195 protein-coding genes, 3 tRNA genes and 2 pseudogenes (1 of these 200 only partly in view) are annotated in these 230,686 nt (G+C 57.5%); 102 read left to right on the top strand and 98 right to left on the bottom strand.

The features are described from left to right. Window positions 1–210 precede the first annotated feature (210 nt). The 3 genes from AM218_RS09615 to AM218_RS09605 all read left to right on the top strand — a co-directional run bounded on the left by AM218_RS09615 (window position 211) and on the right by AM218_RS09605 (window position 4,515). On the top strand, window positions 211–1,458 hold the full coding sequence (locus tag AM218_RS09615) for a replication-associated recombination protein A (protein ID WP_054415469.1): 1,248 nt from the start codon (window positions 211–213) through the stop codon (window positions 1,456–1,458). Between the two features lie 345 nt (window positions 1,459–1,803). Further along, on the top strand, window positions 1,804–3,558 hold the full coding sequence (sppA, locus tag AM218_RS09610; protein ID WP_054413671.1) for a signal peptide peptidase SppA: 1,755 nt from the start codon (window positions 1,804–1,806) through the stop codon (window positions 3,556–3,558). A 135-nt stretch (window positions 3,559–3,693) separates the two neighbouring features. After that, on the top strand, window positions 3,694–4,515 hold the full coding sequence (locus AM218_RS09605) for a purine-nucleoside phosphorylase (protein ID WP_054413670.1): 822 nt from the start codon (window positions 3,694–3,696) through the stop codon (window positions 4,513–4,515). Between the two features lie 5 nt (window positions 4,516–4,520). Here the strand turns inward: AM218_RS09605 and AM218_RS16795 are convergent, their stop codons facing one another. The 6 genes from AM218_RS16795 to AM218_RS09575 all read right to left on the bottom strand — a co-directional run bounded on the left by AM218_RS16795 (window position 4,521) and on the right by AM218_RS09575 (window position 9,724). After that, window positions 4,521–4,766, bottom strand: a complete 246-nt coding sequence (locus AM218_RS16795) for a hypothetical protein (RefSeq protein ID WP_157547615.1) — start codon at window positions 4,764–4,766, stop codon at window positions 4,521–4,523. 240 nt (window positions 4,767–5,006) lie between these two features. Continuing rightward, window positions 5,007–5,456 (bottom strand): hypothetical protein, encoded by a 450-nt coding sequence (locus AM218_RS09595; protein ID WP_157547614.1) that lies wholly within the window; start codon window positions 5,454–5,456, stop codon window positions 5,007–5,009. A 71-nt stretch (window positions 5,457–5,527) separates the two neighbouring features. Next, window positions 5,528–6,388, bottom strand: a complete 861-nt coding sequence (locus tag AM218_RS09590; RefSeq protein WP_054413667.1) for a DUF4249 domain-containing protein — start codon at window positions 6,386–6,388, stop codon at window positions 5,528–5,530. Window positions 6,389–6,398: 10 nt separating this feature from the next. Further along, window positions 6,399–8,741 carry a TonB-dependent receptor gene (locus tag AM218_RS09585; RefSeq protein ID WP_054413666.1) on the bottom strand — a complete coding sequence of 781 codons (2,343 nt, stop codon included), beginning with the start codon at window positions 8,739–8,741 and terminating at the stop codon, window positions 6,399–6,401. Window positions 8,742–8,842: 101 nt separating this feature from the next. Then, window positions 8,843–9,157, bottom strand: a complete 315-nt coding sequence (gene trxA / locus AM218_RS09580) for a thioredoxin (protein WP_044512622.1) — start codon at window positions 9,155–9,157, stop codon at window positions 8,843–8,845. 117 nt (window positions 9,158–9,274) lie between these two features. Further along, window positions 9,275–9,724 (bottom strand): hypothetical protein, encoded by a 450-nt coding sequence (locus AM218_RS09575; protein WP_157547613.1) that lies wholly within the window; start codon window positions 9,722–9,724, stop codon window positions 9,275–9,277. Window positions 9,725–10,139: 415 nt separating this feature from the next. On the opposite strand from AM218_RS09575, the gene AM218_RS09570 reads away from it, so the two are divergent. Next, on the top strand, window positions 10,140–11,204 hold the full coding sequence (locus AM218_RS09570; RefSeq protein ID WP_054413664.1) for a DUF6687 family protein: 1,065 nt from the start codon (window positions 10,140–10,142) through the stop codon (window positions 11,202–11,204). On the opposite strand, the gene AM218_RS09565 is transcribed toward AM218_RS09570, so the two are convergent. After that, a complete protein-coding gene (locus AM218_RS09565) occupies window positions 11,201–14,632 on the bottom strand; it encodes an SbcC/MukB-like Walker B domain-containing protein (protein WP_054413663.1) in 3,432 nt (1,143 codons plus the stop codon). The genes AM218_RS09570 and AM218_RS09565 overlap by 4 nt on opposite strands. A gap of 188 nt (window positions 14,633–14,820) precedes the next feature. Between AM218_RS09565 and AM218_RS09560 the strand changes: the two genes are divergently transcribed. From AM218_RS09560 to AM218_RS16790, 6 genes are all read left to right on the top strand, one after another. Further along, window positions 14,821–15,816 carry an alpha/beta hydrolase family protein gene (locus tag AM218_RS09560; RefSeq protein ID WP_054413662.1) on the top strand — a complete coding sequence of 332 codons (996 nt, stop codon included), beginning with the start codon at window positions 14,821–14,823 and terminating at the stop codon, window positions 15,814–15,816. 110 nt (window positions 15,817–15,926) lie between these two features. After that, complete coding sequence (locus tag AM218_RS09555; protein ID WP_054413661.1) at window positions 15,927–18,203, top strand: GH92 family glycosyl hydrolase; 2,277 nt, start codon at window positions 15,927–15,929, stop codon at window positions 18,201–18,203. 127 nt (window positions 18,204–18,330) lie between these two features. Beyond that, window positions 18,331–18,822, top strand: a complete 492-nt coding sequence (locus AM218_RS09550; RefSeq protein WP_054413660.1) for a nuclear transport factor 2 family protein — start codon at window positions 18,331–18,333, stop codon at window positions 18,820–18,822. Continuing rightward, complete coding sequence (locus AM218_RS09545; protein WP_054413659.1) at window positions 18,812–19,216, top strand: hypothetical protein; 405 nt, start codon at window positions 18,812–18,814, stop codon at window positions 19,214–19,216. Before AM218_RS09550 ends, AM218_RS09545 begins: the two co-directional genes overlap by 11 nt. A 47-nt stretch (window positions 19,217–19,263) precedes the next feature. Further along, a complete protein-coding gene (locus AM218_RS09540; protein WP_054413658.1) occupies window positions 19,264–21,558 on the top strand; it encodes a GH92 family glycosyl hydrolase in 2,295 nt (764 codons plus the stop codon). Between the two features lie 43 nt (window positions 21,559–21,601). Then, complete coding sequence (locus AM218_RS16790) at window positions 21,602–22,033, top strand: hypothetical protein (protein ID WP_157547612.1); 432 nt, start codon at window positions 21,602–21,604, stop codon at window positions 22,031–22,033. 211 nt (window positions 22,034–22,244) lie between these two features. Here the strand turns inward: AM218_RS16790 and AM218_RS09535 are convergent, their stop codons facing one another. Further along, window positions 22,245–22,481 carry a hypothetical protein gene (locus AM218_RS09535; RefSeq protein ID WP_054413657.1) on the bottom strand — a complete coding sequence of 79 codons (237 nt, stop codon included), beginning with the start codon at window positions 22,479–22,481 and terminating at the stop codon, window positions 22,245–22,247. Window positions 22,482–22,685: 204 nt separating this feature from the next. Here AM218_RS09535 and AM218_RS09530 point away from each other — a divergent pair, with 204 nt between their 5' ends. After that, the gene (locus AM218_RS09530; RefSeq protein WP_231717470.1) at window positions 22,686–23,966 is read left to right on the top strand and encodes a glycoside hydrolase family 2 TIM barrel-domain containing protein; all 1,281 of its coding nucleotides are present in this window, start codon (window positions 22,686–22,688) and stop codon (window positions 23,964–23,966) included. A 90-nt stretch (window positions 23,967–24,056) separates the two neighbouring features. Here AM218_RS09530 and sbcD read toward each other — a convergent pair whose 3' ends face one another. The 3 genes from sbcD to AM218_RS09515 all read right to left on the bottom strand — a co-directional run bounded on the left by sbcD (window position 24,057) and on the right by AM218_RS09515 (window position 27,438). Continuing rightward, entirely contained in the window at window positions 24,057–25,286 is a 1,230-nt protein-coding gene (gene sbcD, locus AM218_RS09525; protein ID WP_054413656.1) for an exonuclease subunit SbcD, read from the bottom strand. Between the two features lie 316 nt (window positions 25,287–25,602). Beyond that, window positions 25,603–25,941 (bottom strand): DUF6970 domain-containing protein, encoded by a 339-nt coding sequence (locus AM218_RS09520; protein ID WP_054413655.1) that lies wholly within the window; start codon window positions 25,939–25,941, stop codon window positions 25,603–25,605. Window positions 25,942–26,058: 117 nt separating this feature from the next. Beyond that, on the bottom strand, window positions 26,059–27,438 hold the full coding sequence (locus AM218_RS09515; protein ID WP_054413654.1) for an MBL fold metallo-hydrolase: 1,380 nt from the start codon (window positions 27,436–27,438) through the stop codon (window positions 26,059–26,061). A 212-nt stretch (window positions 27,439–27,650) separates the two neighbouring features. On the opposite strand from AM218_RS09515, the gene AM218_RS09510 reads away from it, so the two are divergent. Together AM218_RS09510 and AM218_RS09505 are read left to right on the top strand one after the other, a co-directional pair. After that, window positions 27,651–28,088 carry a MarR family winged helix-turn-helix transcriptional regulator gene (locus AM218_RS09510; RefSeq protein ID WP_054413653.1) on the top strand — a complete coding sequence of 146 codons (438 nt, stop codon included), beginning with the start codon at window positions 27,651–27,653 and terminating at the stop codon, window positions 28,086–28,088. Window positions 28,089–28,165: 77 nt separating this feature from the next. Continuing rightward, window positions 28,166–28,810, top strand: coding sequence for an NADPH-dependent F420 reductase (locus AM218_RS09505; RefSeq protein WP_054413652.1), 645 nt, complete (start codon window positions 28,166–28,168; stop codon window positions 28,808–28,810). A 93-nt stretch (window positions 28,811–28,903) separates the two neighbouring features. Here the strand turns inward: AM218_RS09505 and AM218_RS09500 are convergent, their stop codons facing one another. Then, window positions 28,904–29,383, bottom strand: a complete 480-nt coding sequence (locus AM218_RS09500; RefSeq protein WP_054413651.1) for a DUF4890 domain-containing protein — start codon at window positions 29,381–29,383, stop codon at window positions 28,904–28,906. A 199-nt stretch (window positions 29,384–29,582) separates the two neighbouring features. Here AM218_RS09500 and AM218_RS09495 point away from each other — a divergent pair, with 199 nt between their 5' ends. The 6 genes from AM218_RS09495 to aspA all read left to right on the top strand — a co-directional run bounded on the left by AM218_RS09495 (window position 29,583) and on the right by aspA (window position 37,451). Continuing rightward, window positions 29,583–31,148, top strand: coding sequence for an amino acid permease (locus tag AM218_RS09495; protein ID WP_054413650.1), 1,566 nt, complete (start codon window positions 29,583–29,585; stop codon window positions 31,146–31,148). Window positions 31,149–31,433: 285 nt separating this feature from the next. Beyond that, complete coding sequence (locus tag AM218_RS09490) at window positions 31,434–32,156, top strand: response regulator (protein ID WP_082318161.1); 723 nt, start codon at window positions 31,434–31,436, stop codon at window positions 32,154–32,156. Window positions 32,157–32,445: 289 nt separating this feature from the next. Then, entirely contained in the window at window positions 32,446–32,667 is a 222-nt protein-coding gene (locus tag AM218_RS09485) for a hypothetical protein (RefSeq protein ID WP_054413648.1), read from the top strand. A 176-nt stretch (window positions 32,668–32,843) separates the two neighbouring features. Beyond that, the gene (locus tag AM218_RS09480; protein ID WP_082318160.1) at window positions 32,844–34,868 is read left to right on the top strand and encodes an RICIN domain-containing protein; all 2,025 of its coding nucleotides are present in this window, start codon (window positions 32,844–32,846) and stop codon (window positions 34,866–34,868) included. A gap of 61 nt (window positions 34,869–34,929) precedes the next feature. Next, window positions 34,930–35,847 (top strand): DUF6929 family protein, encoded by a 918-nt coding sequence (locus AM218_RS09475; RefSeq protein ID WP_071843749.1) that lies wholly within the window; start codon window positions 34,930–34,932, stop codon window positions 35,845–35,847. Window positions 35,848–36,044: 197 nt separating this feature from the next. Continuing rightward, on the top strand, window positions 36,045–37,451 hold the full coding sequence (gene aspA, locus AM218_RS09470; protein WP_054413645.1) for an aspartate ammonia-lyase: 1,407 nt from the start codon (window positions 36,045–36,047) through the stop codon (window positions 37,449–37,451). A gap of 80 nt (window positions 37,452–37,531) precedes the next feature. On the opposite strand, the gene AM218_RS09465 is transcribed toward aspA, so the two are convergent. From AM218_RS09465 to AM218_RS09445, 5 genes are all read right to left on the bottom strand, one after another. Then, window positions 37,532–37,936: a hypothetical protein gene (locus AM218_RS09465; protein WP_054413644.1), complete on the bottom strand. Its 405-nt coding sequence runs from the start codon at window positions 37,934–37,936 to the stop codon at window positions 37,532–37,534. Window positions 37,937–38,172: 236 nt separating this feature from the next. Next, a tRNA-Leu gene (locus tag AM218_RS09460) sits at window positions 38,173–38,254 on the bottom strand. A 24-nt stretch (window positions 38,255–38,278) separates the two neighbouring features. Next, on the bottom strand, window positions 38,279–38,815 hold the full coding sequence (gene hscB, locus AM218_RS09455; RefSeq protein ID WP_054413643.1) for a Fe-S protein assembly co-chaperone HscB: 537 nt from the start codon (window positions 38,813–38,815) through the stop codon (window positions 38,279–38,281). 42 nt (window positions 38,816–38,857) lie between these two features. Then, window positions 38,858–39,175, bottom strand: a complete 318-nt coding sequence (locus tag AM218_RS09450; RefSeq protein ID WP_054413642.1) for a putative quinol monooxygenase — start codon at window positions 39,173–39,175, stop codon at window positions 38,858–38,860. Between the two features lie 130 nt (window positions 39,176–39,305). Then, window positions 39,306–40,079, bottom strand: coding sequence for an SAM hydrolase/SAM-dependent halogenase family protein (locus AM218_RS09445; protein ID WP_054413641.1), 774 nt, complete (start codon window positions 40,077–40,079; stop codon window positions 39,306–39,308). A gap of 130 nt (window positions 40,080–40,209) precedes the next feature. Between AM218_RS09445 and AM218_RS09440 the strand changes: the two genes are divergently transcribed. The 13 genes from AM218_RS09440 to AM218_RS09380 all read left to right on the top strand — a co-directional run bounded on the left by AM218_RS09440 (window position 40,210) and on the right by AM218_RS09380 (window position 54,562). Continuing rightward, on the top strand, window positions 40,210–41,289 hold the full coding sequence (locus tag AM218_RS09440; protein WP_054413640.1) for a PhoH family protein: 1,080 nt from the start codon (window positions 40,210–40,212) through the stop codon (window positions 41,287–41,289). Between the two features lie 21 nt (window positions 41,290–41,310). Next, window positions 41,311–41,751, top strand: coding sequence for a GNAT family N-acetyltransferase (locus AM218_RS09435; protein WP_054413639.1), 441 nt, complete (start codon window positions 41,311–41,313; stop codon window positions 41,749–41,751). A 180-nt stretch (window positions 41,752–41,931) separates the two neighbouring features. Then, window positions 41,932–44,133, top strand: coding sequence for a ComEC/Rec2 family competence protein (locus AM218_RS09430; protein ID WP_197273938.1), 2,202 nt, complete (start codon window positions 41,932–41,934; stop codon window positions 44,131–44,133). Between the two features lie 154 nt (window positions 44,134–44,287). Then, on the top strand, window positions 44,288–45,097 hold the full coding sequence (locus AM218_RS09425) for an enoyl-CoA hydratase/isomerase family protein (RefSeq protein WP_054413637.1): 810 nt from the start codon (window positions 44,288–44,290) through the stop codon (window positions 45,095–45,097). A 148-nt stretch (window positions 45,098–45,245) separates the two neighbouring features. Next, complete coding sequence (locus AM218_RS09420) at window positions 45,246–45,746, top strand: sterol desaturase family protein (protein WP_054413636.1); 501 nt, start codon at window positions 45,246–45,248, stop codon at window positions 45,744–45,746. Continuing rightward, complete coding sequence (locus AM218_RS09415; protein ID WP_054413635.1) at window positions 45,746–46,657, top strand: MerR family transcriptional regulator; 912 nt, start codon at window positions 45,746–45,748, stop codon at window positions 46,655–46,657. The genes AM218_RS09420 and AM218_RS09415 overlap by 1 nt, the downstream gene beginning before the upstream one ends. Before the next feature lie 253 nt (window positions 46,658–46,910). Next, on the top strand, window positions 46,911–47,426 hold the full coding sequence (locus AM218_RS09410) for a sigma-70 family RNA polymerase sigma factor (RefSeq protein WP_044512694.1): 516 nt from the start codon (window positions 46,911–46,913) through the stop codon (window positions 47,424–47,426). Between the two features lie 289 nt (window positions 47,427–47,715). Continuing rightward, the gene (gene crtID, locus AM218_RS09405) at window positions 47,716–49,188 is read left to right on the top strand and encodes a bifunctional phytoene desaturase/3,4-desaturase (RefSeq protein ID WP_054413634.1); all 1,473 of its coding nucleotides are present in this window, start codon (window positions 47,716–47,718) and stop codon (window positions 49,186–49,188) included. Window positions 49,189–49,197: 9 nt separating this feature from the next. Next, window positions 49,198–50,040 (top strand): phytoene/squalene synthase family protein, encoded by an 843-nt coding sequence (locus tag AM218_RS09400; protein WP_054413633.1) that lies wholly within the window; start codon window positions 49,198–49,200, stop codon window positions 50,038–50,040. An 18-nt stretch (window positions 50,041–50,058) separates the two neighbouring features. After that, window positions 50,059–50,586: a hypothetical protein gene (locus AM218_RS09395; RefSeq protein WP_054413632.1), complete on the top strand. Its 528-nt coding sequence runs from the start codon at window positions 50,059–50,061 to the stop codon at window positions 50,584–50,586. Between the two features lie 173 nt (window positions 50,587–50,759). Next, window positions 50,760–51,608 (top strand): 4-hydroxy-3-methylbut-2-enyl diphosphate reductase, encoded by an 849-nt coding sequence (locus tag AM218_RS09390; RefSeq protein WP_054413631.1) that lies wholly within the window; start codon window positions 50,760–50,762, stop codon window positions 51,606–51,608. A gap of 28 nt (window positions 51,609–51,636) precedes the next feature. Next, window positions 51,637–52,377, top strand: coding sequence for a fatty acid desaturase (locus tag AM218_RS09385; RefSeq protein WP_054413630.1), 741 nt, complete (start codon window positions 51,637–51,639; stop codon window positions 52,375–52,377). A 109-nt stretch (window positions 52,378–52,486) separates the two neighbouring features. Beyond that, the gene (locus AM218_RS09380) at window positions 52,487–54,562 is read left to right on the top strand and encodes an ATP-binding protein (protein ID WP_054413629.1); all 2,076 of its coding nucleotides are present in this window, start codon (window positions 52,487–52,489) and stop codon (window positions 54,560–54,562) included. Here the strand turns inward: AM218_RS09380 and AM218_RS09375 are convergent. Then, entirely contained in the window at window positions 54,543–55,277 is a 735-nt protein-coding gene (locus AM218_RS09375; protein WP_071843748.1) for a LytR/AlgR family response regulator transcription factor, read from the bottom strand. The genes AM218_RS09380 and AM218_RS09375 overlap by 20 nt on opposite strands. Before the next feature lie 316 nt (window positions 55,278–55,593). Between AM218_RS09375 and AM218_RS09370 the strand changes: the two genes are divergently transcribed. Next, on the top strand, window positions 55,594–56,139 hold the full coding sequence (locus AM218_RS09370; RefSeq protein ID WP_054413627.1) for a hypothetical protein: 546 nt from the start codon (window positions 55,594–55,596) through the stop codon (window positions 56,137–56,139). A gap of 74 nt (window positions 56,140–56,213) precedes the next feature. Here the strand turns inward: AM218_RS09370 and AM218_RS09365 are convergent, their stop codons facing one another. The 3 genes from AM218_RS09365 to AM218_RS09355 form a co-directional block, all read right to left on the bottom strand. After that, window positions 56,214–56,588, bottom strand: a complete 375-nt coding sequence (locus tag AM218_RS09365) for a heavy-metal-associated domain-containing protein (RefSeq protein WP_054413626.1) — start codon at window positions 56,586–56,588, stop codon at window positions 56,214–56,216. A gap of 36 nt (window positions 56,589–56,624) precedes the next feature. Then, a complete protein-coding gene (locus AM218_RS09360) occupies window positions 56,625–58,886 on the bottom strand; it encodes a TonB-dependent receptor (RefSeq protein ID WP_071843887.1) in 2,262 nt (753 codons plus the stop codon). A gap of 95 nt (window positions 58,887–58,981) precedes the next feature. Then, window positions 58,982–59,431: a hypothetical protein gene (locus tag AM218_RS09355; RefSeq protein WP_157547608.1), complete on the bottom strand. Its 450-nt coding sequence runs from the start codon at window positions 59,429–59,431 to the stop codon at window positions 58,982–58,984. A gap of 443 nt (window positions 59,432–59,874) precedes the next feature. Here AM218_RS09355 and mraZ point away from each other — a divergent pair, with 443 nt between their 5' ends. The 18 genes from mraZ (at window position 59,875) to AM218_RS09265 (ending at window position 80,328) form a co-directional block, all read left to right on the top strand. Then, window positions 59,875–60,348, top strand: coding sequence for a division/cell wall cluster transcriptional repressor MraZ (gene mraZ / locus AM218_RS09350; protein WP_054413624.1), 474 nt, complete (start codon window positions 59,875–59,877; stop codon window positions 60,346–60,348). Then, window positions 60,345–61,298: a 16S rRNA (cytosine(1402)-N(4))-methyltransferase RsmH gene (gene rsmH / locus AM218_RS09345; protein WP_071843747.1), complete on the top strand. Its 954-nt coding sequence runs from the start codon at window positions 60,345–60,347 to the stop codon at window positions 61,296–61,298. The genes mraZ and rsmH overlap by 4 nt, the downstream gene beginning before the upstream one ends. An 18-nt stretch (window positions 61,299–61,316) precedes the next feature. Further along, window positions 61,317–62,048: an FtsL-like putative cell division protein gene (locus AM218_RS17045; RefSeq protein ID WP_071843746.1), complete on the top strand. Its 732-nt coding sequence runs from the start codon at window positions 61,317–61,319 to the stop codon at window positions 62,046–62,048. Continuing rightward, a complete protein-coding gene (locus AM218_RS09335; protein ID WP_082318159.1) occupies window positions 62,032–64,356 on the top strand; it encodes a PASTA domain-containing penicillin-binding protein in 2,325 nt (774 codons plus the stop codon). The genes AM218_RS17045 and AM218_RS09335 overlap by 17 nt, the downstream gene beginning before the upstream one ends. Before the next feature lie 44 nt (window positions 64,357–64,400). Then, window positions 64,401–65,882, top strand: coding sequence for a UDP-N-acetylmuramoyl-L-alanyl-D-glutamate--2,6-diaminopimelate ligase (locus tag AM218_RS09330; protein WP_054413623.1), 1,482 nt, complete (start codon window positions 64,401–64,403; stop codon window positions 65,880–65,882). Between the two features lie 140 nt (window positions 65,883–66,022). Continuing rightward, window positions 66,023–67,243: a phospho-N-acetylmuramoyl-pentapeptide-transferase gene (mraY, locus tag AM218_RS09325; RefSeq protein ID WP_054413622.1), complete on the top strand. Its 1,221-nt coding sequence runs from the start codon at window positions 66,023–66,025 to the stop codon at window positions 67,241–67,243. 1 nt (window position 67,244) lies between these two features. Then, window positions 67,245–68,609: a UDP-N-acetylmuramoyl-L-alanine--D-glutamate ligase gene (gene murD, locus AM218_RS09320; protein ID WP_054413621.1), complete on the top strand. Its 1,365-nt coding sequence runs from the start codon at window positions 67,245–67,247 to the stop codon at window positions 68,607–68,609. Between the two features lie 55 nt (window positions 68,610–68,664). Beyond that, window positions 68,665–69,843 (top strand): FtsW/RodA/SpoVE family cell cycle protein, encoded by a 1,179-nt coding sequence (locus AM218_RS09315; RefSeq protein WP_054413620.1) that lies wholly within the window; start codon window positions 68,665–68,667, stop codon window positions 69,841–69,843. Between the two features lie 47 nt (window positions 69,844–69,890). Then, on the top strand, window positions 69,891–71,027 hold the full coding sequence (gene murG, locus AM218_RS09310; RefSeq protein WP_054413619.1) for an undecaprenyldiphospho-muramoylpentapeptide beta-N-acetylglucosaminyltransferase: 1,137 nt from the start codon (window positions 69,891–69,893) through the stop codon (window positions 71,025–71,027). Further along, window positions 71,024–72,448, top strand: coding sequence for a UDP-N-acetylmuramate--L-alanine ligase (gene murC, locus AM218_RS09305; protein WP_054413618.1), 1,425 nt, complete (start codon window positions 71,024–71,026; stop codon window positions 72,446–72,448). Before murG ends, murC begins: the two co-directional genes overlap by 4 nt. Continuing rightward, window positions 72,432–73,196 carry a cell division protein FtsQ/DivIB gene (locus tag AM218_RS09300; protein WP_054413617.1) on the top strand — a complete coding sequence of 255 codons (765 nt, stop codon included), beginning with the start codon at window positions 72,432–72,434 and terminating at the stop codon, window positions 73,194–73,196. Before murC ends, AM218_RS09300 begins: the two co-directional genes overlap by 17 nt. 86 nt (window positions 73,197–73,282) lie before the next feature. Continuing rightward, window positions 73,283–74,638, top strand: coding sequence for a cell division protein FtsA (ftsA, locus tag AM218_RS09295; protein WP_054413616.1), 1,356 nt, complete (start codon window positions 73,283–73,285; stop codon window positions 74,636–74,638). Between the two features lie 129 nt (window positions 74,639–74,767). Next, window positions 74,768–76,285: a cell division protein FtsZ gene (gene ftsZ / locus AM218_RS09290; RefSeq protein ID WP_054413615.1), complete on the top strand. Its 1,518-nt coding sequence runs from the start codon at window positions 74,768–74,770 to the stop codon at window positions 76,283–76,285. A 179-nt stretch (window positions 76,286–76,464) separates the two neighbouring features. Next, complete coding sequence (locus AM218_RS09285; RefSeq protein WP_054413614.1) at window positions 76,465–76,941, top strand: hypothetical protein; 477 nt, start codon at window positions 76,465–76,467, stop codon at window positions 76,939–76,941. A 75-nt stretch (window positions 76,942–77,016) separates the two neighbouring features. Next, window positions 77,017–77,325 carry a hypothetical protein gene (locus tag AM218_RS09280; RefSeq protein ID WP_054413613.1) on the top strand — a complete coding sequence of 103 codons (309 nt, stop codon included), beginning with the start codon at window positions 77,017–77,019 and terminating at the stop codon, window positions 77,323–77,325. 139 nt (window positions 77,326–77,464) lie between these two features. Beyond that, entirely contained in the window at window positions 77,465–78,301 is an 837-nt protein-coding gene (locus AM218_RS09275; protein WP_054413612.1) for a hypothetical protein, read from the top strand. Between the two features lie 14 nt (window positions 78,302–78,315). Next, on the top strand, window positions 78,316–78,990 hold the full coding sequence (locus AM218_RS09270; protein ID WP_054413611.1) for a response regulator transcription factor: 675 nt from the start codon (window positions 78,316–78,318) through the stop codon (window positions 78,988–78,990). Window positions 78,991–78,993: 3 nt separating this feature from the next. After that, the gene (locus AM218_RS09265; RefSeq protein ID WP_054413610.1) at window positions 78,994–80,328 is read left to right on the top strand and encodes a sensor histidine kinase; all 1,335 of its coding nucleotides are present in this window, start codon (window positions 78,994–78,996) and stop codon (window positions 80,326–80,328) included. A 65-nt stretch (window positions 80,329–80,393) separates the two neighbouring features. Here AM218_RS09265 and AM218_RS16785 read toward each other — a convergent pair whose 3' ends face one another. Next, a complete protein-coding gene (locus AM218_RS16785) occupies window positions 80,394–80,558 on the bottom strand; it encodes a hypothetical protein (RefSeq protein ID WP_157547607.1) in 165 nt (54 codons plus the stop codon). A gap of 246 nt (window positions 80,559–80,804) precedes the next feature. Next, window positions 80,805–80,942 (bottom strand): hypothetical protein, encoded by a 138-nt coding sequence (locus AM218_RS16780; RefSeq protein ID WP_157547606.1) that lies wholly within the window; start codon window positions 80,940–80,942, stop codon window positions 80,805–80,807. 106 nt (window positions 80,943–81,048) lie between these two features. On the opposite strand from AM218_RS16780, the gene AM218_RS09255 reads away from it, so the two are divergent. Then, a complete protein-coding gene (locus AM218_RS09255; protein WP_054413608.1) occupies window positions 81,049–81,267 on the top strand; it encodes a hypothetical protein in 219 nt (72 codons plus the stop codon). Between the two features lie 176 nt (window positions 81,268–81,443). On the opposite strand, the gene AM218_RS09250 is transcribed toward AM218_RS09255, so the two are convergent. From AM218_RS09250 to AM218_RS09235, 4 genes are all read right to left on the bottom strand, one after another. Beyond that, complete coding sequence (locus AM218_RS09250; protein WP_054413607.1) at window positions 81,444–81,971, bottom strand: NADPH-dependent FMN reductase; 528 nt, start codon at window positions 81,969–81,971, stop codon at window positions 81,444–81,446. A 118-nt stretch (window positions 81,972–82,089) separates the two neighbouring features. Further along, window positions 82,090–82,845: a succinate dehydrogenase/fumarate reductase iron-sulfur subunit gene (locus tag AM218_RS09245; protein ID WP_054413606.1), complete on the bottom strand. Its 756-nt coding sequence runs from the start codon at window positions 82,843–82,845 to the stop codon at window positions 82,090–82,092. A 124-nt stretch (window positions 82,846–82,969) separates the two neighbouring features. Beyond that, window positions 82,970–84,904 (bottom strand): fumarate reductase/succinate dehydrogenase flavoprotein subunit, encoded by a 1,935-nt coding sequence (locus AM218_RS09240; RefSeq protein WP_054413605.1) that lies wholly within the window; start codon window positions 84,902–84,904, stop codon window positions 82,970–82,972. Window positions 84,905–84,924: 20 nt separating this feature from the next. Continuing rightward, window positions 84,925–85,596: a succinate dehydrogenase cytochrome b subunit gene (locus AM218_RS09235; RefSeq protein WP_054413604.1), complete on the bottom strand. Its 672-nt coding sequence runs from the start codon at window positions 85,594–85,596 to the stop codon at window positions 84,925–84,927. 227 nt (window positions 85,597–85,823) lie between these two features. Between AM218_RS09235 and AM218_RS09230 the strand changes: the two genes are divergently transcribed. The 3 genes from AM218_RS09230 (at window position 85,824) to fabD (ending at window position 90,108) form a co-directional block, all read left to right on the top strand. Then, window positions 85,824–88,712, top strand: coding sequence for a T9SS type B sorting domain-containing protein (locus AM218_RS09230; RefSeq protein ID WP_054413603.1), 2,889 nt, complete (start codon window positions 85,824–85,826; stop codon window positions 88,710–88,712). A gap of 71 nt (window positions 88,713–88,783) precedes the next feature. Beyond that, window positions 88,784–89,101 (top strand): hypothetical protein, encoded by a 318-nt coding sequence (locus AM218_RS09225; RefSeq protein ID WP_054413602.1) that lies wholly within the window; start codon window positions 88,784–88,786, stop codon window positions 89,099–89,101. A 119-nt stretch (window positions 89,102–89,220) separates the two neighbouring features. Then, window positions 89,221–90,108, top strand: a complete 888-nt coding sequence (gene fabD / locus AM218_RS09220) for an ACP S-malonyltransferase (RefSeq protein ID WP_054413601.1) — start codon at window positions 89,221–89,223, stop codon at window positions 90,106–90,108. A gap of 89 nt (window positions 90,109–90,197) precedes the next feature. Here fabD and AM218_RS09215 read toward each other — a convergent pair whose 3' ends face one another. The 3 genes from AM218_RS09215 to AM218_RS09205 all read right to left on the bottom strand — a co-directional run bounded on the left by AM218_RS09215 (window position 90,198) and on the right by AM218_RS09205 (window position 92,279). Beyond that, the gene (locus AM218_RS09215; RefSeq protein ID WP_157547605.1) at window positions 90,198–90,734 is read right to left on the bottom strand and encodes a hypothetical protein; all 537 of its coding nucleotides are present in this window, start codon (window positions 90,732–90,734) and stop codon (window positions 90,198–90,200) included. Between the two features lie 92 nt (window positions 90,735–90,826). After that, on the bottom strand, window positions 90,827–91,339 hold the full coding sequence (gene folK / locus AM218_RS09210; RefSeq protein WP_231717469.1) for a 2-amino-4-hydroxy-6-hydroxymethyldihydropteridine diphosphokinase: 513 nt from the start codon (window positions 91,337–91,339) through the stop codon (window positions 90,827–90,829). 52 nt (window positions 91,340–91,391) lie between these two features. Next, window positions 91,392–92,279, bottom strand: coding sequence for an alpha/beta hydrolase family protein (locus AM218_RS09205; RefSeq protein WP_054413599.1), 888 nt, complete (start codon window positions 92,277–92,279; stop codon window positions 91,392–91,394). A gap of 123 nt (window positions 92,280–92,402) precedes the next feature. Here AM218_RS09205 and AM218_RS09200 point away from each other — a divergent pair, with 123 nt between their 5' ends. Next, window positions 92,403–93,383, top strand: coding sequence for a polyprenyl synthetase family protein (locus tag AM218_RS09200; protein WP_054413598.1), 981 nt, complete (start codon window positions 92,403–92,405; stop codon window positions 93,381–93,383). A 155-nt stretch (window positions 93,384–93,538) separates the two neighbouring features. On the opposite strand, the gene AM218_RS09195 is transcribed toward AM218_RS09200, so the two are convergent. Next, window positions 93,539–93,850, bottom strand: coding sequence for a hypothetical protein (locus AM218_RS09195; protein WP_054413597.1), 312 nt, complete (start codon window positions 93,848–93,850; stop codon window positions 93,539–93,541). Between the two features lie 452 nt (window positions 93,851–94,302). Here AM218_RS09195 and AM218_RS09190 point away from each other — a divergent pair, with 452 nt between their 5' ends. From AM218_RS09190 to AM218_RS09175, 4 genes are read left to right on the top strand one after another with little or no spacing between them, the layout of a single operon-like run. Then, on the top strand, window positions 94,303–95,349 hold the full coding sequence (locus tag AM218_RS09190) for an aldose epimerase family protein (protein ID WP_054413596.1): 1,047 nt from the start codon (window positions 94,303–94,305) through the stop codon (window positions 95,347–95,349). Between the two features lie 51 nt (window positions 95,350–95,400). Further along, window positions 95,401–96,597: a galactokinase gene (gene galK / locus AM218_RS09185; RefSeq protein WP_054413595.1), complete on the top strand. Its 1,197-nt coding sequence runs from the start codon at window positions 95,401–95,403 to the stop codon at window positions 96,595–96,597. Between the two features lie 28 nt (window positions 96,598–96,625). Next, window positions 96,626–97,678: a UDP-glucose--hexose-1-phosphate uridylyltransferase gene (locus AM218_RS09180; RefSeq protein WP_054413594.1), complete on the top strand. Its 1,053-nt coding sequence runs from the start codon at window positions 96,626–96,628 to the stop codon at window positions 97,676–97,678. Window positions 97,679–97,687: 9 nt separating this feature from the next. Beyond that, window positions 97,688–99,076 (top strand): cytochrome P450, encoded by a 1,389-nt coding sequence (locus AM218_RS09175; protein ID WP_054413593.1) that lies wholly within the window; start codon window positions 97,688–97,690, stop codon window positions 99,074–99,076. A gap of 75 nt (window positions 99,077–99,151) precedes the next feature. On the opposite strand, the gene AM218_RS09170 is transcribed toward AM218_RS09175, so the two are convergent. Beyond that, the gene (locus tag AM218_RS09170) at window positions 99,152–100,276 is read right to left on the bottom strand and encodes an MBL fold metallo-hydrolase (RefSeq protein WP_054415458.1); all 1,125 of its coding nucleotides are present in this window, start codon (window positions 100,274–100,276) and stop codon (window positions 99,152–99,154) included. Window positions 100,277–100,398: 122 nt separating this feature from the next. Here AM218_RS09170 and AM218_RS09165 point away from each other — a divergent pair, with 122 nt between their 5' ends. Continuing rightward, window positions 100,399–100,968, top strand: a complete 570-nt coding sequence (locus tag AM218_RS09165; RefSeq protein ID WP_054413592.1) for a GNAT family N-acetyltransferase — start codon at window positions 100,399–100,401, stop codon at window positions 100,966–100,968. A 50-nt stretch (window positions 100,969–101,018) separates the two neighbouring features. On the opposite strand, the gene AM218_RS09160 is transcribed toward AM218_RS09165, so the two are convergent. Beyond that, window positions 101,019–101,888, bottom strand: coding sequence for a universal stress protein (locus tag AM218_RS09160; protein WP_054413591.1), 870 nt, complete (start codon window positions 101,886–101,888; stop codon window positions 101,019–101,021). Between the two features lie 331 nt (window positions 101,889–102,219). Beyond that, window positions 102,220–103,521: a TlpA family protein disulfide reductase gene (locus AM218_RS09155; protein ID WP_082318157.1), complete on the bottom strand. Its 1,302-nt coding sequence runs from the start codon at window positions 103,519–103,521 to the stop codon at window positions 102,220–102,222. Between the two features lie 217 nt (window positions 103,522–103,738). Here AM218_RS09155 and AM218_RS09150 point away from each other — a divergent pair, with 217 nt between their 5' ends. Both AM218_RS09150 and AM218_RS09145 read left to right on the top strand, forming a co-directional pair. Further along, window positions 103,739–106,021, top strand: a complete 2,283-nt coding sequence (locus AM218_RS09150; protein ID WP_054415454.1) for an aconitate hydratase — start codon at window positions 103,739–103,741, stop codon at window positions 106,019–106,021. 189 nt (window positions 106,022–106,210) lie between these two features. Continuing rightward, window positions 106,211–106,765, top strand: coding sequence for a cupin domain-containing protein (locus tag AM218_RS09145; protein ID WP_054413590.1), 555 nt, complete (start codon window positions 106,211–106,213; stop codon window positions 106,763–106,765). Window positions 106,766–106,801: 36 nt separating this feature from the next. Here the strand turns inward: AM218_RS09145 and AM218_RS09140 are convergent, their stop codons facing one another. Then, on the bottom strand, window positions 106,802–107,227 hold the full coding sequence (locus tag AM218_RS09140) for a hypothetical protein (RefSeq protein WP_197273937.1): 426 nt from the start codon (window positions 107,225–107,227) through the stop codon (window positions 106,802–106,804). Between the two features lie 204 nt (window positions 107,228–107,431). Here AM218_RS09140 and AM218_RS09135 point away from each other — a divergent pair, with 204 nt between their 5' ends. Continuing rightward, window positions 107,432–108,121, top strand: a complete 690-nt coding sequence (locus tag AM218_RS09135; protein ID WP_054413589.1) for a TIGR02117 family protein — start codon at window positions 107,432–107,434, stop codon at window positions 108,119–108,121. 109 nt (window positions 108,122–108,230) lie between these two features. Here the strand turns inward: AM218_RS09135 and AM218_RS09130 are convergent, their stop codons facing one another. Then, entirely contained in the window at window positions 108,231–108,479 is a 249-nt protein-coding gene (locus AM218_RS09130; protein ID WP_054413588.1) for a hypothetical protein, read from the bottom strand. Window positions 108,480–108,698: 219 nt separating this feature from the next. On the opposite strand from AM218_RS09130, the gene AM218_RS09125 reads away from it, so the two are divergent. Together AM218_RS09125 and AM218_RS09120 are read left to right on the top strand one after the other, a co-directional pair. Continuing rightward, a complete protein-coding gene (locus tag AM218_RS09125) occupies window positions 108,699–109,139 on the top strand; it encodes a LexA family protein (protein ID WP_054413587.1) in 441 nt (146 codons plus the stop codon). Window positions 109,140–109,152: 13 nt separating this feature from the next. Further along, entirely contained in the window at window positions 109,153–110,448 is a 1,296-nt protein-coding gene (locus AM218_RS09120) for a Y-family DNA polymerase (RefSeq protein WP_054413586.1), read from the top strand. Between the two features lie 5 nt (window positions 110,449–110,453). On the opposite strand, the gene AM218_RS09115 is transcribed toward AM218_RS09120, so the two are convergent. Further along, window positions 110,454–113,318 carry a S8/S53 family peptidase gene (locus tag AM218_RS09115; RefSeq protein WP_082318156.1) on the bottom strand — a complete coding sequence of 955 codons (2,865 nt, stop codon included), beginning with the start codon at window positions 113,316–113,318 and terminating at the stop codon, window positions 110,454–110,456. Between the two features lie 133 nt (window positions 113,319–113,451). On the opposite strand from AM218_RS09115, the gene paaN reads away from it, so the two are divergent. Further along, entirely contained in the window at window positions 113,452–115,119 is a 1,668-nt protein-coding gene (gene paaN / locus AM218_RS09110; RefSeq protein ID WP_054413584.1) for a phenylacetic acid degradation protein PaaN, read from the top strand. 92 nt (window positions 115,120–115,211) lie between these two features. On the opposite strand, the gene AM218_RS16775 is transcribed toward paaN, so the two are convergent. Together AM218_RS16775 and AM218_RS09100 are read right to left on the bottom strand one after the other, a co-directional pair. Further along, on the bottom strand, window positions 115,212–115,613 hold the full coding sequence (locus AM218_RS16775) for a hypothetical protein (protein ID WP_157547604.1): 402 nt from the start codon (window positions 115,611–115,613) through the stop codon (window positions 115,212–115,214). Window positions 115,614–115,652: 39 nt separating this feature from the next. Then, a complete protein-coding gene (locus tag AM218_RS09100) occupies window positions 115,653–115,979 on the bottom strand; it encodes a hypothetical protein (RefSeq protein ID WP_157547603.1) in 327 nt (108 codons plus the stop codon). 162 nt (window positions 115,980–116,141) lie between these two features. On the opposite strand from AM218_RS09100, the gene AM218_RS09095 reads away from it, so the two are divergent. Further along, a complete protein-coding gene (locus tag AM218_RS09095; protein ID WP_082318155.1) occupies window positions 116,142–116,606 on the top strand; it encodes an energy transducer TonB in 465 nt (154 codons plus the stop codon). Between the two features lie 100 nt (window positions 116,607–116,706). Here AM218_RS09095 and AM218_RS09090 read toward each other — a convergent pair whose 3' ends face one another. The 15 genes and pseudogenes from AM218_RS09090 to AM218_RS09025 all read right to left on the bottom strand — a co-directional run bounded on the left by AM218_RS09090 (window position 116,707) and on the right by AM218_RS09025 (window position 129,386). Next, a complete protein-coding gene (locus AM218_RS09090) occupies window positions 116,707–117,255 on the bottom strand; it encodes a hypothetical protein (RefSeq protein ID WP_054413580.1) in 549 nt (182 codons plus the stop codon). A gap of 81 nt (window positions 117,256–117,336) precedes the next feature. Then, window positions 117,337–118,623: a C4-dicarboxylate transporter DctA gene (dctA, locus tag AM218_RS09085; RefSeq protein ID WP_054413579.1), complete on the bottom strand. Its 1,287-nt coding sequence runs from the start codon at window positions 118,621–118,623 to the stop codon at window positions 117,337–117,339. 117 nt (window positions 118,624–118,740) lie between these two features. Beyond that, on the bottom strand, window positions 118,741–120,186 hold the full coding sequence (locus AM218_RS16550) for a T9SS type A sorting domain-containing protein (protein WP_197273936.1): 1,446 nt from the start codon (window positions 120,184–120,186) through the stop codon (window positions 118,741–118,743). 653 nt (window positions 120,187–120,839) lie between these two features. Further along, entirely contained in the window at window positions 120,840–122,345 is a 1,506-nt protein-coding gene (locus AM218_RS16335; RefSeq protein ID WP_231717468.1) for a T9SS type A sorting domain-containing protein, read from the bottom strand. 84 nt (window positions 122,346–122,429) lie between these two features. Further along, window positions 122,430–123,077, bottom strand: a pseudogene (locus tag AM218_RS17215) (SprB repeat-containing protein); the annotation flags it as partial. Between the two features lie 691 nt (window positions 123,078–123,768). Next, window positions 123,769–124,587: a universal stress protein gene (locus AM218_RS09065; protein WP_054413575.1), complete on the bottom strand. Its 819-nt coding sequence runs from the start codon at window positions 124,585–124,587 to the stop codon at window positions 123,769–123,771. A 58-nt stretch (window positions 124,588–124,645) separates the two neighbouring features. Further along, the gene (locus tag AM218_RS09060) at window positions 124,646–125,077 is read right to left on the bottom strand and encodes an arsenate reductase ArsC (RefSeq protein WP_157547719.1); all 432 of its coding nucleotides are present in this window, start codon (window positions 125,075–125,077) and stop codon (window positions 124,646–124,648) included. Between the two features lie 32 nt (window positions 125,078–125,109). Further along, window positions 125,110–125,322 (bottom strand): GDCCVxC domain-containing (seleno)protein, encoded by a 213-nt coding sequence (locus AM218_RS17040; RefSeq protein ID WP_071843744.1) that lies wholly within the window; start codon window positions 125,320–125,322, stop codon window positions 125,110–125,112. A 25-nt stretch (window positions 125,323–125,347) separates the two neighbouring features. Next, window positions 125,348–126,450 (bottom strand): annotated as a pseudogene (arsB, locus tag AM218_RS09055) (ACR3 family arsenite efflux transporter). A gap of 44 nt (window positions 126,451–126,494) precedes the next feature. After that, window positions 126,495–126,890, bottom strand: coding sequence for a DUF2255 family protein (locus AM218_RS09050; protein ID WP_054413573.1), 396 nt, complete (start codon window positions 126,888–126,890; stop codon window positions 126,495–126,497). A gap of 32 nt (window positions 126,891–126,922) precedes the next feature. Beyond that, window positions 126,923–127,444, bottom strand: coding sequence for a GNAT family N-acetyltransferase (locus AM218_RS09045; RefSeq protein WP_054413572.1), 522 nt, complete (start codon window positions 127,442–127,444; stop codon window positions 126,923–126,925). Between the two features lie 76 nt (window positions 127,445–127,520). Next, window positions 127,521–128,087 (bottom strand): ArsI/CadI family heavy metal resistance metalloenzyme, encoded by a 567-nt coding sequence (locus tag AM218_RS09040; protein WP_054413571.1) that lies wholly within the window; start codon window positions 128,085–128,087, stop codon window positions 127,521–127,523. Window positions 128,088–128,154: 67 nt separating this feature from the next. After that, window positions 128,155–128,505 (bottom strand): ArsR/SmtB family transcription factor, encoded by a 351-nt coding sequence (locus tag AM218_RS09035; RefSeq protein WP_054413570.1) that lies wholly within the window; start codon window positions 128,503–128,505, stop codon window positions 128,155–128,157. Between the two features lie 142 nt (window positions 128,506–128,647). Beyond that, window positions 128,648–128,905: a hypothetical protein gene (locus AM218_RS09030; protein ID WP_054413569.1), complete on the bottom strand. Its 258-nt coding sequence runs from the start codon at window positions 128,903–128,905 to the stop codon at window positions 128,648–128,650. A 19-nt stretch (window positions 128,906–128,924) separates the two neighbouring features. Further along, window positions 128,925–129,386 carry a hypothetical protein gene (locus AM218_RS09025; protein WP_054413568.1) on the bottom strand — a complete coding sequence of 154 codons (462 nt, stop codon included), beginning with the start codon at window positions 129,384–129,386 and terminating at the stop codon, window positions 128,925–128,927. A gap of 169 nt (window positions 129,387–129,555) precedes the next feature. Here AM218_RS09025 and AM218_RS09020 point away from each other — a divergent pair, with 169 nt between their 5' ends. After that, window positions 129,556–129,846, top strand: a complete 291-nt coding sequence (locus tag AM218_RS09020) for a GNAT family N-acetyltransferase (RefSeq protein ID WP_054413567.1) — start codon at window positions 129,556–129,558, stop codon at window positions 129,844–129,846. A 65-nt stretch (window positions 129,847–129,911) separates the two neighbouring features. Here AM218_RS09020 and AM218_RS09015 read toward each other — a convergent pair whose 3' ends face one another. After that, complete coding sequence (locus AM218_RS09015; RefSeq protein ID WP_054413566.1) at window positions 129,912–130,688, bottom strand: fasciclin domain-containing protein; 777 nt, start codon at window positions 130,686–130,688, stop codon at window positions 129,912–129,914. Window positions 130,689–130,916: 228 nt separating this feature from the next. On the opposite strand from AM218_RS09015, the gene AM218_RS09010 reads away from it, so the two are divergent. After that, window positions 130,917–131,369: a hypothetical protein gene (locus AM218_RS09010; RefSeq protein ID WP_054413565.1), complete on the top strand. Its 453-nt coding sequence runs from the start codon at window positions 130,917–130,919 to the stop codon at window positions 131,367–131,369. A gap of 8 nt (window positions 131,370–131,377) precedes the next feature. Here AM218_RS09010 and AM218_RS09005 read toward each other — a convergent pair whose 3' ends face one another. The 8 genes from AM218_RS09005 to AM218_RS08970 form a co-directional block, all read right to left on the bottom strand. After that, on the bottom strand, window positions 131,378–131,788 hold the full coding sequence (locus tag AM218_RS09005) for a hypothetical protein (protein WP_054413564.1): 411 nt from the start codon (window positions 131,786–131,788) through the stop codon (window positions 131,378–131,380). A gap of 111 nt (window positions 131,789–131,899) precedes the next feature. Beyond that, on the bottom strand, window positions 131,900–132,691 hold the full coding sequence (locus tag AM218_RS09000) for an SGNH/GDSL hydrolase family protein (protein WP_082318152.1): 792 nt from the start codon (window positions 132,689–132,691) through the stop codon (window positions 131,900–131,902). A 20-nt stretch (window positions 132,692–132,711) separates the two neighbouring features. Next, window positions 132,712–134,229 (bottom strand): glycoside hydrolase family 30 protein, encoded by a 1,518-nt coding sequence (locus AM218_RS08995; protein ID WP_054415448.1) that lies wholly within the window; start codon window positions 134,227–134,229, stop codon window positions 132,712–132,714. A gap of 27 nt (window positions 134,230–134,256) precedes the next feature. After that, complete coding sequence (locus AM218_RS08990) at window positions 134,257–135,702, bottom strand: glycoside hydrolase family 30 protein (RefSeq protein WP_054413563.1); 1,446 nt, start codon at window positions 135,700–135,702, stop codon at window positions 134,257–134,259. A gap of 164 nt (window positions 135,703–135,866) precedes the next feature. Next, window positions 135,867–137,324 (bottom strand): RagB/SusD family nutrient uptake outer membrane protein, encoded by a 1,458-nt coding sequence (locus AM218_RS08985; RefSeq protein ID WP_054413562.1) that lies wholly within the window; start codon window positions 137,322–137,324, stop codon window positions 135,867–135,869. Between the two features lie 12 nt (window positions 137,325–137,336). Then, complete coding sequence (locus tag AM218_RS08980) at window positions 137,337–140,558, bottom strand: SusC/RagA family TonB-linked outer membrane protein (RefSeq protein WP_054413561.1); 3,222 nt, start codon at window positions 140,556–140,558, stop codon at window positions 137,337–137,339. A gap of 103 nt (window positions 140,559–140,661) precedes the next feature. After that, entirely contained in the window at window positions 140,662–141,525 is an 864-nt protein-coding gene (locus AM218_RS08975; RefSeq protein WP_054413560.1) for a PfkB family carbohydrate kinase, read from the bottom strand. Window positions 141,526–141,741: 216 nt separating this feature from the next. Beyond that, window positions 141,742–144,531 (bottom strand): substrate-binding domain-containing protein, encoded by a 2,790-nt coding sequence (locus tag AM218_RS08970; RefSeq protein ID WP_054413559.1) that lies wholly within the window; start codon window positions 144,529–144,531, stop codon window positions 141,742–141,744. A 135-nt stretch (window positions 144,532–144,666) separates the two neighbouring features. Here AM218_RS08970 and AM218_RS08965 point away from each other — a divergent pair, with 135 nt between their 5' ends. From AM218_RS08965 to AM218_RS08945, 5 genes are all read left to right on the top strand, one after another. Then, window positions 144,667–145,056 carry a site-specific integrase gene (locus AM218_RS08965; RefSeq protein ID WP_054413558.1) on the top strand — a complete coding sequence of 130 codons (390 nt, stop codon included), beginning with the start codon at window positions 144,667–144,669 and terminating at the stop codon, window positions 145,054–145,056. A gap of 3 nt (window positions 145,057–145,059) precedes the next feature. Continuing rightward, on the top strand, window positions 145,060–146,073 hold the full coding sequence (locus tag AM218_RS08960; protein ID WP_054413557.1) for a hypothetical protein: 1,014 nt from the start codon (window positions 145,060–145,062) through the stop codon (window positions 146,071–146,073). Between the two features lie 70 nt (window positions 146,074–146,143). Then, on the top strand, window positions 146,144–146,434 hold the full coding sequence (locus AM218_RS17210) for a helix-turn-helix domain-containing protein (RefSeq protein ID WP_054413556.1): 291 nt from the start codon (window positions 146,144–146,146) through the stop codon (window positions 146,432–146,434). A 4-nt stretch (window positions 146,435–146,438) separates the two neighbouring features. Further along, window positions 146,439–147,110 (top strand): hypothetical protein, encoded by a 672-nt coding sequence (locus AM218_RS08950; protein WP_054413555.1) that lies wholly within the window; start codon window positions 146,439–146,441, stop codon window positions 147,108–147,110. 174 nt (window positions 147,111–147,284) lie between these two features. After that, window positions 147,285–148,211, top strand: a complete 927-nt coding sequence (locus AM218_RS08945) for a hypothetical protein (protein ID WP_054413554.1) — start codon at window positions 147,285–147,287, stop codon at window positions 148,209–148,211. Window positions 148,212–148,220: 9 nt separating this feature from the next. Here the strand turns inward: AM218_RS08945 and AM218_RS16770 are convergent, their stop codons facing one another. Both AM218_RS16770 and AM218_RS16765 read right to left on the bottom strand, forming a co-directional pair. Then, window positions 148,221–148,649: a hypothetical protein gene (locus AM218_RS16770; protein WP_197273935.1), complete on the bottom strand. Its 429-nt coding sequence runs from the start codon at window positions 148,647–148,649 to the stop codon at window positions 148,221–148,223. A 482-nt stretch (window positions 148,650–149,131) separates the two neighbouring features. Next, on the bottom strand, window positions 149,132–149,566 hold the full coding sequence (locus AM218_RS16765) for a hypothetical protein (protein WP_157547600.1): 435 nt from the start codon (window positions 149,564–149,566) through the stop codon (window positions 149,132–149,134). A 439-nt stretch (window positions 149,567–150,005) separates the two neighbouring features. On the opposite strand from AM218_RS16765, the gene AM218_RS08935 reads away from it, so the two are divergent. Continuing rightward, window positions 150,006–150,299 carry a DUF5681 domain-containing protein gene (locus AM218_RS08935; protein ID WP_054413552.1) on the top strand — a complete coding sequence of 98 codons (294 nt, stop codon included), beginning with the start codon at window positions 150,006–150,008 and terminating at the stop codon, window positions 150,297–150,299. Window positions 150,300–150,338: 39 nt separating this feature from the next. Here the strand turns inward: AM218_RS08935 and AM218_RS08930 are convergent, their stop codons facing one another. Further along, entirely contained in the window at window positions 150,339–150,899 is a 561-nt protein-coding gene (locus AM218_RS08930) for a hypothetical protein (RefSeq protein WP_054413551.1), read from the bottom strand. A gap of 160 nt (window positions 150,900–151,059) precedes the next feature. Between AM218_RS08930 and AM218_RS08925 the strand changes: the two genes are divergently transcribed. After that, window positions 151,060–151,659: a hypothetical protein gene (locus AM218_RS08925; protein ID WP_054413550.1), complete on the top strand. Its 600-nt coding sequence runs from the start codon at window positions 151,060–151,062 to the stop codon at window positions 151,657–151,659. A 105-nt stretch (window positions 151,660–151,764) separates the two neighbouring features. Here AM218_RS08925 and AM218_RS08920 read toward each other — a convergent pair. Continuing rightward, a tRNA-Arg gene (locus tag AM218_RS08920) sits at window positions 151,765–151,836 on the bottom strand. A gap of 167 nt (window positions 151,837–152,003) precedes the next feature. Here AM218_RS08920 and AM218_RS08915 point away from each other — a divergent pair. Next, the gene (locus tag AM218_RS08915; protein WP_054413549.1) at window positions 152,004–152,450 is read left to right on the top strand and encodes an organic hydroperoxide resistance protein; all 447 of its coding nucleotides are present in this window, start codon (window positions 152,004–152,006) and stop codon (window positions 152,448–152,450) included. Window positions 152,451–152,516: 66 nt separating this feature from the next. Here the strand turns inward: AM218_RS08915 and sucC are convergent, their stop codons facing one another. Beyond that, the gene (gene sucC / locus AM218_RS08910) at window positions 152,517–153,722 is read right to left on the bottom strand and encodes an ADP-forming succinate--CoA ligase subunit beta (RefSeq protein WP_054413548.1); all 1,206 of its coding nucleotides are present in this window, start codon (window positions 153,720–153,722) and stop codon (window positions 152,517–152,519) included. A gap of 420 nt (window positions 153,723–154,142) precedes the next feature. Between sucC and AM218_RS08905 the strand changes: the two genes are divergently transcribed. From AM218_RS08905 to AM218_RS08870, 8 genes are all read left to right on the top strand, one after another. Further along, entirely contained in the window at window positions 154,143–157,019 is a 2,877-nt protein-coding gene (locus AM218_RS08905) for an AMP-binding protein (RefSeq protein ID WP_054413547.1), read from the top strand. Window positions 157,020–157,113: 94 nt separating this feature from the next. After that, window positions 157,114–158,979: an AMP-binding protein gene (locus tag AM218_RS08900; protein ID WP_054413546.1), complete on the top strand. Its 1,866-nt coding sequence runs from the start codon at window positions 157,114–157,116 to the stop codon at window positions 158,977–158,979. Beyond that, on the top strand, window positions 158,951–159,919 hold the full coding sequence (locus AM218_RS08895) for a hypothetical protein (RefSeq protein WP_157547599.1): 969 nt from the start codon (window positions 158,951–158,953) through the stop codon (window positions 159,917–159,919). The genes AM218_RS08900 and AM218_RS08895 overlap by 29 nt, the downstream gene beginning before the upstream one ends. Before the next feature lie 10 nt (window positions 159,920–159,929). Continuing rightward, complete coding sequence (locus AM218_RS08890; RefSeq protein WP_082318150.1) at window positions 159,930–161,057, top strand: MBOAT family O-acyltransferase; 1,128 nt, start codon at window positions 159,930–159,932, stop codon at window positions 161,055–161,057. A 274-nt stretch (window positions 161,058–161,331) separates the two neighbouring features. Next, the gene (locus AM218_RS08885; protein ID WP_082318149.1) at window positions 161,332–161,985 is read left to right on the top strand and encodes an ABC transporter ATP-binding protein; all 654 of its coding nucleotides are present in this window, start codon (window positions 161,332–161,334) and stop codon (window positions 161,983–161,985) included. A gap of 286 nt (window positions 161,986–162,271) precedes the next feature. Further along, window positions 162,272–163,066, top strand: coding sequence for a hypothetical protein (locus tag AM218_RS08880; protein ID WP_054413542.1), 795 nt, complete (start codon window positions 162,272–162,274; stop codon window positions 163,064–163,066). A gap of 147 nt (window positions 163,067–163,213) precedes the next feature. Beyond that, complete coding sequence (locus tag AM218_RS08875) at window positions 163,214–165,772, top strand: cation-translocating P-type ATPase (protein WP_054413541.1); 2,559 nt, start codon at window positions 163,214–163,216, stop codon at window positions 165,770–165,772. A 244-nt stretch (window positions 165,773–166,016) separates the two neighbouring features. Next, window positions 166,017–167,936, top strand: coding sequence for a RecQ family ATP-dependent DNA helicase (locus AM218_RS08870; protein ID WP_054413540.1), 1,920 nt, complete (start codon window positions 166,017–166,019; stop codon window positions 167,934–167,936). A gap of 238 nt (window positions 167,937–168,174) precedes the next feature. Here the strand turns inward: AM218_RS08870 and AM218_RS08865 are convergent, their stop codons facing one another. The 10 genes from AM218_RS08865 to AM218_RS08820 all read right to left on the bottom strand — a co-directional run bounded on the left by AM218_RS08865 (window position 168,175) and on the right by AM218_RS08820 (window position 178,990). Next, window positions 168,175–168,855, bottom strand: a complete 681-nt coding sequence (locus tag AM218_RS08865) for a type 1 glutamine amidotransferase domain-containing protein (RefSeq protein WP_054413539.1) — start codon at window positions 168,853–168,855, stop codon at window positions 168,175–168,177. Window positions 168,856–168,914: 59 nt separating this feature from the next. Further along, complete coding sequence (locus tag AM218_RS08860; RefSeq protein WP_054413538.1) at window positions 168,915–169,223, bottom strand: putative quinol monooxygenase; 309 nt, start codon at window positions 169,221–169,223, stop codon at window positions 168,915–168,917. A gap of 4 nt (window positions 169,224–169,227) precedes the next feature. Then, entirely contained in the window at window positions 169,228–170,385 is a 1,158-nt protein-coding gene (locus AM218_RS08855; RefSeq protein ID WP_054413537.1) for an iron-containing alcohol dehydrogenase, read from the bottom strand. 206 nt (window positions 170,386–170,591) lie between these two features. Then, complete coding sequence (locus AM218_RS08850) at window positions 170,592–171,584, bottom strand: NADP-dependent oxidoreductase (RefSeq protein ID WP_054413536.1); 993 nt, start codon at window positions 171,582–171,584, stop codon at window positions 170,592–170,594. Window positions 171,585–171,677: 93 nt separating this feature from the next. After that, window positions 171,678–172,115: an organic hydroperoxide resistance protein gene (locus AM218_RS08845; protein ID WP_054413535.1), complete on the bottom strand. Its 438-nt coding sequence runs from the start codon at window positions 172,113–172,115 to the stop codon at window positions 171,678–171,680. 34 nt (window positions 172,116–172,149) lie between these two features. Further along, window positions 172,150–172,605, bottom strand: coding sequence for a MarR family winged helix-turn-helix transcriptional regulator (locus AM218_RS08840; protein ID WP_054413534.1), 456 nt, complete (start codon window positions 172,603–172,605; stop codon window positions 172,150–172,152). A 200-nt stretch (window positions 172,606–172,805) separates the two neighbouring features. Then, a complete protein-coding gene (locus tag AM218_RS08835; protein WP_054413533.1) occupies window positions 172,806–173,108 on the bottom strand; it encodes a rhodanese-like domain-containing protein in 303 nt (100 codons plus the stop codon). A gap of 78 nt (window positions 173,109–173,186) precedes the next feature. Then, entirely contained in the window at window positions 173,187–175,034 is a 1,848-nt protein-coding gene (locus AM218_RS08830; protein WP_157547598.1) for a T9SS type A sorting domain-containing protein, read from the bottom strand. Window positions 175,035–175,324: 290 nt separating this feature from the next. Next, complete coding sequence (locus tag AM218_RS08825) at window positions 175,325–176,110, bottom strand: PASTA domain-containing protein (RefSeq protein ID WP_044512947.1); 786 nt, start codon at window positions 176,108–176,110, stop codon at window positions 175,325–175,327. 171 nt (window positions 176,111–176,281) lie between these two features. Further along, window positions 176,282–178,990: a D-alanine--D-alanine ligase family protein gene (locus AM218_RS08820; RefSeq protein ID WP_054413531.1), complete on the bottom strand. Its 2,709-nt coding sequence runs from the start codon at window positions 178,988–178,990 to the stop codon at window positions 176,282–176,284. A 286-nt stretch (window positions 178,991–179,276) separates the two neighbouring features. Between AM218_RS08820 and AM218_RS08815 the strand changes: the two genes are divergently transcribed. Continuing rightward, window positions 179,277–180,473 (top strand): phosphoglycerate kinase, encoded by a 1,197-nt coding sequence (locus AM218_RS08815; protein ID WP_054413530.1) that lies wholly within the window; start codon window positions 179,277–179,279, stop codon window positions 180,471–180,473. A gap of 81 nt (window positions 180,474–180,554) precedes the next feature. Here AM218_RS08815 and AM218_RS16545 read toward each other — a convergent pair whose 3' ends face one another. The 4 genes from AM218_RS16545 to AM218_RS08795 form a co-directional block, all read right to left on the bottom strand. Next, a complete protein-coding gene (locus tag AM218_RS16545) occupies window positions 180,555–183,230 on the bottom strand; it encodes a T9SS type B sorting domain-containing protein (protein WP_157547597.1) in 2,676 nt (891 codons plus the stop codon). An 85-nt stretch (window positions 183,231–183,315) separates the two neighbouring features. After that, window positions 183,316–183,951 (bottom strand): hypothetical protein, encoded by a 636-nt coding sequence (locus AM218_RS08805; RefSeq protein WP_157547596.1) that lies wholly within the window; start codon window positions 183,949–183,951, stop codon window positions 183,316–183,318. 39 nt (window positions 183,952–183,990) lie between these two features. After that, window positions 183,991–185,217, bottom strand: coding sequence for a site-2 protease family protein (locus AM218_RS08800; RefSeq protein WP_231717467.1), 1,227 nt, complete (start codon window positions 185,215–185,217; stop codon window positions 183,991–183,993). Next, on the bottom strand, window positions 185,180–185,851 hold the full coding sequence (locus AM218_RS08795) for an HAD family hydrolase (RefSeq protein ID WP_082318146.1): 672 nt from the start codon (window positions 185,849–185,851) through the stop codon (window positions 185,180–185,182). Before AM218_RS08795 ends, AM218_RS08800 begins: the two co-directional genes overlap by 38 nt. 145 nt (window positions 185,852–185,996) lie before the next feature. Between AM218_RS08795 and AM218_RS08790 the strand changes: the two genes are divergently transcribed. Beyond that, window positions 185,997–186,070, top strand: a tRNA-Ile gene (locus AM218_RS08790). Window positions 186,071–186,260: 190 nt separating this feature from the next. On the opposite strand, the gene AM218_RS16760 is transcribed toward AM218_RS08790, so the two are convergent. From AM218_RS16760 to AM218_RS08735, 11 genes are all read right to left on the bottom strand, one after another. Beyond that, window positions 186,261–199,499 (bottom strand): DUF4082 domain-containing protein, encoded by a 13,239-nt coding sequence (locus AM218_RS16760; RefSeq protein ID WP_054413526.1) that lies wholly within the window; start codon window positions 199,497–199,499, stop codon window positions 186,261–186,263. Window positions 199,500–200,191: 692 nt separating this feature from the next. Beyond that, window positions 200,192–202,621: a TonB-dependent receptor domain-containing protein gene (locus AM218_RS08780; protein WP_054413525.1), complete on the bottom strand. Its 2,430-nt coding sequence runs from the start codon at window positions 202,619–202,621 to the stop codon at window positions 200,192–200,194. 4 nt (window positions 202,622–202,625) lie between these two features. Beyond that, complete coding sequence (locus AM218_RS08775; RefSeq protein WP_054413524.1) at window positions 202,626–204,005, bottom strand: HTTM domain-containing protein; 1,380 nt, start codon at window positions 204,003–204,005, stop codon at window positions 202,626–202,628. A 23-nt stretch (window positions 204,006–204,028) separates the two neighbouring features. Next, a complete protein-coding gene (locus tag AM218_RS08770) occupies window positions 204,029–205,126 on the bottom strand; it encodes an imelysin family protein (protein WP_054413523.1) in 1,098 nt (365 codons plus the stop codon). A 102-nt stretch (window positions 205,127–205,228) separates the two neighbouring features. Then, window positions 205,229–206,329 (bottom strand): DUF4856 domain-containing protein, encoded by a 1,101-nt coding sequence (locus AM218_RS08765; RefSeq protein ID WP_054413522.1) that lies wholly within the window; start codon window positions 206,327–206,329, stop codon window positions 205,229–205,231. Window positions 206,330–206,633: 304 nt separating this feature from the next. Then, a complete protein-coding gene (locus AM218_RS08760) occupies window positions 206,634–207,335 on the bottom strand; it encodes a cupin domain-containing protein (protein ID WP_071843885.1) in 702 nt (233 codons plus the stop codon). Between the two features lie 25 nt (window positions 207,336–207,360). After that, on the bottom strand, window positions 207,361–207,768 hold the full coding sequence (locus AM218_RS08755) for a group III truncated hemoglobin (protein WP_054415444.1): 408 nt from the start codon (window positions 207,766–207,768) through the stop codon (window positions 207,361–207,363). 190 nt (window positions 207,769–207,958) lie between these two features. After that, on the bottom strand, window positions 207,959–208,564 hold the full coding sequence (locus AM218_RS08750; protein ID WP_054413520.1) for an SCO family protein: 606 nt from the start codon (window positions 208,562–208,564) through the stop codon (window positions 207,959–207,961). A 1-nt stretch (window position 208,565) separates the two neighbouring features. After that, window positions 208,566–209,345 carry a formylglycine-generating enzyme family protein gene (locus AM218_RS08745; protein WP_197273934.1) on the bottom strand — a complete coding sequence of 260 codons (780 nt, stop codon included), beginning with the start codon at window positions 209,343–209,345 and terminating at the stop codon, window positions 208,566–208,568. A gap of 40 nt (window positions 209,346–209,385) precedes the next feature. Next, on the bottom strand, window positions 209,386–210,447 hold the full coding sequence (nirK, locus tag AM218_RS08740) for a copper-containing nitrite reductase (RefSeq protein WP_054413519.1): 1,062 nt from the start codon (window positions 210,445–210,447) through the stop codon (window positions 209,386–209,388). Between the two features lie 144 nt (window positions 210,448–210,591). Further along, the gene (locus AM218_RS08735) at window positions 210,592–211,122 is read right to left on the bottom strand and encodes a c-type cytochrome (protein ID WP_054413518.1); all 531 of its coding nucleotides are present in this window, start codon (window positions 211,120–211,122) and stop codon (window positions 210,592–210,594) included. A 432-nt stretch (window positions 211,123–211,554) separates the two neighbouring features. On the opposite strand from AM218_RS08735, the gene AM218_RS08730 reads away from it, so the two are divergent. The 7 genes from AM218_RS08730 (at window position 211,555) to AM218_RS08700 (ending at window position 220,254) form a co-directional block, all read left to right on the top strand. After that, a complete protein-coding gene (locus AM218_RS08730) occupies window positions 211,555–212,856 on the top strand; it encodes a hypothetical protein (protein WP_157547595.1) in 1,302 nt (433 codons plus the stop codon). Window positions 212,857–213,494: 638 nt separating this feature from the next. After that, complete coding sequence (locus AM218_RS08725; protein ID WP_157547594.1) at window positions 213,495–214,364, top strand: EboA domain-containing protein; 870 nt, start codon at window positions 213,495–213,497, stop codon at window positions 214,362–214,364. Window positions 214,365–214,420: 56 nt separating this feature from the next. Further along, window positions 214,421–215,326, top strand: a complete 906-nt coding sequence (locus AM218_RS08720; protein ID WP_082318144.1) for a TatD family hydrolase — start codon at window positions 214,421–214,423, stop codon at window positions 215,324–215,326. Between the two features lie 11 nt (window positions 215,327–215,337). After that, window positions 215,338–216,249, top strand: a complete 912-nt coding sequence (gene eboC / locus AM218_RS08715; protein WP_054415437.1) for a UbiA-like protein EboC — start codon at window positions 215,338–215,340, stop codon at window positions 216,247–216,249. 65 nt (window positions 216,250–216,314) lie between these two features. Further along, window positions 216,315–217,496: a 3-dehydroquinate synthase gene (locus AM218_RS08710; RefSeq protein ID WP_054413516.1), complete on the top strand. Its 1,182-nt coding sequence runs from the start codon at window positions 216,315–216,317 to the stop codon at window positions 217,494–217,496. 56 nt (window positions 217,497–217,552) lie between these two features. Continuing rightward, on the top strand, window positions 217,553–218,833 hold the full coding sequence (gene eboE, locus AM218_RS08705; protein ID WP_071843741.1) for a metabolite traffic protein EboE: 1,281 nt from the start codon (window positions 217,553–217,555) through the stop codon (window positions 218,831–218,833). A gap of 47 nt (window positions 218,834–218,880) precedes the next feature. Further along, window positions 218,881–220,254, top strand: a complete 1,374-nt coding sequence (locus tag AM218_RS08700) for an alkaline phosphatase family protein (RefSeq protein WP_054413515.1) — start codon at window positions 218,881–218,883, stop codon at window positions 220,252–220,254. Between the two features lie 48 nt (window positions 220,255–220,302). Here the strand turns inward: AM218_RS08700 and AM218_RS08695 are convergent, their stop codons facing one another. Together AM218_RS08695 and AM218_RS08690 are read right to left on the bottom strand one after the other, a co-directional pair. Then, a complete protein-coding gene (locus AM218_RS08695; protein WP_054413514.1) occupies window positions 220,303–220,671 on the bottom strand; it encodes a transmembrane 220 family protein in 369 nt (122 codons plus the stop codon). Between the two features lie 119 nt (window positions 220,672–220,790). Next, window positions 220,791–221,081 (bottom strand): hypothetical protein, encoded by a 291-nt coding sequence (locus tag AM218_RS08690; RefSeq protein ID WP_157547593.1) that lies wholly within the window; start codon window positions 221,079–221,081, stop codon window positions 220,791–220,793. A 255-nt stretch (window positions 221,082–221,336) separates the two neighbouring features. Here AM218_RS08690 and AM218_RS08685 point away from each other — a divergent pair, with 255 nt between their 5' ends. The 3 genes from AM218_RS08685 (at window position 221,337) to AM218_RS16755 (ending at window position 223,566) form a co-directional block, all read left to right on the top strand. After that, window positions 221,337–222,047: a phosphatase PAP2 family protein gene (locus AM218_RS08685; protein ID WP_157547592.1), complete on the top strand. Its 711-nt coding sequence runs from the start codon at window positions 221,337–221,339 to the stop codon at window positions 222,045–222,047. 329 nt (window positions 222,048–222,376) lie between these two features. Continuing rightward, on the top strand, window positions 222,377–223,261 hold the full coding sequence (locus tag AM218_RS08680; RefSeq protein ID WP_054413511.1) for a DNA/RNA non-specific endonuclease: 885 nt from the start codon (window positions 222,377–222,379) through the stop codon (window positions 223,259–223,261). Window positions 223,262–223,350: 89 nt separating this feature from the next. Further along, window positions 223,351–223,566, top strand: coding sequence for a hypothetical protein (locus tag AM218_RS16755; RefSeq protein ID WP_157547591.1), 216 nt, complete (start codon window positions 223,351–223,353; stop codon window positions 223,564–223,566). 199 nt (window positions 223,567–223,765) lie between these two features. On the opposite strand, the gene AM218_RS08675 is transcribed toward AM218_RS16755, so the two are convergent. The 3 genes from AM218_RS08675 to AM218_RS08665 form a co-directional block, all read right to left on the bottom strand. Further along, the gene (locus tag AM218_RS08675) at window positions 223,766–224,497 is read right to left on the bottom strand and encodes a hypothetical protein (RefSeq protein ID WP_157547590.1); all 732 of its coding nucleotides are present in this window, start codon (window positions 224,495–224,497) and stop codon (window positions 223,766–223,768) included. A 93-nt stretch (window positions 224,498–224,590) separates the two neighbouring features. Further along, window positions 224,591–225,337 carry an SDR family NAD(P)-dependent oxidoreductase gene (locus tag AM218_RS08670; RefSeq protein WP_054413509.1) on the bottom strand — a complete coding sequence of 249 codons (747 nt, stop codon included), beginning with the start codon at window positions 225,335–225,337 and terminating at the stop codon, window positions 224,591–224,593. A gap of 21 nt (window positions 225,338–225,358) precedes the next feature. Next, the gene (locus tag AM218_RS08665; protein ID WP_054413508.1) at window positions 225,359–226,669 is read right to left on the bottom strand and encodes a family 1 glycosylhydrolase; all 1,311 of its coding nucleotides are present in this window, start codon (window positions 226,667–226,669) and stop codon (window positions 225,359–225,361) included. A 385-nt stretch (window positions 226,670–227,054) separates the two neighbouring features. Here AM218_RS08665 and AM218_RS08660 point away from each other — a divergent pair, with 385 nt between their 5' ends. From AM218_RS08660 to AM218_RS08645, 4 genes are all read left to right on the top strand, one after another. Continuing rightward, window positions 227,055–228,452 carry an exopolysaccharide biosynthesis polyprenyl glycosylphosphotransferase gene (locus AM218_RS08660; protein ID WP_071843739.1) on the top strand — a complete coding sequence of 466 codons (1,398 nt, stop codon included), beginning with the start codon at window positions 227,055–227,057 and terminating at the stop codon, window positions 228,450–228,452. 130 nt (window positions 228,453–228,582) lie between these two features. After that, a complete protein-coding gene (locus AM218_RS08655; protein WP_054413507.1) occupies window positions 228,583–229,356 on the top strand; it encodes a WecB/TagA/CpsF family glycosyltransferase in 774 nt (257 codons plus the stop codon). Between the two features lie 240 nt (window positions 229,357–229,596). Next, entirely contained in the window at window positions 229,597–230,490 is an 894-nt protein-coding gene (gene rfbF, locus AM218_RS08650; protein ID WP_082318143.1) for a glucose-1-phosphate cytidylyltransferase, read from the top strand. A gap of 151 nt (window positions 230,491–230,641) precedes the next feature. After that, on the top strand, window positions 230,642–230,686 hold the 5' end (the start) of the coding sequence (locus tag AM218_RS08645) for an NAD-dependent epimerase/dehydratase family protein (RefSeq protein ID WP_054413506.1). The gene runs 1,041 nt beyond the window's last position; 45 of the gene's 1,086 nt are visible here — the first part of the coding sequence; the start codon lies at window positions 230,642–230,644; the stop codon falls past the right edge of the window.

The raw sequence follows: 230,686 nt of genomic DNA, 5'->3' as shown, positions 1-230,686 counted from the left end.
TTCGCGTACGAGCAGAGCGAGTTCTAACGTCTGCAGACGCCTGCTACTCGCTGCGCTCGTGCGCGAAGCCGGCGCTTCGCGCTACTTCCTTCCGTACCTTTATCTATCCTTTCTACCCGCTCCCGCATGGCTACCGGCTCCCTTTTCGATACTGATTCTCCCGCTCCTCAACCGCATACTCCCCGCCCCGGTGCACCGCTGGCAGAGCGCATGCGTCCGCGCACCCTGGAGGAATATGCTGGGCAGCAGCATCTGGTGGGGCCGGAAGGGGTGCTGCGGCGGTATTTAAATGCGGGCCGGTTGCCTTCGCTTATTCTGTGGGGCCCGCCCGGGGTGGGCAAAACCACGCTGGCTAATTTGCTGGCCCAGGAGTTGGGGCAACCGTTTGCCTCGCTCAGCGCCGTGAATGCGGGTGTGAAAGACGTGCGCGAGGTGATTGAGCGCGCCCGCAAGCAGCGCGGTACTGTACTGTTTATTGATGAGATTCACCGCTTCAGCAAAAGCCAGCAGGATGCACTGCTGGGCGCCGTAGAGCAGGGCATTGTCACACTGATTGGCGCCACCACCGAAAACCCCTCGTTTGAGGTGATTCCCGCCGTGCTGAGCCGGGCGCAGGTATACGTGCTGGAGCCGCTGGACAAGGATATTCTAACCGGCCTGGTTGACAAAGCTCTGGCCGAAGACGAAATTCTGAAGCAGAAGAAAGTGCGCGTGCAGGACTACCACGCCCTGCTCACCATTTCCGGCGGCGACGCCCGCAAGCTGCTCAACCTGCTGGATATTGTGGTGGAAGCCAGCCGCCCGGACCCCAAAACCGGCGAAATCATCATCACCGATGAAGGCGTACAGCAGCTGGCCCAGCAGCACCTGGCGCGCTACGATAAAGGCGGCGAAATGCACTACGACGTCATTTCGGCCTTCATCAAAAGCATCCGCGGCTCCGACCCCAATGCGGCCCTCTACTACCTGGCCGTGATGCTGGAAGGCGGCGAGGATGTGAAGTTTATTGCCCGCCGCCTACTTATTCTAGCTTCGGAAGACGTGGGCAATGCCAACCCCAATGCGCTGCTGCTGGCGCAAAGCTGCTTTCAGGCCGTCACGGTCATCGGCATGCCGGAGTCGGATATTATTCTGGGGCAGACGGTGGTGTACCTGGCTACTTCGCCCAAGAGCAACGCCAGCTATAAAGCCATTCGGGAGGCGCGGGCCCTGGTGCGGCAGCAGGGCGTAGAGCCCGTACCCATTCCGCTGCGCAACGCGCCCACCAAGCTCATGAAGCAGCTGGGCTACGGCACTGAATATCAATACTCCCACGACTACCCCGGCAACTTTGCCTACCAGGAGTTCATGCCCGAAAAGCTCAGCGGCACCGCCTTCTACCACCCCGGAAATAACCCCACGGAAGACAAAATCCGGGAACGGATGCGCCAGCTCTGGGGCGAGAAGTACGGGTATTAGAGAAATTCTGATGTCATGCAGAGCGAAAGCGAAGCATCTCGCGTGCTGATGTTGCCACCCTATCTGTCATCCTGAGCCCAGCGAAGGACCTTATCACGATGAAACGAATCGTTGTTACGATGGTCGTTCTAGCGTGATAAGATCTTTCGCTGGGCTCAGGATGACAGGTGAAGCTGTAGAGATGCTTCGCTGCGCTATCCTAGGGTTCGATAAGCTCTGCATAACGGTTTACCGGGCTTCAATCCAGTTTAATCAAACGCAACCAATGGCCGAAAAACACCTCTATAGGAATGCCAAAAGCCCGTTACCTTTGTTAGGTAGCGGATATACTTTTTTCTGTACCCAATGAGACAATTCTTGAAATACGTGCTGGCTTCGTTTGTGGGGCTGCTGCTGTTTGCCTTAGTAGGTTTTGTGCTGCTGGTAGGGCTGATTGCAGGATTAGCATCAGCAGGGGAAGAAGTGAATGTGGCCAGCAACTCCGTGCTGGAAATTAAGCTGGATAAACCAGTGGCAGAGCGGGAAAGCCGGAGCTCGTTTGCCTCCATGCTCACCAACCGGGCCGATAACATCGGGCTGGACCAGATTAAAGCCAGTATTCGCCGCGCCAAAACCGACGACGACATCAAGGGTATTTTCCTGAATGTGGAGCTGGTACAGGCCGGTATGGCCTCGCTGGAGGAAATCCGCGACGCCCTGCTCGATTTCAAGAAATCAGGCAAGTTTGTGGTGGCCTACAACGATATGGCTTCCGAGAAAAGCTACTATCTCGCCTCTGTGGCCAACCGGATTTACCTCAATCCGCAGGGCACGCTGGAGTTCAACGGCCTGAGCTCGGAGACGTTCTATTACAAAAACCTGTTTGAGAAAGCTGGCATTGAGCCCTATATCTTTCGGGTAGGCTCGTTTAAAAGCGCTGTAGAGCCGTTTTTCCGCGAGAACATGTCGGATTCGGCGCGCCTGCAGACCACTTCCTTCCTGAACTCCATCAACAACTTCACCCTCAGCCACGTGGCCGCCGCCCGTGGTATTGAGCCCGCCCGTCTCAAAGTCATCAGCGACTCCATGCTGGTGCACAATGCGGAAGATGCCAAGCGTCTGGGCCTGGTAACCCACCTGGGCTACTACGATGAGGCTTCTGACTACATGAAAGGCCGGCTGAAGCTGGGTAAAAAGGAAAAGCTGAGCCTGGTGCCCCTGGCTGATTATGCCAAAAACGAGGACGAGGATGAAAGCAGCAGTAACCGGATTGCGGTGATTTATGCCGATGGCGACATCGTGACCGGCAAAGGCGGCAACAACAGCGTGGGCAGCACCCGCTTCGCGGAAGCTATCCGCAAAGCCCGCCTCGACGACAAAGTGAAGGCCGTAGTACTGCGCGTGAACTCGCCCGGCGGCTCCTCGCTGGCTTCGGATATTATCTACCGCGAGGTGGTGCTCACCAAAAAAGTAAAGCCCATTGTGTGCTCTATGTCGGATGTGGCGGCCTCCGGCGGCTACTTCATTGCCATGGCCTGCGACACCATTGTGGCGCATCCCAACACCATTACGGGCAGCATTGGCGTGTTCGGCATCCTACCTAACATTCAACCCATGCTGCGCGACAAGCTCGGCATTACCACCGACCGGGTTACTACCGGTAAATTCTCCGACCTCCCCACCATCACGCGGCCCCTCACGGCCTATGAGAAGGCACAGCTGCAGAAGGAAGTGGACCGCATCTACGCCGACTTCACCACCAAAGCGGCGAAGGGGCGCAACATGCCTGTAGAGCGCCTGCGTCGGTACGCCTCGGGCCGGGTATGGTCGGGCACGGAAGCCAAGCAGCGTGGCCTAGTAGATGTTTTGGGCTCGTTTGATGACGCCATGCATATTGCCGCCCGCCGGGCCGGCCTAGCCCAGGGCGACTACCGTGTGCAGATTCTGCCCCGCCAGAAGTCGTTCATGGAATCCATGTTCAGCAACTTCAACGAGGAAGTGCGCATGCACCTGGTGCGCGAGGAAATGGGCCCGATGTATCCCGTGTATGAGCAGTATAAAAAGCTCTCCGAAATGAGCGGCGTACAAGCCCGTATGCCTTTTGAATTGAACATTCAGTAGAACATTAAGTCGGCTGTCATGTCGAGCGCAGCCGAGACATCTTGCTAGTGTGGTAAACAGTGATTAGTACTGCAACATCAGCACGCGAGATGTCTCGGCTGCGCTCGACATGACAGCCTTTTTACTCCAAGTATAATGATGCAACACCTGCGCGAAGCCGCCGCTCACATCCGCCAGCAGCTCGGCGGCTTCCAGCCCGAATTTGGCATTATCCTCGGTACCGGGCTGGGGGCGCTGGTGCATGAAATAGACATAAGCCATACGCTGCCCTACGCCAGCATTCCGCATTTCCCCATTTCCACGGTGGAAAGCCACTCGGGCAATCTGCTGGCTGGTACGCTGGCCGGGCGGCGGGTGCTGGTGATGCAGGGCCGCTTTCATTTCTACGAAGGCTACACCATGGAGCAGGTAGTGCTGCCGGTGCGGGTAATGAAGCTGCTGGGCATTCAGAAGCTGTTTGTCAGCAACGCCAGTGGCGGCCTGCACCCGGATATGGAATATTCTGATTTGATGCTGATTGACGACCACATCAACCTGCAGCCCCTGAACCCGCTCATCGGCAAAAACCTGGACGAGCTGGGAGAGCGGTTTCCCGATATGCTGGAGCCCTACGACCTGGGCCTGCTGGCGCAGGCAGAGCAAGCCGCCCGGGACCTGGGCTTTGCCGATAAAGTGCGGCGCGGCGTGTACGCCAGCCTGCCCGGCCCCATGCTGGAAACCCCCGCCGAGTACCGCTACCTGCGCACCATCGGGGCCGATGCCGTGGGCATGAGCACCGTGCCCGAAGTTATTGCCGCCCGCCACATGGGCCTACCCGTGCTGGCCGTATCCGTCATTACGGACCTTTGCTCACCCAGCAAGCTGAAGCACGTAGCCCTGGCCGATATTCTGCGCGTGGCGGCCGTTGCTGAGCCGCGTTTAACGGCGCTGCTGAAAACGGTTATTGAGCGACAGTAAAAGAGCTAGGGCAGCTTGCTGAATACCAGCTGTTGGCAATCAGCATTGCCATATGTTTCGAGGAAGAGCGAGTCACTCCCGCCAGCAGAGTCAGCAGGGAGCAGCTTCTGAATTAAAAACTCTTTTTGCGGCCCGTGGTCACTCAACAAAACCAGCTGCCAGCTATTACTCGTCCACGTGCCTTGTTCTACGGGCGTGTTGGATGGCTTCCGGAGGCGCTGATAGGTTTTATCGGTCTTAAGCAGGAGCACATAGCGGCTGCGAATACTATCTGGGGGGCATAGGTCAGTACAGAAGCACTGCGTTCGTGCCTGTTGCCAGTTTTGCTGCAAAGCCGCGCTATCGAAGGCGGGTTGAGGCGGGCCTTCCCGTGGATAGCAGCACAGCGCGGCCATAAGCGGTAATACAGCAATAGAGAGAAATAATGCTGCTAACCTAGTAAGCATAGCTAATAGTTAATTACTCGTGACAATCATATAATAATCAGCTGATTATTTCACGAAAGTAAAGATGTAATAATCCCACTTATTATCCTTATTGAGGTGGCCATACGTGAGGATCTGGTCGTCGGCGCGCGCCAGTGAGTACTGCTGTAAGGCGCCTTTATGATCCGTCAGGTTCAGTGTGCTGTAGAAGGCGTCCGTCAGTGTCCAGGTGCCCTGAAAAACCGTGTTGTCGGCCAGCAGTGTCTGGGTATAAGTGCCATCGGCTTTAAATGCCAGGCTGAACCGGTCTTTGATGGATTCGGTGCGGGTAGTGTTGCCATCTGCCACCATCTCATCCAGCCGCCAGGTGGTGGCCTGGGTTAGCTGAGCCGAGGTAAAAGTAGGGCGTGGCGGCGGCGTGCAGCCACAGTCAAGCGGTTCTTTCTCGCAGCTGCTCAACGTGCCCAGCATGCCACTCAGCAGCACGACTAAAAGAATAAATCGAAAGCGCATCATTTCTCAAGAGATAGAAGGGTCGGATATCCTGGAGAGACCGATCGGATGCGCGCGGTTGCAAGGGCTGAAACCTATTTCACAATAATAGTGCGGCGCTGATAGCTCAGCACGGTAAACACGCCCACGCCGCCCTGCACCGTGGACCTGATAGCCGCGGGCTGCCCAAATGGGTTGCCGTTGGCACTGCGTGCATCCTGCACCGACTGCTGAAACTGGTAATAAGGCCGGTCGAGGTGGAAAAGGCTGACCACCAGCGTATCGTTCGGCTCGAACTCGTAGCTGGTGCCCAGGGTGAATTCCTGACCATTGTTGAGGCGGTCTTCGGGCGTGTAGTCCACTTCCGGGTCGCGGGAAATCTTGCTGCGGTGCACCTGAAAGCGGTAGTAGTCGCCGGGAGTGGCCGGGTCGTGAAAGCGGAGCAGCACGTAGGCGCGGCGCTGGTCGTCGGGCTTATCGTTGAATTTCCACTCTACGGTATCAATGGGAACCAGCGCGGGCATGGTGGCAGTGCCGGTTACGTGGCGGCCTTTGGAATCCGTCACATCCAGCGTAAAGGTGTCGCCGGGGCGGGCCTGCACGGGCTTGGTGCCGCGGTGCGTGTAAGCCTTCTGCATGAGGGAATCATAGCTGGGGGCAAACGGAATGGTATCAGTAAGCCCGCCGGGCTCCGTCAGCACCACGCGCACATCCAGCGGCACAGCGGGGGTGGGGGAGGCCAAGTATTCGGTAGTTTCCGTTACGGTGAGCTGCGGCACCTGCCCCGGCATGAGGTAGAACTCTACTACCAGCTGGGCGGGGTAGGCGGGCAGCTCCACGTCAATATCCTTCTGCAGGCCGCAGCCCGTGAGCAGCGGCAGGAAAACCGCCAACAGTAGCGTGGTGGCCCAAAGAGGCTGCTTTTCTGAAATTCTGGTGATGCGCTTCATCTGCATGCTCCGGCCTCTAAAACTTGAAATTGTATGTTACCGAAGGAATGACCGGGAACAGGGATACCTGCCGGGCCCGGTAGCCGGTTACCTGGCTTTCATCCTCGTTTTTCACCTGGTCGAAATACACGAAGTAAGGGTTGCGGCGGTTGTAGGCGTTGTAGATGCTGAAGGTGAGGTCTGACTCCGGAAACCAGCGCGTGGGCAGCAGCTTCCAGACCACACCCAGATCGAGGCGGTGATAGGGTGCCAGGCGGTAGCCGTTGCGGTTAGGGTACACGGGCACCGGCTCCGCATCGGCCCCATAGATATCCTGAAAAACAAAGCGCGCCAGCGGCAGCGTGGTGGGGTTGCCGGAGCTGAAGGTGAGGGCGCCGGTGAGGTTTACGCGCTTGGAAAGCTGGTGCAGGCCCACCACCGTCAGGTTATGGCGCCGGTCGTAGGTGGGGTAGAACAGCTCGCCGTTGTTGATGCCGGAAGTGCCGCGCTGGGCCTCAAACCGGCGCTTGGTCCAGGACAGCGTGTAGCCTATCCAGCCGGTGGTGCGGCCGCTTTTCTTTTCCAGATATAGCTCGTTGCCGTAGGCGAAGCCCTTGCCGAACAGGAATTCCGCATCCAGGTCGGGGTTCACAAACAGCTGGGCCCCATCCCGGAAATCCACCTGATTGCGCGACCATTTGTAATACACCTCATTAGACAGCAGGTAAGTGCCACCGCCAAACAGAAAGCTGAGGCCGGCGGATACTTGCTGGCTGCGCTGCGGCTTCACCGACAGTCGCGAAGGGTACCAGATATCCGTGGGCAGGGAAGCGCCGGAGTTAGTAACCAGGTGCAGGTATTGGTACATCAGCGCGTAGCTGCCTTTCAGGGCAAGTTTGGGCGAAAGGGTGTAGCGGGCCGAGAGGCGCGGCTCCAGCCCGCCGTACGTTTCGGTGCCGCTGCGGAAGCCCGTCAGGCGTAGGCCATATTCCAGCTGCCACCGGTCGGAGGCCCGGAAGTTATCGGTAGCATACAGCCCGCCTTCCTGACCCGCGTAGGTCACATCCTGCCCAAAATTCAGGCGGCCATCGGTGGAGCCGGCTTTCAGGCGGCCCACGCCAAACTGATGCTGCGTGCCCATGGCCCCAAACCGGATAGTGTGCCGGTCAGAGGGCGTATACTCAAAATCCGTCTTCAGGGAGTAGTCCTGAATGGTAGAGGCCAGGTTGAAGCTGAACTGGTCCAGCTTGTTGGTAATGCTGTACTGGTAGTGCGTGAAAGCGGCCGTAGTATTGGCATACAGCCGCTTGTTGAACACGTGGTTCCAGCGGGTGGCGGCCACCCCGTTGCCCCAGTTGAAATTGAAGTTGAAGCCGTTGGTGGAGTTGAAGCCAAACTTATCCTGCCCGTAATAGCCCGTCAGGTACACCCGGTCTTTCTCGCCCAGCGTGTAGTTGGCTTTGGCGTTGAAATCGTAGAAATAATAGTCGGGAATAGGGTTGAAGTCGGGGTCGTCTACGTTGGCTTTGTTGATCTGGCGCGTGAAGACGTCGAAGTACGTGCGCCGGCCAGAGAGCAGAAAGGCCCCTTTGTTTTTCACGATGGGCGCCTCCACCGTTAGCCGGGAGGAAATCAACCCCAGGCCGCCTGTTACGCTGGGCTTCTGGTTGTTACCCTCGCGCAGCTTTACATCCACCACGGAGGAAAGCCGCCCGCCGTACTGGGCCGGAAAGCCGCCTTTGTACAGATCCACGCTCTGCACCGCATCGGAATTAAACACCGAAAACAGCCCGAAAAGATGGTTGGGGTTGTACACCACCGCATCATCCAGCAGCACCAGGTTCTGATCGGGGGAGCCGCCGCGCACAAACAGGCCGGAGGTGCCTTCGCCACCATTTTGCACGCCGGGCTTCAGCTGCAGGGTTTTCAGAATGTCTACCTCGCCAAACAGGGCCGGCAGCAGCTTGGCTTCCTTGGCCGTGAGGCGCTCCACGCTCATCTGGGTGGTTTGCAGCTTTTGCTCCAAGGTGCCCGATGACTCTACTATCACCTCGCCCAGCTCATTGCCGGCCAAGGCCAGCTGCAGATTCAGCTGCTGATCGGCCCGCAGATTCACGGTGCGCGTCAGGGTCTGGTAGCCGATAAACGAAACCACCAGCTCGTGGCGGCCGGCCGGCAGCACCAGCACGTACTTTCCGTTGGCATCGGCCGTTACGCCGGTATTCAGCGCCGGCACGGCTACGGAAGCGCCGGGCAGGGTTTCGGCGTTGCTCAGCACCTTGCCTTGCAGCGTGTAGGTGCGTTGCTGGGCCAGCACAAAATAGGGAAGCAGCCAAAACCCGCAGGCCACCATTAAACATCGAAACACGGAAAGAGGCATCAGCAGCACGGTATATCACAAAGCACCGCAAAGGTAGCCGAAAGGCCTTACCTCTGGGAGTTCTCAGTGAAATGCTGCCGGGCACTCAATTGTTTTCAGATTTAACCGGCCTGCATGTAGGGCTGAACTACCTGCGCCAGTTGCTGCGCGGGCACTACGCCCGCCTGCCGCCAAACCGGCTGTCCTTTGTGAAACAGAATCAGAGTAGGAATACTCTGCACCCGGAACTGCTGGGCGGCCGCCTGGTTGCGGTCTACATCCACTTTTATCACCTTCAGCTTGCCCTGGTGCTGGGCCGCTACCTGCTGCAGAATGGGCGCCATGGTTTTGCACGGCCCGCACCAATCCGCATAAAAATCGACCAGTACCGGCATGCCGGGGCTATTAATGAGTTCGGAAAATGATTTCTTAGGCATGGCGGCAACTCTTTAAAAGGAAGACGTGGAGTGCTGGCCGCGCGGTGGGCAGCAGGCACAAAAAAAGCGTCTGGAGCACTTGTGCTCCAGACGCTTTATACGGGAATTCTGAAAAACCTACCGGCCCTTCTTCTCAATAACGGTTACATCATTGGAGGTGGTCGGAAACTCAAACCGGCCACTTACTACACGCTTGCCGGAAACCTGGCACTCCCAGGTATAGCGACCAGGAGTAGTACGGGCCGCCTCATTGGCTTCTGATTTAAAGTAGTCACCGTTGCTGGGGTCAGCCGGATACATAACGTCCGCCCCGTTCTGGCCTTTTTCGATTTCTTTCACTAGGATGTACTGCTTGCCATCCTCGTTGGTCACAATAAACTTAGCGGTATAGGTGCCTAGCTGCCCATATTTATCCATAACGCCCAGCTTAATGTAGGCGTCCGTAGAAACCATCCAGGTCTGCGCCTGGGTGGTGGTGGCGCGGAAGGCCAGCAGCATCAGCAGCAAGCCTGCTAGACGCAGCACGCGGGTTAAGGATGATGAATTGTTACGCGTAGAAGTTTGCATGGTGCAAATAGATAAGAGTGTGACGAACAGGAGCGGCGGGACAAGCAATTAAAAACTGGCTAGACTATGCAGTTGCGAAGCAGATACATACTCTGGGCAACCAAATATAAAAAGCCAAGTCAGTAATTCACAATGATTTCAATGGAATTTTTTTGACATGCTAATAATTCTGTAATACTTGCTACCAGCCTGATAATCTGCCTGGGTTTTGCTGTTTGCCTGATAAGCAGGAGGGATTTTCCGAAATCAGGCTAAGTTGGATCCTGGCTATTTTTGTCTGATTTCTGCAAAAGTCCTACTTCCTGCCGCTGAGAGTATAACCAGAGTGCCGCGCGGCCCCTGTGACCCACAGTAACTATTGAAAAAGGCAGTTGTAGCTTCGCCGCCACCGGCGCTTCCGCCCAACCCATTTACTATGAGCCGCACTTTCGTGCCTTTTGCGCAACTCTGCCGGCAGCCTGCTATTGTAGTGGATAGCGTAGGCTTAGGTGCCGTGCTTACGCTGGCGCACTGGCGCGGGGCCGCCACTCCGGCCGCCCTGCGCGATGATACCAGTGCGGGCTCCGTGCTGCGGGCCCTGCACGCCCCGGAAACCGCAGGGCTGCAGGCACTGGCCGTAACCGCCAATCATTTCGATGTGGATGGCTTTGTGGGCGTGTGGGCCTTGCTGAACCCAGTGCTGGCCCTGCAGCACGAGCACCTGCTCCGGCTGGTAGCTACGCTGGGCGACTTCCGCGAAATCAACTGGCAGGACCCATTGGCCGACCACGCCCTGCAACTGGTGTGCTGGCTGAATGCGGAAGAAAAAGCCCGGTTCTACGAGCCCTTCGGCGCCCCGGCCCGCCGTCGGCGGGAGGATGAGGCTTCGGCGGAGAAATTTGAGTGGTTCTTGCCCCGCTTCGCTGATATGCTGGATAACCCGGCAGGCGGCCGGGCTGCCTGGCAGCCGGAGTACACGCGGGTAAAGCAGGCGGTAGCCGTGATGCAAAGCCCGGCCACCCAGCTCACGCGCTACCCGGAAATCGGGCTAACGGTGGTGCGTACGCCGGAGCCGCTGCCGTATTACGCCCTGTTTGGCCCTACTGCCGGCACCGATATGGTGCTGTGCCTCTACGATGGGCAGCGCTACGAATTCGAGTACAAATACACTACCTGGATTGACCTGGCCAGCCGCCCCACGCTGCCGCGCCTGCGGCTGGATGCGCTGGCCGCGCGCCTCAACGCCCTGGAAGCCGCGCCGCGCCGCTGGACCTTTGACGGGATCACCGACACCGGCCCGCTGTTGCGCCTGAGCGGCAAAGGCCTCACCAAAGCCCAGCGCTACGCCGACCCCGACCAGCGGCCTATCTACGCCTCGGCCATCATGCCCGCGCAGCTGGAAGCGGAAGTAGTAGCGTTTTTTAGGGCCGGCTACGCCGGTATCATGCCGAAGCGAGACTGGACGTGGGCGGAAATCCGGGCGGCGAGTGAATCGGCCTAAACTTCCTCCCCAAAGCCCAGCACCTGCAAAGAGCTGAACCCGCCTGCACCCTTCCGCACGTTGATTTGCGTGGTGACGCGCTCCTTCAGGGCCTCCACGTGGGAGATGATACCGATGGTTTTGCCCGTGCCCTGCAGCATTTCTAGGGCCGAAAGTGCCACGTCCAGCGTGTCGGGGTCCAGCGTACCGAAGCCTTCGTCAATAAACAGGGTGTCAATCTGGGTTTTGCGGCCCGCCAACTCCGAGAGGCCCAGCGCCAGTGCCAGACTCACCAGAAAACTTTCCCCACCCGACAGCGAATTCATGGAGCGCGCCGAACCGGCCTGGTATTCGTCCTGAATCAGCAGGTCCAGATGCTGCTCGGGGTTGCGCAGGATGCGGTACCGGTCGATGAAGCGGTGCAGGTGGCGGTTGGCTAGGTCGATGAGGCGGGCCAGGGTGAGGCCCTGAGCAAACTCGCTGAACTTCTTGCCATCGGCCGAGCCGATGAGCTCCGCCAGTTGCCGCCAGCGGCGGGCTTCCTGCTGCTGCTTTTCCAGCTCCGCCGCCAGGGCGGCGTGCCGTTCCAGGCCCGCCTGATGGCTTCCCAGCCGTTCCTGTCGCTGGCCCAGCTGCTGGTTGAGCGTGGCCAGATGCTGGTTGTGGGTAGTCAAAAGCTCTTCGATGCGCTCTAAGGGCTCCGGCGTGAGGGCACGGGCTTCTTCCTGCTGCAGCTGCCGGGCGGTTTCCTGGGCGGTTTGTTCGGCCAGTGCTACGTCCTGCTCGTGGCGGCGCAACTGGTTCTGCAGGCTGGCGGCTTCCGGTTCGGGCAGGAGCAGCGGCAGCAGGTCGGCGGGGTTGGGGGAGAGGCCGGCGGCGGTGAGGCCTGCCGTAAGCGCCGCGTGGCGTTCTTCGTGGGCCTGCTGCTGGTGCTCTACGTCCAGCTCCCGCTGGCGCCGCTTGTCCACGGCTACGGTCAGAGCGGTTTCGTGCTGCTGAAACTGCTGCTCGGCCTGCTGGCGGTGCAGGTCGGCGGTGCGCAGGGCGTCTTCCAGGCGCTGGCGGGCGCGGGCCACATCGTCTTCGGAGAGCAGCTCCCGGCGCTGCTGCTCCTGGCGCTGCATGGCTTCATGGTCCAGCTGCAGCTTTTCGCGGCGCTGATTTAATTCCTGCTGCAACTCGTCGCGGTGCTTCTGAGCGGTTTCGGCGCGCTGCTGGGTCAGCAGTAGCTCGCGCTCCAGCTTTTCCGCTTCCTGTTGCTTCTGGCGGAATTCAGCCCCTACGCTTTCCAAACGCTGGACCAGAGCCGGGCCATTTTCGCCCGAAAACTCCAGCCCAAAAGCAGAAAGCAGGCTGACAATCATTTCCCGGATTTTGGGTGCCTGCTCCCGGGAATCATTCAGCCGCAGCGTGAGGCCTGCCAACTCCGCGCCCAGCTGCTGCTGCTGCTGTTGGGCGTTGTGGCGGTCGGCCTGGGCTTTGGTTTGAGTAAGCTGGGCCTGCTGCTGCTGCTGTTCCAGGGCGCGCAGCTCCTGCACCAAGGCGCGCACGGTGCCGGGGATAGAGGTTTCTTCCTCCACCGAAAGCCACCGCACTACCGTGGTTTCCGGCGTAAGCAGGGTTGCATCGGTTTCCAACAAGCCACTGATGGAAGTAAGGCGGTTGATGCGCCCTTTCAGATCCACCGTCTGCTGGGTCAGCTCCTGTTCCCGCTGGCGGTCCTGCTGCACCGAATCGTGACTTACGCCCAGCAGGCCTGCCGTAAACGGATGCTCCTTCGCGCCGCACAAGGGGCACGGCTCGCCTGGTGTTAGTTGCTGTCGGGCTTCTTCGTGGGTAAGAATGAGCTGATGCGCCTGCGTGAGGCGGCGCAAATCCTGCACGCTGCTTTCCAGGGCCTGTTCTTCGCGGTGCAGCCGGGCCACGTGGTGCGTGAGCTGGTGCCGCCAGTCGTGGCGGGCGGCGGTGGCGGTAGCGTACTGCGTGGCAAGGATGCTGAGCTGCGTTTCCACCTCCTGCAGCTGCTGCGCGCTGCTGGCCTGGGTGGCGGTGGCCGTAGCCCATAGCTGCTGCCGCGTTTTTACCTGGTGCTCCAGCTCTGCTATTTCGGCCTGCACGTGCTGCCAGTCGTGCAGAAAGCCGCTGAGCGGGGCCAGGGCTTCCGCCGTGCCGCTTAGCACGGTATGGCGCGTGAGCCAGTCGCGCAGCTCATGGGCTTGGTGCTGGTGCTGCCTGGTTTGTTCGGCAGCGTGAGTGGCTTCGCGGTTCTGCTCTTTCCAGAGGGCATTGCGCTCCTGATATTCCTGCTTGCCGGTTGCAAGGCGCTGCCGGGCTTCGGAGAGCAGCAGGTCCAACTGTTCGGCGGCACGCAGCTTTGGTTCCTGCTGGTCCCGGTTGCCCGCGGCCTGTTCATATGCCTGGTGGGCTGCGGTGCGGGCCGCCTCTGCCGCGGCGCGGCGCTCTTCCAGCTGCGGGAGCTGCTCCTGCAGCTGCCCGGCCTCCCGGCGCAGACGGGCTACCAGCTCTTCGGCCTGCCGTAACAAAGCAAAATCAGTAGCAAAAGGGGCCGCCTGCTGGTGCCCGGCCAGCCGCTGCCGCAACGGGGCCAGCGCTTCTGACTGTGCTGCCAGCCGTTGCTGCTGTTCCTGCGTGGCTTGCTGTTTCTGGCGCAATTCCCGCAGGCGCAGCTGCCACTGCCGGGCCTCGCGCAGCTGTTCCTGGGCCGCCGTGGCGGTACTCAGTTGGGTGGTCAGCTCCTGAATTTCGGTTTCCAGAAACGACACTTCTTCCGGCGAGAGCAGCACCAAACCCGTCAGGCCGGCGCGCAGCTGCTCCACCTGCTGGGTTTCCTGCTTGGCGCGCTCAAACGCGGCCCGCGAGATGTCGGAATACTTCCGGGTGTCGGTGATTTTCTCCAGCAGCTGGGCCCGCTCCCCGGCCGGGGCTTTCAGAAAGCGGGTAAAGTCGCCCTGGGCCAGCAGCACGGAGCGCAGGAACTGCTTGTACTCCAGCCCGCTCAGCTCGGCCACTTTTGCCGGAACCTTCGATTTATAGGTTTCCAGAAACACCCAGGTTTCCGTGCCATCCTCCGCTACTTTCCGCTCGCTGAGCTCCATTTTGGAATCCTGGAGGTTGCCTTCCGGCTTCCGGCGGGCGCGGTACTGGCCCCACTTGGAGCGGTATTGCTGGTCGTTTACTTCGAACTCCACTTCGGCCCAGCTTTCGCCGGTGCCGTGGCTCATGACGTGCTCTGGGCCGCTGGTTTCGTGGCGGGGCACCTGGCCGTAGAGGGCCAGGGTAATGGCATCGAGAATGGTGGTTTTGCCCGCGCCGGTGGGGCCGGTAATGGCAAACAGGCCCGCATCTACCAGCGGCGTCTGGCTAAAATCAACGGTGTGCTCCCCGCGCAGGGAGTTCAGATTATAAAAGCGGACGCGGAGAATTTTCATAGGGCAAACCGGGCAGGGGAGAAGCCGGGAAAAAGCAGAAGAAAATAGCGGTAAGCGGCTCATAAGCCGCCGGGCACACAGCACACGAAGTTACGCCGAAGCGGGCGTTTCGGCATCGGGAAAAAAGGCAAACTACATTTGGGGCCGGGTCTGGCCGACTGGCCGCCCATTTATAGAAACTATACTCCATGAAGTTATACTATTGGCTCTGGCTGGTCCTGCTACCGGTGGGCGCATTGGGACAGCAGAAAACCGCCGCCGATTATGGATTTCGGCATTTGCGAACAGTTTTTCAGGGCGACACCGTCGACATTCTCATCAAATCCCGCGCAGTGGAAGAGCAGGTGCCCAAGCCGCTATTCTTGTTTTGCCAGGGAAGCCTGCCGCAGCCGCTCCTTAAGCTGGCCGATGACGGCCACGTATATGGCGTGTTCCCCTTTAAGCCGGATAGCCTCCTGCGGCAGTATCATCTGGCTATCATCGGCAAGCCCTACGTGCCTTTAATCGGGCAGAAAAGTAAGCTGGGGCGCAACTTCACGTACGTAGAGCCCAACGGTAGTTTCCCGGCTGCTTACTCCCGGCGCAATCATCTGACTTACTATGTAAAACGGAACATTGCGGTGCTGCGCTTTTTGCGGCGGCAACCCTGGGTTGCCAAACAGCGGCTGGTGGTAGCCGGTCATTCGGAAGGCAGTACCGTGGCGGCCAAAATGGCCCAGAACTTTCATCCGATTACGCACCTGATTTATTCCGGTGGTAACCCCAGTGGCCGAATCCTCAACATCATTGCGCAGGACCGCGCCGTGGAAACCGACAGCAGCCGCACCGGAGAAGCTTCCTTGGCTGATTGGCAGACAGTGGTCAACACTCCTCAAGATTTGAACGCCTCGCAGGGGGATACGCATCTGGCCACTTACAGCTTTTCTATTCCGCCGCAGGAATACTTACAGAAGCTGCGGATACCGACCCTTATTTCCTACGGCACCAAAGACTGGTGCGCGCCTTATGTGGATTTACTACGGGTCGATTTTATTCGGAGCCATAAGACTAACGCGACCTTCCTGCCCTACATCGGCACCGAGCATAATTATTTCCCAGTGCTGCCCAACGGCCAACCGAATTATGAGGTGTTTAATTGGGATAAGGTGGCCGATGACTGGCTGGCTTGGTTGAGTAAAAAGTAAGATGATATGTTGTTGGAGCGGATTAAGCAGGGGCGGATATACTGCTAAGTAAATCGTGCGATAATCGGGGCATATTCTAACTTCCCGGCTTCAATGCTACCCTGAAGCTGATGAATCGACTTCTATCTGTCTTTCTCCTCGCGTTCCTCCCACTCTTCGCCCAAGCTCAAGCCCCCGACCTGGCCGACCTGGTGAACCCGCTGATGGGCACCGACTCCAAGCCCAGTCTTTCCAATGGCAACACCTATCCAGCCATTGCGCGGCCCTGGGGCATGAACTTCTGGCTGCCGCAAACGGGCAAGATGGGCAGCGGCTGGGCCTACCAGTATTCGGCCGATAAGATCAAAGGCTTCAAGCAAACGCACCAGCCTTCGCCGTGGATGAACGACTACGGGCAGTTTGCCCTCATGCCTATCACCGGGGCGCTGCGCTTTGAGGAAGAGGAGCGGGCCAGCTGGTTTTCGCATAAGGCCGAGGTAGTTACGCCCTACTACTACCGCGTGTACCTTGCCGACTACGACATTACCACCGAGCTGACGCCCACCGAACGCGCCGCCCGCTTCCGCTTCACCTTCCCAAAAACCGACAGCGCCTACGTGGTGCTCGATGCCCTGGACCGTGGCTCCCACGTGCAGGTGCAACCCCAGCAGCGCCGCATTATTGGCTACACTACCCGCAACAGCGGTGGCGCGCCGCAGAACTTCAAGAACTACTTCATCATCGAGTTCGACCACGAGTTCAGCAGCACCACTATTTACCTGGATAAAGTGCTCTACGGGCAGCCGCTGGAAGCTACCGGCGGCCACACCGGGGCCGTGGTGGGCTTTAAAACCCGCAAGGGCGAGCAGGTGCAGGCGCGGGTTGCTTCCTCGTTTATCAGCCCCGAGCAGGCCGAGCGCAACCTGCAGGAAATCGGCACCAACGACTTTGAGACGGTGAAGCAGCAGGGCAAAGCGGCCTGGAACGAGCAGCTGGGCCGGGTGCAGGTGGAAGGCGGCACCGATGCCCAGCAGCGCACCTTCTATTCCTGCCTGTACCGCTCCCTTCTGTTTCCCCGCAAGTTTTACGAGCTGGATGCCGCTGGTCAGCCCGTGCATTACTCGCCCTACAACGGCCAGGTGCTGCCCGGCTACCTCTACACCGATACCGGTTTCTGGGACACCTTCCGGGCCTTGTTTCCCTTCCTGAACCTGCTGTACCCCGATGTGAACAGCCAGATTCAGGCGGGCCTTGTGAACACCTACAAGGAAGGCGGCTGGCTGCCGGAGTGGGCCAGCCCCGGCTACCGCGACATTATGGTAGGCAACAACTCGGCCTCCGTGGTAGCCGATGCCTACCTGAAAGGCGTACGCGGCTACGATATCAACACGCTCTATGAAGCCATGCTGAAAGGCGCCAACGCCCAAGGCCCGCTGGAGGCCGTGGGCCGCGCCGGCGCCAGCTACTACAACAAGCTCGGCTACGTGCCCTACGACGTCAAAATCAACGAAAGCGCGGCCCGCACCCTGGAATACGCCTACGATGACTTTGCCATTGCCCAACTCGGGAAGGCGCTGGGTCGGCCCAAAAAGGAAGTGGCGCTCTACCAGAAGCGCAGCCAGAACTACCGCAACCTCTTCGACAAAGAAACCCGCCTGATGCGCGGCCGCAACCAGAACGGCACGTTCCAGTCGCCCTTCAACCCCTTTAAGTGGGGCGACGCCTTCACGGAGGGCAACAGTTGGCACTACACCTGGTCGGTTTTCCATGATGTGCACGGGCTGATGACGCTCATGGGCGGCCCCAAGCCCTTTGTGGCGGCGCTGGACACGGTGTTTACCCTGGCGCCGGTGTTCGATGCCTCGTACTACGGCTCCGTGATTCATGAAATCCGGGAAATGCAGATTGCGGGCATGGGCAACTATGCTCACGGCAACCAGCCCATTCAGCATATGGTGTACCTCTACGCCTACGCCGGTCAGCCCTGGAAAACCCAGTATTGGGCCCGCGAAACCCTCAACCGCCTCTACCTGCCCACCCCCGATGGCTACTGCGGCGACGAAGACAACGGCCAGACCTCGGCCTGGTACGTCTTCTCGGCTCTGGGTTTCTACCCCGTGTGCCCCGCCACCGACCAATACGTGCTGGGCGCCCCGCTCTTCCCGAAAACCACCCTGCACCTCGCCAACGGCAAGACTATCGTGCTGAACGCCCCCGCCAACAGCGCCGCCAACCGCTACGTGCAGGCTGTGCGCCTCAACGGCCAGCCCTACACCCACAACTGGCTCAGCCACGAGGCGCTGATGCAGGGGGCAACAGTGGATTTTGATATGGGAGATAAGCCGAATACAACGCGTAGTACGAAAGCTGAGGACGCGCCGTATTCGTTTTCGCAGGAGAAGAAGTAGGGCAGCCTATTTAAACCTAATTGAACGTCATGCTGAGCGCAGCCGAAGCATCTCGCTCACTTCGTTGGGTTTACTACACTAGCGTCATGCTTCGACTGCGCTCAGCATGACGCAAAAGAAATGAGGTATGAAAAATTGGTATGCGCTATTGATAAGTTTGGCCAGCCTGAGCGCTTGCGCCACGGTAAAACCCACCACTCCAGCTGCAGCAGGGGCGTACAAGCCAGTCGATGCGCAATTGTACCGCACCATTGCCCAGCAGGATAGCGCCATGTTCGTGGCGTTCAACCAGCACGATGTAGAGAAGCTGCAAACCTTCTTTGCCGAAGACCTAGAGTTTTACCACGATAAGGGCGGATTGGCCAACTTTCAGCAAACCATGCAGGGCTTCCGAAATATGTTCGCCCAGAACAAAACCACTGGCCTGAACCGCCAGCTGGTACCGGGCACGCTGGAAGTGTACCCCATCAACGGCTACGGCGCCGTGGAAACTTACCAGCACCGTTTCTGCCACGTGGAAAATGGCAAAGACGACTGTGGCACTTTTAAGAATATGATGGTGTGGCGGCTAAAGGATGGGCAGTGGAAAGTAACGCGGGTGGTGAGTTATGGGCATTAAAGCGTTGCAAAACACAATCCATGTAATGGATGCAGAAGCTCTGGCGAAAGAGCTGAATATTCCTTTTACCGAAACTCAGAATTTATTCTCTTTCCAGTTAAATAAGAACACCCATACAATTGCTATTGACCTCTTAAAAGATGGGCAATACATATTTGTGTCCGTTAAAGAAGATCAATTGAAATATCCCATTGAGCATATTGAGTTTTATGGGAGAGAAACCAAAGATGAAATTCTTCAGGAAGTGAAGGATGTTTCTGCCTTGTTTGCTGCCAACGAAACCAGGTGCGTCTTTGTAGAAGGACAGCAAAGAAAGTTGGCGCTGGAAGTACTGCAAGATGGTAAGTGGGAGAGATATGGATATCCCAATACGGCCATAAAACCTACGCAGTAAAGGGACTTGGTATTACCTTCCCAGCTTCAACGCTACCACCGAAGCTGATGAACCGCCTTTCCATCGCCGCGCTCCTCCTCGCATCCTTCCCCACCTTCGCCCAAAAAGCCAGGCCCGACGAAAACCTCGTGCAATACGCGCACCCCATAGTGGGCACGCAGCGGATGGGGCACACGTTTCCGGGGGCTACGGTGCCGTTTGGCATGGTGCAGCTCTCGCCCGATACCGATACCATCAGCTACGAGCAGAACGGCAAGTACAACCCCAAGGTGTACGAGTACTGCGCCGGCTACCAGTACGAGGATAAAACCATCGTCGGGTTCAGCCACACGCACTTCAGCGGCACCGGCCACTCCGATCTGGGCGACTTCCTGATTATGCCCACCACCGGGCCGCTGCAGCTCAACCCCGGCACCGCCGATAAGCCCGAAAGTGGCTTCCGCTCCCGGTTTTCGCACCAGAATGAAGTAGCGGAGCCGGCCTACTACAAGGTGAAGCTCGATGACCACAACATCCTGGCCGAGCTGACGGCCACCACCCGCGTCGGCTTTCACCAGTACACCTTCCCGAAGGCCGACGACGCCCACATCCTCCTCGACCTAACGGCTGGCATCTACAACTACCCCGATAAAAACGTCTGGACGTTTGTGCGCGTGGAAAACGACTCCTTGGTAACCGGCTACCGCCAGACCAACGGCTGGGCCCGCACGCGCACCGAGTATTTCGCTCTGCAGTTCTCCAAGCCCTTCCGCCAGTACGGCGCCCGCAACTACGCCAAAAAGCAGGCCTACCGTGGCTTCTGGGGTCGTTTCGATCAGGCGCATAACTTCCCGGAGCAGGCCGGCGAGCAGCTGCGCCTATACTTCGATTTTCAGACCCAGGCAGGGGAGAAGATCAAGCTGAAAATGGCCTTATCCGGGGTAAGTACCGAAGGGGCGCTGCGCAACCTGCGCGCCGAGCTGCCGGGCTGGGATTTTGAGCAGGTGAAGCGCCAGGGCCAGGCGCAGTGGCAGCAGGAGCTAAGCAAGGTCACAATTGAGTCGCCGAAACGGGTGGACAAGGACAACTTCTACACGGCCCTGTACCACGCCTTCCTCAGCCCCACTACCTACCAGGACGTGGATGGCCAGTACCGCGGCCTCGACCAGAACATTCACAAAGCCGAAGGCTTCACCAACTACACCACCTTCTCGCTCTGGGATACCTACCGCGCCCTGCACCCGTTGTTCAACGTGCTGCAGCCCAAGCGCAACGCCGACATGATTCAATCTATGCTGGCGCACTTTGGGCAGAGCGCCGAGCATATGCTGCCCGTGTGGAGCCACCACGCCAACGAAAACTGGTGCATGATTGGCTACCACGCGGTGCCCGTTATTGCCGATGCCATTGTGAAAGGTAACGCGCCCTTCGATGCCAACCAGGCCCTGGACGCCTGCGTGACTACCGCCCGCCAGCAATGGTACGACGGCATAGGCGAGTACCTGCGCCTGGGCTACGTGCCCGAGGACAAAAGCAACTCCTCCGTCTCCAAAACTCTGGAATACGCCTACGACGACTGGTGCATTGCCCAGGCCGCCAAAAAGCTCGGCCGCCCGGATATTGAGCAGGAATTCAGCAAGCGCGCCCAGAACTGGCAGAACGTGTACGACCAGCGCATCGGCTTTATGCGCCCGCGCCTTTCCGATGGTTCCTTTCGTAAAGACTTCGATGTGCTGAGCACCCACAACCAAGGCTTCATTGAGGGCAATGCCTGGAACTACAGCCTCTACGTGCCTCAGGACCCCGCCGCGCTTATCGCCAAAATGGGTGGCAATGCCCGCTTCACGGAGCATCTGGACTCGCTGTTCACCATGCACCTGCCGGATAAGTTTTTCGCCGAAACCGAGGACATCACCCGCGACGGTATCATCGGGAACTACGTGCACGGCAATGAGCCCGCCCACCACGCCGCCTATCTCTACAACTGGACCAACCAGCCGTGGAAAACCCAGGCCCGCGTGCGCATGATTCTGCCCAAAATGTACCGCCCCACGCCCGACGGCCTCGGCGGCAACGACGACTGCGGGCAGATGTCGGCGTGGTACGTCTTCTCGGCGCTGGGCTTCTACCCCGTAGCGCCCGGCTCGCCAGAATACGCCCTCGGCAGCCCCGCCATCCACGGCGCCACGCTCCGGCTGGAAAACGGCAAAACCTTCCGCATCACCGTCAAAAACCAGAGCGACAAAAACGTGTATGTAAAGGAAGCCCGACTAAATGGCCAGAAGCTGACGCGGCCTTTCCTCAATCATCAGGATATTCTGAATGGCGGGGAGTTGGTGTTTACGATGGCGGGGAAGCAATAGACATAGGTAGGAAATTAAGCGTCTTAAATTGCTTTGCCTGGTTATGAAAGTTAAAACGAATGCCAATCGGTTGCCTGAATCAGAAATAGTAGAGCGAGTAATAAGAAATTTCGTTGTAAAGCACAGACAAGCTAGATATTTGGCTAAAACTAAAAAGCCAAATTCGAATGGTAGTTATGGCTTTGGAGAGCTAGCGCACTTTATTGATAATCTAGATTTGCGGTATTGCAAGAAAATACCGGCTGGCTCTCAATCTACTGACTATGTACTAGAGAATATAGGTGCTTTAACCACATCTAAAGAATGCTATATAATACACGAAAGTGCTCATTTAGATGGGAGATGGATGCCCATAAAAGAAACTCTGACAGAAATATTAGGCAGGAATTTAGGCGCATTCATTGTAGTTGATAATGGAGATATTATCTATCATGAAAGTGAGGATACTAAGGAGCGGTATATAGGAGTAAGGTAGAAAGGGCAGTAGTCCTATCTGTTGCTCTTTGCTAATTATTTTTATTATAATCCTCTCTAAACTAAATTCGATTCGATAACCTCATTGTACCCACGTTAAATATTCAATTGGTAGTGGGGTAGAATATATAGCGCACAAGCATTCATACAAAAGCCTCAGTAATCCTTTTTTAAGTTGGATTACTGAGGCTTACTACTTAATGACTTAAAGTCTAGTGGTTAGGCAAAAACCCAGGAGTTGCGCCGCTCTTATTTTTATTCCGATTATAGAGATACGCCGCGCCGGCCGCCAGCAGCGCGCCGGTGACGAGCTTACGGCCAGCACCGCCAGACCGGCCGGCGGTGTCATAGGTGCCAGTAGTAGGGTAAACGGTCTTGCGACCCCCAAACAGGCCTGAAAGCAGGCCACCCATAGTGCCGCTGGGGCGGTCAGAACCAAATATGCTCATGATTGACAAGGGATATGGTGTAGGCTATAATAACGCAGACAGCGCCATTGGGGTTAGTTTCAAAAGGCTGTAAATCAGGAGTCGGGTTGCATAAATAGGTGGCCTACCCCGGAGCCGCGCATATTTTGAGGGTAGGGAAGCAGCGTAACGTGCGTTTTCTGCGTTAGATTTGGTACCCCCTTCTGCCTCCTTACTCCTCATATTTTGTCCGTAAATCTGCGTTTTCTGCTCCCATTGCTGGCTCTCAGCACCACTGCCTATGCCCAAAGCGGCCCGGTTAAAGTCGAAGTAAAACAGACCGATGGCCGCTACGAGCTGCTGCGGGGTGGCCAGCCATACTTCATCAAAGGCGCGGGCGGCGGGCAGTTCCCGGAGCGCGTGAAAGCCTACGGCGGCAACTCCATTCGTACCTGGAGCACCGAGGGCGCCGATGTAACACTGGCCGAAGCCAACAAAAACGGCCTGACCGTGATGCTGGGCCTGGACGTGGCCCGGGAGCGGCACGGCTTCGACTACAACAACCCGCAGGCCGTGGCCGAGCAGCTGCAAAAGGTGCGCGCCGAAGTGCTCAAGTACAAGGACAACCCCGCCGTGCTGTTCTGGGGCATCGGCAACGAGCTGAACCTGGAGTACACCAACCCCAAAGTGTGGGATGCTGTGCAGCAGATTGCCCAGATGATCCACGAAGTGGACCCCAACCACCCCACCAGCACCGTGCTGGCGGGCCTCAATCAAAAGGAGGTTGACCTGATCAAGGCGAAGTGCCCGGCCGTGGATATCCTCAGCATTAATACTTACGCCGGGCTGGCGGCCATTCCGCAGCAGGTGCGCACCACCGGCTGGACGGGGCCGTACGTGGTAGCCGAGTGGGGGCCCACCGGCCACTGGGAAAGCCCCGTGACGCCCTGGAAAGCCTCGGTAGAGGAAACCAGCAGCCAGAAAGCCGCCGTGTACCAGAGTCGCTACGAGGCCTCGGTTGCCAAGGACAAAACCCAATGCCTGGGCACCTACGTGTTTCTGTGGGGCCAGAAGCAGGAGCGCACGCCCACTTGGTACGGCATCTTCACGGAGGATGGGAAGGAGTCGGAAGTGGTGGATGTGATGCAGTACCTGTGGAGCGGCCAGTGGCCCGAAAACCGCGCCCCGCACCTGGCGGGTTTCCGCCTGAATGGCCAGCAGGCCACGGATAGCGTGTACCTGCAGCCCGGCAAGCGCTACCCCGCCATCGTCTCCGTCACCGACCCCGATAAAGACCGGCTGACCTACCGCTGGGAGCTGCTCCCGGAAAGCACCGACCTGAAATCCGGCGGCGACCAAGAAAGCCGCCCGGCACCCATTGCAGGGCTGATTCCGGCGAATGCCAAAGCCAAAATCAAACTCAAAGCCCCCGATAAGGAAGGCGCCTACCGCCTGTTCATCTACACCTATGATGGGCACGACAACGTAGCCACCGCCAACATTCCGTTTTATGTAAAGGGCAAGTAGCCGTTGTTGGTTTCTTGAAAGCACAGCAGCCATCTAATTATTAAAGAGTCTGCATAAAAAAAGGCCACTGAATTTCAGTGGCCTTTTTCTTTACATGCGTTCCAGCAGCTCATCAAACGTGCGCAGCAGGTCGGCGCGGCTGTCCTCCGGCTCGGCGGCCAGGCGCTGCTCAAATACTTCGCGCTCCGTAAAATCGTGGAGGCTGCGGGTGAGGGGCGCATCGGTTTCTTCTCCCTCGCCGAGGGCGCGGAGTTTCACCAAACGGAAGTGGCGGCGGGCCAGTACTTCCAACTGCTGCCGGTCCAACTCCTGAATTACTTTGAGCAGAGCATCGGCTACTTCCAGCTGGGTGAGTTCGGAGTGCACCTGCACATCGGCCCAGGCGGGGAGGTGGTAGCCGGTATTATCGTAAGTGGTGAGGCTTTGGGTGACTTCCTGCAGGGTGCCGTGGAAGCGCACCAGCCGCCGGGCACCCGGTACCAGCAGGCTCTGCAGCTCAGCCAGGCAGCCGGCCTTAAAATCCAGCAGCAAGACTTCCTTTGGGTGGTCTACCTCGGAAAAAGAAAGCGGAATAGGGGAGCCGGAGTAGCGGATATGCTCCCGCCCGCCCACGCGCTGCGGCCGGTGAATGTGGCCTAGGGCCACGTAATCGAAAATATCGGGGAAGTGGTCAGCGGTAACCTGGCCCAGGTTGCCCACATGAATGGTTCGCTCAGAATCGGAAGGGGCGGCGCCGGCGGCGTAGAGGTGGCCGGTGGCAATAATGGGCAGGCCCAGGTCTTTGAGCTGCCATACCTGCTCTATCTCGGCGCAGCGGGAGTAGTGGTCGGCTATGCCTTGCTTGATGCGGGCTTCGCGCTCCTCGGCGGTTTCGCCGGGCACGGAAAGGCGCACGTCCCGGTCGCGGAGAAAGGGAATGGCGCACACCACCAGGCCGGGCTTGCCGTGGGCGTCATCCAGCACCAGCACCTGGTCCTCGAAGCAGTCGGGCACGCAGCCTACCACGTGCACGCGCAGGTGGCGCAGCAGGCGGGCAGGGGCGTTGAGGGTGGCGGGGGAGTCGTGGTTGCCGCCCACTACCACAATGTCGCGGCAGCCGGTGCCGCGCATATTCAGCAGAAAGGAGTAATACAGCTCCAGCGCCTGATTGGAGGGCGAACCGGTATCGAAAATATCACCGGCCACTATCAGCACTTCCACCTGCTGCTCGCGCACGGTCTGCACCAGCCAGTCCAGAAAGTGGCGGTGCTCATCGGTGCGTTCGTGCCCGCTGATGAAGCGTTGACCCAGGTGCCAGTCGGCGGTGTGTAGTACGCGCATAACTACGAAGATACTTCTGCCGGCTGTAAGAAGAAAGCTCCGGTGTTATCGGCCAGCGTATCAGTCATAAGCGAAACAAGCTCTTTTGTAGAAATACACATTAGAAATAGAAGCTCCACGCGCATCACTCGCCAATTTTTCAAACCCGCCTGTCATCCTGAGCCCTTCGAAGGACCTTCTACCAGCTGAACGACAATCGTTGGAACGACTCGTGCAGACGGGACAAGGTCCTTCAAAGGGCTCAGGATGACAGGCGGGTTTGGATTGGAGGATGATGCTAATGAAAAGAGCGGCTATTTATGTCTGTGATTATTATTTATTTCTCCCAGATGGTGCGCTTGTACTCGGCCTTACTGAAGTCCTCGTCGTTGATTTTGGTGTTTCCTCCGAATCCGCCCAGGTAGCCGAGCGAATTGCAATTGCCATCTATCACCTCAGCATTACCATCAGCAATACAATCACCCGGGTTGAGAACATAGACTAGTTTCCCCTGAAAAAAGTACTCCTTAATGTTAACATCCGACTCACAAGGAGCCTCTTTCAGGTCCACGGCTTTTTGCTTTATACACTTGGGAGAATCCTTGGCAATATCGACCTTCTCGCAGGCCGTGAATGCAAAGGCGGAGCCAATCAAACAGTAGAAAATCTTCTTCATAGGAATGCAGGTGAAGGCGCCGGGTGCCATAGAAAACAAAAATGACCAGAGGCTCGCAAGTCCCTGGTCATTTTAAGAGTACGCGCCGTGCCAGATAGTTGCACTGCGCAAAGTTGTTTACACGTGCGCTGATTGCGTCTGAAAGGTGGTAATAGCTTCGCCGAGGTCATAAACCGGCACGCCGGGCAGGGCCGCTTCCAGAATGCTGGCACCCGCTGCGGAGCGGTAGCCCCCGGCGCAATGCACCAGAATCGGTTTATCGGTCGGCACTTCGCGCACCCGTTCGCGCAACTCGGGCAGCGGAATCAGCAGGGCATTATCGAAAATAGGGTGCTGGGCCTCGGTGCGGTTGCGGATGTCTACGATGGTGAAATCCTGAGGCTGCTGGCGCACGTGCTCCACATCGGTGGTGGGGCTGGTGGCCGGCAGCTGGTGGGGCGTGAGCAGGGCGCCTTTGATGTTGGTTTCGTAGCCGATTTTGGCGGCTTTCCGAATCACGGTGTCCAGGGCAATCTGGGAATCGGCCAGCAGATAAAACGGCTCCTGCGGACCTACAATGGAGCCCAGCCAGGTTTCAAACTTGCCGCCATCCATCAGGTTAATGGCGCCGGGCAGGTGGCCGGCCCGGAACTCCGCCGCCGGGCGGGTATCAATAATCAGAATGCCGGGCTCTACGGGTGTGTCCATGAGGGGGCGCGGCACCCGCCGGATGCTGTCCTCGAAGGGCAGCGCACCCTGCTTGTTCAGCATCACATCGTGCCCAAAATACTTGGGCATAAAGGGCTGGTCCTCCAGCAGCACTTTCACAAACTCGTCCTGCGTCATGGGCTGCAGGGCGTAGTTGGTTTTCAGCTCTTTGCCAATGGTGCTGTCCAGATCGGGGCTGGTGGTTTTGCCGCACAGGGAGCCCGGGCCGTGGGCCGGGTAGACGCGCGTAGTGGGCGGCAGCGTCATGAGCTTGTTGCGGGTAGAGTGGTAGAGCTGGACGGCCAGCTGCTCGCGCTGGTGCCCGCCTACCAATTCGTCCTCGCGCAGATCGGGGCGGCCTACGTCACCCACAAACAGCGTATCGCCGGTGAAAACGGCCCGCGTCTGGGCTAAATCGTCTATCAGCAGAATGCTGATGCTGTCCGGGGAGTGACCGGGGGTGTTCATGGCATGCAGCTCCACGGTGCCCAGCGCTATCCGGTCGCCATCATCAAACGAATGATGGGGGTAGGTGGCGTGCACCAGCTTGCTGCAGTAAATAGTAGCGCCGGTTTCTTCGGCTATTTCCAGGTGCGAGGATACAAAATCAGCGTGCGGATGCGTCTCAATAACGGCTACAATCCGGGCCTCGTGCTCGTCGGCAAAATCATAGTAGGGTTGGGGGTCGCGGGCCGGGTCAATGATAGCTACCTGGCGGCCGCTACGGATAGCGTAGCTGGCGTGGGCAAGCCCTTTATCGTAAAACTGCTGAATTTGTACCGACGAGGTACTACTGGGAAGGGGACTCATAGGGGTATAACTTGGTGGATGCCTCGGACGCAGCTACGCGGGAGGCATATTTTCAAATATAAGCAAGTGTAGTTCCTTTTGTATGGCGGAGGCTGATTCTGTGGCAAATTGACAGGCTAAGCCTTCGGAAAAGGCTCATTCAGGATTATGAAATATTATTTTTAATAATGCTTGTACATACAATTATAAAAATCCATTACCTTTGAGCCATCATGAGCGACAAAAAGAATTCCCCTTACTGCGGCTGCCTGTTTTTTGCGGCCAATGCGCTGGGCCGGCTGTTAACCGGACTGGCCGATCAGGAATTCCGGACCACGGGGCTGGCTCCCAGCCTGGCGTTTGTGGTGATGAACGTGAACCGGCAGCCCGGCATTCAGCCGTCCCAGCTCAGCGAGCTGATGAAGCTGACGCCCTCTACCGTGTCAAGGCTAGTGGAAAAGCTGGAGCACCAGGGCTACCTGCGCCGCGAGGTAACCGGGCGCACCACGCAGGTGCATGCCACGGAGAAGGGGCAGGCCCTGCAGCCGCAATTGCAGGCCGCCTGGCGCAGCCTGTATGCCCGCTACTCCGAGCTAATTGGCGTGGAAGCTGCCAAAATGCTTACCCAACAATCTTATACCGCCATTCAGGCGCTGGAAGAGGCTGAATAGCCTTTTTTTGGTCGATTAATAATTGCATGTACAACCAAACAAATTCATTTCTCACTCTCACCTTTACCAATTAACATATGAAAATCGGAATTTTAGGTACCGGCAATGTAGGGCAGATGCTGGGCGCCAAGCTGCTTTCTTTGGGCCACGAGGTGATGCTGGGCTCGCGCCAGGCGGGTAATGAAAAGGCCGTAGCCTGGGTGCAGCAGCACGGCGGCACCGCCCGCGAAGGCTCTTTCACCGACGCAGCTCAGTTTGGCGAACTGCTGATTGTGGCCACCATGGGCACGGGCACCATAGCCGCCGTAGAGCAGGCCGGCGCGGCCAACGCGGCCGGCAAAACCGTCATCGACCTGACCAACCCGCTGGACTTCTCGCAGGGCATGCCGCCTCAGCTGTTCGTGGGCGTTACGGACTCTCTGGGCGAGCAGGTGCAGCGCGCCCTGCCCGGCGCCCATGTGGTAAAAACCCTTAACCTGGTAAACGTAGCCCAGATGATTGACCCGGCCTCCGCCAACGGGGGAGGGGAGCCCGACATGTTCCTGTGCGGCGACGATGCCGGGGCTAAACAGCAGGTAACGGAGCTGCTCCAGCAGCTGGGCTGGCGCCGCATCACCGACCTGGGCGGTATTAAGGAAGCCCGCGCCACCGAGCCGTTTGTGCTGCTGTGGGTGCGCTACGGCATCCTGCACAACACCTGGACGCACGCCATGCGGTTCTAATACGGCGCGTGTTTTCAGGACATCCTCCAACAACAAGCCCCGGCCAAACGGCCGGGGCTTTTGCATACGGTGGTACGTAGTACAGAGCAGAAATTAGGACTGAGCCTTCATTTTCATCTTGTCGTGCTTCATTTTCATTTTGCCGTCCTTCATGCGGGACTTATGCTTCTGCATTTTCTCGTCGCGCATTTTATCATACTTGGCGTATTGCTCTGCGGTGAGGACGCCCTTCAGCTGGGCTTCGTATTTTTCCCGGGTGGCTTTCATCTCCGGCATAGCGGCCTTACGGTCGGTAGAGGCAGCGTATTTAGTGTGAATGGCATCTATTTCCTGGCCCTGGGCTAGCAGGATGGCCTGCACTTTGGAGGTTTGATCAGCCGAGAGGGAGAGCTGCTGGGTCAGGTGCTGCGACATCTTTTCAGCGCGCTGCGCCGGCGTCATCTTCTCGTGGCCCATGCCCATGCCCCTGCCGTGGTGCGTGCCCGGGCCCTGGGGAGTGGTAGTGGTGGTTTGTGCGGAAGCGGCGGTAGTAAAAAGGGCAGCCATGGCTACCAAAGCAAGCATCTTTTTCATAGCAAGTGAGTCTGTGGAATGGTTTTGCCGAGTTAGATGACAAAGCAGGTGCCAGGTTTAATCCGGGTTTGAATGCCGGCCCGAACCACCATATTTGCCCCCCAGTCCGGATAATCGACTATATTGGCCATGCCGTTGCTGCCTGGCAACCATCAGTTTCTTTCCTACTCACCTTTCTTTCTTCTCTCTTTTCACCTCTATGGCAAATATTTTCGCCAAAAAACCGCTGGCCCTGCTCTTGGGCGAGGCCAACTCCACGGGCCACGGCACACTAAAACGTACGCTGGGGGCTGCCAACCTGGTAGCGTTGGGCGTGGGAGCCATCATCGGTGCGGGTTTGTTTGTGCGCACGGCAGCAGCGGCGGCTCAGGCTTCGGGTCCGGGCGTAACGCTGGCTTTCATTGTGGCAGCTATTGGCTGCGTTTTCGCTGGTCTGTGCTACGCTGAGTTTGCGGCCATGATTCCCATTGCCGGCTCGGCCTACACCTACGCCTATACCACCATGGGCGAGTTTGTGGCCTGGGTTATCGGCTGGGCCCTTATTATGGAATACGCCCTGGGCGCCGCCACGGTGTCCATTGCCTGGAGCGAATACCTGAATAAGCTCTTAGAAGTCTTTGGGACCAGTATACCGTACAGCTTAAGTCACTCGCCCTTCGAAAGCGCCGTTGTAAACGGCGTAACCCAGCATGGCATGATTAACCTGCCCGCGCTGCTGATCATCGTGGCCCTGTCCTTGCTGCTCATCAAGGGCACGCAGGAGTCGGCTATGTTCAACGCTGTGGTAGTGGTGCTGAAAGTAGCCATCGTGCTGGTTTTCATTGCGGTAGGCTGGCAGTTCATCAACCCCGCCAACCACACGCCTTACCTGATTCCGGAAAACGCAGAGCCAGTGAAAAACGCAGCGGGCACCATTGTGCGCGAGTACACGGCGTGGAATAAGCACGGCTGGGGCGGCGTACTGGGTGGCGCGGCCATCGTATTCTTCGCCTTCATTGGGTTTGATGCCGTGAGCACGGCCGCACAGGAAGCCAAAAATCCTAAGCGCGACATGCCCATCGGCATCCTGGGCTCTCTGGCCATCTGCACGGTGCTCTACATCCTGTTTGGCCACGTGCTGACGGGCGTTGCCAACTGGCGCGAGTTTGCTGACCCGGCTCTGGGCGGCGAGGCATCTGTTACCTATGCTATTAAAAACCACATGCCCGGTTTCGAGTGGCTGAGCACCGCCGTGACGGTGGCCATTCTGCTGGGTTTCTCCTCCGTAATTCTGGTGATGCTGATGGGCCAAAGCCGCGTGTTCTTCTCCATGGCGAAGGATGGTCTGATGCCAAACGCCTTTTCAGAGCTGCACCCCCGCTACGGCACGCCTTATAAGTCGAACATTGCCCTGCTGATTTTTGTGGGTGGTTTCGCGGCCTTCGTGCCCGGTTCCCTGGCCGGCGACTTAACCTCCTTCGGTACGCTGCTGGCCTTCGTGCTGGTATCGGCCGGTATCTGGATTATGCGCCGCTCCGACCCCGCGCAGCACCGTCCGTTCCGGGCGCCGCTCTCCTCGCCGTCGTTCCCCCTGGTGCCCGTTATGGGAGTCCTGGTATGCACCAGCATGATTCTGGCGCTGGATTCGTTCACGCTGAAGGTGGCCTTTGGCTGGATGATTCTGGGCTTTATCGTGTATTTCCTCTATGGCAAGCGCAACTCCAAGCTGCAGCAAGGCATTGTGGTAATGCCTACTGAAATGGATAAAGTAACCGTGCACGAATAGTCGAGCGGAATACTTTGATTGTGAAAAGCCCCGTCAGTAATTACTGGCGGGGCTTTTTGCTGGCTTCTACTTTCTGATGCGCTAAGGCGGTGAAAGAAGTTGCCGGCCAGAAGCATACAAACCACCTGCCTATGCTTGGGCTTGGTTAAGTTTTTGATGCTATATCGTTCATTAAGTCAATAAGTTAACCTGTTTTATGTATAATTAAGACAATAAAATATAAATTTGATTACATAAGTAATATGTCTATATTTAGTATGGTGCTATACAACCAGGGATAGAAAGATGAGCAGCCACCAAGCTATTGCAAAGCCCACGGGTCGGCCCCCTTCGGTCATGATCAGTGAAGAAAGAAGTCCTCCCAGTATTCAGGTACTCCTGGTAGATGACCATCAGATGGTGCTGGAAGGCATCCGGACGCTGTTGCGCCCGGAGCAGGATATACAGGTGGTAGGCCAGGCCAGCAATGGGGAAGAGGCTTTGCAACTGCTGCGGGCCCTGCCGCAGGTGCAGGTGGCTATTGTAGACCTGAATATGCCAGGCGCGGAAGGAGTGGAGCTTATTGGGCGCATCAAACAGCAAAAGCCGGAGGTGCAGGTGCTGGCGCTTTCCTCCCTGTCAGATGCCGCCCGGATTCAGGCCGTACTGGCCGCCGGAGGCACAGGCTATCTGTTGAAAAATTCTACTAAGTCTGAACTGGTGCTGGCAATCCGGCAGGTAGCGGCCCATAACACGTTTTTCAGCCAGGAAGTAGGGGCAGCGCTGCTGCAGAACCTGGATATTCCGGCCCGCCGCGCCCCGCAACAGGCGCCGGCGGTACTAACGGAGCGGGAGCGGCAGGTGCTGGAGCTGATTGTGCGGGAGTATTCCAACAACCGCATTGCCGAGGAGCTGTTTATCAGTGAGCGGACGGTGGAAACGCACCGTAAAAACATCCTGGCCAAAACCAACTCCAAGTCTATTGTGGGGCTGATCAAGTACGCGTTCCGGCATAAGCTGATCAGCTAAACAGCGCAAAACCTTCCTGGAATAAGCCAGCGCCCGTTTCTGCCGCCGGGTATTTGCTACGCGCCTTTGGGCTATGAAAGAAGTTATGCGTGTGAAGCCAGCAGCCAATCTTTAAACTCCGTACTGGTACGGAGGTGAATTTCCGGGATACTACGGATTGATAATTGAAAATTATTGTTTTATCTTAGCATCGTTCAATAAAATTTATTAAGCCGCATTCCTTAAGACGCCGCTCTGCTTTCCTCTTAATACCACCGGAGTTATTTCACACCTCTTAACCTTTACTAACATGCCCTCTAAAATCCTCTCTTTTATCTGCCATGTTCCTGGCCTCACACCAGGGGCATACCCCGCCGTTCCTACTACCCCTAAAGCCCCCGCCGAGCGCCCGGAACGCCGCGCTTCCTCTTCTTCCTCGCCGTCCAACACCAGCAGCAGCGGCGGCGGCCATTTTGCGGCTATTTATGAAAATGAGCGTTTTGTACGCTTCAAGTACATCAATAATCAATAAGTCCGGTGTTTCATTTAGTGTCTCTCTATAGTTGAAACCACTACTTCAGATCCGCCAGACCAGGGCGCCGATTTTCTTTCTCCGGAAAGAGATTGGCGCCCTGCTCTTTTAACGGGTTTGCGCCTGCCGCCCGGAAATCGGCTAACTTGGGGCCGATTCATCCGTTTCGCGTGCTTATGATTCGTTTCCTGGTTTGCTTGCTTTGGTTGGTTGTACTCGGGCTGGACACTCCGGCTGTGGCCCAACAGGCAGCTTTCATCCCCAACCCCGGCGTATGGTACGGGGTGGTAGCCCGCGGCAGTGGCCGCTCCCTTGATATCAGCAATGCCTCGCCCGAAACGGGCGCCAGGGCTGTGCAGTGGGAGTTTACGCAGGCCCAAAGCCAGCAGTGGCGCCTCACGCCCGTTACCCCCAACAGCACTTATTACCGCATTGAGGCCCGCCATAGCGGCAAGGTGCTCACGCTGGATGGCCCCGCCGAAAATGCCGCCGTAGTGCAGCAGCCATGGTCGGGCAGCTTTTACCAGCAGTGGCGTATTGTACCGGCCGGCCCCATTGGCTCCTTTCAGCTGGTAAGCCGGGGCAATGATTTCAGCATGGCACTGGCTGCTGCCGACAAAGCCAATGCTACCCCCGTGGTAGGCCAGCGCGCCCTGGGCCGCGCCAGCCAGCAGTGGTGGCTGTTTCCGCTAAAGCTGAACCTGGCCACCGACCACCCCCTGATGGGCCCACCCACCTCGCTGGGGCCCGGCGTGAATAGCGTAGGCAATGAAATGCACCCCGTGCTCAGCCCCGATGGCAACACGCTGTACTTTGCCCGTAACCGCTTTGCCGGCAATATGGAAGGCAACACCGAATCGGCGGACGTATGGGTGAGCCGCTCCACCGATAACGGCCGCACCTGGGGCCTGGCTCAGCGCCTCGATGCCCTGAATACGCCCCAGAACAACGGCGTAATGGCGGTGGTAGACAACGGCAAAGCCCTGTTGGTGCGCGGCCGCTACGAGCGGGACGGCTCCTTCCGCGACGAGGGCGTGTCGCACACCGAGCTCAGCGGCAAGCAGGCTTTAAAGCCCGAACCCCTCGAAATCGACAACTACTATTCCAACGGTACTTCCACCACGTTTTTTGCGCCGGCCGATGGCAAAGTGCTGTTCCTTTCCCTGGACCGGCCGGATGCCTACGGGGCCAACGACCTGTACGTGAGTCTGCCCACCCGCGACGGCGCCTGGAGCGAGCCGCGCAATCTGGGCAACGTCATCAACTCGCCCGGCTTTGAGTTTGCGCCCTGGCTCACGCCCGATGGCAAAACCCTGTATTTTGCCTCCTACGGCCACGCCGGTTACGGCTCGGCCGATATCTTCGTAACCCACCGCCTCGATAATTCCTGGACTGCCTGGAGCGCCCCGCAGAATCTGGGCCCAACGGTGAATGGGCCCGGGTTCAATGCTTATTTTCAGCTGACCCCCGATGGCAAGCAGGCTTACTATGTTACCTCCAGCACCCCCAATGGCCCGGCCGATATTGTGCGGGCAGAAGTAGGCGTAACGCCGCCCCCGCCCAAGCCCGATACGGTAGTTGCGCCGCCCGCACTGGTGCGGGCCACCCTCACGGGCCGCGTGCTGGATGCCAAAACCCGCAAGCCCATTGCCGCCACGATTAAGGCCGAACGCCTGCACGAGAATATCATGCTGCTGGCCAATGCGCGCAGCGAGGCCAGCGGCGGCACGTTCCAGCTGATGCTGCCGGCCGGTCGCTACCGGGTATCCGCCACCGCCGGCGGCTTCCTTACCGCCACCGATACCATCATCCTCACCACCAACCAAGCCCGTGAATTCCTGGTGATGCCGGCCAGCGTGGGCTCCCGACTGGAGCTGCCTACCCTTATTTTTGCGCAGGGCAAGTACACCATGCTGCCGGCCTCTTTTACGGAGCTCAACCGGCTGGCCGCTACGCTGGTAGATAACCCCACGGTAAATATCCGGCTGGAAGGCCACACCGATAACGTAGGTAACGCGGCCCTGAACGTGAAGCTTTCTGAGGATCGGGTGAAGGAAGTGAAAAACTACCTGGTGCGCCGCGGCGTGGCGGAAAACCGTATCAGCACCGTAGGCTACGGGGGCTCCAAACCCCGCGCCAGCAACGACCGGGAAGAAACCCGCCGCCTTAACCGCCGCGTAGAATTTACGATTGTGAAGTAGCCGGCCATATCGGGTGGCAACCCTCCACGGGAAAACATATACTGCGCCTCAAAAACCGATTATGCGGGCCACTATTCTACAAGAAGCACCATTGCCTGACCTGCCCTCGGCGTCCGGCATTGAGATTATTGGGGAGGTAGCCTACGTTATCGGGGATGATTCGCCGTTTCTGTATCAGCTGTCGGCTTCGTCGCTGGCCGCCGGGGAGAAGGTGCCCTTGTTTGAAACCGCCCATTTCAGCACCGGCCGCATTCCCAAAGACGTAAAGCTGGACCTGGAATGCCTGACGGCCCTGACCACACCTGCAGGGGAGGTGGGCCTGCTGGTGCTGGGCTCCGGTGCCACCGCCGCCCGCGAGCAGGGCTTCTGGGTGCCTCTGCCCGGCTCCACCGGGGCGGCCGCCAGCGTGTATCCGCTGGCGCTGGGCGGACTCTACGCAGCGCTGCGCGCCTTGCTGCCGGCGGGCATTGTCTTAAATCTGGAAGCCGCGGCCGCTACCGCCACCGAGCTCCTGTTATTTCAGCGCACCGTGGGCACGGCCTCCGGGAACCTGGTTTTCTGCCTCCCGTTGGTGGCTACGCTGGATTATCTGCACCACCGCACGCCCCAGTTGCCGCCCGTTCAGTGGCAGTTTGCGGCACTGCCGGCTATTGATGGCAAGCCGGCCGGCTTTTCCGGCGCCTCCTGGTTTGCGGATAGGCTGTTCGTTACGGCTTCGGTAGAAGATACTCAGAATGCCGTGCTGGATGGCGCCGTGCTGGGCTCATTTGTAGGAGTTCTCCAGCTTACCAGGGAAAGTGAGCGGCCCCTGCCGGTTGTGCTGACGCAGTTGCAACTCCCTGATGGAAAGCCTTACCGGGGCAAAGTAGAAAGCGTAGCCGTGCGCCGCCGCACCGGCCCCGGGCGTTACGAGCTGCTGCTGGTGACGGATGATGATGCCGGCGGGTCTACGGCAGTTGCGGTGGACCTGGTGGTGTAGCCTGCGTCTGGTAAAGTCCGGCATCATACCTCATTTTGCTTCAACCAGGATATTCGCGGCAGGCTGTAAATAATGCGTAGCTGAAATTTGACTGTGAGTGTGGTGAAAATGTCTCTTCACTATTAAGTAACTCCGCCGCTTCGTTCCCTCCAACGGCCCATTACCGTACAAGACCTTCCAAACCTCAACCGTACAGAATGCAGACCTCCCGACTTGAGCATGACTTCCTGGGTGAACGGGCTATTCCCACCGATGTATACTATGGCATTCAGACGCTGCGCGCCATTGAGAACTTTTATATCACGGGCATTCCGCTCAAAGTAGAGCCCCTGTTTGTGCAGGCCCTGGCCTATGTTAAGAAGGGCGCCGCCATGGCCAACCGGGACCTGGGCGTGCTGGAGGCGCCTATTGCGGAGGCCATTATAAAAGCCTGCGACCGGGTGGCCGCTGGCGAGTTTGATAATCAGTTTCTCACGGATATGATTCAGGGCGGGGCCGGTACCTCCGTGAACATGAATGCCAATGAGGTTATTGCCAATGTGGCCTTGGAAATCATGGGCAAGCAGAAAGGGGAGTATGAGTTCTGCCACCCCAATAACCACGTCAACTTCTCCCAGTCTACCAACGATGCTTATCCCACGGCCTTCCGCATTGCGCTCAGTAACAAGCTGGTGGGCTACAGCAAAGCCCTGGGAGAACTGGCCGATGCTTTTCACGCCAAAGGCGAGGAGTTCCGGAACGTGCTGAAAATGGGCCGCACGCAGCTGCAGGATGCCGTACCCATGAGCATGGGCGACGAATTTCATGCCTTCGCCACCAACCTGCGGGAAGAGCTGCTGCGCATTGAAGACAGCCGCCGGCTCATCAGCGAAATAAACATGGGGGCTACCGCCATTGGCACCGGCGTAAATGCTCCTAAGGGCTATGCCGAGCTGGTAACGCAGCATTTGCGCACCATCACGGGGCTGGACCTGAGCCTGGCCGGCGACTTATTTGAGGCTACCTATGATACCGGCGCCTATGTGCAGCTTTCCGGCGTACTGAAGCGCACGGCCGTAAAGCTCTCCAAGATTTGTAATGATTTGCGCCTGCTTTCCTCGGGCCCGCGGGCGGGCTTGTTTGAAATCAACCTGCCGCCGCTGCAACCGGGCTCTAGCATTATGCCGGGCAAAGTAAACCCGGTTGTGCCCGAGGTAGTGAATCAAACGGCCTTCTACGTTATTGGCGCCGACCTGACCGTGACCATGGCCGCCGAAGCCGGACAACTGCAGCTGAATGTGATGGAGCCGGTTATCTCCTTCGCTTTATTCACTTCCATTTCCTACATGACCAACGCCTGCCATACCCTGCGCGACAAGTGTGTAGTAGGTATCACGGCGAACAAGCAGCACGCCGAAAATCTGGTGCGCAACAGCATTGGCATTGTAACGCAGCTGAATCCGGTACTTGGCTACGAAACCTCCGCCGAAATTGCCAAGGAGGCCTTATTAACGGGCAAGTCGGTTTACCAGATTGCGGTAACCGAACGAAACCTGCTAACTCAGGCCAAGTGGGATGAAATCTTCACGTTTGAGAACCTCATCCGGCCCGGCTTTATTCAATAGCCGGCTCCCTACAGCCGCAAAAAGCCCGGCGCTACAGAAGTAGCGCCGGGCTTTTTGCATTTATAAAATCAGATGCCTTGTTAGCGGGCTTCGTGATTTGCATTCTGAAAGTCTTCCTCAGTAGCAAAGCCGGGGTTTTGTACCTGCTTGGAGGCAGCCAGGAGGGCTTCTCCCAAATGCTCAATGCGCGGACGGGTGTTGCCTTCTGAGAAAATGGCGGCTTTCAGGGTGTTTTCTCCGAGGCGCTGCAGCAAACGGCCGATGACATCCTTGTCCAGGGTGCCGGAGCCAAAGTGGGCTTTCAACTCCTGCATATCCACCACCAATTGGTGCATTTCGGGGTTGTTGGCATCCTTCAGGTCCTGAATCCAGCGCTGGAACGTGTTGTCAAGCCCCGCGCGGGAAGCTTCTTCCAGTAAGTTGCCATTCAGCAAAGCCGTAGCGGCATCTAGGTGGACTTGGTTTTGAACCTCTTTCTTTTCCATGGTAGCAGGTGTTTGGCCGTTAAGTATAGGCCAGTAATACTTACCCTAACGGGGTGGCGCCGGTAGGGTTATCTGTGGCAGCGCTTGACGCTTCTATTAAACCTAGTATTTTGAGAGAAAGGAGAATAGACAATGCACGGACGTAAATACGAAAAGCCCCGGACGCAAAAAGGCCCTAAAAACCGCATTTGCGAACAAATGCACAGCTTTTAGGGCCTTTTAGTAGTCAATCTGAGTACCCAGAGCCGGGGTCGAACCGGCACATCTTTCGATATCGGTGTTTGAGACCGACGCGTCTACCGATTCCGCCATCTGGGCAAGAGGAACAACTCGGTTAGTTGTTCAGGATCGGGCAGCAAACTTAGCCAGACTTTCACGAATGCGCAACAAATACCGCCGTTTAAGATAATACGTACGGATTTGCTCCAGGGCCTGCGGCTTTTTATCGCCCGGAAGCATCTCATAGCCAGCCAGTACGGGCTCAATTCCGGCTTCCAGCGTTTCAAAAAGGATATTTACCTCATCTTCCACCTGGTGCACAGTGGTAGCATCCGGCTCAAATTCCAACTCCATCAGCTGCTCGTTGAGGTCCATCACCTCCATCAGGAATTCGGCGGGAAGCTCCTGTTTTCCTTCTTCCAGCAGCCCATGGCGGCTCAGGATGTAAGCCATGCGCAGTTCGGGGTCGGAGAGGGTGCGGTAGGCGTTGGTGTTCAGCGTAGCCATGTTCAGCATTTCCTGTTGGTGCTCAGCCGACGCGGTAGCATGAAAATCGGGGTGATGTTCACGGCTTAGCGCATAATAGGCACGCTTCAGCGCCGCCTCATCCGGGCGGAAGGTTTCAGGGAGATGATAAAACTCGAAATAGTCTGGTTGCATGGCAAAGGGAACGGTAGGAGAGGGGCTACACAACCGCGCAGGTTAGTGAGATGTTGGCGCGGCTGCAGAGTCACCCTGCACATTGTGTACGGAAAAAGCGAGTGGGGGAGCGGAGAACAGTCGCTTGGTGGCGGGCCATACCTGCCCAAACAATTCCGACTGGCGGTAAGCATCCAGCGCCGCCGCAGACTCCCAGTGGCTGTGGGTGCAGAAAATAGTAGGCGTATCGGCATCCTGCCACAATTCCAGATACAAGCAGCCCGGCCTGCTGCGAATGGCTTCCTCGGACTGCTGGAAAATAGCTTGGAACTCTACTACCGCCTCCGGCCGGAAGCTCATGCGCACAATTCGAATCAGCATAAGGCAACGGGCAAAGTGTGGTTAAGCAATGAATGACAGGGTGTCATATTTTACTTAACATAATAAATAAATTGAATCAGACATTCACTGAAAAAGGTCTTTCCAGGTCATAGGGCTGGTTTTCCCTCGCTTACGAGGTGGCCGGGAAGCGAATATCGACCTGCGAATCATAGTGCAGGCCGAGTAGCTCGGAGGCATGCCCCTGATTGATACCAATGCACAGATACCCCTTACTGTTGTAGATGCAGCCGGCTTCGCCGGGCGAAGTAGCCTGGAAGTGGGGGAGAATCTCGCGGGCTACCTCGCGGGCGAAGTGAATGGTAAATGGCCGGCCATGGCCCACGGCCTCCACCGCGGTACGGGAAATGTTGGTAATCAGGTTGCCGTAGTGGTCTACGTGCACCACGTGGCCGGTAATGCGGTGGTCCTGTAACCGCAGCTGCCGGTTGAGAAGCTGATACTGGGGCGGCGCCGGCGGGCCCAACTCATATAAGGAGTGGCCCTGCGCCAGGAATACCGCCGCCGAGGCCAGCACGTCGCGGGTGGGGGAGGCAGTAGGTTCCAGCGCCGAAAGGGCTACTACTTCCTCGGCCCCGCCATCGGTAAGCAACGGGAGTAGACCATTATCAGCCGTAACAAAAAAGTGCCCCTGGTAGCGCGCAGCGCGCCAACTGCCGCCATTTGCGCCCCAATCGTTGACCCCCACCAGGTGAACGGTGCCGGCGGGAAAGTCAGAAAATACCGCGCCGAGAACGTACACGGCGTGCGCGATGTTAAAGGGTTCAATGGCGTGGGTAATGTCCAGCACCGGTTGTATAGGAGCCAGCTGCAGAATCCGCGCTTTTACGGCGGCCACATAATGGTCGCGGTAGCCGAAATCAGACAGAAACGTAATCAGGCCCATGCCGAAAATGCTGAGTTCTTCGTACTATTGTTTACCCACGTAAGGGCGGCAAAAGTAGGCTATTTGCCTTGAACAAGTGCTGTCTTTTCAGGTTCTTCTTTTCTTAACGCCGTTCAAAATCCCCTTAAGTTTGGTCGAGAAAATCATCACGCTCGAAAATGTCTCCCTCGTCGATTTCCTGGGACCTGATAACCAGAACATCCGACAGCTGGCCGCGGCCTTCCCCGGCAGCAAGATCATCTCCCGAGGCAACGAAATAAAAATCCAGGGCCAGACGCCCATCATCGCCCGTATCAACGAAATCCTGTCCTCCCTCATCGAGCACTACCACCAGTACGGGCAAATCACAGACAAAACCGTTAATCAGTATCTCAACGCGGCCGATGAGGAGCAGGAGGAGCGCAGCCTGGCAGCGGCTCCCGATGTTATCGTCTTCGGGGCCAAAGGCGGCATCATCAAGGCCAAAACGGCCAACCAGAAGCGGTTGGTAGAGGCCGTGATGAAGCACGACCTGGTGTTTACGCTGGGGCCGGCGGGTACCGGCAAAACCTACGTATCAGTAGCACTGGCCGTGCGTGCGCTGAAAAATAAAGAGGTCAAGAAAATTATCATTTCCCGCCCCGTAGTGGAAGCCGGCGAGAGCCTGGGCTTTCTGCCCGGCGACATGAAGGAAAAGGTAGACCCCTATCTGCGCCCGATTTATGATGCCCTGGAAGACATGATTCCGCCGGAAAAGCTGAAGTTCTACCAGGAAAACAAAATCATTGAAATTGCGCCTTTGGCTTACATGCGGGGTCGCACGCTTAACAATGCGTTTGTACTACTGGACGAAGCCCAGAACACCACGCCTTCGCAGCTGAAGATGTTCCTGACGCGTATGGGCCCATCGGCTAAGGTGATGGTGAACGGCGACCGGACCCAGATTGACTTGCCCACCAAGCAGAAATCCGGTCTGATTCAGGCCATGGATATTCTGAAGGATGTGGGTGGAATCGGGTTTGTGGAAATGACGGCCGAGGATGTGGTGCGCCACCGCTTGGTAAAGGAAATTGTGCTGGCCTACGACCGTTTTGATGTGAAGCTGCAGCAGGACCAGGCCCAGCGCCCGCGCCGCGAGTACCGCCGCCCCGAAACGCCCGAAAACCATCCGGATGCCCGCCGCCCGAATGATGATACCGCTGAGCTGCCCGTTAACCACGAGCAGCTGTAATTCCTTGCTTGTTTATTCCGCATGAAAGCGCACCCGATTACTACGCCGGAAGACCGGGCCACTGCTTTTGCCATCCGTGAAAAAGTGTTTGTGGAAGAGCAGGGCGTGCCGCGCACCGATGAGTATGACGCGCACGATGAGCAGGACGCCCGCCATTATCTGGTTGTTTCCGACGAAGGCACGCCCTGCGGCGCGGCGCGCTGGCGCACCACCGAGAAAGGGGTGAAGCTGGAGCGCTTTGCCGTGCTGGATGCTTTTCGCAACCGCGCCGCCGGCAGCGCCATTCTGCAGCGGGTGCTGGCCGATGTGCAGCAGGAGCACCCCCAGGCTACGGTGTACCTGCACGCCCAGCTGCGGGCCGTGCCCTTCTATGAGCGGCATGGCTTTCAGAAAGTGGGCGAGAAATTCTCGGAGTGCGACATTGAGCACTATAAGATGGAGTGGCAGCGGCCCGGTATATAAGCCGGCTGGCTCTATGCTCGTTTTTTAACCCCTGCTGATGCATCCTTCAGCAGGGGTTTTTTATGGTTGTGATTATTGGGTTTTGCCCAACTGCCTGTATTTGCGTACTATAGCTTAGCCTTATCCTATTTCTTCGTTTCTATCCTATTATTCATGATAATCTGGGCACCTTATGCCTTTGTGCGTCTAACACTCGCGCTGGCCGCCGGCATTATCACCTACCTCTATCTGGGCACTGAGTTGCCGCCGCTACTAGTGCCGTGGCTGGGCCTGGTTTTTCTGTTTGGCGCGCTGCAATGGTGGGCTGCCCGCCAACCGGGCCGGGGCGCTACCGATGCGGCCGGGCTGCTGGCTATACTAGTGGTATATGTGGCCGGCGCCACCTTAACGCAGGAAGCCACCCAAAGCCGCCGGACCAATCACCTCTACCGGTTCGGGAACAAAATTGAGTTCTACCGCGCCGTGGTTGATGACTATACTGTAGTTCGTCCCGCCACATATGCCACCACCGTGCGGGTTTCGGCGGTGCGGTTAGGGGGCAAATGGCAGGCGGCCGTGGGTGGCATCCGGGTATCCATCCCGCGCGACTCCGGCGTGGCGGCCCCGCAGTATGGCGACGTCTGGCTGGTGCGGGGGGCGCCCGCTCCCAGTAAGCCGCCGCTCAACCCCGGCGAGTTCGACTACCGCCGCTACCTGGAGTATCACCAAGTTTATCATCAGCAATTCATTCATCCCGATCAGTACCGCACTCTGGCGCACACGCCGCCCAATGCGCTGAAAGCCGTTAGTATGCGGGCCGCCCGGGTGCTGGATGGCGTGTTCCGCCAGTACGTGCACGCCAAGCGGGAATATGCGCTGTCGTCGGCGCTGGTGCTGGGAATTAAGGATGAGGTAGATCAGGAAACCCGGCAGGCTTATGCCAACACCGGCACCACGCACATCATGGCCGTTTCGGGGTTGCAGGTGGGGTTATTATTTGCTTTGGTTACGTGGCTGCTCACGCGGTTTTTCGGCGCTACGCCGGGTTTCCGGTACTGGTCGGCGGGGGTGGGGCTGGCGGTTATCTGGAGCTATGCGTTTCTGACGGGCCTCTCGGCCTCGGTGCTGCGGGCGGCCGTGATGTTTACGTTCATCATTATTGCCCGTACCTCGGGCCGGCAGAGCAATATGTATAACACGCTGGCCGTGGCCGCTTTCGTGCTGCTGTGCTACGACCCATTTCTGCTGGTGGATGTCGGCTTTCAACTCTCGTTTCTGGCCGTGCTGAGCATTGTATACCTGCAGCCGCGCATTGCGGCCTGGCTTGATTTCCGGGATAAAGCCCTGGATCAGCTCCGGCCCTGGCAGCCGCGCGCCGTGCAGCAACTGTGGCGCGGCGCCGGCCATAGCGCCGACTGGATCTGGCAGGCCACAGCCTTATCCCTGGCCGCGCAGGTAGCCACCTTTCCGCTGGGGCTGTTTTATTTTCATCAGTTTCCGCTCACGTTCCTGTTTTCCAATCTGGTGGCAGTGCCCATTTCCTCCGGGGCCGTGTATGTGGGCGTGCTGCTGTTGCTGCTGAAGGGAATTGTAGCGCTGCTGAGTCTGCTGGTGCCCGCGGCGGCGCCCGTGCTCGACTGGCTGCCGCGGCTGGTGGCTTGGGTGTTTGAGCAGATGATCTGGCTTTTCAACGAATACATTTTCTGGATTGGCCAGGCCATGCCGGGCGCGCTGCTCACCGGTATTCACGTAACGGCTCCGCAGGCCTGGCTGATTTTTGCCTGTATTCTGGCGCTGCTGGCCTTTTTGGCCGTGCGGAAGCTTTCCTGGCTTGTGGTAGCCTGCGCCCTGCTGGGCATGTTTGCCGGCAGCCGGGTATGGGCGGCCCACCGCCTCGCGCCCGATGAGCAGTTTGTGGTGTACAGCATTCCGCGCCGCTCCGTGTGCGGTTTCTGGCGCGGCGCTTCGGCGGAGATTGTCACCGCCGACTCGCTGCCGCTGTCCGAAACGGAACGCACCTACCGCATTGTGCCGGGCATTATTCAGCGGGAAGCGCGCCGGGTACGGTATTATGAGGGGTGGAAAGAAGCCCCCTTAGTGGTGCGCCCCATTGGGCCGGGCGTACAGGTGCTGGTATGGCAGGGGTTGCGCGTGGCCTTGGTGGCGGGCCGCCTGGATGGCTCCCGGCAGCCCGTGCCCGTAGATGTAGTAGTGCTGCGCCGGAATGCCCGCGTGCAGGCCGCGGAGGTGGCCGCTGTGTTTGGGCGGCAGGCGCCGGTGGTGTTCGACTCTTCCTGCAAGTCTTGGTATATCACGCGGCAGGATTCTGTTTTTCAAGCAGCTGGTATTCAGGTACATGATGTAGCTTCCCGAGGAGCTTTCATCGTTCAGCCTCCTAGGTAAGACGTCCAACAGCCGTAGTTCATCGTAACAATAGCGGAAGAAGTCTTTCTTTGTAGCACCGTTTTTGTTAGGTTTAGATACTGCTCTTCCCGGCTTACAACCTTACATAATGGCTTTACCGCCGGGCTTTTTACCACCGCCAGCAACGATAACCATGGACAATTTGCCTACCCAAGAGTTAGAAGCGCTGCGCTACATTCAATATGAGTGCCGCGACGCTATTGGCTACATTACCCTGAACCGGCCCGACAAGCGCAACGCGCTGAGCGCCGACATGGTAACGGAGCTAAAGCTGGCCTTTTCAGCAGCGGAAGACGATGAAACCTGCAAAGTAATTGTGCTGCGGGCGGCCGGTGAAGTATTCTGCGCCGGCGCCGACCTGGCTTATATTCAGGAGCTGCAAGGCTTTGGCTATACCGATAACCTGGCCGACAGCACCCACCTGATGCAGCTGTTTCATCAGATTTATACGCTGAACAAAGTAGTAATTGGGCAGGTGCAGGGTCACGCCCTGGCCGGTGGCTGCGGCCTGGCCACCATCTGCGACTTCGCTTTCACGGTGCCCGAGGCCAAATTTGGCTACACCGAGGTGAAGATTGGGTTCCTGCCCGCTATTGTAAGCGTATTTCTGCTGCGCAAAATAGGGGAGGCCCGCACTAAGCAGCTGCTGCTCACCGGCGACATCATCACGGCCGATAAGGCCGCCGAGTTTGGCCTCGTCAACTTTGTGGTAAGCCGCGAAGAGCTGGCCGACAACGTAGTTCGGTTTGCCCGCCGGCTGTGCACCGAGAATTCCGGGCAGAGCATGGAACTGACCAAGGAAATGCTGGCCCGCATTCCGGAAATGCCCCTGGAAGACAGCCTGCTCTATGCGGCGCAGATGAATGCCGAGGCCCGAGGCTCGCAGGATTGCCGCCGGGGTATTGCCGCCTTCCTCAACAAGGAGAAAATTTCCTGGGAATAACTCCTAACCATAAAAACAGGCCTGCCTTTGTTGCTTTTCGCTGCAAAGGCAGGCCTTATATGGCTTATCTTGCCGGACTTAGCTTACTCTTTCTTTTGTAGATGAGGTTGGATTCTCAACTTTTCGCTTTTCTGCCGGTTAGCAGCACATGACAACGCTGGCAGCCGTAGCCGTTACCACCGCTACTTTTCTGGGAATGGAGTTTGTGGCCTGGGGCATGCACAAATATGTGCTGCACGGGCCGTTGTGGTTTTTGCACCGCTCGCATCACGTACGCCATCCGCACCGCCTGGAGCGCAACGACTTCTTTTTCCTGTTTTATGGCTTGCTCTCGATGCTGTTCATTGTCTATGGCTCGCCAGCCAAAGACTGGCGCTTTTGGGTAGGCACCGGCATTGCCGCCTATGGAACAGTGTACTTCTTTGTGCACGATGTGCTGATTCACGGACGCATGCGCTTCTGGCGTAAGTCGCGCAACACCTATCTGAGAGCCTTGAATATGGCCCACAAGATGCATCATAAAGCTACCGGCCGCCTTGGCTCCGAGGAGTTTGGCATGTTATGGGTATCGCCTAAATACTATGCTATGGCCTGGCGCCGGACTACCCAAACGCCAGCGCGTACTACTCATAAAGAAAGAATACACTAGTGGGACAGTTTTCAATCAGCGACCTGGAACAGCTTTCCGGCATTAAGGCGCATACCATTCGGATGTGGGAGCAGCGCTACGGCATTCTGCAGCCAGTGCGCACGGCTACCAACATCCGCACGTATTGCGACGAAGACCTGCGCCGCCTGCTGAACGTGGCCACGCTCTGTTCCCGCGGCTACCGCATCTCGCGCGTGGCCCAGCTTAAGCCGGAGGAACTGAGTCAGGCCGTTATTTCCAGCTACGATGACGCCCATGACTACTGCCAGCAGGTAAATTCTTTGCTGGCGGCCATGCTGGAAATGGATGAGCGCCGTTTGTGCAACCTGCTGGATACTGCTGTCAAGCAACTGGGTTTCGAAGAAGCCATTCTGCAGGTGGTGTATCCGTTTCTGCAGCGCATTGGGGTGCTCTGGCACGCCGGCTCCGTTAATCCGGCCCAGGAGCATTTGGTTACCAATATGTTGCGGCAGAAAATGATAGTGGCTATCGACAGCCTGCCGCCCGTGCAGCCGGCGCAGGCCCGGCGCTGGGTCCTGTTTCTGCCGGAAGGTGAAATGCACGAGCTGGCGTTGCTGTTTATGAACTATGCCCTGCGTTTTCGGGGGCAGCATGTCCTATACCTGGGCCAGAACCTGCCGGTAAAGGAGTTGAAGTCCGTGTGCGAGACTTATAAGCCGCACGCGCTGTGCACCGTAATGACGGCCCTGCCGGAGCGCGACCAGGTGCAGGGCTACGTGGAGCAGATCCATACCCTTTGCCCCGAGGTGATGCTCTATATCTATGGCCCGCTGGCCCAACAGGAAAACCTGCGCCTGCCGCCCAATACCGTCCGGGTGCGCCTCATGACGGACTTCCTGACCCTGGCCGGGCGTTTGTGCACCTGCCCGCAGGAACTGGTGGCTTCCTGAAGCCGCCCGGCCGGGGCGCGAGCCCGGCTTTCACTGCTCTTACTACGCAATAAGCCGCCTTCTGGCCTTCTGAAAGGGGATAGGCAGAATTATGTACTAGCAGAATAGATCCTGATTTTCAGGCGCTTCGTACGTTGACTGAGTCAGTGAAAAGAAAAAACTTGGTTGTGAAAAATTTTCTTTTGCACAATGGTACATCTTCCGATACTTCCCGTATATTTGTTTAACATTTTGCCACGGAAAGCTAAACAAGATGACATCTCTGGAATTTACCGACCAAGTACAAAAGATTTCCTACTCTTTGAAGCCCGTGGCGATGAACCTGACCCGCGACGCTGACGATGCCAAGGATTTGGTACAGGAAACCCTGCTGAAGGCACTGCTGAACAAGGACAAGTTCAAGGCGGGCACCAACCTGAAGGCATGGTTGTACACCATCATGCGCAACACGTTTATCAACAACTACAATAAGATAACGAAGCGCAACAGTAACATTGATAGTACTGACTACTTCCAGTACTTCAATACCGATGAAAACTACATTACCCACAACGGCGCCACCAGCGACTTTGTGGTAACCGACATAAACGAAGCCATTGCCGGCCTTTCAGCCGACTACCGGACGCCGTTTATGATGTACTACATCGGCTATAAATACCTGGAAATAGCTGAGAAACTGCAAATTCCAATCGGGACCGTAAAAAATCGGATTCACATTGCCCGAAAAGAGCTAAAAGACGTATTGAAGGTATACGCCCCCGGCGTGTAGGGAATAGGGAGAGAGTACAACCGCCCCGGGCGTAGACGGGCCGCGGGTGACGTTAGCCACAAGCTGCGTTGCTCGCGGCCCGGTTTTTTGCCCCTTATTCCCGTTTTTTTCGATTAATAAGCCCGGACGGGCCGGTAACAGGCTTTTTTTCGTCGCCGGATAAACAACAGTCTGGTTTGCCGGTATGCCTTTTGCGGCGAGGGTAGGGCATAGGGAATACCAGCCGAGGTGCTCCGCGCCGCTTGATTGCTTAAAATCTGCGTAATCTGCAGGGAAATCTGTGTAATCTGTGATAAAGGACGTCATTGTAATTGGGGCTGGCTTTGCGGGCCTGTCGGCAGCTACCTCGCTGGCTCAGCGCGGCTACCGCGTGCATATTCTGGAAAAGAACGAGGGGCCGGGTGGGCGGGCGCGGGTATTCCGGGCCGAAGGCTTCACCTTTGATATGGGCCCGAGCTGGTACTGGATGCCGGATGTGTTTGAGCAGTATTTTGCCCGCTTTGGAAAGAAAGTCTCCGATTATTATGACCTGCGCCGACTGGATCCTTCCTACCAGGTAATTTTTAAAGGGCAGGAAGCCGTGGATATTCCGGCCCGGATGAGTGAGCTGCGGGACTTGTTTGAAAGCTACGAGCCCGGCAGCGCCGCCCGCCTGGATGAGTTCCTGCGGCAGGCTGCCTATAAGTATGAGGTGGGCATCAGCAAATTTGTGCATATGCCCGGCCGCTCGCTCATGGAGTTTGCCGACCCGCGCCTGCTGGTAGATGCTGTGCGTCTGGATTTGCTGCAAAGCATGCATAAGCACGTGCGCAAGTTCTTTAAAGACCCGCGCCTGCTGGAGCTGGTGGAATTTCCCATTCTCTTCCTGGGCGCCACCTCCCAGAACACCCCGGCCCTGTACTCGCTGATGAACTACGCCGACCTAGCCTTGGGCACCTGGTACCCCATGGGGGGCATGCACAAAATAGTGGAAGGCATGGTGCAGCTGGCCCGGGAGCAGGGCGTAACCTTAGAGTATAATGCCCCCGTGCAGCAGATAGTGGTGGAAAAGGGCCGCGCCACCGGTGTGCAAACAGCCACCGGCTTCCGCGCCGCCGATGTCATTGTGGCCGGCGCCGACTATCACCACGCCGAGCAGCACCTGCTGGCCCCGGAGTGGCGTAACTACGACGAAGCTTACTGGGACAAGCGCACCATGGCCCCATCCTCGCTGCTGTTTTACCTGGGCGTGAATAAGCGCCTGCCCAAATTGCGCCACCATAATCTGTTCTTCGACGAAGATTTCAGCCTGCACGCCCAGGAAATCTATGAGGAACCCCAATGGCCCACCAAGCCACTGTTCTATGTGTCGGCGCCGTCCCAAACGGACCCTTCTGTGGCCCCTGAAGGCTGCGAGAACCTGTTTTTGCTGATTCCGGTGGCCCCGAACTTAGCTGACCCCGAGGAAACCCGGGAGCACTACTATCACCTGATTATGGATCGGCTGGAGCGCCACTGCGGCACCAGCATTCGGGATGCCGTGGTGTATAAGCGCAGCTACGCCCACCAGGATTTTGAGCAGGACTACCACAGCTACAAAGGCAATGCCTATGGCCTGGCCAATACCCTGCGCCAAACGGCCATTCTCAAGCCCTCCATCAAAAGCAAAAAAGTGAGCAACCTGTATTTTACGGGGCAACTCACGGTGCCGGGCCCTGGCGTGCCGCCCTCGCTCATTTCCGGGCAGGTAGTGGCCAAAGAAGTAGAAAAGGAGAATTCATAATTAGCAGAAATGGACCACGTTGCCCTTTTTACTGAAACCAGCCGGGCCTGCAGCAAGCTCATTACCAAGCGCTACAGCACCTCCTTCACGCTGGGTATCCGCACCCTGGACAAACGGTTTCATCTGCCGGTGTACTCCGTGTATGGCTTTGTGCGCTGGGCCGATGAAATCGTCGACACCTTTCATACTTATGATAAGGCGGCGCTGTTCGCGGATTTCAAGCGCCAGACCTACGAAGCGCTGGACCTGGGCCTGAGCCTGAACCCGGTGCTGCACGCCTTTCAGGACGTAGTGCACCAGTATGGTATTGACCGGGAGTTTATCGATGCCTTTCTGTTCAGCATGGAAATGGACCTGGATGACCGCAACTACAACCAGAGCCTGTATGAGCAGTACATCTATGGCTCGGCAGAAGTAGTGGGACTTATGTGTCTGCGAATTTTCTGCGAGGGAGATACGGCCATGTTTGACCGCCTGCGCGAGCCCGCCCGGCGCCTGGGCTCCGCCTTCCAGAAAATCAACTTCCTGCGGGATATCCGCTCCGACTATGAGGAGCGGGGCCGGGTGTACTTCCCGGGCGTGCAGTTTGAGCGATTTACCGACGAAGTGAAGCGCGAAATTGAGGATGACATCCGGGCCGATTTTGAGGCCGGCTACGCGGGCATTGTGCAGCTGCCCCGCGCCGCCCGCCTGGGCGTATACCTGGCGTATGTGTACTATCTGAAGCTTTTTCACCGCATCCGGCAGCTGCCGGCGGCCGGCATTCTGGGCCAGCGGGTGCGGGTTCCCGATAACACAAAGCTCCTTTTGCTGCTGGGTTCGTACTTTCGCTACCGCCTTCGGGCCATTTAGCTATGAAAGTTTGTCTGCATGAACCGGCTCTCCCGCATCTTTCTCACTCTCCTTCTGACTCTCGCCACCATCGTGTCAACTGAAGCCAACCCGTATTCCGTAGTTTCCCTGCGCCGCCAGTACCAGCAGGCCGCCGCCAGCAAAGAAGCCGGCGAGAAGTTTCACCAGCTGATGGCTGCCTACAACCAGCAGGATGCCGTGGTTCTGGCCTACAAAGCCGCCGCCGAAGCCATTCGGGCCCGTGATGCTTCTATGTTTAACAAGCTCACCTACGTGCAGAATGCCAGCCAGCAGTTTGAGAAAGCCGTGAAGCTGGATACTGATAACGCCGAAATCCGCTTTCTGCGCCTGAGCGTGGAAAGTAATCTGCCTGCCTTTCTGGGCCTCAGTCAGCACGTAGACGAAGACCGTCAGTTTCTGGTTTCCACGCTGCTGAAGCACCCCGCTTCCGGCCTCGATGCCGATTCTTTTGCCCTGGTTCGCAGCTTTCTGCTGGACCGGGGGCACGTTTCGGAGGCCGATGCCGCGAAGCTGGCGCGCCTGTAGAACGGCGCGGCAAAACCGCTTTTTTACACCAAAAACAAAAGCAGTCCACCGCCGGGCTGCTTTTGTTTTTAGACTCAGCCGGAAGGGTCAGTGGCAGAAGCTGCCAAAATTCTGTATCTTAAGTGAAATCCGGTCATAACCTTCTACCCGTAGAGTTGGTTACGCTGATAGCTATGCCCTACCACCTGAGCGTCCGTATTGACCCCAATTCTGGTTTTTGCTTCGGCGTGATCTATGCCATACAGATGGCCGAAGATCTGCTGGAAGAACAGGGCTACCTGTATTGTCTGGGTGACATTGTGCACAACGACGAGGAGGTAGAGCGCCTGAAACTGCGCGGCCTGCGCATTATCGACTATGAGCAGCTGGCTGCTCTGCGCGACGAAGCCGTGCTCATTCGGGCCCACGGCGAGCCGCCCAGTACCTACCAGATGGCCATGGAAAACAACCTCACGCTGGTTGATGCCTCCTGCCCGGTGGTGCTGAAACTGCAGAACCGCATTAAAACCAGCTACGACCGGAAGGAGCCGATTTTCATCTACGGCAAGCACGGCCACGCCGAGGTGCGCGGCCTATTGGGCCAGACGAGCGGCGACGCGGTGGTGTTCGAAAACTTGGAAGAGTTGCTCCGGCATGAACTGCCGGCCAACATCACGCTCTACAGCCAGACCACCAAAAGCACCGATTCCTTCTACCGCATCAAGAACGAGCTGGAGCAGCGCGGCTACCAGGTGAATGCCAACGACACCATTTGCCGCCAGGTAAGCAACCGCGACAAAGACCTGCGTAAGTTTGCGGCCCAGTTTGATCAGATTGTCTTTGTATCGGGCACCAAAAGCTCCAACGGCAAGGTGCTGTATCACGTGTGTAAGGAAACGAATCCGGCCACGCACTTTATTTCGAATGTAGCCGAGTTGCGGGCGGAGTGGTTTGAGCCCGGCCAGTCGGTGGGGATTTGCGGGGCTACCAGCACGCCCATGTGGCTGATGGAGCAAGTGCGCGACGCCCTGTTGGCGCTGTAGGCCGAAGATAACTGCCCGTTCCCCTTATATGGCTCAGTCTGCTGCCGCTGTTTCTACTCCTCGCTTAAAGCCCACGCCACTGGGTTATAAAGGGGTAGCCGTGGCTCTACTGATTCTGACGGCCTGGGCGCTACTGCTCGCCTATTTGCTGGCCTTTTACCGGCCTAACTGGCAAACTCCGGCGCCTTACCTGCTTCTTTTAGTACAAACCCACCTCTACACCGGCCTGTTTATTACCGCGCACGATGCCATGCACGGCGTGGTAAGCCCCAATAAGCGCCTGAACAATGCTATTGGCCTGCTCACGGCCGGGCTATTCGCCTTCAACTGGTTTCCCGGCATGCTGCCCAAGCACCATGCCCATCACCGGCACGTGGCCACCCCCGATGACCCCGATTTCCACGACGGACGCCACCCCGGCTTCCTCTGGTGGTTTGGGCGCTTTGCCTGGAACTACGTTACAATAGGGCAGGTATTGCTGATGGCAGCCACCTATAACGTGCTGAAGCTGTTTTTCCCGATGGCTAATGTTATTGTCTTCTGGATGGTGCCCGCCATCCTGGCCACCGTACAGCTGTTTTACTTTGGTACCTATCTGCCGCACCGGGGCGAGCATGCCGCTTCCAACCCGCATAAGTCTCGGAGCCAGCTGCGCCAGCACCTGTGGGCCTTTATAAGTTGCTATTTTTTCGGATACCATTATGAGCACCACGATCAGCCCTATCTGCCGTGGTGGCGTTTATGGCAGGCTAAAGAAGCAAATGGCTGATATGCCTGCCGTTACCGGAATAAAAAATAAATTTATACTATAAAAAAATTCCTATTTTAGACAGCAGAAGGAGCGTGTTATCTGCCGGAGCGCTGTTTCTGTCCGCCCTATGCTCCCTATTGCCCTGTTGCGTTGTGCTGGTATTGGAGTGCGCTGCCTGCTGGCCGCGGTGGTGCTGTTGAGCACCCGGCCGGGTATGGCCGCCCAAAAAGCAGCTTTGCAGGAAGACCGACTGCCCAGCCTGAGTTCGGGGGCACTTGCTTCGTCAAACCCAGATGCATCATTGCGGGTCGCGCAGCAGCAATTGAAGACTCTGACCACGCAGCCTGCCCGCACCCGGGCGCACGTTCGCATGGCTGCGGCCTTATTGGAGCTGCGCCGGTATAATGAAGCCCTTTTTCACGCGCGGGTGGCCGTGCAGCAGTTTCGGACAAATGCTGATAGCCAGGGCGTAGCACATACGTATCATCTGCTGGGGAGCGTAAACGAAGCCCTCGGCGACAGTGGGCAGGCGCACCACCGTTACCAGCAGGCCCTGGAAGGTTTTACCCGCCTGAACGATTTGCGCAGCCAGGCGGCGGTGAATGAGCACCTGGGTGATTTATATGCCAGCCAGCACAGATGGGAGCGGGCGCTGGTGAGTTATCAAAATGCCCTCAAAATCTGGCATAAGCTGCGGGAGCCCGCCCGGATATCCGTGGCAATGCATGCCATTGGGCGCATGTACCTGGTCCAGCAGCAGTATAGCCGGGCCTTGTTTTATTTGCGCCAGAGCGTGCAACGCTCACAGGAATTGCATGATAGTATAGCCGTGGGATACGTGCTGCAAAGTATGGGCGGTGTATACGCAAGCTTTGGCAGCTACGGGCTGGCCCGGGGCATCTATACCCAGGCCCTGAATAAGCTGCCCCGCCACCATGCCCCGCCGGTATTGCAGGCCTCTCTTTATGAGAACATTGCTGCCATGTACGATTCTACCGGTAATCTGCCCGCGGCTGAGTATAATCTGCAGCAGGCCTTGGCCCTAGAGTGGCGGGCAGGCAGCAAAAGCCGCCTGAGCGACTTATACTATTCCCTGTCGATGATTTACCGGAAGCAGGGGCAGACGGGCGCTGCGTTAGAGGCCCTTACCCGCCACGTAGAGCTGGAAGACAGTGTAGCGGCTGAAACGCGCGCCATCCAGATAGCCGAGTTGCGCACCCGATACGAAACCAAGAAAAAGGAGCAGGAAATTGAGCTGCTGCAGAAGGAGCGGCTGCTGCAGGAAGCTAACCTGCGCCGCCAAACGGGCTGGCGCAATGTGCTGGGCGTAGGCGCGTTGCTCTTGCTGCTTCTGGTTGGTGGGCTGTACCGGGCCCGGCAGCGGCAGGCCAGCATCAACCGCCTGCTCACGCGGAAAAATCAGGCCATTCATCGGCAGAAGGAAGAGTTAGACCGCCTCAACCGCACTAAAGACACGCTGTTTTCCGTCATCTCCCACGACCTCCGCTCCCCGCTTAGCTCGCTGTATTCCCTGCTCACGCTGTTAAATCTGGGAAGCTCCTCGCCGCAACGGCTGGCCGAGCACTCCGTGCGGGTGTCGCGGGCCTTGGATGCCACTTTGCACCTGCTGGATAATCTGCTGAACTGGTCCATGGCTCAGCTTCGCAACGAGGGAATGAAGCCAAAGGTGTTTGCCTTGGATGAGCTGGTAGAAGAGTGCCTGACGCTGCTTCTGAACGATGCGGAGCGCAAAGACCTCCTGTTTCAGAACCACTTATCCACGCGCTGCTTTGTGCGGGCCGATGTAGACATGACCCGGCTGATTCTGCGCAACCTGATTGGCAATGCCATCAAGTTTACGCCGGCCGGCGGCTCCATCTCAATTGCTAATCTGCGGGCAGGAGCCTTCTGGGAAATAGCCGTAACCGATACGGGCGTGGGCATTCCCAAAGCCGACTGGGATAAGGTCCTCGGTATTGGGGTGCGCTCTACCCTGGGCACCGACCGGGAGCGGGGCACGGGGCTGGGCCTGCGCCTCTGCAAGGATTTTGTGGAAATGAACGGAGGGAAACTCTCCTTTACCAGTGAGCTGAACAGCGGCTCAGTCTTTCGGTTTACCCTGCCTGCGGTGGCCAAAGAAGCCCACCTGCCCATAGTTTCGGTGCAGGATGAGGCCGAGGATGCTAGTGTTGCCGCCGGATAAGGGTGCGGTTGACAATTCGTTCCGTTACCCGTTCCCGGTACGTCTGCCCCAAAGGCAGCGAATGTCCGCCCACCCGTACTTCCAGGTTGCTCACCGACTCTATTTTGGCCGCATTCACGAGGTAGGAGCGGTGCGTACGCACAAACAGGCCGGCCGGCAGCTGCTCTTCCAGGTTTTTAAGATTTACCAGGGTAAGGTGCGTGCGGCCATCGGCGGTATTAATCTTGGTAAAGTCTTTTAGCGCCTCAATAAATAGCACATCCCGGTAGTGCAGGCGCACAAACTGGGCGTCGGTCCGGATAAAGAAGGAGCCGTTGCCGGATAGCATATCGTTGCCTTCGGTATCAATAAAGCTGGTGCGTAGAATGCTGGCCACTTTATTCACGGCCTTTAGGAAGCGTTCCAGAGAAATAGGCTTCAGCAGGAAATCAATAACATCTAGGTTAAAGCCCTCCATAGCGTATTGCGGGTAGGCCGTCATCAACACTACCAGCGGCGGCTGGCGGAGGGAGCGTACCAGGTCCAGCCCGCTCAGGTGGGGCATGGTTACATCGGAGAAAAGTACCTGCACCTCATGGCTGAGCAGGTAGGTGTGTGCCTCCAGGGGGTCGGTGAAGGCGGCTTTCACCTCCAGCACCTCCGTCATGGCCACATAAGCCTGCAGCAAATCCAGCACCAGCGGATCATCATCAAGAAGCAAGCATGATATTTTCATACTCCGGGTGGCTAATAGATAGTTGTATTGGGGGGAATATAAAGGAAATAAATCAATTTATACTGTGTATTATTTAAAAAATACACAGCTCTGAAAAAAGTAATACCCAAAATATTGATGCCTGCCCACTGGGCACTGGTATACTTATTTGGCCATTTGCTCTACTATACACCATGGTAATCAATATTTTATATCAACTTAATACTCTGCCCCTTTACCTCTATTCAGGTTTCGGGAAACTTGGCGCTTTGTTGAGTTACTCCGACCCCCGCTTGCCACACCACCTATTGCTATGAGACAGTCAGCTTCGTCTGCTATGCCTCCTATTCCGCCTGTGGTATTGGGGGTGGACTTGAAGATTGAGCATCAGGAAAATCTGCGCCGTTCGCTTCGTTCCGCCTTCGGTATCAATACCCGTGCCATTAGATTGCGCATAGACCCCAGCCTGGATTTGATCTACTTATCAGAGGTTCAGCTACCAGGCTCCCTGGAATGCCTGGAGGCCCTGACGCGGCCGGAAGTAGTAGCCGTAATACTGCGCAAAGCCTCCCTGGAATGGCACCCGGAGGAAGGTCAGGTTATTGGCCGTGGCACGCCTACCCTGGCTGTGCTGGAAACCGGCAGCTGCTTTTTAACGGCCAATAATCATAAGATTCACATTGCCAGCTTCACTAATCATTCTGCGCACCCCAACCATATTACTATGGAAATGCTGGGTCGGCCCAACCTGCTGGAGTACCTGCGGGCTGAGTGGTTTACTCTGGAAATATCCGGCACTAACAGGCGGCGGCTGATCCGGCCGCTGGGCTTTAGCGTGCGGCTGGAGTTTGATGTGGTGGCCCAGCAAGCCATAGCAGCTTAGATTCTCTTTTTCATCTGTCAACAAAAAGCCCGCTAACAGTAGCGGGCTTTTTGTTGACAGATGAAGCAGGCTGCTTAGTGCACGCTGTTGGTCTTTTTGCAGCAATCCGGCAGCCGCTCGTAGGCGCGGGAGTCAGCGGTTTGCGTATCGGCATCGTAGCCGGTGTTTTGCACGGCGGTGCGCAGGGCTTCGGCCGAGGTTTTATCCGGACGGTAGGTTACCGTCAGCATTTGCGAAGGAACGTCGAGCACCGCGGCCTGCACGCCTTTCTCATAGGCCAGCGACTTTTCCAGGCGGGCCTTACACATATCACACACGGCCGAGGTTTTAATCTGGAGCTGCTCAGTAGCCGGGCCTTTGGTTTTAACCTTGGTTTTTTCCTGCGCCTGCGCCAACTGGGCAGAAAACAGTACCACGAGGGTGAGCAGAAGCGCTTTGATAGATTTCATAAAGAGAGAAGTTAAAAAAACGGAAAAGATTCAAGGTTACTCAAGCCGGAAGCGTAGGCCCATGTACGTCAGGTGGCCGTAGGTAGGCCCCCAGACCATGGCTGCATCAAATGCGGGGCCAAATGGGTCAGAAGCCCCCATAATGGGGTCTTTTTGCCGATAATCCAGCAGATTTTCCACTCCGGCATATACTTCCCAGCGCTTGAAAGCGCGGGTAAGCTGGGTGTTAAACAGAGCAAAGCGGGGCGCGTACTCCAAGGCGTCGGCATTGAAGCCATGTTGATGGAAGGCATTGCCGGGTGCCCCCGCCAGCGGGCGCCGGCCATAGCCCTGCATAGTCAGGTCAGCGCGCCACTTATCAAAAGCCGTAGCGTAGCTCAGGTTCAGGAACAGCCGGTTTTTGGGCGTGAGCACCTTGGGTAGCAACTCGCCGGCGTAGGTAGTGCGCACATTCAGGTACTTGTAAGCAGCCTTGGCCTGCAGGCCTTTCAGGGGCTCAATCTGAACTTCTGTTTGCAGGCTGCGGGAGAAGGAACGCCCATTCAGGTTGCCCAACCGCAAGTAATCCGGGTTCAGGTACATATCGGCCACCACCTGATTCTGAAATTCGGTGTGGTAATAGTCGGTGATGAACGTGGCGGCGCGGCCGGCCACCGTGAAGTACTGTGTGAAACTGCCGCCCACATTCCAGGCCCGCTCGGGCTGCAGGTTATTATCAATAACAAACCGGCGGGAGCTGACCAGCATACCGCTGTTTTCGGCTAAGGGGTTGGCCGTGCGGAAGCCCCGGCCTGCCGCCAGGCGCAGCACCGTGCTCTTGGTGGCATCAAACTTTACGTTCAGGCGGGGCGTCAGAAACCAGCCGTAGAGGTTGTGGTGGTCCAGCCGCAGCCCGGTTACCAAGGTCAGGTTTTTGGCATTTTGATAGGTGTATTCCGCAAATGCGCCGGGCACCCGCTCCAGGCGGTTGCGGTATTCAGTCGGGCCACTATTCTGCTGCTGAAATACCTCCCGGTAATCATCGTACAAATAGCTAAGGCCCGTGCGGTAGGTATGGGCCGTGGTGCCCAGCACGCTCTGAAACAGCAGCGTGGCCTGGCCGGTGCGCTGGGTGCCATCATAGACGGTACGCCCGTATTGGGAGTCGAAATCGTGACTGGTGCCGGATAGCAGCAGGCCCAGGCTCTGGTAGGGGCGGCCGGCCCAAGTGTAGGAGGTTTTGGCGTAGCCGGTGTAACGGTCGGTGGTGAGGGTGGTGCCGTAGTAGGTAGTATCGGCAGCTTCTTTGCGGAACTGCAGCTGGCCGCCTTCCCGGGTTTCGCGCAGGGCACCCAGGCCCAGCTCGGTTACCACGCCTTTGCCGGTGTTGTACTTCCACTTATTAAACGCATTGTACTGCGTAGACAGGGGCAAGTCCATAAACCCGTCCTTGTTGCGGTCTACGCGGCGGCCTAGGTGGTCGGAGTGCAGCAGCAGCACCGTACTCAGCTTATTGGTCAGGCGGGAAGAGGCGTTCAGGTTCAGGTCGAATTTGCCCAGGTCGTTGCCGTACGCATTAAAGGAAAGCCGGTCGGTTTTGTCGGGCTCCTTCAGGCGCACATTCACCTGGCCCGAGATGCCTTCGTAGCCATTCACTACCGAACCCATGCCCTTGATGATATCGATGCTCTCAATCCAGGTTCCGGACAAATAGCTCAGGCGGTAGGGAGTAGAGAGGCCGCGCAGGGCGGGCTGGTTGTCCACTGTGAGCAGGGAATAGGCGCCATCCAGCCCCAGCAGCTGAATCTGCTTGGCCCCGGAAACGGCATCGGTGGTAGAAACCTCCACCGCGGCATTCGTTTCAAAGCTTTCGGCTAGGTTGCAGCAGGCTGATTTAGTCAGGTCCCGGCTGGTAATAACCTGGGTATTGGTGGGCGTGAGGGAGGAGTAGGAGAGGGCCTGTGCTTCCACGCGTACTTCCTGCAGCTCGGCGTTGCGGCGCAGGGCCACGCGCAGGTAGGGGCTGCCGGAAGCCGGTACGGCTACAGTATCGGCTTTATAGCCCAGAAAACTGATAATCAGTTGGCTGGCCTCAGCCCGTGCCGGCCGCACCAGGGAAAAGGCTCCTTTCTCGTCGGTGGTGGTGGCATCGGTAGTACCCAGCCAGCGCACTACGGCGCCGGGCACGGCTGAGGTAGTAGCGGCATCGGTTACCTGACCCCGCACGGGTGCTATAGCCGCCGACTGCGCCTGGCTAGCCACCGCGCCCAGGGAAAGAGCACCCACCAGCAGCAAGCGGGGCACATAATAGAAATTCATAGGAAGGGAAGTAAAGCTGTTATTCAACACATGAAGTCCGGCAGCCACAGGCTATCCGGCCCGGTTGCCAGGGCAACCGGGGGTTGAAAAAACAGCTAAACCACCAGGGTGCAGACAAACACCAGCAGCCCGCGCCCGGCCCGGGCCCCGGGCGGCGAAGAGTCAGAAGCGTGCCAGGCGCTGGCCTGCCGGGCCAACGAAACCGGAGGAATGCCGGGCCAGCCTGGTGCTACAAACGTGGCCGTTACCCACACGGGGAGCAGTACTTTGCTCCAGGCGTGCTCCGTGCCGGGCACGCTCAGCTTGTGCAGGTGGGCTTTGAAGTCGCAGCAGGGGGCTTTGAGCTGGGCTTTGCCCGGGGAGGCTTTGCCCGCGACCGGCATAGAAGCCGCGCAGCCATGGTGGGGCGTGGTAAAGACCAATTGCGCCGTGCGCTGCCCACTCGTCCGGCATACGTGCTGCTGCACCGTGAACCCTACCGAGGCGGTAAGGACCAGCAGCGCCAGCCAGGCACTAAACAGCCGATGAGCAAGGGGGCGTTTCACAGGGGCAAAGATACAGAACCAGGCGGAGGGTTGCGTGCAAGCCAACCACCGGAGTGTGCAGAATCCGGGCACGAAAAGGCGCTGGCCATTGCCCGCGTCCCACAAAAAACACGGATATTTGCCGGCCTGTAGGGGAGAAGGTTTGAAGAGAGGAAAAGGGGTTGGGGTGTTGGTTATGATGGTTGAAACCCAGCAGCGCGAAGAGCCTGAACAGCGCAAATTCCGAAAAGGGAGTTCCGGTTTTCCGAGCCTGACATTCTGTCAAACCGCTTCCCACTTCCTCCCAACAAGGGGGATGAGATTCATTTGAATATTCAAAAAACCCTTTCTATTGGCTGGAAATGCGGTTTTTGGATTGTGGTAGAAAATGGTAAATCGTGGTTGTGTTTTGCCGGGCAATGTGTACTTTTGCTAACATACCTGAAACGCGCCCTGCCCAATTCATGAACCTTCTCTCTGGCGAATACGAGTGCAAGCTGGACCCGAAAGGGCGCCTGGTGCTGCCCGCCAAGGTGAAGGGGAACCTGCCGGAAGCCTCCGGCAACCAGCTGGTATTGGTGCGCGGCTTTGAGCCCTGCCTGGTGCTCTACCCGCGGGAGTCATGGCGCGTGATTCACGATAAGGTGATGGCGCTGGACGAGTTCAATGAAGAGTACCGTCAGTTTCAGCGCAACTTTTTCCGGGGCATGACGGATGTGGAGCTGGATAACATTGGCCGCTTCATGCTGCCCCGCACTATGCTGCGCTACTCCGGCATCGAGAAGGAAGCCATTATTGTGGGCCTGGGCAATCGTTGCGAAATCTGGGAGCCGGAGCGCTACGAAGAATACCTCATCAAAGACCAGCAGAGCTTCTCCAAGCTGGCGCAGAAATTCCTGACCACCGAAAACGGCCCCGTCGGCCCCTTGGCCGCATGAGCACCGAATACCAGAACGATACCGCCTACCACCGCCCCGTAATGCTGGCCGAATGCCTGGCCGGGCTGGATATGCAGCCCGACGGCCGGTACGTAGACGTGACGTTTGGCGGCGGCGGCCACTCGGCCCGCATGCTGGAGCGCCTCACCACCGGCCACCTGTACAGCTTTGACCAGGATGCCGATGCCGAGCGCGAAGCTGCCCAGCTGGCCCGCCCGCAGTTCACCTTTATTCGCAGCAATTTCCGCAACCTTTACCAGGAGCTGGCCCAGCGCAACGCCCTGCCCGTCGATGGCCTCCTGGCCGACCTGGGCGTATCCTCCCACCAGTTTGATACCCCGGAGCGCGGCTTCAGCACCCGCTTTGATGGCCCCCTGGACATGCGCATGAACTCCGAAGACGGCCCCAGCGCCGCCGACGTGGTGAATGACTATGAGGAAGCCGCCCTGCACCGCATTTTCGGGATGTACGGCGAGGTGACCAACGCCCGCACCCTGGCCCGCACGCTGGCCACTGCCCGCCGCGGCCACTCCATCCAGAGCATTGGGGAGCTAAAAAAAGCCATTGCCAGCTGCATGCCCCGCGGTAAGGAGAATAAGTACCTGGCTCAGGTATTTCAGGCCCTGCGCATCGAAGTAAACGATGAAATGACGGCCCTGCAGGAAATGCTGGAGCAAACGGCCCAGGTGCTGCGCCCCGGTGGCCGGCTGGTGGTGATGTCCTACCACTCTCTGGAAGACCGGCTGGTGAAGAACTTCATGGCCAAGGGCAAGTTTTTTGGCGAAGCCGATAAAGACCTGTTTGGCCACACGCATGTGCCTTTTGATGTGCTCACGCGCAAGCCGGTAGAAGCTTCTGCCGAGGAAGTGGCCGCCAACAGCCGCGCCCGCTCGGCCAAGCTGCGCATTGCCGTTCGCAACACTTTTAATTCTGACTTCTCAATTTCCTGATTCAGAAGTACTCTACGCATGGCCATTAATACGCTTCGTCCGCTTTCCTCGCAGCCCCGGGCCAATGTGCCCCGGGAGGTAGCGCCGCCTGCCCCCGCGCCGGAGCCGCCGCGTGAACCGGCCCGTGAAAAGCCGGAGCGCCCGCGCCCCACGCGGCAGCGCAGCACCTGGAGTGTGTTTTCCCTCCTGGACCGGCTGGCCAGTATGGATGGGCTGTTCCGGGAAGGGCTGCCCGTGCGCTTTTTGCCGCACCTGCTGTTTATCATGTTCCTCACGCTGGTTTATATCGGCAACACGCACTATGGCCTGCGCATGAACCGCAGCATTCAGAAACTGAAGCTGGAAACCGAGGACCTGCGCGCCGACTATACCACCCTGAAATCCGACTACATGGAGGCCAGCAAGCAGAGCGAGGTGGCCCGCAAAGTGGCTGCCTACGGCCTGGTGGAAAGCTCCTCGCCGCCGTTCCGCATTACCGTGCCCGCCGGCCGCCTGGATGCCGCCGAACTGGACACCAAGCCCTTGCTCACGGCAGATTCCGTAGCGGCCCAGGCCGTGGCTGACTCCGCCGCCCGCGCCAACCCGCCCGCCGCCGAAGATGAGCCCGTGGATGTAGGCGCGCCGCCCGTGCCGGTGGGCGTACCCACCACGGAAGCCACCGAAGCCGCCTTACACCAATCCGAAGCAGAAACCGCCACCAAGCCTTCTTCCAATCGTTCAGCAACCCGCCGCAATGAAAGGAAACGTTAAAAAGTCCATTGTTACCCGCGTTCGGCTGGCGTTTTTGGGCGTCTGCCTGTTTTCGGCGGCCGTGGTGTGGAAGGTGGCGCGCATTCAGTTTAACGAAGGAGAGAAGTGGCGTGCCCTGGAGCAGGAGCGCCGCATTGTGTACCAGCCGGTGTTTGCTACCCGCGGCAACATTTACTCCGATAATGAGAGCATCATGGCCACCTCGCTGCCCTTCTACCGGGTGGCCTGGGACCCTTCCGTGGTAAATGAGCAGACTTTCCGGGGTGGGGTAGATTCCCTGGCGCTGCTGCTCTCGCAGTTTTTCAAAGACCGCAGCCCGCAGGAGTACCGCCGCAAGCTGGTGAATGCCAAGCGCGCCAAAGACCCGGCCGTGCGCTACCTGCGCCTCAACTCCCGCCAGATCAACTTTCAGGAGAAAAAGCTGCTCACGCAATGGCCCATCTTCCGGGCCGGCAAGAACAAGGGCGGGGCTATTTTTGAGAAAGTAGACAAGCGCTTCCGGCCCTTCGGCGGGCTGGCCCAGCGCACCATTGGCTTCATCAACGAAGACAAAAACGGCGCGGGTCTGGAGTACACCTTCAACAAGCATCTGGCCGGCAAAGACGGCGAAGCGCTGTTTGAGCGCCTGCCCGGCGGCAACAAGCCTATTTACGACGGCACCGAGGTGAAGCCCGTACCCGGTTACGACGTGAAAACGACCCTGGACATCAACCTGCAGGACGTAGCCGAAAATGCCCTCTACAAGTCCCTCGTGGATAACAACGCCCAGTATGGCTGCGTGATTCTGATGGAGGTGAAAACCGGCGAAATAAAGGCCGTGGCCAACCTGGGCAAGGTGGCCGATGGCATCTACAAGGAAGACTACAACTACGCCATTGCCGACCAGGGCCGGACCGAGCCGGGCTCGACCTTCAAGCTGGCCTCTATGATGGCCCTGTTTGAGGAAAACCCCGACATTACTCTGGACGACATGGTGGACACCGGCAACGGCCGCGTGTACGTGGGCGGCGCCGTGAAAACGGACTCGCACGGCTACGGCAAGATTACCGTGAAGCAGGTGTTCGAAAAGTCCTCCAACATCGGCGTGGCCAAGCTCATCGACCACCAGTTCAGCAAAAGCCCTGATAAGTACACCGACTACCTGAAGAAGTTTGGGTTGGATAAGCCGCTGGGCTTCCAGATGGCCGGCGAGGCCCGTCCCTACGTGAAGGACCCCACCGACCGCAGCTGGAGCCGCACCTCGCTCACTACCATGAGCATTGGCTACGAGCTGAAGCTGGCGCCGCTGCAAACTCTGGCCTTCTACAACGCCGTGGCCAACAACGGCGTGAAGGTGCAGCCCATTATTGTGCGGGAAATAAAGCAGGCCGATAAGGTGCTGGAGCACTTTGAACCCCGGGTACTGAATCAGAAAATCTGCTCGGAAGAAACGCTGGCCAAAGTGCGCGCCATGATGGAAGGCGTGGTAACGGAAGGCACCGCCCGCGGCATCCGCTCCGCCGACTTCACCATGGCCGGCAAAACCGGCACCGCCTGGAAATTCAAGAACGGCGCCTACACCAAAGTGTATTCCACCAGCTTCTGCGGCTACTTCCCCGCCGATAATCCCAAGTACAGCTGCATTGTCGTAGTCGATTCGCCCAAGAACGGCCGTATTTACGGCGCCGATGTGGCGGCCCCCGTGTTCCGGGAGCTGGCCGACAAAGCCATGGCCCGCGACGCGGCCAGCCAACGGCCGCTGCTGGCCCGCGCCCCCGTTAACAAGATGCGTATTCCTTTTGTGGGCGGCGGCATGCAGGAAGAGCTGCAGCTGGTGTGTGAGCGTATTGGTCTGAAAAGTGAAAGTCAGGCCGACGGCGACGACTGGGTGCATACCGGGCAGACGGACAGCAACACCAAAACAGTGGCTTTGCAGGTGAATCCTATCAAGCGCGGTCGGGTGCCAAACGTAGTAGGTATGACGCTGCGCGATGCCTTGTTCCTGCTGGAAAACCGCGGTTTGCGCGTGCGCCTGAACGGCACTGGTCGGGTAAAGGCGCAGTCGATAGCCGCTGGCACGCCCTTGCAGCGGGGCGCTACGGTAATGTTGGAGCTGCAGCCTATTGGCCAGAAAGCGGCGGCTCCGGCTCCGCTGCCGGCTCCTGAGGCTACCAAGCTGGCCGAAAACAAGCTGCTGACCCCCGCTGACCCGGACCCCGCTAAAACCCGGGCCGCCCTGCTGGAAAAGCAGCGCCGGCTCAAGCAGCAGCTAACCCAGGAAGACGCCGACGCTCCGGAAATCAAATCTAAATCGAAAGCTAAAGTATAACGCTCCGGCACCGGGCTACCTGCCCGGCCGGGGTTCTTCTCTGCATGGAATCTTCTCTCTCGCACCCCCTTTCGTTTCTGCTGACCGGCCTGAAGGTTGTGGCTCAGCACGGCCCGGCCGAGGTGGCAGTGCGCGGCCTCACGCTGGACTCACGGCAGGCCGCGCCCGGGCTGGCTTTCTTCGCCCTGCGCGGTGCCGCCACCGATGGCCACCAGTTTATTCCGAAGGCCGTGGAGCAGGGGGTAAGCGTTATTTTCTGCGAAGACCTGCCCGCCGAGCTGAACCCCGCCACCACCTACGTGCAGGTGCCGGACAGCGCGGCCGCCATGGCTGTTGTGGCCGCCGCTTTCTACGGGCAGCCTTCGCGCAAGCTTAAGCTGGTGGGCATTACGGGCACCAACGGCAAAACCACCTGCGCTACCGTGCTGCACAAGCTGTTCCGGGAGCTGGGCTACCACGTGGGCCTGCTGAGCACGGTGCAGAATCAGATTGACGAGGAGGTAATTCCGGCCACGCACACCACGCCCGATGCCATCCGGCTGAACGAGCTGCTGGCGCGCATGGTGCAGGCCGGCTGCTCCCACGTGTTTATGGAGGTAAGCTCCCACGCCGTAGTGCAGCACCGCGTCACGGGCCTGCACTTCGCGGGCGGTGTGTTTACCAACCTCACCCACGACCACCTCGACTACCACTGCACATTTGATGAGTATCTGAAAGCCAAAAAAGGCTTTTTCGATGCGCTGCCGAAAACGGCGTTTGCCCTGATCAACGCCGACGACAAGCGCGGCATGGTGATGCTGCAGAACACTGCTGCCCGCCGCGAAACTTACTCGCTGCGCGGTCCGGCCACGTTCCGGGCCCGGCTGATTGAAAATGCCGTGCATGGCCTGCACCTGGAGGTAGACGGCCACGAAGTGCAGTTCCGCCTCATTGGGGTGTTCAACGCTTATAACATCCTGGCCATTTATGGCGCGGCGGTGCTGCTGGGCGAAGATGCCGCCGAGGTGCTCACCGTACTATCGGGGCTGACCTCCGCGCCCGGGCGTTTTGAGCCGGTGGTTTCAGCGAAAACCCGCGTAACGGGCATTGTAGACTACGCCCACACGCCCGATGCGCTGGAAAATGTGCTCGATACCATTGCCGATATCCGCCAGCCCCAGCAGCAGGTGATTACCGTGGTGGGCTGCGGCGGCAACCGCGACGGGGCCAAGCGCCCCATCATGGCCGACCTGGCCTGCAAGGGCTCCGATAGAGTAATTCTGACTTCGGACAACCCCCGCTTCGAAGACCCCAATGATATTCTGGCTCAGATGCAGGCCGGTGTTCAGCCCCAGGACCTGGGCAAAGTACTCACCATTGCCGACCGGCGCGAGGCTATTAAAACCGCCTGCGCCCTGGCCGGCCCCGGCGACATTGTGCTGGTAGCCGGTAAAGGCCACGAAACTTATCAGGAAATCAAAGGCGTACGCTCCGCCTTCGACGACAAACAGACACTACAGGAAATGTTTACGCTATTGGGAAAATGAAAATAACCCAGCTAATAGCGCCGACTATGAACCAGTAGTACTTCAAAATCTGCTAAAACACAACCTTTGACCCCAACCCAAAAAGCGGAATATTTGCAGTAAGGAAACTACCTCTCTGTTATCAGCTGAACCCTGCGCCCATGCTCTATTACCTTTTTACGTATCTCTATAAGACTTACCACCTGCCGGGCGCGGGTGTTTTCCAGTTTATTTCGTTTCGGGCGGCCATGGCGGTGGTTACTTCGCTCATTATCGCGCAGTTTTTTGGCAAGCCGCTCATCCGCATCCTCCAGCGCAAGCAGATCGGGGAGAGCATCCGCGACCTGGGCCTGACGGGCCAGATGGAGAAGAAAGGCACCCCAACCATGGGTGGGCTCATTATTCTGTTGGCCATACTGGTGCCGGTGCTGCTGTTCGCCAAGCTCGATAACGTGTACATCGTGCTGATGCTGCTGAGTACCGTGTGGCTGGGCCTGATTGGTTTTGTGGATGACTACATCAAAGTAGTAAAGAAGGATAAAGAAGGCCTGGCCGGGCGCTTTAAGGTGCTGGGTCAGATTGGTTTGGGCCTCACGGTAGGCTGGGTTCTGTTTTTCAGCAAGGACGTAACCGTGCGCCAGTACCTGCTGCCCAACGGCGAGCTGTCGGCGGTAGATGCCAGCACCGTGTATCAGGATGTGAAGCTGATGATTACCACCATTCCCTTCGCCAAAAACAACGAACTGAACTACGGCAACCTGTTCAGCTACGCCGGCCCGTACTTCAACGGCCTGTACAGCATCCTCTACATTCCCATCGTGATTCTGATTATCACGGCCGTATCCAACGGCGCGAATATCACCGATGGCCTCGATGGGCTGGCGGCCGGCACTTCCGCCATCATTGGCATTACGCTGGCCATTTTCGCCTTCGTGAGTGGTAACTCGGTTCTGGCTGATTATCTCGACATTATGTACATCCCCAACTCCGGGGAGCTGGTAATTTTCTGTACGGCCTTTGTGGGGGCGTGCGTGGGTTTCCTGTGGTACAATAGCTATCCGGCCCAGGTTTTCATGGGCGACACTGGCTCGTTGGCCATTGGGGGCATCATTGCGGTGCTGGCCCTCATTGTGCGCAAAGAGCTGCTGATTCCGGTACTGTGCGGCATTTTCCTGATTGAGAACCTGTCGGTAATGGTGCAGGTGGGCTACTTCAAATACACCCGCCGCAAGTACGGTGAAGGCCGCCGGTTGCTTCGCATGTCGCCGCTGCACCACCACTATCAGAAGCTGGGCTACCACGAGTCCAAAATCGTGTCCCGGTTCTGGATTGTGGGCATTATGCTGGCTGTATTCACCCTTGTCACCCTGAAGCTGCGCTAATATGAACATCGTAATTCTCGGAGCGGCGGAGAGTGGAGTAGGGGCGGCCCTGTTGGCTAAGGCCAAAGGCCACACCGTATTCGTGTCCGACCGGGGCCCGATTCAGCTGCCCTACAAGCAGAAGCTGATGGCCGCGGGCATTCCCTATGAGGAAGGCACGCACACCATGGAGCGCGTGCTGGCGGCGGATGAAGTGGTGAAAAGCCCCGGCATTCCGGAGAAAGCGCCCATCATTCAGGCCCTGCGCGAGAAGAAGACGCCTATTATCTCGGAAATTGAGTTTGCCGGCCGCTATACCAAGGCCAAGTACATCTGCATTACGGGCACCAACGGCAAAACAACGACCACGCTGCTCACCTATCACCTGCTGAAAGAAGCCGGGCTGAAGGTGGGCCTGGCAGGCAATGTGGGTTTTTCGCTGGCCGAGCAGGTTATACAGGATAAGCACGAGTACTACGTGGTGGAGCTGAGCTCTTTTCAACTCGATGACACCCACGACTTCCAGCCCTGGGTGGCGGTGCTGCTCAACATCACCCCCGACCACCTGGACCGCTACGGCTACTCCCTGGAAACCTACGCCCAGGCCAAGCTGCGCATTGCCCGCAACCTGGACAGCGACGGGTATTTCATTTACAATGCCGATGACGAGGTAATTCAGAAGGAGTTTGCTGCGGCTTTCTACGAAACCAACCAGCTTCCTTTCAGCCTGCACCACCGCCACGACTACCACCTGGCGGCGTATTACACGGCCGAAGACCGGATGTGCACCAACCTGAATCCCGGCCTGGACACTGGTGGCCAGGAAATCAGCACGGCCGCCTCGCCGCTTATTGGGCAGCACAACAAGCAAAACATGCTGGCCGCCGTGCTCTGCGCCCGCATAGCGGGGCTGGAGCCGGAGCAGATTGAATCGGCGCTGGGCACCTTCCACAACGCCGACCACCGCCTGCAGCCCGTAGGCGAAATCAACGGCGCTACATTCATCAACGACTCCAAAGCCACCAACGTGGAAGCGGCCTGGTATGCGCTGGATGGCATCCATCAGCCCATTATCTGGATTGCGGGCGGCACCGATAAAGGCAACGACTACACCTCCCTGGTACCCCTGGCCCAGTCCCGCGTGAAGGCCCTGATTTGCCTGGGCGTGGACAACGAAAAGCTGAAAACCGTTTTTGGCCCCGTGGTGCCGCACCTGGAGGAAACGCAAAGCGTGGCCACCGCCGTGCGCCGCGCCGCCGAGCTGGCTGCCCCCGGCGACGTGGTGCTGCTCTCCCCGGCCTGCGCCTCCTTCGACCTGTTCAAAAACTACGAGGACCGTGGGCGGCAATTCGCCCAGGCGGTGAAAAAAATAAGCGCTGAGATGTAAAGACCACTTGTCCGGCAGAGCCCACTCCGCCGGACAGCAGATTTCAAATGGACCCATGGACATCATTAAAAACTGGCTGCGCAATAACCTGAAGGGCGACCCGGTCCTGTGGGGCATTGTTATTCTGTTCTCGCTGATCAGCATTGCGGTGGTGTACTCGGCCACGGGCACGCTGGCCTACAAGAAAATGGGCGGCAACACGGAGTACTTCCTCATGAAGCACACCGGCCTGATTTTCGTGGGCCTGTTCTTTATGTGGCTGGCGCACCGCATCGATTACCGGCACTACTCGCGCTTGGCGCTGTATGCGCTGCTGATTTCCGTGCCGCTGCTGGTGTTCACCTATTTCATGGGTTCCAACATCAACGAGGCTTCCCGCTGGCTGACCATTCCGGTTATCAACCAGACTTTCCAGCCTTCTGACCTGGCCAAGCTGGCGCTGATTGCCCACTTGGCTTCCATGCTCAGCCGCCGCCAGCAGCACGTGCAGGACTTTAAAACCACGCTGCTCCCCGTAATGCTGTGGGTGGGTTTGATTTGCGGCATCATCATTATGAGTAACGCCTCCACGGCGCTGCTGCTGTTTGCCACCTGCCTGCTGCTGATGTTCCTGGGCCGGGTTCCGCTGAAGCAGATGGCCGTGATGATTGCCATTGGCGCCGTAGTGGGCGGCATTGGTCTTTCCACGGGTCAGCGCTTTAAAACGGTGCAGTCGCGCATCGAGAACTTCACCGATAAGAGCAAGCCCGTGCCGTTTCAGCTGGAGCACAGCTACATAGCCATTGCCACGGGCGGCATTACGGGCAAAGGCCCCGGCAAAAGCACAGAGCGCAACATTCTGCCCCACCCATACTCCGACTTTATTTACGCCGTTATCATCGAGGAATATGGCCTGGTAGGCGGCGTTATCGTTCTGTTTTTATACCTGGCTTTCCTGTATCGGGGGTTGATTACGGTGATGAACAGCTACGGCGCTTTTGGCGGGTTGCTGTCGGCGGGCCTGAGCTTTAGTCTGGTGCTGCAGGCCATGGTAAATATGGGCGTAGCCGTAGGGCTGGGGCCTATTACCGGTCTGCCGCTACCTTTGCTGAGCATGGGCGGCACCTCCCTCATTTTTACGGGTATCAGCATTGGTATCATCCTGAGTGTGAGTCGGGGAGAGCGGGAAATTCGCCCCATGACCGGCGAGCCCGAAGACACCGTCCGCATACCCAAGAAAACCGCCTACGCCTGATTTCACCGCCTGACCTTGCTGGTTCAGACGTCGCCTTGACTTATTAAATGCCGCATTCCAAGCACCATAGCGCCAACTCAACTTCCGGGCCCCTCCGCCTTATCATCAGCGGGGGCGGTACGGGTGGCCATATATTCCCGGCCGTGGCCATTGCCAACGAAGTGCGCCGTCGCCAGCCCGATGCGGAAATCCTGTTTGTGGGTGCCAATGGCCGCATGGAGATGACGCGCGTGCCGGAGGCTGGTTACCAGATTGTGGGCCTGGATATAACAGGTTTGCAACGCCGCCTGACGCCCAAAAACCTGATGTTCCCGGTGCGCGTGTTTCGCTCGGTGCGCAAGGCTGGCAAGCTGCTGGAAGAGTTTCGGCCCGATGCCGTGGTAGGAGTGGGGGGCTACGCCTCGGCGCCCGTACTGCTGGCGGCTACTTCCCGCGCCATTCCTACGCTCATTCAGGAGCAAAACTCCTACGCCGGCTTGGTAAACAAGCTGCTGGCCCGCCGCGTGAATAAAATCTGCGTGGCATACGAAGGCATGGATTCTTTCTTTCCAGCCGATAAGCTGGTGATAACTGGCAACCCCGTGCGCACGGAAATTGCCAGCGGTAATCGGGAAGAGGCTCTCAAGTTCTTTGGCCTGGATCCGGCCCGGCCCGTGCTGCTGGTAATAGGCGGCAGTCTGGGGGCCCGCACCCTGAATCAGTCCACGGCCGCCGCACTGCCGCGCCTGCGCGAAGCCGGCGTGCAGCTGCTCTGGCAAACCGGCAAAACCTACTTTGCTGAGGCCGAGCAGCAGGCGGCGCCGTTTGCCGACAGTAATCTGAAAGCCCTGGAATTCATTCAGCGCATGGACCTGGCCTACGCCGCGGCCGATGTGGTAATTAGCCGCGCCGGGGCATTGTCGGTGTCGGAGCTGTGTCTCACGGGCAAGCCCAGCATTCTGGTGCCCTCGCCCAACGTGGCCGAAGACCATCAAACCAAAAACGCCATGGCCCTAGTACGGCGCGATGCCGCCATCCTGGTTGCGGATGCCGAAGCCCCCGGCCGTTTATACAATGAGGCGCTGGCTTTGCTGCAGGATAAAGCCCGGCAGCAGCAGCTCAGTGCCCATGTGCGCCAGCTGGCTCACCCCGAGGCAACCGGAACCATTGTGGATGAACTTCTAGCCCTAGTGTCCCGCCCATGAATCCGGTAGCAGCATTTCCCTACGTCTATTTTCTGGGTATCGGGGGCATTGGTATGTCAGCGCTGGCTCGCTGGTTTAAAGCCAACGGCCACCAGGTTTCCGGCTACGATAAAACGCCCACGCCCCTCACCGAGGCGCTGACGGCCGAAGGTATTCTCATTCATTACGATGATGCCGTGAGCAGCCTGCCAGCCGTGGTGCGCGAAAACCGCGCCCAGACGCTGGTGGTGCTCACGCCCGCTATTCCCAAAGACCACCAGGAGTGGGCCTGGCTTCGGGAGCAGGGCTACGATATCCGCAAGCGCAGCCAGGTGCTGGGCCTGCTTACCGCTGGCCGGCCTACTATTGCGGTAGCCGGTACGCATGGTAAAACTACCACCAGCAGTATGGTGGCACACCTGCTGCACCACGCCGGCGTAGACTGTGCAGCGTTTCTGGGCGGTATCTCCGTAAACCTGGGCTCTAACCTGTTGCTGCCCCGCGCTTCCGATATCAGCGCGCCGGTAGTGGTAGAAGCCGACGAGTATGACCGCTCGTTCCTGACGCTGCACCCCACCGTGGCCATTGTCACGAGCACCGATGCCGACCACCTCGATATTTATGGGGACAAGGAAGCGCTGGTAGAATCTTTCCGCCAGTTTGTGGGCCAGATACAGCCCGGCGGCACGCTCATTATCAACCATACCGCTGACCCAAGCGTGGCGGCCGCGGCCCCTGCCGGGGTCAGCGTCATCCGCTACGGTCTCACCTCGGAGGAGGGTCCAGAATTGTGGGCTGCCAACATCACGGCACAAGGCCATCAGTTTCACTTTGACATGCACGGGCCTGCGGGTACCGTAACGGGTCTGCAGCTGGCGGTTCCTGGCTTCCACAACGTGGAAAATATGCTGGCCGCTACCTGCGTGGCCCAGCTGGAAGGCGTGCAGCCCGAAGCCCTACGGGAAGCCGTGGCGGCCTACCGGGGCGTAAAGCGCCGCTTTGAATTCATGGTAACCACGCCCGAGCACGGCTACGTGGACGACTACGCCCATCACCCCCGGGAGATTGAAGCGTTCCTACGTTCCATGCGCGCCCTGTACCCCGGCAAAACGCTGCGCGTCATCTTCCAGCCCCACTTGTTCACCCGTACCCGCGACTTTGTGAATGGCTTTGCCGAAAGCCTGAGCTTGGCCGATGAAGTGGTGCTGCTGGATATTTATCCGGCCCGGGAACTGCCCATTCCCGGCGTAACGTCGGAAATGATTTTGTCCAAGATTACCGCTCCCCGTAAGTCGTTGCAAACCAAGGAACAGGTGCTGGCAGCCGCCGAAGTAGACAATGACTTTGATGTGCTGGCCACCGTTGGGGCCGGCGACATCGACCAATTGGTGCCTCGCTTAAAGAATATTTTAAATATTCGATGGAATGGAGTTGAAGCGTAAAGTAAATAACCTATTTTTCGCTACGGGTTGCCTGGTGCTGTTCACAGCGCTGGCCGTGTTTGCCGGTGTGCGGCAGGCACAGCGTCCTGTTAGCAATGTCATAGTTACCATTGGTAATGAGTTCAATAACTATTTTATCAGCGAGCAGGAAGTGACAGCACTACTGACGCGCAACGGCAACCAGCGCCTGGAAGGCGCCCGCCCCGAGGACCTCAACCTCAAGGGCCTGGAAGCGCGTCTCAAAGCCCACAGCTTCGTAAAAGATGCCCAGGTGTACCGAGACCTGGCTGGAAATTTGCACGCCGATGTGCGTCAGAACCGCCCCATTGCCCGTTTAGTGCACGCCGATACCCGCCAGGATAGCTACATTGATGATACCGGCAGCCGCCTGCCGCTGTCCGGCTTGTTCACGGCGCGCGTGGTGCCCATAGCCCGGCAGGGAGGCCAACCCCTCCAAGCTGCATTTTTTCAGGATTCCACTGGTCATAGATATTTGGACTTCCTCCGGTTTATCGATGAGCATCCGTTCTGGCGCGCCCAGGTAGCCGAAGTATTTATTGGGCCCAATGGCAAACTATCGTTTACCCAGCAAGTAGGCGACCAGCGTGTAGAATTTGGCTTTCCCGAGAATATTTCGGAAAAATTTGCGAAACTAATGGTATTTTACCGTCAGATACCCCCTGTATTGGGCTGGGATACGTACCACCGCGTCAACGTTGAATTCAAAGATCAAATTATTTGTGAGTAAGCAAAAGCTTGCGCAAACGCCCACAAAAGGCGTTTTTTGCAGAATATCCCCACCTTCTCTCCTTCAACATCACTCGCCCCAGTCCCATGCAACACGATAAGATTGTAGTCGGCCTCGACATTGGTACCACCAAAATCTGTGCTCTGGTAGGGCGCAGAAACGAGTTTGGCAAACTGGAAATCCTGGGCATGGGCAAAGCCGTGTCGGAAGGCGTAGTGCGTGGCATTGTGTCGAACATCGACAAAACCGTGGACGCCATTAAAAAGGCCATCCGCCAGGCAGAGGAGCAATCCGGCATCAACATCGGCGTGGTAAACGTGGGTATTGCCGGGCAGCACATCAAGAGCCTGCAGCACAACGGCAGCATAACGCGGGCAACCGCTGACAGCGAAATTACCGTGGAGGATGTGAACCGTCTGACCAACGATATGTACCGGCTGGTAACCCCGCCCGGCTCTGAGATTATTCATGTAATGCCCCAGGATTACAAGGTGGATTACGAGGAAGGTATCATGGATCCGGTGGGGATGTCGGGGGTACGTCTGGAGGGTAATTTCCACATCATCACTGCCCAGAGCACGGCCATCAACAACATTAACAAATGTGTGACGAAGGCCGGCCTGGAAATTGATCACCTCATTCTGGAGCCGCTGGCTTCCAGCATGTCGGTGCTGTCGGAGGAAGAGAAGGAAGCTGGGGTGGCCCTGATTGACATTGGCGGCGGTACTACGGACCTGGCTATTTTCAAGGATGGCATCATCCGCCACGCGGCGGTGCTGCCCTTCGGCGGCAACATCGTGACTTCTGACATCAAGCAGGGCTGCCTGGTGATGCAGAATCAGGCGGAGCAGCTGAAGGTGAAGTTCGGCAAAGCCATTGCCGAGGAAGCCTCCGAGAATGAAATTGTGAGCATCCCCGGTCTGCGCGACCGGGCTCCCAAGGAAATTTCCCTCAAGAATCTGGCCTACATCATTGAGGCCCGCATGGAGGAAATCATTGAGCTGGTGTATGCTGAGATTCAGCGCACGGGCCACGCCGACAAGCTGGCCGCCGGTATTGTACTAACGGGCGGTGGCTCGCAGCTGCAGAACCTGGTGCAGCTCACGGAGTACGTAACCGGTCTGGATACGCGCATTGGCTACCCCAATGAGCACCTCGGCAAGAGCAAGATTGAGGCGGTAAAGTCGCCTATGTATGCTACTACCGTGGGTCTGGTGCTGTCCGGCTACCGTTCCTTGGACGAGCGGCAGAACCGCAACACAGCCGAAGAGGAGCAGTACCGTCCGGTGCAGGAGTCGCGCCCGGCGGTTTCGGCCGCGGCTACGCAAAACCAGCAGCCCGCCGCCCCCAAGAAGCCTTCGGGAGCAGGCCGGTTCTTCCAGGACATCATCAGCCGTACCAAAGGCCTGCTGATTGATGACTTTGACGACAAACAGTACTAGAAGGCTAATTCTGAATTATGGATTATGAATTCTGAGTTGGCCGGTCAGCACAAAAGGCATTAAAACGCCCGGCTGCTGATCAGCCAATCAATTCATAATTCAGCATTCATAATTCATAATTAAAAAGTCATGGATTTTAAATTCGATATTCCTTCTCAATCCAAGTCCATCATTAAGGTGATTGGCGTGGGTGGCGGCGGTTCCAACGCCGTGAACCACATGTTCAGCCAGGGCATTAAGGACGTGGAATTCGTTATCTGCAACACCGATAAGCAGGCGCTGCACAGTTCATCTGTGCCCAACAAGCTGCAGATCGGGGTAGATTTGACGGAAGGCCTTGGTGCCGGCGCTAACCCCGAGCGGGGCAAGCAGGCGGCCATTGAAAGCCGGGAGCAGATCCGGGAGCTGCTGAGCAATGGCACCAAAATGGTGTTCATTACGGCGGGTATGGGCGGTGGTACCGGTACTGGTGCGGCCCCTGTTATTGCCAAAGTAGCCAAGGAGCTGGGTATTCTGACGGTAGGCATTGTTACGGCTCCTTTCCTTTTTGAAGGCAAGAAGAAGCGTCAGCAGGCCGAGCATGGTATCCGGGAACTGAGCGACAACTGCGACACCGTACTGGTGATTCTTAACGATAAGCTGCGCGAGATTTTCGGCAACCTGCCCATCCGTGCCGCCTTCGCCAAAGCCGATAACGTGCTGAGTACGGCCGCCAAATCCATTGCCGAAATCATTACCGTAACGAGCGAAGTCAACGTTGACTTTGAAGACGTGAAAACGGTGATGAAGGACAGCGGTGCCGCTGTAATGGGCTCGAGCATCACGGAAGGTGAAAACCGCGCCCGTCGCTCGGCTGAGGAGGCCCTGGCTTCGCCGCTGCTCAACAACACCGACATTCACGGCGCGCAGAAAATTCTGCTTTCCATTATGTCTGGTGACCAGGCCGAGCTGGAAATGGATGAGCTCACGGAAATCACGGAGTACATTCAGGACAAAGCCGGGCAGGACGCCGAGGTAATCTTCGGTCACGGTATCGACTCAACGCTGGGGCAGAGCATCCGCGTAACGGTTATTGCCACCGGCTTTGCCCGCGACACGCACAACATCAACACACAGTTCAGCGCGCACCGCAGCGAGCCAACTGAGCTGACGCCCGACCCGCAGATTAACATTTTCGATAAGGACCGTCAGGAAGCGTCGGTTACCTCGCCCATGGTGCCTACGTTTGGTACCCCGGTTGCCGCTACACCTGTGGTAGAAACGGCCCCCGTAACGCCGGAGCCGCCTAAGGTGACCTTTGATCTGGAGACGTCGCCGGCTGCTTATGTGCCGCCGGTAGCCGCGCCCTCCACGCCCATGTCGGAGCCTGTGGTGTATCAGCAGCCGGAGCCGGTAGCTGCTTCGCCGGTTCGTGCTCCGCAGCAGGATGCCCGCATTGATGAGCGTCGTCGCCGTTTGCAGGAGCTGAGCAATGGCTTGAGCAATGAGGTGATTAAAGACCAGCTGGAAACGCCCGCGTACCTGCGCCGTCAGGTAAAGCTGGAAAACGTGGTGCCTTCCAGTGAGCGGAACATCTCGCGCTTCAACCTTTCCGACGATAACGAACTGCTGGGCGACAACCGCTTCCTGCACGATAACGTGGACTAAGCACCGTTGCTAGCATTTTTTTCAAGAGAGCCACCTGCATTATCGGGTGGCTCTCTTGCGTTTGTACCAGGCTGATAGTCGTTCAGAGGGCCAGAAGGGCGAGGCTACCGGTTATCATCTTATTTTCATGTTGAGGAGATAGGTTTGAATCATATCATCACCCTAACTCTCCAACCACCATGAAAAAAGTACTGCTTACTGCCGTTGCTGCCTTTTATTCCGTAGCCCTCTTCGCCCAGCAGGCACCTGCTACTGCAACGCAGGGCGATGATGCTCCTAAAACCCGTACCGAGACTCCTAAGCCTAAGAAGGAGAAGAAAGCCAAGAAGGCGCACAAGCCCGAACATGAAGGCAAAGACTCGGATGAGGGCGATAAGCCAAAAGCCGATAACCATGGCCAGGCTGTGCAGACCGTGGCCCAGGGCACGGAGCTGACTGGCGCGGACAAAGGCGCGGCCGTGAGTGCCGTGGCCAGCGCTAAGCGCCAGAATGAGGAGCAGGCAGCTAAAAATGCGGACCGCCGCGCTGCTCGTTCGGCTCGCAAAGCCGAGCACAAAGCAAATGGTGCTAAGCACCGTTCCGCCCGTGCTCCCAAACACGAGGGCCGTACCCGCCCGGAAACTGGCCATGCAGCCGGTGCGCACAAACAGAAGTAACAACCTACGGGCCTGCCAGCCGGAACTCGCTGGCAGTTACCTTTGTCAGCATACACCAGTGTTCCACTTTCTGCCATGAAACTCTATCTGTTGCTTGCTTTTCTACTGGGTGGCGCTACCAGCGCGCTTGCTCAAACGGCACCCGCCGCCGGAGCAGCCCGGCAGGAGCAAGGCACTATGCCAGCGGCCCCGGCTTCGGCCAAAGCCCCCGACGAGCTGCCGGTGAAAGCCGTAGCTCCGGCCGCCCGGCAGCGTAAGCCGGAGCGGATAGACGGGGCCATGCGTTCAGCACGGGGCCGTAGTGCCCGGGCGCCGCGCATCAGTCGGCCAGGTCGGCCGGCCGGCGCAGGCCGCCCGGTAGGGCCGCGGGGTAGAAATCATTAGTCTATATGGCCGTTCCGAAAACCGGGTCTGATGTGGGTGCTGTTGAGGGCACTTTCATCGGGCTCGGTTTTCAGTAATCTGCCTTTTCAGTTACCCGGTTGCTTTCTTTCACTTTATGGCTGCATTTTTAAGTAGGCGAATGGCCGGGACGCTGGGCAGCATATGCCTGCTCCTGCTGGTATGCCCACCGGCAGTAGCCGCCGCTACTGCCACCGATACAACGACCGTTGCCAAGCAGCGCAGCTTCACGGTGGGCGTAGGGGCCTACAGCAATTCCACCTTTTTCGGCCGCTCTCAGACCGAAAAATTCCCATACTGGACCACCGATCTGACCTACAAAGCCCCTTCCGGTGCGTGGGTATCGGCGCTTAATTACGACTTGTTTTCTACCACTACGCTGCGGGACGAAACCGACCTTTCCATTGGCTGGGATTGGGATTTTACCCAGCGCCTGGATGGCTCTTTAAGCTATTCGCACTTCTTCTTTTCGCCTGACAGCCCGCTTCTGAAATCGGCGGTTTCCAATTCACTGGATGGCTACTTGGGGCTGGACTGGGGCTTTCTGTATACCCGGCTGAATGCGGATTATGTATTTGGCGAGGCCCAGGATTTCTTTCTGGTGCTGGATAACTCCCGCTATTTTGAGATTGACAATGCCTTATCCACGAAGGGCATTCTTTCCTTTGAACCGCGGGCCAGCGTTATGGCCGGCACGCAGTCCTTTGTCACTACCAGCATTGAGCAGCAGCTAAACCGCAAAGGCAAAGGCCGCCCCGGTGGCTCGGGCACTCCGGTAACCACAACCAGCACCCGGTTTTCGCTGCTGAATTATGAGTTGCGCGTGCCCGTCACCTACTCCTTGGGCAAGGTGTCCGTAGAAGCTGCCTGGCGCTACCTGCACCCCGTGCATACGCTGGCCGATGATACTTCCAAACCCCTGTCCATCTTCTCCGGGGCTGTTTACGTGACGTTTTAAGCGGCTTTCTCCTCATGAATGTGTTGATTGTAGAGGATGAGCGGAGCCTAGCCAAGGAGTTGGCCTTTTTCCTGTATCAGCAGAATTTTCAGTGCGAAGTGGCCTGCACCGGTCGGGAGGCATCTGAACTGCTGGCCGTGAATACCTACGACTTTGTGCTGCTGGACCTGGGCCTGCCCGATTATGACGGCCTCGACCTTCTCACCGAAGCAAAAGCCCAGGGGATTACGGCCGCCATCATCGTGCTAACGGCCCGCGGCGAGGTAGCCGACCGGATTCGGGGCCTGGATCTGGGTGCCGATGATTATCTGGCCAAGCCGTTTTCCTTGCCCGAACTGCTTTCCCGCATGCACGCCATTACGCGCCGCCGCTTCGGCGTAGCTAAACCCCTCATTCAGTTCGGGGAGTTTGCGCTGGATATGCAGAACCGCCAGCTGCTGCACCAGGGCCAGGAAGTAACGCTGTCGGTAAAGGAATTCGATTTGCTGAGCTACCTGGTGCTGCACAAAAACCGCGTGCTCACGCGCCTGCAACTCACGGAGCACATCTGGGGCAACCTGCCCGAGGATGGCTACGAATCCAACTACATTGATGCGCACATTAAAAATCTGCGCAAAAAGCTGGCGCGCTACTCGGAGCTACCCTGGCTGGAAACCGTGCGGGGCCTGGGCTACCGTTTCAGCCTGTAGCCCATGAAGCTGCGCTCCAAATTCTCGCTGTTTAATGCCCTGTCACGGGTGCTGATTGTGCTGTTGCTGGTGGGCGTGCTGCCCCCCGTAATGAGCCGTCTGGCACTGATTACTACCGATGAGCGGCTGGCCCAGAAAAAGGAGAAAGTGCTCAGAATCATTCAGCGCAACGGTATTTCCGCGTTTCTGGATGAGAGCAGCCCCGAAACCTACGGCAGCTACAACCTGCTGAAAGAAGAGTTTATCTCGCTGGAGCAGATTCAGCCCGGCCCGCGCATCAACACCATCGAGAATTCGCGGCGGGCGGTGGAGGACGAAATTGTGGACTACCGGGTGCTGAGCTATTCCTTTCCGCTGAATGGCAAGCATTACCTGCTGGAAATTGGCCGCAGCGTGGGCAGCATTGGCGAAACGGAGGCCAACTTCCGCCGCTACGCGCTGTACCTGCTGGTGGTAGTAGGCCTGCTCACCACGCTGGCCGACCTGGCTTTTTTTCGCTACCTGCTCGAGCCGCTGGGTACCATTATTCACCGGCGGCTGAAAAACGTGCACAATCCGGCCTCCTTCAACCTGGAGCCGGTGCCCACTAGCACCGACGACTTTCGCTACCTGGATGAGAGCATTCGGGAGATGATGGTAACCATCCGGGAGTCATTTGTGAAGGAGCGCCGCTTTATTGCCGATGCTTCCCACGAGCTACTCACGCCGCTGGCGGTGCTGCAATACCGCTTCGATAACATGCTGGCCGACGAAAGCCTGTCGGATGAAAATCTGCTGAAAATTGTGGAGTCGCAGCGCACGGTGCACCGGCTGCGGTCCATTATTAAGTCCTTGCTGCTGATTTCTAAAATTGAAAACGAGCAGTTTGAGCGCGAAGACACCGTTTCAGTAGCGAGCCTGGTAACCGAGGTAAGTGAGGAAATTCAGGACCGCCTGGCCCTGCACGAACTGCACCTGCATCAGCAGCTAATCGGCGACTTTACCCTGGTGGGCGTAAACCGGGGCCTGCTGTTTACCATGCTTTTTAACCTGGTGAACAATGCCGTGAAGTATAACCGGCCGCAGGGCGAGATATTTCTGGTAGGCCGGCCGGCCGGGGAGGGTTATTCGCTGGAAATCCGGGATACCGGCCTGGGCATTGCCCGGGATTTTCTGCCTCAGCTGTTTGCGCGCTTTCATAAAGCCAACTCAGCCGATGTAGAAAGCTACGGCCTCGGGCTTTCCTTGGTAAAAACCATTGCCGATCTGCACCGGATTCAAATCGAAGTAAATTCTATTGAAGGCCTAGGCAGCTCCTTCATCTTATGGTTTCCACCACCCGCCGCGCCCTTTAGATAAGTGGTATAAAGAGAAAAGCCGCCTGGATGTCTCCAGTCGGCTTTTTTTTATGAATGTGGAACAAATTAGTGAAGCGAAGCGGCGGGGCTTGTCGTGGTAGTATCGGTCAGGGCCATCAGGTTGCGGGGAGTAGACATTTCCCGATCCATGCTGAGGGGCCGTACAACCGAGCGGGTGCAGGAACCTAGCAGCGGTGCCAGCACCAACAATGTGTAAAAGTAGCGTTTCATAGTAGGGCCTGATACGGCCCCACCACTGGTAAGTTGCTGGGTTTGCGTAAATATATTCCGGCGGTAACTATATATAAACTAGAGAATTAATTATATCCGGCGTTGTGGTGACGGGGCACCTCCGGATAGTATAAAATCACGGCAGGCCGGAGGGGTGAAAACACTCTTTGCTAAAGCGCGCCGCAACTAAAACACATTCTTGCGGGGCAAGCACTTCGTCTGCTCCTGGCGCGGCGGCAGGAGGACTTAGTTGGCGTCCACCTGCTCCACTGTTATCATCCCGGCAGCATAATTATCGGCCATTTTCGTAGCATACGGCCCTATTTTCATACCTGCCATCATACTGAAGCGAATAGGATTGGAGCCGGTAAACAGACGCATCACATCCGTCAGCAGGTGTAGGGCCGGCTTACGGCCTTTTCTTATCCGGAGCGTAGCACCATGCAGCGAGGGCGAAACAATATACAATGAGTGGATCGGTGCCTACCATATGGCCCATTTGAATGGCAAGGGTGCCGGGCAGGGGCGGGGTATCGTTATCGGAGGAGCAGCCAAGGAGCAGGGCAGTGAAAGTCAGGAAAAGCAGGTTGCCGTATTGCATCACTACCAAGTAGACAACTCAGGAAATAAAAAGCCGGAGCAGGCCAGCACTTATGTCAAGCAACTGCCGGACCCCCATACCAAGAAACCTCCACCGGACGCTTCATAAGGCAGGGATTATCCGGAAAATTGGGGATGGAGGCTGCCGTGCGCCGGGGTAAAAGCATAGGGCATAGTTTGCGGCGGGGCAAACCGGTTGAGTTAAAGATAATATAGAATTAGCCCCCGGGACAGCTGGAAAGGCCCGCAGATATAAGCTGTAGCCGATGGCAGTAGCGTGGTAATTTACCAGGCCACCAGCTGCTCTGCCTGCTCCCGGAGCAGCTGCATAAACAGGGTATGATGCAGCTCACCATCCTCCGTCAGGTGGGCATCAATACCGGGCAGGCGCACGCGGGTAGGCAAAACCGTGGTACCCAGGTACATTAGAATGTCGGTCAGGTGGTTGAGGGCCAGAATGCCTCCTTGGGAGCCAGCCGACAGCCCGATCAGAGCCGCTTTCTTCCCCCGGATGCCGCCGGGGTAGGGCAGGCCGTCAATAAAAGCTTTCAGCACGCCCGGAAACGAGCAGTTATACTCCGGTACTACAAACACCAGCTTGTCGGCCGCCTCAGCCTGCCGCACCAGCTGATTGAAGTGCAGGTGCTGCCCGGCGTTTTCATACAGTGCCGTCAGCACAAAGTCGGCGGGCAGGTGTATCAGGTCCAGTATCTGGCATTCAGCCCCCAACTCGGTTAACATTCCGGCATACAGATTAGCCACGCGCCGGGCGCGGGAGTTGGGACGGTTGGTGCCGGAAACGATGGTAATCATGCGTAAGGAGTAGGGCTTGATAAGGCACCGGAAGGAGTTTCCGGGGCTGGCGCGAAAAGCAACAAAAAAGCGAACCGGAAGGCCGGTTCGCTTTTTCTACTAACTCAACCGCTAACCCTTACGCAAGGTTATTCGAGGTGGCTTTGGCCACCAGGAATTCGCGGTTAAGGATGGCAATGTTTTCGAGCGAAATACCTACCGGGCACTCCGCTGCGCACGAGCCGATGTTTGTGCAGGCGCCAAAGCCTTCCTTGTCCATCTGGGCTACCATGTTTTCTACGCGGGTTTTGCGCTCCACCTTACCCTGGGGCAGGAGGGCCAGCTGGCTAACCTTGGCCGAAACGAACAGCATAGCCGAAGCATTTTTGCACGAGGCCACGCAGGCGCCGCAGCCAATGCAGGTAGCGGCTTCAAACGCGCGGTCAGCAATGTCCTTCGGAATCGGAATTTCATTGCCGTCGGGGGTGCCGCCGGTGTTAATGCTCACGTAGCCGCCCGCCTGAATGATGCGGTCAAAGGCCGAGCGGTCTACGCTCAGGTCTTTGTTTACGGGGAAGGAATTAGCGCGCCAGGGCTCAATGGTGATGGTGTCGCCATCGGAGAACTTGCGCATGTGCAGCTGGCACGTGGTGGTGCCTTTCTCCGGGCCGTGGGCGCGGCCATTGATGTACAGGTCGCAGGAGCCACAGATGCCTTCGCGGCAGTCGTGGTCGAAGGCTACGGGGTCTTCACCCTTGCGCAGCAGGTCTTCGTTGAGTACATCCAGCATTTCCAGGAACGACATATCCGGGGAAATGTCTTTTACCTGGTAATCCACGATGCCGCCTTCGGCGTTGCGGTTTTTCTGCCGCCACACTTTCAGCGTGAGATTCATCGGTTTGGCGTTAGGGTTACTTCCGGCCATTATATTGAGGAGGTCTTAGATCTTAGAGAATTAGGGTTCAGGGCGTAAGGAGCAGGGCCATTTATGAAGCCCTGCGTTCCTAAGACCTAAAACACTACTTATAGCTGCGCTGGGTGAGCTTCACGTTTTCGAACTTCAGCTCTTCCTTGTTCAGGACTTCCGGCTGATTCTCTCCCACGTACTGCCAGGCAGCTACGTAGGCGTAATTCTCGTCGTCGCGCAGGGCTTCGCCTTCGGGCGTCTGGTATTCCTCACGGAAGTGGCCGCCGCAGCTTTCGTTGCGGTCCAGGGCGTCGTCCACCATCAGCTCGCCCAGCTCAATAAAGTCGGCAACGCGGCCGGCTTTCTCCAGGGCCTGGTTCATTTCGGTTTCAGTACCTACCAGTTTCAGGTCGCTCCAGAACTCGCGGCGCAGCTTCTGAATCTCTGCTTTCGCGTGCTTCAGACCTTCGGCGCTGCGGGCCATGCCGCAATACTCCCACATAATATGGCCCAGGGCCTTGTGGAAATCATCGGGCGTGCGCGTGCCGTTAATGCTGAGCAACTTGGCCACCCGCTCACGCACTGCCGCTTCGGCCTCGGCAAAGGCCGGGTGGTCGGTAGTCACAGGCTTGGGCGGCGTCTGGGCCAGGGCATCCCCAATGGTGTAGGGAATCACGAAGTAGCCATCGGCCAGACCCTGCATCAGGGCCGAAGCGCCGAGGCGGTTGGCGCCGTGGTCAGAAAAGTTGCACTCGCCGGTAGCGTACAGGCCGGGAATGGTGGTTTGCAGGTTGTAGTCTACCCACAGGCCGCCCATGGTATAGTGCACGGCCGGGTAAATGCGCATGGGCTGCTCGTAGGGGTTCTCGCCGGTAATCTTGGCGTACATATCGAACAGGTTGCCGTATTTCTGGGCCACCGCATCAGCGCCGGTGCGCTTAATGATTTCGGCGAAATCCAGGTACACAGCCAGGCCGGAACCACCTACGCCACGGCCTTCGTCGCACATTTGCTTGGCGTTGCGCGAAGCTACGTCGCGTGGTACCAGGTTACCGAAGGCGGGGTATTTGCGCTCCAGGAAGTAGTCACGCTCTTCCTCGGGAATGTCCTGCACCCGAATCTGGCCGGCGCGCAGGCGCTGGGCCATTTCTACGGTTTTGGGCACCCACACGCGGCCATCGTTCCGCAGCGACTCCGACATCAGCGTCAACTTAGACTGGTAGTCGCCGGATACGGGAATACAGGTAGGGTGAATCTGGGTGAAACAAGGGTTGGCGAAGAACGCGCCCTTCTTGTGCGCCCGCCACGCGGCAGTGGCGTTGCAGTACTTGGCGTTGGTGCTCAGGTAGAATACGTTGCCGTAGCCGCCCGTAGCCAGCACTACGGCGTGGGCCGCGTGCTTTTCAATCTCGCCCGTAATCAGGTTGCGGGTAATGATGCCGGCCGCTTTGCCGTTCACCATCACCAGATCCAGCATTTCGGAGCGGGTGTACATCTTCACCTTGCCATAGGCAATCTGGCGGGAGAGGGCCGAGTAGGCGCCCAGCAGCAGCTGCTGTCCGGTCTGGCCGCGGGCGTAGAACGTGCGGCTTACCTGCGCACCCCCGAAGGAGCGGTTAGCCAGCAGTCCGCCGTACTCCCGGGCGAAGGGTACGCCCTGGGCCACGCACTGGTCGATGATGTTGACCGATACCTGCGCCAGCCGGTACACGTTGGCTTCGCGGGCGCGGTAGTCACCACCTTTAATAGTATCGTAGAACAGGCGGAACACAGAGTCACCGTCGTTCTGGTAGTTTTTAGCGGCGTTGATACCACCCTGCGCAGCAATGGAGTGCGCGCGGCGGGGCGAATCGTGGTAGGTGAAAGCCTTTACGTTGTAGCCCAGCTCAGCCAGCGAGGCGGCTGCCGAAGCGCCGGCCAGGCCCGTGCCTACCACAATCACGTCGTACTTCCGCTTGTTAGCGGGGTTCACGAGCTTAACGTTGAACTTATGCTTGTCCCACTTCTCGGCCAAAGGGCCCTCGGGGATTTTGGAATCCAGATTCATCGGGTGGACGAGGTTAGGATTTATTTAAAAAAGTAGAAGTAAATCGGCATGGCGGCAAAGCCGACGCATACAATCACCGAAAAGGCGTAACCAATTACTTTAATGACAGGCGTGTACTTGCGGTGGTTAAGCCCCAGCGTCTGAAAAGCACTCTGAAAACCGTGCATCAGGTGGTAGCACAGAGCCACCAGCGCGGCCACGTACAAAAGCACGTAGAACGGGTTGCTGAAAGCTTTTACCACCAGCAGGTAGGCATCCTCATTGCCGGCGGCATCCACGGGGTTATCCGTAAAGCGCAGGGAGCCCAAGAAGTTGTAGAGGTGCACAATCAGAAAGAACAGCACCAGGGTGCCCAGCAGTGCCATGCTGCGCGAGTACCATTTGCTATTCTGCTCAATGTGGTCAGAAACGTATTTGCTGCCCCGGGCAGCGCGGTTTTTGGCGGCCAGCACCAGGCCTTCGTAAATGTGAAAGCCGAAGCCCAGCACCAGCACCAACTCCATCGTCCGGATGACGGTGTTATGACTCATGAACTCGGAGTAGGCGTTGAACGCCGCGCCGTTATCGTCTTTAAACAGCTGGAGGTTGCCCACGAGGTGCACCACCAGAAAAGAGCACAAAAACAAGCCCGTGATGGACATGATGATCTTGCGACCAATGCTGCTGGAAAACGTTTTACTAATCCAACTCATAGAAGCTACTGAAGGGTTTGGGTAGGTGGGTTGTATCGGCCAAAGGTAGGAGCCAACCCGGTACGAAACAATTCACCGCTAACGTTTGCATCTATCCTCGCCTGTTCCCGTAACACGCGCGGAGTGAAGTGCAAGGATAACTTGTGTTCACGCAATTTTGTTAGGTTTCGGACGTAATAATCCTGATCTTCTTTCTTGGAGTACCACTACCCGCCCGGGCAATTGATATGACGCAGCAACTACTCATCGGTTGGAGGCCCTCCCGACACCTATTTACTATACTCCTGCTACTGGCTGCCCTACTAAGCTTTGAAGCTCAGGCCACGCACATCCGCGCCGGTGATATTCAGGCCAAGACGGATACCACCGCCAACCGGGACCCCCGGCGGGTATTCTTTAAGATGGTGCTGTACACGGACCCCACCTCCGGCGCCGACACCGACGATACCGAAACCATTTTCTTTGGTGATGGAACCTCCAGCGGCGTAAATGCCATAGTGCGCTCCAGCCGTACCTTCCTGGGTAATAATATTTACCGGAACGTTTATTATTTCGAGCATACCTACAACGCTCCCAAAAGCTATGTGGTAAGTTTTGTGGGCGAGCTTCGCCAGGGAGGAATTGCCAACATGAGCAATTCCAAAGACCTGTCGTTTTATATCGGTACCCGCATCACCATTGATCCGGTGCTGGGAATCAACCACTCGCCGGTGCTTAACGCGCCGCCCATTGACTTGGCCACTACCAACCAGGTATTCCTGCACAACCCGGCTGCTTCAGATGAGGATGGCGACAGCCTCGCCTATCGGCTGGCCCCCAGCCAGTACGTGGTGGGGGATGTGGCCGGCGGCATCAGCACCGGCAATATTCCGCGCCCGGTGGTGGTGCCCAACTACGCGTACCCCAACGCACAGAGTGTTTCGCCGAACGGCAAGCAGGTGGCTTTCCCGGCCGGCAACCCGCCCCCAACCATTGGCGGGCCGGCCACCTTTACTATTGATGCTTTAACCGGCCAGCTGGTGTGGAACTCGCCCAGCGTGGCCGGTTTATATAACGTGGTTATTATTGTGGAAGAGTGGCGGCGCGATGCCGGCGGGCGGCGCCTGATTGGGGAAGTGATTCGCGACATGCAGATCATTGTTAACCCCACCAATAACCAGCGGCCTATACTGGAAATCCCGCGCGATATCTGCGTGGTGGCCGGCGACTCTGTGCGGGGTGTTATCCGGGCCACGGACCCCGACGGTAACCCCATTGATCTAACCGCTTTCGGCGGCCTGTTCTCCCGTATTCCTATTGCCTCCCCGGCAGAGAAAAAGACGTTCCGTGCCCAGTTTCAGCAGACCCGCCGCAACTCCCCGGCCACCGGCCGCTTCCGCTGGCTTACTACCTGCGCCGATGTAGCCCGTCTGCCTTACCAGGTGCTGTTCCGGGCGGTAGACGTACCCACGGACGGTGAAACACCCCTGATTGACGAGCGGGTCTGGCGCATTACAGTGGTAGGGCCACCGCCCCAAAACCTGAAGGCCAACGGCCAAGGGGCGGCTATTAACCTGACATGGGATAAATACGGATGCCAGAACGCAACCCGGATTCTGATTTTCCGGCGCGAAGGCCCGGCTAACTTCCAGCCTGATACCTGTAATCCAGGCATTCCAGCTTCGGCTGGCTACGTCCAAGTAGGGTCAGTTTCCGATGACCTTACCTCTTTTGTGGATAATAACAATGGCCGAGGGCTGGAACGCGGCAAAAACTACTGCTACCGCATCTATGCTGAATATCCCTTGCCGGCTGGTGGCAAAAGCTTGGTTTCAAAAGAAGTATGTGTGGAATTGGTCGGCCGACCCATTCTACTCACCAACGTGACCGTAGAGCGTACCAGCAAGACCAGCGGCGCCATAAAGGTTATCTGGACTAAGCCTAACGTTACTAAGGGTGGCTTCGCGCCACCAGTGGGCTACAATCTGTACCGGGCAGAAGGTATTAACCCCGCATCTACCACATTCTCGCGGGTGCAGAGCTTTACCAATATCAATGACACTGTATACGTGGATAGTGGCCTGAATACAGCAGATAAAGCCTTCACCTACCGCATCGAGTTTACCCATAAGAGCGGCCCCACAGCCCAGGATAGTATTGTGCATGAGCGCCCGGCGCCGGCCTCTTCTGTGCGCCTGGAAACGGCTGCTACGCCCACCCGCGACGGTATTGTGTTGAATTGGAACTACCAGGTGCCCTGGGATAATACTGTGCGGCCCACTCGCATTTACCGCCGTGAGCCTTGCACTCCGGGCTACACTCTTCTCACCACGGTATCCAGTGGCAGCACCACCGGAACTTACACGGACAATAGTATGGGAGCCGTTAAAGCTGGGCAGTTGTATTGTTATTATGTGGAAACTGATGGGGAATATAAGACTCCGCTAATTGGGCCGCTGCTGAACAAAAGCCAGGAAAGTTGCATTCTGACGCCGCCGGTGCTCAAGCTACAGCCCATTAACTGCGACAGTCTGGCGGCTCTGCCTTTCTTCCCTAATGGCAGCAAGCCCTACAGCAACCGCCTTTCCTGGACCGTAGATACCAGCACGCCTGGCTGCAACAGCAGCGTTTCCTACTACCGGATATACTACAGCCCCACACAAAGCGCCAACCCCGCCGACTTTCGGCTGATTGACTCCACGCAAACCACCAGCTACGTGCACGCCAACCTGGAAACCTCGGCTGCGTGCTACTACGTGGTGGCCGTGGCCAAGGAGCTGAGCCTGGTGAGCGCGCCCAGCAACATTGCCTGCCACGATGCTTGCCTGTTCTTCCTGTTGCCTAACATCTTCACGCCCAACGGCGACGGCAAGAACGACACCTTCCGGCCCAAGCTGGCCAGCCCCATCCGGCGCACCAAGTTCACGGCCTTCAACCGCTGGGGCGTGAAAGTGTATGAGAGCGACAAGAACCCACTGATTGAGTGGAACGGCACCAACAAAACCGTGACCGAGGGCAACAATAGCCCCAGCTCGCGCGTGGTGGATGGTCTGTATTTCTATCAGGCAGAAGTGGAGTTTGCGGACTTCGCCAACACCAAGAAAACCTACAAAGGCTGGGTGCAGATTACCCGTTAAGCTTTTGGTCTACTGATGATGAAAAGGAGCGGAGGCTAACCATCCGCTCCTTTTCTTTTTACTTTGAGCACATGATAAAATCCCTGATTCTCGCGGGTGGTTTGCTGGCCGGTCTGGCAGGCTGCCAGCAGCAAACTACTTCTTCCACTCCTGCTGCTACCGTGCAAACCTCCAACAGCGAAGCCGACGCCCTGAGCGCCGTGCGCCGCTACGTGCAGGCGCAACCCAACGCCAGCCTGTTCGTGCTGGATTCTGCCAGCGTGATAGATGCTGGCCCGCAGTGGCAGGTGCTGGTGCCGCGCACCGATTGGGCAAACCGGATGCCCAACCGCGCCGCCTTTGAGGTGGATAAGGCCACCGGCCAGGTCAGTAGCCGCCCCGTAAAGTAGCCGCGCCACCCTGATTTTGCCGGGACCGGCCATTTTGTGCAGCTTGCAGGCCCAATGATGCCCGCCCGCGTGGGCTGGCGTCCTGGTTTCTATTATCCACCCCGCCAAAAAATCTTCCAGTGAAAGCAGTCATTTTTCCCGGTCAGGGCAGCCAGTTCAGCGGCATGGGCCGTGAGCTGTACGAGCAGCACGCCGAAGCCAAGCGCCTGATGGACCAGGCCAACGAAATCCTGGGTTTCTCCCTCACCGACATCATGTTCTCGGGCTCCGAGGAAGACCTGCGCCGCACCGACGTAACGCAGCCCGCCATTTTCTTGCACTCCGTAGCCCTGGCCGCCGTAATCCCCGGTTTGAAACCTGATATGGTAGCGGGGCACTCCCTGGGCGAGTTTTCGGCGCTGGTAGCCGCCAAAGTGCTGAAGTTTGAAGATGCCCTGCGCCTGGTAGCCCAGCGCGCCCAGGCCATGCAGGCCGCCTGCCAGGAGCAGCCCGGCACCATGGCCGCCATTCTCGGGCTTGATGATGATACTACCGCCCGCATCTGCCAGGAAATTTCAGCAGCCGGCAACATTGTAGTCCCCGCCAACTATAACTGCCCCGGCCAGCTGGTAGTATCCGGCTCGCAGCGCGGCATTGAGCAGGCCTGTGAGCAGCTGAAAGCTGCCGGAGCCAAGCGCGCCCTGCCACTGCCCGTGGGCGGCGCGTTCCACTCCCCGCTGATGCAGTCGGCGGAAGCGGCCTTGGCCCAGGCCATTGCCAAAACCACCTTCTCGGCCGGCATTTGCCTCATTTACCAGAACGTAGACGCCGCCCCCCACACCGACCCCGACGAAATCCGGGAAAACCTGGTGCGCCAGCTCACAGCCCCTGTCCGCTGGACGCAAAGCGTGCAGCGCATGGTGCAGGACGGTGCTACGGAGTTTGTAGAGTGCGGCCCCGGCAAAGTGCTGCAGGGTTTGGTAAAGAAGATTGCTCCGGAAGCGGCTGTTAGTTCGGCTGCGGTGTAGGAGTTAGTTTTTGAGTAAAAGAAACAGCCCGCTGAATTCAGCGGGCTGTTTTTGTTTTGCGTGATATTTAGAAATGTTGATGTGATTTTTTAGATATATTCTATTTGAGATTTATAATATGCCTGAATGAATGTATTGGATACCCAAGGCAGCTTGGAGTAAAATTCTTCTAATTTCAAATGTGTAAAATATTCATTTCTAGCAATGTCTTCTTTAGTAACTGAGGCTGCAATTGAAAAACCAAGTATGATAAGCTCTTTTAATAGAGTTTGATTCGGGCTTTCAGCGTTAAATTGTTTAATGTATACTATTATGCTTTGCAATTCGGTATTGCCAAAAACCAATTGATTGCCGCCTGGAATATCAATATACTCTATAAGCATACACAATATAATAATTAATGTGCCTTCTTGATAAAACGGTTTCTGGTCATATGTTCCAGTTAGGGTTGTATATTCCCAATAAGGTAAATTGAAAGAATATTCAGGTACGAATGCGTTGGATAATTCCTTGCCATTCTGATCAAAAATCCATAAAATATCTTTCTTAATCTGGTTGAGTTCAATCCAGCTTATTTGTCTTTGAGTGCCGTCTGTCTTCTCTATATAGATATCTGTTTCTTGCATCTGTATCAATATGATTTATATTAATGAGAATGAAAATTGTTGATTTTTTGAAGTGAATTTCAATATGGATATAAAATCTGATTTTAATTACCTCAGTTGATTCTCTCAACTAAAAGCTTATCCCTGCAATCCAATAATAACGCTGACACCGTTTTTTTCAAAACCGGATGCACGACTTTCCCTGCAATTTCCGCCAGCGGCACCAGCGCGAAGCGGCGCTCCGGCAGACGCGGGTGCGGAATAATTAGCTCTGGTGTGTCCAGCACTATATCATCATACAGCAGAATATCCACGTCCAGGGTGCGGGCGTCCCAGCGGATGCGGCGGGTGCGGCCGGCCAGCTGCTCGGTCTGCAGGCAGGCGGCCAAAAGCTGTTCGGGAGGGAGGGAGGTGCTCAGTTGCACCACCTGGTTGAGGAAGGCGGGCTGGTCGGAGAGGCCCCAGGGGGCGGTTTCGTAGAGGCTGGACGTGGCGCTTACGGGGCCGGCGCTGCTGTGTAGCTGCTGCACGGCTTCGCGGAGGGTGGCGGCCCGGTCGCCGAGGTTGGAGCCGAGCAGGAGGTAGGCAGTGGGCAAAAGGGAGGTGGTGAAAGGGTAAGATTTCAAAGCTTAAAGAACGCCATGCTGAGTATGCCGGCCGGCTTTACTCAATAACGCCTTATAGCACCCGCCGCAGAAACTCCACGGTGGCTTCGGCGGCTTGTAGGGTTTCGGTAGGCAAATCTTCTGACTGCCAGGGGTGGGCGCCACCTAGGTTGTGCTGCACGTTGGGCAGAATGAGCAGCTCGGCGTCTTTTTTTAGGGTTTTTAGCTCGTGGGCGCGCTCTACGGGCACGGTTTCGTCCTGGTCGCCGTGGATGATGAGCAGGGGACGGTGGCGCAGCTTGCGGCGCACATTGTGCGGGATGTCCAGGCGGAGGCGGTTGGTGTGAAAATCCTCCACAATCTGGTAGTAAAGCGGCATTTGCTGGCCGGTGCGGCTGTTTTCTACGTGTAGCACGCCCTGCTTTTCCCAGAGCTGCATCATGGGTTCGGGCCAGCCCGGATTTACGTTGCTGATGGCAGCCCAGCCGACCACGGCTTTCACGCGCGGGTCTTCGGCGGTTTTCAGCAGCGCCAGGCCGCCACCCCGACTGTGGCCCACCAGCGCCAGGCAGTCGAGGTCGGCTTCCGGGGCCGGAACAGGCGTTTTTTTGGGGTCGAAGAGCGTATCCAGTAGGGCGCCAATATCGTCCAGCTCCAGGGAGAAGTTGTTGCGGCCAAAGGCATCCAGGTCTTCCAGGTCGCCGGAGCCGCCTACCACAATACCGTTGTGGGAGAGGTCCAGCTTCACAAACACAAAGCCCTGTTGGGCAAAGTAATCGGCCAGCAGATTGAAGTGGCCCCATTCTTTAAATCCCTTGAAGCCATGCACAAAAACCACCACCGGTTTGGGCTTACCAGTGGGCACGTAGCGGGCATCGGCGGCAAAGGAGCGGGTGTGGTGCGGGGCCGTCAGGATAAAATCCAGACGCACGGGCCGGGCGGGGTGGGAGGCAGCAGTCATAGTCTCTAAAATAACAGACAGCAGGCGAAGAGTACGAAAGTACACTGCAAAAACCAGCCCCGGTGGGGTAAGGTTAGGAAACCCCCCGTAGGGGGCGTATCATTGCTGCGCCAAAATACCCGCATGACTATAAAGCTGGACCAGATACAGGCCCCAATCGCGGCCGAAATGGCGGAATTCGAAAAGAAATTCCGGGCGTCCATGCAAACGCGGGTGCTGCTCCTGGATAAAATCATGGGCTACATTGTGAAGCGCAAGGGCAAGCAGATCCGGCCCATGTTTGTGTTCTTCACGGCCAAAATCAGTGGCGGCGACCCGCTGCCCGATGCCACCTTCCGCGGCGCGGCCCTTATTGAACTGCTGCACACGGCCACGCTGGTGCACGATGATGTGGTGGACGAGAGCAACTACCGCCGGGGTTTTTTCTCGGTGAATGCCCTCTGGAAAAACAAAATTGCCGTGCTGGTAGGCGACTACCTGCTTTCCCGCGGCCTGCTGCTGGCCCTCAACAACGACGACTACGACCTGCTCAAGATTGTGAGCAACGCCGTGCGGGAGCTGAGCGAAGGTGAACTGCTGCAGATTGAAAAAGCCCGCCGCCTGGATATTACCGAGGACGTGTACTTCGAGATTATCCGCCAGAAAACGGCCTCCCTCATTGCCTCCTGCTGCGCCGTGGGCGCCGCCTCGGCCGGGGCCGATAAGGAAACCATTGAGCGCGCCCGCCTTTTTGGGGAGAAAGTAGGCATTGCCTTCCAGATTAAAGACGACCTGTTCGACTACGGCACCGCCGAAATCGGCAAGCCCGTGGGCATCGATATCAAGGAGAAAAAGATGACGCTGCCCCTCATTTACTCCCTGCAGCAGGCCGACTGGCTGACCAAGCGCCGCGTGATTTACAACGTGAAAAACAACGACGGCCGCAAAGACCGGGTGCAGCAGGTTATTGACTTTGTGCGACAGACCGGCGGGCTGGAATACGCCATTCAAACCATGAAGCGCTACCGCGACGAGGCGCTTACCATCCTGCGCACTTTCCCTGAGTCTCCGTCCCGCACTTCCCTGGAACAACTGATCAATTACACCATTGAGCGGGAGCTCTAAATCACGGATTTGAGCAGTTTTTTTAGGTTTCGTAGATGATTCTCTTTCAAGCAAAAAGCCCCGCAGAATGCGGGGCTTTTTGCTTTTGTATCGTGTCAGAACGTAACGAAGTCGTACTTCGATAATTCGTCACGAATTCCGGAGAAATTGGTAGTCTAAACTTCCGGCTCGGCCACCTGGTAGGATACGCTGCCGGGCTCCACATCAGAAACATCGAAGCTCACGCCATCGAAGTTACTTTTCACCGTGATTTGATGAGTCATTTGGCAGCCGGGGCATTTCACTTCTTCTTTCTCGAATTGCCCGTCATCATCCATGGAGTTGGCCAGCAGATCGGGGGCGGGAATGCCAATCAGGTCGGTGAATACTTCGGTGTGGCACTTGTTGCACGCGAATTTCAATCCGACGGTGCGGCCCTGCAGCTCGTCAAGCGGAGCGGGGGTGTTGGGTTTCTGCTGAATCCACATAGGGAACCGGGAGTTTAGTTGGAGAGAACTATAAGTGAGCCGCGAGGGCCTGTAAGCTCTACGCGTGGAAGGTAGGCTGGGGTTGTGCCGCCAGCTCCAAACCCGGCCCCGACCCGGGATAAACCGGCCGTAAAACCTGGGTAGCAGCGGTGGTAAAAGCAATTAAATGAACCGATTGACCTTTGGGCTGACTCATTCTCTCGGTATAAGTTGGAAGAATGCCAGACGGCAATGCCAATATTGTGTGGCGGTCAGAAGCGACTTATCAGGTTGGCACTCAGAATGAAGCTTCTTCGTCTTTCCGCTCTGCGAGAATCAGCGCAGCAAACTCCCCTTTGTGGCTCCCGTAGTAGAAGATACTATCAACCCGCAGGCTTCTGCTTAAAAAAGCCGCCGGGCACCGCAGAAATTGCCATTATTGTTACTGATTGCCACTCCCTAACTTATTTGTCGTGCCCACTGCCTCATCTTTTGTTACTACTACAGATGGCACGGAAGTGCAGCTCTTTACCCTGACGAACGCCCACGGGGTGCAGGTAAGCATTACCAACTACGGGGGCACCATCACCCGCCTGCTCGTGCCTGATAAAGCCGGCCAGCTGGGCGACGTGGTGCTGGGCTTCGATAACATGCGCGGCTACCAGAGCCCCGAGTACCGGAAGGCAGGGCCGTATTTCGGCGCACTCATCGGCCGCTACGCCAACCGCATTGCCCAGGGTAAATTCACCCTCGATGGTAAGGCATACACCCTGGCCCAAAACAACGGCGCCAATACGCTGCACGGCGGCCAACAGGGCTTTGATAAAGTCCTCTGGCAAGCCCAGCCGGGCAGCTCCACCGAAGGCCAGACGCTCACGCTGAAATACCGGAGCCCGGACGGGGAGGAAGGCTACCCGGGCAATCTGGACGTCACCGTCGTCTACACGCTTACCAAAGACGATGCGCTGCAGATCGACTACACCGCTACCACCGATAAAGCTACCCCCGTCAACCTGACCAACCACGCCTACTTCAACCTGAGCAACGACCCCGACATCCTGGGCCATGTGGTAACGATGCCGGCCGACCGCTACACGGTGGTGGACGCGGGCCTGATTCCCACCGGGGAGCTGCGTCCGGTCAAAGGCACGCCCTTCGACTTCACTGCCCCCCACGCCATTGGCGAGCGGATCAGCCAGGTGCCCGGCGGCTATGATCATAACTGGGTCTTAAATGAAACTCAAGGCTTGCACGCGGCCGCGCAGGTCTACGAGCCCACTACCGGCCGAACCATGGAAGTACGCACCACCGAGCCGGGCATCCAGTTCTACACCGGCAATTTTCTGGATGGCACCTTGAAAGGGAAAGAGGGGAAAGTATACGGCCAGCACGCGGGCTTCTGCCTAGAAACCCAGCACTTTCCCGACTCCCCCAACCAACCGGCCTTTCCCAACACCATCCTCCAACCCGGGGAAATCTTTAAATCGACGACTATTTACCAGTTTGGGGTTCGTTCCTAATTAGCCACTGTACCACCGGCGCTATTCGCCCGGGGCTTTTCTACTACTTCTATGCATCCAACTACCTCAGCCAAGCATATATTTTCCACCACTCCGGAAAGTGTAGCTACCGATTTCCGGCAGCGTTTCAGTGGGGAGCCGCTTTTAGTGCGGGCCCCTGGCCGGGTAAACCTCATTGGCGAGCATACCGATTACAACAACGGTTTTGTGTTGCCCGCTGCCGTCGACCATGCCATCTACTTTGCCGTGCGCCTGAACGGCAGCCGCACCATCAACCTGGTGTCGCATGATTTGCAGGATACCCTGAGCGTGCCGCTCGATGCCGTGCAGCCTTCGGATCATGCCTGGGCCAACTATATTCTGGGCGTGGTGGCGCAGCTGCAGAAGCGCGGGCTGGCGCTGGAGGGCTTTGATTGTGTGTTTGGCGGCACCATACCTATCGGGGCCGGCATGTCGTCCTCGGCGGCCGTGGAGTGCGGCATAGCCTTCGCCTTAAACCACTTGCTGAAGCTGGGCATTGAGCGCATGGAGCTGGCGCACATGGCCCAGAAAGCGGAGCATGAGTACGCCAAAGTAATGTGTGGCCTCATGGACCAGTTTGCCAGCCTTTTCGGGCAGGCCAACCACGTGGTGCGCCTGGATTGCCGCTCCCTGGAATACGCCTACTTCCCCTTCGATACCACTACCAACCGCATTGTGCTGTGCAACTCCGGGGTGAAGCACTCCTTGGCCAGCTCCGAGTACAACCTGCGCCGCCAGGAGTGCGAGCAGGGCGTGAAGATTCTGCAAAGCCACTACCCCAACATCATCAGCCTGCGCGATGCTACCCTGCCGCAGCTGGAAGCCCACCGCGAGGAGCTGGGCGACGTGGTGTACCGGCGCTGCACTTATGTAGTGGAGGAAAACGAGCGGGTAGTGCGCGCCTGTCAGCACCTGGAAGCGGGGGATATGAAGTCCTTCGGGCAGGATATGTACGGCTCCCACGAGGGCCTGCGCGATAAGTACGAGGTGAGCTGCCGGGAGCTGGACGTACTGGTGGAGGCGGCCCGCACGCACCCCGGCGTGTATGGCGCCCGCATGATGGGCGGCGGCTTTGGCGGCTGCACCATTAACCTGGTAGCCGCCGGGCAGGTACCTTCCTTTATTGAGCACATGACGGCCGCGTATCAGCAGCAGCTGGGCCTGCCGCTGGAAACCTATCAGGCTACCATTGTAGATGGGGTAGGCACCATAGCTGCGCAAGCCTAATTTCTGGCCGCTTTTTATCTTATAGCATATGTCTGGTTTCGATACTGCCGAGCACCCGCACCGCCGTTTTAATGCCCTGAAGGGCGAATGGATTCTGGTTTCGCCGCACCGCTCTAAGCGGCCCTGGCAGGGCCAGCAGGAGGCCCCCGAGCAGGAGCACCGCCCCGCCTATGACCCCGGCTGCTATCTCTGCCCCGGCAACACGCGCGCCAACGGCGAAATCAACCCCGCCTACGATTCTACCTTCGTATTTACCAATGACTTTGCCGCCCTGCAGGAACAGGTGCCCGTGGGCAGCATTAACGAAGGTGGCCTGCTGCGGGCCGAAGCGGAATCCGGTATCTGCCGGGTTATCTGCTTCTCGCCGCGCCACGATTTAACCCTGCCGGAAATGACCACGCCCGCCATCCGCAAAGTGGTAGATCTGTGGGTGGAGGAGTTCCAAACCCTGGGCGCCCGCTCCGATATCAATTACGTGCAGATTTTCGAGAACAAAGGCCAGATGATGGGCTGCTCGAACCCGCACCCGCACGGGCAGATCTGGGCCCAGCGCACCGTGCCCATGGAGCCAGCCAAAGAAGGGGAGCAGCAGCTGGCATATTTCCAGGAGTACCAGCGCACCCTTCTCTCTGCTTATCTGGCCCTGGAGCTGGAAAAGCAGGAGCGGATTGTTCTTGAAAATGAGCACTTCGTGGTACTGGTACCGTACTGGGCTATGTGGCCATTTGAGACGCTGCTGATAGCTCGCCGCCCCGTGCAGGATATCACGCAGCTAACAGATGAAGAGCGGGATGCGCTGGCCGATATCCTGCGCCGCCTTACCATCCGCTACGATAATCTGTTCCAGATTTCTTTCCCTTACTCGGCCGGCCTGCACCAGCGGCCGACCGATGGGGAGGAGCACCCCGAGTGGCATTTGCACATGCATTTCTACCCGCCGCTGCTGCGCTCCGCTACCGTGCGCAAGTTTATGGTGGGCTATGAAATGCTTGGTGACCCGCAGCGCGACATCACGCCCGAGTTCAGCGCCGGGCGCCTGCGGGACATGTCGGAAATACATTACAAGCAGGTAGCAGAATAAGGCTTTCTGATGGATACGCGGACTACTGATACTGCCGCCGAACCGTTTCCGTGGGTGCCGCGCTGGCGCACGCTGCTGTCCTCTGTGGCCATGGCCCGCGACCCAATCGGCAACCTCGATCGGGCCCATGCCGGCCGGGGCGATACGGTTGGCATGCATCTGGGCGGCATCCGGCCCATTATCATGACCCGCGACCCGGCGCTGGCCCAGCACATTCTGCAGAAAAACCACCGCTGCTACCTCAAGTCCGACCTCACCCACGGCCTCATCCGCTACATTGGCCGCGGCCTGCTCACCAACGAAGGGGCCGACTGGCTGCGGCAGCGCCGCCTTATTCAACCCGGCTTTCACCGCCAGCGCCTGGCCGGCCTCACGCGGCTGATGCAGGCGGCCGCCGAGGAGTGGACCCAGGAGCTGCGCCAGCGCACCGCCGCCGGCCCGGCCCTGGTGGATATTCACGAAGCCATGACGCGCGTGGCATTCCGCATTATTGCGCAGGCCACGTTTGGGACCAGCATGGGCGACACGGAGCGGGAGCGGCTCTCCACTATTCTCACCCAGATTCAGGCATTCTACGTGCGCACCATCCGGCAGCCTTACCTGCGGCCGTGGTGGCACCTCACCGGCAGCTACCGCTACCACGATGCGCTAAGCCAGGAGCTGCGCGAGCTGGTGCGCGGCTACATCCGCCGGCGCCGCGCCGCCTCCAACAGCCAGCCGCACGACGACCTGCTGCAAATGCTGCTCGACGCCCGCTACGAAGACACCGGCGAGCCCATGACTGAAGACCGGCTCCTGGATGAAGCCAACATCCTGCTGCTGGCCGGCCACGAAACCTCCGCCAATGCCCTCAGCTGGCTGTTTTACCTGCTGGCCGCGCACCCGGAGGCGGCTGCCAAGGTGCGCGCGGAATTGCAGTCCGCGGGCCTGGCTAATCGGCCGCCGGTTTTCGATGAGCTGCCCCGTTTGCCGTACTCCCTGCAGGTAATACAGGAAACCATGCGCCTGTACCCGCCCGCCTGGATTCTGGACCGCGTGGCCCTGGAAGAGGATGAGTTTCAGGGGCAGCGCATCCCGAAAGGAACCCTGTTTTCCATCTACCTCTACGGCATGCACCGCCACCCGCAGCTGTGGGCGGAGCCGGATGAATTCCGGCCCGGTCGTTTTGCGCCCCATGCCCAGCCCCCGGTTCCGGCTTACGGCTATCTGCCCTTTGGGGCGGGCCCACGCATGTGCATCGGCAACCACTTTGCCCTCACTGAAATTCAACTGATGCTGGTGGAAACCCTGCGTCATTTCAGCATAGAATTGCCGCCTGATACGGCCTCGGTACCAGTGCCTTTGATTACGCTTCGGCCCCCGCACGGTATGCTGCTGCGGTTTCAACAAATACAGTAATTGTCATTCCGAGCGAAGCGAGGAATCTGAATAGGCGTTACCCAGATTCCTCGCTTCACTCGGAATGACAACGGCTTACTGCCACCAGCGCTCATGCGGCAGGGGCCCGGCACCAATAGTAACCGGCTGCCCCAGCTGCGGAGTAGTGATGGGCATTTGCCGCCGGGCGGCTTCCAGGGAAGCCCGGGTAACGGGCTCATTCCAGGGGTGATGCGCTTCCGTGAAGGCGCCCCAGTGCACTGGCATTAGCACCCGCGCCCGCACATCTACGGCGGCCTGCACGGTTTGCTCGGGCATCATATGAATTTCGGCCCATTGCTTATCATACTGCCCGCATTCCATCAGGGCCAGATCAAACGGCCCGTGCTTTGTGCCGATGGTCTGAAAGTGCGGGCCGTAACCACCGTCGCCACTATAAAACACGCGCTTGGTGGCCGATTTTATCACCCAGGAGCTCCAGGAAGTGGAGTTGCGGTTGGTGAGGCCGCGGCCGGAAAAGTGGCGGGCCGGCATGCTGATAATCGTCAGGCCGGGCAGGCGCACGGAGTCGTTCCAGTCCATTTCCTGAATTTTTTCGGGGGCCACGCCCCAGGCCAGCAGGTGCGCCCCCACGCCCAGCGGCACGTAAAAATGCGCTACTTTCTCCTTCAGCCGCAGAATAGTCTGGTAGTCGAGGTGGTCGTAGTGGTCGTGGGAAATGAGCACGGCCGCAATGGGAGGCAGCTGCTCGGCCGTGATGGGCAGAATGGGGTTGTAGCGCTTGGGAGTGGCCCAGTGCACGGGCCCCATGCGGATGCTGAGCATGGGGTCCATCAGAATATTCTGGCCCGCAATTTCCACCAGGCTGGCGGAGTGCCCAAACCACGTAACGCGCAGCACCTCCTCCGACTTTTGCGTGATGCTCAGGGAATCCAGCTGTTGCAGGGGGAGGGGAGCGGCTGGGGTTTGATTTGGAACGCTGGTAAAGAAAAAGCGCCACAGCGCCGCAAAGGTGCTGCTGCCCGTCATGAGCGTGGTGGGCAGCAGGTTCTGAAACTCGCCCTCCTGGTAGTGGCCCGACTGCGCGTAGGCTGCCAGCTGGGCGCTGGTGGGCTTGCCGCCAAACTCCGGGCTAAGGTTGGCAAAGGCTACGCCCACCACCAGTAGAACCACCAACAGCCCGCCCAACAGCCGACCGATAAAGTGTAATAATTTTTTCATGAAGGATAAACCGGGGAAGTAGGTGCTTTGGATGAAGTAGTCGGAATGATACGGGAAATACTTTACGGGACAGTTGCGCAAGCCCGAAGATTACGCATTGCAGGGTTTTGCTAATTTGCCGCATGTCCCTGCCACTCTCCCTTCGTTCTGCCCCGGCCCCTCTAGTGCCCTTGCTGGAAACCACCGACCTGCTTCTGCGCGGCCCTCAACCCACCGACCTGCCGGAGGGCGCCGCCATGCACCAGGACCCTGCTTTCTACCGCTTCCTGGGCGGCAAGCCTCATTCTGAGGAAGACGTGTGGCGCCGCATGCTCTCCCATATGGGGCACTGGGCCATGCTGGGCTACGGCTCCTGGTCCATCGAAGAAAAAGCTTCCGGCCGCTTTGTGGGCACGGTGGGTTTTTTTGATGTCCAGCGCGACCTGACGCCGTCCATCAAAGGCACGCCCGAAGCCGGTTGGGTGCTGGCACCGCGGCTGCACGGCCGCGGCTACGCCAGCCAAGCCCTGCAAGCCGCCCTGGCCTGGGCCGATGAGCACCTGCCCGCTCCGCGCACCACCTGCATCATCGACCCCGGCAACAATGCCTCCCTGCGCCTGGCCCACAAGTTTGGCTACCATGAATATGCCCGCGCCCTCTATCACGGCGAGGAAATTGTGCTACTGGAGCGGTTTCAGCCCGCCCCGCTATAAACGCAGCAGCCCCGCCTACCATTGGTAGGCGGGGCTGCTGCGTTTATAGGCTACACGTGGAAGGTTAGAACCGGGCAGGCCGCTTCGGTGGCTACGGCCTCGGCAATGCTACCCGCAAACAACCGACTAATGGCGGAACGGCTGTGGGTAGGAAGTATCACTAAATCAGCCTGTTGTTGCCAGGCAAACTGCTGAATACCGCGGGTAGGCTGGCCCGCTTCAAACAGTACCGGCTCGGCCTGGGTAAGCTGGTGCCGCAGGGCAAACTCCTGCATGCGCGCCAGCAGGTCGGGGCGCGGAAACTCGTCGTTGGTTACCTGTAGCAGAAAGAGCTTTGCTTCCGGATAAAGCTGCAGCACCCGCCGCAGCTCCGGCACGGCAGCATCTGCTTCGTCCGAAAAATCAGAGGCAAATACAATGGTTCGCAGGTCGAAGTTGCCGGGAGCGTGCTTCACGGCCAGCACCGGGCAGGCCGCCTGCCGCACCAGCTGCTCCGTGTGCGTGCTGGCGAAAAACCGCTCCAGGGTATCGTGTTCCTGCGGGCCTACTACCAACAGATCAATTTGCCGCTCCTGAATAAGACGGGCTATGGCTTCCGGAAAGTCGGCTACGGTAGCCGTTTCGTGCACAGGCACGCCAGGGGCCAGTTGGGCTGCTTCGGCCTGCAGCTGCTGCATGCGTTGGTGGGTTACCTCCAATCGTTTCAGCATAAACAGTTCGTCTATGCCTGAAGCGTTTCCGAACTCGTCCCCATTTACGGGGCCGCCATAGGTGCTAAACCCAGCCGTTTCCGGCTCGGGCGCGTCTATTACGTGGAGGAGGGTAACCGAGCCGCCGGCCCGCTGGGCCAGGTGCAGGGCCGCCTCAAAGGCATGGTGTGCCTGTCTGGAAAAATCGGTAGCAACGAGAATGTTCTTCATGGGAGTGAGAGCACAAAGCGTAAAATACAACCCGAAGAAAGCAGAACCGGAAAACGCCGCCAATGACAGATATCAGCCCTGAACCTGGAAAATATCAGCTGAGAAGTGCGCGGCAGAACAGCGGTAAAAAGACTGCGGATAAAGAATAAAATTATAGCGTCATGTCGAGCGTAGTCGAGATATCTCGCGTGCTGATGTTGTGGTAGTAATTAGGTTTACCACACTAGCGAGATGTCTCGACTTCGCTCGACATGACGTTCGCTGTGCTCAAATAAAAAAAGCCCGCCTCCAATCGGAAACGGGCTTTTTTTATTTGAGCACAGCGAAGAAATTACTCCGCCAGGAGCTTGTCGATGGTGGCGTTAAACTCGTCGATTTCCTGCTGGTAGTATTTGCCGGTGCCGGGGCCCGAGAAGCCGGTGTGAATCTTACGCACTTCGCCTTTTTTATCGAGGAAAATGGTGGTGGGGAAGGCCAGCACCTTGGCCAGCTGCGGCAACGATTTGCTGGCTTCGGCGGCTGAAGCCTCACCGGCCACGGCAATGTCGTAGCCAATATTCATACGCTCGCGCATCTTCAACAGCTTCTGCGAAGCCACTTTCTGATCGGGAGTGCGCTCGTAGCCCAGGCCGATGATTTCCACGCCGCGCTGCTTGTTCTTTTCGTACCAGGGGGCCAGGAAGTTGGTTTCGTCCATGCAGTTGGGGCACCACGAACCCAGGATTTGCACCACCACTACTTTGCCTTTATACTTGGGGTCGGTGGGGGAGATGCTGCCGCCTTCGAAGATGTTCGGGAAATTGAAGTCAAGGCGTTTCTGGCCGGGCTTCATGTTAGTCATGGCGTTGGCATCGGGCAGTTTGGCGTTGGGATCCAGCGTGGCGGTCCAGGTTTCGTGGCCTGATTTTCCGCTGTAGAAGTCGCCTTTCAGCGTGCCGTTAGGCTGCTTTTCCGCTGAGAAAAGGAAGCCGTGGCTGCCATCAAAAGTGGTTACGTTTAGCTTGTTACCATCAGCCTGACCGGCCAGGTAACGATAGTCACCGGTGGAAGTCAGGAAAGTGCCGGTTACATCGTTTCCGTTCTGCTTGAAGAGGCCAACGGCCGGATATGTTTCGCCATCATCCCCTTTGAACGTGACGTTCCAGGTACCATCAAAAGACTCTGCTTTCCCGGTAGTTTTAAACAAGTTGCTCTCACCCTTCTCCGCTGAAAACGCCACGCGGTAAGGCTCTTTGCCATCGTACTTTACCCAGGCACCTTTCAGCTTGTCGGCACCGTCCTGGCGCACCACCAAGGCGGCGTCAAACACGCCCATGCGGATGGTCATGGAGTCGCCGGCAGTGGTAATTTCGTCTAGCTTCAGCTTTTCTTCGCCGTTGCGCAACGTTACTATCGGCTTGCCGCCACTCTGGGATACTTCAAACAAAAAAGGAATCTGCTGGCCCTGCGTGGAGAGCACGCCGCGCCACTTGCCATTGCTTAAAGTAGGAGGAGTGCCGGTAGTTGTGCCGGCCTCTGGTTTGGCGGGCGTCTGGTTTTCAGTGGAGGAGGTGGAATTGGACTGACAGGCCACCGCGGCCAGCGCGAGTCCGGCCCCGGCTACGGCCTTGCGAAGAGAGAAGGCTACGGGCATAGGAAAAAAAGTTAGGATGTTAAGTTCGGGGCTAAACTACGGAGGGGCTCCGTTAGTTTAAATAAGAACGCCAAATGTAGCCCGTAGCGTCAACTTTATGCGCAGCGGGTCTGGCAGGCGTCAAACCTGCGAAAGTTTTGTGCTTCGCAACAGCAGGTACCTATATTTGCGTACCCTTTACGGGGTGCTTTCCCTCTACACTTTTTCCCTTTTTATTATGGCGTTTGACTTAGAAATGATTCAGGCCGTGTACGCCGGCATGGGCGCGCGCATTGAGGCCGCCCGCGCTGCTGTTGGCCGCCCGCTCACTTTGACTGAGAAAATTCTGTACGCTCACCTCTATGGTGGCCAGGTAACTCAAGCGTTTGAGCGGGGCGTTTCCTACGTCGATTTCGCCCCCGACCGTGTTGCTATGCAGGACGCTACGGCCCAGATGGCGCTGTTGCAGTTCATGCAGGCCGGCAAGCCTAAAGTTGCCGTTCCCAGCACTGTACACTGCGACCACCTCATTCAGGCCCAGAATGGTGCCGATGAAGATCTGGCCGTGGCCAACGCCGAAAACAAGGAAGTTTATGACTTTCTGGCTTCGGTTTCCAATAAGTATGGTATTGGTTTCTGGAAGCCCGGTGCCGGTATCATTCACCAGGTAGTACTGGAAAACTACGCCTTCCCCGGCGGTATGATGATTGGTACCGACTCCCACACGCCCAACGCGGGTGGTCTGGGTATGGTGGCCATTGGCGTAGGCGGTGCCGATGCAGTAGACGTAATGGCCGGCATGGCCTGGGAGTTGAAATTCCCGAAAGTAATTGGCGTGAAGCTCACCGGTAAGATGAGCGGCTGGACATCGGCCAAAGACGTTATCCTGAAAGTAGCCGGTATCCTGACCGTGAAAGGCGGCACCGGTGCTATTGTAGAATACTTCGGCGACGGCGCCGAGAGCATGTCGTGCACCGGCAAGGCTACCATTTGTAACATGGGTGCCGAAATTGGCGCTACCACTTCGGTATTTGCCTACGATGAAAGCATGGCTACCTACCTGCGTGGTACCAGCCGCGGCGAAATTGCCGACCTGGCTGCCGGCGTAGCCCAGCACCTGCGCGCCGACGACGAGGTATTCGCTGACCCATTGAAGTACTACGATCAGCTGATCGAAATTAACCTCTCCGAGCTGGAGCCCCACGTGAACGGTCCGTTCACGCCGGACGCTGCCTGGCCTATCTCTCAGTTTGCGGCCGCAGTGCGTGAGCACGGCTGGCCCGAGAAGCTGGAAGTTGGTCTGATTGGCTCGTGCACCAACTCTTCCTACGAAGACATTACCCGCGCCGCCAGCATTGCCAAGCAGGCTGTAACCAAAGGCCTGACGGTTAATGCGGAGTTCACCGTAACGCCCGGCTCGGAGCTGGTGCGCTACACCGTGCAGCGCGACGGTCTGCTGGATACTTTCGCTGAAATGGGCGGGGTAGTTTTGGCTAATGCCTGCGGTCCGTGCATCGGCCAGTGGGCCCGCCACACCGATGACCCCAAGCGCAAGAACTCCATCATCACCTCGTTCAACCGCAACTTCGCCAAGCGCAACGACGGCAACCCGAACACCCACGCTTTCGTGGCCTCGCCCGAAATCGTAACGGCCTTCGCCATTGCCGGTGATTTGACCTTCAACCCCCTCACCGATACGCTGACGACCAAAGACGGCCGCCAGGTGAAGCTGGACGAGCCCCGCGGCGTGGAAATGCCACCCCAGGGCTATGCCGTAGAAGATGCCGGCTTCCAGGCCCCCGTAGCCGATGGCTCGGGCGTACAGGTTGTGGTAAGCCCTTCATCCGACCGTCTGGAGCTGCTGGAGCCCTTCAAGGCCTGGGAAGGCACCGACCTGCATGGTCTGCGCCTGCTCATCAAAGCCCAGGGTAAGTGCACCACCGACCACATTTCGATGGCCGGCCCGTGGTTGAAATACCGTGGCCACCTGGATAACATCTCCAACAACATGCTCATCGGCGCCACCAACTGCTTCAACGGTGAAGCCAACAAGGTGCGCGACTATGTTTCGCAGGGTGTTACCTATACCACCGTACCGCAAGCGGCCCGTAACTACAAGTCTATGGGCATTGGAACGGTAGTAGTGGGTGATGAGAACTACGGTGAAGGTTCGTCGCGGGAGCACGCGGCCATGGAGCCCCGCCACCTAGGCGTACGCGCCATCATTGTGAAGTCGTTTGCCCGTATTCACGAGACCAACCTCAAGAAGCAAGGCATGCTGGGCCTCACCTTCGCCAACAAGGCCGATTACGACCTGATTGAGGAAGGCGACACCATCGACATCATCGGCCTGACGGACTTCCAGCCCGGCAAGCCCCTGCAGGCGCGCCTGCACCACGAAGACGGCGACACCGACCTTATCACGCTGAACCACACGTACAACGAAGGTCAGATTGAGTGGTTTAAAGCCGGTTCCGCGCTGAACCTGATTCGTTTGAAAGAATCTGGTTTGGCCGTATAAGGCTGCGTTAGTTTCGAGCTTAAAAAGGCCGCTTTCCTGTATGGGAAGCGGCCTTTTTTTTATGGGGTTTTCTCTATATTCAGGAAAGCTTATCAGAAGGCACCTGACGAGTCAGTTGCCGTGCTACTCCTGGTTGGATTTTGGTTGATGATCAGGCATCTGCTACCGTACTTTATAGCGCCTCCCCTTATGAAAAGAAGGAAATTTATCCTCGCCTCGGTAGCTGGCTTACCTTTTCTGACTGCCGGTTTTGCTCCCGCCTCGGGTACGGCTAAGGGATTTAAGGCGAAGGCGGGGGAGGGGCGCTTTCACGGCCACATTCTGCTGAAAGGCGTCAACGCCAATATCCTTGATGTGAAAGTATCGGGCAAGGACACCAATGGTGCCTTGGCCATCTTTGAGCAAACCAGCCAGACGCAGGGGCGCGGCACACCTTTGCACGTGCATCCCTTGCAGGATGAGGTATTTTATGTGCTGGAAGGAAATTACTTTTTCCAGGTAGGCGACGATAAATTCCGGCTGGCCGCCGGGGATAGTATCTTTTTGCCCCGCAAGGTGCCGCACTCCTGGATTCAGCTAAGCCCCCGGGGAAAAATGACCGTTACCCTGCAACCCGCCGGCAAGCTGGAGGAGTTCTTTGTGGCTATGGCCGCTCTGGATCATACGCCTACTGCCGAGGAACTTGCCCGTATTTTTGCGGCGCACGAAATGCAGGTGCTGGGCCCGCCGGTAACGCCTAATTAAGTATTTCAGAAATGGGGTAAACTATAGCTCCAAGGGTTACCGAACCTGCTCGCGTGTGAGCACTGCCTGTTGCTGGCGGGCATGTCGGGGCCGTTGCACCAGGTAATAATAGGCAAGTATCAGCAACCCCGCCACAAAGGGCACCAGCGCCAGGTGCTTGCCCGTAATGCCGGGTGCAAACAGCTGGGTGTCAAAGCCGAAGAACTCACTGATCATCCAGTAGGAGTTGGCCGCTATCCAGAGCACGATGGCCACGTTGTGCGCCCACTCCGAGGCCACGTGGCGGGTGCGCCAGGCTATAACCACGGCAATAACCAGCGTTGGCGCAATCATGAGCAGGCCCAGGGGTTTCCAGACCATACACCAGCTTACATCTTTCAGGAGCCAAAAGACGATGTGCATGTTCTCCATGCGCCGGTACGAGGCCGGAATGCGGTAGTCGGATTCAGGGGCGGAGTTCATCAGAAAGCAAAGAGCCTCAAATATAATTCTTGGAGGCTCTATTTCGGTGATTTGGCTAGGGAGGATAAGGATGGGGGCCGCTTCTTTTCAAAAGTGGAGATCTAAATCAGGAATGCTTTTTCACAGCGTCTGGCCTGGTACTCCGGCTTTCTTTCCTTAAATCCGTATGAGGGCTTATTTTGGGCCGTGAGCCCGGCAGCATTCATGCAGAACACGCTTAAAACAGTAGGTAAAGGTGCTACCTATGCGGTAGGAGGAATATTTGGAGCATTGGCCGTATATCTGGTAGGGTCCGCTGCCCTTTCCATGGTGCCGGTGGGCCAGCGGAGCCAGCCCACTGAAGGCGCTATTGAAGCCTACATTCTCTCCAACGGCGTGCATACCGATATTGTAGTGCCCGTGCGCACCGCCCAGATAGATTGGAGCGAGCTGTTGCCGTACGCTGATACGCCTGCCGCTGATACCACCATGAATTACCTGGGCTTTGGCTGGGGCGATAAGGGCTTTTATCTGGATACGCCCACCTGGGCCGAACTCAAATTCAGCACCGCTTTCAAAGCCATGTTCTGGCTGGGCACGGCCGCCATGCACACTACCTATTACCACGAGCCCACGGAAAACAAAAAGTGCGTTAAAATTTACCTGACCCCGGCCGAATACAGCCGTCTGATTGCCTTTATCAAAGACAGCTTTTCCTATGACGCGGCCGGGCGGGTGCAGCACATTGCGGGCCACAACTACGGTCGGAACGATACCTTCTACGACGCCCGCCGCACCTACAACCTGTTCTATACCTGCAACACCTGGGCCAACGACGCTCTGAAAGCCAGCGGGCAGAAAGCCAGCCTCTGGACCCCCGCCGACACCGGCATTTTCTTCCAGTACGGCCGCTAGCGCCAGCGGTAAAGGTTGAAGCCAGCCGGGCAAGAAAAAGCCCGGCTGTTGCTGCCGGTTAAAGCAGGCCACAGCCGGGAATAAAGGGTTGACGAAAACGACTAACCGGTTAGTTCAGCCACACATCCGCCACGGGCTCAAAGCGCCGGGCGGCAAAAGCACCATATGGGGCTTCTACGTAAAACCCTAGGATATGCACCTGGGGCTTGCCGGTGCGGGCATTGGGTAAGGTACGAACCGGGTATACCCGGCCATCCTCGGGCCACTCGCCCACATAATTAGCCGGGCGACGAGTGGCATCTACGCAGCGGGCAAACTGCTGGACCGGAAGCGGAACGGGGAGCTTGACTTTCGACATATCCAAAGATACAGATATTTGATCTAACTAAAAAGTTTAGCCTAAATTTTTATATGATTTTTCTGGTTAAATACAGCTTTTAATATTGTTTTAATAGAACTTATAAAATTTTGGCATTGCATGGATAATTGATAAATCGTTACATACGAAATCGGGGAGTAGCTGGATTTGCTAAATTAATTAGTAAATAGCAGCCGTCAAGTAATAATCCACCCCGGCATGAGTCTGCTGCATCTATACCGTTTGCCCGATGAGCCCTGGCCGCTACCGCTGCCAGTCATCGGCAGCACGCTTTCGGCGGGCTTCCCTTCTCCCGCCGACGACCACCTCGACCCGCCCCTCGACCTCAACCGCCACCTGTTCCGGCACCCGGCGGCCACTTATCTGGCCCGCGTGCGCGGCAACTCCATGCTGGAAGCCGGCATCCACGACGGCGACCTGATTGCTATTGACCGCGCCCTCACGCCCCGCGACGGACACGTGGTAGTAGCCGTGGTAGAAGGCGAGTACACCATTAAGCGCCTGCGGCAGCAGGGCCCGCGCCTGTGGCTGGAGCCCGCCAATGCCCACTACCAAAACGTGGAGATAACCGGCGACATGAGCTTTACCGTGCGCGGGGTAGTCACGCACGTAATCCATGCCCTGCCACCCACCTGCTGAGTTTTCCTGGCCTATGTTTGCTCTGGTTGATTGCAACAACTTCTATGTGTCCTGCGAGCGGGTATTTCAGCCGCAGCTGGAGGGCGTGCCCGTGGTGGTGCTCAGCAACAACGACGGCTGCCTGATAGCCCGCTCCGACGAAGCCAAAACTCTCGGGTTTGCTATGGGCGAGCCGTACTATCAGGCCCGTGCCCGCCTGCAGCAGCACCACGTGGAGGTATTTTCCTCCAATTATCCGCTGTATGGTGATATGAGCCGGCGCGTCACGCAGGTGCTGACCCAGTTTTCGCCCGAGGTAGAAGTGTATTCCATTGATGAGTCGTTTCTGGACCTGAGCGGGCAGCTCTATCTGTTCCCGGATCTGGCCGACTGTGCTGCGGCCGTGCGCGCCGCCGTGCGCCAGCAAACCGGTATTCCGGTCTGTGTGGGCGTAGCGCCCACCAAAACCCTGGCTAAGCTGGCCAATCGTTTAGCCCGCCATACCTCTACGGGGGTGCTGGTGCTGAACACGCCCGAGCAGCGCGCCGCGGCACTGGCCGCTACGCCGGTAGAGAAGATATGGGGCATTGGCCGCCGCTACGCTCCCAAGCTGCAGGCGCAGAACATTCAGACCGCCGCCGATCTGGCAGCTATGCCCGAAGCCTGGGCGCGGCGCCACCTGGGTGGGGTAGTGGGTGTGCGCCTCTGGCGGGAGCTGCGCGGCGAAGTATGCCTGGCGCTGCACGCCGGCGGGGGAGAAGAGGCCGATGCCGCCCCGGTGCGCCACAGCGTTACCTGCACCCGCTCTTTTGGGCGGCCGCAAACGGGGCTGGGCCCGCTGGCCGAGGCCATGGCTACGTTTGTGGAGCGAGCTGCTGAGAAGCTCCGTCGGCAAGGGCTGTCGGCGCATCTGCTCACCATTATTCTGGGCACTAACCGGTTTGCCACCGGCGGGCCGCATACTCAAACCCTGGTGCTGCCGCTCACCACGGCTACCAATGATACCGGGGCGCTTACCAAAGCCGCCCTACGTGCCCTGCGCCAGCTGCGGCAAGCCGGAGTAGCTTACCAGCGGGCCGGAGTGCTGCTGAGTGGGCTGGAACCGGCAGGGTGCGCGCAGCTGGACCTGTTCGGTGCCTCCGCCAAAGACCAGGAGCAGCGCCAGCAGCTGATGACCACGCTGGACGCGCTGAACCAGCGTTTTGGGCGCAGCATGGTGCAGCTGGCGGCGGCCGGTACTGCCCAAAGCCGGCAGGCCTGGAGCGGGCGGCAGGCCCGCCGCTCATCGGCCTTTACCACCAGCTGGGATGAGCTTTGGACGGTTGGCTAACCCTGCTAGGGGTGCGTTACCAGTACTTTACGCGTGAGCACTGCCTCCTTGCCCTGGAGCTGCACGATATAGACGCCGGGTTTCAAGCCCTGCAGCTGAAGCGTGGCGCTGGTCTGGTGCGCCGACCAGCTTTGTTGCCGCACCGTGCGGCCCACCCCATCTAGCACGATTACCCGCTCTGCTGCAAAACCTGCCGGAACCAACACGTACAGCAAACCAGAAGTTGGGTTGGGATACAGCTGCCATTGGGCAGTCTGGGCAGGCCGCACGGGTAGGGCTATGCCATCGTACCAGGTTTGAGCCGTGGTGCTAGCCGTTAGCAGGCTGTCCAGCGTGCCAGCCGCCAGCACGGCAAACGCCACCATAACGGAGTCGCCGGGGGCTAGCTGGGGTATTTTGGCCCCCAGCATATAGGATACGTCGGCGCCGGTGGCGGTTTGGCCCGCCGCGCGGTTACGGGTGCCGGTTGAAAGCATCCGAAACTTCTCGGCATCACTGAACCCGTTATAAATACGCACGGCCGAATCCGCCGGGGCCGCATTGTCGGCGGCGTAGAAGGACGGCGCCCCGCCCCGCAGCAGGGCTACACCAGCGTAATGCTTCGGGTTCTTGCGCTCGGTTACATAGCCCAGGCGGCGCTCCTCGTCCCATGCCGCCTCGTTGCCGGCCGGGTTGGGCAGCAGGTCCCAGTCCATATACAAACCAGCATGCAGGGGCTTTAGCGTATCAGGCGTGATGTTGGTCAGCCGATATTCCAGCACGATAAAATTACGCCGCTCCGTGGGCTCGGCCCAGGCGTAGGCGTGCTGCCGTACCCGCACGCCGGCCCGGGTAATGGGCCGCGTATTCTGCAGCGTATCGGCAAACAGCCCGGCGGCTTCCTCCGTGCCGCGACGCGGGGCCTTCAACAGCTGCACGGCACTAAGAGAAGTAAAGTCTGTGTCGATTTTCCCTTGCGCGTTGGGCAGCCGGTCTGATACCCGGCGGGAAGAGGTGGCCACCACCAGCCCGCCAATAGAGAGCATGGGCAGGTTGGAGCGGTACGTCACGCCCTCTCCTAGCGAGGGGTTAGTAGCCTCGTAGCCAATATTGCCCTGGCTGGTCAGGCTCAGGTCCAGGTCGCCGGCTGTGAGGGTGACGTAGCCGGGGTTCAGTACAATTTTCACATACTGGTCATCCTGATACCCATTATCGCCCACAAAATGATAGCGCAGCACCGCGGTAGTGGCCATGGGCGTTTCCGGACTGACAATCAGCTCAAAGGGGTTTTCAGTATTAGAGGCCAGCGCCAGGGTAGTAAGGGAAGGCACGGGAAAGGTCGGGTTGCGCACCGTCAGGTACGGCGAAAGCGACGTCAGGCTGACCGTGAGCCCGTGAATAGGGTTCAGCAGGCTCTGCACCTGCACCGTGAGGCGCACAGTGTCTCCTGGCTGAAAATACGAGCGGGCCGGCAGATAGTCTTCGCGCACCACGCGAGCCTCACGGCGGTCCGTAAGAGCCAGCGCGCGGGCTATGTTCAGGCGGCCGGTACCCAGCTTGTGCCGGTATATAGTGTTGCTGGTGATAGTATACAGCGAGTCGGTGGTCTGGCGCAGCTGGGCGGCTACCTGCTCTACATTGTACTCCGGAAAACGCAGGCGCACCAAGCCCGCCGCCGCGGCCACCATGGGGGCCGCAAACGAGGAACCCCAAACGCCAGAAGAATAAGCACTATCGTGGTCGAAGCTGGTGGTCAGAATTGCCTCACTGGGGGCAGTGAGGTCCACGAAGTGGCTGAAAGAAATGTTCTTGCCTTTCCGGTCATTTACATCGGAACCGGCCACGGAAATAACATGGTCGTAGCTGGCCGGATAGAAGTCGAGGTCGGCATTGGTGTTGCCGGCGGCGGCTACAATCACCATGTTGCGGTTTACGGCCGCGTAGGTGATAATATCCTGCTCGTACTGGGAGCGGCCGCCTACATCACCCCAAGAAAGGTTCAGCACCTGGCAGCCGTGGTCGGCGGCGTAAACAATGGACTCAAACCCCGCAAAATAGCCCGTTGGCGTGCTGGGATATACTTTCAGGGGGAGGTATTTGCAATTAAAGCCCACCCCGGCAATACCCCGCCCATTGTCGGAATTGGCAGTGGCTACGCCCGCTACCAGGGTGCCATGGCCATAGCCGGGTAGCTTATCAGCGGTAGCGTCGTTGTCGTTATCGGCCAAGTCCCAGCCGCGGAAGTTGTCAATGTACCCGTCGTTGTCATTGTCGATGCCATCTATAGGATCAGCATAGTTGCGCTTTTCTTTGCCCTTCAAATCCTGGTGCGTAAAGCGCATGCCCGTGTCAGAAATGCCGATGACGATGGTAGAGTCCCCCTTCGAAAAGTCCCAGGCCCGGTACGCCCGGATATTCTTCAGATAGTATTGCCGGGCGGTGTTGGAGGCGCGGGTAGAATCGGCAAACGGGTCGTTGGGCTGATACAGGGGCTGGCGCTGGTAGAGCGGCTCCACGTACTCGAAAGCGCCGGTTTGCAGCAGCTGCTGGCGCACTTTCTCAAACGGCACCCCGGCCGGATAGCGCACCTGGTAAATTTGGCGCAGGTCTACGCCCCGGGCCTGGCCGGCGCGTGGGAGCAGCGCTTTGGGGTATTTTTGCCGGGGCTGCGTAGCCCCCAGCTGCTGCAGGGCTTTTTGCAGCGGGGAGGACTGGAGCAGGTCGGTGCTGGCAATGCCCCGGGCGCTGGCGGGCGCTTTCAGGCGTACTACGCATACCCCGGGCAGGGTAGCGGGAGTCCGGCGGGCCTGCTGCGCAAGCGAGGCCAGGGGTAGCCATAAACCACTGCCCAGAAACAAGACCAGCAAGAGTAAGCGTAGCGGTGGGAACATAAGCAGGGCAGGTTCGGGGGGATTTGTAAATTTAACCTTTCGGAGCAGTACTTTGCGTCCGATATACGGGGTTTTCGACCAACCCGATAACCCGCCCGACTAATACTTTTCCCCGCCCATTCCCACCTGAATTATGACGGAAACCACCCGCAAACACCAAGCCACCCTAGATACGGCTGTGAAGGCCCTCCACGGCCGTACTTTCTTCGCCGCTTTCCCCGAAAATCCTTCTCCCGAAATCTACGGGGCCGATGCCGACCAGCAAGGCCGGGAGAAGTTTCAGGCCCAGCGCGGCCAGCGTTTCACCGAACTGCTGCAGGGCGAGCCGGAGCAGTGGGTAGGGCAGGAAGAGTCGCCCTACGAGCAGCAGCCTCTGGGCATCACCTACCCCTATTTCTCCCCCGAAACCCTAGTGCAGCGCGCCGAAGCCGCCTTTACGGAGTGGCGCAAGCTGAAGCCCGCCCAGCGCGCCGCTCTGCTCGCGGAGAGCCTGGACGGTATGCGCCAGCGCTTCTTTGAAATTGCCTACGCCACCATGCACACCACGGGGCAGGCCTACATGATGTCGTTCCAGGCCAGCGGCCCTCATGCCGCCGACCGCGCCCTGGAAGCCATTGCCGCCGGCTACGAGGAGCAGACCCGCTTTCCCGAGGAAACCCGCTGGGAGAAGCCCATGGGCAAATACAACCTCACCCTGCACAAAACCTGGCGCGCCGTGCCCAAGGGCGTGGGCCTGGTAATAGGCTGCAGCACTTTCCCCACCTGGAACACGGTGCCTGGCATGTTTGCCTCCCTGGTCACCGGCAATCCGGTCATCATCAAGCCGCACCCTAAAGCCGTGCTGCCCATTGCCATTGTTATTGCCGAGGTGCAGAAAGTGCTGAAAGAGCACGGCCTGAACCCCAACATCTGCCAGCTGGCCGTGGATGCCAACGACCGACTGATTACAAAGGATCTGGCCGAAAACCCGGCTGTGAAGCTGATTGACTACACCGGCGGCTCGCAGTTTGGGGAGTACATCGAAAGCCTGAAGGGCAAAACGGTCTTCACCGAGAAAACCGGCGTAAACAGCATCATTCTGGATAGCTGCGACGACCTCGACAAAGTAGCCCAGAACCTGGCCTTCTCCGTGAGCCTGTACTCCGGGCAGATGTGCACGGCCCCGCAGAACTTCTTTGTGCCGGCCAGCGGCGTGAAAGTAGGTGACCAGCAGGTGCCTTACGAGGAGGTAGTGCAGAAGCTGGCCGCCGCCGTAACAGGCCTGGCTACCAACCCTAAAGTGGGGCCGCACGTGTTTGGGGCCATTCAGAACCCGGCCACCCAGGAGCGGGTGGAGCAGCTGGCCCTGGAAGGCGGCCGTAAAGTGCTGGCCCACGGTAGCGTAGACAACCCCTTGTTCCAGAACGCTCGTACCTGCTCGCCAAGCATCCACGAAACCACTTCTGATAAAGTGGAGCAGTTCAGCCAGGAGCTGTTCGGCCCTATTATGCTGGTGATTAAGACCAAAGATACCCAAGAAAGCATCCACCTGGCCGCCCAGCTGGCTAAGGAGCACGGGGCCATTTCCTGCGGCGCCTACACCACTGATCCTGAGATTAAGGAGCAGATTATGGATGAGATGAGCCTGGCCGGCACCCCCGTCAGCTTCAACCTCACCGGCGGCATCTACGTGAACCAGAACGCCGGCTTCTCCGACTTCCACGTGACGGGCGGCAACCCGGCCGGCAACGCGTCCTTCACCAACCCCGAGTTTGTGATTAAACGCTTCACCTGGGTCGGCTTCCGCGAGCCGGTCGTGTAAAGCTCAGTTACTACATCAATAAAAAGGCCCTGACTGGTAAGTCAGGGCCTTTTTATTGTAATACGGCATTCCGTGTTATCGTGATGCCGTGTTTAATATTTGTATTTGCGCGGGGCTTTCACTGTTTTGAATTTCTGAGGGTTTTTAGCGTTCAAATCAATGCCCAGACCGATATTAACCGGTTCTTTTCTGGATTTTGCCTTGTTGTTATCCCGCCTGGGAGGGGAATCGGTGGCGTAGTTGCGTGGGTTTTGGAGGACTTTATCCTGTGTGCAGGAAGCGCCCAGCAGGAGCAGGCCAATTAGTAGAGAAGAAGTTGTATAACGCATAGCGGTAAGATGAAAGGTGAGCGGCCCGCAAGGGCTGGCAGATGCTCTTTGTACTGATTCTGAAAGTGAAAGGATGTTTTTTTGCCCTGTTTTTAAGAATCTGTAAACCCATATACTGTCTGATAGCCAAGGTTTTGTACACGCAGCAAGCGCCTGCTTTTTCAAGAAAAGCAGGCGCTTGCCGTAAGGGAACTTGCTGATTTACTAGATAATGTGGCGCAAATCCTCGCGCAGGTTTTCAATGCCGCGCCAGATTTCGTCCCAGGCGCTGCGGTCGGTATCGTTGCTGGTGGCTGAGGAAGTGGCGCTGGCAGCCGGGGCGGGGCCCAGTTGCGCTACCAGTTTGGCACGTTTCACCTCCAGGGCGGCAATATGCTCGTGGTAGGTGTGCGGGGAGTTGGCGGTGGTGGCGTGGGCGCGGTTGCGCAGGGTTTTGATTTTGCTGTCCAGCTCCTCCAGCGCCTGGCGCAGGTCTGCGTCGGAGAGGTTTTCTGGTACGCGCATATGGTTGGGGGAGGGCGGATAAGACATGGCAGCTGAATATGGACCGTTACTGCACGTACTGTGTTTTCGGTGGAAAAGATGCCTGAACACCAGTCAACTTAATCACAACAGAACCATAATACCCCGTTAACTCCCGCCTCCTGGCGGGCCTCTAGCTTTGCCCCGTCTCTAAACCAAGCACTTGGGCCTATGCGTCGGTATTCTATTCTGCTCTTACTAGTGCTGGGCTGTGCGGGCAAGCTGCGCGCTCAGAAATCAAAATCTATGGTGACACTAGCAACCAACACCCCGGGGGCGCAACCCGCCGAGGAAGCAACCCCGCCGCCGGCTTCTCCCGTTGTGTATCTGATGGCCGACCAAATGCCCGCCTTTCCGGGCGGTGAGCGGGGCTTTCAGCAGTTTATGCGTGAGAAGGCCCACTACCCCGAGCAGGCTCTCGCCCGGGGCGTTGCGGGGAAAGTGCACGTTCGGTTTATAGTGGATGAAGTGGGACGCATCCGCGACGCGCAGGTGGTAAAAGGCCTGGGTTATGGTCTGGATGAAGAAGCTTTGCGCCTAGTGCGCATTATGCCCTGGTGGACGCCCGGTACTATCAAAGGAAAACCCGTGTGGGTTAGCTATACCATGCCCATTACCTTCCGCGCCCTGGAATAGGTGGTGAAATGGCGAGTTAGTGAGATGGTGAGTTTGTTTTTCTAACTGCGCCGGTGGTGCAAGCGGAACAACTAACTCACCAACACACCATTTCACCAGCTCACCATTTCACCGGAATACCCAGCTCCCGGGCCAGCGGTGCTGCCGCCGACTGGTACAAATGCTGCAGCAGCTCATCAATGGCCGGGGCCAGCTCTACCAGGTAGTCTTCGTGCAGTTTGGCGGTTTGCTGCAGGGTCTCGTGGGTGCGACGGGCCAGGTGAGTGAGCAGCGGCTGAGTGGGTCCGTGCAGGCGCGCTACGGCCGCGGGCTGGTGCTGAAATACGTTGGTCAGCAGCCGCACGCTCAGCTCTACCTCGCCCATCAGGTCGCCGGTGATTTTGGTGTGATAGGCGAGGCGCGCCTGCAACTGCCGCACCACTACCAGCAGGTCGTTAGGGGTTTGGTGGTAGCCACGCACCGGGTCGTCTACCTGCGTGCGCAGGCGGAGGCGCCGGTCTTCCAGGGCGTCGTCGCCTTCCAGCAGGCGGAAGGCCAGCTGCTCGGTGAGGACGGCATCCTGCGCCACGAGACGCGTGAGAAGCTGGTCTTTTTCTTTTTGAGGCAGGTTAAGCAGCGCTTTGCGCAGGTCGGGGGAGAGGGTGGGCATAGAGCAAGAAGGTGGACTATATGCTACACCAGCCGGGCCAGGACTAGTTCCCGGCCAGCCTGCGGGGGCCGGAGCGGCCCGTTACTGATTCACCAGCACATCCGACTCGGCGTGTACCCGCCCGGCCAGCGCCGCCCGGTTCTTGGCTTCATCAAACTCATTTTCGCTTTTGGCAATGACCACTGTAGCTACTGCGTTGCCGATGATGTTGGTAATGGCCCGCGCCTCGGACATAAAACGATCCACGCCCAGCAGCAGGGCCATGCCTTCTACCGGAATAACTTTGGTGGCCGCCAGCGTGGAGGCCAGCACCACAAACCCCGAACCCGTAACGCCCGCCGCGCCCTTGCTGGTCAGCATCAGAATGCCAATAATGGTCAGCTGCTGCCCCAGCGTGAGCGGAATATGAAAGGCCTGCGCCAGAAAAATGCTGGCCATGGAAAGGTAAATGGTGGTACCATCCAAGTTAAAGGAATAGCCCGTGGGAATTACCAGACCCGCCACCGACCGGGAGCAGCCATACGCCTCCAGCTTGTCAATCAGCCGCGGCAGCGCCGACTCGGACGAGGACGTGCCCAGTACAATCAGCAGCTCTTCTTTGATGAAACCCAGCAGCCGCCACAGGCTGAACTTGTAGTAGCGCGCCACCGCGCCCAGCACTCCAAAAATGAATATGGCCATGGTCAGGTACACGGCGCCCATCAGCTTGGCCAGTGGCAATAGCGTGTGCAGGCCGTACTTGCCAATGGTGTAAGCCATGCCCCCGAAAGCGCCCAGCGGAGCCAGTTTCATAATCATGCCCAGCATGCCAAACAGCACGTGGCTCAGGCGCTCAAAGGTGGAAATAAGCGGCGCGCTTACAGTGGTGCTCACGCGGGAAAGCGCAAACCCAAACAGCACGGCCACCAGCAACACCTGAAGCACATCACCGCCGGTAAAAGCGCCCACCAGATTCTCCGGCACTATGTGCGTGAAAAAGGCCACCCAATCCATGCCGGCCGCTTTTTCACTGAACTGTCGGGTTTCCTCCGCGCGGGTGGTTACGGTACTGGTATCAATGCCCGCGCCGGGCTGCACCAGGTTGGCCGCCACCACTCCAATAACCAGGGCCAGGGTAGTAATCAACTCAAAATACAGCAGCGCCTTGCCGCCCACCCGGCCCACTTTTTTCAGGTTGCCGATGCTGCCAATGCCCAGCACCACCGTGAGGAAGATGATGGGCGCAATCAGCATTTTAATCAGGCTGATAAAAACGTCGCCGATGGGTTTGAGCGCCGCGCCCAAGGTAGGAAACAGCGCGCCTACCAGAATGCCCAGCGCAATGGCAGAAAGTACCTGAAAGGTGAGGTTGCGGGAGAAGTGCTTCATGCGAGCGGCAAAGTAGCCAAAAGCCCAACACCGTGTGGCATGGGTACCGGCCAGTGCCCTACAAAAAAGGCCTACCCGTTTGGGTAGGCCTTTTTGCGTATACATAACCGGAAAGCCTTATTTCGAGAGGCTGATGCGGTTGGTTTTGGTTTTGCCATTGGCCGTTACCTTGTAGTAGTAGGTGCCGGAAGGCAATTTGTCTCCCCTGAAGACCAAGGCTCGGTTTTCACCACCTTTCACTTCGCCGTCAAGTAGTGTAGCTACCGGCTCACCGAGGGCATTGTAGACGCGCACCAGCACGTGCCCGCTCTTCGGTACGGAGAAGTTAATGGTAGCATCGCGTCCGGTGGGGTTGGGGTACACTTCAGTCCGGATATTGCGCTGCTTGGTGGGAGCCAAGGTTTGGGCACTGCTGGAAGAACGTGCGCTGAAGTCAGCTGAGCAAGTTCCGATGGTAGTATTATCACAATTAGCCTCCGGCCCTTTGCAACGGGTACCATTCTTAACATCAACCCCATATACCCTTATTTTACCTCCGGGCGTTAAGCCGTTGAATGTAATGGTGCTACTCTCGGCTTGTATGGAATCTTTGGTTGTGCCTTGGAAGACAATGTACCAATCTCCTACTACAGCATTAGAAATAGTCAGCGAAATTTTGCCATCACCACAGAGGTCTGCAGGCGTCTGGCAGATTGCTGGTTTGTCAGGAGCCACGCAGCAAGCTATACTGCTTACAGATTTTGTGGTATTATACGTGCAGTTTTCAGGAGTAGCAGCATCCGTTACGCTGATAGAGTAATCGTCGGCAGCAAGATCTTCAATGGTTTGCGTACCAGTAACATTTGTGTACGTAGCAACAGTACCTCCATTGGAGTCCTTCACAAGAATATCATAGGGAGAAGTACCCCCGGATGGCGTTATAGCAAGACTACCTGTTGGCGAATTATCGCAGGAAGCAGTAGCCTCTACATCGGCAGTCAGGAGAGAGGTAATAGTAATATCCAGGGGTTTGCCGCACTTTGGTGCGATATCACAAAAAGCAAGGTCGCACACTCTTCTATCAGAAGCATCGGTCCATGCCAGATAGACATTAGTGAGTTTCAGAGATGCGCCGCACTCTACTGAAATAGGGTCATCAAAAGAAATAATAGATTCTGACCCACCCGGTACGCCACTCTTGCACCTGGTTATATATTGTTTTGAGACATTTCCTTCTGAATCCGTGCTTTCCAGAATGGCGAAGAAGGCGAAAGAAGTTCTAAACGAACCGGTTTTATTGAATAGCTTAAAATTCAAAGTAGCTGAAATGTTGTCGCCATCTGAGCAATAGCACTGGTCCGCCGTTAAAAAAGCGCCTGTCACTGACAAGTCGTTGGAGGTGCAATGAGGCAGATAAGTGGCCCCATTATTCTTTTTACAGACAGGTAAGGACGGGGTTTGTGCAAATGCACTTGATGTAAGTAGTACAGTTAATAATAAAGTGAGAAATGAGAATAGGTTTGTTCTACAGCTGCCAGCTATAGTGCCTACTGTAGCAATTGGTGTGTGAGAAGTAGAGCTCATGGTTGCGCATTTCAGATACATTACTGATAATTCAACGAGCGTTTGTTGCTGCGAAAAGCAGCGCACCAAAAGTCTCCCGCAACACGTGCGCGCGACTTGGACGGAGAGGAGTGAGTAGGCAAAAGCGGGTAGCCTAGACCGGCTTTTACCAGACAGGAATGAAGTTCCAGAAACCTTTCAATCAGTTAATTAGCTGATCTATAGAATTGGTGGAAGACGAGAAAGAGGAGAAAGTATGGCTGTCTAATGACAGCCTGCGTAGACGCACGGCGGTAACAGGGCATAGTACCAGTGGCAGGTACTGCTTTGTTGTTAGCAGAGGGAGCGGGAATATCTCAGATAGTAGGGTTGTTAGCCATTTGGATAAAGGATGCCGTCATCACATAGTCTAAACTCACGGTGGGCACCTAGCCTCAGTGGCCAGTATTTCCCTCAGGCAGCAGCGTAATAAGGGGCCTGAAGGGCCTTGTTTGGTAATAGTATAATCTAATCATAAATAGATACAGAAACTAGAAAGTTGTTAATAATATTCAATATATTTTATATATATACTAGTGAATGTTATAAACAGCTCAGAAGCTGTATAGCAGGATGCTAAAAAGACCCGCCCACAAGGGACGGGTCTTTTTGTTCATAAGTACAAACTCAAGGCTTTATTTCACCAAGCTAATCCGGTTGGTTTTCGTCTTGCCGTCGGATGTGACTTTGTAGTAGTAAGTGCCGGTGGGGAGTTGCGCCCCCTTCAGTACTACAGCGTTGTTTTCACCGCCTTTGGCATCCCCATCATACAGCGTAGTCACGTAGCTGCCCAGGGCATTGTACACATCCACTTTCACATGCCCACTGCGCGGAACTGAGAAGTTAATGGTGGCATCCCGTCCCGTGGGGTTGGGGTAGGCTTCGGTTTGGATGCTGCGTTGCTGTAACTCCACTTTGGTACTTGCCTGTTGAACCTGGTTGGTCGCTGTCAGGGAATTCGGGCAGCTGCCGACCTGGTCACCGCACGTGGCAGCGCTGGAAATACACCCTTCTGAACTGGTAGACGTAACGCTAAATCCCTTTCCTGCTACCAGGTTCGTAAACACAACCGGGTCCGTACCAGAGAACAGGATTTGCTTGTCAGATTCATTCGGTTGCTTCAGAATGTACGTGCTGCCCGAAACCGGACTGCAGACTGTTAGAGTGGGTTTGGCAAGCGTTCCGCACAGCGTAGCTTCCTGCACAGTTACAACAGGGGCTGGTGGAGTAGGCCGTTGTGCAGGGGTAGCCGAATTACTGGCTGGACTTGTGCAGCCATTGATGGTTTGTGTAACCGTCAGGGAGCCGGAACTGGAAGATACGGTGCGCGGGTTGCCACTGCCACCATCACTCCAGGTAAGCGTACCGGTGTAGTTAGTAGCCGTTATAGTAGATGTACCGCCGCAGTTGTTCACAACGTTCAAAGTTGGGGCCCCGGGAGTAGGCTTGGGCGCGGGAGTCACTGAATTACTGGCTGGGCTGGTACAGCCATTCACGGTTTGGGTCACGGTGAGAGCCGTTGTGGAGGTAACGGTGCGCGGGTTGCCGGTGCCACCATCACTCCAGGTAAGCGTGCTGCCCGCTACCAAATTGGTGGCTGTCACCGTGGAGTTATCACAATTGTTTACTACGCCCAGCACAGGTGCGGCGGGGGTAGGTTTAGGTGCCGGGGTAATGGAATTGCTGGCCGGGCTAATACAGCCATTCACCGTTTGCCTGACCGTTAGCGCCGTTGTAGACGTTACAGTCCGCGGGTTACCGGAGCCACCGTCGCTCCAGGTCAGTGTACTTCCCGCAACAAGATTAGTGGCGGTTACTGTAGAATTGTCGCAATTATTGACCACGCCCAGTACGGGTGCCGCTGGTGTGGGCTTGGGCGCGGGAGTCACTGAATTACTGGCTGGGCTGGTACAGCCATTCACGGTTTGGGTCACGGTGAGAGCCGTTGTGGAGGTAACGGTGCGCGGGTTGCCGGTGCCACCATCACTCCAGGTAAGCGTGCTGCCCGCTACCAAATTGGTAGCTGTCACCGTGGAGTTATCACAATTGTTTACTACGCCCAGCGTAGGCGCGGCGGGGAGAGAGGTAGGTTGGCCAACCGTAGCCGAGGTAGTGGTCGTACAGCCACGAGCATCCGTCACCGTAACATTATAAGTTCCAGCTGGCAGCCCCGTAAGGTCTTCTGAAGTGGCTTGTGAAGCAGGCAAGTTTGTGCCGGTCCAAGCAAAAGTATAGGGGGGCGTGCCGCCCGTAACATTAAGATTGATAGAGCCATTGCTGCCTCCAAAACAAGTTACATCAGATTTGGAAGTACTGGCTGATAGGGCAGTTTTAATTTCAATAGAAGGCAAGGTGCCGCATTTGGGCGCAATCTTGGCCGAATTAAGCGGGCAACTGCTTTTATCGGAGGCATCCGTCCAGGCCAGAAATAGGTTAGTAATCCGTAAAGCATCCCCGCATTTGTAGCTAATATTACCGAAAGGCAAAGAACTGATAGAATTAGGAGGAAGAGGACCGTTGCAACCATTTATGGAGGAGGTAATGGTAGTTGATACACCATTTACGATTCGGGTGATTTCAAGTGTGCCCCAGAAAGCAAAGGAAGTACGGGTAGAGCCCGTAGTGTTGTCGATAGACAAGGTTAATACTGAGATGAGCGGCTCCCCTGGGTTACAGGTGACGCAGCCAGTGCCGGTAAGTGAGGCTCCTACCAATTGTAGATCCTTGGACGTACAGCGGTCCGCAGACGGAAAAGTTTGAGCAACTGTATTAACTGAGAAGAGCAGAACAATTGCGAGGGCAAGCCAAGACCGGCGCCGTGCAATAGGTAAAGCGTTAGCAGGAGAGTAAGGTGTGTCAGATGTAGTGTACATAGTTGCATAGGTCAGATTCGGTACTGAAAAAATCACCAAGCACGCGGCGCTGTAGACAACAGCTCTCCAGGAATCCACAGAATGTGGCTTCAACCCGGACCTTAGGAAGCAGTAGAGGCAGTAGCGGGTAACCTGGACCGGCTGCTACAGAATAGGTGTGGGGTCAGTTAACGCAGCTGCATTCTAGGAATGAGCTATAGCGCTGAATAGATTTATAATGAAGTAAAAGGCGACCGTTCAGACATAGAAGTAACAGGCACACTGTTGCAGGCAGTGCGTGAACCCAACCTTGGTAATTATCTTCTGGTGGGTTGGCGTATGGCAGTCTGGATTAGCGGAAGAGAGTACAATGAAACCCGTATGCGTAATCGGCACTCACGGTGGATACTCTGGCGGGCCGCCTGCCCATCCCTGGCCGCGGGATGAAGTAGGCCTGGTAGGTTACTTGTTAAAGAATTAAGTCAATTTAATCACAATTAAATCCGATATCAAAATAAGCCCATAAATAATATTTAATCATTTTTATATATGAAAAAACTAATTGAGCATAAGGGCAAATATGACTATAGAATACTTGTTTCACTCCACTATTTCCAGCCCTATAAAACCCATTCAGAGATATACAGCACAAGAAAAAGCCCCGCCAAATAGGCGGGGCCGGGGTATCGTCTCCAGGAAGAGTCAGCGGAGCTTAATCCTCGCTGGGTAGCACTAGCACTGGTACAATACTGTGGCGTATCACCTGGGCCGTTACGCTGTGATGAAACAGCTCACCAAGCAGGCTATGCCGCCGCGCCACCAGCACCAGCAAGTCAGCCTGGGTGAGCAGTACGGCTTCCTGTATGCCTTCAGCCAGATCGGAGTGGCGTACCACCTGCGTTTGGGGCTGCTCCAACTCCATGGTTAGGCCGCTTCGCTGCACAGAGTCTAGGGAAAGCTGCGCCGATTCGGTTTCTTCGGGTGTGGCTATGTGCACCACGGTTAGGGGCGCGCCCAACTCGTGCAGCAGGTGCGGAATATTCGCTGATTCTGCGCTCAGGGCAAAGCCTTTACCATCAACTGCCAGTGTAATGTGGGCTGGGGGGCTGGCTACGGCGGAGGTAACCGGTACTACCAGCATGGGGCAGGAAGCGGCATGAATCAGCTCCAGGGAGGTAGTAGTTACCAGCTCATCGGGGGTGTATTCGGTGTCGGGCTTGCCTACAATCAGCAGGCTGGGGTGCAGGCGCTCCGTGGCTTCGGTTATGGCTTGGGGCACCAGGTCAGTGGTTACTTCTACTATGGCCGGCACGCTCAGATGGTTGGTGCGCTCGGCCAGAGCAGTGGCTACTTCGCCTTCACTCAGGTGGGCAATTCTGCCGGTCAGCAGGTCGGGGTCCAGCAGGGAAGTGCGCCGCACATGCAGCAGCACAATAGAGGTATCCAGTTTTTCGGCCAGCGCATTGGCGTAGGTAAGCGCATGGTCGGCGGCAGGAGAGAAGTCAGTGAGTACCAGCAGGGGAGAGGCCATAGTGCTGCAGTAATGGATAGAAGAGTTGCGGAATATGCTGCAGTATACGTGGGAATGGCTAATCCTGTATCAGCTGGGGAAAATGTTCATCTACAAATGCCTGGGCATAGGCCTTAACCTGGTTGCGTACGGCGCGGAATTGCTGCAGGATTTCTTCCTCCGTGCCCGTGGCTTTGGCGGGGTCCGGAAAGTTGTGGTGCAGCTTTTTAGCGGAAGAGGGAAACACCGGGCACACCTCCCGGGCATGGTCGCAAACGGTAATGACGTAATCAAAAGGAATATGAGCGTATTCCTCCACGTGGTGGCTGGTATGGTGACTGATGTCGATGCCGTTTTCGCGCATTATCTGCACCGCGCGCGGGTTCAGGCCGTGGGTTTCTACGCCGGCTGAGTACACGTGGGCACGCTCACCCAGCAGCTGTTGCAGGTAGCCGTGCAGCAGCTGGCTGCGGCAGGAGTTGCCGGTACAAAGCACCAGAATGTTAGGAATTTCAGCCATCAGTAAAGAATAGAAGAATGGAGTTAGCAGCCGCAGCAGCTACCGGCCTGCATGGGCGGGCATTTTACTGTGCCGTACGAACAGAAAACGCAACAGTCTCCGGCCCGGGGCTTAAGTACCGTATGGCAGTGCGGGCATTCATAGAAATACTGACACGCATTGGTTGGCATTTCTTCTGCCTGCCGCTGGCCGCACGCGGGGCAGGTAATAACAGTGGAAGTAACCAACTCATTCATAACCGGGAGAAGTTGCTGCCATCAACTATGCTGCCGTACGGCCGTTGGCCGCTGCCGGGGTGGCGTACCAGCGGCGGCGCAGCCAGAAGGCCACATTTACCAGAGCAATAAGGGCGGGTACCTCAATCAGGGGGCCTACCACGCCGGCAAATGCCTGCCCTGAGTTCAGGCCAAATACGCCAATGGCCACGGCAATGGCCAGCTCAAAGTTGTTGCCGGTAGCGGTAAAGGCAATGCTGGTATTCTCGGCGTAGCCGGCCCCCAGAAATTTGCCGACTGCAAAGCTCAGCAGGAACATAATACCAAAGTACAAGGCCAGCGGCAGCGTAATGCGCAGCACGTCCAGCGGAATCTGCACAATAAGCTGGCCCTTCAGACTGAACATCACCACAATAGTGGCCAGCAGCGCAATAAGGGTAATGGGGCTGATGGCCGGAATAAATACCGTCTCGTACCAGGCATCTCCTTTAGCCGCGCGCAAAACGGAGCGGGACAGAAAACCCGCAAAAAAGGAATGCCCAGGTACACTAGTACGCTCTGCGCAATATCCCAGATACCGATGTTTACCGCGTAGCCTTTCAGCCCAAAATACGGCGGCAGCACCGTGATAAAGAGCCAGGCCAGCACGCTGTAAAAGAGCACCTGAAAAATGGAGTTCAAGGCCACCAGCCCGGCGGCGTATTCGCGGCTGCCGTCGGCCAGATCATTCCAAACCAGCACCATGGCAATGCAGCGCGCAATGCCAATTAGGATCAGGCCCATCATGTATTCCGGCTTATCGGGCAAGAGCCAGATAGCCAGAAAAAACATCAGCAGGGGTCCTGCAATCCAGTTCAGAAAAAGAGAAAGCCCGATGATTCGCGTGTTTTTGAAAACGCGCGGCAGCTGCTCGTATTTCACCTTGGCCAGGGGTGGGTACATCATCAGAATAAGCCCGATGGCCAGGGGCACATTCACGGTGCCCACCGAGAAGTAATTAATGACGCGCTCCACGCCCGGCACGAAGTAGCCCAGCGCTACGCCCAGGGCCATAGCCAGGAATATCCACAGGGTGAGGCCCCGGTCCAGGGCGGAAAGCTTTTTGCGGGCCAGAACGGCCGGCGCCGGCGGGGGAGAAAGAGGCGACATCATGTATGGAATAGGCTGGCAGAGCAGCGGCAGGGAAGAGGAATTCAGTTAACCGAAGCCGGGGAGGCCGTAGGCTCTACTACGAATTCCAGGGTGCGGGCTACGTGCTGAGGCTGGATAATGCCCTGGGCATAAGGAGAGTTGGCGCCGGCATCGTACTTGGCCAGGTAAGCCTGACTGATACGCTCGTTCAGCCGGGCCAAATCGGAGGGAACTACGGCCCGCACGGGAATCACCACCTCGCCGCAGCGGATGGCGCCGGCCGGGTTTTCCATAAACGTGTTGAACCAGCTTTTTTCGGCCAGCCCCCAGGAGCGGGCAAAAATCCGGTCATCTACCACCACCATCCAGATAGAGAGGAAAGTGGGGCGGTCCTGCCCGGCCCGAATGCCGATTAGATTATGCTGACTAATGTAAGAGAGGGTATCAGAAGCAGACATGTGAGGAGCAGCGAGCAACGTCGGTCGTAGGTTTATTCACTCTGCGAAGCAGCTAAAGCAGCAGCAGCTCCCACCACCGGGCTGCGCCGCTCCAGCAGCACCGTATCGCGCCACACGCCGTGCAGCTGCCCAATCCGCTCCCGGTAGCCCACCGTGCGGAACCCTACTGATTCGTGCAGGCGCAGGCTGGGGGTATTCTCCCGGAAAATGCCGGCTTGCAGCGTCCAGATGCCGTTTTGTTCTGATTCCTGGATGAGGGCGCTCAGTAACCTGCGGCCCACTCCTTGCCCGCGGGCCTCATCGGCTACATAAATGCTGACCTCGGCCACGCCCCCATACACGCACCGCCCCGATACCGGCGACAGCGCCGCCCAGGCCAGTACCTGTCCATCATCCTTCAGCGCCACCAGGCGGCTGTGCTTCAGGTGGCCTGTATCCCAGTCGGCCCAGGCGGGCGCCTGCGTGGTGAAGGTGGCGTTGCCGGTATCCATACCGGCCTGGTAAATAGCCTGGCCAGCCGTCCAGTGCGCTTCCGTAAGAGGTTGAATAAGCATAGGGAGAGAAGAATTGGTCGCGGGCGCTTTTAACGCCCGCGACATCATCAGGAAATTACCGGGAATCTATAGGTTATTAGGCGCAGCCGCAGCCGGGAGAGCAGGCGCTGGCGGCCACTGGCTCGGGAGTAATGGCGAAGGCCATGGGCGCGGTGGTTAGTACTTCCTCCGGAATGGACTGCTTGGTGGCGGGCGCAATGCAGCACTGCGTGGTTCCGCTGGCTTGGTCGTACTCGGCCTGGTAGCGTGGGTCGTTAAACTCGGCGTCTTCGTGGAAGTAATACACTTCCCACTCCACGCCGTCGGGGTCGTTTACCCAAAACTTGTCCTGCTTGGCGTAGCAGCAGCTGGTGCCTGTTTCCTCGCGGCTGACCAGGCCGGCGGCGCGGGCCACGGCCAGGCGCTGTTCCAACTCTTCCACGGTTTCTACCTGAAAGCCTAGGTGGCCGAAGTGGCTCTGCACCCGCTCGGGGTTTTCCACGAAGGAGATGATGAGGGAAGGCTGCTCCAGCACATACTTGGCGTAGCCGGGCTTAATCTTGGCAGCGGGCTGCCCAAAGAAAGCTGTGTAGAAGTTAACAGTAGCCGTGAGGTCGGAAACGTACAACGACACGTGCATGCGGGGGAAGGGGGCAGTTTTCATAGTCAGAAAGGGTAGCGAGTGTGTGAAAAAAAGAATGGAAAAGTCGGGAAGAAAGTGAGGCCGGAAATCAGCCGCAGCAGGCGGTGGGGGCACAGCTGGCGGCCGGGGTGGCCGCTACCCGGAAAAAGGAGGTAAACTGCTGCTGCACATCCTGCAGCAGCTCGGTATTCAGGCAGTAGCAAACGGTCAGGCCATCAATATCACCCTTAATCAGGCCCACGGCTTTCAGCTCCTGCAGGTGCTGGGAAACAGTGGTGCGGCTTAGCGGAAGCTCGGCGGCAATGTCGCCGGAAATGCAGGTTTGGCGGGCGGCCAGCAGCTCTATAATGGCTACCCGCGCCGGGTGGGCCAGGGCCTTGGCCAGGCGGGCCAACTGCTGCTGGCCTTCGGTAAAACCGGTGAGTTTGGCGTAGGTCATGGGTTGGTTATGAAGTATGACGTAAACATACGTCATAGTGAAAGCCAATGTCAAGTATCTGATAAAATAAATATTCGGCTAAAAACGAAAAACCCGCTCTGCATTACACAGGGCGGGTTTTTTGGAACGAAAAAAATCGGACTTACCGGTTGTTGTCGTCGATGGGGTTGTTGAAGCCCGGGTCGCGCAGCTCGTCTACCTGGCTTTCCTCCGGGTCGGGGCCGGTGGTGGGGGTATCAGGCTGGCCGGAGGTGGCAGTGTCCAGCATTTCGGAAGTATCCAGAGTGCCTTCCTCGTCGCGCTTGTAGTTATATAGCTCGTCGTGGTGGCGCTGCTGCTCAGGACTCATTTTGCCTTTGCCAGCGGCATCTTCGGCGGAGGTGTTCTTGGGTGTGGCCATGGAAATAGGGAGGGGTTAATTACACGTTCTGGTCCAGGCGGCTGGGCTCGTCTTCGGAGCCGGCGCTGCGGTTAGCAGGCTCGCGGGTTTCCCAGTTGCGGGTGCCGCTGCCGTAGCGAGGGTCATCCTCTTTGTAGGACTCACGGCGCTCTGCGCTTTCTGCATCGTGGGCCGCTTTTACCTCACCGGTAGCCAGGTTTTGCGGGGCGCTGCCGCGCTGCTCCGGGGCAGGGGTAGAGGGGGCAGCCACGCCGCCGGGTACGCCCTCGGCCGGTGCTGCCAGCTCGGGGGCGCCAAACTCGCCGTAGGTAGGCGTGGTGGCGGAGGTATTGGGTACGCTGGCGCTCTGGCCGGCTACGCCGGTAGCAGACTGCTGCGGGGTGTTGGTGCCTTTCCGAATATTATCGGGCTGCTGGTCTTTGCGGAATTCACTGAACTCGTCCGGATTGTCGTTGCTGCCGTCGTTGGGGTTGTTTTGCATGGGAATACAAACTTGGAGTAGAGATGGACAAACACAGGGCGGCAAGCACCCTTGCTTAGGCCATACGTAAACCGGCGGGCTTGTGGCTAAGCTTCGCCAAAATCCCGAACCAGCCGTATAGACCCAGGCGGCGCTTTTGCGGCCGCTGTTATCCCATTATTTTACGCCCATGTCGCATCCTAAGCCTCAGATTCAGCACAACAAGGAAGAACAGGAATTCACCACGCTTATAAATGGCTACAACGCCGAGTTGGCCTACAGCCTGCCCGCCGACCAGGTTATCGACTTCACCCACACCTTTGTGGATGAGGAGCTGCGGGGCCAGAAAGTAGGCGACTGCCTGGCCCAGGAAGCCCTGCAGTATGCGCGGGACAACCAGCTGCGCGTAACGGCCAGCTGCTCTTTCATGAAATCCTACCTGCACAAGCACCACCAGGAGTACGCCGATATGCTGGCGTAAGCCTTCCGAAAAAAAGCCCGCGGCACCAGATGTGCCGCGGGCTTTTTTATGCGGGTCAGCGAGGCTTAGCGGGTGGGCATCAGCACGCTATCCACCACGTGGGTAATGCCGTTGCTGGACACCACGTTTGGGATGGTAACATTAGCCATGCCGCCTTTGGCATCATGAATCATAACCATGTCGCCCATGCGGTGCACGGTCAGGTTTTCGCCTTCTACCGTGGTTAGTACCTGCCCGTCTTTCAGGTCGGCGGCCATCAGGCGGCCGGGTACTACGTGGTAGGTCAGAATGGTGCTCAGCTTGGCTTTGTTGGCCGGCATCAGCAGCGTATTCAGGGTGCCGGCGGGCAGCTTATCGAAAGCGGCGTTAGTGGGGGCAAACACGGTGAAGGGGCCAGGGCCCTGCAGAATAGCTACCAGGTCGGCGGCTTTTATGGCCGATACCAGCGTGGAGTGCTCATTGGAGGCGGAGGCATTCACCACAATGTCTTTATCCGGCGTCATCATGGCGCCGCCCACCATTACGCCGGCTGCGTTGCCGGGAGTAGCCGCATTCATACCGGCACCTGTGGCGGGATTTGGCGTTTCCATACCACCAGTGGTACCGCCCATGTCGCCATCCATGGGCTTGGCCTTCGACTTCATTTTGTCGCCCTTGCCTGACTTGCCTTTCACCTTGGTTTTGCCGTCGTCCTGAACTTTAGTCTTCATGACGGCATCTCCCTCCTTGGTTTTCGTCTTCTCATTGTCAGACTTAGTTTCCGTCTGGGCCCGCACTACGGGGGCCGTGCACACGCTCAGCGCAAGCGCCAGGGCGCAGGTAGAAAACAGTTGCTTGATCATGGTTTTTAGAAAAAGAGGTTGAGTGAGATAGTAACTACTGCTATACGGCCTTGCCGCCAGGACCGGATTAATAGAATTGCGGCTATATTCTAAACCCGCTTCTGGCCGGCAGTAAAGCAGTTTTTAAAATGTTGTTTGTTAAAAGTAATAATAATTATCGATAAAATTATATAATAAACTATGTGCTGATTCCCGGCACTGTTGTCTCACCCTTTTTATAGTTGAGCTATGCCCTATCCATTAAAAGCCCTGTCTATTGCCCTGCTAATTAGCCTGTTCCTGGTTTCTGCTGCGGTGGCCCAGCAACAGCAGGAACCCCGCACGCCGGCCGCCCCCGGCGACTCCGTGTGGGTTATCGTTAATTCAGTGAAGCCCGATAAGCGGACGCAGTTCGAGAAATTTGTGAATGAGGTCTTCTGGCCGGCGGCCAAAAAGCTCACGCCAGCGGAGCAGCAGATCTTCCGGCAAACCCGCGTGCTGTACTCCGGGCGGCCGGAAAAGGATGGCACGTATGAGTATGTGTTCATCATGGACCCCGTGATGCCGGGCCAGGACTATGACATTGAGCGCCTGCTCCAGAAAATGTTTACGGCAGAAAAAGCCGCGGCCTACACTAAGATGTTTCAGGAGACCCTGGCAGGGGAGCAGAAGTGGTACCGCATGGTACAAAGTCGCCTGTAGGCCAGGCCTTAGGACTGCGTATGCAGCCAGGCGGCCGCATCAATGGTGTTATCAAACACGCGGTAGGTTAAGGCCGCCGACTCCGCTTCACTCACCAGATTATTCACGGACAGGCGGGCAAATACATCTTCCGGCAGCACAATGGCCCCGAAAATTGGCTGTTCGCTGCGGGCCAGCCAGTACTGCTTTATCCAGGTGCTTTCCTCCTCCGTGAAGGGGGCCATAGCCGATTGGTCGGCCAGTATTTTGTTCCAGCTGCGAGTGCGCAGCAGCTGGCTGGCATGAGTCAGGAAGGCTTGCAGGTCGGTGAGGATGCGCTTGCCCGCGTTGTACTGTACTATAGCGTAGCCATCAGGATGCTCCAGCAGGCTTCCTACCAGATTTTCAAAGTAAATACGCGTGGGTCGACTAACCATCATAGCAACAGATCAACAAAAATAGTCAGTGCCCTTTACGGCGACTGGCCATCTTTATCTATTGCCGAATCAAGAAAGTGTAGAACTGGGAAAAGATAAATCCGGTGAAGGCAGCTATTTGCGTTTTAAGGCACCTTTCACAGCCTGCTGCAGGAGCGGCTCCATAACGCGGTAGCCGGGCAGCGTGGGGTGCACGCCATCCTGGCCATAGTCTTTCTTTAGCCCCTGGCGCTCATCGGCCAGGGCGGAGTGGTAGTCCAGGTACACTAGGCGGTTTTGGGTGGCGTAGGCCTTTATCAGCTGATTCAGGGCCACAATTTTAGGCGCCGGCTGCAGATTAGGCCGCCAGGGAAAATCATACACGGGCGGCACGGAGCACAGCACCACCCGGATGCCCTGGGCCCGGGCCAGCTCTGCCATCGACATAATGTTATCCAGCGTGGCCTGCGGGCTGTAGGGGCCGCGGTTTTCGGCTACATCATTGGTGCCCGCCAAAATGACCACCACGGCCGGGCGCAGGGCCACCACGTCCTGCCGGAAGCGCAACAGCATCTGCCCTGAGGTCTGGCCGCCAATGCCGCGCCCAATGAACTCGTAAGGCGGGCGGCGGGCGAAAAAGATCGAATCAGCCTGGGGCCAGCCTTCCGTAATGGAGTTGCCCAGCAGCACTACCCGCGGCGTGCCTGGCGTAGGGGCGGGCAGCTGCTGATTGGCGGCCGCGTAGCGCTTCAGAAAGGCCCAGTCGTTGTGCAGCCGGTCTTCTTCCTGGCGATGCCATTCGTCTGCGGTGGGTGCTGGGGCTGCTTGCTGGGCATAGCCCGGCACGGCACCCAATAAGGTCCCAACCAGCAGCCCTCCCGCCAGCAAAATGCGGTTCGCAAAAATAGACGGCAGGGCTGCTTTCATCGGAGATAAATGGGATAGGCTTATTTGATTACAAACGTCTGAATGGAGTGCGGCAGGCTCACGGCTGAGGCAGCCTGGCCCTGCAGCCGCAGCTGGAAATCCTGCTTGGTGTCGGTGCCGTTCATTACTACCACGGCCACGCTGCCATCAGGGTTGCGGTAGGCGGTGGTGCTCAGCACGTCGCGGCTGGAGGAGCTGATGATGCGCTTGGCGCCGGGCCGGATGAACCGGGAGAAGTGCCCGATGTAGTAGTAGCTGTTGGTATACAGTAGCTTGCCGCTGCGCGTATCGGCGTGAATGGGGGCAAAGCAGAAATTGCCCACGTGGTTGGGGCCGCCTTTTTCATCCAGCAGGATGTTCCAGTCCGTCCAGCCCACGGTGCCGCTGTTGAAGTCGTTAATCATCGACATGCCGTACTTCTCGCCCAGCTGCCAGTCGTTAATCCGGTCCAGGCTAAACTTCTCCACGCAGCCTTCCGTGAAAATCAGGTTGGTATTGGGGAAGGTTTCGTGCACGCGGCGCAGGTTCTCGAAGTTCATGCCGGCGCCGGTCCACGTTTCGTACCAGTGGAAGCCGATGCCCCACACGTACTGGGCCGCTTTGGGGTCATCGAGAATAGTGCTGGCACGCTGGTAGATCAGGTCGCGGTTGTGGTCCCAGGCAATAAGCTTCTTGTCCTTCATGCCGGCTTTGTGCAGCGTTGGCCCCAGGTATTCCTTGATGAAGTCGCGCTCTTCCTCGGCCGTGTACAGGCAGGATTCCCAGATCTGCTTGGCCATGGTTTCGTTCTGCACCGTGAGGCCCCAGATGGGAATTCCCTGCTTTTCGTATTCCTTAATAAACTTGATGTAGTAGTTGGCCCAGGCCTGCCGGTACTGGGGCAGCAGCTTGCCGCCGTGCAGCATATCGTTGTTGTCCTTCATCCAGGCCGGCGGGCTCCAGGGGCTCACGTACATGGTGAGCTTGCCGCCGGCCGCGGCCATGGCCTGCTTAATAAACGGAATGCGGAATTGCTCATCGTGCTTCACGCTGAAGGTCTTCAACTCGGCATCCTTATCGGCCACGTAGGTGTAGCTGCCGCTGGAAAAATCGGAGCTGTTGATGGGCGTGCGGGCCAGCGTGTAGCCAATGCCCTTGGTGGGGCTGAAGTAGGCTTGCATAAACTCCTGCTGGGCCTGCTTGGGCAGCCTGGCAAAGGTTTCGGCGGAGGCATCCGTCAGCGCCGCCCCAATGCCCAGCATGGTCTGGAAGGTGTGCCCGGGGTCTACGAACACGCAAAGCTGGGTTTCCAGCGGCTGCGGCGCTGGCTGAAAGGCCAGATCGCCGGCGGCGGAAAGGCGCAGCTCGGTGTTGGCGGCCGTGGTAAATACCTGGGCTTTTTTGCCCGCCACGGAAAACGCGCTGACCGTACCGGCCGCTTTGCTGGTTTTCTGGGTGGCGGGTTTTGAGGTGGTAGACTTACTGGTTTTCTGCGCCGAGGCGGTGCTGACGCCGAGCGAGGCCGAGAGCAGCAGAAGAGAAAGGAGCTTGTTCGTCATAAAAAAGGCTATAGGCACAATAAGATTCTACCACACAAAGGTACCTACGGCCCCGGGTTTTAAGCTGGAGCTAAATTGCTGCCCGCTGTGGCGAATGGTGAAAAACTGGGCGGCCTGGCTGTCGTTCAGCACCACCAACACCTTCTGGCCCCCGGCGGTTTTAAAGGCTACGTTGGGCAGGGTAACGGAGGCCGAGGACGCAACGCGCACGGAGCCCGGCCGGACAAACTTGGAAGCGTGGGCAATGATGTAGTAAGCCGGGTTGCGCGTCACCTGGTCGCCGGCCAGGGTTACGGCACCCAGGCACTCGGTGCAGCCGCCGGGCGTGTGCGGGTTCTGCTGGGGGTCGGCGGCCAGATTCCACTCCAGTACGGTGCGGGACCAGTTGCGCGTGGCACCCACAATCAGGGTTTTCACGTGCCAGTTCAGGTCGCCGGGGAAGTTGCCGGGAGCCCCAATCCACTGCTCCGTGAAATACACGTTTTTATCAGGATGGGCGGTGTGTACTTTGCTCAGGGCCTCAATGGGGCCGGCGTACAGGTGAAACGCCGAGCCATCAATATACTGCTTGGCTTCGGGGTCGTTCAGGATGGAAATAGGGTAGTCGGGGCGGTCGGCGTTGTGGTCGTAGATAATGATTTTCGTGTCGAGCTTTTCGGCTTTAAAGGTGGGGCCGAGGTGCTTTTTCACAAACTCGCCCTGCTGCTCCGGCAGCATCAGCAGACTGGGGTTGTTGCCCGGGTGCAGGGGCTCATTCTGAATGGTAATGGCATCTATCCGAATGCCCTCGGCCTGCATTCCCTGAATGTATTTCACGAAATACCGGGCGTAGGCATCATAAAACTCGGGCTTTAAAGAGCCGCCCTTGGAGCTGCCGTTGGTTTTCATCCACGGCGGCGGAGACCAGGGCGAGCCGAGGAGCTTGATGGTGGGGTTGATGGCCAGAATTTCCTTGAGCACCGGAATCAGATGCTCGCGGTCGGGGGCCAGGCTGAACTTGCTGAGCGTGGGGTCTGTCTGGCCCGCGGGCAGGTCGTCGTAGCTGAAAACCTGGGCATCGAGGTCAGAAGCCCCAATGCTCAGGCGTAGATAGCTTACGCCGATGTGGTTGCCCTCGGTGCCAAACAGCTCCTGCAGCAGAGCCGCGCGGGCGGCCGGCACCATAGCGTGCAGCAGCTGGGCGCTGCCCCCGGTAAGGCAGTAGCCAAAACCATCAATGGTCTGAAACGTCTGGCTGTCATCTACTTCAATAACAGCGCCGGTGGCCTGGCCAGTGCCCGCTACCAGCGGCGTCTGCGCCTGAAACAGCACCGATTTATCAGCATTGGTAAGCCAGAAAGCAGCTGTGCCGGCCGGAATGGCCACGGGTGTGCCGGCAGCAGAGCCCGGCTGGGGCGGCCGCTGACAACCGGTACTCAGTGCCAGGCTGACCAGCAAGGCGAATGGCAAAGAAGATCGAAGAGAAGAAAGCATACCAGATCAAAAATTCAGAGGCGAAAATGCCGGTGTAAAAAGCAAAGCGCAAGGGCCGGTTTCATCTTTCCCTTACCCGAAACCGGCCCCGGCTTCGCGCTGCCGGGGAAGCAGATACCCCAGCAGCGGAAATCAGGCTGGCGGCGTTGCTACGCCGCCAGCACTTAGTAACCCGGGTTCTGCTGTATGTTGGGGTTATTGTTGGTTTCCTGCTGCGGAATTGGGAGCAGCAGGTAGTTCTCGTCGCGGCGGCCCAGCTTCTCCTGAATCAGGTCGAAAGCATCTACGGGGTGGTTCACGCTGGTCTGCGCCATTTCGTGGCGGGCATAGCGCAGCAGGTCAAACCACCGCTCGCCCTCAAAGGCCAGCTCCAGGCGGCGCTGCAGGTCTATTTCGGTGCGCAGGGTGGCGTTGCTGGCGGCCTGGGCCGAGGCGGTCGTAAGGGCTGCCAGGCCGGCACGCTCCCGCACCTTGTTCAGCGGCACCAGCGCCCCGGCAATGTCGCCCTGCTCGTTGGCGGCTTCCGCCTGCATCAGCAGCACATCGGCCAAGCGCAGCACATAGGTATTATCGGGTGAATTGAAGCCGTTGGGGTTGCCGGGCCACTTGTACACGAAGGGGCCATCGTCGTTGCCGGTGCCTTTGCCCCCGTCAATGTAGCTTACATGGTCGCGGCCGCCGGGCACTACGCCGATGAACTTCCAACGCAGGTCCTTCACCGTATCCGCGGCCTGAATCATCTCTGCGGTGGGGATGTTAAACTTCGGAAACGAATACGTGGCGGGCGGCGCGGGCAAGGCCACATCGGGGAAGATGTTCCCACCGTCATCTGAACCCGCAAACTGCACCTCAAACACCGATTCCGGCTTGCTCTCCGCCGGGTACAGGCTTTTGGGCGTGGCAGCCAGGGTATAAAGGCCACTGGATACAACCTTATCGGCCGCCGCGGCCGCCGCCGACCAGTTGCGCTGCGTGAGCTGCACGCGGGCCAGCAGACCGTTGGCTGAGCCTTTGGTGGCGCGGCTGCGGTCAGTAGCATCGCCGGTGGGGGCCAGGTTGGCCGCCTCAGTCAGGTCAGCAACAATCTGTTGATACACCTGCTCAGGAGTAGAGCGGCTCAGGTTCAGCACGGCCGGGTCGCCGGTTTCGGTGGGCTCCAGGCGCAGCGGTACGCCGCCGTATAAGCGCACCAGGTTAAAGTAGTGCAGCGCACGCAGGAAGCGGGCCTCGCCCAGAATCTCGTTTTTACGCTCAGCGGGCATCTCAATAGCCGGCACGTACTTCAGAACAGCGTTGGCGCGGTTGATGCCAATGTAGGAAGCCGTATACACCGTGCGTATCTGCTTGGTGGTAGGGCGCCAGGTAAAGCGGTCCAGGTCGGTTACGTCGCCGTTGGTGCTGGTGGCATTATCCGAGGGCATTTCGCCTACCGCAATCAAATCCAGCCCGTAGGTGCCTTCCTGCTGCAGGGCGTCGTAGGCGGCGGTCAGGCCGGCCTCGGCGTCATCGGTATTCTTGAAGAAGTTGGCGGAGGTGATGCTGGGCAAAGGCTCTTTATCCAGCACGTTGCAACCGGCGGTAAGCAGTACCCCGGCCAGAATGGGAATCAGTATTTTTTTCATGGATGGGGTCAGTTAAAAGGTAGCGTTCAGGCCTACGGTGTAGGTGCGCGCCTGCGGATACACGCCCAGGTCGCGGCCAAAGCCGGTGCTGGAGAAGGGGTCGGCACTCACCTCGGGGTCATAGCCGGAGTAATCGGTCCAGGTAATCAGGTTCTGGCCGGTTACATACACGCGAATGCCGCTGATGCCGGTTTTCTGCAGCACGCTCATGGGCAGGCCATATGCCAGCGTCAGGTTTTTGAGGCGCACGTAGGAGCCATCTTCGATGAAGCGGTCGGAAACCCGGTTGTTCTTAGCTGGGTCGCCCAGAATGGCGCGCGGCACATCCGTATTGGTGTTGGTGGGCGTCCAGCGGTTCAGCACGCGGGTGGTTTGATTCAGGGCCTCATCCATGCCCTCCGTGGTGCGGCGGGTTTCGTTGTAGATGTCGTTGCCGAAAGAGCCCTGGAAGAATGCGCTCAGCTCCAGTCCTTTGTAAGTGAAGGTGTTCGTAACCCCGGCAATGGATTTGGGGTTGGCGTTGCCGATAACGGTGCGGTCCAGGTCGTTGATCTGGCCGTCGCCGTTCAGGTCCTTAAAGCGGATGTCGCCTGCTTTGGCATTGGCATCCAGCGCCTCTGCTTCCGCATCGGTCTGGAAGATGCCATCCACCTTCAGGCCGTAGAAAGAGCCCAGCGGCAAACCAGCGCGCACAATGCTGTAGTCGCCAATGATTTCGCGGTTGCTTTCCTGGCCCTGCTCGTTACGCACGGTGCCAATGTTTTTCACCTCGCTGCGGTTCAGGGTGAAGTTTAGGTTGGTGGTCCAGCCAAAACCACCATCCTCGGCTTTCATGTTCACGGTTGATAAGCCCAGCTCTACGCCTTTGTTGTCTACCTCGCCCAGGTTCTGGATGATGGATAGCGTTTGGGCACCAGAGCTCAGTGGCAGCGGCACTTCAAACAGCAGGTCGGTGCTGCGCTTGCGGTACACGTCGGCATTGAAGGTGAGGCGGTCCTGCAGCAGGCCCAGGTCTAAACCCAGGTTGGTTTGCTTGGTGCGCTCCCAGCTAACGTCATTATTCCCAATACGCTCAGGCGCAATGCCGCCCGAGATGCTGCCCGCGCCCTGGTAGCCGAAGCCCGAGCCATAGGTGCTGTAGCGGGCGTAATCCCCGATTTCCTGGTTGCCGTTCTCGCCGTAGGAAGCCCGCAGCTTCAGCTCAGAAATAGCATCCACTTGCGGGAAGAAGCTCTCCTTGGTCACGCGCCAGCCCAGCGCCATAGCCGGGAAGTAGCCGAAGCGCTTGTTGGGCGCAAAGCGGCTGGAACCGTCGGCGCGCAGGCTAAAGGTAGCCAGGTACCGGTCTTCGAAGTTGTAGATAGCGCGGCCAAACACGCTGAACAGGCCCCATTCCGACTCAAAGCTGCTCACGGAGCGGTTGGCCGTGCCGGCATACAGGTACGGTACGGCGTTGGAGGGGAAGCCCGTGGCGCGGGCGCTGGAGGTAAAGCGGTTGGACTCCTGCACCGACTGGCCGGCCAGTAGCGTCAGGTTGTGCTTTTCGCCCAGAGAAGGGTTGTAGGTCAGCGTGTTTTCGTTCAGCCAGATAGTTTGCTGCACGGTGCCGGTACGGGCCTGACCCAGCGTGGCGGGGTCGGGGTTGGCCGTTTGCCGGTTGCCGGGATACTCGCGGGTGATGTACTCGTTTTCGAGCTGCGAGCGGAAATCAATACCCAGCGAAGAGCGCAGGCGCAGGTTAGGCAGCAGGTCCAGCTCGCCGAACAGGTTACCGATGCCCTGGTAGATAACTGCCTTGTTGTTCGTTTCCTGCAGGTTACCTACCGGGTTGTCGAAGTTGCGGAAGGGGTTGGTGCCGTAGGTGCCATCGGGGTTGTACACGGGCACCGTAGGAATCTGCGCCAGGGCTCCCATTACGGTGCCACCGTTGCCGATGCCGCGCTCAGAGCGTACGGCGCCGTTGTTGTTGGTGCGGCTCAGGTTCAGGTTGGTGCCCACCCGGAAGCGGGTGCTCACGTCCTGGTCCAGGTTCAGGCGCACGCTGTAGCGGTCGAACCCGGAGTTGCGGAAAATACCGTCCTGCTTGAAGTAGCCTCCCGAGATATAGTAGCGGGTTTTATCGGAGCCGCCGCTCATGTTGAGCTGGTAGTTCTGAATGGCCGCTGTGCGATACACTTCGTCCTGCCAATCGGTGTTGGCGGGCAGGGTGTTCAGGTCGGTAAAGGCTGGTTCCTGGCCGGCATTCACGCGGGCTTCGTTGTAGTATTCGGCAAACTGGCGGGCATCCAGCACGTCAATCTTCTTGCGCAGTTGCTGCTGGCCGTAGTAGGCGCTAAAGCCCACCTGGCCCTTGCCGGCCTTGCCTTTCTTGGTGGTAATTACTACCACCCCGTTGGAGGCGCGCACCCCGTAAATGGCGGCGGCGGCCCCATCCTTCAGCACGTCAATGCTTTCGATGTCGGCGGGGTTGAGGGCGTTCAGCGGGTTGGGGGGCTGGTTGTTGAGGCCGCCCAGCTCCCGGTCGTACGTCGGCAGAATAGGCACACCGTCAATGACATATAGCGGGTTGTTGTTCAGGCTCACCGAGGAGTTGCCGCGAATGCGCACGTTAATACCGGCACCCGGTGCGCCGCTAGGCGAGGTTACCTGTACACCCGGCGTCTGGCCCTGCAGGGCCTGGTCGAAACCGGCTACCGTCTGGCGCTCAATCTGCTGCGCACCTACTGAGGAAACGGCCGTAGTCAGTTCTTTGCGGGTCTGGGTGCCGTAGCCTACTACCACTACTTCGCTCAGGGCCTGCGCATTCTCCGCCAGCGTGGTGCTGGGCACTTCCGTCGACTGACCTTCTACCACGGAAACCGGAATCCGCACTGTGGTATAGCCAATGGAGGAAATCACCAGCGTCTGCGCGCCGGCTGGTACGTTGGCAATGGTAAAGTAACCATTGGTATCGGTAGAACTGCCCAGCGAGGTGCCGGCTACTACTACCGTAACGCCGGGCAGGGCCGAGCCTGTGGCGTCAACAATGCGGCCCGTAACGGTGCCGCCGGCTACGGCCGGGTTGCGCAGCGCTTCCAGATAAGTGGGCGAATACGCGGCCGCTACCGTGGCGCGGGCTTCGGCCCCAAAAGGTGCCAGCGCTATGCTGGTGAATAACAGGCCACTTAAAGCAGGCGTCAGCAGCCGCTTGGTAAGGGGCCAGGAGCCGTGGGGGAATGGTACAGGAAACGGCATGGGAATGGGGTTAAGTAAGGGGAGAAGGAAAGTTGTGGGGTTGGGAACGGCCAGTGGCGGGTGGGCTGCCAGCTAGCGGCTGCGGGTTGCAGACATACAGGCGTCAGGTAAGGGTAGAAGAAGTAAGGGCATCGATATCGGCGGGTGATAGAGGCGGCATAGCTCCCTGGTGCATGGCTACCAGCGCACCGGCTGCGCAGGCCCGGCGCAGATAAGTGGCCGGCGGCAGACCCGCCAGCCGGCCGGCCAGCAGCGCCGCCAGCAAAGCATCGCCGCAGCCAATGGTATCCTGCACGGGCACCGGAAACCCGGAGCAGGTAAACAGCTGACTATCGGTCCAGAGGGCGGCCCCGGCGGCCCCGCGCGTAACGCACACGGCCTGCAGCCCGAAGCGCCCGGCCAGCCAGGGCAGTGCCGTGACCAGATCAGTGGCCGGCTGGCCTAGCCAGCCCATAATTTCGGTGAGCTCCGGCTCATTCAGCTTCACTAGATCGGCCTGGCGGAGCAGGTATTTTACCACCTCCCGGCTGTAGTGCGGCGCGCGCAGATTCACATCAAACACCTTAAAAGGCGCTATCTGCAGCAGGCGATACAGGGTTTCGCGGGTGGTCAGGCTGCGGGCGGCCAAAGAGCCATACACCAGCCCGCGGGAGCCGGCCACGGCGGCGCGCAGCTCGTCGGTGTGCTGGATATAGTCCCAGGCCACCGACTTCAGAATTTTGAACGATACCTCCTGGCGCTGGTCCACATTGGCTTTCACCACGCCCGTGAGGTGGGTAGCGCTGCGCTGCACCAGGTGAGTGTCGAGTCCCTTGATGGCGCTGAAAGCCAGCAGCTCGGTGCCCAGCTCGTCGTCGCCTACCCGGCTGATGAGCTGCACGGGTACCCCCAGCTGGTGCAGATGCACGGCAACATTGAAGGGCGCGCCGCCGGGCTGCTTGCCGGTGGGCAGCATATCCCAGAGCATTTCTCCGAAGCAAACGAATGGGGAGGACGTAGGCATTGCGGTAGGGGTTGGCAACAAATATCCTCTACCCACACGCTTACCTATTGCTCATTTCTTTCAAAATGCGTTCATGAGTTGAATTAATATATATGATTGATTATCAAATTACTATAAAAGAAAAAACCGGGCCTGCTACCGGCCCGGTTTCAATTTTGTAACATCACTTTTGAGAATATTTCAGTGTTTGGGAGTGATGTGCAGCGTCCGGAACTCAGAGGGAGAAATCTGGTAGCGGGCTTTAAAGCTGGTGGAGAAGTAGGAGGGGGAGGAGAAGCCCAGCTCATAGGCCACATCGGTAATGGTGAGCGTGTCATCGAGCAGCAGCTCGCGGGCCTTGGTCAGGCGGATGCTCTGGATGAAGTCGGTGACGCCGGTGCCCAGCAGCGCTTTCACTTTACGGTAAAGCTGCATGCGCGAAATGCCCAGGCTTTGGGCCACATCTTCCACGCTCAGGTCGGAGCGGGTGAGGTTGGCTTCCACAATGGCGGTAAGGTCGGCCAGGAACTTCTGGTCCGGATTAGTGCCCGCCACCGTGGCCGTATCCACCGACAGCTCCCGTCGGTAATGTTCGCGCTGGCGGGCATGGTTGGCCAGCAGCGTGCGCACACTCTCCAGCAGGAAAGTAGGGTTGAAGGGCTTGGTCAGGTAAAGGTCGGCGCCGGCCTGCACGCCTTCTACCTGCTGCTCCGGCGCGTTGCGCGCCGTGAGTAGAATCACTGGGATATGGGAAGTGCGCCAGTCGGCCTTGAGCCTGGCCACCACCTCCAGGCCGCTCAGGCCGGGCATCATCACGTCGCACACAATCAGGTCCGGAATCAGGTCGGTGGCCATCCGGAAACCAGTGTGGCCATCGGTGGCGGTCTGCACCCGGAAATCAGTCTGTAGTTTGCGGGCCAGAAAGTCATTGACTTCGGCGTTATCCTCAATCACCAACACCAGCGTTTCCCGGTCCGTGCCGGCGGGGGCGTCGGCGGGCGTTTCGGCGGGCATCATTTCGGGCTCGTCCAGGGTAAACACCACTGGCTCGGCGGGGGTGGCAGAGCGCAGCGCCTCTGGCAACTCGCGGGGCAGCAGCACGACAAACGTGCTGCCCTGGCCCGGCTGACTACTGAACGTGAGCTGACCCTGATGCAGGCGCGTGAGCCCCTGCGCCAGCGCCAGGCCCATACCCGAGCCTTTGGCCACGGCCCCCTGGTCGCCCTGGTAAAACCACTCAAAAATGTGGGCCTTATCCTGTTCCGAGATGCCCCGGCCGGTGTCCTCCACGCTTACCTGCAGCGCCCGCCCGTCCTCCACAGCCTGCAGGCTGATGGTAATCTGCCCGTTGTCGGGCGTGAATTTCAGAGCATTGCTGAGCAGGTTGAAGAACACCTTATCCAGAATGTTGCCATCGAACCAGGCTTTGAGAACCGGCTCTGCAGTCAGAAAGCGCAGGTTCACGCCGCGCAGACGGGCGGGCTTTTCAAAGGCATCCACAATCTCGCGCACAAAAGCCACCAGGTTGCCCTCCGTGGCGCGTACGGCCATTTTGCCCACTTCAATCTTGCGGAAATCCAGCAGCTGATTTACCAACTGGAGCAGACGCTGGGTGTTGCGGCGCACCAGGCCTAAGTCGTGGCGCTGGGCCGAGTTTAGGTTGGGACCGTGGGTGAGTAGCTCTTCCACCGGCCCCAGAATCAGGGTGAGCGGGGTGCGCAGCTCGTGGGAGAAGTTGGTAAAGAAGCGCAGCTTGGCCTCGGTATCGGTGCGGGCTTTGGCGGCCATGGCTTCCAGCTGGTTGCGCTGGCTGCTGATTTCCTCGTTCTGGCTGATTAGCTGATGGTTGATGGCATCAATTTCAGCATTCTGCGCGGCCAGCTGGCGGTTGATCTGCCGGTTTTTACGCGCCGAATACCAGGCAAAGGCCCCCAGTACGGCCGCCCCCAGCAGTGCCGCCGCCAAGATATAGAGCACCGTTTGCTGACTGGCATAAGTGGCCCGCAGCGTGTGCAGCAGGCCTTGCTGGCGCTCAATATCATGCTGCTGGCTCACCATTTTATCGGTTTGCTGCTGCATGGTGCGCACGTTGGTGGAGTCGATAACGATGGTGCCCAGCGTGTTTTCCCGCTTGTAAGGCTGCTTGTTCAGGATTTTCAGAGCGGTGCGAATGGCCTCCTCGCCACCGGGCGAGTACAGAATAGACGCATTCAGCACGCCCCGCTGCACTAGGTCAATGCCTTCCCCCGGACCCGACATGCCATCTACCCCAATCACTTTCACCCGCTTAGCTATGCCCAGCTGCTCACATACCTCGTGTGCGCCGCGGCCCATGGCATCGTTATGCGCAAAAATCAAGGATACTTCCGGGTGGGCTTTCAATAGCTTAAACAGCTCCGGCTTCAGGGTTTTCTCCTGCCAGTTGCCGGTTACCTGGCCAATCAGCGGCATGTTAGGGTAGGCCGCCAGCGCTTGCGCAAAGCCCTGATGACGCTCTGAAGTAGCGGAGGAGCCTGGGGTGCCGAGCACCTCGGCCACGTGGCCGCGCTGGTGCAGCAGCCGGGCAGCATAGCGGGCGGCTGTCTGACCCACTTCCATATTGTCGCCACCTACATAGGCGGTGTAGCGCGGCGAGGCGGTGCGGCGGTCCAGCAGCACCACGGGCACGCCCTGGTTAAAGGCTTCCTCCACCGCCGGTGTTACCGGCCCCGATTCGTAGGGCGAAACAATCAGCAGATCAATGCCACCGCGCAGCAACTCCCGGATCTGCTGCTGCTGGCGTTGGCTGTTATCCTTGGCATCCAGCATGTGCAGCTGCACCTCCGGGTGGAAGCTTAACTCCCGCTCCATGCCCGCCAGCATAGCCTGCCGCCAGGGCCCGGCCGTGCTGCATTGCGAAAACCCGATGCGGTAAACCGGGGCCTTGGCCGGCTGGGAGCAGCCCGGCAGCAGCCCCAGACTAACCGCTATAATCAGCAGCAGGCGAAGCAAAGCAGTGGGGATACTATTCAAGGAAGAAATGCCAGGGTCAGCGAGTAGATCAGAGGAATACACGTTACCAAATATACCGGATACTTTGAAGTGTAAAGGGGAAGCGTTGATCTCTTACGGGTGCCGCTCTCCCCGTTGGCGCAATCCATACTCACGCGCTACGCGGGCCGGGCCGATGGGCGGGCCCTGCCTGTCATCAGCAACCAAAAGACCAACGCCTACCTCAAAGTATTGGCCCAACTAGCCGGCCTCGATACGCCTACCACTACCTCCCAGCACCGGGGCAGCGAGCGGGTAGCTACTACTCAGCCTAAACACGAATTGGTTTGCACCCACACCGCCCGGCGCACCTTCGTCACGTTGGCGCTGGAGGGAGGCATGCGGCCGGAGGTAGTGATGCGGATTACCGGCCACAAAGACTATAAGACCCTACACCGCTACCTCAAAATAACGGATGCTGTAGTGCAAGGGGAGTTTGAACAATATGTAGAACGTCAGGCCGCATCATTAATGCGAGTAATTTAATAAATGATGGAAATACCTCAATTTGATAAATTAGTTTCCTTGGTAGGAATATCTAGTTTTAGTGAGAGAATAGATTTTGTATTCCATGTAGATCAACTCATGGATATATATGAACGTGTTGGACAACAATGTAAATTATGTATTCGGGAATATCAGAGTAATATACTTGGTCTTTCTGTAGAAAATCAAATATCTTATTTGGAAGATATGATGTACAGAATGGATCATGACTTTGATGTGCATAGTGTGCGAACTCATACAACTAAGTGGGAGGCTTGGCTTCATCATTACATTGAAGAAGGGAAAATGCTAGATGAAAACTCTCATTTATTTGGAATCGAGCACACATCTAACAAATTAGCTGTCAGGGCTTTGATTGAAAAAACGCATCAAACCTCTGGTTTTGATAAAATAGGATGTTATTCACTGAGCCCCTATTTTATGATGGATATTTTAAAGAAATGTGATAGATATTTTTTACGTGAGATGATAAGTGTTTTAATAGATGAACACTTTTTTCATTTAAGGGAAGACATGCATAGGTTTTATATATTCAAGGGTGGCAGCAGACTCAAGTCTTGGCTAAAATGGAATCATGAAGAAAATGATTCTCGCCATCTGTCAGAAACAAGCACTTACTCAATTATATTCAACTCCCTTAAATACAATGGCGCACCACCTAGCCTGCCGCCCGTTAAGTGGTTGGCAGGAGGGGTAGACTTATTTGATCTTCTTATCTCATTGAGTGAAAAAGGTTATATCAATATTCCCTTAGCTGGCGAACATGGAAATGTGAGTATGGAGAGGATATGTAAGGCAATTTGTTGCCTATTTGATATATCAGGAGCTAGAAGGAAGGATTCAAAGACCGAGGATTGGGAAATGCTCAGACAGTATTTTAAAGAAACAACTTTTGATAAGCTTACACGCAAACGTGTTTATGATAGGTTAAAGGAAGATAAACGTCATTTTGCCAACATAAACCCAGTCAAACCACGCCATATAAGCTCTAAGTGAGTTACTGTAACTCTGAGTAACTTCAATTAGCCCTAAGATTTGCAACAGTCAACTAAACCCAAAGACTGTTATGCAAAACCCAATGATTCTGAGTGACCGGGATTCCATCCGGGAGCTACTCCGCAACCTACTCATAGAGCTACTGCCAACGGCTCCGGCTGCTACAGATGCCACTGCATCTGAACTGCTAACTATGGCAGAAGCTTGCCAGGAGTTCGGAGTATCTAAGACAACTCTTACACAGTGGCGTAAGTCCGGAATCGTCCCGTTTATTCGTTTGGGGCGGCGTGTTCTGTTTGAGAGAGGCAAAGTTCTGGAGGCGGGCCGCTCGCATACCAAGTACACGCGGTTAAAGGGCTAGGGCAATGGAAGGATACTACCACCGCCGCCGCGCCGCTGGAGAGTTGCGCCCGGCTACCGAGCCAGCACAACCTACCCGCCGCACCAACGATGGTGCAACACCCCGGCCGCCGCGCCGACGTAACCCGTTCCCGGCCCCGGTGCCCTCCGGCCCGTTTCAGGCCGCCCTGCTTTATCGGCTGGAAACCTCCAGCTACATTGCCAACCTGAACGGCATGGATTGGGAGTATCAGCTGATAGCCGAGTGCGTGCCCACCGCCGCCGGCATTACTGCCCACCCGCTACTCTATCTGTGCCCACCGCAGGTGCGCTACACTAGGCCCAACCAATGCGAGGGCATGCTGCAGAGTCCCACTATTGAAGGGGTGAAGGAGTTTCTGTCCGGCCTCCGGGACGTGCCTTTACCCGCCGTAGCCGGCCGCTACTTTGATGCGGCGTTTGTGCTGGATTACAAGCCAAACTACCGGGCCCGCAATGTGACTGCCCCGGCGGCTGTGGCGCTGGTACGCAAGGCCACGCATTACCAGCAAGGCTATCTGCTGCTCCTGGTATTGCCGCAGAATTACCAGCCCCGCTATCGGGCAGCCAATGAGCGCACGGCCACGGCCGCCGTACGGGCTGCCCTGCCATTCGTGCCCGCCTGGCTGGAGCAGCTTTCCAGCGCCGCACCGGCCTAACCGCTGCCGGGCCTCCGGGGCCCTTCTTTCCTCTTCCGGGTCGCGTTCTACTGCCTCTAAAACGAGGGAGCGGGCACCCTTTTGCAAAGGTGCCCGCTCCGTAGTGGGCCGTTTCGGGCTAGGAAGTGGCGGATACTACTAAGAGTAAAGATAACCGTTTCGGGCTACTTCCGCGTGTACGACAACCAACACCTGCATTTTCTTTTGCCGGCCTTCGATGCCGGGGCAGAACAGCGGCTAGCCCGTTCGCCGGCCTTTGCCCAGGTATCGGGCGAACCCGACAGCCGGGGCCGGTTGCGGGCCTCTTACCGGGGCCTGCGGCTGGATTATGTCCCCGCTACCCGGTGGGGTCGGGTACGCGGTTCGCTGCACACCTTTGCCCACGGCCACAACGCCGGCCGGTTCACCGCCTCGGAAATTGAGGCGGCCTGTGCGGAGCTATCCGAGGTACTGGCTATGCCGGCGGAATGGCTCACCGTGCGCCGGCTGGAGGTGGGCCTGAACCTGTCCGTGCCCACGCCGCCGCGCCCGTTTCTGGAAAGCCTGATCAGCCACAAAAAGAGCCTGTTCACGGCCCTCAATCCGCCGGCCGGGGCCGCCCGCCCGCTGGAGTACTGTGCGTTTCACAGTGCCTACCGTTTGAAGTTCTATGACAAGGGAGCCTATGCCCGCCTGAAGGGAGAACCCCACCCACCGGGCCACCTGCTCCGCTATGAGCTGGTGTACACGCAAGCCCGCCCGCTGCTCACCGCTACCGGCCTGGCTACGCTCACCCTGGCAGACTTGCCCCGGCCGCCGGTGCGGGCCGCCTTCCTGGCACAGCTCCGACTTCAATGGAATTTAACCCATCGCCGCACGCCCATGGATTATACCGGCCTCCCCCTTTCGGATTCAGCCTTGCTACACGCTGCTAATGATGTGGCTTTCTGGGAGGCTATGCGAAAGACGCAACCACGCGCTACCTATAAACGCAACCGGGCCCGGGCTATGCAGCTGCTCCAGCAAGGACAGCAGCGCACCGAGGCTCACCCTTATGAGGTAGTTTTTACCCGTGAATTAGAAAATAGGGAGAAAGGGGATGATCAGCCCCTTTCTCCCTGATGCTACTGCTTAAAATGCATAACATTTGTTTCCTGAGGGTGGTAGCGAAAATCCGAAGAGGATATTGAGTCTCGATGTGCACTCATTTAGTGTACAAAAATTCTGATTGTTAATGCAATAACCATATGTATCTGATGGATTCTGAATCTCATAAAACCCTACTGGATTTAGTTTTCCATGAAAGCATTTACCCTCAAATGCCTCTAGACAGGACTTTTGCTCTTTAGCAGTTAAGTTGCCCACGTTGATGATTTGTGACTTAAGTATATCATCAGGATGCCACTCCCGTTGGCGTGTCCAAGTACCGTCCGTCTTTTTAATCATTTTGGCGTTCACGGTAGTTGGATGAACATCCTCTAGGCCGTCCTTCGAACAGGCATGGAGGAAAGCTGCGGCCCCAAAGAGCAGCAAAAGGGTAAGGGCATGAAGGTGTTTCATAATGGAAATGAATAAAGGATGTGAATAGGCACCTAGCTTTTCAGCTGTGTCGATAAATCGCACCACTACATTTCCGGTCTGCCCGTAAGCCTGCCTGTTGCGCTGGCGCACTGCCGCCCCACGGCAGTCTCTGTCCTCTCCCGGGGCGACATTTGTTTATTATATATAATCTACTAAATATTCAGGGGAGTCCGACTAGGTGAGTTGCTATAAGATTTGGTTGTTGGACAATGCACCACCCACTTTCTGAGGCTACCGCTGGGCTCAGATATGATACCCTTTGCCACCCTTGTAATCATCTTGCAAAGGCGCATTCCGGTAAGTAGGGAGGGGTAGGCTATTTCTCACTGCCCGCCCGGCCGCCTACCGTTGTTCTCCCTCTCTTTGTAAAGGAGACTTATCCTGATTAGGTAGATAGCGGGAAATACAAAAAGCCCCAAGGTTAGTTGGGGCTTTTTGTATTATTATACATTACGTGCAATTTATTTGGCGCTCTTGCTCTTGCCGTTTTTCTTATCGGTCAAAGTAAGCTTCACGGAACCATCGGGCTCTGTAACCGCAATGGTGTCAAAGATGCGGGTGATACCATCATCAGACGTTTCCTTCCACGTGGATTTGTAAATCAGACGTTGGGCCGGACGGGCCGCCACCGGAACAGTACCTGCCCAGACGGATGTGGCATTACCGGAAGGTGTTACAATAAATTTCACCTGCGACATGGTCAGACAATATCCCACCTTGGGAATTCCCAGCAAGCTATTGCGTATACACGTCGTCCGATCCGTCTTCTTTACATAGGCCCCATTGCCTTGTTGTACCGCTGTTTCTATGGTCTTTTGGGCTTGTACCGAAGTAGAACCAAGAGCCAAGCCAGCGAAGAGAGCTAGACCGGAGATTTTCTGAAGGATGTTATTCATAAAATGAATGTTTTAGAAGGAATGAATGTGCCCTCCCTAGACCCAATAGCGTGCCATGATTAGGAAGAGTTGGCGGGTACGAGACATAAATAGTTTCGTTGTCCCTCAGTGAAATGGACTTATAAAATGCCACTAGCCACGCATAACCCCAATTTGTATTCTATTCCACTGGCTAAGAGTCTTGCTAGGAAGAAGGAGGGGTAGGGTATTTCTCACCACCCGGTCGGCAGCCTACCGTTGTACTCCCTCTTTTCTCCCGCGTGCTAAATAGAGGCAAAGGGGATAGGGGGCATATATCCTTCAACACGGCCTTGGCTACACCGCTGGGTTTAGCCACAACGTCATATACGCATAACTCAACCCTAAAAGTCCGGAGCGCAACTAGCCTAAAAGGGCCTGTTTCCCTTCGTAACTTCCCTGCAAACAACAACTGTCTACAATGGCCTTTGAGAAAGGAAACAGCGGCAACCCCACCGGCCGCCCGAAGGGCACGCCCAACAAGGCCACGGCCCACGCCCGCGAAGTCATTGCCGCCGCGCTGGCTGGCACTGATGCGGCGCTGCTCCGGGCCAAGCTGGCCACCTTGGAGGGCAAAGACTTTATTGATGCGTATGTGAAGCTAGCGGAGTTCGTCACGCCCAAGCTGCAGCGCACGGCCCTGTCAACAGAACCCGACTTCGGCACTGTTCAGGTAACGCTCAATCTAGGCACACCCGGCGGCCCGCCGTTCTAAGGGCAGACATATTCCAATGAGAAGCTGCCCCAACTTTCACTACAAAGCAGAAGCACGAAAGCCTTTAGCTATGACGTAGTACGATCCGATGAAGAACAAGCTAAAGACAACGGGAGTGGTAGGATCAGGCTCTGCTGAACCAAATACGCTCGTGGCTGCACCGTATTTTTCACAAGCTGCCAACAGTAACTTTGCCACGGAGGCTGGCGCCCTATCTAGTATCATGCCGCTGCCTTGCGCTAGGTTTTGCACTAGCAGACTCTCCGCGCCTTCATAATGCCACCCAAAGAAATGGCTACGCCAATCCCGCCAGCCTTGGTAAAGTGCCGAAATGGACTGATGGATTTCCTCGCGTAAGGCTTGGGGATCAATTGGCTTGGAATGGATGTATACCGTCGCGGTATCCTCGTTGTGAATTAACAACAGGGGATGGTGCGTAAAGTAGGCTAATGCCCCGCCCCGGCCCGGCTTTAACTTAGCTTCAGTCTTCTCCTTAAATTCTATTCTGAAGGAGCCTTTTTCCGTTTGCAGTTCCAAATAGGTGGTCTGGGCACGGGTTATGGTGCCTGTCGGATGTTCCTCAATAAATTCCGTAAACATCTGGCAAGATAGCAGGCCCCAATACCTTAAAACCAAATTTTAATAGTAGCTCATTCCTGACGGTAGAAGAAACAGAACGGTTTATCCTCCTGTATTTACCACCTGTTCCCTAAGGATTTCGGCTACTGTTGTCGGGTGCCTCCTTAAATCTCTGCCTGCTATGCCCCGTTATCCCTCTTACCCGGCTACGGCCGATGAAATCAAACGCCTGGAGCTGGCTTTCCTGCTCCGTTCCGGCTTTCTGCAGCCGGGCTTTCATTCCACTACTATCAGCTGGAGCAACCGGGGCCAACCCAGCGGCCGCATGGCCCTGGAGGTACGCATCCTAGAGCGAGAAACCTCCGTGCGGTTGCGCTACACGGTGAACGATACCCAGAAGTATGATTACCGCATTATGCTGGAGGCGGTGCCTAGCAATCTGCCCGGCGGGCAAGGGGTACGGTACTACTTCCTCTGCCCGGTATCCGGCCGGCGGGCCACCGTGCTATTCATGCGGGATGGAACGGGCATGTTTGCCCACCGGCTGGCCTACCAAGGCTCCCGGCTCTTCTATGATTCGCAGTTGGAGCCCAAACGGTTTAGGGGTATGGGCCACAATTTCGCCGTAGACCGGGAGTGGGAGAAAGAGTACCGCAAGGGGCGGAAGATGTACTACCGGGGCAAGCCAACCCGCTGGTATGCAAGGCTGCTCAATTTAGATCAACGGGCAGAGGCATCGGCACCGGCATTGTTGCAGTTGCTGAATGTGTTGGAGCAATAAGAATTTAACTTGGGGAATAGATAAATTTTTGTCCCGTGAGTTGTTCCGTGAAAAACAAAATACCCGATAACTAGCTGTATTATAGCTGATTATCGGGCTTGTCTGTGGTCGCGCCAGGAATCGAACCTGGATCAAGAGCTTCGGAGACTCCTATACTATCCGTTGTACTACGCGACCGGGCGGGTAGGGGCGGCAAAACTAACAGAAAAATACCGTCCAACAAGCAGCGGGGTGGGGGTAAGTTTAGATTCTGTAATGTGGCAGGAAGTGCGAAAGAAGATAACCTTCCTAACAGGTAGTGGGTTAAGCCTTCATATCTGCCCATTATAACTAACCCTGTTTCTATGAAAAAGAATCTGTATACGGCCGAGTCAACGGCAACCGGCGGCCGTAGCGGCCAGGTAAGCTCCCAGGATGGAGTTATCAATATGGAAATGTCGGTGCCCTCCGTGTTAGGCGGAAAGAAGGGCGCTACCAACCCCGAGCAGCTGTTTGCCGCCGGCTATGCCTCCTGCTTTCAGCAGGCTCTGCTGGTTATAGCCCAGAAGGAAGGCGAAAAGCTGGACCCCGCCAGCACCGTGCAGTGCTCCGTTACGCTGTTTCAGGAAGGGGAGGGCTACGGCCTGAGCGCCGTGCTGGACGTGAGTCTGAAGGGCCTGAGCCATGAGCGGGCCTCGGAGCTGGTAACCAAAGCTCATGAAATATGCCCGTACTCGGTAGGCACCCGGGGCAACATGGAAGTACAGCTGAAAGTAGATGGCGAGCCGGCCGCCGTGAAGGAAAAGGTCTGATAAAATACCATAAAAAAGCCCCCACCGGGTTCCGGTGGGGGCTTTTTGCTTTAGAAGTGGGGCGGCTTAAGCCAGACCCTGCTCCGCCAGTACTTCTTTCACTTTCTGGGCCGCGTCCTTCAGCAATACGGCTGAGTACACCTTCAGGCCCGACTCATCAATGATGCGGGCGCCTTCTTCGGCGTTGGTGCCCTGCAGACGTACGATGATGGGGACTTTAATGTCGCCGATGTTCTTGTAGGCTTCTACCACACCATTGGCCACCCGGTCGCAGCGCACAATGCCGCCAAAGATGTTGATGAGGATGGCTTTCACGTTCGGGTCCTTCAGGATGATGCGGAAGCCGGCTTCTACCGTCTGGGCGTTGGCTCCACCCCCTACGTCGAGGAAGTTGGCCGGCTCGCCGCCGCTCAGCTTGATGATGTCCATGGTAGCCATGGCCAGACCCGCGCCGTTTACCATGCAGCCCACGTTGCCGTCGAGCTTCACATAGTTCAGGTTTGAGTTCGAAGCCTCTACTTCCAGGGGGTCCTCTTCGTTCAGGTCGCGCAGGGCTACGAAGTCCTTGTGGCGGTAGAGGGCGTTTTCGTCGAGGGTTACTTTGGCGTCAACGGCCAGAATCTTGTTGTCCGAGGTCTTCAACACGGGGTTGATTTCGAACATAGCCGAGTCGGTGTCGTCGTAGGCTTTGTACAGGGCCTGCACAAACTTCACCATCTCCTTGTGGGCTTCGCCTTCGAGGCCCAGGTTGAAGGCAATTTTGCGGGCCTGAAAAGCCTGCAGACCTACGCGGGGGTCTACATGCTCGCGGTGAATTTTCTCGGGGTGTGCTTCAGCTACCTCCTCAATGTCCATGCCGCCTTCGGTGGTATAGATGATGACGTTTTTGCCGGTAGCGCGGTCCAGCAGCACGCTCATGTAGTATTCTTTGGGCTCAGCGGCACCGGGGTAGTACACGTCCTGGGCTACCAGCACTTTGTGCACCTTGCGGCCTTCGGCGCCGGTTTGCTTGGTCACCAGCTGCATGCCAATAATCTGGCTGGCAATTTCCTTCACCTGCTCCAGGTTTTTGGCGAGTTTCACTCCGCCCCCTTTACCACGGCCACCGGCGTGAATCTGTGCCTTGATAACGTGCCAGCCGGTTCCGGTTTCAGCGGTCAGCTTCTGGGCGGCGGCTACCGCTTCTTCAGGGGTGTTGGCGGTGTAGCCTTCCTGCACGCGCACGCCATAGCGCTTGAGGATTTCTTTACCCTGATACTCGTGGATGTTCATAGAGGGTCGGTTTGAAGGAAGATTCGGGTGGGATTTGCGGGGGCGAAAGTAGGGAATTATCAGCGGAGGGGGAAATTGGATATATCATCGGTACGATTTCCCGCCGCCCGCTTTGCCTAGGATAGTGCCGTGGTAGTATTCCCTTTCCCTGATTTCGATGCCAAAAGCCCCCGGGAAATTTTTCGGCAGGGCAGGCGGTGCTCCAGTAACACCGCACAAAAGCGGCGGCAGGAGGAAAGCCGGGCTTTTACAGCCCTCTTCAGCTGATCAGCATAAAGTGTTAACAAGTTTCAATATTTATATTTGAATAGTGACAATAGTTATTATTATTGTGAAATATATTATAGCTTCACGCTACTACGCGCCGCTGGCTGAAAGGCAACTCGGCCAATAATTATATCATTCTAAATCCCCCTATGTATGCATCCCGGGCTTAAAGCATATACCTTTCATCCCCTCTATTCGTCGGAGCAGGCAACGGGCTGGCTGGCCCACCCCAGCGGCGCTTTTGGCTTGCCCATTATACAGACTATGATCCTGGGCGACCAGCTGGACTGGCCGTTGCCGGAACTGATGGAACCCAAAGCACGGGCCACAGAGGAAACCCTGCGCCAGCGCCTGCCGGCCTACGATGAGTTTGTGCGGCGAAAAGGGCGGCGCCCGGTGTATGATGCCTATGTATGCTTTCAGCCCTTTAATGAGGCCACCCGGGCGCTGCTGCCGTTCGTGCATACGCTGCGGCGGCAGCTCCGCCCCGGCGACATTATTCTGAACCTCTGGGACCGGTCGGGGTGGAATACCTCCTGGCTGGCGGGCCTGTTCCCGGAGCAGACTATTCTCACGGTGTGGGACGGTGACCGGGACGTGCTGGGCTATAAAGGCTATGCCTACTGGCTAACCGGCGCGCAGGCTCCGGCCAACGTGCAGCTGCTCTTCCAGGAGTTAAACCAGCCCCTGCCTCTCAACGACCACAGCGTGCGCCTGGTCATTGGTCTGGATGTGTTGCACCGCTTTGAGCAGGCTCAGGTGCTGCGGGAGCTGCTGCGGGTGGTAGCGCCCGATGGTGGCCTGCTCTTCCCGCACGTGCACCTGGCCAACAACGAGCCGGAACCTTATTTTGAGCGGGGCGGCCGGCTGCTGCATGGCCAGCAGTATATGCACTTCTTAGCGCCCCTGGCGCAGCAAACCAACCGGCGGGCGCAGGTTTATTCTGAGCCCGAGCTGTTTTACTTCAACGAACACGGCGGCCCGGAAACCGCGCCCCCACAACCCAACCCCACCACCCCTGACTACAACGGGCTGGTGGCCTTACTACCGGAGGCCTGGACTGAACAACCGTGCGCGTTGCAGCCCTACCGGGCAGTAGAAGAATCCAACTGGGCCAGCTGCCGGATCCTCATCAATTTCCTGCTGCACATTGACCCGCTAACCGGCCGGGTAGAATACCGGGACCAGCGGTTTGGCGGCGCCGTGGGCCACTTGCTGGAGCGCCACCCGGTATACCAGCACCACCTGGCCCGCGCCCACGGCTATCAGCTGTCGGCGGCGGCGCGCAGCGTGCTATACTGGGCGGCCCGGCAATACACCGCCACTGAAATAGCCCGGCAGATGGGCCGGCCGGTGGAAGAACTGCATCCTTTACTGCGGGAGCTGAGCGCCCTGGATATTATTCAGCTGGTGCCCGTCAGCGCCCAAAGCCACCGGCTGCAGCATTTTCTGGCTTTTCAGGAGTTCCAGACTCCCCGGCAGGAACACACCATTCCCCGGCTGTGGGAGCGTGCCCGGCAGCACTACCCCGATGCCACCCTGCTCACGGCCCTGGAAGATGGAAGCAGCTTCAGCTATGCGGAGGCAGATGCTATTGTTACCGACATCCGGCAGGCCCTGCGCCGCAGCAGGATTGCGGCGGGCGATGTGGTGGCCATTCACGCGCCGCTGCACGCGGAGGTGCTGTTGCTGAGCTGGGCTTGCTGGCTGAATGGGGCCGTAGTAGTACCCCTGAGCCTGACGCTACCCGTTTCCGCCGCCCAAACCATACTGGCATCGGTTTCGCCAAAGCTACTGTTGGTAGGCGCTGATAAGCTGGCTGATTATGAGGCGGTAGAAGTGCCCAGGCTGGTGGTGGATGCCGACGAGAGCAGGGAGCTGCCCCCGAATGCCCGCTGGTTTTCTGACTGGCTAAGCCTGGCAGAAGAAGAGCCTGAAACAGAAGCAGCAGTGCCACCCATTATTACGCCGGCAGATGTAGCGGCCATTCTGTTTACCTCCGGCTCTACCGGGCTGCCCAAAGGGGTGCCGCTCACGCACGGGCAGCTCTACCGCAGCGCCCGGCTGGTAACAGAAACCTTTGGCTGGGAAACCACCGACCGTTTTCTGGCCGTGGGCGACGCCGATGCCATGAGCGGCCTGCGCAACGCGGCGCTGGCCCCGCTGGAAGTTGGAGCCAGCGTTATTATCCCAACCGCCGCGCAGAAACAGCACGCTGCCCTGCTGGCGGAAGCCGTCTTATCCTCCCGGGCCAACCTGGTAGCCGCCAGCCCGGCCCTGCTGCGGCAATGGCTGCAACTGGGGCGCCGCATCGGGGCGGAGCTGCGGAGTCTGCGCCTGGTGATGAGCACCGGCAGCCAGCTGACACCCACGCTGCGCACCGACTTTCAGCAGGCGTTTAACCTCCCGGTTGTCAACTATTACGGCCTCACCGAGACGACCGGCATCTGCCTGGCTGAGCGCCCCGGGCAGGCGTCACCCGCCGCCGATACCATTGGCTGGCCCGTGGGGTGCCTGGCGCAGATTGTGGATGAGATGGGCCAGGAGGTGGGGCCGGGGCAGGAAGGGGAGCTGCGCATCTACAGTGATAATCTGATGCAGGGCCCGTATTACGGTCCCGGCAGTGCGGCTCCTTCGCCCGTACGGGACGGCTGGCTATACACCGGCGACATAGCCGTGGCCAACCCCGATGGCAGCGTAACCTTGCGCGGCCGCCGCACAGAGCTCATCAAGAATGCTTTAAGCGAAATTGTATACCCCTCTGAAATTGAGACGCATTTGCTGGCGCATGCCGCTGTGCACCAGGCCGCCGTGTGTGCCTTTCAGCGCAACGACACAGAGCGCCTGGCCGCCTTCGTAACGCTGGGTCCCGGCCACGATGCTGCCCAGGTAGTGCCCCAGTTGCTGGCGCATCTCACGGCCCGGGTGGGGGAGCACAAAGTGCCCGCTGTGGTGCGGGTACTGGATGCTCTGCCTTACTCCTCCAATGGGAAGGTGCTGAAGCACCAGCTGCTGGAGTTGATTCGCTGATAAACAGATGCTGCTGGGCCTGACAGCGTGCCGGCCGGGCTCCGCTCCCTACTACTTGCTATTACTCTTCCATCTACCTCTATCCTGTCATCTGATGTCTACTCTTACCGCAACCCGTTGGGCCGATGTCGTCCAAACCGTAGCTCGCTTCAGTGAGCCCGCCCGCCAGAGCGCCGCCTTTCTGGATCTGGGCAACCGTCGAATTACGTATCGTCAGCTCACAGAACGCATAGAGCAGCTGGCCGCCGTTTTTGCCCGGCTGGGGCTGCGGGAGGGCGACCGGGTAGTGGTTTCGGTGGAGGATGAAGTGGAAACCGCCTTCCTGTTCTGGGCGCTGCTGCGCTATGGCCTCACCGCTATTCTGCTGGACCCCGAGGTGAAGCCCGACCGGGCCCGGGCGCTTATCCGCACGGCGGAGCCAGTGGCGTTTATTGCGGATGAAGCCTTTTTGCAGCGCCTGCAAATTGATGAGAAGCAGTATAAAGTGCTGCCGGTACGCATGGAGGAAGCGCCCAAAGGGCAGCTTTTCCGGAAGCTGCTGGGCCGCAGTCAGGCTTCGACCGGAGCTAGCCAGACGTATCCGGCCCTGCTGGTGCGCGAAGCGCCCGGCCCGCTGCCCGCTGCCATCAGCCCCGATACGGTAGCCTACGTGCTCTTTACCTCCGGCACTACTTCTGATACCAAAGGCGTGCAAATTACGCACCGCAACCTGTTCAGCCATCTGCAGACGCTGACCAACGTGTATGGCTTTGATGCCGATACGCGCCTGATGAACATCCTGCTGCTCTACCATGCCGATGGCATCATTCAGGGCCCAATTCTGGCGGGCTATAACGCCGCTGTCTGTATTCGGCCGCTGCGCTTTGATCTGAGCAACATTGGGGCCCTGCTGGATTCTGTTTATAAGTACCGGGTAACGCACCTGATTGCCGTACCGGCTATGCTGGCGCTCATTCAGCGCTTTTCCGATGGCTACGAAGACAGCTTCCGGACCCCGGATTTTCGCTTTATCATTTCCGTTTCCTCGCATCTGGAAGAAGCCCTCTGGGGCGCTTTTGCCGTGCGCTTTGGGGTGCGGCTGGTGAATGTGTACGGCCTCACGGAAACCGTAGCCGGCGGCCTGTTCTGCGGCCCCGGCGACGAAAGCTACCGCATAGGCACCGTGGGTAAACCCGTAGACATGGAGGCCCGCATCGTAAATGACTTTGATGAGGAAGTAGGCGACGAAACGGAAGGTGAGCTGTGGCTGCGCGGCGACAATGTTATGCTGGCGTACCTGAACAACCCCACCGCCACAGCTGAAGTGCTAACGCCCGATGGCTGGCTGCGCTCCGGCGACATAGCCATGCGCAGCACCGATGGCTACTACCGCATTACGGGCCGCAAAAAGAACATCATCGTTTCCGGCGGGGTCAATATTCATCCTGAGGAAATTACGGAGGTTCTGAACACGCATCCCGCAGTGGCCGAAGCCGTGAGCTTTGGCGTGTCCGATGAGGTGTTCGGGGAAAAGTTGATCAGTTGCGTGGTCTTTAAGGAGGAGGCTACGGCCACGGAGGTAGAGCTGACCAGCTACTGCCGTGAGCGGCTGGAAGAGAAGAAAGTGCCGGCCGTTATTCACTCTCTGGATGAGCTGCCCAAAGGCCTGTCCGGGAAAGTGCAGCTGAAAGTGGTGCAGCAGCGGCTGGCCATGCACGTTGCGCAGGCCCCCAATAACGGCCCCGATTTCCGCTCGCTGGTGCGCGAGGCGGCCTCGCAGGCCTTTAAAGTGCCTGGTGAGCAACTCCGCCCCGAGTCCAACTCGCGCAGCATGGCCGGCTGGGACTCCATGGCCCACCTGGACTTTATCGTTCGGCTGGAGAAGGCCCTGGGAACGGAGTTTTCTACGGCAGAAATTATGGTGATGAACAGCTTACAAACCGCTGAAGACGTTGCGCGCAAAAAACTCGCCACCCGCTGAGCCCGCCCCGGTTTGGGTGTGGCTACTGGCCCTGGGAATGCTCGTGGGTATCGGGGTTCTCTACGGATGGGGATTTCTGCGCTCGGTATCTGCCTACCACCAGGAAGTGGTGACGGCGGCGCGGCCGCTGCTGCAACGGGAGTGGCAGGCCCGGACGGATAGTGTAACGCGGGTAGTTATTCTGGGAAGCTCGCTTACCGGCAATGGCGTGATGCCCTCCGCCTTTTTCACCCAACAAACGAAGGGCCGCTGCCGGGTGGTCCGCCTGTTCCGCATCGGGGCCAATCTGGAGTCGTTTACCGACCGGGCGCCCATTTTGCGGTATTTGCAGGAGTATCCGCCGGATATCCTCTGCATTGAGGAAAACCTGCTGCTGTTTAATCTGAAAGACTGGTCCGATCTGTCGCCGGATTCCTTCCTGCTGAGGAATGTAGCTCGCTACTCTCATCAGCTGGTTAACCGGAGCAAAGAAAGTCTGGGGCTCGCACCCGCGGGTATCGATGCAGACCGGCCCAGTGTTGGCCTGCAGGATGTGGATATGCCGGTGCCCACTACTCCCTGGGATACCACGCAACTGGCCGCCTGGGTAGCTGAAATCCGGCAGCGGGAAGTCCGCCCTTTTGCCCCGCGGCATGCAGTGCACCAGGTATTGCGGGCGCTCCGGAGGCAGGGCGTGCGCATTGTGTTGCTGCATTTCCCCCGGCCGGCGCCTTTGGAAAAGGCTATTTACAATGGGCCTGATGGGGATTCGCTACGCTACCGGCTTGCGCAATATCAGCGGGCCTACCAGGCCAGCTACTGGCATGAGCCCGGCCCCTTTCACTTCCGGCATTTCTACGATAACGCCCATATGAATCTGCAGGGCCGCGCCTTGTACTCTGCCTGGCTGGCCAAACAGCTGCGCCAGGAAACCCACCCTAACCTATTGACTGCCCGCTAACCAGCACGACATGCTCGTCCTTCATACCATCGTGTTTTTTAGCCTGCTGGGGCTTGTGCCGGCCGCCTGGCTGCTGCCGGAGCGGTGGCAGATCAGTGCCGTCAGCCTGCTGACGGCGGCCTTTCTGCTGTACGTGGCCCCCATTTCGGCCCTGATGCTGCTGCTCACGGCGGCCGCCAGCTACTGGGTGTTTAAAAGCGCCCGGCTGCGTCCTTCGGGCGCCGTGCTGCTGGCCATTGGTCAGGCGGTGGCAGTCTGGATGGTATTCAAATCGGAGTGGCCGGCGCAGGCCGGGTGGTGGACGCAGGTGGGCGTGCCGCTGGGATTGTCCTACTATACTTTCCGGCAGATTCACTACGCCATTGAGCGCTACAAGCAAACCCTGCCGCGCCACACCTGGGCCGATTATCTGCGCTACCTATTCTTCCTGCCTACCATGCTGGTGGGCCCCATCAACCGCTTTCCTGATTTTCTGCGGGATGTCCGCCGCCGCCGCTGGGATGGTGCGCTGGCATCCGTAGGGCTGGAGCGGGTGTTGTATGGCTACGTGAAGGTGGTGGTGCTGGGCAATGCGCTGCTCACCAACAAACTGGGGCACCTGCTCACGGCTCTGGAGCCGCAGCATCCGGCGCTGGCCACGTATCTGGGTATCCTGCGGTTTGCCGGCAACGCCTACGTGCAGTTTGCGGGGTATTCAGACATTGCCATCGGGTTAAGCCTGCTGCTGGGCTTCCGGACGGGGGAGAATTTTGCCGCGCCCTTTCTGGCCCCCAATCTGAATGACTTCTGGAAGCGCTACCACATTTCCCTTTCGCAATGGTGCCGCGACTACGTGTTTTCTCCGCTGCTGAGCCTCACGCGCCGGCCCATGCTGGCCATTGCGGCCTCCATGCTGGTGCTGGGGCTCTGGCACGAGTGGTCGGGGCGGTATCTGGTGTGGGGGGCGCTGCAGGGGCTGGGCATTCTGTTCTGGCACCAGTATCAGCGCTTTGCGGAAAAGCAGCCGGAGGTGGTGCCGGTGCTGCCCGCCTGGCTGGGCGTTTTTCTTACCCTGCACTTCTACTGCTTTAGTTGCGTGATTATCCGCGAGCCATCCTGGCAGGCCGTGGCACATACCTTTTACCGTTTACTGAGCTAAGCCAATGTACTCCCTGTTATCCCGTTATCTGCCTGGGCGCGTTGCCGGTTCTCTCACAGCCTTATGGTATGTGTTTTTGGCCCTTCTGGTACTGTACTACGGTTTTCTGCCCAGCGGGCAGTTCCGTTACGCACACTGGTAAAGGCTGCTCTAACGGGCAGCGGCAGCGGCAGGAAAAGGGCGGGCACCAACCTTTCGCAGCGCAGAATCGAATGCTACGCCTGACATTGCGTAGATTTGCTTCTTAACCTCGCTCATTTCTCATTACCCCGCTTTGCTGCAAGCCATTAACATCCGCAAGAGTTACAACACGCTGGAGGTGCTCAAGGGCATCGATCTGACCATCAAGAAGTCGGAAATCGTGTCGATAGTGGGGTCATCGGGAGCGGGCAAAAGTACGCTGCTGCACATTCTGGGCACCTTGGATACGCCGGACTCCGGCGAGGTGCTGTTTGATGGCGAAAACGTAAGTGCGCTGGGCCGCTCCAGCCTGGCGCGGTTCCGCAACCGGCACATTGGCTTCATCTTCCAGTTTCATAACCTGCTGCCCGAGTTCACCGCCCTCGAAAACGTTTGCCTGCCGGCTTACCTGGCGGGGCGCTCCGAGAAGGAAACCCGCGTGCGGGCCCGCGAATTGCTTGGCATGCTGAACCTGGAGCGCCGCGCCGACCACAAGCCCTCCGAAATGAGCGGCGGCGAGCAGCAGCGCACGGCCGTAGCCCGCGCCCTCATCAACTCCCCGGAAATCATCTTTGCCGATGAGCCCTCCGGCAACCTGGACTCGCAGAATGCGCAGGAACTGCACCAGATTTTCTTCCTGCTGCGCAAAGAGCTGGGCCAGACGTTCGTCATCGTGACGCACAACGACCAGCTGGCCGCCATGGCTGACCGCACCATCACCATGAAAGACGGGCATATTTCCGAATAACTTCTGCCGCCGCACCCCCGGGTGCGCCAGAAACAGCAACGGGTCTTATTGCGTAGAAACCAACTGGTTATCGGCGCATTAAGGCCCGTTTTTTCGTGCGTTTGCGGCACCGGCCGGAAAGGAGAAGATTTTGACTAACCTAGTTGGCTAAGGTCTATGAAAAATAATTTGTAACTTGTTGATAATCAACAGGAAAATTTACTAAAAAATGGTCTGTATTTTGCACTTATCAGGTGCCCGATGGGTTATACACTAGAACAACATAACGTATTAAAGGGAAGACATCATGAACGAAGTAACCAAGAACACCAAAGAGCCAGCTCGGAAGATGAAAGTCGAGAGCTACGATATTGCACGCTCCGACGAAACGCTGCACTTGGCCACGGACTTGGCCAAGTTCATCAAGGACAACAAGCTCACCACTTCGGTGCAGGGCAAGGAGTTCGTGAACGTGGAAGGCTGGCAGTATGCCGGCTCGCGCCTGGGCATTGTGCCCATCGTAGACCACGTCATCAATGTCTCGACTGAGTCAGAAATTAAATATCAGGCCAAGGTAACGCTGTTTGATCTGCGTTCCGGCCATACCGTAGGTGCTGGCTTTGCCATCTGCTCCAATAAAGAGCAGGGCAAGAAGTTCTACCAAGAGTTTGCCATCATGAGCATGGCGCAAACGCGCGCCATCGGTAAGGCTTACCGGAATATTCTGGCCTGGATTATCCGCGCCGCCGGCTATGAGCCTACCCCAGCGGAGGAAATGGAGTACCACGGCAACACGCCCGAGGTGAAAGCCGCTCCGGCCCCCGCCGCAGCGCCAGCTCCGGCCGCCCCCACGGCTATGAAAGCCGTGCCCGCTGAGCCTGCAGCCCCCGTTGCGGAACCCGCTCCGGCCGTAGCCTATGCTACTGCCGCGCAGAAGGAAGAAATCATCCGTCTGCTGAACCATCCGGTGATTACGCGTCAGGAGAAAACCAAAATGCTCCTGAACATCAACCGTCTGGATGAAGAGCGTGCTGTACAGGCCATTGCTAAGCTGAAAAAGGCCATTGAAGACCGCGAAAACGGCGAAACGGCCGCTGCGTAGGCTTCCAGTAGCTTCTTATATCGAAAGCCCGATGCTGTTTCAGCGTCGGGCTTTTTTGTGCCTTTCTGATTGCGGTTGAATGACAAAGGTCATCGGTTTTACTCCGTCTTTTCACCAACTTTAAAAAACGCCCACCAACCCTGCTGCATGGCTACTGCATCCGAAACGGCCATCCTTGATGCCACGCCCGCAACCCTGCCGCCCGGCCTCACGCCCGCTGAGGTAGAACAGCAGCGTCAGCGCTTCGGCCCCAATAAGCTCACGGACAACGCCGGTAATCGCATCTGGCAGATTCTGCGGGGCGTGGTTACGGAGCCTATGTTTGTGCTGCTGGTGGTTACGGCGGGCGTGTACCTGGTTATCGGCAGCTACCAGGAGGGCTTCACCATGCTGGGCGCCATCGTCATTGTAGCGAGCATCTCGCTGTATCAGGAAGCGCGTAGCGACAAGGCTCTGCGTGCTCTCCAGCAGCTCTCCCAGCCCCTGGCCCACGTGCGCCGCGCCGGAGCGCTGGTAGATGTGCGGGCCGAGGACGTAGTAGTGGAGGATTTGCTGCTGGTTTCGGAAGGGGAGCAGGTAGTGGCCGATGGCATGGTGCTGGAAGCCCACGACGCCCAGGCCGATGAATCCTTCCTGACGGGGGAGTCTTTACCGGTAGACAAGGTAGCCGATGGCACGCAGGCCGTGTACCTGGGCTCCACGCTCACCAGCGGGGCCGTGTGGGCGCGCGTAACGTCCGTAGGCAGCCAAACCCGCCTGGGAAAAATTGGCGGCCTGATGCAGGAGGTGAAATCAGAGAAAACGCCTCTGCAGCGTCAGATTGCCAAGTTTGTACGCCGTATGGCGCTCATTGGCATTGTGGCTTTTGTGGTGGTGTTCGGGTATAACTGGTGGGAATCGGGTAGTCTGGTGCACGGGCTGCTGCATGGGCTGGCGCTGGCCATGGCCGTGCTGCCGGAGGAAATACCGGTGGCCCTGTCAACCTTCATGGCCCTGGGAGCCTGGCGGCTGATGAAGCAGGGAATTCTCACCAAGCAGCCGCAAACGGTAGAAGCGCTGGGCTCGGCCACCGTTATCGGGGTAGATAAAACCGGCACCCTCACCCAGAACCGCATGACGCTCACCCGCGCCTACTGCCTTGGGGATGCTGCTCCCTGGGAAGTACGGCCGGAAATGGAACTGCCTCCCGCCCGGGCCCGTCTGCTGGCCACCGCCATGTGGGCCAGCGAGCCGCAGCCCTTCGACCCTATGGAAAAAGCCTTGCACGAGGCTTATAGTCAATTTTTTTCGGTTGATGAGCGGCCCCACTTTCAGCTGGTGCACGAGTACCCACTGGGTGGCCAACCACCCATGATGACCCACGTCTTCGCCACGGCCGATGGCCGGAAGATGATAGCCTGCAAAGGCGCGCCCGAAGGCATTATGGCGCTGAGTCATCTTTCCGCGGCGGTGCAGCAGGCAACGCAACAGGCATTGGACGCCCTCACGGCCACTGGTCTGCGGGTGTTAGGCGTGGCCTGGAGCGAGTTTGCCGGCAACGAGTACCCGGAACAGCAGCAGGACCTTCCCTGGCAATTCGCGGGCCTAGTGGGCTTCAGCGACCCGCCCAAGGAAAACATAACCCAGGTGCTGGAGCAGTTCTACCAGGCCGGCATCGAGGTGAAAATCATTACCGGCGACAATGCCGTGACGGCCGCGGCCATTGCCCGGCAGATTGGTTTCCACCACCCCGAGCCCGTACTCACCGGCGCGGAAGTCATGGCCCTGGAGGATACCGCCCTGACCCAGCGCGTAAAGCAGGTAGGCCTCTACGCCCGCATGTTTCCGGAGGCCAAGCTACGCGTTATAAACGCCCTGAAAGCCAACGGCGAAGTAACCGCCATGACCGGCGACGGAGTAAACGATGGGCCCGCCCTAAAAGCCGCGCACATCGGCATTGCCATGGGCCACCGCGGCACCGAACTGGCCCGGCAGGCGGCCTCCCTGGTGTTGCTGGATGATGACCTGAGCCGCATGGTAACGGCCATCGGGTTTGGTCGCCGCATTTACGACAACCTCAAAAAGGCTGTTCAGTACATCATTTCCATCCACATTCCGCTCATTCTCACGGTGCTGGTGCCGTCGTTGCTGGCCTGGAAGTACCCGGCGCTGTTCGGGCCGGTGCATGTTATTTTCCTGGAGCTTCTGATGGGGCCTACCTGTTCCATCGTGTTTGAGAATGAGCCGATGGAAGCTGGTACCATGCTGGAAAAGCCCCGCCCGGCTTCGGATACATTCCTCTCGTTTCGGGAGCTAGGCTTAAGCATCGTGCAGGGGAGTGTAGTGGCGGCCGGCGTGCTGGGCGTGTACTTCTACTCCCTGCAGGTGGCGCACTCCGAAATTCTGACCCGCACGCTGGTCTTTACCACCCTAGTACAGGCCAACATGATGCTGACGCTGGTCAGCCGCTCCCGTCACCTTACCGTGCTTACCACCCTGCGCTACCGGAACCCGCTGGTGCCCCTGGCGCTGGGTATCACGCTGCTGCTGCTGATCCTTTGCCTCACTTTTGAACCTATGCAGCACCTGTTTCAATTGCAGCCGCTCACGCTCCGGCAATTAGCCATCTGCGCGGCAGTGGCGCTGGTAAGCGTAGGCTGGTTTGAGGTATACAAAGCTGTCCGGTATAGAGGAGCTGATGCAATTGAAAGAACAGCATCAAAATAGTGCGTTATGCTGAGCTTGTCGAAGCATCTCTACCGCTTCGCCTGTCATCCTGAGCTTGGCAAAGGGCCTTCTCACGCAAGCACGAGTCGTTGTTCCGATTGTCGTTCTGCCGTGAGAAGGTCCTTTGCCAAGCTCAGGATGACAATTACTATTACAATGTCAGCACGCGAGATGTCTCGACTTCCCTCGACATGACACTCCCTGGATTTGAGGCGCCGCGCAATCGGTAGTACCTTCGCAGCCTATGCCGCACCCCACCGACGACATTCTGCACGTATTGCGCCAGACGTGGGGGCATACCCAGTTCCGGCCGCTGCAGGAGGATATTATCCGGTCGGTGCTGGCGGGGCAGGATACGCTGGCGTTGCTGCCCACGGGCGGCGGCAAAAGCATCTGCTTTCAGGTGCCGGCGCTGGCCCGGCCGGGGCTGTGTCTGGTGGTATCGCCGCTCATTGCCCTGATGAAGGACCAGGTGGAAAACCTGCGCAAGCGCGGCATCAAGGCCGAGGCCGTTTTCTCCGGCATGACCCACACCGAAATCGACCAGACGCTGGACAACTGCGTGTACGGGCCGGTGAAGTTCCTCTATGTCAGCCCCGAACGGCTGCTGACAGACATGTTTCGGGCCCGCGTAGGCAAGATGAAAGTGAGCCTGCTGGCTGTAGATGAAGCGCACTGCCTTTCCCAGTGGGGCTACGATTTCCGCCCGCCCTACCTGAAAATAGCGGAGCTACGCGAGCTGCTGCCCGGCGTGCCCTGCATTGCCCTCACGGCCACCGCCACCGAGCAGGTGCGCCAGGATATTGTGGAGAAGCTGCATTTCGGGGCCACGCACCGGGTGTTTCAACAAAGCTTTGCCCGGCCCAACCTCTCATATTCGGTCCTGAGCACAGAGGATAAACTCAAGCGCCTGCTGGAAGTGGTGCGCGGCGTTGGGGCCGATAAAACTAGCATTGTGTATGCCCGCACGCGGCGCCAGACGGAAGACACCGCCGCCTTCCTGCAGCAGTATAACGTAGCCGCGGCCGCCTACCACGCCGGCCTGCCCGCCGAGCAGCGCACCCGCACCCAGCAGGACTGGATGGCCAATAAAACGCGCTGCATCGTGGCCACCAACGCCTTCGGGATGGGCATCGATAAGCCCGATGTGCGCCTGGTGGTGCATCTGGACGCGCCCGACAACCTGGAAGCCTACTACCAGGAAGCCGGCCGCGCGGGCCGCGACGAGAAATACGCCTTTGCCGTGCTACTCTCCGGCCCTAACGATGCCGACGAACTGCGCCGCCGCACCCGGCAGGCCTACCCGCCGCTGGATGTAGTGCGCCGCGTGTACCAGGCCCTGGCTAACTTCTCCCGCACGGCCGTGGGCGGCGGTGAGCTGGTGGCCTTCGATTTTGACCTGCAACAATTCGCGGAAACCTACCGCCTCAAGGCCCTGGATGCGCACAACAGCCTGCGCACGCTGGCCCGGGAAGGTTTCGTGCAGCTGAACGAGGCCGTGAACAACCCCGCCCGCGTGCACATCCCCATCAACCATACCGACCTGTACCGCTTCCAGGTGGCCAACCAGCAGCACGACCAGCTCATCAAGAGCCTGTTGCGCTTTAATGGGGGCGAGCTGTTCGCGGGTTTCCAGCGGATTTCGGAAAACAGCCTGGCCCAGCACCTGAAGCTAAGCGTGGTAGATGTGCGCAAGATGCTGCTGTTTCTGCACCGCTCGGGCATCATTCAGTACCAGCCCAAGCACGAGTCGCCGCAGGCGCTGTTTACCACCCCGCGCTTTGATGCTGATAAGCTTCCGCTGGACCAGAAACGCCTGCAGCAGGCCCAGGAGCTAGCGGTGCACAAAACGGAATCCGTCATTCGCTACACGGGCGGCGGGCGCTGCCGCCAGCAGCTGTTGCTGGAATATTTTGGTGAGCTAGATGCGCCGGCCTGCGGCGTGTGTGACATCTGCTTGGCTAAAAAGAAAGCCAGTCAGGACGCTGCGCCCACACCCGCGCTGCGGGAGCAACTGCTAAAGCTCCTGCGCACCACCCCGCAAACCCCCCGGGAGGTGCTGGCGCATTTTGTGCCCGGCCAAGCTCCGGCCGTAACGGAACTGCTCCGGGAGTTGGTAGAGCGAGGCGAGCTGAAGTACGCGCCTGATGGCAGGTTGGGGTAGAAACAAATATTAACCTGTCATCCGCAAAAATCCTCTGTTATCCTGAGCTTTGCGAAGGACCTTCTCACGGCTAAACGACTTGCGCAACAACGACTCTTTCTAACGTGAGAAGGTCCTTCGCAAAGCTCAGGATGACACGTCTTCTTGAAGATACTTACGGTGCTGATATCAAAAAAGCCGCCCCGATTGCTCCTGTAGCAGGAACAGCGGGGCGGCTTTCATTTGAAAAGAGTTAAACCTACTTCGCCAGGTGCTTGAGGAGCTCTTTGGCGGCGGGTTCGGAGGAGGCCGGGTTCTGACCGGTTATCAGGTTGCCGGCGGTTACGATGTAGGGCTGCCAGTCGGCGCCTTTGGAGTAGTTGCCGCCGTTCTGCTTCAGCATATCTTCCACCAGGAAAGGCACTACGTTAGTCAGCTGCACGGCTTCTTCCTCGGTGTTGGTGAAGCCGGCTACTGATTTGCCTTTCACGATGGAGCTGCCATCGGGCGCTTTCACGTGGCGAAGCACGCCGGGGGCGTGGCATACGGCCGCAACGGGCTTGCCGGCGGCATACATCGTTTCAATCAGCTCAATCGACTTTTTGTCTTCGGCCAGATCCCACAGCGGGCCGTGGCCGCCGGGGTAGAACACGGCGTCAAAATCAGCCGCCGAAACGCTGTCGAGCTTCACGGTATGGGCCAGGGCCTTTTGGGCTTCGGGGTCTTTTTTGAACCGCTCAGTGGCTTCGGTCTGGGCGCTGGGGTCGTCGCTCTTGGGGTCCAGGGGGGGCTGGCCGCCGGCGGGGGAGGCCAGCGTGAGGGTGGCGCCGGCATCTTTGAACACGTAATAGGGAGCCGCAAATTCTTCCAGCCAAAAGCCGGTTTTGTGGCCCGTATTTCCCAGCTGATCGTGGGAGGTCAATACCATCAGTATGTTCATGGTTGCTTGTATTAGGGTGAAAATATTGTGTAGGGTGATGCGTAGGGCCCGGAGGGTCCTTACAGCAACAGGCGGTAAAACGAGGTTTTGCGCTCGGCCAGCAGCGGCACAATCTGGCCCAGTACCAGGTCCTGAAAGTGCGGGGCAGCCCGGTGCGCTATCTGCGCGTTCTGGTCCACGTACTGCTCGTAAATGAAGAAACGCTCCGGCTCATCGGCCGACTGATGCGCTGTGTAGACCAGATTGCCGGGCTCATTCTGCCGCACGGCCGCCGCGGCTTCCCGCAGCAGGCGGCGCACCGTATCGGCCTGGCCCGGCTGCACCAGCCACTCGGCGGCTACGCAATAAATGTCTTCTGGCTTCGGCATAAGTTTACAGGCTGAGGGTGAGAATCTGCTCTACGTCGGCAATCTGCACATCGGCCCGCTCGCCCAGGTTTTTCACGCCGCGCTCCGTGAAGCGCTGCACAATGTGCCGGATAGTTTCCTCGCCCACTTCATAATCGGAAAGGCGAGTTTTGATTTCCAGGGATTCAAAGAAGCGCACGGTGGCCTGTACGGCGACTTCGGCGCGCTCCTCATCGGTACCCGCAGTAATGTTCCAGACGCGCTGGCCGTACTGCACCAGCTTCTGCAGCTTGCCGGCGCGGCGGTAGCGCAGCATGGCGGGCAGCACAATGGCCAGCGTGCGGGCATGGTCGATGCCGTGCAGAGCGGTCAGCTCGTGGGCCACGTAGTGCGTGCTCCAGTCGGTAACCACGCCTGCCGCCAGGGTGCCGTTCAGGGCATTGGTGGCGGCCCACATAAAGTTGGCCATGGCATCATAGTCCCGTGGGTTTTCGAGCACTTTTGGGGCTTCCTCAATCAGCGTGAGCAGCACGGCTTCGGCCTGCCGGTCCTGCAGGGGCGTGTTGACGGGGTAGGTGAGGTACTGCTCCAGCACGTGCGTAAACGCATCCGCAATACCGTTGGCAATCTGGCGCTTGGGCAGCGTGAAGCAGGTTTCGGGGTCGAGGATGGAGAATTTGGGGAAGGTGAGCGGCGAGCTGAACGCCAGCTTTTCCTTGGTAGCCACGCGGGTAACAACGGAGCCGGAATTCATTTCCGAGCCCGTAGCGGGCAGCGTGAGCACCGCGCCAAAGGGCAGGGCGCTGGTTACCTTGGCGCGCTTGCTGAGAATATCCCACGGGTCTTCGCCCTGAAAAGGCACGGCGGCGGCAATAAACTTGGTGCCATCTACCACGGAGCCACCCCCAACGGCCAGAATAAAGTCCACCTTTTCCGTGCGGGCCAGCTCCACGGCCTGCATCAGGGTTTCGTAGTGGGGGTTGGCTTCAATGCCGCCAAACTCCACGGTATCAAAGCCCTGCAGCGCGGCTTTCACCTGCTCGTAAACGCCGTTTTGCTTGATGCTGCCTCCACCATACGTGATAAGCACTTTGGTGCCGGCGGGCACCTGCTGGGCCACGCTGGCAATCTGGCCTTTGCCAAACAAAATGCGGACGGGGTTATAAAACTGGAAGTTTTTCATGGATTTGTATTGGATGTAAGTAACGCGAAGCGCCGGCTTCGCGGAGTAACGCACCGAGTGGTAGAAAAGCCCTGGCAGTGAGAGTAGCGCGAAGCTCCGGCTTCGCGTACGAGCGAAGCGAGTTCCTACGCGGTGAGCAGACGCCTGTTACTCGCGTTGCTCGTGCGCGAAGCCGGAGCTTCGCGCTACTTTTTCGCGCTACTTTGTTAGGCGACTTTCACTATAGCCTTGCCGGTGTTTTCGCCCTGGAATAAGCCCAGGAAAGCGGCCGGCAGCTGGTCGAAGCCTTCAGTAATGGTTTCTTCGGCCTGCAGCTTACCTTGCTGGTACCATTCGGCGAGGTGCTGAATGCCCTCGGGCCAGCGCTCCAGGTAGTCGCTCACAATAAAGCCTTTAAGCAGGGAGCTGGTCTTGAGTAGCTTGGGTTCCGGGCGCGGGCCCATGGGCACTGAGGTGGCATTATACATCGATATCTGCCCGCAGAGGGCAATGCGGGCGTGCTTGTTCAGCAGGTCGTACACGGCATCCGTAATAGCGCCGCCCACATTGTCGAAGTAGCAATCCACGCCGTTGGGGGCGGCAGCGGCCAAGGCCTGGGCTATGTCTGGGGTGGTTTTGTAATTGATGGCCTCATCGAAGCCCAGCTGTTTGAGGTACGCTACCTTCTCATCGGAGCCGGCCGTACCGATGACGCGCGCACCTTTAATTTTGGCCAGCTGACCCACCACCATGCCCACGGCTCCGGCGGCGCCGGACACCACTACCGTTTCGCCGGGCTTGGGCTGGCAGATATCCAGCAGGCCGAAATAAGCCGTGAGGCCCGTCATGCCCAGCAGGCCCAGGTAATAGCTCAGCGGCGCCTGGTCGGCGGGCACGCGGGTGAGGCCCTGCCCCCCGGACACGCTGTATTCCTGCCAGGGCAGGTTGCCTACTACTATGCTGCCTACGGGCAGCTGCTCGTTATGGCTTTCCACCACTTCGGCCACTACGCCCCCACTGATAGGCTGTCCCACTTCAAACGGCGCTACGTAGGATTTGCCGGCGCTCATGCGGCCCCGCATATAGGGGTCAACGGAAGCATAGCGCGTTTTCAGGAGCACCTGTCCGGCCTGCGGCTGAGGAATGGCCTGTTCTTCAAAACGAAAATTATCGGGGGTAGGCGCGCCCTGTGGGCGACTGGCCAGCAATATGGTTTTCATAGGATAAGGGTTGCAGGAAGGAGGTAAGGCGAAAACGAGAGCCCGCAGAAACCAGAAATTCTGACCTCTGCGGGCTCCTGCTTTTTCGCCAGACTAGTTGTTGTTGGTAGTGGTGTGCAGGTTCACCTCAATATTGCCGCGGGTAGCGCGGGAGTAGGGGCAAATCTGATGAGCGGCTTCCACCAGCTCTTCGGCCTGCGACTGTACCAGACCGGGAATGTTTACGTGCAGGTCGGCGGATATGCCGTAACCGCCGTCCTCGGCTTGGCCAAAGCCAATGAGGCCTTCTACGGTCACGCCTTCCAGCCGCACGCCGGCCTGGCGGGCAGCTACGCCCAGGGCACCTTCAAAGCAAGCCGCATAACCGGCAGCAAACAGCTGCTCGGGGTTGGTAGCGCCGGTTTTGCCGGGGCCACCCATGGCTTTGGGCGTGCTCAGGGCAATGTTCAGCACTTCATCATTAGAAGAAACGTGGCCGTCGCGGCCGCCTTTTGCTTTGGCTTGCGCCGTGAAGATTTTCTCGATTTTCATCAGGAACTGAAAAGAAAGGTGATTGGAAAAGAGGTTAGGTTAGGCGGGTAATAAGTGTGTTTAGCTGCTGGCGCAGATCAGCTACCTCCGTAGGGGAGAGGTGCAGCTTGGCCAGCATTTGCTCGGGTATGCGGCAGGCGCCCTCCTGCAGGGCACGCCCGGCCGGCGTAAGGCTGATAATCACGGAGCGCTCATCCTGCGGGTCGCGGTGGCGGCTTACCCACTGCTTCTGCTCCATGCGCTTAAGCAAAGGCGTCAGCGTACCCGAGTCCAGGAGTAAATTATCGCCCAGTGCTTTTACCGTGAGCTGCTCATGCTCCCACAGCAGCAGCAGTACCAGGTATTGCGGATAGGTGAGGCCCCGCTCCTGCAGCAGAGGCTGGTAGGCTTTGGTCAGCATGCGCGAAACGGCATAAAGCGGAAAACACAGTTGGTTCTCCAGCTTCAGCAGGGAAAGATCCGGAGGTGTTGAATGGTCAGAGTTACTCATCGGGGTTATAAAGCTTATTAGGTTGCCTAATGTTTGATTGTGTGCAATTGAAATTTTAGCGAAATGAGTTAAAGCATTGATTAACAGTTGAATTATTTATCATAAAAAAGCACAGCACTCTATCAGGAGTGCTGTGCTACTTTAAATAAAGGCCTATGAGGAAACGCACGAGGGCTGTTTATCGCCAAGCGGTGGCTTCTTTACTCTGCCTGCTGATATGCCTGAAAACCGCCGAGCAGGTTGCGCACGTTGGTAAAGCCCTGCTGGGTGAGGTAGGCCTTGGCCGAAGCCGAGCGGCCGCCGCCTTTGCAATGCACCACCACTTCCTCGTTTTTCAGGTCTTCCAGCTCATCCAGCTTACCGGGCAACTCGCCCATCGGAATGTTGCGGCTGCCTTCAATGCGGCCTTCCTCGTTTTCCCAGGTTTCGCGCACGTCAATAATGATAGGAGCGGTGCCTTCGGCCTGGCGTTGTTTCAGTTCAGCGGGGGTGATGTCGGGCATGAGTAAAGGAGAAAGGTGAAAAGGGAGGAGTAGCTGCGTGGGTAGCTCACTACAAATCTACAAGAAGTTGAAAAACAGCTAGCGGGTAAGCACCAGCCGCTTGGCGGCCACGCTGCCATCGGGCAGGGCCAGCCGCATCAGATACACCCCGGCTGGCAGCCCGGATAAGTCCAGCGTAGGCTGGCCGTTGGTCTGGCTGGTTTGCTGCCATACGGTGCGGCCCAGCGCATCCAGCACGGTGGCGTGCGTGTAGCGCCCTTTCACCTGCACTATTCCGCTAGAGGGATTAGGATACAGCGTGAGCAGGGCAGCCGCCCGGGAAGGTGTGGCCGCGGTTACGGTGCCCGTCATCACGGGGCGCAGCATCAGAGCCCCGGAGAAATCCGCCACCGCCGACCACTCGTTCCGGACCTGATAGAAGAAATAGTTGGCGGGTGGTGAGCTGTTCAGATCCAGCCCGAACTGCACAAACTGCCCCGCCGAAGCCTGCCCGTAGCCCACGTAAAACGTGCCGCTTACACCCACTGGTTGGGTAAAAGGAATCTCCAGGAAGCCGCCGGCCGGGGCCGTAGCCGGCACGGTAAAGGGTACTGAAGCCAGCGGTTTTTCGGCGGGCTTCCCATTTACATCGGCCCAGACCGAAAGGGTAATGGCGCGGCCGGCGGCATTGGGCAGCACGGGGTATAAACGCACGCTGCGCACCTGGTCGGGCTGGTTCAGGTCGATGCGGTAGGCGAAGAAGGTGGAGGCTCCACCCGTCAGGGCCGGCAGGCTGACGGCTGCTTCGGCCGTGCCATCATCGTAGGCATAATAGTCGGAGAGCTCCGTTACGCGGGAAATGGAGTCGTTGGGCTGAGTGCGCGGGTCGGTTTCGTTGGTGCCCAGCAAAATACGGTGCCGGATGCGCTGCGGCCCGCCCGTGAGCAGAGCCGCAGCCACGGTGCGTACATCACCGGTAATGGGCACCTGCCGGGCGCTGGCGTCAATGGAGCGGTTGCCGGTGAGGAACTGCAGCTCCGGGCCCTTGGGCAGGTTCTGGGCCGTGCCGCGCCAGGTGATGGGCGTAGGGGCAGGGCCAATGTCGAAGTTGTTGATGGTGGTGCCGGTCTGGTCGTTCAGTTCATCGGCGGGGATGGGGGCGGCTGCCAGCTGAACGGCGGGCATGCTGGCGTAGCGCTTTAGCAGGGAGGTGAGCGGGGCACTGGTGGCAATGTCGCGGTAGGTGGTATCGGCGGCAGAGCGGTTGCGGTCCAACTTCAGGTAGTCCAGGCTCCAGGCGTCGCGGGTGTTGGCCTGGTTGCCGATGCTGTGAAAGCGGAAGCGGAAGTTGGCGTGCAGGTATTGCGCATCATTCACAGCCACAATTTCCTGGGCAAAGTCGGTGCGGCGGCCCGTGCTGCGCTGGCTCCAGATAGACTGCCACTGGCCGGCCTCGTTCAGAAATTCTAGGGTAAAAGCCACCTGCCGCGTAGAGCTGGCCGCCGATGGCGGACTTACAATACTGCCCGCCTGCCAGAAGAAGCTCAAGTACACGTTGGAGCCGGCCGTCAGTCCGCTTAAGTCAATCGGCAGGGAGGTAAGCGTATCGGTGTCGCTGTAAAACGAGGAGCTGCCGTAAGGCTGGCCGTTGGCTTTCAGGCCATCAAACGTGACGACGTTGCGGGAGGGCGGGGCCACCGGAAAGCGGTTGTTCACCAGCGTGCCGCCGCGTGGCTCCCAGTGCTCCGCATTGGGCATGCCTTCGGGCTGCTGGGCAAAATCATCGAAAAAGGGAAGGGTAACACTGGTGCCCCGGGCCACCGGACGGGAAGTGTTGCCAACTGGCGCCGCCCGGCCTGGGTCAGCGGAAAGCGGCTGTACGTTTTGCGCCCGCAGCTGCGTGGCCCACGTCAAAAGCAAACAGAGGAGAAAGCTGGAACGCATCATCAGGGGCAAGTTACGTAAGCCAGGCGGGTAGAGGTACAGCGCTTTGCGCAACAACGTTTGCGGGTAGGAAATATTGATAGGTTAGTTATAAAGCAAAGGGCAGGATATCTGAACGTCATTCCGAGCGCAGCCGAGGAATCTCGCTAGTGTGGTAAAATTAATTGCCACCACAACATCAGCACGCGAGATTCCTCGGCTGCGCTCGGAATGACGGGCTGGAGTATGACCAATTATCAATAGAAAAGGCCCGTTGCTTGCGCAAAGGGCCTTTTGATTCTTCTAGTAATAACTTACTCAACAGGCTTAAGGGGGGCCTGACCAGCTACCCATAAATCCACCAGCTGGCCGGTGCGGATGGTGGCGCCGGGCGAGGAGACCGGGCGCTGCTTGACCACGTTGCCATCTTCCTGACCTTCTTCGGCAGCCTGGTAGAATATTTCGCCTACCTGCAGGCCCTGACCCGCCAAGAGCGTAGCGGCTTCGTCGGCGGGCATATTTACTACGTTGGGTACCGGGAATTCCTGGTTGCCCTGGCCGTCGCCTACCACCAGGTCTACTTTGGTGCCTTTGGCAATGGGGGCGCCGGGCGCAATTTCTTTACCGTTCACCAGCTGCTTCAGCACGGCGTTCTGGGCCAGGTCGGGCACCAGCTGAATCTGACCCACTACCAGGTCGTAGCTTTTCAGAATCATCTGGGCGTTTTTCACCGATCCGTCCGTGAGGCGCGGCATCTTAATCACCGGCGGATTTTTCATCGACACGGAGATATAGATTTTGCGGTCTTCCTTCACCTTTTCGCCCGGGGCGGGGTCTTGGGTGAGTACCGTGCCGGGACGGGTGCCGGGGTTGTAGCTGCTGTCGTCCACGAAGAAAAGCAGGTTGCGCTCATCCAGATAATCCTCCAGATCGGTCTGCTGCATCCCCGTGATTTTGGGTACCACAATGGTTTCGCCGTGGTTGGTGGTCATGGGCAGATACACGTAGAAAAACCCGAGTACCATGATGGCTACCACCGCTGCCATAGCCAGCAAATGCTTCAGCACATCAAGCGGCGTATCTGATTTGAAAAAGGACATTATTTAAAGGAGCTAGGAGCAGGAAGTTAGGAGCCAGTGAGGAACAAAGTTATGCTTTAAAGAACGTCATGTCGAGCGCAGTCGAGACATCTCGCGTGCTGAGGTTGTGGTGGTAATTGATTTTACCACACTAGCGAGATGTCTCGACTGCGCTCGACATGACAGTTAAAGCTAATTGCCAACCGCCAGCTTCTCTTTGCGGGTGCGCTCTTTGCCGAACTCCAGAATCTGGTCGATGAAATCGTAGGGTGTGTAGCCGGCCAGCGCGGTTTGGTGGAAGATGCAGGTAGCGGGCGTCATGCCGGGCAGGGAGTTCACCTCAATGATGATAACCTCCACCGCGCCGTTGTCGCGCACCCGCACAAAGGCGTCGATGCGGGCGTAGCCCTGAATATTCAGGATTTCGGCCACGCGGCGCAGTTCTTCCTTTACCTCGTTGGAAATGCGCTGGCGCTCAATAGCATCTGCAGCATAACGGGCCGGAGTAATGTTCTGGCCTTCGCCGGCCAGGAATTTCTCCTCCAGGCTCAATACTTCGCCGATAGCCAGGGCTTCGGAAGCCTCAAAAACCTCAATATCCAGCTTGCCATCGGCGCGCCAGTGCGTGAGCAGGCCGCCCGTAATTTCGAGGAAGTGGGCCGCGCCGTCGCGCTCAATCAGGGTTTCCACCAAGAAAGCATCCTTGCGGGGGAATTCCTCCTTAAAGCCCAGGTGCAGCGTTTCGGCATCCGGAATCATCAGGTCTTCCTGTTCGCGGAAGATGAGGCGCGTGAAGGCTTCCAGCTCGGCGCGGTTCTTTATTTTTTTCACCGCCGAAGAGCAGCCATCATCGGCGGGCTTGGCAATGAAGGGGTAGGGGAACTGCGTTTCCAGGGAGCGGTAGAAGCCTTCGGCATCGGCCTGCCATTCCAGGCGGTTGGCCATGCGGTGCTCGGCCACGCGCAGGCCGGCTTCGCGCAGGCGTCGGTTGGTTTCGAACTTATTGATGGTAATGCTGCTGCTGCCCACGCCCGAGCCATTGTACGGCAGGCCAAACTTCTCCAGCTGCTGCTGCAACGCCCCATCCTCGCCGGGACGACCGTGCAGCGCAATGAATACCTCATCCACCATCTCGGCCAGATCCTTAAACGACACCCGGCGCGGCTGCGCGGTCGGCTGACCTGCATACGTACTAGTAATGCTCTGGGCCTCACGGCGGATGCGTTCCAGTACCGGGTGCAGACCGTGGCCCGCTTCCGCGTACTCAATCTTCTCCCGAATGTCGTCGGCGTTGTCCTTCAGCATTACGTTAATGGGCAGCACGTACAGGCGGAAATCCTGGCTGTTGCCGGTCAGGAACACCGGCACTGGCTCGTACTTTATAGAGGAGCTGAGCTTCTCATAGATGTTCCGGCCGCTTTCCACCGAAATGTGGCGCTCTGAGGAGTAGCCGCCCATAATGACGGCAACTTTAATGCGCTGACGCTCCTCGTGTCCGCGGGCAGCCACGGCTGCATCCAGCCCGCGCAGCAAGCGCTGCAGCTGCACAGGCCGCATGCCCGCCCGGCGGCGTGCTGCCAGCGAGGTGCGAATCAGATAGGTCAGGAACTGGGAAGGATTGAGCCCGATTTCTGCCGCCTGGTGGAAGAAGAAGGAAGCCGGCAACATGCCCGATGTGGTGTTCGGGTCGTTGAGGAACAGCTGGTTATCCGTGGACAGGAAGCCATCCAGACGCGCGTACACCTGGAAGCCGAACGTGCGGAACATCTCCTCACAGGCCTGGCGGATGCGCTGAATTTCGTCTTCCGGCAAATCGATGGGGGTGATTTTGCGGGCTAGGCCGGGCAGGTATTTCGAGCGGTAGTCGAACATCTCCTCGCCCTTCACAATTTCCGTGGGCGGCAGCGCCAGTGGCTTACCGTTGGAGTCTTCCACCACAATGCAGGAGAACTCGCGGCCTTGTACGAAGCTTTCCACCAGCACCTGGGTTTCGCCGTCCACATTGGTCAGGCGCACCTGCTCGGTGGTTTGCAGGCACTCTGCCAGCGTGTTCAGCAGGGCTTCGGGGTGGTAGATGATGTGCTCATCATCAGCATCCAGCATCACGGGCAGGCCAATGCCTTCGCGGATGTCGGTGAGCTGCTGCACCCACATGATTTTGTCGCGCTCCGAGAGGCGCTGCCAGTCGTCGCGGGTCACGGTTTTGCGGAACAGGCTGCGCTCCATGGCGCGCTGGAAAGCTTCCACTTTGGCTTCGCGCAGAATGCTGATGCCAATGCTGCTGCCTTGGCGCGGAGCCTTGAACACCAGCGGCAAGCCCAGCTCGCGCTCCAGGTAAGCCAGCGTAGCAGCCGGGTCAGCGGCGTCCCACTCTTCGGCCGTAACCACGCGGAATTCTGGCGTGGGCCGGTTCAGGGCGTGGAGCAGCTTTTTCTGGGCAATTTTATCAATACCAAAGGCCGAAGGCAGCACGCCGGAGCCGGAATACGGAATGCCGTACCACTCCAGCAGGCCCTGAATAGCGCCATCTTCGCCGCCGGGGCCGTGCAGGGCCAAGAAAGCGAAATCCATAAGGCTGCTCAGCTCCTGCGGCTGAATGCGGCGGCCTACCTGGTTGATGATTTCGTCCTGCTGCGCAATGCTCAGCTCGCCCAGGCTTTCCAGGTACACCTGCAGCTTGTGCTCGGAGGACGGCAAGGCCGAAACAGGCGGGTAGAAGTCCCGGATGGTGCCTTTATAAATGTAGTGCCAGTCCAGCAGGATGAAGTTGCCGCGGCTGTCCACGAATACGGGAACGGCCTGAAACAGCGACTTGTCCAGGTTATCATATACAGTGCGGCCGCCAGCAAAGGAAATTTCCCGCTCACGCGACGGTCCGCCGAAGAAGATGCCTATTTTCATACGTAGTGCAAAGGTACGAATGTCGCGCACGCTTTTGCGCGCGGTTGGTTCATGAGAAAATTAACAGAACGTCATGCTGAGCGCAGTCGAAGCATCTCGCGTGCTGATGTTGTGGTGCTATTGATTTTACCACACTAGCGAGATGCTTCGACTGCGCTCAGCATGACTGTTCTTTGGTCGAGTGCACCCCTACATAATAGGAGTCCACTTCCAAATCTCCCCAAAACTCCCGAACTACGCGCCGCAACCCCGTATAAGACGACACTCAACTTTCTATTCTCAGCTTATGAAAACCCTCGACCAGTACAACTTCGCCAGCAAAAAGGCGGTGGTACGCGTGGACTTCAACGTGCCGCTCGACAGCGACCTGCGCATCACCGACGATACCCGTATTCGGGCGGCTACGCCCACGGTTAAAAAAATTCTGGCCGATGGCGGCTCCGTTATCCTGCTCTCGCACATGGGTCGGCCCAAAGGTGGCCCCGACAAGAAAAACTCCCTGCGCAACTTGGTATTGCGTCTGCAGCAGGAGTACGGGCAGGAAGTAAAGTTTGCGGATGATGTACTGGGGGAAGAAGCCGCCCAAATGGCCGCCTCGCTGCAGCCCGGCGAAATCCTGCTGCTCGAGAACCTGCGCTTTTATGCCGAAGAAGAAAAAGGCGACGAAGCCTTCGCGGAAAAGCTGGCTCGCCTCGGCGACGTGTATGTGAATGATGCCTTTGGCGCGGCGCACCGCCGGCATGCTTCCACGGCCGTAATGGCTCACCACTTCACCCCGGAAAACCGTGTGGCCGGTTACGTAATGCAGGGCGAGCTGGAAAATGCCAAGCGCGTGCTGGATCATGCCGAGCGACCCTTCACCGCAATTATGGGCGGCGCTAAGATTTCGGATAAGATTCAAATTATTGAGCAGCTGCTGGATAAGGTGGATAACCTGCTCATCGGCGGCGGCATGTCCTACACTTTTGCCAAGGCCGAAGGTGGCGAAATCGGCAACTCTCTGCTGGAAGGCGACAAGCTGGATATGGCCCTAGACCTGATGCGCAAAGCCAAGGAAAAAGGCGTGAACCTGGTGCTGCCCGTCGACAGCGTAATTGCCAATCAGTTTGCCAACGATGCCGACATTGATGTAGCCGGCAGCCACCACATTCCCGCCACCTGGATGGGCCTGGACATCGGCCCCGAAACCCGCGAGCTATTCGCCGACATCATTCGCAACTCCAAAACCATTCTGTGGAATGGCCCCATGGGCGTTTTCGAAATGTCTAACTTCTCGGTAGGCACTGAGTTTGTGGCCCAGGCCATTGCCGAAGCCACCGAAAAAGGTGCCTTCAGCCTCATCGGGGGCGGCGATTCTGCCGCGGCGGTAAACCAGATGGGCTTCGCAGATAAAGTCTCCTACATCAGCACCGGCGGTGGCGCCCTGCTGGAGTACATGGAAGGCAAGGAACTGCCCGGCGTGGCGGCGCTGGAAGGCCGGTAAAGCTAAATTCAACAGTAAATAGAAGCCTCTTTCTAGTTTAGAGAAAGGGGCTTCTATTTTTAAATACTATCAGCTTATACCTTATCGACTAACTGTAATATGGCCTTTGAATGTGCGCTCAGTTATATCACACTCTGTAGAGTAACGCCATAAGTAATAATAAACACCTTCTGGAGCACCTGTCCCTGTCCAGAATTTACCATATGTGTTGGTTTGGAAAATCTCCTGGCCCCACCGGTTAAAAATCTGTAAGTGGAAAGTGCGGGGATATTGCAGTTTTAGCTCAAATACATCATTGATACCATCATGATTGGGGGTAAAGATGTTTGGTACAGAGGGAGAGTAAACGGGCTCAATCAGTAGCTGTGTGGCTTCCGAAAGGGCAAAGCAGTTATTATGCTCTGCCTGTACACGATACCAGCCTGCTTGCATAGCAGAATAGGTTGTCTGTCCATTGCCGGTAGGCAAAGAGTGCCAAGGGCTACTGAGTGATTCTGCATATTGCCATTCATAGCGGCTGCCATTGGAAATATCTGCCTGTATACTCAACAGAACTGAGGATTCCCCACAACGCAAAATGACGGGATCCTTCGATGTTAGAATAGGCTTGGCAATAGGATCTAGGAAAATGGCCACTGAATCGTTAACCATGCACGCACCGCCACCAATTTTATAGTGGACCATATGCTGGCCAGGGCCGGCTACGGAAGCAGTAAAAAGGCCTTTCTTGGCATCCGTAATCCCTTTGCCTTGCCATATACCTCCAGTGGGAGTAGCTGATAGCTGCAGAATAGTATCAAGTCGGCATAGCGTGGAAGGTTGAGTTACAATATGAGCCCTGATCGGTTCCACCACAATAATGGTTGTATCCTTCACTCCGCAGGCTCCGGTAGCTGAAAGTGTATAGGTGATGACATGCCGACCTGGACCAGCAGAGGCAGAACTGAATAGCCCTGTTTTGCTTTCTAGTATGCCCTTCCCTTGCCAAGAACCACCAACAGGCGTAGCACTGAGCGAAAAGAGAGTGTCACGGGCGCAGCTTAAGTGGCGCGGCAGTGGCTGAATTTGAGCTGTTATTGCCTGTACGACTACGCTTATTGTATCAAGTTTGCTACAAGCGCCCATGTCAGCAACCTCGTACGTCAGAACATGGCGCCCTGGGCCTGCCACCCAAGTTTTGAAGGTGCCGATTTGAGAATTCATAATTCCCTTACCAGACCAGCTTCCCCCCGTCAGGTTGGCTGTTAAAGTAATGCTAGTGTCTTGCGCACAAGTCAATACAGGGACTTTGTTACGAGCAATGCGCAGGCGTGGGCTCACCTGAATGAATGTGGTATCCTGAAACGTACACCCGCCACCTGAAATACTGTACGAAATAGTGTGCGTGCCAACGCCAGCCTGTGCAGGATCAAACTGGCCGGTTTTGGTATTGATAATGCCTTTACCCGCCCAGGTTCCACCTGTTGCGCTTGCTTGTAACTGTACTGCAGAAGCATCTTCACAAAAGGGACCAGCAGGAGAAATAGCTGGATTCCATAGCACAAAAGCTTGCCCAGCATCCTCAATACCGCCAGAAATGCGACCTGGGGCACCAATAATTAAATTGCTGCTGCTTTCATCAACTTCTACCCAGCCCCCAAATAAATCTAAGGCCTTTGGTTGCGGTGCAGTATAGCGCCTTTTTAGATTCCAAGAACCATCTTGCTGCTCATAACGGTATACTGCACCCCCACCCATAAATGGGTCGGAAACCAGCAGCATCTTGGCATTCATAGCCACCGAGAAGCCATATCTTCCGCCGGTTTTACGATCAGGGCTATATATCGTTTGCCGAAGCTTCCAGCCACCTGTTGTTCTCTCGTAAATCCGAATGCCTAAGTTGGAATCAGACCCTACAGCAGCATAGTTCCCAAAAAGGGAGGCGCTAAAGCCCGCTCGGCATCCTTTAGGATAGATTTCAACCTGCTCAAATTCCCACTCCCTACGGGTGTTTCGACGGTAGAAATAAGCAGCTGGGTTGCCAAATCCAAAAGCATCAACAGCACCAACCAGCAAATGGTCTCCTTGAATATCTACACTATAGCCGTAATCATAGCTGGTGCTGCTGGAAGGGGCAGATAGTGTTGCAACCAGTGTCCAAGGGTCCTCAGGGTTCTGTGGCTGCCTATATACAGCAACAGCGTTAGTTTTTTCACCAGTATAATTGCTCCCAACAACCACATCAGTACCGCTTTTCGCAATGCGCCAGCCAAAAGAAGAAACATAAGGGTTAGAATTGACTATCAAGCCGGTTTTTACCCAAGTCTTTCCTTGGAGGGTATAAACAAAAATGGCACCCCTCGCTTTTTTGTCTGGTCCGGTATAGTTGTACGCAGCTACCAGGGCAGTAGTATCATTAATATATGTGCTGGCACCATATATGGCCTGCTCAGAATAGGGCTCGCTCAGTGTTTGCCGATATACCCAAACTCCTCCAACATACTCATAGATATAAGCGTGCCCTTGGGGACTAGTAGAAGCTGCTCCTTCTCCAACGATGGCAAAGCGCTTCCCAACACTTACCCCACTACTAGCAAAACCTTCATTTGTTTGTGGTTTTGGAGCATCCAGTGCAAATAAATCACAGGTTGCAGCGGTTTGTGCATCACATGTATTCCAAACCGCACTGTATAGTAGTAGTAAAAAGCCAAGGGTGTATTGGGAGTAAGAGTATAGTTTATTCATTTGTAAATGTTTGTTTATTAGATTTTTATGCAATAAAAATAATGTGTTGGTTTACTGCTGTGCTTTGAAAGCTCTTGTATTAGGATCTGGCAAAATACAGAAGAAGCCAGTTGCTTCACTAATTCTCGTACAGTCCCTCCAACTCGTGGCCCATGCCCTGCAGAGTTTCCTGCTGTCGGCCGGTGAGGCGCACCATCAGGGCGCGGGCTTCGGGCTCGCTCAATACCTGCATTTCCTGCAGCCACTGTAGGCGGCGTACTTGTAATTCTATGGGCCCCAGGGGGTTGATGCGGCCGTAGTGGGCGCGCAAGTATTCTTTTACCCGCTTTTCCAGCGTGTGGGCAAACGTGTAGAACTGGGCCCGGTCGCGGCGCCGGTCGGCGAAGGTGAGGCTGAGGTGGGCCGTGCGGAAATGCAGCAAGAACCAGCGTCGGTCCCACTCCAGCGCAACAAAACCGCCTAATACAGCCAGAAAAACCAGCACACCTATCAGGCCGGGCGTAACGGTGCCGGTAGCCCAGGATTCCTGCACCGGCTCAATGCCCACCCACACAATAAGGGCCAGCATGTAGAGCAGCCAGCGGGTAGGCACCTGACGGGTGCGCTCCAGCTGTACCGGCAGGATTTTCTCGTAGGGGACTTCTACTTCCAGTAAAGGAATATTCTGGGTGGTGCGCTGGCAGGCGTAAAGGCCATGCTCGCGCATAACCAGTTGGGTTGTGCCCAGTAAAATTCGGTTTTGTTCGAGGAGCATCAGCAATAGAACGGCACTAGAAAGCACTGTTCAACAAGGTTACTTGAAAGGGGAAGGGGTAAAGCAAAGCACAAAAATAACCAGCATCAGCCAGCCCAGCACTTTGCGCCCCCGTGAAAGGGGACGCTCATCAGGTGCGGGCGGATGGTAAATGCCCATTACCCGGCCCAAAAGCAACCCAAAGACCAGCCAACCGGGGTTGCCTTCCAGCCCCGGAAAGGCCAGAACAGCGGCCAACTGGGCCACAAACACCCCCAGCGCCAGCTTCACGCTGCGCCACGGCGTGGGCAGCACCCGGCGAAAGACCAGCGTGAGGTAAAGAAAATAAGGCAGCCCCCAATACAGCCAGGTATCAACGGGGCTCTGCAGTGAAAACAGCCCCAGTCCGGCGTAAAAGATGAACCCAATAAACAGGACCGCCGACAGCCGATTGAAACGCTGAAAGCCCAGCAGCCCGTACAAAATGTGCCCCCCATCCAGCTGACCAATGGGCAGCAGATTCAGCGCCGTGAAAAACAACGACAATGCTCCTGCCAGCAGCACCGGGTAGTGCATCAGCTCATTCGGGTGGGGCAGACGCGTGGGGTCAGCAAACAGGTATTCCAGCCCCTGGTACAGGAGTGGTTTGGCCAGTGTAAGGCCGTTGCCCTGCTGATACACATAGCGGGCGTAGTCGGCACCATAGGCCCGGTACTCCGGATGAATCTGGAAAATGTATTCCAGGGGTGGCAGGTGGGTGAAGCCGTAAATCAGCACCGGCACCGCTACCAGAAAGCCCGCCAGTGGCCCGGCCAAACCAATATCAAAGAAATGGCGGCGGGAAAAAATCCGGTCTTTAATGCGGATGACGGCCCCAAACGTCCCAATGGTATTAAAGAAGCCCGTGAAAAACGGAATATAGTACGGCAGCGTGGTGCGCACCCGGTTATGCCGCGCCGTGAAATAATGGCCAAACTCATGCACTGTGAGCACCCCCAGAAAAGGCACTGAAAACCACAGCCCGGCCAGGATTTCAGATTTCGTCAGCCAGCCGGTCAGCTTTAGGGTGTCGCCCTGAAGAAAGAAGGCCTTGCCGGTTATCCATTCCGCGCCGGCCAGAGTGGTAGTAATAAGGGTGATGAAAAACAGCAGCAGGTGCAGGGCATACCGGCGCCAGCGAGGCGGCTCGGGCCGCTCGTAGCGGGTAAATAACTGCCGGAAATCTTCCTCCTCGTTCAGGCCGGGGGTGTCAGGAGGAAAGGGAAGGGGCGGAGGAGTGGAAGGCACGAAGGGCGTCGGGAAGGGCGTCGGTGAGGGTAAGAGGCGGGGCCAGGAACAAGGTATGCAACCCCAGCCGCCGGGCCGTTTCAATGTGTTGAAAACTGTCCTCGATAAAAAGTGTTTCCTCTGCTTTCCAGTTCATCTCGGCCAGGGCATGCCGGAAAATTTCTTCACCGGGCTTGCGCAGGCCCACGTGCTGAGAGTAAAAAACCCGGTCAAGGGCATCGGCAATGCCATTCTGCAGGCCGTATTGCTGGTGCAGCCGCTGGTTTATTTCCTCAATATGAATCTGGTTGGTATTTGATAGAAGCGCGGTTTCGTAGCCCTGGGCGCGCAGCTCTGCAATAAGGGCGAGGCGCTCGGCGGGCACGTCCAGCAGCATGGCATTCCAGGCGGCCGTCAGCTCCTCATCGGTCGCTTCCAGCTCATAGTGGGTGCGCAGACCTTGGTGGAACTCGGCGGGGGTAAGGCGGCCGGTTTCCATTAAGTCAAACAGCTCTGCCTGAGCGGCCTGGGTAAACTCAATGGTGCTGCCATGCCGGTGCAGGCGGCCCATGGCGTCCAGCGTCCGCTGGTAGTCAATATTGATAATCACGCCGCCGAAATCGAACAGCAGGTTAGGCTTTTTCGCCATATGCATAGGTCTCTAAAGCAGCGCAGAAAGCCGCCGGATGACTAAAAATTTGAGAAGCCACCCACATTCCGTCCGCTTCCGCGTTGCAAATACGCCCACAAAAGTCGAAGTTTGCGGTGCCGAAACCAACCACGCTGGCTGGTTTTGCGCCGGGCCTATAGCTCAATCGGTTAGAGCAGCTGACTCATAATCAGCAGGTCACTGGTTCGATTCCAGTTGGGCCCACTTAAAACCCTGTCTGCGCAATGCAGACAGGGTTTTGTTTTTGTTGCCATAAAGGAAGCTAATCCTCAGCTTCAAGCTGTTTTTTAGCGTTGGTCTGGCCTGTTGCTGCCCGGCTGTAATACCAAAAAGCATCGGCAGAGAGCCAGCCTGTCACGCTGAATCTCCGCCGATGCTTCTTGGTCAATTCCGGCTATTTCCGAATGGTAATACGGGTGGTTTGTGCTTCCGAACCCGTTACCAGCCGCACGATATAGACGCCTTCTTCCAGAAGACGAGCATCTAGTTCAACCGTAGTCAGCTGGCGGGCCTGGGCGGTTCCGCTGCCGAGGTTGCGCACTTTGCTTCCCCGCATATCATAGATGTCCAACGTAAAGTTTTCGTCTTTGGTCAGGGAGAAGCTGAGCTGTGCCTTGCCCTGAATAGGGTTGGGGAACACCTGCAAGGCCTGCAGCGCACTTTGCGGTGCCGCATCCGGCTCGCCATACACACTATTGGTAAGGCTTACCGTAGCAGTGCCTTTCGTTACTTTAAAGTGCTCATTGCTGGTGGCCAAGCCCTTGGGCGTGAGAACCGTAATGTGTCCGCTTCTGGCTCCTTGAGGCACGGAGGCAACAATCTGGGAGTCGCCGCTGATGGTGAAGCTACTACTGAGGCCGTTAAAGGCAACTTTACTAGCTCCATCCAAATTGCTGCCCAGAATTGTCACTATGGTGCCCACCGGACCGGATGCCGGCGAGAAGGAGCTAATGAGCGGTTTCAGAGAAGCTTTCGTAACCCTAAACTTGTCCTGGCTTTTGGCAGTCCCCTTCGGCGTGCTGATGGTGATATACCCGGTTTGAGCATTCCTTGGCACAATGGCTACCACTTCAGTGGCCGTGTTGGAGATAATCTGTCTGCTGTTCTTTCCATCAAAAGCCACTTTGGTTGCTCCATCCAGGTTAGTGCCCGTAATGATTACCCGGGTACCAACCGGGCCGGAAGCAGGGCTGAATGACAGGATAACAGGAACCTCAACCGGGACGCTCTTCGTTACTTTAAAGTGCTCATTGCTGGTGGCCAGGCCCTTGGGCGTGAGAACCGTAATGTGTCCGCTCCTGGCGCCTTGGGGCACGGTGGCAATAATCTGGGAAGCACTGCTAATGGTGAATAGGGCATTGGTACCATTGAAGGCTACCGTAGTGGCTCCATTCAGATTGCTTCCCCAAATCGTTACCTGAGTGCCAACCGGGCCCGAAGTGGGCGAGAAGGACGTAATAACCGGTTTAAGCGAAGGTGTGCTGGGCGTAGTTACCGTGAAGCTCTGTGTACTGATGGCTTTGCCGTTGGGCGTGGTTACTGTAAGCTTCCCGGTGAGTGCCCCTGCGGGAACCGTAGCCAGAATAGTAGTGCTGCTCTGCACTACAACCCCGGTAGCCACCGCGCCATTAAAGAACTCCACTGAGCTAGCTCCCGACAGATTGGTGCCCGTAATGGTTACCACCGTACCTACCGGCCCGGAAGTGGGCGTGAAGGAGGTAATAGTGGGAGGAAGCACCACGTCTTCCACCGTCAGGGCAATCTGTTTGGAGTCGGTCATCTCGCCTACCGCCACGCTCACGGTGAAGGTATACTGACCAGGACCCTGCGCTGCCGTGGGCGTCCAGGTAAATACGCCGCTGCTGGCATCAATGCTGGCCCCCGCAGGAGCATTCTGCAAAGAATACACCGGCGCCACGGTAGGGGTTCTGGTTTCGGTACTGCTGACGGAGGCCGTGAAGCTGTAAGATTTCAGTTCCGGAATGGTGGCCTCAGCCGGTACGCCCGTCAGCACAATGGGGGCCGTAACTTCCGTAACGGTGAGCGTGATTTGCTGCTCATCTGTTAAGGTGCCGTCTGACACCTGCACCAGGAAAGTGTACGTGCCCGGGCCCTGCTCCTCGGTGGGAGTCCAGGCGAATACCCCCGTTGCGCCATTTATGGTTGCCCCGGACGGAGCCTGCGCCAGCGAGAAGGTTAGAGTGCCTTTTTCGGCATCCGTGGCCTTCGCCGTGAAGGTATATTCCGCCAACTCCGGTATGGTAGCATCAGCCAGTTGGGCTAATACCGGTGCTTCGTTGGCTTCTTCTACCACAATATGCACTACTGCCTCATCGTAGGCACCACCAGCGGTAAGCCGAACGGTGATGTCATACTCGCCGGGGCCCTGGTCCTCCGTTGGCGTCCAGGCAAATACCCCGTCCGTAGCACCGATGGTAGCTCCCGTTGGCGCATTGAGCAGGGAGTAGGCGAGGGCGTCGCCGTCGCCATCTATGCCCTTGGCTGTGAAGGTATAAGCCGCCAGCTCTGGTATGGTAACAGAGGCCGGTACTGCCGAGAGGACCGGCTCAGAGCCCACTTCTTCTACCGTCAGGGTAAGCTCCTGCTCATCAGTTAAAGCACCATCCGAAACCTGCACCGAGAAGGTATAGGTGCCGGGGCCCTGGGCTTCCGTTGGCGTCCAGCTAAATACGCCGGCGTTCATGGTAGCACCCTCCGGGCCTTTGAGCAGGGAGTAGGTCAGCGGGTTCTCCTCCGCGTCGGTGGCCGTGGCCTTGAAGGTGTATGCTGCCAGCTCCGGTATGGTAGCATTAGCAATGCTGCTTAATACCGGGGCCGCATTTACTTCTTCCACTGTGAGGTGTACTAGGGCTTCATCCTGAGAGCTGCCATCTGAAACCCGTACCGTAATGGTATACTCACCGGGGCCCTGGGCTTCAGAGGGCGTCCAGGTGAATAAGCCGTTTTCATCGATGGCAGCACCCTCCGGTGCATTCAGCAGGGAGAAGGTCAGCGGGTCTTGGTCCGTATCGGTGCCCGTTGCCTGGAAGCTGTAGGCTGCCTGCTCCTTAATAGTGGCGTTTTCAGGCACGCCCGTGAGAACCGGGGCGGAGCTTACTTTTTCCACTATCAGGCTCACGGCTTGCTCAGAAGTCAGCTTACCATCGGAGACGCGCACGGTAAAGTTGTGCGTGGTGCCACCCTGGCTTTCGGTCGGCGTCCAGGTGAACTCGCCTGTGGTTTCGCTGATAAGGGCGCCTACGGGGGCATCCTGGAGCGAGAAGGTAAGGTCATCCTTTTCCGGGTCGGTTGCCGTGGCCTGGAACTTATACTCTGCCTGCTCCGGAATCCGGACGGCTTCAATAGGCACGTTAGCCAGTACGGGCGCTTCGTTTATCGGGCTCAGAGTCACGGTTACCTGAGCGGAGCTGCTCAGGGGTGTGGCGCTATCATCGGAAACCTGCACGGTTAGCGAAAACGCCGCCGTAGTTTCAAAATCCAGGGCCGCGGCGTTGGCCACCTTCAGCACATTTCCTTCCAGCTTAAAGGCTCCGGACTCATTGCCCGCCGTGATGCTGTAGCTCAGCTGTTGCCCCGCATCGGGGTCAGAAGCTGCAATGGTGCCCACGGGGGTTTCATTCGGCGAGTTTTCATCCAGCGGGAAGCTCTGATCTGCAATGATGGGCGCACCATTAACATTAGACTTGGTCACGTTTACCGTTACAGTCGCCGAGTTACTCAGGGCGGGGTTGCCGCTGTCGGTGGCCTGTATGGTTAGTGTAAAGGAGGGCGTGGTGGCATAGTCCAGGGCGGTGGTATTGTTCACCTGCAGCTCATTGCCCACTATTGCAAAGGCATCATTGGTGTTGCCGGCCGTAATAGTGTAGGTCAGCGTCTGGTTAGCATCGGGGTCCGTGGCTGCCAGCGTGCCTACGGCAGCGCCATTTGCCGTGCCTTCAGCTACGTTGAAGCTATTGGCCGCCATTAGCGGAGCCTCGTTTACGTCCGTTACCGTAATGGTAAACGCCTTTTCAAACGTGGGGCCATTGGTTTCACTGCTGGTGGCACGCACCCGGATAGAGTAAGAAGCCTTCGTTTCGAAATCAAACCCGGCGGCGGTCTGCAGGTCGCTGCCCGCTATCTGGAAGGAGGCATTATCCGTGGCGCCGTCACCCGCAATCAGGGAGTAGGAGTAGGTCTGGGCCTCATTGGCCGAGGCCGTGCTGAAGCTGCCTACTACCGTGCCGTCGGGCTTGTTCTCTTCTACGCTCTGGCTGCTGAGGCTGATATCCGTGGGCGCCGGGCTGGTAACGGTCACCGTCACTTCCTGCTCTCCGCTGGCAATGCCATCAGAAACCAGCACTTTAAAGGTATATACCCCTACCTGCGCCAGTGTGGGCGTCCAGCTGAAAACACCGGTTTCTGCCACAATGCTGGCGCTATCCGGTACGGTGCCGGCCAGGCTGAAGCGCAGCAAGCTGGCATCCGTATCAGCATCGGTAGCCGTAGCCGTGAAGCTCAGCTTAGTGAGGGCTGGTACCGACTGTGGGGCAATAGCCGTTAACACGGGTGGCTGATTGGCGGCCTGTACCGTGAGGGTGTAGGTGGCCTGTGCCGAGCAGCTGCCCTTTGTGGCTGTTATGGTGATTACCACCTCTTTGGCTGTTTCCGTGGCCTTGCCGCTCAGTAGTCCGGAAGTGGCGTCCAGCGTAAGGCCGGCCGGCAAGCCGCTGGCCACCAGGTTGTAGCCCTCCGGATTGGTTGTAATAGTCTGGCTGTAGAAAGCATTAACTGTGGCGTTCGGCAAGACAGAGCCGGACGCAGGGGTAAAGGCCACTTCGGCACAGACGGCCTCGCCGCAATTAATAGCTACACTGCGAAGCGTGGGCGTAATAGCAGTGTTCGATGTAGCCAGATCTGCACGGTACTGAATGAAGCGGGAATTACCCCCTACAACCGCGCCGCTATTGGCAATGGCCGCAAACTCCGTCCAAGTGCCATCCTCCGGATTGGTAGAATTACCCTGCCTCTGGAATAGCTGCACCGTAGTGCCCGCTGGCGTATCGGCCGTCCAGGTAGCTTCCTGCCAGGTTTTGGCCGTGCTGCCATCATAAATGCGGGAGGTAAAGCTGCCGGAGGTGCTATACGGAGTCAGGCGCATCCAATCCAGGCTGACTGCCGGGCCTCCCACGTTGTAGTCACTAACCCCTGCCCGCATGGGGGCGCTAATGGCTACGTTGGTGGTTTGCACCAGAGCGCCATCCACGTAAAACTCAATGCTGCTGGCATTCCAGTTGATGCGGTAGCGGTGCGATGAACCAATGAAGTTGCCGGCTAGCGGCACATCAGTATCCACACCGGCGTTTCTTACCCGGGCTTTCAGGCCAGAGGCAGCATCATTCCCGGTGCTGAACATGGCCCATATTGCAGCGCCATCAAACATGTTCGTGTCATCACCGGCTCCAAACCCGATGTGCTGGAACCCGGCTGCGCCGAAGGTAGCATCAAACTCAAACGATGAACCCGGGCCCACAATGGCAGATGCCGCCATTGTGTTAAAGCGGGACCCATCTACCACGGCCTGACCACCAGAGTAGGTGGTAGTACCACCGCTGGTCCAGGGGAAGCTTTGCCACTCAGCCGCTGAAGGAGCAGTGGAGAAGTCATTGGCCGCCTTAGGCATCAGGGTTATGCCGCCATTGGCGGACTGAGATACCGACACCGTAGCGGAGGCTGTGCCGTCGTTGAAATCAGCTATACTCTGGTCCTGGAAGCAGGCCACAGCGTCGAAGGTGACGTTGAAAGTGCGCTCTACGCTCTCGGCGGCGGCGTAGGTAGCATTGCCAGCCTGCGAGGCTGTAATCTTTACCTGGCCCGTGGCGCCTGTCAGGGTGAGAACATTCCCTTCAATGGTAGCTGGGCCTGCAACTACGTAGGAAACCGCTAAGCCAGAGGATGCGGTGGCACTCAGCGTAATGGGGCCGGCAGTGGTCTTCACATCCGGCAGGTCCTGCGTAAACGAAATGGTTTGGGCAGTAGGGCTGCTGGTGCCATTTACTACGAGGGTATAGGCAGCATTGGCGGAGCAGGCGTCCTTGGTAGCCGTAACGGTTACGTTAGCGGAGGCCGCAGCGGTAGGCGTACCGCTGATTACGCCGGTGGTGGCATCCAGCACCAGCCCGGCCGGCAGTCCTGTGGCCGCCAGACTATAGCCCGTTTGATCGGTACTGATTGTCTGGTTATAGGCCACGCCTACCGTAGCAGCCGGCAAGGCCGTGCCCGCAATGGGTGTAAAGACGACGGTGGGGCAGGCAGCCGGTTCAGTGCAGTTAATTCCCACACTACGAAGCGTAGGGGTCAGGCCGGAATTAGTGGTGGCCAGATCCGCCCGGTACTGAATGTAGCGGGAAGTGCCACCTACCGTGGCGCCATTGTCAGCAATGGCGGTAAACGCCGTCCAGTTAGCATCCGGGGTAGGGGTATTTCCCTGCCGCTGGAACAGCTTCACACTGGAACCCGAAGGGGCATCAGCATCCCAGGTGGCCTGGCTCCAGGTTTTGGAGGTGCCACCATCGTACACGCGGGAGGTAAAGCTGCCCGAAGCAGCATACGGAGTCAGACGCACCCAATCCAGAGCAAGGGCTGGTGCGCCCACTGCCAGGTCACTGGCACCCACCCGCATGGGCACGCTAAGGGCCACATTGGTGGTTTGCACCAGAGCACCATCCACGTAAAACTCAATGCTGGCGGCTTTCCAGTCGATGCGGTAGCGGTGGGCCGTGCCATACAGGTTACCAGGCAGCACTACATCCGTGGCGGTACCATTATTATTGACCCGGGCTTTCAGGCCGGTGGAAAAATTGTCATTAGTCCCCGTGCTGAACATGGCCCAGATAGGCGTATTGTTGAACATGTCCACATCATTACCAGCCCCAAACCCAATATGCTGGAAGCCGGTAGCACCGAACGTGGCCACAAATTCGAGGGAGACACCCGGCGACGACGTGTTGGTAGTGGGTTCGGTATTGAAGCGGGCCCCATCTACCACAGCCTGAGTGCCCGAGAAGGTAGTAGTGCCGCCACCCGGGGGCCAAGGAAAGCTCTGCCATTCCGAAATTGGTGGTGCGGCAGCAAATTCATGGGCTACCTGTGGCTGGAGGATGACTCCGCCGGCAGCAGGCCGGTACGTGCCGGTGCCCGCTGTGCCATTATTGAAATCAGTGGCGCTCTGGTCCTGGAAGCAGGCCGTGGCCGTTGGCGCCCCGCTGGTTACGGTAACGGTAATTGCCTCCTCTGCCGAGGCGAGGCCATCCGAAACCACCACCTTAAAGGTATGCGCGCCTACCTGATCAGGCGTGGGCGTCCAGGTAAAGGCCCCTGCCGGGTTGATTACTGCTCCGGCTGGCACCGTGCCAGACAGACTGTACGTAAGGGTACTGCCTTCCGTATCGGTGGCGGAAGCAGTAAACGTCAGCAGGGAAGAAGCCGCCACTGTTTTTGGCCCGATTGGGTTCAGCACCGGGGCCTGGTTGGGAGTAGCCGAAGGCTGTACCGTCAGTACCTGGATGTCACCCTGCTGCACGCAGCCTTTGGAATCGGTAATGCTGGTCAGGGAGAAAGTGGTGCTACCGCTGTTAGGAGCCGTAAATAGCACGTCTACCCAATAGTTGCCGCCCTGGTAAGTATCGGTGGGAACAACCCCGCCGGTGCTGTAGCTATACACGCCATTAGCACCATCCTCGCCGTCCTTCAGCGCTTTCAAGGGACCGTTGGTAACGGCTGCATTGGTGAAGAAGCTGCCGTTGTGAGCGTAGCCACCTGCCGGCGCAAAATACGAGGCAATGTATGTGGTATTGGCCTCGATGGAAACGGGCGAAGCAAACTTCACTTCCTGCCAGCCGGTGGCGGTTTCATTGGTGAAGGTGGCCGTAGCCAGCAATACGCCCGCCTTGCTCCACAAAGAGCCGGTATGCGTGCCCGTATTGGCAGAGCCTTTATAGAAGCGGATACCAGTAATCTGGCCGGCTACGCTGGCGCGGAATTTTACACCTACTTCTGTTGCCTTGGTATCGGCTGCGGAGGCCGTGGCTGGTGTGCCAGCATCACCCCAGATGCTGCTGGAGGCCGAGGAAGAGGCTTTTACGCCCGTATTGAAGGCGGTGCCGCTCACTACCCCCGGATAATTGGTGCCATTGATAACCAGCGCAAACGGGCCAGCGCCGGCCGTAGCCGTAAAGGTGAGGTTGATATCCTGGCCTTCCTGCACGGGTGCCGCGGCCAGGGTGCCGGCCGGTGGGGGCGCCACCGAAACCTGTACGGCGCTTAAGGATTCGCCGGTGGCCACACAGCCGCCGTTATCCGTGATGCTCGTCAGAACGTAGCTGGTGGGCGAGGTACTGTTTCCTTCTTTGAAGAGCACGTCTACCCAGTAGTTGGCAGCAATGCCGTTAGAGGGGAAGCCGCCGCCGGCGCCGTACCGGTACACCCCGTTGGGGTCGGCGGTGCCGCCCGACTGCAAGGCCGTTAGCGGGCCATTGGTAACGGCTTTGGTTGTAAAGTAATCAGCCGTGTATGCAAATACATTGTTCGGCGAATAATAGGAGGCCACGTACGTAGTGCCGGCTACAACGGCCACCGGCGTAGCAAAGCGCACCGTCTGCCAGCCACTGGCCGTCTCATTGGTGAAAGTGGCCGAAGCCAGTTTTTGGCCGGTGGCATCCCACAGCGTACCTACGTGCGTGCCGGTATTGGTAGCACCCTTATAAAAACGAATGCCGGTAATATACCCACTGACCGAAGCGCGGAATTTGGTGCCTGTTTCAATGGGCTGAGTATCGGTAGCATCGGCATTGGCGGGCGTATCCGTAGCGCTCCAGATGCTGACCTCGCTGCCTGCGGAAGGGGCCACAAATGTTTGCCCTACAGCCACATCAGAGTAAGTTGCGCCATTCACCACCAAGTCAAAGGGACCCTGGCCGGTGGCCTTTTCCAGCTTCAGCTGCACGGGCGTGCCGGGGCACACGGCTGGCTCCACGGCCGCAATAGTAGCCGTAGGCGTGGTGCAGGCCACTCCATCATAAGAGGCCACATAGTTGCCGGGAGTAGCAGGGAAGAAGGCGTAATCAATGCCTTTGATTTTCTCCGTGCGGTAATTAACCGGACTGTTGTTCACGCTCAGGCTGAGTAAGCGGCCGGAGGCGGCCGCAATGGGCAGCATGCCCTGCAGGTTGGCTACACCATTATACACGTTCACCGAGAAGCTCAGTTGATTGCCGTTCCAGGCCATGTTGCCGAAGGAAGAGCTGTTGCGGCTATCCAGCCAGGTCAGCATTTGCTTGGCCGAAATGACGGGCACCTGCCGCTGCTGGGCCGCGGCAATAATGGTGTTGGAGCCATCGATGCTGGTTTGCAGGAAATCGGTGTGCATGTTGGCCGTAAACACGCCGTAGTAACCTTTGGCGCCCAGGGCATTGTCCAGCAGCGTATTAATGTGCGTGGAGTAGGTGATGCCTGATTCGTCGGTCAGCTGCGTGGTGGCCTGGTAGACGTCAATAAGCGAACCGTCCACATCAGCAAAGCGCATGGGCATGCCCGAGCCCGTGAACATACCGGGCCGGTCTTTTATCCAGGCCTCCGGCCAGTAGTAATAGTTATCGTCCAGACGGATGCCGTTTTCCAGCTCAATCTTGGCCTCGCTGGCCCAGTCGCTCCAGGAAATGCAGTGGGTCCGGTGGGTTACGGGCCGGGAGATGCTGGGGAATCTTGCGGCCAGGTCGCCCAGCTGGGTAGAGAAATAATTGCGCAGGGAGGTAGGTGTCCAAACCGCGCAGTCGGTATTCAGGTGCAGGCTGATTTCAAAGCCCTCGGCTTCGTAAGCAGCAGCTTCCGCATCGGTAATGGGAGTGCCAGGATAGATGTAGGAAGTACCCCGAATGGCCGTCCAGTCGGCTACGCCTTGGGCCGTGTTGTTAGCGCCGCTTTTCGTTTTATAGCTATCGAACCGGGGCTTGGTGCCGCCGCTGCCGTGGTCGTCGCCGGTCATAATCACGGCGGCTTTCAGGCCTTTGGGCAGATACCAGAACCGGGGCAGGGGCTTGCGGCTGCCCTGCACCATAATGTTGGCCAGCAAGCGCTGCTGCTCATCGGCCTGCGGAATGGCCACCTTGTTCAGGTCCACCCAGTCGGGGTAGAACAGGTCATCCGAGCGTATAGGACCGCTTTGGCCGTCGCGCTTCTGGCCGGCATAGGCGGGGTTGCCCTGGCGGGTGTACACAATAGAGCGGGCCAGGTCATAGGTGAAAGCAATGGCTTTGCCGCCGCTGGTACCCACCAGCCGCTGCGTAACGGCCGGGTTGCTGGTGGCCGAGGAAGCTCCGGAGTATAACGTAGCCAGACTGGTAGTGCCGGCCTGCAGGGTGTAGAGGTCGGCGGCGCCGTGAAACTGAATGGTTTCATTAACGATGCCCACCCCGGGGCCGCTGGCGGTATTCACCAGCAGATACTTATCGGAGAGCGAGCCGCCGGCGGGCACCAGGCCCAGCAAAGAGGCCAGCTGCGCATCAGGCCGGAAGGCAATGAGCGTACCGCCCGCCGTAACCCAATCTGTGAGCATCGTCACATCGGAGGCCTGCAAGGCTATATTGCCCAGCACGATAACGTCATAGCTGCTTAGCTGCGAGGCATTGCCCCGCACTTCAGCTATGTCTTTCGCCTCAAACGCATTGAAGCCTTCCGCCCGCAGAATCTCTACCGGATAGCGGCTAAACGCATTGGCCGAAGAGCTGATAACCAGAATAGGGCCGCCCGGGCCCTGGTTGGGCGAAGGCAAGGGCGGTGGTGGGGGCAGCGGGGCGCCCTGAGTAGTGAAAGAGGCAGAATAATTGGCTGCCAGGGCGTTGCCTGCCAGGTCCTTGATCCGAGGGTCCGTGGTGCCGCCTTTCACCGCCAGAGAATACTGCGTAGAGTAGCTTAAGTCACTGCTGGGGTTAAGGGTGGTGGTGCGGCTGTTTTCATCATAAGAAACAGTGGCCGCTACCGGGGTGCTGCCCTGCAACAGCTGGATAGTATTACCGGAAACAGTAGCAGGGTCCAGGGCCTCATCAAACGTAACGTTGATGTTGGCAGAAACCAGCACGCCCGCCGCATTATTGGCCGGCGAGGTAGAGGCTACGGACGGAGCGCTGGTATCCGGCCCTACAGTCGTATTAAAAACAACATCCACAAAGTAGTTACTAGACTGGAAGTTGGTGGTGGGGAAAGCCGGTGTGGGTGAGTAAGCGTACACGCCGTTTTTACCGTCTTCGTCATTGGCCAAGCCACGCAGGGGGCCATTTACAATGGCTGTGGCAAAGCCAGTGTCATTTGAAGAGTAATGGCCAGCGCTGCTGTGGTAAGAGATGATGTAGGTGGTATTGGCCGTAATAGCTACCGGCTTGGCAAAAGCCACTTCCTGCCAGCCCGAGGTCGTTTCGTTGGTAAAAGTAGACTGAGCCAGGAGCGTGCCGGTGCTGCTGTACAGCTGCCCGATGTGCGTGCCGGTGTTGCCATCCTGCTTATAGAACCGAACCCCGGTAATGTAGCCACTGGTGCTGGCCCGGAACTTCATGCCCAGTTGAATAGCCTGGTTATCATTATTAAGATTAGGGGGGATGGGCGTGCTGGCCGTAAACACCGTGCACGGACACACCTGGGGGCCGGCTTCGCCAACGGTAACGTTCACCGTAACGGGGGCGCTCATGTTGCCGGAATCGTCAAAAGCCCGGCTCTGAATAGTAGCGGGGCCCTGAGGGGGGGATGTCCAGGCGTAGGTCCAGGAAGTGGTGCCGGTGGCCAGGCGCCAGGTAGTGCCGCCATCGGTAGAAACTTCTACGCCGGCCACCACATTGGCATCGGAGCCAGTGCCGGAAATGGTAGCCGTCTGGCTGCCGGGTAGGGTAGCACCTGCCGCGGGGGAGGAAATAACCACGGTTGGGGCCTGCGCATCACTGGAAGCCGTGGTGGCTACCAGGCCCGCCTGCAAAGAGCCGGGCTGCACGCCCATATCTGCAAACAGGTTTACAGTGGCCTGCCGCATGGCAGTGTTGGGGGCGGCGCTGCCCCGGTCGTGGTTGCTGTCCAGACCCCACGACCACTGCACGGTGCCGGCACCAAAAACCAGGGCGCCACTGCTGTGCTTGTAAAGGGAAAGGTGGTGGGTTTTACCGTTCAGCTCGGTCTGAGAAAGCAATATGCGGCCGGCGGGGTAGGAGCTGCGGTATTCTTCCTGCTCCGGGTCCCACTCATAGCCAATGGTGCCATCGGTGAAGCTGGCGGTGGCGCCGTTGCTGAGCGAGGCCACACTGGTGTTGCGCCAGAAGCGCAGGTTTTTATAGCTGGCCGGCACGGTAATGGGCCCGCTGGCTTCGGTCCAGCTGATCTGGCCGGTCAGCGCATTCTCCGGCCGGCAGCCGCCGGCGCTGGTAAAGCTGCAGCCGTCCCGCCACAGGCCCGTCCATTCCGGGCTGGGGTCGCACTTAGTGCCGCAGACGTTTTCGCCCTGGGTGCCTTCTTTATAGCAAACCAGCGTGCGGTGAGTTTGGCCATTACTGGCTTCCCAGCGGGTTTTCCAGTAAACTTCGTTGCCGCTGAAAAAAGCCAGGTGCTTGCCGGCATTGCGGGCGGCCTCTACGTTGGCCCGCGCCGTGCCCGACCAATACTCATCGTGCCCCACCGACATAAACACTTTGTGGCGGGTAATGAGGCTTCCTTTCCGGTCGGTATCTACGTTCGTAAAGTAGCTAACATCGTAGCCGTTGGCCTCCAGCCAGCGAATCATGGGGTATTCGGCGTTGAAAAGCCAGTCTTCGGCCGCGCCGCCGCCTCCGCCGCCGTTGCGGGTTACGAAGGGGCGGTTATAGCTGACTTTGGACGCCTTGCTCCCGGAAGTAGCGGCGTACAGGCTCTTACCGTTGTTATTCGTGTCGCCGTAGATGTTGTAGGCCTGCCAGGTAGCATCCGAGGTCTGAAACAACAGATCGGAGCTGCCGGCATCATCCCGCACAATAAAAACCATATGGCTGGCACCCTTCGTATCGGAGCGGGTGAGCCTGGCGATATACACCCCGGAAACAGCATCACTGGGAATCTGCCAGCTAGCCGACTCCGCCCAGTTGCCGCAGTCCAGCAGGCCCGTGTTGGGGTCGGTTACGCAGAGTGGTTGACTTTGAGCGGCAGCCACTGCCACGGTGCCTTGCAGCCGCGCCCCGTTGCCCTGGTAATAGCCTAATCGATAGATGTTTATAGTATAGCTGCTGGCATCGGTTTTTACCTTAAAATGGGCCAGGTCGCCTTTATTATAGCTGATGTCCGTAGCAAAGCCCTGAATGGATAAATCACCAGCCCCACTAATCTGCCATTCCGATTCCGGATTGCCGGGCTTGCTGTTTTCCGTTACAATGGCATTGCTGGTTTGAGCCCAGGCGGCTGAAATAGTAAAGCTGAAAATACCAATCAGAACATGTTTTAGCAGCAGCGCTGCAAAAGAGTAATTGCGGGAATTTCGATTTAAAAGTAGGGTGATAAATTGAATGAAAATGGAGAACTGAAAAGCCTGAAAAAGCGGACAACGTGTAGTTGTGTTTACAGATGTTTCCATGGTACAATAGGTTTAGAAATAGCAATAGGATTCTACCCCTGTTGTGCAATTGGCACAAGAGAATCTTATACCCCGGTTTTGCGGGGACCTTAGGGTAGATCAGGAAGAGGGGGGATAGAGGGGTAGCCGGCTAGATAAAAAGGCTACGGGACGCGGTAGGCACACAGAAAACGTATGCCTCCTGTAAGGATGCGGGCGGGTAAACTAGAAAAAAGGGGTTGTAGGTGTGTATCTGATACTAAGGGCCAAGCCATACGTACTTTGTATGGACAGATAGAGGTTTTAATATCCTCCAAATAGATGTAAGAGGTACTGTAAAAAATTAGGGGGTTAACCTTAATGGACTGTAAAAAGTAGTACTAGAGCGTTGATTGATTATAAAGTTACAAATAAAAAATATGGCATATATATTTATGTCATAATTATATTAACAATTATTTATGGATTAGTGTAAAAATTGGCAAAATGAAAATGAAAATCACCTATTCCGATATTCTAAATTAGTTGAGCTTGTATAATTATATTTTTATTTGTAAAAACCATATTTAAACCTCGGCTGTCCTCTGCTCATGAACAGGTACGCCTGGTAGGGCCACACTTATCCTTGCAAGCATAGAAGCAAGCCTCATCATCGGGCAGTGAAGTACGGTGAATGTGCCCCCGACCTACATAAGCGCCTATCAGCCGAAGTACTACTGCGGCAGGCGCACCTGCAGTGTTAGATAGAAGCTGCGGCCATCGGCGGGGATAATGCCGGGGCCGGGGTAGGCCGTAGCGCGGCGCGTGAAATAGCGTCGGTCGGTGAGGTTGTTGATGCCGGTTTCCAGCGTTAGAAACTTGTAGCTGTAGCTGCCGGAAAGGTCCATCACCCAATAGGCCGGAATGCGGCCAAACACGGCCGTGGGCTCCAGGATGCTGTTGGTCGCGTCGCTGAACTGCTGGGAGGTGTAGGCATACTGGTAGGCGAGGCGCAGTTGGTCCCGCTTGAGTGCAGCGCCGGCTTTGGCAATCAGACTGGGGGCCAGCTCCACTTTCTTGTTCCGGAACAGCTCGTTGTCAATCTGGTAACGGGCATCTACCAGCGTCACGTTGGAGAAGACAGACAAGCCCGTGCGGTGCTCGGCGCCGTAAAGCAGGCGCAGCACATCGGCCTCTACAAACGTCTCCAGGCCGCGGTTGCGGGAGCGGCCAATGTTGGTGCGCAGCAGGTAGTTGGTAAACAGCACGGTGTCTTTAGCGGGCTGCAGACCAATACGGTTATCATACACCAGATTAAACAGGCTCACATCGTAGCTGAACAGGCCGGCCGTGCCGCCGCGCACGCCCAGGTCGGCGCTGTAGCCTTTCTCGTCCTGCAGCTGCGGATCAATACGAATGTTGGAGTTCACCACGCGCATATCGTTGAAATTGATGGCGCGGTAATTCTGCGAGAAGTTGCCGTATACCTCCAGCTTCTCACTGGGCTTAAAGCTGATGCCCAGGCCCAGAAGAGCCAGTCCGCGCGTGTTGGTGCGGTTTTCCGGAATGCGCTCCTGGTACAGGATATTGCCGGCCAGGTCGCGGTTTACCACATCATAGCGGCCCTGCGCGCGCGTCCGGATCCACTCATACCGAATGCCGGGCGTTACGCTCAGCTTCTCGGTGAGGTTAAATACGTTTTCGGCGAACAGCGACAGGTTGCGGCTGGGGTACTGAAAGGCGGAAAGACTAGGGTCGCCGTTGTTGGGGTAGTAGCGGAAGTCGGCATCAGCGGCCGCGGAGCCATTGCCCTGCTTTTGGTCCGTAAAGCCGTGGTAGTAGCGCAGGCCCACCAGAGCCGTGGAGAAGGATTTGAGGAAGGCATAGCGGTGAATCAGCCGCGTTTCGTTGCCGAAGTTGCGGAACTGGTCAATCAGCAGCAGCCGCTCCTGCAACGGGTCGGGGCGGTTGATTTTCTCCAGGTAGCCCAAGGCATCCCGCTCGGCAAACAGCCCGAAATTGCGCACGTTCAGCTTTGTATGCTCGCCCAGCTGGTAGTCGGCCGTGAGAGCCAGCAGATTCCAGTTCACCCGAAACCAGTTCCGCTCCCGCTTGGACTGCCGCGCATCGGCGGCAAAATCGGCATCGGTGAGGCCGCCGGGCTGCTGGGCCAGGTAGTTCATAAAGGTGTATTCCAGCCCCAGCTTCAGGCAGGCAGAGGCATCGTAGCGTAGGGCGCCGTAGGCCGTGTGCACGTCAAAATCGGAGTTGGGGCGCCAGCCGTTGCCGCGCTTGTACTGGTAGAAGCCGTAGTAGTTCAGCTTGCCGCTGGTGCCGCCCAGGCTGTTGAAGGTGTTAAAGAACCCAAAAGAGCCCACCGTCTGGCGGGAGGTAACCTCCAGGGGCTTGTCCTCGGTACCGTGCTTCATCACGAAGTTGAGCATACCGCCAAACTGGGTGCCATACTGCAGGGAAGCCGCCCCGCGCACTACCTCAATGCGGTCCAGCGCCTCCGTGGGCGGCGTGTAGTAGCTTTCCGGATAGCCCAGGGCATCGGCCGAAATATCGTAGCCATTCTGGCGGGTGTTGAAGTTGGCGGTGCGGTTGGGGCTGAGGCCACGGCCGCCAATGCCCAGCTGCAGCCCGCCTCCGTCGCTTTCCCAAATATTGAGGCCCGCCACTTTGGCAAACACCTGCCGGCTGTTGTTGGTGGCCAGGTTGGCCGTAACGCCCGCCAGCTCCACCACTTCGGTTTTCTTGGCTTCGTAAATGGCCGCGCCTTCCACGGAGCCCAGCCGTCGGATGCCAAAGCTCTTGTCCCGCTCGCCTTCCACTTTCACCTCGGCGGTAGTTACCCGCAGGGGCGCCAGCGCAAAGTTCAGCGTGGCGTTATCCGTGGCAATATTCACGGGCAGGGTCAGGCTGGTGAGCCTGGCGGCGAAGGCCGTCAGCACGTAGCTGCCGGCCGGTAGCTCGTCAAATTGGAAGTTGCCCTGCACATCGGTGGAAACAATGCGGGAGGTGCCGGTCAGGAGCACTTCGGCCTGGGCCACGGGCTGGCCGGTTTCTGCATTTGTAACGCGCCCGGTAATAGAGAAGGTCTGGGCGAACGAGGCCGAAGCCAGACTCAGCCCCAGAAACAACAAAAGAAAAATGCGGTACATAGCGTTAGTTCTGCCCAACGATAGGCGTAGGGGCCGTAGGCTGATCGAAGGGAAGAATCCAGGCTTTGGGCGCAAACCCATCCTGCAGGGCGGCCAGATCAACGGAAGGGTCGATGAGCAGGCGCGAGCTTTGACCGTTCAGGCTGGCGTACACCTCGGCGCGCACCTGCGGATTTGGGATGCCCTTGCGCTGGTACTCACGGCGGAGTATCTGCGCGTATTGCAGGAGCATATCGGGCTGCGTGGCCACCATTTTCTCCTGATTCACGGTGAGAAAGCGGCGGTTATGAATTTCGGTTTCGTGGCCGGTGCGCGGGTCGCGCACATAAAAGAAAGCTGTGCCGGTTTTCTCCATCAGCATCACGCGCCAGGAAAAGCGGTAGCCCTGCTCCGTCCAGAATAGCTTGCCGGGGTAAAGCGCAAAGCGCCACGGCACCAGCACCTGTATCAGAAAGTGCAGCCCCAGCAGGGCCAGCAGCGCCGGGTGAAGGCCGGTGACAGCACGGGGTGTAAACGCCTGCGGGAGGTCCGGCAGCCGGATAAGCCGGCGCAGCAGATGCAGCACCCGCTCGTGGAATTCAGCCGAAAAGAAAATCAGCGTGCTCACCATCATAATGTAGGGGAACATGCCAATCTGGAACAGCACCGCCGTGAGCACATGAAACACCACCACGGTGGCGTAGGCCAGCAGCCGGGTGCGGCGCTGCATCAGAAAGAAAGGAATGGTGAGGTCGTAGAGGGCGCCAAACCAGCTGAACACGTACGCCACCCACAGGTAATCGAACAGGGGCCCGATGATGGGCACGCCCGTGTGCGCGGGCAGCCAGTAGCGCAGAGGCATGGCCTCCAGCAGCCAGTCGGAGTTGAGCTTGGCCAGGCCGGCGTAGAAGTACACCAGCCCCAGCTGCGCCTGAAAAATGAGGATGGTCCAGCGCGGCACGTGGCTGACCCACTGGCCAGGCCGGCGCCAGGCATCGAGCGAGAAATGCCGCCCGGCCGGCACCCAGATCAGCAAAAACGCCACTACCGATACAAAGTAGTAGTGGTTGAGGTAGTTGCTCTTGTCAATGAGCTCCACATACGTGAAGCTGAGAAAGAACAGCACCGCCGACCAGCGGTAAAACAACCCCAGCATCAGCCCCAAAGCCGAGAGGGCCATCAGCCCAAACAGCAGATGCATGCCCACGCTGCCCAGCGGGCGCACCCATTCAAAGCCGTAGTAAGGAAAGTAAAACTGCGGCTTAACGTACAGATCCGTTACCCAGCCTTTCAGCACAAACCGCACAATGCTAGCCAGCAGCATTCCCCCAAAGATCAGCCGGAACACCGCCAGGGGCGCCGCCGATACAGGTTGGCTTAAGGTAGCAGTAAGCTTACGCAGCATGCGAAAGGGTAAAAGGGAAAGGCTTAGTCGCCGTCGTTATCGGTGTAGGTGATGGAAACCCCCAGGGCCGCCGGCATGTCGGTTTTGGTAAGTACAATCAGCTCCTGCAGCTTCTGGTACACCGCACCCACGGCCTGGGGCTGGGTAGTGACGGCCTGCGAGAGGGGACCCTGCACGGCATCCGTGGCGGCAATGGCCTCGTCAAACTTCCTGGAAATAGCCGTGGAAAGTGCCTCGTTGTTGTATTTGGCACCTACGTGGTCCAGGTAGTCATCCAGGCCCAATCCGTTAGTGCCAGCAGCATTCTGACCCAGGAAGAGGGCTTTTTCGGCCTGCAGCGTGGTCTTCAGCAGTGGCAGGGAAAGGCCGCTGTAATACGCTTCTACTTTGGTTGGCTGCGCGGTGCCGGCTGTAAAGCGGCCCGAGGGAATACCCACCTTGGCGCGCTTGGTCATATCAATATCCGAATTCAGCTGATTAACCAGGTTGCCCACTGCCGAACCTACCGCCGTGCCTTCCGACTTCTGAAAAGTGGAGGCATAGCCCTGCCAGCCGGTACTGGCTGCCGTGGCTTTGGTTTGAATGTTGGAGGCCAGATCCTGCAGATAGCGGCCCCGGTTGGGCTGCGCTACGAAGCGGGCCAGCACGGCCGTGGCGCTGGCATCAGAATACAACAGGTAATCCACCGCCGGGAAGCCTTTGGCCGAGAGATTGGCGGAGGCTTCCAGATCATAAGTGCCCGAGGAGATATTGCTCTCTACGGTGCTGGTAGTGGTGGGGTAAATGTTCAGGCTGGTGCGCAGCATTTGCTGCTCTGCCGGCCCAAACTCGTAGCCGCTCACGGTTTGCCAAGCGGTGTAGGCCTGCTGCAGCTCGGCGCGGGCGCTGGCCAGGGTTGCTTCCGTGGGGGCGGCCACAAACGCATCCACCGCGGCCTTCAGCTGGGTGGCCTCCGTGCTGAGGGCGGAATAGCCCGGCACAATGAGGTTGTTGCTATAGTTGGTGAGCATGGCCGCGCGGTCGTACTCAGAAGCCGGGGTGGTTTCCTCTTTAGAATCGCAGCCAGCCAGCAGGGCCAGGCAGAGGGCCGAAGCGGTTACCAGCGTTTTTCCTTGGAACATAGTCTGTAGTTGAGAAAGCGAAAGGCAGCCGTTACACCTGCGTGAGGCGCAACGGCTGCTTCCTGTTGCAGACAAAAGTAAAGCAGCAATAATTCTGGAATTCTAGATCTGCCCTTTAATAGGGTCAAAGCCATAGGCCGTGCTCAACAGATCAATAGCAGCTGCGATATCGGCGCCGGTGGTGTTGTAGAGGTTTGTGCCGATTTTGGCCAGCACCTGGCCGTGGGTGGCGTCGCTGATGCGGCGGTCCGACTTGTACTGCAGGCTCTTCACAAAGCCCCGGGCCTCGGAGAGGTAGTGGCTTTTCAGAGCCTGGTCCGCTACTACGCCTTTGGCGGCGTTCAGCTCATGAATGGCCGAGGCGGCGACTACCCGTTCCCATTCCGTGCGCAGCGCTGCGGCGGCCTCGCTCTTGCCCTTCATGTCCTTGTTGCTGATGGCGGCACGGCCTTTCAGGAAGGCATCCATCATGGTTTTGTTGGAGCCCAGCGCGGGGTTTACCTGGTTGCTGTAGTTAGACCAGTATTTCAGGCCGGTTACGTTGGTTGGGAAGTCAATGGGTGCTCCAAAATAGCCGAAGGCTTCATCCCAGTGGTGCTCCATAGCAGTGCCTTCGCCGGCCGTTACCGTGGTGTTGTCTACGGCATTGCCAATTTTTTCCTCGGTGAGGTAGCCCTCCACGGCCTGGTTGAAGAACACAGCGCCCATCAGGCCCTTCGAAATCAGCTGACCCAGCTCTATGCCATTGGCATCTACCAGGTATTTTTTGGTGCCATCGGTAGAGGTCAGGATACCGGCGTGGCCGTTCATGGCGGGCATTGTGCCCATCAGGCTGGCTGTGGCTACGCCATCAAAGTAGCCTTCGTACTCGGCCCGCACCGTAGACAGGGTTTTGTCTTTCAGCTGCTTGCCCGAGGTGTTCAGCGCGGTGGTAGAAAACCGGTTGTTTACGTTGGCGTACATGTCCTTCAGCTGCTGGGCATCCAGAATAGCGCCGGTGTTGCCGGTTTTAATGTAAGCACCTATCTCATCCAGCATGGCTATGCGCGTCTGCTGGCCGGAGTAGCTGGCATTCTGAAAATTGTAGGTCGTCGGAATGTCGTATTGGGGCGTGGGGTCTTCCTTCTTGGAATCGTTGTCGCAGGAGCTAAAAGAGAAGGCAGCGGCGAGTGAAGCGAGGATTAGGACAGCAGGCTTACGCATAAAGAGGAGAGGCGCGTTATTTGGAATGTTTTTAAACAATGCAAAATTATGCGCTCTTTTCTCCCTGTGCAAGCTCTATTTAAAATTAATCTAAATAGAGCTTGAGCGGCAGAAAGTATATCTCCTGACGTTACTCTTTAAATCATCATCCGGTATCTATAAAGGTGCATCTGGTTTAAGGCGGTAAAGGACTGCTGCTAGCTTGTTATCATGTTTTGGTGTGGAAATGCATGACGTGGATGCAGCCATAAGCCGGCCTGTTTATATCCGTAAGCGGAAATCATTACGCTTATAGCTTACCGCTTTATCTACCCAGAGTCAGCAGGAAGACAGACTCCTCCAGCGCCTCCACCCGATGCGGGATACCCGCCTGTAGCGTCAGAAGCTCCCCGGGCCCCAACTCTACTGCCTGCGCGGCCGTGCGGAAATCCAGGAGGCCTTCCAGTACCTGCACGCTGATAATGCCGGGGGCAGTATGGGTTTTTAGCGTAGCGCCCTCATGCAGCGCCATCAGAACCAAGCGCATTCCATCGGATTTAAAGAGCGTGAGGGCATTCCGGTCACTGGTTTGCCAGGCGGGCTCCTGCTTTATCTGCTCCCGGGCCTTGGTCAGGTCCAGGGTAACCAGGGGCGCATTGAGTACGCGGCTGCCGGCCGGGCGCTGGGGCGTGGCCTCGTTAGATTTTTCGGCAGTTACGGGGCTAACAGCCGGGGCTTTCTCCCGCAGGGCTTTTACCAAGTCATCGGTCATGGTTTCGCTGTACATGCCGTAGCCATTTACTAAAGTGCCTTTTACCTGGTGCTTGGCGGAGGAAATGGCATACACCACGGCTTCATCGCCCGGGTCGGAAAGCCCTTCAAAGCGGTAGTGCTTATCTACCAGAAACTCATCCGGGTGCAGCTGCAGGGAGTTGCCGTGGCACAGCAGGCAGCTGTCGGTCAGGTTAAAATCAACGGTATAGCCTTCCTTTTTAAGCAGAGTTAATACTTCAGAAACTGTGGTCATGGTATCCATAGCAAGGAGGAATAAATTATAGAATGGAAAGGCCACCCTGGCGGGCCATGGCCATCTTGGCCTGAAATAATTCGCCCATTTTCAGGGCGCGCAGCTTGATTTCGTTGGCATTATCCCCGACAAACATTTCATCAACAGTGTGCCCGAAAAGCTGAAGCCAACGCTGGAAGTGCTCTTTCTCGATGGGCAGGTACAGGTGCTTGGCGCCAGGGTTGCCGCGGTAGCCGGCCGGCTGCGCCAGGAGTGCGGCCGTCCAGAAGCGCGTCATGGTATCGAGGTGGGTGGGCCAGTGGCCATCGGGAATGCGGACGGCGAAAACGGGGCCGAGCAGCGCATCCTGACGGACTAAGGTGTAAAAGGCATCTATCAACCGGCGGATATCTTCCTGGGTGTTGATGTCGGATAAGGTGGTGTTTTCCATCATGAAGGCAGCTAGGGCAGGGGTGCGGGGAAAGCCAACCGGCTGGTCGGCAGCTCCGGTGGGCGCTACAAGAATACGGCGGCCGTGGCTCCCCAGTATATGACTTACATCATACTCCCAGAATACATTCCGAAATGCCGGTGCCCGCATTTGGAAGGTGCCAAAACACCATATATATTACGCCCCTTTCTGCTCAGTTCAGCAGGGTTTTGATCTGCCGGATGGTTTCGTCCGGATTTACGCCCAAGCCTTCCTGATGGAAGCGCGGCACGCCGTTTTTATCCAGCACGAGTATTTTGTTGGCGTGCGAGAAATTGCCGTCGGCATTTTTCTCATACTGCACATTCAGCAGCACCGATAAAGTGCGTACCGCCTCTTCCGGCCCGTGGAGCAGCACCCAGTTTTTGCCCAGCTCTTTATCGGTAGCATACTTTTTCAGCTGCTCGGCCGTGTCGCGGGCCACATCAAAGCTCACCAGCACATAGTTGATGCGGCCGGCATCTGCCGGTAGCTTTGCTTCTATGGCTTTCATATCATCGGTGAGGCGGGGGCAGGCGTAGCCACAATTGGTAAAAACCATGGCCAGCACGGTGGGCTTACCGGCCAGTGCCGTCAGCACCAACGGCTTTTTATCCTGGGTCTGGAAAGTGTCAGGCAGCTGGTACACGCTTTCCTGAGGCAGCGCTGCCGCTGGCTGGGCCGTCGGAGTGGTGGCCAACTGCACGGTGGCCTCTTCCTTATTAGGGCTGCAGCTGGCAAGAAGCAGAAGTGCCAACGCCAGCCGGATGGTTTGTTTCATGTTAAATGCTTTTGGCGCAGCGGAAGCCCAGGTTCTGGATGCAGAAGTTGCCTTTTAAGCTGCCCCGGTAGCCAAAGCGCATATAGCCGGCGTAATCGGTTTTGTCTTTCACATTGAGGGCGCCGGCAGCACAGAATGCCTGCACTTCGTCGGTGGTATTACCTCGGGAGTCGGTGGAGCCCACAAAGCTGTTGAAGTCGAAGGTCCATTCCCAGATCAGGCCGTGCATATCATACAGGCCATACTGGTTGACATAGGTAGACTTCACGGGAGGCAGCACTGCCGGGTTGGGCCGTTTGTACCAGTCCAGAATATACTCGGTGAGGGAGGCAAAGCGGATGTTGCGGGGCTTGCCGTTGCCGGCGTATTCCCACTCCGCCACGGTGGGCAGGCGTTTGCCTTTCCACCGGCAGTAAGCCTGCGCGGCAAACCACGAAACGCTGACCACTGGCGCCTGCAGCAGCCGCGCATTGGCCGGGCCCAGGGTGGTATCAGAGGCCCAATGAAGCAGGTAATTTTTGTCAGCGAAAAGATGGTTTACCCGGGACCGGCGCCAGGCCGGATTCTTCTTCACAAACGCAATAAACTCTGCATTGGTCACGGCATACTCCTCCAGCCGAAAAGCGGCTACCGGCACGGGACGGGTTGTAGCCGTGCGGTAAAAAGGCTCATATACGCCCTTCGGCACGGTATGCATGGGCTTTTCCTTAGGCGCACCAGGATGCGCCAGAGCCCCGGCCGAAACAGTGAGCAGTAGAACCAGAAAAAGAAAATGCTTCATGCGCTCCATAGCACCAACTGCTTCAACCGGGCCAAACCGCTTACTTATTCGACTTGAAAACCGCCGGGTTTTCTTTGCCGCTTACTTTAATCTGGGCAATGGCGCCTTTGTTGAACGCCCGGTAGATAGAGTGGTCTACCAGGTTCAGCACCCCCGGCACCTGCAACGACATTTCTACGATGCTGGAGCCACCGGCCGGAATCAGCGTGGTTTGCACGTTATGGTTCACGGCCGCGCCGCCTTCCATGTACACGTTGTCGAATATCTCGCCAATGGCGTGGAAGGAGGAAACCAGGTTGGGCCCGCCATTCCCCACAAACAGCCGCACGGTTTCGCCCACGTTGGCCTGCAGGGCATTTTTACCGGTGGTAGAGCGTACGCGGCCATTAAACAGCACATAGTCGGCTTGCTCCTTTATGGCTTTTTCTTCATCAAAGCCTTGCAGGCCTTTTTCCTCAAACTTGCCTTTGGTGTAGAAGTCGCCCTGCATCAGGTAAAACTCCCGGTCTACTTTAGGCAGGCCCTCGGCGGGCTCCACCAGAATCATACCGTACATACCGTTGGCAATGTGCATGCCCACGGGGCCGGTAGCGCAGTGGTACACATAGAGGCCGGGCTGCAGCACCCGAAACTGAAAGTTGGAGCTTTGCCCCGGAGCCGTACTCGTGGCTTCGGCCCCGCCGCCGGGCCCGTTTACTGCATGCAGGTCAATGTTGTGGACTACTTTACTGTTAGGGGCATTTTTCAGGGTGAAATCGACCAGGTCGCCTACCCGCACCCGAATGAATTTGCCGGGTACGTGGCCCCCGAAGGTCCAGAAAGTGTATTCCGTTTCGTCGGAAATCTTCATTACTTTCTCAATCACCTCCAGCTCTACTATTACCTTTTTGGGGGTGTTGTAGGTGAGGGGCTTGGGCACCAGCGGGGCATCGGTGAGTTCAGCCGTTACGGTGCCGGTAAGCGGGGCGTTCAGATGCACTACATTCTTGTCGGTATCACTGGCCTTGCCGCTTTCCTGACAGGAAAACAGAAGTGTGGAAGCGGAAAGAGCCGTAGCCAGGAGGCTGATGCGGGCTTTGGGAAGTTCTATGTTGAAGGGCATACAATGGTGTCTGTGAATTTGAGAGGGGAAGAACTTACCATGGATATGCCTGCGAACCAGCACCACCGTAAATTCCCAAAGGCGCCCTTCCTGCTGAAGGCCTGGCGGGCCCGGTAAGCCGGAAGGGCACCCACAAGGGAATCGTTATTTCTTGGCTACCAGCGTGCGCATGTACTCCAGCACCTCGCGGCCTTCCGTTTCCGAGAGGCCCTGGTTCGGCATGCGCACCAGGCACTGCTCCAACATTTTCTGGGCCTCGGGGTCGGTTTCCAGCATTTTATCGGTGTGTACTACCATGTTCATAATCCACTCCGGCTTGCGGCGCTCCGTAATATTGGCCCAGCCGGGTCCTACCACGCGGTTCTCGCCCATGCTGTGGCACGACTGACATTTCAGCTCAGCCAGGCCCTTGCCTTTGGCGGCCATGGCCTTATCCACGGTGGGGCTCAGCTTTATTTGCTCTGCGGTGAAAATCTCGCCGCCCGCCTTTTCGGCATCGGCCTTGGCCATAGCCTCTTTGCCGGCCTCCGACTCATAAATGTTGCCCTCGCTGGTGGTGGCTTCCTCAGCGGGCTTTTCATTGCCACCACAGGCGCTGAAGGTAGCGGCCCCCGTGAGGATAGCGGCCGCCAGCACCAGCGAGCGAACCGAGGAGGTGTTTGTTAAAAATACCATGGGATAATAGATTGGGAAAGAGTGAAAGGATGGAAATCAGGAAAGTCGATAGAGGTATAATTGCCCGGCTGCCCGTACTAGCTTGTTGCTTCGCTGGGTGCCAGGCGGGGCTTTTATAGAAAAAAGGGAATTGTGAATTCTCCGGCAAAACGGGTAATCAACCAGCGGTTAATGAACCTATACTTTTTTCGGAAGAAATCTACATTAATCAACTAATTCCTATAAACCGTTGCCTTCCGGCAGGGAGAGAAGTGGTGGTCTGATTGGGCTGTATAGCCGGCAGGGGGCATAAGAGAGCAGAAATAGGCTTTGCAGTGAATGAAATCAGCAAATGGAGGCGAAAGCACCTTCCCGAATTCGTCAAAGCTATTGTTCTCTGCGGCGGCTTTTTATGACAGAAATCATAAACTGGGCCTTAGGAATAAAATATTTTTGCAACTACTATCTCTAACCCGCCCCGCCCGCATGATTTCACCGCCCGTTTCCTGGCCGCCGGCCCGTCAGTGGATACAGCTTGCGCTTATCAATCTAACCGTGGCGGCTCTGCTGGGGGCTCTGATGCGCTATATCTTCCTGTGGGAAGTGCCGGGCGTGGAGTACCGCAACATCATGCACGCCCATAGCCACGGGGCCATGCTAGGTTGGGTGTATCTGGTGCTGTTTACGGGCTACGTGATGCTGGCCGGCCCCGAGCGGCGGGCCTATACCTACTTATTCTGGGCCACGCAGCTTACCGTTGTAGCCATTTTTGTGCTGTTTGCGCTGCAAGGCTATTCCACTAGCTCCATTATGGCTACCTCGCTGCACGTGGTGCTTTCTTATGTGGCGGTGGCGCTACTCTGGCCCGATCTGCGCCGAAAGCTGGCCGGCTGGGCCGCCCTGCCTTACCTGCTGGCGGGCCTGGGCAGTATTGTGCTTTCTACGGTGGGCCTGTGGGCGTTGGGGGCTATTATGGCATCAAGGCCGCCCAACATGACGCTGTTTTACCTGGCTATTCAGTTTTTTCTGCACGGGCAGCTCAATGGCTGGTTTATGTTCGGCACGCTGGGGCTGGTGGTGGCCTACCTGGAAAAGCAGCAGCTGCCGCTGGACCGTGCCCGCCTGCGGCAGGCGTTTATTTTATTAATAATCAGTCTTTTGCCTACGTATGGGCTGGCCGTGGCTTGGGCCGAGCGGCACCCTGCTATTTATGCCGTTACGGCCCTGGGCGTAGTGCTGCAGCTGCTGGGCGTGGTGCAGTGGCTGCGGGCCGTGTGGCCGGCTCTGCGGCAGCTTATGGCTCCGCTTTCACCGCTTTTGCGGGGGCTGTGGGCCTTTGGTATTGGCTCCCTGGCCTTTAAAGCCATGGTGCACGCGGCCGTGGCAGTACCTTACGTGGCCATTATGTCGTTTACGGTGCGCAACTATGTTATTGGGTTTGTGCACCTTATTACGCTGGGCGCTACCACGCTCACGCTGCTTGCCCTGCTGCACCAGCAAGGGCTAATTTCACTACAAGGCCGGTCGGCCCGGCTGGGTGCCTGGCTTTTGCTGGCCGGCTTCCTGTTGACGGAGCTGCTGCTGTTTCTGCAGGGCACCATGCTCTGGCTCGACTGGAGTTTTATCCCGGCTTATCATAGTATACTGTTGCTGGCAACGCTGCTGCTGCCCACCGGGGCACTGCTCCTGGCCCTGCGCGCGGCCAGGGTTGAAGTTCCAAGTACCAGCAGCTTACCCGTGGAAGCTGCGGCTTAGTGTACTGGGGCCTGAAAACTCTGCGAATTGAAGCACCCCGCGTGCCTTTTTGGCCATAGCATCTGTCATCCTAAGCTTGGCAAAGGGTCTTCTATCATTTGAACGAGTCGTGGTTACGATAGTCGTTTTAACGGGAGAAGGTCCTTCGCCAAGCTCAGGATAACAGCTTTTGAGGGGTAGCCTCTGCCGCGCTCAGTATGACGGATATTTTGCTGTATGTCCTGCCTTTCGGCATACTCCATGCCTTACCTGCACGCTAGACTGGTTTCAAGGGAATTACGCGTGCGAATTGAAGTAAGAGGGTGGGAGTTGAAGTAACGTTTAAACATTTCTTAAGCAGTAAACAGAAATCAGCCAATGTGAGCCTTTATCTTATGCTCTTCTACCTTTATCTTATGCTCTTCTAAAATTTAAAATTATTATCGAAAAAAGATTAAAAATATATGATTATAATAATTTAAAATATTAATTTACTGGCCTTGTATAGTGTGGGTATAATTGAATATCAGTCAATAAGCCATTGCAAACAATGCTTATAGGCCGATAAATGAGAATTTGTAAAGGAGGGCAAGGGACATTAGAGTAGCCTCCTGAGAATGCAGATGCTCTCCGTTTTCAATCTTTATGCAGCAGGAGCCATGCCATTAGAAGCTTATCAAACTTACCTACTGACTTTTCTGACGGCCCGACTACCGGATGCCGCCTTGGCCTGGCTTAAAAACCAGCTGGATAGCGAAGCCTCCGATAAAGAGTTTTATTTGGCTTTCAGCGTGGCACCCCGTTTTGTGGGCAAAGCTTCTCTGAATCTATCGGCTGAAGAGCTGGAGCAGGCCCGGCAGCTGAGACCCGGCTTCCACCCACGCCACTGGACTGTGGATCAGGCCGTGCGCACATTGCTCCTGTTGCGGGCCCCTCACCAAACCCCCACCGACTACACGGCCCTGCTAAACCGGCTTTTCACGGCAGCCGACCTGAGTGAATTAACTACGCTCTACGCGGCTCTCCCGCTTTTACCCTACCCGGAAACCCACATGAAGCGCGCCGCCGAAGGTGTGCGCACCACCATGACGCAGGTGTTCGACGCCATTGCGCTGAACAACCCCTATCCCCACGACTACCTGCCTACTGAAGCCTGGAATCAGATGATTCTGAAAGCGGTGTTTAACGTGCGCCCTCTGCACCAGATATACGGCCTGGACCAACGCCACAACGCTGCCCTGGCCCAGATGCTGGTGGATTACGCCCACGAGCGGTGGGCTGCCGGCCGCACGCTTTCGCCGGAGGTGTGGCGCCTAGTAAGTCCGCACCTCACCGTGAATAATATACCGGATATCCAGCGGCTGCTGCTAAGCTCCAATACGCTGGAAAACCAGGCTGCGGCCCTGACATTGGTGGAAAGCGACCTGCCCATGGCCCGCGAACTGCTCAGCCAGCACCCCGAAATAAAAACAACTATAACGGAAGCCTGCACTTGGCAAAGCATCGGGGAAAAGGCTTACGCTTCCTGAAAATTATAAAAATCGCACTGGTATTCCGCCGTCTTAACCCTCTAACGCACCGCCATATGTTCTTTATCGACCCCCATGTGCACATGACCTCCCGCACCACCGATGATTATGAAGCTATGCGCCGGGCGGGGGTGGTGGCAGTTATTGAGCCGGCCTTCTGGATGGGCCAGCCCCGGACGCAGGTGGGCACCTTTCACGATTACTACAGCCACCTGATTGGCTTTGAGCGGTTTCGGGCCAGCCAGTTCGGGATTAAGCACTACTGCACCATTGGCCTGAACTCAAAAGAGGCCAACAACGAGGCCCTGGCCGAAGAGGTGATGGAGCTGCTGCCGCTGTTTGTGTGCAAGGAAGGCGTGGTGGGCATAGGCGAAATCGGCTACGACGACCAGACCGCGGCCGAGGACAAATATTACCGCCTGCAGCTGGAACTGACCCGGGAAGTAAACCTGCCTGTGCAGATTCATACGCCCCATCGGGACAAAAAGAAAGGCACCCTGCGCAGCATGGAGGTAGCCCTGGAGCACGGGCTGGATCCGGCTATGGTTATCGTGGACCACAACAACGAAGAAACCGTGCAGGATGTGCTGGAGCGGGGTTTCTGGGCCGCCTTCACCATCTACCCACACACCAAGATGGGCAATGAGCGGATGACGGAAATTGTGAAGCACTATGGCCCGGAGCGCATTTTCATCAACAGCGCCGCCGACTGGGGCATCAGTGACCCGCTGGCCGTGCCCAAAACCGCGCAGCTAATGCTGGAACGCGGCATTCCGGCCGAAACCGTTCGGCTGGTCACCTACCAGAATGCCCTGGCAGCATTCAGCCAAAGCGGACAGATGCAGGAAAGTGACTGGCTCACCGACCGCCAGATTGACCAGAGCCTCCGATACTCCGGCAACTCTATTCTGCGGGGCGGGCAAACGCCCAAAATCGAGGCTGACCCCACTATCATCCGCTAGCAGCCTTGGCCATGAACCGGTTTTTTGCCCACCTCATTCTCATGCGGCCCGCCAATATCATTACGGCCATTGCGGATATCCTGCTGGGCTTTGCCGCCTCAGGTTCCGTGCAGCTGATATTGCAGGACAGCGCGGAGGCATCTAAGCATCCGCAGTTGCGCGTACTGGGCTGGCTGATTGCGGCTACCATTGGCCTGTATGGAGGGGGGGTGGTGTTTAATGATGTGTTTGATGCGGACCTGGACCGGGTGGAGCGCCCCGAGCGGCCTATTCCCAGCGGTGCCGCCAGCCGCCTGAGCGCTACGCTGCTGGGCACCCTGTTGCTGGCCGGCGGCGTGGTGGCAGCTTTCCAGGTTTCCGCTACCAGCGGCCTGATAGCGGCATTGGTAGCGCTGCTGGCTTTGGTGTATGATGCCATCGGAAAGAAACAGCCTATTCTGGGTCCGCTGAATATGGGGGCCTGCCGGGGCGGCAACCTGTTGCTGGGGCTTAGCGCTATTCCCGCGGCGGTACCGGCTTACTGGTACCTGGCTTTGCTGCCGGTGGTATACATAGCGGCCATCACGGCAATCAGTCGGGGCGAGGTGCACGGGGGCGATAAACGGATACTGCTGGGGTCGTTGGGTTTATACAGTCTGGTGATTGGCAGCGTGCTGGTGCTGATGCGCTTACCTCAAATTAACGCCCTGTATATCCTGCCTTTTCTGGCTTTCTTCTGCTACCTCATTTTCCCGCCCCTGGTTCGGGCCATTACTTCCTTAAAGCCCCTGGATATTCGGCTGGCGGTGAAAGCCGGCATCATGGCTCTCATACTGCTGGATGCAACGCTGGCCGCGGGCTTTGCCGGCTGGTGGTACGGGCTCATTGTGCTGGCTTTGTTCCCGGTATCGGTGCTGCTGGCCCGGGTGTTTGCCGTTACCTAGCGCCTTTAATTCGCTGCTTTTCTGCCTTAGCTGCCTGTTTCGCTCACACTATTCCGCCCGCCACCATGTCTACTCGTGCCTTGCAGCAGCAGTTTCAGGTTGCTTTCTCCTACACGGTTCACTTCACCGAGGGCTTGTTTCAGGCGGATAACCCGCTGCTGGCTAAGGTGCTGAGCCAGGATGGGACAGTAGGGCCCCGCAAGGTTTTTTTTGTGCTGGATAGCGGCGTAGTAGACCACTGCCCCGGGCTGGAAGCTGAGATTCTGCGCTACGCGGAAGCTCATGCGGACGTGTTGCGCCTGAGTGGCCCCATCACCATCATTCCCGGCGGCGAGCAGTGTAAAAATGAGCCCGCGCTTATTCAGCAGCTCCTGGAAGCCGTGGACACTCATCATATCGACCGGCATTCTTATGTGGTGGGGCTGGGCGGCGGCGCGGTGTTAGACCTGGTGGGCTACGTGGCCTCCGTGGCGCACCGTGGCATCCGGCACATCCGCATCCCCACCACGGTTTTGTCGCAGAATGATTCCGGTATTGGCGTGAAGAACAGCGTCAACGCCTTCGGCAAGAAGAACTTCCTGGGCAATTTCACCCCGCCCTACGTCGTCCTCAACGATGCCCGGTTTCTCCTGACCCTGGAAGACCGGGACTGGCGGGGCGGCATTGCGGAAGCCCTGAAAGTGGGGCTGATAAAGGATGCGGCCTTTTTTCGCTTCATTCAGGAAAATGCCTCCCGGCTTGCGGCGCGCCACATGCCCACCATGCAGCACCTGATTCACCGCTGCGCCGAATTGCACCTGCAGCACATTGCCGGCGGCGACCCTTTCGAACAGGGCTCTTCCCGCCCCCTTGATTTTGGCCATTGGTCGGCGCATAAGCTGGAGCAGCTCAGTCACTACCGGATACGCCACGGCGAAGCCGTGGCCATTGGCATTGCGCTGGACTCTACCTATTCCTGCCTGCAGGGCCGCCTGAGCAGTGCCGGGCTGGAGCAGATTTTAGAAGTAATCTACACGCTGGGTTTTGCACTTTATGCGCCCGAAATGGCGGAGCAGCTAGAAGATGCCGCGCATCCGCAGAGCTTGTTGCGGGGCCTGCAGGAGTTCCGGGAGCATCTGGGGGGCCAGCTGACGGTGATGCTGCTCGACGAAATTGGTCGGGGCGTAGAGGTGCACGAAATGGACCATGCACTGCTGGTGGAATCCGTGCGGCAGCTGCAGCAATATCAGCCCGCCGCCATTTGCTGAACAGGCGCCGCCACTCTCATCACGCCATCTTATCTCACCGGCAGCACACGAAAGCTATGAATATCCCGCAGGGCTATCATCTTACCTACTGCACCAACATTCATCCGGGAGAAACCTGGGCGGAGGTTTTCGAAAGTCTGCGCACGTATGTGCTGCCGGTAAAGGAGCGGGTTTCGCCGGATGCGACGTTTGCCTTGGGCCTGCGCCTCTCTGATGAAGCCAGCCGGGAACTGGTACAGCCGGATCAGCTGGCAGAGTTCAAAGCCTGGCTTACCCAGCACCAGCTCTATGTGCCCATCATCAATGGGTTTCCCTTTGGCAGCTTCCACGGGGAAGCAGTGAAAGACGAGGTGCACCGGCCCGACTGGACAACCCCGGCGCGGCTGGAGTACACCAGGCGCCTGGCGCGGGTATTGGCCGGGTTACTACCGGATGGGCTGGACGGAGGCATTTCCACTTCTCCTTTGTCATACAAACCCTGGCTGGCAGGCCATGCGCAGCAAACCGAGGCGGTGCTGCAGGCCAGCACCCGGCACCTGGCCACCTTGGTAGAAGAGCTTGTTATCCTGCGGCAGCAAACCGGCCGGCTCATACACCTGGATATCGAGCCCGAGCCGGATGGGCTGCTCGAAGACTCAACGGAATTTATCTCTTACTATGAGCAATATCTGCTGCCCCAGGTTTCCCGGCACCTCCAACAACAGTTAGGTTTGAGCCCCGAAAGCGCAACCCAGGCCGTTTACGAGCACGTGCAGCTGTGCTACGATGTGTGCCACTTTGCCCTCGTGTACGAGGAGCCGGCCACAGTTTTTGAGCGGTTAGCCGCCCGGAATATCAAGGTAGGCCGAGTGCAGATTAGCGCAGCCCTTAAGGCCGATTTGCCCCTGGAAATAGAAGAGCGCCAGGAATTGACCCAAGAGTTCGAAGCCTTCGCCGAATCCACCTACCTGCATCAGGTGCTAGTGCGCAACCAGGACGAGAGCATCACGCACTACGCCGATTTACCGGAGGCTCTGCCACATATCATGCAGGAGCAGGCCCGGGAGTGGCGCTCCCATTTTCATGTGCCGGTGTTTCTGGCCTGTTATAACCGGGTGCAATCTACCCAGTCGGAAATCCTGAAAGTGCTGTGGGCACTGGCTGCGCAGCCGATTACCAGCTATTTAGAAGTAGAAACCTATACCTGGGAAGTGTTGCCCCCGGATATCAAGCAGGACCTGGTTTCCTCCATTGCGCGGGAGCTGGAATGGGTGCAGCAGCATCTTCCCGCGAAGGCTGTAGAGCCGGAAAATGCGGCCAAGCCATCCTCCGGCCCAATCAAAGTTACGCTGACCTAGTCAGGTAACCCGGCCTTTATTCTACCGACACTGGAAAGTAAGTTGCTATGCGTAAAACAGTTGTGATTGATGTGGTAGGACTGACCCCGGCTTTGATAGGGGAGCATACGCCCTTTCTAAAGCGGTGGTCAGAAGAAGCAAAAATGGTTTCCGTCGGTCATGTGCTGCCCGCGGTAACCTGCTCGGTGCAATCAACCTACCTTACGGGTAAGTGGCCCACGGACCACGGCATTGTAGGCAACGGCTGGTATTTCCGCGACGAGTGTGAGCCCAGGTTTTGGCGGCAATCTAACCGGCTGGTAGAGGCCCCGAAAATCTGGGACGTTGCCAAAGCCGAGGACCCCACTTTCACCTGCGCCAATATCTGCTGGTGGTATGCCATGTACAGCACCGCCGATTACGTGGTAACCCCGCGCCCGCAGTACCTGGCCGATGGCCGCAAAATGCCCGACTGCTACACCTATCCCATGGAGCTGCGCCCCCAGCTGGAAGCCAAGCTGGGCCCGTTTCCGCTGTTTGAATACTGGGGCCCGCGCACCACCATCAACTCCAGCCGATGGATTGCCGAGGCCGCCATCGAAACCGATAAGCGCTACCACCCCACGCTCACGCTGGTTTACCTGCCGCACCTTGATTATAACGCCCAGCGCTACGGCCCCGGGGATAAAAGAGTAGCTACCGATTTACAGGAAATTGATGGGGTGTGCCAGCTCCTGGCCACCTATTTTGAAAGCGCCGGTGCGCAGGTTATTTTTCTGTCCGAGTACGGCATTGCTGAGGTTTCCCGCCCGGTGCATCTGAACCGCGTGTTGCGGGAAAACGGCTACCTCTCCATTCGGGAGGAGCGGGGCCTGGAGCTGCTGGATGCCGGCACCTGCCAGGCGTTTGCCCTGGCCGACCACCAACTGGCGCATATTTACGTTCAGGATCCTTCCAAAATAACGGCCGTGCGGGAGCTGCTGGAGAAAGTGCCCGGCGTGGACAGGGTGCTGGGTCCCGAAGAAAAAGCCGCCCACCACCTAAACCATGCCCGTGCCGGCGAGCTGATTGCGGTAGCTGAAAAGGGCGCCTGGTTTACGTATTACTATTGGCTGGATGATGCCCGGGCCCCGGATTTTGCCCGCATCGTCGATATTCACCGCAAGCCCGGCTACGACCCCGTGGAGATGTTCACCAACCCCACTATCCGGTTTCTGAAACCCAAAATAGGCCTGAAGCTGCTGCGAAAAAAGCTGGGTTTCCGGATGCTGATGGACATCATTCCGCTGGATGCCAGCCTCATAAAAGGCTCCCACGGACGAGAGCCCGAAACCCCTGCGGAAGGCCCGCTGCTGATGAGCCGCAGCCATCAGTTGTTGCCCCAGGATTCAATAGATGCGCCGGCCGTGTTTGACGTAATTCTAGCGCATTTACGGGCCTGAAATAAGCGAATAAGCTGAGGTTTTTTTGCCTGGAATAAGAGCCAATACTTAATGGGCAACGTGTTCAGGGGCTTTTACTTTAAACCTAGTCAGGTATACCCAATAGAGCAACAAAGCGGCTGCGCAAATTATCAATCCCAGCGCCTCGCGGCCTTCTTCAATATTGATGTCTTTCATGCCATTTTTCAGCGCTACTCCTTCCCAGTGTGCGGGCCACTGAAAATAGGAAAACACCAAAAAGACAATGGCCCCCAATGCCAGTAGCAGGGGTGGTACTCGCCGGCCGGTAAAAATCACGGCCGATATAACAGCCGGAAAAAGGTAAATCGGAATCCAGAGGTAAGGGTCGGGGTCGTTGTATTGTACGGCGGCAAAACCTAGGAATAGCAGGACCAGCAGGAAGGCAAAAACTCGCATAACGTGGATCTGGTTAGGATTTGAATAGAAGTAGTGTGACGGACGCCGTATGAGCTGTCCATTAGCACCTAGAGCACCTGGCAGGGAAAGAGCTAACTGCTTGTATTATTGGTAGCAGGTTAAGTAGAATAGCTAAGGGGCGCTTTGCGCAGGAACACCTGTCGCAGAATAGCCAGACCCTCCAGCACCAGCGCCCGCTGCTGCTCCCAGTTTAAATGGTTGTGGGGCGAGGGAGCCAATAGCTCTAGCACATCATCAGCCCGATGGGGGCGGACCGGCTCCTGGGCCAGATGCGTGAACAGAAAAGCGCGGGCCTGTTCCAGCGGGCTGTTGCGCCCTGTATCTGCTGCGTCTGCCGCTTTATCCAGAGCATAGCCCAATGTCTGGATCCGGGAAAGCAAATCGATCATTTCCATCAATGAAAATATAGAAGTAGTTTAATCGGTGTGCATGGATGCCTGAAAAACTTCATAAATATTATCTAATAAAAATATTTATTTGTTCTTCTGCGTGATTCTTTATTCAAGCAAGCGGGAGAGATGATAAAAGCGTTGAACCATAAGCAACTCAAAATCCGTGAACGTTGGCCCCCTAATCCTGGTTAATTATAAGCTCCGGGCTGCGCGGTAGCATATTAGGCAGCACCGGCTTTTTCAATACTGGCAGTGACTTCTCCGCAAATATTAGAGAAAGTAAAACACTGGCTACGGCGTCATCAGACCGTGATTGGCCTGTATGTGCTTGGCCTGCTGGTGCCTTGGATGCTCTTTATTGATCTGGCGGAGGATGTCTGGAAAGGGGAGGGGTTTGCGTGGGATCATATCATTCTGGACTGGCTACAGGCCCACCGTCACCCGGCGCTGGATAATCAGGCCGTGTTTCTCTCGCATTTGGGTGGTACGGGGGCTATGGGCGCTCTGACCTTGGCCATAGTAGGAGGGCACTTGCTGGTTGGCGCCCGGTGGCGGGCGGTGCTGATGGCAACTGCCATGGCCGGGGCCTGGCTATTGAACCTGTGGAGTAAAGCGCTGACGGCCCGCATCCGGCCTCTGGAATGGATTCCGCTGGTGGAGGAGCCGCCTGTGCCCGCCATGCGCTTCTCGTTTCCCAGTGGCCATGCCATGTTTGCGGCTGCTCTGGCCACGGCACTCTGCGTATTGCTGTGGCCCACGCGCTGGCGCTGGCAGGTCCTGATCATCGGGGCCTTTTGGGCCGGTGTTATTGGGTTAGCACGGGTGTACTTGGGGGCTCACTATCCTTCCGATGTGGTGGCTGGCTGGTTAGGCTCCATTGGCTGGGTTATCGGGCTGTACCTTTTGTTTTTTCGTCCTGCGCAAAAACAACAAGCGCGGAACGAGTTACGGACAATGCATTAGTCCGTCCTCAGCCAGCTGCACGGTGGGCTATGCCTTTTATGTATTTGGTTAATTTTTGCGTTTTGAATAAGCGCATAGAACTGGGCAGTAGCCTGAAGAGTCTGTTTCTCTAAGTGTAAATGCTTTCATAACCAGAACTATATAAGATTCACGTCTGAAACCGGTGGTTCAAGCTGTATATAATTTGGGCTTATCTGAGAATGTCCATAATTATATGGGGTGATAAAATTGTAAGAAAGCAAGGGCAATGGTAATCTTCCGGTAACGTACCGGCTTTTCTGCTGCTGCATCTTTGCTCTTCTCTATCTCACCACCCCAAACTAACCTGTATGAAGCAGAATCTTTTCCGAATGACCAGCCTGGCACTGCTGGGCACGCTGGCCTTTTCCTGTTCCAAAGAGGAACTGGTAGCTCCTCAGCCTACTACTACCGCCCAAACCAGTGCGGCAACGGCCACGCGGGACGGCAACTTAGCCCTGGGCAACCCCAGCGGCGCCATCACGGACGCTGCTCAATATTGGAACTACCTGCTGGTGAAGCCCCAATACACACTGAGCTACCACCGCGACCGGGGCACGCCCAACTGGGTGAGCTGGCACCTGAGCTCGGCCTGGCTGGGTTCTGCCGCCCGCCAGGACGACTTCCGGGCCGATAACACGCTGCCCGCCGGCTGGTATCAGGTATTGGCTTCCAGCTACTCCGGCTCGGGCTTCGATCGGGGCCACAACTGCCCCTCCGCCGACCGCACCGGCTCCATCAGCGACAACTCGGCCACCTTCCTGATGAGCAACATGATACCGCAGGCCCCACGCAACAACCAGCAGACCTGGGCCAGCCTGGAGAACTACTGCCGCACCCTGGCCGGACAAGGCAATGAGCTCTACATCATCATGGGGCAATACGGGAAAGGCGGCACGGGCTCGGCCGGCTACTTCACCACCATCAACAGCGGGCGCGTAACGGTGCCCAACCGCATCTGGAAAGTTATTGTGGTGCTGCCCAATGGCACGGGCGACGCCGCACGGGTGAGTTCCAGCACGCGCGTCATTGCCGTGGATACGCCCAACGACAATGGCCTGAGCACAAGCTGGGGCAGCTACCGCACCAGCGTGGATGCCATTGAGCAGGCTACCGGTTATAATTTACTCTCCGCCGTGTCCAGTACTGTACAAAGTACCATTGAATCTCGAATAGATTCAGGCCCAACCCAATAAAGCCTTCACTTTTACTTTATATTTAAAAAAGAGCCCGTTTGCACCTAGCAGACGGGCTCTTTTTTTTCGTAGTTTGCGTTATATCCATTATGACACAACCAACCAAACGTACCCGGACGCGGAAGCCCCAAGAATCTGCTCCTGTTGCCACCCTCTCTCATGCCGAGCATTTACAGATAATGCACACGCGGGAACAGGGCAAAACCGTAATGTACAAGCAGGATGCCTGGGGGCATATTGAAACCCGTTTCGTACGCACGCACAATGTGAAAGCCTGGGAAGCCAAGGGTTTTATTGTGCGTTAATTCAACTGAAAACGCAGCGTCGGCGCCGGTTCCGGAGTTCCCAGCATTATCCGGGAATTTTATATAACTGGCAGCCCCTGCGTCAACAGTTGCTTATTTAGTACTCCCTCCAAAAGGATAGACTGGAACAGCTTACCGCAGTTCCTTTGCTCCAGCAGATAGGTTAATCTGCTGGCTATTCGTTTTATAGATAGGGCAGTTACCTGAAAACACAGCTCACCCCGCTCCACATACTGGTAATTCTGGCCTTAGGTCCTGTACGGTCAAGGATTCCATAGAGGCCGGCAGAAGTGGAGAATTCCTGCCCTAGGCTGGTCTTTATCCCTTTTATTACATAAGCGCTTTCCAACTCAGCCCGGGTTGAGCCAATGCCAATTCCCGCCATCGTTGTTGGTTTATGAGAGTTGCTGGCAGGAGCTCCGACAGACCACCCGGCAAACAGCCAATCACCACCCTTTTTTTGCTGGAAGGCTACTGTTAAGCCGTTGCTCCAGGAAGCCATTTTTAAGGGGCCCACTCCGCATTCTGAATTCACCCCCACATTCGATACTTTCCGGGAGAATACCTTATTCAAGAGAGGAACCATTTGCTCTAATGGCATGCCAAGCGGTATTTCTTTAGTAGAGCCTGTTTGCTGATCTACTAATTGCAAGGCATTGGAGGTAAGGGCCACGGACTGCTTCTTTTCCGCGACTCTGGCCGGTGAGGCAGTATCTACTGGCAATGCGCTGCTTACATCCGGCTTAGGCATGGAGGCGGGCGAAGCTGGTACTTGAACTGCCTCCGGACTACTTTGGCAGCTAACCATACACAGCATAAGCAGCACCAAGCCCGCTAAGGCTTTTGTTAAGCGGATGTGAATTAGGGTAATACTTTGCTCGGGAGGCCCAGATGCTTTTTCTCGCCGGATTGTCTTATTCTGGTTGCGCATATGCCTTTGATATAAGTTGTTGATTATTATGGGGAAACCCTCTGCAAAGTGGGTGAGTTATAATGAGGCGAGTAAGTCGCCAGACTTAAGAATTTAGAGCCGGGTAAGGCGGCCGCCATCAATGCGCACTTCGGCGCCCTGCACGAAGTGGGCATCATCAGAAGCCAGATAGGCAATTGTAGCCGCCACGTCTTCGGGCTGGCCCACATTGGCTTTATCGATGCATTCCACCCCGCTTTTTATGTTGGGATTATCCCAGAGCATGGGCGTGTCGATGGCGCCGGGCAGAATAACGTTGGTGCGAATTCCTTTGGGCTTGCCTTCCAGGGAGGCCGAACGGGTGAGCGACAACAAAGCTGCCTTTGCCGCGGCATAAGGTGCCACCAACGGGCTGGTTTCCACGGCGTGTATGCTGGATACGTTTACAATGTTACCGCCGGGAGCCATGTGCATAAACGCCTGCTTGGTAAAATAGAAGGCACCCAGCAAATCTACGTTCAGGATCCGCAGCCAATCTTCCCCTGTTAGCTCTTCCAGGGGTTTAAACTGCATCAGCCCCGCATTATTCACTATTACATCCAGCCGCCCGAAGCGTTCCAGCGTGCCTGCTACAGTGGCTTCTACCTCAGCTTCAACGGCCACGTTGCACAGGCTGCCCCAGACCGCAGGGGCCCCGGCGTCCGTCACGGCCGGCACCGCGGCGTCTAGGTTAGTCTGTTTGTAGTCGGCTAAAACAATTCGGGCGCCCTCGCTGGCCAGGCGTTTGGCGGCCGCCAGGCCAATGCCACTGGCCCCGCCGGTAATGATGGCTACTTTATCCTGAAATCTGGCTTTCATCATAGGAGAGAGAGTTGGCAGGTACTAGACCCGCGGCGTGTTGGCCTGGGCCGTGGAGGCATCGGCGCTGTTTTTCTTGGCTTCCGCTTCCTGTTGTATAGCCCATATCCGGCTGCTTTCCCGGGGCATTACAATGGGCAATTGCAGGCACATGCTGTGGGTGGGTAGCACCTGCCGCCAGTCCTTAATCAGCTGCTTATAAGCCTTTCCTACGGGCCGGATGTTGCGGTCCAGGTCGTAAAGCCCCAGCGGGTTTACATTGCCATGATTCTTACGCAGGGCCGTGTCCCAGTCTACCTGGTCGGTGAGAGAGTACCAGGTGAAGCCCACAATGGGCACCCCGTCGTTGCGCACGCGGAGCACATTGGCCCATTCCTTCCAGAGCCAGTTCACGGCTTCTTCGCCCGTAGAGCCCTGGGCCAAGTTGGTTTCGGTATGCATTACCGGCAGGCGGTAACGGTCGTGGTACTGCGTGGTAATGACGTGGTAGCCGAAAACTTCGCCGGCCGGCCGGGTGCTGCCGTCGGAGGATACGCGGTGCTCGTTGGTCTTGTAATAGTCATTGCCCATGATGCAATGATGCTTCATCTTGTTGTGCATGAAGTAGTGATACTCGTCCCGGGTCATGCCGTTATCCATCAGATACTCATACATTTCTGACTCTACCCGGCGGCCGTAGTTAAGATCCAGGGACAAAAAGCGGCGCGCATTCATCATCTCGGCCGGGCGAATAGCGGCCGGGTTTTCGGCGTGGAAGTATTCCGATGATTCGCTCTGAATGAAAATGGCATCGGCGCGCACCTCCAGAATGGCCCGCATGGCCAGTAGGTTGGCCTTCACAATGTGCTTGAGGGCGGTAACAAAGCCATAGTGGGTGGTGAGCTGCTCATTCCACCACCCAAACAAACCGGAAAACTCCGCGCAGACGAACATCTCATTGACGGGCGTGTAAAGCTGCACCCAGGGAAAGCGCTTGGCAAAGGCCCGGGCATACTGCTCAAAAAGCGCCGGGAAATCGGGGTTCTGAAAATTTCCCAGCCAGTCGGGCAGCCCAAAGTGGCACAGATCTACAATAGGTGAGATGTTGCGCCGCAGCAGATCCTGGAAAGTTTCGTCGGCAAAGGACCAGTCATACTTCCCGGGACCCAGCCACGTCTTGTAAATGGGCGGGCCGTAGCGCAGAAAATGGATGCCCATTTCCTGCACCAGCTCAAAGTCTTTTTGCCAGTTCTGATAATGCCCGCATTTCTCCATCTCATCCACGCGCAACGTGCCGTTCTGAATGGTGGGGTTGCTGTTTTCAATACCGGTGGCGAAAAGGAAATGAGGACCCATACGAGAAAGAGAAGTAGCAGGAAATAAGAGTGTTTCCTCTGTTGCTTACTCAGATTGGGCCCGTGATGTTACTTTTTTGCGAGCCACCATGACCTCGCTCACGCATATAGAACGGTTCTCGGGTTGTCAAACCCGACGGGTGAATACAAGCGGGATGAGCTGAACTAAAGAACGGACCATGGAAATAACCAAAAGGTCCTTGGAAAGCCTCCTTCGCAACATAATACCTATCAGTAAACCATTGTAAATTATATTTTTGTATGAATTATCTTAAATATTTTTGACGTATGTTAATAAAATGTTATAATAAATATTGATTAAAGCATAAATTATTCCGTACTTCGGGTGTCCCCTAAAGTGTAACTGGCAGCTGTGAGGAAGTTTTATGGAACGTTATAGACACTATTCAGACGGCTCCCGCATAGTATTTCCTATTGTGGACGTGTTGGTCATTTTTGCGGCCTTCCGTATCACGAGCTGGTTTCTGTATGCCAGTTGGAGCTTTGAAGGGTATTCCCCGTTGCTGTTCGTCATCTTTGGCATGCTCTGGTGGATTCTCTCCGGGCAATACGCCAACATCTACCGCGTAGACAAGCTCATTACCTATCGGGAGAAGCTGCTGTACCTGCTGCGCACCTTTTTGCTGCATGCCGCAGTGGTGTTGCTGGGCGCTTTGCTGCTGCAGATTTACTGGGTGCCGCTGCGGTACTTATTTACCGTTTATGCCTTCTCAGTAATTGGGGTGGTTAGCATGCGCTTTCTGCTCACCTTCCTCTACCGCACCTACCATAAGGTGATATCCCGGCCGCATAGCCGCTACGTCATTGTAGGGGCCGGCGACTCCGGTCAGGAACTGTATCGGTTTCTGTTTTCCCATGACCCTATTGGCGACGAGTTTATGGGCTTTTTTGCCGATGAACCCGTAGCCGCCGGTTTGCGGCCCCTAGTGCGCGGCCCCCTGCAGAACCTGAAGGACTACTGCCTGCGCGCCCAGATTGATACGCTCTATTTCACGCTGCCCATGGATCAGCGGCACCTTATTGAGGAGCTTTCCCAATTTGCCGATGAGCATTTCCTGACCTTCCGCATCATCCCGGATTTCTGTGGCACGGTGCACAAAGAGGTAAATGTGTATTTCTATGATCATCTGCCCATTCTCACCATTCGCAGCCAGCCCCTGGGCATTCGCTACAACCAAACGCTGAAGCGCCTCTTCGACATTGGCTTTTCCCTGTTTGTGATTGTGGGCATTTTCCCGGTGCTGCTGCCCGTGCTGGCGCTGCTCATTAAGCTGGACTCGCCGGGCCCCGTATTCTTTAAGCAGATGCGCCCGGGCAAGCGCAACCAGCTGTTTCCATGCTACAAGCTGCGCACCATGCGCGCCGACCACCCACACCCGGAGCTGCAGGCCACCCACCAGGACCCCCGCGTTACCCGCGTGGGCCGCTACCTGCGCAAGTACAACCTGGACGAGCTGCCCCAGTTTTTCAACGTGCTGCTGGGGCATATGTCGGTAGTAGGGCCCCGGCCCAACATGATCAGCCAGCTGGAAGAATACTCCAAGTACATTACCACGTACCACATGCGCCACGCCGTAACGCCGGGCATTACGGGGTACGCGCAGGTAAACGGCTACCGCGGCGAAACCCGCGCCCCCCAGGCCATGGAAAAGCGCGTGGAGTACGACCTGCAATACATGGAAAACTGGTCGTTTGGCCTGGATATGAAAATCATTGGCCGCACCGTCTGGAACATGGTGAAAGGGGAGAAGAACGCCTATTAAGAGTAGCAAAGCGGCTTGACTGCTGCGCTGGCCAGGGTCGGGATCCCTCTGATCTATCCTACCTCAGTCCTCCGGAGCTAACTATGCCGCTGCCCGGTCTTTCAGCAATTCATTCATCTGCAATACTAACATGCTGCCCAAACAGCTGGTGCTGGACACCTGGATTTCGACAGGAACTACGGAACAGTTTGTCGACAGCATTCTGACGCTGGCTGCCCGGCGGGCATCGGAGTACGTGTGCTTTGCCAACGTGCACATGGTAGTAGAAGCGCACCGCCACCCCCAGTTTCGCCTGATAGTAAACCAGGCGGCCCTAGTAGCTCCCGATGGCAGCCCCGTGGCGGCCAGCGTGCGTTGGTTTGGCGGTAGTAAGCAGCCCCGCGTAGCCGGCATGGATCTGTTGCCGCAACTGCTGGCGGCCGCGGCGGAACAGGGCAAATCCGTGTTTTTCTACGGTACTACGCCCGCCGTGCTGGCCGCTATTGTGGCCCGTGCCCAGCACGAGCTGCCTGCTCTCCGCATTGCCGGCACGCTGTCGCCGCCTTTCCGCCCGCTTACTCCCGCCGAGGATGAGGCCGATGTAGCCGCCATCAATGCTAGTGGTGCTGATTTGGTTTTTGTGGCCCTGGGCTGCCCGCGCCAGGAGCGCTGGATGGCCGAGCATAAGGGCCGGATAGCCGCCTGTATGCTGGGCGTAGGGCAGGCCTTCATGGTATATGCCGGGCTGGAGCGGCGCCTTCCCCCGTGGGCCCGGCGGCTCTGGCTGGAATGGGCCTACCGGCTGTGGCTGGAACCCCGGCGCCTGTGGCGGCGCTACCTCACTACCAATACCCGCTTTGTTTACCTGGTAGCGGGTCGTCTGCTTACCCGGTTAGCCAGCCGGCCGCCCTTAGCGGCCGACTAACGCCCTTATAACTTATTCTTCTCTCAAGAGGCTAACCCCGAAGGGTGAGAGGTTTTGCTGTGTCTGTACTTTATTAATTATATGTATGATTTATATAAAAATTATTCATAATTTATATTGACATTATTATAATAATTACTACATTCATGCAACTTGTACCCACCTCAACAAAGCGTGGCGCGGTTCATCTTCCCTTGTCTTGTAGTCTGTTCTTCATTGCCCGTTAACAGTGCCTGTCCTATGAAAGCAGTGATATTAGCCGGGGGCTACGGTACCCGCATCAGCGAAGAAAGCGGCATTCGGCCCAAGCCCATGGTAGAGGTAGGAGGGCGGCCCATTCTCTGGCACATCATGAAGATATATGCCCACCACGGCATCCGCGACTTTGTCATCTGTTGCGGCTATAAGGGGTACATGATCAAGCAATACTTTGCCGATTATTTCCTGCGCAACTCTGATGTCACCTTCCGGATGGACCGCAACGAAATGCAGGTGCACCGCAACCACGCCGAGCCCTGGACGGTGACGCTGGTAGATACCGGCGAGAAAACCATGACCGGCGGCCGCTTGCGCCGCGTGCGCGAGCATCTCAACCCCAACGAGCCCTTCTGCATGACCTACGGCGACGGGGTGGGCGACGTGGATATCCGGGCCGCCGTGCGCTTTCACCGGGAGCAGGGCACGCTGGCCACGCTCACGGCCGTGCGCCAGCCCGGCCGCTTTGGAGTGTTCAACTTAAGTGAGGGCGAAGGCACCGTGGGCAGCTTTACCGAAAAGCCCGAAGGCGAAGCCACCCCCTGGATAAACGGCGGCTTCTTCGTGCTGGAGCCCGGCGTGCTCGACTACATTGAGAGCGACAATACCGTGTGGGAGAAAGACCCGCTGGAGCGCCTCGCGGCCAGCGGCCAGCTATCAGCCTACCGCCACCAGGGTTTCTGGCAACCCATGGATACCCTCCGCGACCGGAACCTGCTGGACGAGCTCTGGACCAAAGGTGAGGCTCGCTGGAAAGTATGGCCCGATGCCCCTGAGCCCGCTACCCCCGACCCCGTACTGGCCGAAATTCTGGCCGCTCCGGTGCAGGCGCCCCAGGGCGAGCGGGTAGCCAACCCCACCATCATTCCCGTGGACTGACCCACCTGTAAGCTACTGTCTTAAGGATATTTACAAAGGATTTTGCTGCCTTTGATACTTCAACTATGCCTGTTTGATATTGGTGTTTATCAATTGATTATTAGATAATTATGGATTATTTAATGCTTGTCTTTCAACCAACCTGCTTGCTATGAATCGTATTCTCATTACCGGTAATATGGGCTATGTGGGGCCG

The organism is Hymenobacter sp. DG25A (genome assembly GCF_001280305.1).
Taxonomy (GTDB): Bacteria; Bacteroidota; Bacteroidia; order Cytophagales; family Hymenobacteraceae; genus Hymenobacter.
This window is presented reverse-complemented; position numbering and strand designations above follow the sequence as displayed.

Excerpts from the sequence above, each read along its gene's own strand:
- AM218_RS09615 (WP_054415469.1), top strand. The coding sequence starts at position 211 with ATGCGTCCGCGCACCCTGGAGGAATATGCTGGGCAGCAGCATCTGGTG.
- sppA (WP_054413671.1), top strand. The coding sequence starts at position 1,804 with ATGAGACAATTCTTGAAATACGTGCTGGCTTCGTTTGTGGGGCTGCTG.
- AM218_RS09605 (WP_054413670.1), top strand. The coding sequence starts at position 3,694 with ATGATGCAACACCTGCGCGAAGCCGCCGCTCACATCCGCCAGCAGCTC.
- AM218_RS09595 (WP_157547614.1), bottom strand. The coding sequence starts at position 5,456 with ATGATGCGCTTTCGATTTATTCTTTTAGTCGTGCTGCTGAGTGGCATG.
- AM218_RS09590 (WP_054413667.1), bottom strand. The coding sequence starts at position 6,388 with ATGCAGATGAAGCGCATCACCAGAATTTCAGAAAAGCAGCCTCTTTGG.
- AM218_RS09585 (WP_054413666.1), bottom strand. The coding sequence starts at position 8,741 with ATGCCTCTTTCCGTGTTTCGATGTTTAATGGTGGCCTGCGGGTTTTGG.
- trxA (WP_044512622.1), bottom strand. The coding sequence starts at position 9,157 with ATGCCTAAGAAATCATTTTCCGAACTCATTAATAGCCCCGGCATGCCG.
- AM218_RS09575 (WP_157547613.1), bottom strand. The coding sequence starts at position 9,724 with ATGCAAACTTCTACGCGTAACAATTCATCATCCTTAACCCGCGTGCTG.
- AM218_RS09570 (WP_054413664.1), top strand. The coding sequence starts at position 10,140 with ATGAGCCGCACTTTCGTGCCTTTTGCGCAACTCTGCCGGCAGCCTGCT.
- AM218_RS09565 (WP_054413663.1), bottom strand. The coding sequence starts at position 14,632 with ATGAAAATTCTCCGCGTCCGCTTTTATAATCTGAACTCCCTGCGCGGG.
- AM218_RS09560 (WP_054413662.1), top strand. The coding sequence starts at position 14,821 with ATGAAGTTATACTATTGGCTCTGGCTGGTCCTGCTACCGGTGGGCGCA.
- AM218_RS09555 (WP_054413661.1), top strand. The coding sequence starts at position 15,927 with ATGAATCGACTTCTATCTGTCTTTCTCCTCGCGTTCCTCCCACTCTTC.
- AM218_RS09550 (WP_054413660.1), top strand. The coding sequence starts at position 18,331 with ATGAAAAATTGGTATGCGCTATTGATAAGTTTGGCCAGCCTGAGCGCT.
- AM218_RS09545 (WP_054413659.1), top strand. The coding sequence starts at position 18,812 with ATGGGCATTAAAGCGTTGCAAAACACAATCCATGTAATGGATGCAGAA.
- AM218_RS09540 (WP_054413658.1), top strand. The coding sequence starts at position 19,264 with ATGAACCGCCTTTCCATCGCCGCGCTCCTCCTCGCATCCTTCCCCACC.
- AM218_RS16790 (WP_157547612.1), top strand. The coding sequence starts at position 21,602 with ATGAAAGTTAAAACGAATGCCAATCGGTTGCCTGAATCAGAAATAGTA.
- AM218_RS09535 (WP_054413657.1), bottom strand. The coding sequence starts at position 22,481 with ATGAGCATATTTGGTTCTGACCGCCCCAGCGGCACTATGGGTGGCCTG.
- sbcD (WP_054413656.1), bottom strand. The coding sequence starts at position 25,286 with ATGCGCGTACTACACACCGCCGACTGGCACCTGGGTCAACGCTTCATC.
- AM218_RS09520 (WP_054413655.1), bottom strand. The coding sequence starts at position 25,941 with ATGAAGAAGATTTTCTACTGTTTGATTGGCTCCGCCTTTGCATTCACG.
- AM218_RS09515 (WP_054413654.1), bottom strand. The coding sequence starts at position 27,438 with ATGAGTCCCCTTCCCAGTAGTACCTCGTCGGTACAAATTCAGCAGTTT.
- AM218_RS09510 (WP_054413653.1), top strand. The coding sequence starts at position 27,651 with ATGAGCGACAAAAAGAATTCCCCTTACTGCGGCTGCCTGTTTTTTGCG.
- AM218_RS09505 (WP_054413652.1), top strand. The coding sequence starts at position 28,166 with ATGAAAATCGGAATTTTAGGTACCGGCAATGTAGGGCAGATGCTGGGC.
- AM218_RS09500 (WP_054413651.1), bottom strand. The coding sequence starts at position 29,383 with ATGAAAAAGATGCTTGCTTTGGTAGCCATGGCTGCCCTTTTTACTACC.
- AM218_RS09495 (WP_054413650.1), top strand. The coding sequence starts at position 29,583 with ATGGCAAATATTTTCGCCAAAAAACCGCTGGCCCTGCTCTTGGGCGAG.
- AM218_RS09490 (WP_082318161.1), top strand. The coding sequence starts at position 31,434 with ATGAGCAGCCACCAAGCTATTGCAAAGCCCACGGGTCGGCCCCCTTCG.
- AM218_RS09485 (WP_054413648.1), top strand. The coding sequence starts at position 32,446 with ATGCCCTCTAAAATCCTCTCTTTTATCTGCCATGTTCCTGGCCTCACA.
- AM218_RS09480 (WP_082318160.1), top strand. The coding sequence starts at position 32,844 with ATGATTCGTTTCCTGGTTTGCTTGCTTTGGTTGGTTGTACTCGGGCTG.
- AM218_RS09475 (WP_071843749.1), top strand. The coding sequence starts at position 34,930 with ATGCGGGCCACTATTCTACAAGAAGCACCATTGCCTGACCTGCCCTCG.
- aspA (WP_054413645.1), top strand. The coding sequence starts at position 36,045 with ATGCAGACCTCCCGACTTGAGCATGACTTCCTGGGTGAACGGGCTATT.
- AM218_RS09465 (WP_054413644.1), bottom strand. The coding sequence starts at position 37,936 with ATGGAAAAGAAAGAGGTTCAAAACCAAGTCCACCTAGATGCCGCTACG.
- hscB (WP_054413643.1), bottom strand. The coding sequence starts at position 38,815 with ATGCAACCAGACTATTTCGAGTTTTATCATCTCCCTGAAACCTTCCGC.
- AM218_RS09450 (WP_054413642.1), bottom strand. The coding sequence starts at position 39,175 with ATGCTGATTCGAATTGTGCGCATGAGCTTCCGGCCGGAGGCGGTAGTA.
- AM218_RS09445 (WP_054413641.1), bottom strand. The coding sequence starts at position 40,079 with ATGGGCCTGATTACGTTTCTGTCTGATTTCGGCTACCGCGACCATTAT.
- AM218_RS09435 (WP_054413639.1), top strand. The coding sequence starts at position 41,311 with ATGAAAGCGCACCCGATTACTACGCCGGAAGACCGGGCCACTGCTTTT.
- AM218_RS09425 (WP_054413637.1), top strand. The coding sequence starts at position 44,288 with ATGGACAATTTGCCTACCCAAGAGTTAGAAGCGCTGCGCTACATTCAA.
- AM218_RS09420 (WP_054413636.1), top strand. The coding sequence starts at position 45,246 with ATGACAACGCTGGCAGCCGTAGCCGTTACCACCGCTACTTTTCTGGGA.
- AM218_RS09410 (WP_044512694.1), top strand. The coding sequence starts at position 46,911 with ATGACATCTCTGGAATTTACCGACCAAGTACAAAAGATTTCCTACTCT.
- AM218_RS09400 (WP_054413633.1), top strand. The coding sequence starts at position 49,198 with ATGGACCACGTTGCCCTTTTTACTGAAACCAGCCGGGCCTGCAGCAAG.
- AM218_RS09395 (WP_054413632.1), top strand. The coding sequence starts at position 50,059 with ATGAACCGGCTCTCCCGCATCTTTCTCACTCTCCTTCTGACTCTCGCC.
- AM218_RS09390 (WP_054413631.1), top strand. The coding sequence starts at position 50,760 with ATGCCCTACCACCTGAGCGTCCGTATTGACCCCAATTCTGGTTTTTGC.
- AM218_RS09385 (WP_054413630.1), top strand. The coding sequence starts at position 51,637 with ATGGCTCAGTCTGCTGCCGCTGTTTCTACTCCTCGCTTAAAGCCCACG.
- AM218_RS09380 (WP_054413629.1), top strand. The coding sequence starts at position 52,487 with ATGCTCCCTATTGCCCTGTTGCGTTGTGCTGGTATTGGAGTGCGCTGC.
- AM218_RS09375 (WP_071843748.1), bottom strand. The coding sequence starts at position 55,277 with ATGAAAATATCATGCTTGCTTCTTGATGATGATCCGCTGGTGCTGGAT.
- AM218_RS09370 (WP_054413627.1), top strand. The coding sequence starts at position 55,594 with ATGCCTCCTATTCCGCCTGTGGTATTGGGGGTGGACTTGAAGATTGAG.
- AM218_RS09365 (WP_054413626.1), bottom strand. The coding sequence starts at position 56,588 with ATGAAATCTATCAAAGCGCTTCTGCTCACCCTCGTGGTACTGTTTTCT.
- AM218_RS09360 (WP_071843887.1), bottom strand. The coding sequence starts at position 58,886 with ATGAATTTCTATTATGTGCCCCGCTTGCTGCTGGTGGGTGCTCTTTCC.
- mraZ (WP_054413624.1), top strand. The coding sequence starts at position 59,875 with ATGAACCTTCTCTCTGGCGAATACGAGTGCAAGCTGGACCCGAAAGGG.
- rsmH (WP_071843747.1), top strand. The coding sequence starts at position 60,345 with ATGAGCACCGAATACCAGAACGATACCGCCTACCACCGCCCCGTAATG.
- AM218_RS17045 (WP_071843746.1), top strand. The coding sequence starts at position 61,317 with ATGGCCATTAATACGCTTCGTCCGCTTTCCTCGCAGCCCCGGGCCAAT.
- AM218_RS09335 (WP_082318159.1), top strand. The coding sequence starts at position 62,032 with ATGAAAGGAAACGTTAAAAAGTCCATTGTTACCCGCGTTCGGCTGGCG.
- AM218_RS09330 (WP_054413623.1), top strand. The coding sequence starts at position 64,401 with ATGGAATCTTCTCTCTCGCACCCCCTTTCGTTTCTGCTGACCGGCCTG.
- mraY (WP_054413622.1), top strand. The coding sequence starts at position 66,023 with ATGCTCTATTACCTTTTTACGTATCTCTATAAGACTTACCACCTGCCG.
- murD (WP_054413621.1), top strand. The coding sequence starts at position 67,245 with ATGAACATCGTAATTCTCGGAGCGGCGGAGAGTGGAGTAGGGGCGGCC.
- AM218_RS09315 (WP_054413620.1), top strand. The coding sequence starts at position 68,665 with ATGGACATCATTAAAAACTGGCTGCGCAATAACCTGAAGGGCGACCCG.
- murG (WP_054413619.1), top strand. The coding sequence starts at position 69,891 with ATGCCGCATTCCAAGCACCATAGCGCCAACTCAACTTCCGGGCCCCTC.
- murC (WP_054413618.1), top strand. The coding sequence starts at position 71,024 with ATGAATCCGGTAGCAGCATTTCCCTACGTCTATTTTCTGGGTATCGGG.
- AM218_RS09300 (WP_054413617.1), top strand. The coding sequence starts at position 72,432 with ATGGAGTTGAAGCGTAAAGTAAATAACCTATTTTTCGCTACGGGTTGC.
- ftsA (WP_054413616.1), top strand. The coding sequence starts at position 73,283 with ATGCAACACGATAAGATTGTAGTCGGCCTCGACATTGGTACCACCAAA.
- ftsZ (WP_054413615.1), top strand. The coding sequence starts at position 74,768 with ATGGATTTTAAATTCGATATTCCTTCTCAATCCAAGTCCATCATTAAG.
- AM218_RS09285 (WP_054413614.1), top strand. The coding sequence starts at position 76,465 with ATGAAAAAAGTACTGCTTACTGCCGTTGCTGCCTTTTATTCCGTAGCC.
- AM218_RS09280 (WP_054413613.1), top strand. The coding sequence starts at position 77,017 with ATGAAACTCTATCTGTTGCTTGCTTTTCTACTGGGTGGCGCTACCAGC.
- AM218_RS09275 (WP_054413612.1), top strand. The coding sequence starts at position 77,465 with ATGGCCGGGACGCTGGGCAGCATATGCCTGCTCCTGCTGGTATGCCCA.
- AM218_RS09270 (WP_054413611.1), top strand. The coding sequence starts at position 78,316 with ATGAATGTGTTGATTGTAGAGGATGAGCGGAGCCTAGCCAAGGAGTTG.
- AM218_RS09265 (WP_054413610.1), top strand. The coding sequence starts at position 78,994 with ATGAAGCTGCGCTCCAAATTCTCGCTGTTTAATGCCCTGTCACGGGTG.
- AM218_RS16785 (WP_157547607.1), bottom strand. The coding sequence starts at position 80,558 with ATGAAACGCTACTTTTACACATTGTTGGTGCTGGCACCGCTGCTAGGT.
- AM218_RS09255 (WP_054413608.1), top strand. The coding sequence starts at position 81,049 with ATGGCCCATTTGAATGGCAAGGGTGCCGGGCAGGGGCGGGGTATCGTT.
- AM218_RS09250 (WP_054413607.1), bottom strand. The coding sequence starts at position 81,971 with ATGATTACCATCGTTTCCGGCACCAACCGTCCCAACTCCCGCGCCCGG.
- AM218_RS09245 (WP_054413606.1), bottom strand. The coding sequence starts at position 82,845 with ATGAATCTCACGCTGAAAGTGTGGCGGCAGAAAAACCGCAACGCCGAA.
- AM218_RS09240 (WP_054413605.1), bottom strand. The coding sequence starts at position 84,904 with ATGAATCTGGATTCCAAAATCCCCGAGGGCCCTTTGGCCGAGAAGTGG.
- AM218_RS09235 (WP_054413604.1), bottom strand. The coding sequence starts at position 85,596 with ATGAGTTGGATTAGTAAAACGTTTTCCAGCAGCATTGGTCGCAAGATC.
- AM218_RS09230 (WP_054413603.1), top strand. The coding sequence starts at position 85,824 with ATGACGCAGCAACTACTCATCGGTTGGAGGCCCTCCCGACACCTATTT.
- AM218_RS09225 (WP_054413602.1), top strand. The coding sequence starts at position 88,784 with ATGATAAAATCCCTGATTCTCGCGGGTGGTTTGCTGGCCGGTCTGGCA.
- AM218_RS09215 (WP_157547605.1), bottom strand. The coding sequence starts at position 90,734 with ATGCAAGAAACAGATATCTATATAGAGAAGACAGACGGCACTCAAAGA.
- AM218_RS09205 (WP_054413599.1), bottom strand. The coding sequence starts at position 92,279 with ATGACTGCTGCCTCCCACCCCGCCCGGCCCGTGCGTCTGGATTTTATC.
- AM218_RS09200 (WP_054413598.1), top strand. The coding sequence starts at position 92,403 with ATGACTATAAAGCTGGACCAGATACAGGCCCCAATCGCGGCCGAAATG.
- AM218_RS09195 (WP_054413597.1), bottom strand. The coding sequence starts at position 93,850 with ATGTGGATTCAGCAGAAACCCAACACCCCCGCTCCGCTTGACGAGCTG.
- galK (WP_054413595.1), top strand. The coding sequence starts at position 95,401 with ATGCATCCAACTACCTCAGCCAAGCATATATTTTCCACCACTCCGGAA.
- AM218_RS09180 (WP_054413594.1), top strand. The coding sequence starts at position 96,626 with ATGTCTGGTTTCGATACTGCCGAGCACCCGCACCGCCGTTTTAATGCC.
- AM218_RS09175 (WP_054413593.1), top strand. The coding sequence starts at position 97,688 with ATGGATACGCGGACTACTGATACTGCCGCCGAACCGTTTCCGTGGGTG.
- AM218_RS09170 (WP_054415458.1), bottom strand. The coding sequence starts at position 100,276 with ATGAAAAAATTATTACACTTTATCGGTCGGCTGTTGGGCGGGCTGTTG.
- AM218_RS09165 (WP_054413592.1), top strand. The coding sequence starts at position 100,399 with ATGTCCCTGCCACTCTCCCTTCGTTCTGCCCCGGCCCCTCTAGTGCCC.
- AM218_RS09160 (WP_054413591.1), bottom strand. The coding sequence starts at position 101,888 with ATGAAGAACATTCTCGTTGCTACCGATTTTTCCAGACAGGCACACCAT.
- AM218_RS09155 (WP_082318157.1), bottom strand. The coding sequence starts at position 103,521 with ATGCCCGTAGCCTTCTCTCTTCGCAAGGCCGTAGCCGGGGCCGGACTC.
- AM218_RS09150 (WP_054415454.1), top strand. The coding sequence starts at position 103,739 with ATGGCGTTTGACTTAGAAATGATTCAGGCCGTGTACGCCGGCATGGGC.
- AM218_RS09145 (WP_054413590.1), top strand. The coding sequence starts at position 106,211 with ATGAAAAGAAGGAAATTTATCCTCGCCTCGGTAGCTGGCTTACCTTTT.
- AM218_RS09140 (WP_197273937.1), bottom strand. The coding sequence starts at position 107,227 with ATGAACTCCGCCCCTGAATCCGACTACCGCATTCCGGCCTCGTACCGG.
- AM218_RS09135 (WP_054413589.1), top strand. The coding sequence starts at position 107,432 with ATGCAGAACACGCTTAAAACAGTAGGTAAAGGTGCTACCTATGCGGTA.
- AM218_RS09130 (WP_054413588.1), bottom strand. The coding sequence starts at position 108,479 with ATGTCGAAAGTCAAGCTCCCCGTTCCGCTTCCGGTCCAGCAGTTTGCC.
- AM218_RS09125 (WP_054413587.1), top strand. The coding sequence starts at position 108,699 with ATGAGTCTGCTGCATCTATACCGTTTGCCCGATGAGCCCTGGCCGCTA.
- AM218_RS09120 (WP_054413586.1), top strand. The coding sequence starts at position 109,153 with ATGTTTGCTCTGGTTGATTGCAACAACTTCTATGTGTCCTGCGAGCGG.
- AM218_RS09115 (WP_082318156.1), bottom strand. The coding sequence starts at position 113,318 with ATGTTCCCACCGCTACGCTTACTCTTGCTGGTCTTGTTTCTGGGCAGT.
- paaN (WP_054413584.1), top strand. The coding sequence starts at position 113,452 with ATGACGGAAACCACCCGCAAACACCAAGCCACCCTAGATACGGCTGTG.
- AM218_RS09100 (WP_157547603.1), bottom strand. The coding sequence starts at position 115,979 with ATGTCTTATCCGCCCTCCCCCAACCATATGCGCGTACCAGAAAACCTC.
- AM218_RS09095 (WP_082318155.1), top strand. The coding sequence starts at position 116,142 with ATGCGTCGGTATTCTATTCTGCTCTTACTAGTGCTGGGCTGTGCGGGC.
- AM218_RS09090 (WP_054413580.1), bottom strand. The coding sequence starts at position 117,255 with ATGCCCACCCTCTCCCCCGACCTGCGCAAAGCGCTGCTTAACCTGCCT.
- dctA (WP_054413579.1), bottom strand. The coding sequence starts at position 118,623 with ATGAAGCACTTCTCCCGCAACCTCACCTTTCAGGTACTTTCTGCCATT.
- AM218_RS16550 (WP_197273936.1), bottom strand. The coding sequence starts at position 120,186 with ATGAGCTCTACTTCTCACACACCAATTGCTACAGTAGGCACTATAGCT.
- AM218_RS09065 (WP_054413575.1), bottom strand. The coding sequence starts at position 124,587 with ATGGCCTCTCCCCTGCTGGTACTCACTGACTTCTCTCCTGCCGCCGAC.
- AM218_RS17040 (WP_071843744.1), bottom strand. The coding sequence starts at position 125,322 with ATGAATGAGTTGGTTACTTCCACTGTTATTACCTGCCCCGCGTGCGGC.
- AM218_RS09050 (WP_054413573.1), bottom strand. The coding sequence starts at position 126,890 with ATGTCTGCTTCTGATACCCTCTCTTACATTAGTCAGCATAATCTAATC.
- AM218_RS09045 (WP_054413572.1), bottom strand. The coding sequence starts at position 127,444 with ATGCTTATTCAACCTCTTACGGAAGCGCACTGGACGGCTGGCCAGGCT.
- AM218_RS09040 (WP_054413571.1), bottom strand. The coding sequence starts at position 128,087 with ATGAAAACTGCCCCCTTCCCCCGCATGCACGTGTCGTTGTACGTTTCC.
- AM218_RS09035 (WP_054413570.1), bottom strand. The coding sequence starts at position 128,505 with ATGACCTACGCCAAACTCACCGGTTTTACCGAAGGCCAGCAGCAGTTG.
- AM218_RS09030 (WP_054413569.1), bottom strand. The coding sequence starts at position 128,905 with ATGGCCACACCCAAGAACACCTCCGCCGAAGATGCCGCTGGCAAAGGC.
- AM218_RS09025 (WP_054413568.1), bottom strand. The coding sequence starts at position 129,386 with ATGCAAAACAACCCCAACGACGGCAGCAACGACAATCCGGACGAGTTC.
- AM218_RS09020 (WP_054413567.1), top strand. The coding sequence starts at position 129,556 with ATGTCGCATCCTAAGCCTCAGATTCAGCACAACAAGGAAGAACAGGAA.
- AM218_RS09015 (WP_054413566.1), bottom strand. The coding sequence starts at position 130,688 with ATGATCAAGCAACTGTTTTCTACCTGCGCCCTGGCGCTTGCGCTGAGC.
- AM218_RS09010 (WP_054413565.1), top strand. The coding sequence starts at position 130,917 with ATGCCCTATCCATTAAAAGCCCTGTCTATTGCCCTGCTAATTAGCCTG.
- AM218_RS09005 (WP_054413564.1), bottom strand. The coding sequence starts at position 131,788 with ATGATGGTTAGTCGACCCACGCGTATTTACTTTGAAAATCTGGTAGGA.
- AM218_RS09000 (WP_082318152.1), bottom strand. The coding sequence starts at position 132,691 with ATGAAAGCAGCCCTGCCGTCTATTTTTGCGAACCGCATTTTGCTGGCG.
- AM218_RS08995 (WP_054415448.1), bottom strand. The coding sequence starts at position 134,229 with ATGACGAACAAGCTCCTTTCTCTTCTGCTGCTCTCGGCCTCGCTCGGC.
- AM218_RS08990 (WP_054413563.1), bottom strand. The coding sequence starts at position 135,702 with ATGCTTTCTTCTCTTCGATCTTCTTTGCCATTCGCCTTGCTGGTCAGC.
- AM218_RS08985 (WP_054413562.1), bottom strand. The coding sequence starts at position 137,324 with ATGAAAAAAATACTGATTCCCATTCTGGCCGGGGTACTGCTTACCGCC.
- AM218_RS08980 (WP_054413561.1), bottom strand. The coding sequence starts at position 140,558 with ATGCCGTTTCCTGTACCATTCCCCCACGGCTCCTGGCCCCTTACCAAG.
- AM218_RS08975 (WP_054413560.1), bottom strand. The coding sequence starts at position 141,525 with ATGCTCTGGGATATGCTGCCCACCGGCAAGCAGCCCGGCGGCGCGCCC.
- AM218_RS08960 (WP_054413557.1), top strand. The coding sequence starts at position 145,060 with ATGATGGAAATACCTCAATTTGATAAATTAGTTTCCTTGGTAGGAATA.
- AM218_RS17210 (WP_054413556.1), top strand. The coding sequence starts at position 146,144 with ATGCAAAACCCAATGATTCTGAGTGACCGGGATTCCATCCGGGAGCTA.
- AM218_RS08950 (WP_054413555.1), top strand. The coding sequence starts at position 146,439 with ATGGAAGGATACTACCACCGCCGCCGCGCCGCTGGAGAGTTGCGCCCG.
- AM218_RS16770 (WP_197273935.1), bottom strand. The coding sequence starts at position 148,649 with ATGAAACACCTTCATGCCCTTACCCTTTTGCTGCTCTTTGGGGCCGCA.
- AM218_RS16765 (WP_157547600.1), bottom strand. The coding sequence starts at position 149,566 with ATGAATAACATCCTTCAGAAAATCTCCGGTCTAGCTCTCTTCGCTGGC.
- AM218_RS08935 (WP_054413552.1), top strand. The coding sequence starts at position 150,006 with ATGGCCTTTGAGAAAGGAAACAGCGGCAACCCCACCGGCCGCCCGAAG.
- AM218_RS08930 (WP_054413551.1), bottom strand. The coding sequence starts at position 150,899 with ATGTTTACGGAATTTATTGAGGAACATCCGACAGGCACCATAACCCGT.
- AM218_RS08925 (WP_054413550.1), top strand. The coding sequence starts at position 151,060 with ATGCCCCGTTATCCCTCTTACCCGGCTACGGCCGATGAAATCAAACGC.
- AM218_RS08915 (WP_054413549.1), top strand. The coding sequence starts at position 152,004 with ATGAAAAAGAATCTGTATACGGCCGAGTCAACGGCAACCGGCGGCCGT.
- sucC (WP_054413548.1), bottom strand. The coding sequence starts at position 153,722 with ATGAACATCCACGAGTATCAGGGTAAAGAAATCCTCAAGCGCTATGGC.
- AM218_RS08905 (WP_054413547.1), top strand. The coding sequence starts at position 154,143 with ATGCATCCCGGGCTTAAAGCATATACCTTTCATCCCCTCTATTCGTCG.
- AM218_RS08900 (WP_054413546.1), top strand. The coding sequence starts at position 157,114 with ATGTCTACTCTTACCGCAACCCGTTGGGCCGATGTCGTCCAAACCGTA.
- AM218_RS08890 (WP_082318150.1), top strand. The coding sequence starts at position 159,930 with ATGCTCGTCCTTCATACCATCGTGTTTTTTAGCCTGCTGGGGCTTGTG.
- AM218_RS08880 (WP_054413542.1), top strand. The coding sequence starts at position 162,272 with ATGAACGAAGTAACCAAGAACACCAAAGAGCCAGCTCGGAAGATGAAA.
- AM218_RS08875 (WP_054413541.1), top strand. The coding sequence starts at position 163,214 with ATGGCTACTGCATCCGAAACGGCCATCCTTGATGCCACGCCCGCAACC.
- AM218_RS08870 (WP_054413540.1), top strand. The coding sequence starts at position 166,017 with ATGCCGCACCCCACCGACGACATTCTGCACGTATTGCGCCAGACGTGG.
- AM218_RS08865 (WP_054413539.1), bottom strand. The coding sequence starts at position 168,855 with ATGAACATACTGATGGTATTGACCTCCCACGATCAGCTGGGAAATACG.
- AM218_RS08860 (WP_054413538.1), bottom strand. The coding sequence starts at position 169,223 with ATGCCGAAGCCAGAAGACATTTATTGCGTAGCCGCCGAGTGGCTGGTG.
- AM218_RS08855 (WP_054413537.1), bottom strand. The coding sequence starts at position 170,385 with ATGAAAAACTTCCAGTTTTATAACCCCGTCCGCATTTTGTTTGGCAAA.
- AM218_RS08850 (WP_054413536.1), bottom strand. The coding sequence starts at position 171,584 with ATGAAAACCATATTGCTGGCCAGTCGCCCACAGGGCGCGCCTACCCCC.
- AM218_RS08845 (WP_054413535.1), bottom strand. The coding sequence starts at position 172,115 with ATGAAAATCGAGAAAATCTTCACGGCGCAAGCCAAAGCAAAAGGCGGC.
- AM218_RS08840 (WP_054413534.1), bottom strand. The coding sequence starts at position 172,605 with ATGAGTAACTCTGACCATTCAACACCTCCGGATCTTTCCCTGCTGAAG.
- AM218_RS08835 (WP_054413533.1), bottom strand. The coding sequence starts at position 173,108 with ATGCCCGACATCACCCCCGCTGAACTGAAACAACGCCAGGCCGAAGGC.
- AM218_RS08830 (WP_157547598.1), bottom strand. The coding sequence starts at position 175,034 with ATGATGCGTTCCAGCTTTCTCCTCTGTTTGCTTTTGACGTGGGCCACG.
- AM218_RS08825 (WP_044512947.1), bottom strand. The coding sequence starts at position 176,110 with ATGTCCTTTTTCAAATCAGATACGCCGCTTGATGTGCTGAAGCATTTG.
- AM218_RS08820 (WP_054413531.1), bottom strand. The coding sequence starts at position 178,990 with ATGAAAATAGGCATCTTCTTCGGCGGACCGTCGCGTGAGCGGGAAATT.
- AM218_RS08815 (WP_054413530.1), top strand. The coding sequence starts at position 179,277 with ATGAAAACCCTCGACCAGTACAACTTCGCCAGCAAAAAGGCGGTGGTA.
- AM218_RS08805 (WP_157547596.1), bottom strand. The coding sequence starts at position 183,951 with ATGCTCCTCGAACAAAACCGAATTTTACTGGGCACAACCCAACTGGTT.
- AM218_RS08795 (WP_082318146.1), bottom strand. The coding sequence starts at position 185,851 with ATGCATATGGCGAAAAAGCCTAACCTGCTGTTCGATTTCGGCGGCGTG.
- AM218_RS16760 (WP_054413526.1), bottom strand. The coding sequence starts at position 199,499 with ATGGAAACATCTGTAAACACAACTACACGTTGTCCGCTTTTTCAGGCT.
- AM218_RS08780 (WP_054413525.1), bottom strand. The coding sequence starts at position 202,621 with ATGTACCGCATTTTTCTTTTGTTGTTTCTGGGGCTGAGTCTGGCTTCG.
- AM218_RS08775 (WP_054413524.1), bottom strand. The coding sequence starts at position 204,005 with ATGCTGCGTAAGCTTACTGCTACCTTAAGCCAACCTGTATCGGCGGCG.
- AM218_RS08770 (WP_054413523.1), bottom strand. The coding sequence starts at position 205,126 with ATGTTCCAAGGAAAAACGCTGGTAACCGCTTCGGCCCTCTGCCTGGCC.
- AM218_RS08765 (WP_054413522.1), bottom strand. The coding sequence starts at position 206,329 with ATGCGTAAGCCTGCTGTCCTAATCCTCGCTTCACTCGCCGCTGCCTTC.
- AM218_RS08760 (WP_071843885.1), bottom strand. The coding sequence starts at position 207,335 with ATGACCACAGTTTCTGAAGTATTAACTCTGCTTAAAAAGGAAGGCTAT.
- AM218_RS08755 (WP_054415444.1), bottom strand. The coding sequence starts at position 207,768 with ATGATGGAAAACACCACCTTATCCGACATCAACACCCAGGAAGATATC.
- AM218_RS08750 (WP_054413520.1), bottom strand. The coding sequence starts at position 208,564 with ATGAAACAAACCATCCGGCTGGCGTTGGCACTTCTGCTTCTTGCCAGC.
- AM218_RS08745 (WP_197273934.1), bottom strand. The coding sequence starts at position 209,345 with ATGAAGCATTTTCTTTTTCTGGTTCTACTGCTCACTGTTTCGGCCGGG.
- nirK (WP_054413519.1), bottom strand. The coding sequence starts at position 210,447 with ATGCCCTTCAACATAGAACTTCCCAAAGCCCGCATCAGCCTCCTGGCT.
- AM218_RS08735 (WP_054413518.1), bottom strand. The coding sequence starts at position 211,122 with ATGGTATTTTTAACAAACACCTCCTCGGTTCGCTCGCTGGTGCTGGCG.
- AM218_RS08725 (WP_157547594.1), top strand. The coding sequence starts at position 213,495 with ATGCCATTAGAAGCTTATCAAACTTACCTACTGACTTTTCTGACGGCC.
- AM218_RS08720 (WP_082318144.1), top strand. The coding sequence starts at position 214,421 with ATGTTCTTTATCGACCCCCATGTGCACATGACCTCCCGCACCACCGAT.
- eboC (WP_054415437.1), top strand. The coding sequence starts at position 215,338 with ATGAACCGGTTTTTTGCCCACCTCATTCTCATGCGGCCCGCCAATATC.
- AM218_RS08710 (WP_054413516.1), top strand. The coding sequence starts at position 216,315 with ATGTCTACTCGTGCCTTGCAGCAGCAGTTTCAGGTTGCTTTCTCCTAC.
- eboE (WP_071843741.1), top strand. The coding sequence starts at position 217,553 with ATGAATATCCCGCAGGGCTATCATCTTACCTACTGCACCAACATTCAT.
- AM218_RS08700 (WP_054413515.1), top strand. The coding sequence starts at position 218,881 with ATGCGTAAAACAGTTGTGATTGATGTGGTAGGACTGACCCCGGCTTTG.
- AM218_RS08695 (WP_054413514.1), bottom strand. The coding sequence starts at position 220,671 with ATGCGAGTTTTTGCCTTCCTGCTGGTCCTGCTATTCCTAGGTTTTGCC.
- AM218_RS08690 (WP_157547593.1), bottom strand. The coding sequence starts at position 221,081 with ATGATCGATTTGCTTTCCCGGATCCAGACATTGGGCTATGCTCTGGAT.
- AM218_RS08680 (WP_054413511.1), top strand. The coding sequence starts at position 222,377 with ATGAAGCAGAATCTTTTCCGAATGACCAGCCTGGCACTGCTGGGCACG.
- AM218_RS16755 (WP_157547591.1), top strand. The coding sequence starts at position 223,351 with ATGACACAACCAACCAAACGTACCCGGACGCGGAAGCCCCAAGAATCT.
- AM218_RS08675 (WP_157547590.1), bottom strand. The coding sequence starts at position 224,497 with ATGCGCAACCAGAATAAGACAATCCGGCGAGAAAAAGCATCTGGGCCT.
- AM218_RS08670 (WP_054413509.1), bottom strand. The coding sequence starts at position 225,337 with ATGATGAAAGCCAGATTTCAGGATAAAGTAGCCATCATTACCGGCGGG.
- AM218_RS08665 (WP_054413508.1), bottom strand. The coding sequence starts at position 226,669 with ATGGGTCCTCATTTCCTTTTCGCCACCGGTATTGAAAACAGCAACCCC.
- AM218_RS08660 (WP_071843739.1), top strand. The coding sequence starts at position 227,055 with ATGGAACGTTATAGACACTATTCAGACGGCTCCCGCATAGTATTTCCT.
- AM218_RS08655 (WP_054413507.1), top strand. The coding sequence starts at position 228,583 with ATGCTGCCCAAACAGCTGGTGCTGGACACCTGGATTTCGACAGGAACT.
- rfbF (WP_082318143.1), top strand. The coding sequence starts at position 229,597 with ATGAAAGCAGTGATATTAGCCGGGGGCTACGGTACCCGCATCAGCGAA.